Source organism: Plantactinospora sp. KLBMP9567, assembly GCF_033446045.1.
Taxonomy (GTDB): domain Bacteria; phylum Actinomycetota; class Actinomycetes; order Mycobacteriales; family Micromonosporaceae; genus Plantactinospora.
The window spans coordinates 57,672-286,676 of sequence record NZ_JAWQRR010000009.1 but is presented as its reverse complement, the minus strand read 5'-3'; the positions used below and the strand labels follow the sequence as shown (position 1 = coordinate 286,676).

The 229,005-nt window shown below is 72.2% G+C and carries 196 protein-coding genes, 1 tRNA gene and 9 pseudogenes (1 of these 206 cut by a window edge); 100 read left to right on the top strand and 106 right to left on the bottom strand.

The genetic code is table 11. The features are described from left to right. Positions 1 to 11: 11 nt before the first annotated feature. The 3 genes from R6Y94_RS07145 to ettA are packed head-to-tail and all read right to left on the bottom strand — an operon-like array spanning position 12 to position 2,985. Complete coding sequence (locus R6Y94_RS07145; RefSeq protein ID WP_318394968.1) at positions 12 to 800, bottom strand: hypothetical protein; 789 nt, start codon at positions 798 to 800, stop codon at positions 12 to 14. A gap of 12 nt (positions 801 to 812) precedes the next feature. Further along, complete coding sequence (locus tag R6Y94_RS07140) at positions 813 to 1,316, bottom strand: thioesterase family protein (RefSeq protein WP_318394967.1); 504 nt, start codon at positions 1,314 to 1,316, stop codon at positions 813 to 815. Next, entirely contained in the window at positions 1,309 to 2,985 is a 1,677-nt protein-coding gene (ettA, locus tag R6Y94_RS07135; protein ID WP_318394966.1) for an energy-dependent translational throttle protein EttA, read from the bottom strand. The genes R6Y94_RS07140 and ettA overlap by 8 nt, the downstream gene beginning before the upstream one ends. Positions 2,986 to 3,333: 348 nt before the next feature. On the opposite strand from ettA, the gene R6Y94_RS07130 reads away from it, so the two are divergent. Together R6Y94_RS07130 and otsB are read left to right on the top strand one after the other, a co-directional pair. Beyond that, positions 3,334 to 4,734 (top strand): trehalose-6-phosphate synthase, encoded by a 1,401-nt coding sequence (locus tag R6Y94_RS07130; RefSeq protein ID WP_318394965.1) that lies wholly within the window; start codon positions 3,334 to 3,336, stop codon positions 4,732 to 4,734. 11 nt (positions 4,735 to 4,745) lie between these two features. After that, entirely contained in the window at positions 4,746 to 7,340 is a 2,595-nt protein-coding gene (gene otsB / locus R6Y94_RS07125) for a trehalose-phosphatase (RefSeq protein ID WP_318395074.1), read from the top strand. Positions 7,341 to 7,513: 173 nt separating this feature from the next. On the opposite strand, the pseudogene cobA reads toward otsB, so the two are convergent. The 3 genes and pseudogenes from cobA to cobC form a co-directional block, all read right to left on the bottom strand. Beyond that, positions 7,514 to 9,043 (bottom strand): annotated as a pseudogene (cobA, locus tag R6Y94_RS45045) (uroporphyrinogen-III C-methyltransferase); the annotation flags it as partial. After that, a complete protein-coding gene (gene cobT / locus R6Y94_RS07110; RefSeq protein WP_318395073.1) occupies positions 9,040 to 10,122 on the bottom strand; it encodes a nicotinate-nucleotide--dimethylbenzimidazole phosphoribosyltransferase in 1,083 nt (360 codons plus the stop codon). The pseudogene cobA and the gene cobT, both read right to left, overlap by 4 nt. Continuing rightward, a complete protein-coding gene (cobC, locus tag R6Y94_RS07105) occupies positions 10,122 to 11,219 on the bottom strand; it encodes an Rv2231c family pyridoxal phosphate-dependent protein CobC (RefSeq protein ID WP_412102697.1) in 1,098 nt (365 codons plus the stop codon). Before cobC ends, cobT begins: the two co-directional genes overlap by 1 nt. Before the next feature lie 318 nt (positions 11,220 to 11,537). Between cobC and R6Y94_RS07100 the strand changes: the two genes are divergently transcribed. Then, the gene (locus R6Y94_RS07100) at positions 11,538 to 13,703 is read left to right on the top strand and encodes a transglycosylase domain-containing protein (RefSeq protein ID WP_318394963.1); all 2,166 of its coding nucleotides are present in this window, start codon (positions 11,538 to 11,540) and stop codon (positions 13,701 to 13,703) included. 43 nt (positions 13,704 to 13,746) lie between these two features. Here R6Y94_RS07100 and R6Y94_RS07095 read toward each other — a convergent pair whose 3' ends face one another. After that, a complete protein-coding gene (locus tag R6Y94_RS07095; protein WP_318394962.1) occupies positions 13,747 to 14,328 on the bottom strand; it encodes a GNAT family protein in 582 nt (193 codons plus the stop codon). A 313-nt stretch (positions 14,329 to 14,641) separates the two neighbouring features. Continuing rightward, positions 14,642 to 17,263: a cobyrinate a,c-diamide synthase gene (locus R6Y94_RS07090; protein ID WP_318394961.1), complete on the bottom strand. Its 2,622-nt coding sequence runs from the start codon at positions 17,261 to 17,263 to the stop codon at positions 14,642 to 14,644. Positions 17,264 to 17,466: 203 nt separating this feature from the next. Between R6Y94_RS07090 and R6Y94_RS07085 the strand changes: the two genes are divergently transcribed. Both R6Y94_RS07085 and R6Y94_RS07080 read left to right on the top strand, forming a co-directional pair. After that, on the top strand, positions 17,467 to 18,303 hold the full coding sequence (locus R6Y94_RS07085; protein WP_318394960.1) for an SURF1 family protein: 837 nt from the start codon (positions 17,467 to 17,469) through the stop codon (positions 18,301 to 18,303). A gap of 192 nt (positions 18,304 to 18,495) precedes the next feature. After that, complete coding sequence (locus R6Y94_RS07080) at positions 18,496 to 19,107, top strand: hypothetical protein (RefSeq protein ID WP_318394959.1); 612 nt, start codon at positions 18,496 to 18,498, stop codon at positions 19,105 to 19,107. A 22-nt stretch (positions 19,108 to 19,129) separates the two neighbouring features. Here R6Y94_RS07080 and uppS read toward each other — a convergent pair whose 3' ends face one another. The 3 genes from uppS to R6Y94_RS07065 all read right to left on the bottom strand — a co-directional run bounded on the left by uppS (position 19,130) and on the right by R6Y94_RS07065 (position 22,168). Then, positions 19,130 to 19,906, bottom strand: a complete 777-nt coding sequence (gene uppS / locus R6Y94_RS07075) for a polyprenyl diphosphate synthase (RefSeq protein WP_318394958.1) — start codon at positions 19,904 to 19,906, stop codon at positions 19,130 to 19,132. A gap of 50 nt (positions 19,907 to 19,956) precedes the next feature. Then, complete coding sequence (locus tag R6Y94_RS07070; RefSeq protein ID WP_318394957.1) at positions 19,957 to 21,882, bottom strand: ATP-dependent DNA ligase; 1,926 nt, start codon at positions 21,880 to 21,882, stop codon at positions 19,957 to 19,959. A 79-nt stretch (positions 21,883 to 21,961) separates the two neighbouring features. Further along, positions 21,962 to 22,168, bottom strand: a complete 207-nt coding sequence (locus tag R6Y94_RS07065) for a hypothetical protein (protein WP_318394956.1) — start codon at positions 22,166 to 22,168, stop codon at positions 21,962 to 21,964. Positions 22,169 to 22,350: 182 nt separating this feature from the next. On the opposite strand from R6Y94_RS07065, the gene R6Y94_RS07060 reads away from it, so the two are divergent. Beyond that, on the top strand, positions 22,351 to 24,048 hold the full coding sequence (locus tag R6Y94_RS07060) for a peptidase (RefSeq protein WP_318394955.1): 1,698 nt from the start codon (positions 22,351 to 22,353) through the stop codon (positions 24,046 to 24,048). Between the two features lie 137 nt (positions 24,049 to 24,185). Here R6Y94_RS07060 and R6Y94_RS07055 read toward each other — a convergent pair whose 3' ends face one another. From R6Y94_RS07055 to R6Y94_RS07045, 3 genes are all read right to left on the bottom strand, one after another. After that, entirely contained in the window at positions 24,186 to 25,550 is a 1,365-nt protein-coding gene (locus tag R6Y94_RS07055) for a dipeptidase (protein WP_318394954.1), read from the bottom strand. 53 nt (positions 25,551 to 25,603) lie between these two features. Next, positions 25,604 to 26,767 carry a M48 family metallopeptidase gene (locus R6Y94_RS07050; protein ID WP_318394953.1) on the bottom strand — a complete coding sequence of 388 codons (1,164 nt, stop codon included), beginning with the start codon at positions 26,765 to 26,767 and terminating at the stop codon, positions 25,604 to 25,606. Positions 26,768 to 26,902: 135 nt separating this feature from the next. Beyond that, entirely contained in the window at positions 26,903 to 27,505 is a 603-nt protein-coding gene (locus tag R6Y94_RS07045) for a hypothetical protein (RefSeq protein ID WP_318394952.1), read from the bottom strand. A gap of 48 nt (positions 27,506 to 27,553) precedes the next feature. On the opposite strand from R6Y94_RS07045, the gene R6Y94_RS07040 reads away from it, so the two are divergent. Further along, positions 27,554 to 27,964 (top strand): rhodanese-like domain-containing protein, encoded by a 411-nt coding sequence (locus R6Y94_RS07040; RefSeq protein ID WP_318394951.1) that lies wholly within the window; start codon positions 27,554 to 27,556, stop codon positions 27,962 to 27,964. An 83-nt stretch (positions 27,965 to 28,047) separates the two neighbouring features. On the opposite strand, the gene R6Y94_RS07035 is transcribed toward R6Y94_RS07040, so the two are convergent. Next, on the bottom strand, positions 28,048 to 29,622 hold the full coding sequence (locus tag R6Y94_RS07035; RefSeq protein WP_318394950.1) for a cobyric acid synthase: 1,575 nt from the start codon (positions 29,620 to 29,622) through the stop codon (positions 28,048 to 28,050). 32 nt (positions 29,623 to 29,654) lie between these two features. Continuing rightward, positions 29,655 to 30,716 carry a cobalamin biosynthesis protein gene (locus tag R6Y94_RS07030; protein ID WP_318395072.1) on the bottom strand — a complete coding sequence of 354 codons (1,062 nt, stop codon included), beginning with the start codon at positions 30,714 to 30,716 and terminating at the stop codon, positions 29,655 to 29,657. Between the two features lie 391 nt (positions 30,717 to 31,107). On the opposite strand from R6Y94_RS07030, the gene R6Y94_RS07025 reads away from it, so the two are divergent. After that, complete coding sequence (locus R6Y94_RS07025) at positions 31,108 to 32,586, top strand: acyltransferase (RefSeq protein ID WP_318394949.1); 1,479 nt, start codon at positions 31,108 to 31,110, stop codon at positions 32,584 to 32,586. 359 nt (positions 32,587 to 32,945) lie between these two features. Here R6Y94_RS07025 and ssb read toward each other — a convergent pair whose 3' ends face one another. Next, positions 32,946 to 33,791: a single-stranded DNA-binding protein gene (gene ssb / locus R6Y94_RS07020; RefSeq protein WP_318394948.1), complete on the bottom strand. Its 846-nt coding sequence runs from the start codon at positions 33,789 to 33,791 to the stop codon at positions 32,946 to 32,948. 171 nt (positions 33,792 to 33,962) lie between these two features. Here ssb and R6Y94_RS07015 point away from each other — a divergent pair. From R6Y94_RS07015 to R6Y94_RS06980, 8 genes and pseudogenes are all read left to right on the top strand, one after another. Next, positions 33,963 to 34,988, top strand: a pseudogene (locus R6Y94_RS07015) (alpha/beta hydrolase); the annotation flags it as partial. Positions 34,989 to 35,569: 581 nt separating this feature from the next. Beyond that, positions 35,570 to 35,743, top strand: coding sequence for a hypothetical protein (locus tag R6Y94_RS07010; RefSeq protein WP_318394947.1), 174 nt, complete (start codon positions 35,570 to 35,572; stop codon positions 35,741 to 35,743). A 304-nt stretch (positions 35,744 to 36,047) separates the two neighbouring features. Next, a tRNA-Arg gene (locus R6Y94_RS07005) sits at positions 36,048 to 36,120 on the top strand. Between the two features lie 295 nt (positions 36,121 to 36,415). Further along, positions 36,416 to 37,147, top strand: a complete 732-nt coding sequence (locus R6Y94_RS07000) for a hypothetical protein (protein WP_318394946.1) — start codon at positions 36,416 to 36,418, stop codon at positions 37,145 to 37,147. Between the two features lie 335 nt (positions 37,148 to 37,482). After that, positions 37,483 to 37,845: a hypothetical protein gene (locus R6Y94_RS06995; RefSeq protein WP_318394945.1), complete on the top strand. Its 363-nt coding sequence runs from the start codon at positions 37,483 to 37,485 to the stop codon at positions 37,843 to 37,845. Between the two features lie 61 nt (positions 37,846 to 37,906). After that, complete coding sequence (locus R6Y94_RS06990) at positions 37,907 to 38,530, top strand: ATP-dependent Clp protease proteolytic subunit (protein ID WP_318394944.1); 624 nt, start codon at positions 37,907 to 37,909, stop codon at positions 38,528 to 38,530. A gap of 96 nt (positions 38,531 to 38,626) precedes the next feature. Next, the gene (locus R6Y94_RS06985) at positions 38,627 to 39,112 is read left to right on the top strand and encodes a GNAT family N-acetyltransferase (RefSeq protein WP_318394943.1); all 486 of its coding nucleotides are present in this window, start codon (positions 38,627 to 38,629) and stop codon (positions 39,110 to 39,112) included. 169 nt (positions 39,113 to 39,281) lie between these two features. Next, entirely contained in the window at positions 39,282 to 40,250 is a 969-nt protein-coding gene (locus R6Y94_RS06980) for an ATP-dependent DNA ligase (protein WP_318394942.1), read from the top strand. Between the two features lie 48 nt (positions 40,251 to 40,298). Here R6Y94_RS06980 and R6Y94_RS06975 read toward each other — a convergent pair whose 3' ends face one another. Next, complete coding sequence (locus R6Y94_RS06975; RefSeq protein ID WP_318394941.1) at positions 40,299 to 41,048, bottom strand: class I SAM-dependent methyltransferase; 750 nt, start codon at positions 41,046 to 41,048, stop codon at positions 40,299 to 40,301. A 135-nt stretch (positions 41,049 to 41,183) separates the two neighbouring features. Further along, on the bottom strand, positions 41,184 to 42,410 hold the full coding sequence (locus R6Y94_RS06970; RefSeq protein ID WP_318394940.1) for a DUF418 domain-containing protein: 1,227 nt from the start codon (positions 42,408 to 42,410) through the stop codon (positions 41,184 to 41,186). A gap of 96 nt (positions 42,411 to 42,506) precedes the next feature. Between R6Y94_RS06970 and R6Y94_RS06965 the strand changes: the two genes are divergently transcribed. Further along, positions 42,507 to 43,238 (top strand): TetR/AcrR family transcriptional regulator, encoded by a 732-nt coding sequence (locus tag R6Y94_RS06965; RefSeq protein ID WP_318394939.1) that lies wholly within the window; start codon positions 42,507 to 42,509, stop codon positions 43,236 to 43,238. A 142-nt stretch (positions 43,239 to 43,380) separates the two neighbouring features. Here the strand turns inward: R6Y94_RS06965 and R6Y94_RS06960 are convergent, their stop codons facing one another. From R6Y94_RS06960 to R6Y94_RS06940, 5 genes are all read right to left on the bottom strand, one after another. Beyond that, the gene (locus tag R6Y94_RS06960) at positions 43,381 to 44,706 is read right to left on the bottom strand and encodes a PHB depolymerase family esterase (protein ID WP_318394938.1); all 1,326 of its coding nucleotides are present in this window, start codon (positions 44,704 to 44,706) and stop codon (positions 43,381 to 43,383) included. Positions 44,707 to 44,885: 179 nt separating this feature from the next. Then, positions 44,886 to 45,926, bottom strand: a complete 1,041-nt coding sequence (locus tag R6Y94_RS06955) for a LacI family DNA-binding transcriptional regulator (protein ID WP_318394937.1) — start codon at positions 45,924 to 45,926, stop codon at positions 44,886 to 44,888. 180 nt (positions 45,927 to 46,106) lie between these two features. Further along, positions 46,107 to 47,102: an asparaginase gene (locus tag R6Y94_RS06950; RefSeq protein WP_318394936.1), complete on the bottom strand. Its 996-nt coding sequence runs from the start codon at positions 47,100 to 47,102 to the stop codon at positions 46,107 to 46,109. 123 nt (positions 47,103 to 47,225) lie between these two features. Beyond that, the gene (locus R6Y94_RS06945; RefSeq protein WP_318394935.1) at positions 47,226 to 47,999 is read right to left on the bottom strand and encodes a Clp protease N-terminal domain-containing protein; all 774 of its coding nucleotides are present in this window, start codon (positions 47,997 to 47,999) and stop codon (positions 47,226 to 47,228) included. Between the two features lie 56 nt (positions 48,000 to 48,055). Beyond that, entirely contained in the window at positions 48,056 to 48,493 is a 438-nt protein-coding gene (locus tag R6Y94_RS06940) for a hypothetical protein (protein ID WP_318394934.1), read from the bottom strand. A 248-nt stretch (positions 48,494 to 48,741) separates the two neighbouring features. Here R6Y94_RS06940 and R6Y94_RS06935 point away from each other — a divergent pair. Continuing rightward, a pseudogene (locus R6Y94_RS06935) lies at positions 48,742 to 48,855 on the top strand (DNA-binding response regulator); the annotation flags it as partial. A 34-nt stretch (positions 48,856 to 48,889) separates the two neighbouring features. Here the strand turns inward: R6Y94_RS06935 and R6Y94_RS06930 are convergent. Next, the gene (locus R6Y94_RS06930) at positions 48,890 to 49,528 is read right to left on the bottom strand and encodes a hemerythrin domain-containing protein (RefSeq protein WP_318394933.1); all 639 of its coding nucleotides are present in this window, start codon (positions 49,526 to 49,528) and stop codon (positions 48,890 to 48,892) included. Positions 49,529 to 49,773: 245 nt separating this feature from the next. Between R6Y94_RS06930 and R6Y94_RS06925 the strand changes: the two genes are divergently transcribed. Further along, positions 49,774 to 50,235: a pyridoxamine 5-phosphate oxidase gene (locus R6Y94_RS06925; RefSeq protein WP_318394932.1), complete on the top strand. Its 462-nt coding sequence runs from the start codon at positions 49,774 to 49,776 to the stop codon at positions 50,233 to 50,235. Between the two features lie 69 nt (positions 50,236 to 50,304). Here R6Y94_RS06925 and R6Y94_RS06920 read toward each other — a convergent pair whose 3' ends face one another. Continuing rightward, on the bottom strand, positions 50,305 to 51,477 hold the full coding sequence (locus tag R6Y94_RS06920; RefSeq protein WP_318394931.1) for a serine hydrolase domain-containing protein: 1,173 nt from the start codon (positions 51,475 to 51,477) through the stop codon (positions 50,305 to 50,307). A 112-nt stretch (positions 51,478 to 51,589) separates the two neighbouring features. Between R6Y94_RS06920 and R6Y94_RS06915 the strand changes: the two genes are divergently transcribed. Further along, on the top strand, positions 51,590 to 52,066 hold the full coding sequence (locus R6Y94_RS06915) for a hypothetical protein (protein ID WP_318394930.1): 477 nt from the start codon (positions 51,590 to 51,592) through the stop codon (positions 52,064 to 52,066). Between the two features lie 214 nt (positions 52,067 to 52,280). Here the strand turns inward: R6Y94_RS06915 and R6Y94_RS06910 are convergent, their stop codons facing one another. The 3 genes from R6Y94_RS06910 to R6Y94_RS06900 form a co-directional block, all read right to left on the bottom strand. Continuing rightward, complete coding sequence (locus R6Y94_RS06910) at positions 52,281 to 52,586, bottom strand: hypothetical protein (protein ID WP_318394929.1); 306 nt, start codon at positions 52,584 to 52,586, stop codon at positions 52,281 to 52,283. A 401-nt stretch (positions 52,587 to 52,987) separates the two neighbouring features. Further along, positions 52,988 to 53,800: a hypothetical protein gene (locus R6Y94_RS06905; protein WP_318394928.1), complete on the bottom strand. Its 813-nt coding sequence runs from the start codon at positions 53,798 to 53,800 to the stop codon at positions 52,988 to 52,990. A gap of 77 nt (positions 53,801 to 53,877) precedes the next feature. Then, entirely contained in the window at positions 53,878 to 54,342 is a 465-nt protein-coding gene (locus R6Y94_RS06900; protein WP_318394927.1) for a hypothetical protein, read from the bottom strand. 241 nt (positions 54,343 to 54,583) lie between these two features. Here R6Y94_RS06900 and R6Y94_RS06895 point away from each other — a divergent pair, with 241 nt between their 5' ends. After that, a complete protein-coding gene (locus tag R6Y94_RS06895; protein ID WP_318394926.1) occupies positions 54,584 to 55,234 on the top strand; it encodes an alpha/beta hydrolase in 651 nt (216 codons plus the stop codon). Between the two features lie 96 nt (positions 55,235 to 55,330). Here R6Y94_RS06895 and R6Y94_RS06890 read toward each other — a convergent pair whose 3' ends face one another. The 3 genes and pseudogenes from R6Y94_RS06890 to R6Y94_RS06880 all read right to left on the bottom strand — a co-directional run. After that, positions 55,331 to 56,449: a nucleotide disphospho-sugar-binding domain-containing protein gene (locus R6Y94_RS06890; protein WP_318394925.1), complete on the bottom strand. Its 1,119-nt coding sequence runs from the start codon at positions 56,447 to 56,449 to the stop codon at positions 55,331 to 55,333. Positions 56,450 to 56,548: 99 nt separating this feature from the next. Beyond that, positions 56,549 to 56,701, bottom strand: coding sequence for a hypothetical protein (locus tag R6Y94_RS06885; RefSeq protein ID WP_318394924.1), 153 nt, complete (start codon positions 56,699 to 56,701; stop codon positions 56,549 to 56,551). 96 nt (positions 56,702 to 56,797) lie between these two features. Continuing rightward, positions 56,798 to 57,367, bottom strand: a pseudogene (locus R6Y94_RS06880) (ATP-binding cassette domain-containing protein); the annotation flags it as partial. A gap of 159 nt (positions 57,368 to 57,526) precedes the next feature. Here R6Y94_RS06880 and R6Y94_RS06875 point away from each other — a divergent pair. The 4 genes from R6Y94_RS06875 (at position 57,527) to R6Y94_RS06860 (ending at position 60,783) form a co-directional block, all read left to right on the top strand. After that, positions 57,527 to 57,865, top strand: coding sequence for a PadR family transcriptional regulator (locus R6Y94_RS06875; protein WP_318394922.1), 339 nt, complete (start codon positions 57,527 to 57,529; stop codon positions 57,863 to 57,865). Further along, positions 57,862 to 58,719: an ATP-binding cassette domain-containing protein gene (locus R6Y94_RS06870; RefSeq protein ID WP_318394921.1), complete on the top strand. Its 858-nt coding sequence runs from the start codon at positions 57,862 to 57,864 to the stop codon at positions 58,717 to 58,719. Before R6Y94_RS06875 ends, R6Y94_RS06870 begins: the two co-directional genes overlap by 4 nt. A 2-nt stretch (positions 58,720 to 58,721) precedes the next feature. Next, positions 58,722 to 59,405 (top strand): ABC transporter permease, encoded by a 684-nt coding sequence (locus R6Y94_RS06865; protein ID WP_318394920.1) that lies wholly within the window; start codon positions 58,722 to 58,724, stop codon positions 59,403 to 59,405. Between the two features lie 190 nt (positions 59,406 to 59,595). Then, on the top strand, positions 59,596 to 60,783 hold the full coding sequence (locus R6Y94_RS06860) for an MFS transporter (RefSeq protein WP_318394919.1): 1,188 nt from the start codon (positions 59,596 to 59,598) through the stop codon (positions 60,781 to 60,783). 133 nt (positions 60,784 to 60,916) lie between these two features. Here R6Y94_RS06860 and R6Y94_RS06855 read toward each other — a convergent pair whose 3' ends face one another. From R6Y94_RS06855 to R6Y94_RS06810, 10 genes and pseudogenes are all read right to left on the bottom strand, one after another. Next, positions 60,917 to 61,891: a hypothetical protein gene (locus tag R6Y94_RS06855; RefSeq protein WP_318394918.1), complete on the bottom strand. Its 975-nt coding sequence runs from the start codon at positions 61,889 to 61,891 to the stop codon at positions 60,917 to 60,919. A gap of 81 nt (positions 61,892 to 61,972) precedes the next feature. Further along, on the bottom strand, positions 61,973 to 64,012 hold the full coding sequence (locus R6Y94_RS06850; protein ID WP_318394917.1) for a glycogen debranching N-terminal domain-containing protein: 2,040 nt from the start codon (positions 64,010 to 64,012) through the stop codon (positions 61,973 to 61,975). Continuing rightward, the gene (locus R6Y94_RS06845; RefSeq protein ID WP_318394916.1) at positions 64,009 to 64,416 is read right to left on the bottom strand and encodes an SCP2 sterol-binding domain-containing protein; all 408 of its coding nucleotides are present in this window, start codon (positions 64,414 to 64,416) and stop codon (positions 64,009 to 64,011) included. The genes R6Y94_RS06850 and R6Y94_RS06845 overlap by 4 nt, the downstream gene beginning before the upstream one ends. Before the next feature lie 58 nt (positions 64,417 to 64,474). After that, complete coding sequence (locus R6Y94_RS06840; protein WP_318394915.1) at positions 64,475 to 66,538, bottom strand: glycogen debranching N-terminal domain-containing protein; 2,064 nt, start codon at positions 66,536 to 66,538, stop codon at positions 64,475 to 64,477. After that, positions 66,535 to 66,909, bottom strand: a complete 375-nt coding sequence (locus tag R6Y94_RS06835) for an SCP2 sterol-binding domain-containing protein (protein WP_318394914.1) — start codon at positions 66,907 to 66,909, stop codon at positions 66,535 to 66,537. Before R6Y94_RS06835 ends, R6Y94_RS06840 begins: the two co-directional genes overlap by 4 nt. A 167-nt stretch (positions 66,910 to 67,076) precedes the next feature. Then, positions 67,077 to 67,493: a CBS domain-containing protein gene (locus R6Y94_RS06830; protein ID WP_318394913.1), complete on the bottom strand. Its 417-nt coding sequence runs from the start codon at positions 67,491 to 67,493 to the stop codon at positions 67,077 to 67,079. 421 nt (positions 67,494 to 67,914) lie between these two features. Further along, positions 67,915 to 68,220 (bottom strand): annotated as a pseudogene (locus tag R6Y94_RS06825) (TIGR03618 family F420-dependent PPOX class oxidoreductase); the annotation flags it as partial. 16 nt (positions 68,221 to 68,236) lie between these two features. After that, a complete protein-coding gene (locus R6Y94_RS06820) occupies positions 68,237 to 69,262 on the bottom strand; it encodes an aspartate-semialdehyde dehydrogenase (RefSeq protein ID WP_318394912.1) in 1,026 nt (341 codons plus the stop codon). Between the two features lie 191 nt (positions 69,263 to 69,453). After that, complete coding sequence (locus R6Y94_RS06815) at positions 69,454 to 70,815, bottom strand: pitrilysin family protein (RefSeq protein WP_318394911.1); 1,362 nt, start codon at positions 70,813 to 70,815, stop codon at positions 69,454 to 69,456. Further along, the gene (locus R6Y94_RS06810; protein ID WP_318394910.1) at positions 70,812 to 72,110 is read right to left on the bottom strand and encodes a pitrilysin family protein; all 1,299 of its coding nucleotides are present in this window, start codon (positions 72,108 to 72,110) and stop codon (positions 70,812 to 70,814) included. Before R6Y94_RS06810 ends, R6Y94_RS06815 begins: the two co-directional genes overlap by 4 nt. A gap of 217 nt (positions 72,111 to 72,327) precedes the next feature. On the opposite strand from R6Y94_RS06810, the gene R6Y94_RS06805 reads away from it, so the two are divergent. Then, positions 72,328 to 76,044 (top strand): M12 family metallo-peptidase, encoded by a 3,717-nt coding sequence (locus R6Y94_RS06805; RefSeq protein ID WP_318394909.1) that lies wholly within the window; start codon positions 72,328 to 72,330, stop codon positions 76,042 to 76,044. 585 nt (positions 76,045 to 76,629) lie between these two features. On the opposite strand, the gene R6Y94_RS06800 is transcribed toward R6Y94_RS06805, so the two are convergent. Then, complete coding sequence (locus tag R6Y94_RS06800; RefSeq protein ID WP_318394908.1) at positions 76,630 to 76,878, bottom strand: flavin reductase; 249 nt, start codon at positions 76,876 to 76,878, stop codon at positions 76,630 to 76,632. A gap of 638 nt (positions 76,879 to 77,516) precedes the next feature. Between R6Y94_RS06800 and R6Y94_RS06795 the strand changes: the two genes are divergently transcribed. From R6Y94_RS06795 to R6Y94_RS06770, 6 genes are all read left to right on the top strand, one after another. After that, positions 77,517 to 78,386, top strand: a complete 870-nt coding sequence (locus R6Y94_RS06795; protein WP_318394907.1) for a helix-turn-helix transcriptional regulator — start codon at positions 77,517 to 77,519, stop codon at positions 78,384 to 78,386. Beyond that, a complete protein-coding gene (locus tag R6Y94_RS06790; RefSeq protein ID WP_318394906.1) occupies positions 78,379 to 78,579 on the top strand; it encodes a DUF397 domain-containing protein in 201 nt (66 codons plus the stop codon). The genes R6Y94_RS06795 and R6Y94_RS06790 overlap by 8 nt, the downstream gene beginning before the upstream one ends. Before the next feature lie 356 nt (positions 78,580 to 78,935). After that, complete coding sequence (locus R6Y94_RS06785; RefSeq protein ID WP_318394905.1) at positions 78,936 to 80,030, top strand: 3-deoxy-7-phosphoheptulonate synthase; 1,095 nt, start codon at positions 78,936 to 78,938, stop codon at positions 80,028 to 80,030. Positions 80,031 to 80,233: 203 nt separating this feature from the next. Continuing rightward, a complete protein-coding gene (locus R6Y94_RS06780) occupies positions 80,234 to 82,666 on the top strand; it encodes a penicillin-binding protein (protein WP_318394904.1) in 2,433 nt (810 codons plus the stop codon). A 409-nt stretch (positions 82,667 to 83,075) separates the two neighbouring features. Then, the gene (locus R6Y94_RS06775) at positions 83,076 to 83,306 is read left to right on the top strand and encodes a hypothetical protein (protein WP_412102705.1); all 231 of its coding nucleotides are present in this window, start codon (positions 83,076 to 83,078) and stop codon (positions 83,304 to 83,306) included. A gap of 51 nt (positions 83,307 to 83,357) precedes the next feature. Then, positions 83,358 to 83,552 carry a hypothetical protein gene (locus R6Y94_RS06770; protein ID WP_318394902.1) on the top strand — a complete coding sequence of 65 codons (195 nt, stop codon included), beginning with the start codon at positions 83,358 to 83,360 and terminating at the stop codon, positions 83,550 to 83,552. A gap of 18 nt (positions 83,553 to 83,570) precedes the next feature. Here the strand turns inward: R6Y94_RS06770 and R6Y94_RS06765 are convergent, their stop codons facing one another. The 3 genes from R6Y94_RS06765 to R6Y94_RS06755 all read right to left on the bottom strand — a co-directional run bounded on the left by R6Y94_RS06765 (position 83,571) and on the right by R6Y94_RS06755 (position 84,855). After that, the gene (locus tag R6Y94_RS06765) at positions 83,571 to 84,089 is read right to left on the bottom strand and encodes a DUF1360 domain-containing protein (RefSeq protein WP_318394901.1); all 519 of its coding nucleotides are present in this window, start codon (positions 84,087 to 84,089) and stop codon (positions 83,571 to 83,573) included. A 68-nt stretch (positions 84,090 to 84,157) separates the two neighbouring features. After that, the gene (locus tag R6Y94_RS06760; RefSeq protein WP_318395071.1) at positions 84,158 to 84,496 is read right to left on the bottom strand and encodes a hypothetical protein; all 339 of its coding nucleotides are present in this window, start codon (positions 84,494 to 84,496) and stop codon (positions 84,158 to 84,160) included. Continuing rightward, the gene (locus R6Y94_RS06755) at positions 84,493 to 84,855 is read right to left on the bottom strand and encodes a DUF6158 family protein (RefSeq protein ID WP_318394900.1); all 363 of its coding nucleotides are present in this window, start codon (positions 84,853 to 84,855) and stop codon (positions 84,493 to 84,495) included. The genes R6Y94_RS06760 and R6Y94_RS06755 overlap by 4 nt, the downstream gene beginning before the upstream one ends. A gap of 135 nt (positions 84,856 to 84,990) precedes the next feature. On the opposite strand from R6Y94_RS06755, the gene R6Y94_RS06750 reads away from it, so the two are divergent. Both R6Y94_RS06750 and R6Y94_RS06745 read left to right on the top strand, forming a co-directional pair. Next, positions 84,991 to 85,413 carry a hypothetical protein gene (locus tag R6Y94_RS06750; RefSeq protein ID WP_318394899.1) on the top strand — a complete coding sequence of 141 codons (423 nt, stop codon included), beginning with the start codon at positions 84,991 to 84,993 and terminating at the stop codon, positions 85,411 to 85,413. A 3-nt stretch (positions 85,414 to 85,416) separates the two neighbouring features. Next, the gene (locus R6Y94_RS06745) at positions 85,417 to 85,728 is read left to right on the top strand and encodes a DUF3817 domain-containing protein (RefSeq protein WP_318394898.1); all 312 of its coding nucleotides are present in this window, start codon (positions 85,417 to 85,419) and stop codon (positions 85,726 to 85,728) included. Positions 85,729 to 85,879: 151 nt separating this feature from the next. On the opposite strand, the gene R6Y94_RS06740 is transcribed toward R6Y94_RS06745, so the two are convergent. After that, positions 85,880 to 86,065 (bottom strand): DUF397 domain-containing protein, encoded by a 186-nt coding sequence (locus R6Y94_RS06740; protein WP_318394897.1) that lies wholly within the window; start codon positions 86,063 to 86,065, stop codon positions 85,880 to 85,882. A gap of 310 nt (positions 86,066 to 86,375) precedes the next feature. On the opposite strand from R6Y94_RS06740, the gene R6Y94_RS06735 reads away from it, so the two are divergent. Further along, positions 86,376 to 87,242, top strand: a complete 867-nt coding sequence (locus tag R6Y94_RS06735; protein WP_318394896.1) for a helix-turn-helix transcriptional regulator — start codon at positions 86,376 to 86,378, stop codon at positions 87,240 to 87,242. A 102-nt stretch (positions 87,243 to 87,344) separates the two neighbouring features. On the opposite strand, the gene R6Y94_RS06730 is transcribed toward R6Y94_RS06735, so the two are convergent. Beyond that, positions 87,345 to 87,884, bottom strand: coding sequence for a DUF6232 family protein (locus R6Y94_RS06730; protein WP_318394895.1), 540 nt, complete (start codon positions 87,882 to 87,884; stop codon positions 87,345 to 87,347). Positions 87,885 to 88,556: 672 nt separating this feature from the next. Between R6Y94_RS06730 and R6Y94_RS06725 the strand changes: the two genes are divergently transcribed. After that, positions 88,557 to 89,519: an NlpC/P60 family protein gene (locus R6Y94_RS06725; protein ID WP_318394894.1), complete on the top strand. Its 963-nt coding sequence runs from the start codon at positions 88,557 to 88,559 to the stop codon at positions 89,517 to 89,519. Here the strand turns inward: R6Y94_RS06725 and R6Y94_RS06720 are convergent. Together R6Y94_RS06720 and alr are read right to left on the bottom strand one after the other, a co-directional pair. Further along, complete coding sequence (locus R6Y94_RS06720) at positions 89,516 to 90,586, bottom strand: D-alanine--D-alanine ligase family protein (protein WP_318394893.1); 1,071 nt, start codon at positions 90,584 to 90,586, stop codon at positions 89,516 to 89,518. The genes R6Y94_RS06725 and R6Y94_RS06720 overlap by 4 nt on opposite strands. Next, positions 90,579 to 91,757, bottom strand: coding sequence for an alanine racemase (gene alr / locus R6Y94_RS06715; protein ID WP_318394892.1), 1,179 nt, complete (start codon positions 91,755 to 91,757; stop codon positions 90,579 to 90,581). Before alr ends, R6Y94_RS06720 begins: the two co-directional genes overlap by 8 nt. A 138-nt stretch (positions 91,758 to 91,895) precedes the next feature. Between alr and R6Y94_RS06710 the strand changes: the two genes are divergently transcribed. After that, positions 91,896 to 92,606 (top strand): hypothetical protein, encoded by a 711-nt coding sequence (locus tag R6Y94_RS06710; RefSeq protein ID WP_318394891.1) that lies wholly within the window; start codon positions 91,896 to 91,898, stop codon positions 92,604 to 92,606. On the opposite strand, the gene R6Y94_RS06705 is transcribed toward R6Y94_RS06710, so the two are convergent. Beyond that, entirely contained in the window at positions 92,559 to 93,200 is a 642-nt protein-coding gene (locus R6Y94_RS06705; protein WP_318394890.1) for an AAA family ATPase, read from the bottom strand. The genes R6Y94_RS06710 and R6Y94_RS06705 overlap by 48 nt on opposite strands. A gap of 37 nt (positions 93,201 to 93,237) precedes the next feature. Between R6Y94_RS06705 and R6Y94_RS06700 the strand changes: the two genes are divergently transcribed. Continuing rightward, on the top strand, positions 93,238 to 93,591 hold the full coding sequence (locus R6Y94_RS06700) for a DUF5808 domain-containing protein (RefSeq protein WP_318394889.1): 354 nt from the start codon (positions 93,238 to 93,240) through the stop codon (positions 93,589 to 93,591). A 42-nt stretch (positions 93,592 to 93,633) separates the two neighbouring features. Here the strand turns inward: R6Y94_RS06700 and R6Y94_RS06695 are convergent, their stop codons facing one another. The 5 genes from R6Y94_RS06695 to R6Y94_RS06675 form a co-directional block, all read right to left on the bottom strand. After that, positions 93,634 to 93,840: a DUF397 domain-containing protein gene (locus R6Y94_RS06695; RefSeq protein ID WP_318394888.1), complete on the bottom strand. Its 207-nt coding sequence runs from the start codon at positions 93,838 to 93,840 to the stop codon at positions 93,634 to 93,636. Positions 93,841 to 93,856: 16 nt separating this feature from the next. Continuing rightward, entirely contained in the window at positions 93,857 to 94,711 is an 855-nt protein-coding gene (locus tag R6Y94_RS06690) for a helix-turn-helix transcriptional regulator (protein WP_318394887.1), read from the bottom strand. A gap of 259 nt (positions 94,712 to 94,970) precedes the next feature. Then, a complete protein-coding gene (locus tag R6Y94_RS06685; protein WP_412102704.1) occupies positions 94,971 to 95,969 on the bottom strand; it encodes an RNA polymerase sigma factor RpoD/SigA in 999 nt (332 codons plus the stop codon). Positions 95,970 to 96,461: 492 nt separating this feature from the next. Next, positions 96,462 to 97,538: an N-acetylmuramic acid 6-phosphate etherase gene (locus R6Y94_RS06680; protein WP_318394885.1), complete on the bottom strand. Its 1,077-nt coding sequence runs from the start codon at positions 97,536 to 97,538 to the stop codon at positions 96,462 to 96,464. A gap of 153 nt (positions 97,539 to 97,691) precedes the next feature. Further along, positions 97,692 to 98,600: a MurR/RpiR family transcriptional regulator gene (locus R6Y94_RS06675; RefSeq protein ID WP_318394884.1), complete on the bottom strand. Its 909-nt coding sequence runs from the start codon at positions 98,598 to 98,600 to the stop codon at positions 97,692 to 97,694. A 443-nt stretch (positions 98,601 to 99,043) separates the two neighbouring features. Here R6Y94_RS06675 and R6Y94_RS06670 point away from each other — a divergent pair, with 443 nt between their 5' ends. Then, positions 99,044 to 99,754 carry an SDR family NAD(P)-dependent oxidoreductase gene (locus R6Y94_RS06670; RefSeq protein ID WP_318394883.1) on the top strand — a complete coding sequence of 237 codons (711 nt, stop codon included), beginning with the start codon at positions 99,044 to 99,046 and terminating at the stop codon, positions 99,752 to 99,754. Positions 99,755 to 100,082: 328 nt separating this feature from the next. On the opposite strand, the pseudogene R6Y94_RS06665 reads toward R6Y94_RS06670, so the two are convergent. Then, positions 100,083 to 100,709: pseudogene (locus R6Y94_RS06665) on the bottom strand (dTMP kinase); the annotation flags it as partial. A gap of 277 nt (positions 100,710 to 100,986) precedes the next feature. Here R6Y94_RS06665 and R6Y94_RS06660 point away from each other — a divergent pair. From R6Y94_RS06660 to R6Y94_RS06645, 4 genes and pseudogenes are all read left to right on the top strand, one after another. Then, positions 100,987 to 101,568 (top strand): annotated as a pseudogene (locus tag R6Y94_RS06660) (nucleotidyltransferase); the annotation flags it as partial. 83 nt (positions 101,569 to 101,651) lie between these two features. Then, positions 101,652 to 101,927, top strand: coding sequence for a hypothetical protein (locus R6Y94_RS06655; protein WP_318394882.1), 276 nt, complete (start codon positions 101,652 to 101,654; stop codon positions 101,925 to 101,927). Between the two features lie 13 nt (positions 101,928 to 101,940). Next, complete coding sequence (locus R6Y94_RS06650) at positions 101,941 to 102,714, top strand: metallophosphoesterase family protein (RefSeq protein ID WP_318394881.1); 774 nt, start codon at positions 101,941 to 101,943, stop codon at positions 102,712 to 102,714. A 3-nt stretch (positions 102,715 to 102,717) separates the two neighbouring features. Continuing rightward, complete coding sequence (locus R6Y94_RS06645; protein WP_318394880.1) at positions 102,718 to 102,861, top strand: GPGG-motif small membrane protein; 144 nt, start codon at positions 102,718 to 102,720, stop codon at positions 102,859 to 102,861. Between the two features lie 202 nt (positions 102,862 to 103,063). Here R6Y94_RS06645 and R6Y94_RS06640 read toward each other — a convergent pair whose 3' ends face one another. Beyond that, positions 103,064 to 103,843 (bottom strand): peptidoglycan DD-metalloendopeptidase family protein, encoded by a 780-nt coding sequence (locus R6Y94_RS06640; RefSeq protein WP_318394879.1) that lies wholly within the window; start codon positions 103,841 to 103,843, stop codon positions 103,064 to 103,066. Positions 103,844 to 103,970: 127 nt separating this feature from the next. Here R6Y94_RS06640 and R6Y94_RS06635 point away from each other — a divergent pair, with 127 nt between their 5' ends. The 6 genes from R6Y94_RS06635 (at position 103,971) to R6Y94_RS06610 (ending at position 111,395) form a co-directional block, all read left to right on the top strand. Continuing rightward, positions 103,971 to 104,726, top strand: coding sequence for an HD domain-containing protein (locus tag R6Y94_RS06635; RefSeq protein ID WP_318394878.1), 756 nt, complete (start codon positions 103,971 to 103,973; stop codon positions 104,724 to 104,726). A 169-nt stretch (positions 104,727 to 104,895) separates the two neighbouring features. Further along, positions 104,896 to 106,239 carry an ABC transporter substrate-binding protein gene (locus R6Y94_RS06630; RefSeq protein ID WP_318394877.1) on the top strand — a complete coding sequence of 448 codons (1,344 nt, stop codon included), beginning with the start codon at positions 104,896 to 104,898 and terminating at the stop codon, positions 106,237 to 106,239. Positions 106,240 to 106,315: 76 nt separating this feature from the next. After that, positions 106,316 to 107,383: a sugar ABC transporter permease gene (locus tag R6Y94_RS06625; RefSeq protein WP_318394876.1), complete on the top strand. Its 1,068-nt coding sequence runs from the start codon at positions 106,316 to 106,318 to the stop codon at positions 107,381 to 107,383. A gap of 1 nt (position 107,384) precedes the next feature. Next, positions 107,385 to 108,353, top strand: a complete 969-nt coding sequence (locus tag R6Y94_RS06620; protein WP_318394875.1) for a carbohydrate ABC transporter permease — start codon at positions 107,385 to 107,387, stop codon at positions 108,351 to 108,353. 104 nt (positions 108,354 to 108,457) lie between these two features. After that, positions 108,458 to 109,483 carry a LacI family DNA-binding transcriptional regulator gene (locus tag R6Y94_RS06615; RefSeq protein ID WP_318394874.1) on the top strand — a complete coding sequence of 342 codons (1,026 nt, stop codon included), beginning with the start codon at positions 108,458 to 108,460 and terminating at the stop codon, positions 109,481 to 109,483. Between the two features lie 187 nt (positions 109,484 to 109,670). Beyond that, on the top strand, positions 109,671 to 111,395 hold the full coding sequence (locus R6Y94_RS06610; RefSeq protein ID WP_318394873.1) for a glycoside hydrolase family 13 protein: 1,725 nt from the start codon (positions 109,671 to 109,673) through the stop codon (positions 111,393 to 111,395). A 234-nt stretch (positions 111,396 to 111,629) separates the two neighbouring features. Here the strand turns inward: R6Y94_RS06610 and R6Y94_RS06605 are convergent, their stop codons facing one another. Then, positions 111,630 to 113,102 carry an MFS transporter gene (locus R6Y94_RS06605; protein ID WP_318394872.1) on the bottom strand — a complete coding sequence of 491 codons (1,473 nt, stop codon included), beginning with the start codon at positions 113,100 to 113,102 and terminating at the stop codon, positions 111,630 to 111,632. A 110-nt stretch (positions 113,103 to 113,212) separates the two neighbouring features. On the opposite strand from R6Y94_RS06605, the gene R6Y94_RS06600 reads away from it, so the two are divergent. Genes R6Y94_RS06600 through R6Y94_RS06590 form a run of 3 tightly spaced genes read left to right on the top strand, consistent with a single transcriptional unit; the run spans position 113,213 to position 114,458 of the window. Next, positions 113,213 to 113,545 (top strand): PadR family transcriptional regulator, encoded by a 333-nt coding sequence (locus R6Y94_RS06600; protein ID WP_318394871.1) that lies wholly within the window; start codon positions 113,213 to 113,215, stop codon positions 113,543 to 113,545. Beyond that, positions 113,542 to 114,153, top strand: a complete 612-nt coding sequence (locus tag R6Y94_RS06595; RefSeq protein WP_318394870.1) for a hypothetical protein — start codon at positions 113,542 to 113,544, stop codon at positions 114,151 to 114,153. Before R6Y94_RS06600 ends, R6Y94_RS06595 begins: the two co-directional genes overlap by 4 nt. A gap of 2 nt (positions 114,154 to 114,155) precedes the next feature. Beyond that, a complete protein-coding gene (locus R6Y94_RS06590; RefSeq protein WP_318394869.1) occupies positions 114,156 to 114,458 on the top strand; it encodes a hypothetical protein in 303 nt (100 codons plus the stop codon). 249 nt (positions 114,459 to 114,707) lie between these two features. On the opposite strand, the gene R6Y94_RS06585 is transcribed toward R6Y94_RS06590, so the two are convergent. Then, positions 114,708 to 114,983 carry a DUF6458 family protein gene (locus tag R6Y94_RS06585; RefSeq protein WP_318394868.1) on the bottom strand — a complete coding sequence of 92 codons (276 nt, stop codon included), beginning with the start codon at positions 114,981 to 114,983 and terminating at the stop codon, positions 114,708 to 114,710. A gap of 89 nt (positions 114,984 to 115,072) precedes the next feature. Further along, complete coding sequence (locus R6Y94_RS06580) at positions 115,073 to 115,363, bottom strand: hypothetical protein (protein ID WP_318394867.1); 291 nt, start codon at positions 115,361 to 115,363, stop codon at positions 115,073 to 115,075. Positions 115,364 to 116,049: 686 nt separating this feature from the next. Here R6Y94_RS06580 and R6Y94_RS06575 point away from each other — a divergent pair. Both R6Y94_RS06575 and R6Y94_RS06570 read left to right on the top strand, forming a co-directional pair. After that, entirely contained in the window at positions 116,050 to 116,838 is a 789-nt protein-coding gene (locus R6Y94_RS06575) for a helix-turn-helix transcriptional regulator (protein ID WP_318394866.1), read from the top strand. Next, on the top strand, positions 116,825 to 117,016 hold the full coding sequence (locus tag R6Y94_RS06570; protein ID WP_318394865.1) for a DUF397 domain-containing protein: 192 nt from the start codon (positions 116,825 to 116,827) through the stop codon (positions 117,014 to 117,016). The genes R6Y94_RS06575 and R6Y94_RS06570 overlap by 14 nt, the downstream gene beginning before the upstream one ends. Before the next feature lie 195 nt (positions 117,017 to 117,211). Here the strand turns inward: R6Y94_RS06570 and R6Y94_RS06565 are convergent, their stop codons facing one another. The 6 genes from R6Y94_RS06565 to xylA all read right to left on the bottom strand — a co-directional run bounded on the left by R6Y94_RS06565 (position 117,212) and on the right by xylA (position 126,190). Continuing rightward, positions 117,212 to 118,834, bottom strand: coding sequence for an amidase family protein (locus R6Y94_RS06565; RefSeq protein WP_318394864.1), 1,623 nt, complete (start codon positions 118,832 to 118,834; stop codon positions 117,212 to 117,214). Between the two features lie 152 nt (positions 118,835 to 118,986). Then, complete coding sequence (locus R6Y94_RS06560; protein WP_318394863.1) at positions 118,987 to 120,492, bottom strand: hypothetical protein; 1,506 nt, start codon at positions 120,490 to 120,492, stop codon at positions 118,987 to 118,989. A 57-nt stretch (positions 120,493 to 120,549) separates the two neighbouring features. Then, the gene (locus R6Y94_RS06555) at positions 120,550 to 121,608 is read right to left on the bottom strand and encodes a hypothetical protein (RefSeq protein WP_318394862.1); all 1,059 of its coding nucleotides are present in this window, start codon (positions 121,606 to 121,608) and stop codon (positions 120,550 to 120,552) included. Between the two features lie 164 nt (positions 121,609 to 121,772). Next, positions 121,773 to 123,230: a hypothetical protein gene (locus R6Y94_RS06550; RefSeq protein WP_318394861.1), complete on the bottom strand. Its 1,458-nt coding sequence runs from the start codon at positions 123,228 to 123,230 to the stop codon at positions 121,773 to 121,775. Between the two features lie 150 nt (positions 123,231 to 123,380). Beyond that, positions 123,381 to 124,796, bottom strand: coding sequence for a xylulokinase (gene xylB / locus R6Y94_RS06545; RefSeq protein ID WP_318394860.1), 1,416 nt, complete (start codon positions 124,794 to 124,796; stop codon positions 123,381 to 123,383). A 206-nt stretch (positions 124,797 to 125,002) separates the two neighbouring features. Further along, complete coding sequence (xylA, locus tag R6Y94_RS06540) at positions 125,003 to 126,190, bottom strand: xylose isomerase (RefSeq protein WP_318394859.1); 1,188 nt, start codon at positions 126,188 to 126,190, stop codon at positions 125,003 to 125,005. 132 nt (positions 126,191 to 126,322) lie between these two features. Here xylA and R6Y94_RS06535 point away from each other — a divergent pair, with 132 nt between their 5' ends. After that, positions 126,323 to 127,624, top strand: coding sequence for an ROK family protein (locus R6Y94_RS06535; protein ID WP_318394858.1), 1,302 nt, complete (start codon positions 126,323 to 126,325; stop codon positions 127,622 to 127,624). Positions 127,625 to 127,997: 373 nt separating this feature from the next. Here R6Y94_RS06535 and R6Y94_RS06530 read toward each other — a convergent pair whose 3' ends face one another. After that, entirely contained in the window at positions 127,998 to 128,474 is a 477-nt protein-coding gene (locus tag R6Y94_RS06530) for a MarR family winged helix-turn-helix transcriptional regulator (protein ID WP_318394857.1), read from the bottom strand. Positions 128,475 to 128,590: 116 nt separating this feature from the next. Here R6Y94_RS06530 and R6Y94_RS06525 point away from each other — a divergent pair, with 116 nt between their 5' ends. The 3 genes from R6Y94_RS06525 (at position 128,591) to R6Y94_RS06515 (ending at position 131,057) form a co-directional block, all read left to right on the top strand. Next, positions 128,591 to 129,772 (top strand): PP2C family protein-serine/threonine phosphatase, encoded by a 1,182-nt coding sequence (locus R6Y94_RS06525; RefSeq protein WP_318394856.1) that lies wholly within the window; start codon positions 128,591 to 128,593, stop codon positions 129,770 to 129,772. Between the two features lie 27 nt (positions 129,773 to 129,799). Continuing rightward, positions 129,800 to 130,183: a GNAT family N-acetyltransferase gene (locus tag R6Y94_RS06520; RefSeq protein WP_318394855.1), complete on the top strand. Its 384-nt coding sequence runs from the start codon at positions 129,800 to 129,802 to the stop codon at positions 130,181 to 130,183. A gap of 64 nt (positions 130,184 to 130,247) precedes the next feature. Beyond that, the gene (locus R6Y94_RS06515) at positions 130,248 to 131,057 is read left to right on the top strand and encodes an SDR family oxidoreductase (RefSeq protein ID WP_318395070.1); all 810 of its coding nucleotides are present in this window, start codon (positions 130,248 to 130,250) and stop codon (positions 131,055 to 131,057) included. 113 nt (positions 131,058 to 131,170) lie between these two features. Here the strand turns inward: R6Y94_RS06515 and R6Y94_RS06510 are convergent, their stop codons facing one another. The 3 genes from R6Y94_RS06510 to R6Y94_RS06500 form a co-directional block, all read right to left on the bottom strand. After that, positions 131,171 to 132,655 (bottom strand): sugar transferase, encoded by a 1,485-nt coding sequence (locus R6Y94_RS06510; RefSeq protein WP_412102696.1) that lies wholly within the window; start codon positions 132,653 to 132,655, stop codon positions 131,171 to 131,173. Between the two features lie 344 nt (positions 132,656 to 132,999). Then, positions 133,000 to 134,709 carry a substrate-binding domain-containing protein gene (locus R6Y94_RS06505; RefSeq protein WP_318394854.1) on the bottom strand — a complete coding sequence of 570 codons (1,710 nt, stop codon included), beginning with the start codon at positions 134,707 to 134,709 and terminating at the stop codon, positions 133,000 to 133,002. Between the two features lie 240 nt (positions 134,710 to 134,949). Continuing rightward, a complete protein-coding gene (locus R6Y94_RS06500) occupies positions 134,950 to 136,002 on the bottom strand; it encodes a lactonase family protein (RefSeq protein ID WP_318394853.1) in 1,053 nt (350 codons plus the stop codon). A gap of 146 nt (positions 136,003 to 136,148) precedes the next feature. Here R6Y94_RS06500 and R6Y94_RS06495 point away from each other — a divergent pair, with 146 nt between their 5' ends. The 4 genes from R6Y94_RS06495 (at position 136,149) to R6Y94_RS06480 (ending at position 139,861) form a co-directional block, all read left to right on the top strand. Continuing rightward, entirely contained in the window at positions 136,149 to 136,868 is a 720-nt protein-coding gene (locus R6Y94_RS06495) for a GntR family transcriptional regulator (protein WP_318394852.1), read from the top strand. Beyond that, entirely contained in the window at positions 136,859 to 137,602 is a 744-nt protein-coding gene (locus R6Y94_RS06490; RefSeq protein WP_318394851.1) for a (Fe-S)-binding protein, read from the top strand. The genes R6Y94_RS06495 and R6Y94_RS06490 overlap by 10 nt, the downstream gene beginning before the upstream one ends. Positions 137,603 to 137,735: 133 nt before the next feature. After that, complete coding sequence (locus R6Y94_RS06485; RefSeq protein WP_318394850.1) at positions 137,736 to 139,208, top strand: lactate utilization protein B; 1,473 nt, start codon at positions 137,736 to 137,738, stop codon at positions 139,206 to 139,208. Then, positions 139,202 to 139,861, top strand: coding sequence for a LutC/YkgG family protein (locus R6Y94_RS06480; protein WP_318394849.1), 660 nt, complete (start codon positions 139,202 to 139,204; stop codon positions 139,859 to 139,861). The genes R6Y94_RS06485 and R6Y94_RS06480 overlap by 7 nt, the downstream gene beginning before the upstream one ends. Before the next feature lie 100 nt (positions 139,862 to 139,961). On the opposite strand, the gene R6Y94_RS06475 is transcribed toward R6Y94_RS06480, so the two are convergent. The 5 genes from R6Y94_RS06475 to R6Y94_RS06455 all read right to left on the bottom strand — a co-directional run bounded on the left by R6Y94_RS06475 (position 139,962) and on the right by R6Y94_RS06455 (position 146,073). Then, a complete protein-coding gene (locus tag R6Y94_RS06475) occupies positions 139,962 to 140,564 on the bottom strand; it encodes an ATP/GTP-binding protein (protein ID WP_318394848.1) in 603 nt (200 codons plus the stop codon). Then, the gene (locus R6Y94_RS06470; protein WP_318394847.1) at positions 140,545 to 140,937 is read right to left on the bottom strand and encodes a DUF742 domain-containing protein; all 393 of its coding nucleotides are present in this window, start codon (positions 140,935 to 140,937) and stop codon (positions 140,545 to 140,547) included. Before R6Y94_RS06470 ends, R6Y94_RS06475 begins: the two co-directional genes overlap by 20 nt. Beyond that, positions 140,927 to 141,349, bottom strand: coding sequence for a roadblock/LC7 domain-containing protein (locus tag R6Y94_RS06465; protein ID WP_318394846.1), 423 nt, complete (start codon positions 141,347 to 141,349; stop codon positions 140,927 to 140,929). The genes R6Y94_RS06470 and R6Y94_RS06465 overlap by 11 nt, the downstream gene beginning before the upstream one ends. Next, on the bottom strand, positions 141,350 to 144,268 hold the full coding sequence (locus R6Y94_RS06460) for a nitrate- and nitrite sensing domain-containing protein (protein WP_318394845.1): 2,919 nt from the start codon (positions 144,266 to 144,268) through the stop codon (positions 141,350 to 141,352). A gap of 494 nt (positions 144,269 to 144,762) precedes the next feature. Next, positions 144,763 to 146,073, bottom strand: a complete 1,311-nt coding sequence (locus R6Y94_RS06455) for an MFS transporter (RefSeq protein ID WP_318394844.1) — start codon at positions 146,071 to 146,073, stop codon at positions 144,763 to 144,765. A 435-nt stretch (positions 146,074 to 146,508) separates the two neighbouring features. On the opposite strand from R6Y94_RS06455, the gene R6Y94_RS06450 reads away from it, so the two are divergent. From R6Y94_RS06450 to R6Y94_RS06430, 5 genes are all read left to right on the top strand, one after another. Next, positions 146,509 to 147,099 (top strand): hypothetical protein, encoded by a 591-nt coding sequence (locus R6Y94_RS06450; RefSeq protein WP_318394843.1) that lies wholly within the window; start codon positions 146,509 to 146,511, stop codon positions 147,097 to 147,099. Positions 147,100 to 147,113: 14 nt separating this feature from the next. Then, positions 147,114 to 148,541, top strand: a complete 1,428-nt coding sequence (locus R6Y94_RS06445) for a hypothetical protein (RefSeq protein WP_318394842.1) — start codon at positions 147,114 to 147,116, stop codon at positions 148,539 to 148,541. Positions 148,542 to 148,770: 229 nt separating this feature from the next. Further along, entirely contained in the window at positions 148,771 to 149,115 is a 345-nt protein-coding gene (locus R6Y94_RS06440) for a hypothetical protein (RefSeq protein WP_318394841.1), read from the top strand. 62 nt (positions 149,116 to 149,177) lie between these two features. Beyond that, complete coding sequence (locus tag R6Y94_RS06435; RefSeq protein ID WP_318394840.1) at positions 149,178 to 149,456, top strand: hypothetical protein; 279 nt, start codon at positions 149,178 to 149,180, stop codon at positions 149,454 to 149,456. A gap of 134 nt (positions 149,457 to 149,590) precedes the next feature. After that, positions 149,591 to 149,959, top strand: a complete 369-nt coding sequence (locus R6Y94_RS06430; RefSeq protein ID WP_318394839.1) for a hypothetical protein — start codon at positions 149,591 to 149,593, stop codon at positions 149,957 to 149,959. Positions 149,960 to 150,101: 142 nt separating this feature from the next. Here R6Y94_RS06430 and R6Y94_RS06425 read toward each other — a convergent pair whose 3' ends face one another. Beyond that, entirely contained in the window at positions 150,102 to 151,841 is a 1,740-nt protein-coding gene (locus R6Y94_RS06425; protein WP_318394838.1) for a glycoside hydrolase family 6 protein, read from the bottom strand. An 872-nt stretch (positions 151,842 to 152,713) separates the two neighbouring features. On the opposite strand from R6Y94_RS06425, the gene R6Y94_RS06420 reads away from it, so the two are divergent. The 4 genes from R6Y94_RS06420 (at position 152,714) to R6Y94_RS06405 (ending at position 156,412) form a co-directional block, all read left to right on the top strand. Further along, positions 152,714 to 153,883 carry a hypothetical protein gene (locus R6Y94_RS06420; RefSeq protein ID WP_318394837.1) on the top strand — a complete coding sequence of 390 codons (1,170 nt, stop codon included), beginning with the start codon at positions 152,714 to 152,716 and terminating at the stop codon, positions 153,881 to 153,883. After that, the gene (locus R6Y94_RS06415; protein WP_318394836.1) at positions 153,867 to 154,598 is read left to right on the top strand and encodes a class F sortase; all 732 of its coding nucleotides are present in this window, start codon (positions 153,867 to 153,869) and stop codon (positions 154,596 to 154,598) included. Before R6Y94_RS06420 ends, R6Y94_RS06415 begins: the two co-directional genes overlap by 17 nt. A 247-nt stretch (positions 154,599 to 154,845) precedes the next feature. Next, positions 154,846 to 155,634 (top strand): hypothetical protein, encoded by a 789-nt coding sequence (locus tag R6Y94_RS06410; RefSeq protein ID WP_318394835.1) that lies wholly within the window; start codon positions 154,846 to 154,848, stop codon positions 155,632 to 155,634. A 1-nt stretch (position 155,635) separates the two neighbouring features. Next, a complete protein-coding gene (locus R6Y94_RS06405; RefSeq protein WP_318395068.1) occupies positions 155,636 to 156,412 on the top strand; it encodes a class F sortase in 777 nt (258 codons plus the stop codon). A 92-nt stretch (positions 156,413 to 156,504) separates the two neighbouring features. On the opposite strand, the gene R6Y94_RS06400 is transcribed toward R6Y94_RS06405, so the two are convergent. Continuing rightward, positions 156,505 to 161,556, bottom strand: a complete 5,052-nt coding sequence (locus R6Y94_RS06400) for an NAD-glutamate dehydrogenase (protein ID WP_318394834.1) — start codon at positions 161,554 to 161,556, stop codon at positions 156,505 to 156,507. Positions 161,557 to 161,937: 381 nt separating this feature from the next. Here R6Y94_RS06400 and R6Y94_RS06395 point away from each other — a divergent pair, with 381 nt between their 5' ends. After that, complete coding sequence (locus R6Y94_RS06395; RefSeq protein ID WP_318394833.1) at positions 161,938 to 163,902, top strand: penicillin-binding transpeptidase domain-containing protein; 1,965 nt, start codon at positions 161,938 to 161,940, stop codon at positions 163,900 to 163,902. A 90-nt stretch (positions 163,903 to 163,992) separates the two neighbouring features. Here R6Y94_RS06395 and R6Y94_RS06390 read toward each other — a convergent pair whose 3' ends face one another. The 6 genes and pseudogenes from R6Y94_RS06390 to R6Y94_RS06365 form a co-directional block, all read right to left on the bottom strand. Beyond that, on the bottom strand, positions 163,993 to 164,226 hold the full coding sequence (locus R6Y94_RS06390) for a TM2 domain-containing protein (RefSeq protein WP_318394832.1): 234 nt from the start codon (positions 164,224 to 164,226) through the stop codon (positions 163,993 to 163,995). Positions 164,227 to 164,349: 123 nt separating this feature from the next. After that, positions 164,350 to 164,907 (bottom strand): TetR/AcrR family transcriptional regulator, encoded by a 558-nt coding sequence (locus R6Y94_RS06385; RefSeq protein ID WP_318394831.1) that lies wholly within the window; start codon positions 164,905 to 164,907, stop codon positions 164,350 to 164,352. A 1,140-nt stretch (positions 164,908 to 166,047) separates the two neighbouring features. Further along, positions 166,048 to 166,980, bottom strand: a pseudogene (locus tag R6Y94_RS06380) (arginase family protein); the annotation flags it as partial. Between the two features lie 62 nt (positions 166,981 to 167,042). After that, the gene (locus tag R6Y94_RS06375; protein ID WP_318394830.1) at positions 167,043 to 167,981 is read right to left on the bottom strand and encodes a tetratricopeptide repeat protein; all 939 of its coding nucleotides are present in this window, start codon (positions 167,979 to 167,981) and stop codon (positions 167,043 to 167,045) included. 74 nt (positions 167,982 to 168,055) lie between these two features. Beyond that, positions 168,056 to 169,744 (bottom strand): methylmalonyl-CoA mutase, encoded by a 1,689-nt coding sequence (locus R6Y94_RS06370; RefSeq protein ID WP_318394829.1) that lies wholly within the window; start codon positions 169,742 to 169,744, stop codon positions 168,056 to 168,058. A gap of 275 nt (positions 169,745 to 170,019) precedes the next feature. Then, on the bottom strand, positions 170,020 to 170,442 hold the full coding sequence (locus tag R6Y94_RS06365) for an Asp23/Gls24 family envelope stress response protein (RefSeq protein WP_318394828.1): 423 nt from the start codon (positions 170,440 to 170,442) through the stop codon (positions 170,020 to 170,022). Between the two features lie 266 nt (positions 170,443 to 170,708). On the opposite strand from R6Y94_RS06365, the gene R6Y94_RS06360 reads away from it, so the two are divergent. Then, positions 170,709 to 171,161, top strand: coding sequence for a DUF2000 domain-containing protein (locus tag R6Y94_RS06360; RefSeq protein ID WP_318394827.1), 453 nt, complete (start codon positions 170,709 to 170,711; stop codon positions 171,159 to 171,161). A 12-nt stretch (positions 171,162 to 171,173) separates the two neighbouring features. On the opposite strand, the gene meaB is transcribed toward R6Y94_RS06360, so the two are convergent. Next, the gene (gene meaB / locus R6Y94_RS06355; protein ID WP_318395067.1) at positions 171,174 to 172,118 is read right to left on the bottom strand and encodes a methylmalonyl Co-A mutase-associated GTPase MeaB; all 945 of its coding nucleotides are present in this window, start codon (positions 172,116 to 172,118) and stop codon (positions 171,174 to 171,176) included. 185 nt (positions 172,119 to 172,303) lie between these two features. Then, a complete protein-coding gene (locus tag R6Y94_RS06350; RefSeq protein WP_318394826.1) occupies positions 172,304 to 173,503 on the bottom strand; it encodes an acetyl-CoA C-acetyltransferase in 1,200 nt (399 codons plus the stop codon). Positions 173,504 to 173,567: 64 nt separating this feature from the next. Between R6Y94_RS06350 and mce the strand changes: the two genes are divergently transcribed. Further along, positions 173,568 to 174,038, top strand: a complete 471-nt coding sequence (mce, locus tag R6Y94_RS06345) for a methylmalonyl-CoA epimerase (protein ID WP_318394825.1) — start codon at positions 173,568 to 173,570, stop codon at positions 174,036 to 174,038. 21 nt (positions 174,039 to 174,059) lie between these two features. Here the strand turns inward: mce and R6Y94_RS06340 are convergent, their stop codons facing one another. Then, positions 174,060 to 174,989, bottom strand: coding sequence for a hypothetical protein (locus R6Y94_RS06340; RefSeq protein WP_318394824.1), 930 nt, complete (start codon positions 174,987 to 174,989; stop codon positions 174,060 to 174,062). A 154-nt stretch (positions 174,990 to 175,143) separates the two neighbouring features. Here R6Y94_RS06340 and R6Y94_RS06335 point away from each other — a divergent pair, with 154 nt between their 5' ends. From R6Y94_RS06335 to R6Y94_RS06315, 5 genes are all read left to right on the top strand, one after another. After that, a complete protein-coding gene (locus R6Y94_RS06335; protein WP_318394823.1) occupies positions 175,144 to 176,187 on the top strand; it encodes a TIGR03621 family F420-dependent LLM class oxidoreductase in 1,044 nt (347 codons plus the stop codon). Between the two features lie 239 nt (positions 176,188 to 176,426). After that, positions 176,427 to 177,695 (top strand): cell division protein DivIVA, encoded by a 1,269-nt coding sequence (locus R6Y94_RS06330; protein WP_318394822.1) that lies wholly within the window; start codon positions 176,427 to 176,429, stop codon positions 177,693 to 177,695. A 192-nt stretch (positions 177,696 to 177,887) separates the two neighbouring features. Beyond that, a complete protein-coding gene (locus R6Y94_RS06325) occupies positions 177,888 to 180,116 on the top strand; it encodes a hypothetical protein (protein ID WP_318394821.1) in 2,229 nt (742 codons plus the stop codon). 145 nt (positions 180,117 to 180,261) lie between these two features. After that, positions 180,262 to 181,479, top strand: coding sequence for an AI-2E family transporter (locus R6Y94_RS06320; RefSeq protein ID WP_318394820.1), 1,218 nt, complete (start codon positions 180,262 to 180,264; stop codon positions 181,477 to 181,479). Between the two features lie 252 nt (positions 181,480 to 181,731). After that, a complete protein-coding gene (locus tag R6Y94_RS06315; protein WP_318394819.1) occupies positions 181,732 to 183,084 on the top strand; it encodes a hypothetical protein in 1,353 nt (450 codons plus the stop codon). Here the strand turns inward: R6Y94_RS06315 and R6Y94_RS06310 are convergent. The 5 genes from R6Y94_RS06310 to R6Y94_RS06290 are packed head-to-tail and all read right to left on the bottom strand — an operon-like array spanning position 183,069 to position 188,527. Beyond that, positions 183,069 to 184,400 (bottom strand): Coenzyme F420 hydrogenase/dehydrogenase, beta subunit C-terminal domain, encoded by a 1,332-nt coding sequence (locus R6Y94_RS06310; RefSeq protein WP_318394818.1) that lies wholly within the window; start codon positions 184,398 to 184,400, stop codon positions 183,069 to 183,071. The two genes, R6Y94_RS06315 and R6Y94_RS06310, sit on opposite strands and share 16 nt — an antisense overlap. Before the next feature lie 26 nt (positions 184,401 to 184,426). Next, the gene (locus R6Y94_RS06305; protein WP_318394817.1) at positions 184,427 to 185,797 is read right to left on the bottom strand and encodes a polysaccharide pyruvyl transferase family protein; all 1,371 of its coding nucleotides are present in this window, start codon (positions 185,795 to 185,797) and stop codon (positions 184,427 to 184,429) included. After that, complete coding sequence (locus R6Y94_RS06300) at positions 185,794 to 186,429, bottom strand: PIG-L deacetylase family protein (protein WP_318394816.1); 636 nt, start codon at positions 186,427 to 186,429, stop codon at positions 185,794 to 185,796. Before R6Y94_RS06300 ends, R6Y94_RS06305 begins: the two co-directional genes overlap by 4 nt. Beyond that, entirely contained in the window at positions 186,426 to 187,298 is an 873-nt protein-coding gene (locus R6Y94_RS06295) for a glucose-1-phosphate cytidylyltransferase (protein WP_318394815.1), read from the bottom strand. Before R6Y94_RS06295 ends, R6Y94_RS06300 begins: the two co-directional genes overlap by 4 nt. Continuing rightward, entirely contained in the window at positions 187,298 to 188,527 is a 1,230-nt protein-coding gene (locus R6Y94_RS06290; protein ID WP_318394814.1) for a class I SAM-dependent methyltransferase, read from the bottom strand. The genes R6Y94_RS06295 and R6Y94_RS06290 overlap by 1 nt, the downstream gene beginning before the upstream one ends. 179 nt (positions 188,528 to 188,706) lie before the next feature. Here R6Y94_RS06290 and R6Y94_RS06285 point away from each other — a divergent pair, with 179 nt between their 5' ends. From R6Y94_RS06285 to R6Y94_RS06270, 4 genes are all read left to right on the top strand, one after another. After that, the gene (locus R6Y94_RS06285; protein ID WP_318394813.1) at positions 188,707 to 189,738 is read left to right on the top strand and encodes an SDR family oxidoreductase; all 1,032 of its coding nucleotides are present in this window, start codon (positions 188,707 to 188,709) and stop codon (positions 189,736 to 189,738) included. Next, on the top strand, positions 189,735 to 191,027 hold the full coding sequence (locus R6Y94_RS06280) for a class I SAM-dependent methyltransferase (RefSeq protein ID WP_318394812.1): 1,293 nt from the start codon (positions 189,735 to 189,737) through the stop codon (positions 191,025 to 191,027). The genes R6Y94_RS06285 and R6Y94_RS06280 overlap by 4 nt, the downstream gene beginning before the upstream one ends. Before the next feature lie 30 nt (positions 191,028 to 191,057). Next, complete coding sequence (locus R6Y94_RS06275; RefSeq protein WP_318394811.1) at positions 191,058 to 191,951, top strand: glycosyltransferase family 2 protein; 894 nt, start codon at positions 191,058 to 191,060, stop codon at positions 191,949 to 191,951. A gap of 97 nt (positions 191,952 to 192,048) precedes the next feature. After that, positions 192,049 to 193,518, top strand: coding sequence for a lipopolysaccharide biosynthesis protein (locus tag R6Y94_RS06270; protein WP_318394810.1), 1,470 nt, complete (start codon positions 192,049 to 192,051; stop codon positions 193,516 to 193,518). 98 nt (positions 193,519 to 193,616) lie between these two features. On the opposite strand, the gene R6Y94_RS06265 is transcribed toward R6Y94_RS06270, so the two are convergent. The 3 genes and pseudogenes from R6Y94_RS06265 to R6Y94_RS45035 form a co-directional block, all read right to left on the bottom strand. Continuing rightward, on the bottom strand, positions 193,617 to 195,725 hold the full coding sequence (locus R6Y94_RS06265) for a GDSL-type esterase/lipase family protein (RefSeq protein WP_318394809.1): 2,109 nt from the start codon (positions 195,723 to 195,725) through the stop codon (positions 193,617 to 193,619). Between the two features lie 112 nt (positions 195,726 to 195,837). Further along, a complete protein-coding gene (locus R6Y94_RS45040) occupies positions 195,838 to 197,421 on the bottom strand; it encodes a PKD domain-containing protein (RefSeq protein ID WP_412102703.1) in 1,584 nt (527 codons plus the stop codon). Positions 197,422 to 197,550: 129 nt separating this feature from the next. After that, positions 197,551 to 198,723 (bottom strand): annotated as a pseudogene (locus R6Y94_RS45035) (PQQ-dependent sugar dehydrogenase); the annotation flags it as partial. 827 nt (positions 198,724 to 199,550) lie between these two features. Here R6Y94_RS45035 and R6Y94_RS06255 point away from each other — a divergent pair. From R6Y94_RS06255 to R6Y94_RS06230, 6 genes are read left to right on the top strand one after another with little or no spacing between them, the layout of a single operon-like run. Next, positions 199,551 to 200,804 carry a glycosyltransferase family 4 protein gene (locus R6Y94_RS06255; protein ID WP_318394807.1) on the top strand — a complete coding sequence of 418 codons (1,254 nt, stop codon included), beginning with the start codon at positions 199,551 to 199,553 and terminating at the stop codon, positions 200,802 to 200,804. 42 nt (positions 200,805 to 200,846) lie between these two features. Then, positions 200,847 to 201,911, top strand: coding sequence for a hypothetical protein (locus R6Y94_RS06250; protein ID WP_318394806.1), 1,065 nt, complete (start codon positions 200,847 to 200,849; stop codon positions 201,909 to 201,911). Between the two features lie 53 nt (positions 201,912 to 201,964). Then, positions 201,965 to 203,371, top strand: a complete 1,407-nt coding sequence (locus R6Y94_RS06245) for an O-antigen ligase family protein (RefSeq protein ID WP_318394805.1) — start codon at positions 201,965 to 201,967, stop codon at positions 203,369 to 203,371. Between the two features lie 58 nt (positions 203,372 to 203,429). Then, a complete protein-coding gene (locus tag R6Y94_RS06240; protein WP_318394804.1) occupies positions 203,430 to 204,281 on the top strand; it encodes a glycosyltransferase family 2 protein in 852 nt (283 codons plus the stop codon). Further along, positions 204,275 to 205,141, top strand: a complete 867-nt coding sequence (locus tag R6Y94_RS06235; protein WP_318394803.1) for a glycosyltransferase family 2 protein — start codon at positions 204,275 to 204,277, stop codon at positions 205,139 to 205,141. The genes R6Y94_RS06240 and R6Y94_RS06235 overlap by 7 nt, the downstream gene beginning before the upstream one ends. Next, positions 205,138 to 206,124, top strand: a complete 987-nt coding sequence (locus tag R6Y94_RS06230) for a glycosyltransferase family 2 protein (protein WP_318394802.1) — start codon at positions 205,138 to 205,140, stop codon at positions 206,122 to 206,124. Before R6Y94_RS06235 ends, R6Y94_RS06230 begins: the two co-directional genes overlap by 4 nt. Before the next feature lie 9 nt (positions 206,125 to 206,133). Here the strand turns inward: R6Y94_RS06230 and R6Y94_RS06225 are convergent, their stop codons facing one another. Next, positions 206,134 to 206,934, bottom strand: a complete 801-nt coding sequence (locus tag R6Y94_RS06225; RefSeq protein WP_318394801.1) for an alpha/beta hydrolase — start codon at positions 206,932 to 206,934, stop codon at positions 206,134 to 206,136. A 116-nt stretch (positions 206,935 to 207,050) separates the two neighbouring features. Beyond that, positions 207,051 to 207,332, bottom strand: coding sequence for a hypothetical protein (locus tag R6Y94_RS06220; RefSeq protein ID WP_412102702.1), 282 nt, complete (start codon positions 207,330 to 207,332; stop codon positions 207,051 to 207,053). Positions 207,333 to 207,840: 508 nt separating this feature from the next. On the opposite strand from R6Y94_RS06220, the gene R6Y94_RS06215 reads away from it, so the two are divergent. The 6 genes from R6Y94_RS06215 (at position 207,841) to R6Y94_RS06190 (ending at position 214,925) form a co-directional block, all read left to right on the top strand. Next, on the top strand, positions 207,841 to 208,935 hold the full coding sequence (locus R6Y94_RS06215; RefSeq protein ID WP_318394799.1) for an Ig-like domain-containing protein: 1,095 nt from the start codon (positions 207,841 to 207,843) through the stop codon (positions 208,933 to 208,935). A gap of 140 nt (positions 208,936 to 209,075) precedes the next feature. After that, on the top strand, positions 209,076 to 210,197 hold the full coding sequence (locus tag R6Y94_RS06210; protein WP_318394798.1) for an Ig-like domain-containing protein: 1,122 nt from the start codon (positions 209,076 to 209,078) through the stop codon (positions 210,195 to 210,197). A 33-nt stretch (positions 210,198 to 210,230) separates the two neighbouring features. After that, positions 210,231 to 211,358: an FG-GAP-like repeat-containing protein gene (locus R6Y94_RS06205; protein ID WP_318394797.1), complete on the top strand. Its 1,128-nt coding sequence runs from the start codon at positions 210,231 to 210,233 to the stop codon at positions 211,356 to 211,358. A 40-nt stretch (positions 211,359 to 211,398) separates the two neighbouring features. Further along, positions 211,399 to 212,508 carry an Ig-like domain-containing protein gene (locus tag R6Y94_RS06200; protein ID WP_318394796.1) on the top strand — a complete coding sequence of 370 codons (1,110 nt, stop codon included), beginning with the start codon at positions 211,399 to 211,401 and terminating at the stop codon, positions 212,506 to 212,508. A 53-nt stretch (positions 212,509 to 212,561) separates the two neighbouring features. After that, complete coding sequence (locus R6Y94_RS06195) at positions 212,562 to 213,662, top strand: FG-GAP-like repeat-containing protein (protein ID WP_318394795.1); 1,101 nt, start codon at positions 212,562 to 212,564, stop codon at positions 213,660 to 213,662. Between the two features lie 171 nt (positions 213,663 to 213,833). After that, a complete protein-coding gene (locus R6Y94_RS06190; protein WP_318394794.1) occupies positions 213,834 to 214,925 on the top strand; it encodes an FG-GAP-like repeat-containing protein in 1,092 nt (363 codons plus the stop codon). Positions 214,926 to 214,955: 30 nt separating this feature from the next. On the opposite strand, the gene R6Y94_RS06185 is transcribed toward R6Y94_RS06190, so the two are convergent. The 3 genes from R6Y94_RS06185 to R6Y94_RS06175 all read right to left on the bottom strand — a co-directional run bounded on the left by R6Y94_RS06185 (position 214,956) and on the right by R6Y94_RS06175 (position 218,691). After that, on the bottom strand, positions 214,956 to 216,641 hold the full coding sequence (locus R6Y94_RS06185) for a 3-hydroxybutyryl-CoA dehydrogenase (protein WP_318394793.1): 1,686 nt from the start codon (positions 216,639 to 216,641) through the stop codon (positions 214,956 to 214,958). A gap of 160 nt (positions 216,642 to 216,801) precedes the next feature. Further along, the gene (locus R6Y94_RS06180) at positions 216,802 to 217,851 is read right to left on the bottom strand and encodes an alpha/beta fold hydrolase (RefSeq protein ID WP_318394792.1); all 1,050 of its coding nucleotides are present in this window, start codon (positions 217,849 to 217,851) and stop codon (positions 216,802 to 216,804) included. Between the two features lie 300 nt (positions 217,852 to 218,151). Continuing rightward, entirely contained in the window at positions 218,152 to 218,691 is a 540-nt protein-coding gene (locus R6Y94_RS06175; RefSeq protein WP_318394791.1) for an FHA domain-containing protein, read from the bottom strand. 212 nt (positions 218,692 to 218,903) lie between these two features. Here R6Y94_RS06175 and R6Y94_RS06170 point away from each other — a divergent pair, with 212 nt between their 5' ends. Beyond that, positions 218,904 to 220,400, top strand: a complete 1,497-nt coding sequence (locus R6Y94_RS06170) for an aldehyde dehydrogenase family protein (protein WP_318394790.1) — start codon at positions 218,904 to 218,906, stop codon at positions 220,398 to 220,400. A gap of 79 nt (positions 220,401 to 220,479) precedes the next feature. Continuing rightward, a complete protein-coding gene (locus R6Y94_RS06165; protein WP_318394789.1) occupies positions 220,480 to 221,139 on the top strand; it encodes a class I SAM-dependent methyltransferase in 660 nt (219 codons plus the stop codon). Positions 221,140 to 221,146: 7 nt separating this feature from the next. Here the strand turns inward: R6Y94_RS06165 and R6Y94_RS06160 are convergent, their stop codons facing one another. The 5 genes from R6Y94_RS06160 to nucS form a co-directional block, all read right to left on the bottom strand. Next, positions 221,147 to 221,989, bottom strand: a complete 843-nt coding sequence (locus R6Y94_RS06160; RefSeq protein WP_318394788.1) for a MauE/DoxX family redox-associated membrane protein — start codon at positions 221,987 to 221,989, stop codon at positions 221,147 to 221,149. Between the two features lie 67 nt (positions 221,990 to 222,056). After that, on the bottom strand, positions 222,057 to 222,659 hold the full coding sequence (locus R6Y94_RS06155; RefSeq protein ID WP_318394787.1) for a cell wall protein: 603 nt from the start codon (positions 222,657 to 222,659) through the stop codon (positions 222,057 to 222,059). 13 nt (positions 222,660 to 222,672) lie between these two features. Continuing rightward, positions 222,673 to 223,074, bottom strand: coding sequence for a hypothetical protein (locus tag R6Y94_RS06150; RefSeq protein WP_412102695.1), 402 nt, complete (start codon positions 223,072 to 223,074; stop codon positions 222,673 to 222,675). Positions 223,075 to 223,189: 115 nt separating this feature from the next. Continuing rightward, a complete protein-coding gene (locus R6Y94_RS06145; RefSeq protein ID WP_318394785.1) occupies positions 223,190 to 224,740 on the bottom strand; it encodes a hypothetical protein in 1,551 nt (516 codons plus the stop codon). Between the two features lie 198 nt (positions 224,741 to 224,938). Further along, a complete protein-coding gene (nucS, locus tag R6Y94_RS06140) occupies positions 224,939 to 225,598 on the bottom strand; it encodes an endonuclease NucS (RefSeq protein WP_318394784.1) in 660 nt (219 codons plus the stop codon). A gap of 73 nt (positions 225,599 to 225,671) precedes the next feature. Here nucS and R6Y94_RS06135 point away from each other — a divergent pair, with 73 nt between their 5' ends. From R6Y94_RS06135 to R6Y94_RS06125, 3 genes are read left to right on the top strand one after another with little or no spacing between them, the layout of a single operon-like run. Then, positions 225,672 to 226,307 (top strand): DUF4126 domain-containing protein, encoded by a 636-nt coding sequence (locus R6Y94_RS06135; protein ID WP_318394783.1) that lies wholly within the window; start codon positions 225,672 to 225,674, stop codon positions 226,305 to 226,307. Positions 226,308 to 226,310: 3 nt separating this feature from the next. Continuing rightward, on the top strand, positions 226,311 to 227,159 hold the full coding sequence (locus R6Y94_RS06130; RefSeq protein ID WP_318394782.1) for an ABC transporter ATP-binding protein: 849 nt from the start codon (positions 226,311 to 226,313) through the stop codon (positions 227,157 to 227,159). Beyond that, positions 227,156 to 228,013 carry an ABC transporter permease gene (locus tag R6Y94_RS06125; RefSeq protein WP_318394781.1) on the top strand — a complete coding sequence of 286 codons (858 nt, stop codon included), beginning with the start codon at positions 227,156 to 227,158 and terminating at the stop codon, positions 228,011 to 228,013. Before R6Y94_RS06130 ends, R6Y94_RS06125 begins: the two co-directional genes overlap by 4 nt. A 337-nt stretch (positions 228,014 to 228,350) precedes the next feature. On the opposite strand, the gene R6Y94_RS06120 is transcribed toward R6Y94_RS06125, so the two are convergent. After that, positions 228,351 to 229,005, bottom strand: partial view of a 3-hydroxyacyl-CoA dehydrogenase family protein gene (locus tag R6Y94_RS06120; RefSeq protein ID WP_318394780.1) — the 3' portion only. Its footprint extends 194 nt past the window's final position; only the last 655 of its 849 coding nucleotides appear in the window; its start codon lies beyond the right edge, outside the window — the gene reads right to left on this strand; it ends in the stop codon at positions 228,351 to 228,353.

Sequence of the window (229,005 nt, the reverse complement as noted above, 5' to 3'; positions counted from 1 at the left end):
ACCATGCCTCATCAACCGTTCGGGTGATCACGCGCCGGTTTTATCGCAAGCTGGCTGACTTTCTGTGACCACGCCACTCCGAATGGTGCGGCCAATCCGACCCAACGACCCATGATCCGCACCTGTACGGCGTCCTGCCCGGACGGGCCGGAGGAGCCGAGAAAGCCCATCCGGACGATGGCCTGGACCAGTCGTTGAGAGACCTCGATCCGGCCGCCGGTACGTCCCGGATCGGTGCCGGCGGCGCCGGGGTCGGGTACCGGATCGGTGCTCGACGGGGGTCCGGTCACCACCACCGCGACGTGGTCGAGCAGGGCGTCCCGGACCGCGCGCTGGCCCACCGCCCGGCCGGCGACGCCCTCGGTGGCCGCGCCCCGCAGGGTGTCCGCCGCCGCCGCCGCGATCCGGCGCAGCTCGGCACCGGCGATCGTCTCCACCACCGTGCCGGGCCCGCCCGGCACCGGCCACCGCCAGTCGGCGTCCCGGCGCCGCGGGAGCGCCGCACCACCTCGGCCGAGTTCGGCCAGCAGCTCGGCGGCGGAGACCGTGGCGTCGCCGGGGCCGGCCCCGGCGACCACCCGGCCCACCAGCACGTCCCAGGGCAGCCGCGCCCAGAGCACCGTCCGGTCCGGGGCGCCGGCCGCCGCGCCGGGGGCCCCGGAGCGGAGCCGGACCACCGCGCCCGGGTCGAGCCGGGTCAGCCGGGCGAGGAAGGCACCGGCGTCCGGCAGGCCGGAGAGCCCGTGCCCGTTCCCGGTCGCCACTCCGGCACCACCCGTAACCTCCTCCGCAGCGGGCACCTGAATCGCTCCCTACGCCGGCTTGTCCCGGGCCGCCGGCTCGACCAGATAGCGCCGGAGGAACTCCTGCTCCTCGTCGGTCAGCCGGCGGGGCCGCTGCTGCTCCAGGTCGAACGGCACCAGCACCGACCGGGCCCGGCTGGCCAGCACCGTACGGTCGAACAGCTCGTAGCCGATGGTGAACCGGGACTGCCGCAGATCCTCGACCCACATCTCGATGTGCACCATCGGAGCGCTCTCGGCGGTGGCCGGATCGAGCGTGTACTCGACCGGGCGCAGGTAGTCGATCTCGTGCCGGTAGATCACCACGCCGTCGGCGAACGAGCCGACTCCCCAGGCCCGACCGCCGGCGAACATCAGCGCCACCCGGGCCTCCTCGTAGAGGGTGAGGAAGCGGGCGTTGTTGACGTGCCCGTACGCGTCCAGGTCAGACCAGCGCAGCGTGCAGTCGTAGCCGAACCGCCGGCTGTCGAGCTGCTCCGCCTGCGCCGGCCCGGCCTGCACCGGACTAGTCACGGGTGAGCTTGCGGTAGGTGACCCGGTGCGGCCGGGCCGCCTCGGCGCCGAGCCGGTCGATCTTGTTCTTCTCGTACGCCTCGAAGTTGCCCTCGAACCAGAACCACTTCGACGGGTCCTCGTCGTCGCCCTCCCAGGCCAGGATGTGCGTCGCCACCCGGTCCAGGAACATCCGGTCGTGCGAGATGACCACGGCGCAGCCGGGGAACTCCAGCAGCGCGTTCTCCAGCGAGGAGAGGGTCTCCACGTCCAGGTCGTTGGTGGGCTCGTCGAGCAGGATGACGTTGCCGCCGATCTTGAGGGTCAGCGCCAGGTTGAGCCGGTTGCGCTCGCCGCCGGAGAGCACCTTGGTCGGCTTCTGCTGGTCGGGGCCCTTGAACCCGAAGGCCGCCACGTACGCCCGGGACGGCATCTCGACCTTGCCCACCATCAGGTGGTCCAGCCCGTCCGAGACGACCTCCCAAACGGTCTTGTCGCCGGCCAGCCCCTCCCGGTTCTGGTCGACGTACGACAGCTTGACCGTCTCACCGACCTTGACCGAGCCGGCGGTCGGCTGCTCCAGCCCGACGATCGTCTTGAACAGCGTGGTCTTGCCGACGCCGTTCGGGCCGATGATGCCGACGATGCCGTTGCGGGGCAGCGAGAAGCCCAGGTCGTCGATCAGCACCCGCTCGCCGAACGCCTTGCGCAGCCCGTGCGCCTCGATCACGGTGCTGCCCAGCCGGGGGCCCGGCGGGATCTGGATCTCCTCGAAGTCCAGCTTCCGGGTCTTCTCGGCCTCGGTGGCCATCTCCTCGTAGCGGTCCAGCCGGGCCTTGGACTTGGTCTGCCGGGCCTTGGCGTTGGACCGGACCCACTCCAGTTCCTCGCTGAGCCGCTTCTTCATCTTGGCGTCGCGGCGGCCCTCGACGGCCAGCCGGGCGGCCTTCTTCTCCAGGTAGGTGGAGTAGTTGCCCTCGTAGCCGACGGCCCGGCCGCGGTCGAGTTCGAGGATCCAGCCGGCCACGTTGTCGAGGAAGTACCGGTCGTGGGTGATCGCCATGACGGTGCCGGCGTACTTGGCGAGGTGCTGCTCCAGCCACTGCACGCTCTCCGCGTCCAGGTGGTTGGTCGGCTCGTCCAGCAGCAGCAGGTCGGGCGCCTCCAGCAGCAGCTTGCAGAGCGCGACCCGGCGCCGCTCGCCGCCGGAGAGCTGGGTGACGTCGGCGTCCGGCGGCGGGCAGCGCAGCGCGTCCATCGCCAGTTCGAGCTTGGAGTCGACGTCCCAGGCGTCCTCGTGGTCCAGCTCCTCCTGGAGCTGACCCATCTCGGTCATCAGCTCGTCGGAGTAGTCGGTGGCCATCTGCTCGGCGATCTTGTTGAACCGCTCCAGCTTGGCCTTGGTCTCCGCCACCGCCTCCTCGATGTTGCCGAGCACGGTCTTGGCGTCGTTCAGCGGCGGCTCCTGGGCGAGCAGCCCCACGGTGTAGCCGGGCATCAGCCGGGCCTCGCCGTTGCTCGGCCGGTCCAGGCCCGCCATGATCTTGAGCAGGCTGGACTTGCCGGCGCCGTTCGGACCGACCACACCGATCTTGGCGCCCGGCAGGAAGCTCAGCGTCACGTTGTCCAGCACGACCTTGTCGCCGTGCGCCTTGCGCGCCTTCTCCAGGACGTAGATGTACTGGGCCACGGTGCGGCCTACCTCCCACGGATGTGATGTCCCCGGATGCCGTGTTTACGATCGACCACGACGTCGGGCTTGCTCTGGACCGCGCTGTCGGTGTCACGCCCTGTCGGTGTCACGCCGGCCACGCGGTGCGGCGGAAAACGCCATCGTCAATCCTGACAGGTCCGGCCCGGCCCGCCCACATCACCCTCCGCCCGGAGCTTCTGCCGGGCCGCTCGGGTGGTCATGATCACCTTTGGGTTTCCGTCGCATCCCGCAGGGCAGTACTTGTGGCACTGGGGGTTAGGCACCGCAGCTACGCTCAGTACGCTCAGCGGTGGACCACCCGTCATCACCGGAGGTGCACTGATTGTGACCGTACGTAGCTCGTTCGTGGTCGTTGCGAATCGCCTGCCGGTCGACGAGGTGACCACCCCCGAGGGACGCCAGTGGCGGCGTAGCCCCGGGGGACTGGTCACCGCCCTGCATCCGGTGCTCGCCCAACACCAGGGCACCTGGGTCGGCTGGGCCGGCGGGGTCGGCGCCGCGCCGGAGCCGTTCGACCTGGAGGGGATCCGGCTGCACCCGGTGCCACTGAGCGCCGAGGAACTCGAACGCTACTACGAGGGCCAGTCCAACGCCACGATCTGGCCGCTCTACCACGACGCGGTGGAGACCCCGGCCTACAAGCGCCGCTGGCGGGAGGCGTACCGGCTGGTGAACGCCCGGTTCGCCGAGGCCGCGGCCGAGGTGGCCGCCGACGGTGCGACGGTCTGGGTGCAGGACTACCAGCTCCAGTTGGTGCCGGCGATGCTCCGCGAACTCCGGCCCGACCTGCGGATCGGCTTCTTCCTGCACATCCCGTTTCCGCCGATCGAACTCTTCATGCAGATGCCGCTGCGCGCCGAGGTACTGCGCGGGCTGCTCGGCGCCGACCTGGTCGGCTTCCAGCAGCGGCTGGCGGCGCAGAACTTCGTCCGGCTGGCTCGGCACCTGCTCGGCCTCCGTTACGAGGGTCAGATGATCCAGGTGGACGGCCGGCAGGTCAAGGCGGGTGCGTTCCCCATCTCGATCGACGTGGCCGAGATGGAGCGGATGGCCGTCGACCCGGCGGTGCAGGCCCGGGCCAAGCAGATCCGCACCGAGCTGGGCGACCCGAAGACGGTGATCCTCGGGGTGGACCGGCTCGACTACACCAAGGGGATCGAGCTTCGACTCAAGGCGTTCCGCGAGTTGCTGTCTGACGGAAAGTTGACAGTTCCCGATGCAGTTATGGTGCAGGTTGCTACGCCAAGTCGGGAACGGGTGGAGCACTACCAGGCACTCCGGGTGAAGGTAGAACGCGAAGTTGGTCGAATTAATGGCGAATTCGGCCGGGTCGGTGTACCGGCCGTCCATTACCTCCATCAGTCGTACAGTCGCAGTGAACTGGCCGCGCTCTACTGTGCGGCCGACGTGATGATGGTGACCCCGCTGCGAGACGGAATGAATCTGGTGGCCAAGGAGTACGTAGCAACGCGCGCCGACTCGGGCGGCGCCCTCGTGCTCAGTGAGTTTGCCGGCGCCGCCACCGAGCTGCGCCAGGCATTCCTCTGTAACCCGCACGACCCGGACGGAGTCAAGGACGCGCTGCTGCGCGCGGTCCACGTCGACAAGGTCGAGGCCCGGCGCCGCATGCGCATCATGCAGCGCCACCTGCGTACCCACGATGTCGGACACTGGGCCCGGTCCTTCCTCAACGAGCTGGGTGTACCCGAGACGGAGGACGAGTGAAGTCCGGCTCCCTGCTCGACGGGGGTCCCCGCACCCTCGACTCGATCGACCCCGAACTGCGGGCCGCGATCGGTCGGATCGCCCGGGTACCACAGCTCCTGGTCGCCTGCGACTACGACGGCACGCTCGCGCCGATCGTCGAGGACCCGACCAGGGCGGTGCCGCTGCCCGAGTCGGTCGCCGCGGTACGCGCGCTGGCCGCCCTGCCGCAGACCACCGTCGCCGTGGTCTCCGGACGGGCCCTGCGCGACCTGGCCACCCTCTCCCGGCTGCCCAGCGAGGTGCACCTGGTGGGCAGCCACGGCTCCGAGTTCGATATCGGTTTCGTGGAGCGGCTCTCGCCCGAGCTGATCGAGGTACGCACCCGGCTCCGCAACGAGCTCCGCCAGATCATCGCCGGTCGGGGCCGGGTACGCCTGGAGACCAAACCGGCCAGCATCGCCGTGCACACCCGGGGCGCCGACCCCGAGGTGGCCGCCGAGGTGATCGCGGCGGTGGACGCCGGCCCCGCCGTCTGGCCGGACGTCACCGTGACCCGGGGCAAGGAGGTGATCGAGCTGTCGGTGATCCCGACCAACAAGGGCACCGCGCTCGAACAGCTCCGTACCCAGCTCTCGGCGAGCGCGGCGCTCTTCCTCGGCGACGACGTCACCGACGAGAACGCCTTCGCCAAGCTGCACGGGCCGGACGTCGGCATCAAGATCGGTCCGGGCGAGACCCGGGCCGCGTTCCGGATCGACGAGCCGGTCGACGCCGCCCGGGTGCTCGGACTGCTGCTGGAGGTACGCCGGAACTGGCTCTTCGGCGAGCGGGCGGTACCGATCGAGCGGCACTCGATGCTGGCCAACGGGCGTACCGTCGCACTCGTCACCCCGGAGGCGAGCCTGAGCTGGCTCTGCCACCCCAAGCCCGACTCGCCGGCGATCTTCGCCGACCTGGTCGGCGGCAACCCGGCCGGCTACTTCAGCATCGCCCCGGAACGCGGCGGCCTGCCGCTCGGCCAGCGCTACCGGCCCGGCACGATGACCGTGGAGACCCGCTGGTCCGGGCTGACCGTCACCGACTGGCTGGACCGGCCGTCCAGTGACAGCGTGCCGAGCGGCCAAGCGGTGATCAGCGGTGACTCGACCCTGGTCCGGGTGCTCAGCGGCGCCGGCCGGGTCCGGCTGGACTTCGCGCCCCGGCCCGAGTTCGGCCAGGTCGCCGTGCAGCTCCAGCCGCTCGGCGACGGGCTGCTGGTGCTCGGCTCCAACGAGCCGATCGCGCTCTACTCGCCCGGCGTCGAGTGGCAGATCGTCAACGACGGCGGCTACGAGACCGCCCGGGCGGTGGTCGACCTGGCCGCCGCCGGTGGCCAGGTCACCTGCGAGCTGCGGTTCGGCTCGCACAGCCTGGACCACCACCGGGTACCGGTGCACGAGCGGCAGGCGATGGCCGAGCAGCCGTGGCGGGACTGGGTCGCCGGGCTGCGGCTGCCCACCTCGGCCCGGGACCTGGTCGGACGGAGCGCGCTGACCCTGCGCGGGCTGGTGCACGAGGCCAGCGGCTCGATCCTGGCCGCCGCCACCACCTCGCTGCCGGAGGAGCTGGGCGGGGTACGCAACTGGGACTACCGGTACTGCTGGCTCCGGGACGCCGCCATGACCGCCCGGGCGCTGGTCGACCTCGGCTCGCTGACCGAAGCCGAGGGCTTCCTGCGCTGGGTCGACGGCTGTGTCGAGCGCACCGGCGGGCACCCGGAACGGCTGCACCCGCTCTACACCGTCGACGGCTACGAACTCGGGGCCGAGGCGGTCATCGACACCCTGCCCGGGTACGCCGGCTCCCGGCCGGTCCGGGTCGGCAACCTCGCCAACCACCAACTCCAGCTCGACGTCTTCGGGCCGATCGCCGACCTGCTGGCGGCCGTCGCCGACCTGCGCGGCGAGGTACGCGACACCGAGTGGCGGGTGCTGGAGAACATGGTCGAGGCGGTCGCCCGGCGCTGGCACGAGCCCGACCACGGCCTCTGGGAGGCCCGGCTGCCACCCCGGCACCACGTCTACTCCAAGGTGATGTGCTGGATGACCGTGGACCGGGCGCTGCACGTGGTCCGCCGGCACGGCGACGGCGACCGGCCGGAGTGGGTCGAGCTGCGCGACCGGATCGGGCACAACGTGCTGGAGTTCGGCTGGCACACCGGGGCCGGCGCCTACACGGTGGCGTACGGGGACGAGGAGATGGACGCCTCCTCGCTCTGGATCGGCCTGTCGGGGCTGCTGCCCGACGACGACCCCCGGTTCCTGGCCACCGTGCTCAAGGTCGAGGCCGACCTGCGCAGCGGTCCGGTGGTCTACCGCTACCGCTGGGACGACGGGCTGCCGGGCCGGGAGGGCGGCTTCCACATCTGCACGGCCTGGCTGATCGAGGCGTACCTGCGTACCGGCCGGCGGTCCGACGCCGAGGAGCTGTTCACCCAGATGGTGGACACGGCCGGCCCGACCGGCCTGCTTCCGGAGCAGTACGACCCGATCTCCGAGCGCGGCCTCGGCAACCACCCGCAGGCCTACAGCCACCTCGGCCTGATCCGTTGCGCCCTGCTCCTGGACAACATGGTCAAGTCCTGACCGGTGCGGGCGCGACGAGCGTGCTGAGGTAGGCGCTGTTCCCGCGATGTAGTGGCCTCACCCGGCCGGTGGGGCCACTACAAACATCCGGAATCGCTCCCCTACGGCGCCACGGGTGGCGTCGACCCCGCGGCCGGCCGGATCCGGCCCGACAGACCGGGTAGTACGCCGGTGCCGGCCAACGTGGTCGCCACGTCGCCGACGACCACCACCGCCGGGGGGCGGAAACCGGCCGCGTGCACCTCCGCCGCGACCGCGTCCAGGGTCGACCGGAGCACCCGCTGACCGTCGGTCGTACCCTCCTGCACCACCGCCGCCGGAGTCTCCGGGTGCCGGCCGTGCGCCCGCAGTGCGGCGGCGATCGCCGGCAGGTTGTTCAGCCCCATCAGCACGACCAGGGTGCCGCGGAGCTGGGCCAGCACCGACCAGTCGACCAGGGAGTCGGGATGCTCCGGCGGGAGGTGTCCGGAGACCACCGTGAACTCGTGCGCCACGCCCCGGTGGGTCACCGGGATGCCGGCCGCTGCCGGAGCCGCGACCGAACTGGTCACCCCGGGGACCACGGTCACCGGTATCCCGGCGGCGGCGCAGGCCAGCGCCTCCTCGCCGCCTCGACCGAAGACGTACGGGTCGCCGCCCTTGAGGCGGACCACCCGGGCGCCGGCCAGGGCCCGGTCGACCAGTACCCGGTTGATCTCCTCCTGCGCGGCGGCCGGGCCGTGCGGGATCTTCGTGGCATCCACCAGCTCGACCTCGGGCCGCAGCTCGTCGAGGAGCAGCCCGGGGACCAGCCGGTCGGCGACCACCACGTCGGCCTCGGCGAGCAGGCGCCGGCCGCGGACCGTGATCAGTTCGGGATCGCCGGGACCCGCGCCGACCAGCGCGACCCGCCCGACGGGCCGTTCCGGCCGACCGGCGGGGACGGCCGCGTCCGCAGCCCGGCCGTCGGCGGCGGTCCGCTCCGTCGACACGCCGTGGTCGCCATTGTGGCCGTCATCCCCGGCGTCGCCGTTGTGCCCGGCGCCGCCGTTGTCCCCGGCGCATCCGGCGTCGCCGCTGCGCCCGGTGTACCCGCTGTCGCTGCTGCCCGCCGTGTCCCCGGTGTCGCTGGCGACGGTGGCGTCGTCCGGGCCGCCGCCGACGCCGTCCCGCACACTGCCGTTCAGCCCGCTCCCCCCCGCCGGGGCGGCGCGGTCGGGCGCGGACCCGTCCGGTGGGGGCAGTAGCGGCGGCTCCGCCGCGACACCGGAGAGCGATCCGCTGATCAATTGCTCCCGGATCGCGTCCCGGACCGCCACCGCCCGGCGCGGGTCACCCCCGCCGAGCACGGCGACGGTGAGCGGGCCGTACCGGGTGACCGCCGGGGTCCAGGCGGTCGCGGCGTCGCGGTCGTCGGCGCGTACGCAGAAGATCTGCCGGTCGAGCGCGGCGGCGCTGACCGCCTCGGCGGCGGCCGGATCGTCCACGGCCACCTGCACCAGCCAGGCCCCGTCGAGGTCGCCCGGCGCGAACTCCCGGGCGACCCACTCCAGCCTGCCCGCGTCGACGTGTGCCCGCAGCGCCGGGGTCAGCTCGGGGGCGACCACCACCACCCGGGCCTCCGCGTCCAGCAGCGCCGGCACCCGCCGGGTCGCCACCGCCCCGCCACCGACCACCAGCACACGCCGGCCGGCGAGCCGCAGCGCAAGCGGATACATGATCATTTCTCCGACACTCCCGCCGCGTCGAACGTGGCCACCTCGTGCAGTACCCGCACCGCACCGGCGACCACCGGATAGGCAAGCAGGGCGCCGGTGCCCTCGCCGAGCCGTAGGCCCAGATCGATTATCGGTAGCAGGCCGAGCCGGTCCAACCCGGCGGTCGCGCCCGGCTCGGCCGAGCGGTGCCCGGCGACCATCGCGCCCACCGCGTCCGGGGCGAAGGCGGCCGCCGCGAGCGCGGCGGCGACCGCACTCACCCCGTCCAGCAGCACCGGGACACGCCGCCCGGCGCCGCCAAGGACGAAGCCGGCCAGCGCCGCGTGCTCCAGCCCGCCGACCGTGGCCAGCACCCCGAGCGGATCGGCCGGATCGGGTACGTGCCGGGCCAGCGCCGCCCGCACCACGGCCACCTTCCGGGAGTACGTGGCGTCGTCGATCCCGGTGCCGCGTCCGGTCGCCTCGGCCGGGTCGATTCCGGTGAAGGCGGCGATCAGCGCCGCGGCCGCCGTGGTGTTGCCGATCCCCATGTCCCCGGTGACCAGGATCCCGGCGCCGGAGTCGAGCAGTTCGTGTGCCACCCGGATGCCGGTCTCGACCGCGCTGCGTGCCTCGTCCCGGGTCAGGGCGGGTTGCACGCTCATGTCCCGGCTGCCGGCCCGGACCTTCGCGCTGACCAGCCGGGGAGCCGACCGCCCCGGACGCTGCGCCGGCACCTTCGGCTGAGCCAGCGGGGTGGCCACCCCGACGTCGACCACGGTGACCGTGGCGCCGGTCTGCCCGGCGAACGCGTTCACCACCGCACCGCCGGTGAGAAAGTTGGCCACCATCTGCGCGGTGACCTCCTGCGGCCACGGCGTCACCCCCTGGGCGTGCACCCCGTGGTCGGCCGCGAAGATCGCCACCGCGGCGGGCTCGGGCAGCGGCGGCGGACAGGCGCCGGCCAACCCGGCCAGCCGGATCGAGAGTTCCTCCAGGGCGCCCAGCGAACCGGCCGGCTTGGTCAGCCTGGCGTGCAGGTCGTGAGCCGCGGCCATGGCCGCCTCGTCGAGGGGACCGATCTCGGCGAGGGTGGCGTCCAACATCATTCCTCCAGGATTCCGGCCAGCGCGGCCACGAACAGGTCGGTGGTGGCAGTGTCCCGTACCGCGAGGCGCAGCCAGTCGGGGCCCAGCCCCGGGAAGGTGTCTCCCCGGCGTACCGCGAAACCCCGGTCGCGCAGGGCCAGCCGTACCCGCGCCGCCCCGGGCAGGTGCACCAGGACGAACGCGCTGGCCGGGGTGCCCGCGACGCGTACCCCGGGCAGCTCGCCGAGCCGCCGGACCAGGTACGCCCGCTCGACGGCGAGCCGAGCGGCGATCCGGCGCTCCGCCTCCACCGCGCCGGGCGTGGCGCAGGCCGCCGCCGCGGCGAGCGCGGGAGTCGAGACCGCCCAGAGCGGTTGTACCGCCGCCAACCGCTGGACCAGCTCGGCCGGAGCGAGCAGGTAGCCGATGCGGAGTCCGGCCAGTCCCCAGGTCTTGGTGAGGCTCCGCACGACGACCAGCCCCGGCAGGTCGCGCCGGGTCGCCAGGGACTCGGGTTCGGCTGGTCCCCCGGCCCCTCCTCCGGAGCCGATCCCGACACGTCCCGCCCCGGCGGGCCCGGTGTCGGTGCCGATGGTGGAATCGGCGAACGCCTCGTCGACGACCAGTACCCGGCCGGGGCGGGCCAGGCCGGCCAGGACGTCGGCCGGGTGGAGTACCGAGGTGGGGTTGGTCGGGTTGCCCACGAAGACCAGGTCGGCGTCGGCCGGTACCCGGTCGGGGTCCAGCCGGAAGCCGGTCTCCGCCGGCAGCAGCACCCGCTCGACTCGGTGTCCTGCCGCCCGCAGCGCCGCCTCCGGCTCGGTGAACTGGGGATGCACGACCACCGGCCGGCGCGCTCCGCGCAGTGCCTGGGCGAGCAGCACGAACCCCTCGGCGGCTCCGGCGGTCAGCAGCACCTCGTCGACCGGCCGGCGGTGTCGGGCGGCGACGGCGGCCCGGGCCGGGGCCGGGTCGGGATAGGCGCTCAACGTCTCCAGCGAGGAGACGATCGGTTCCCGCAACCAGGCCGGCATCGGGTGCCGCTGGACGTTGACCGCGAGATCCACCAGACCGGGGGCGAGTTCGACGTCGCCGTGGTGGCCGAGATCGGGCACGTGCTGGTCGGTCTGGTCGGGTGCGTGGCGGCCGAACTGATCAGGCCATTGCTGGTCGAGCTGATCAGGCCATTGCTGGTCGAGCTGATCAGGCCGGTGGCGGCCGAACTGGTCGGGCCCTTGCGGGCCGGGATCGGGCCCGACGGATGGCGGTGCGGGTGCGGGCCGAGGCATGGACATGATCCTGCCGGGCGGCCGGCGGCGCCGGCCAGCGGGCGCCCCGGAACGGATCGGGAATGGTCGAACTTGGCGGTACGAGGGCTCGCACATTCGCGAATCTTTATCACGTTTTACCGGGATTTATCTTAGCTTGGAAACGTGACCAACCCCACCACCCGCCCTGCCCCTGGTCGACTCGTACCCCTGCTCCGTGCCGGACTGATCGCCGGCGTGGTCGTCGCGGCGGCGTTGTTCCCGTTCGTCGCGGTCGGTGGACTGGCCGCCAAGGCCGGCGCCGACCTGGTGGAGAAGACCCCGGCCGATCTGCTCGCCTCGATGCCCGCGCAGACCAGCTACGTCTACGCCGCCGACGGGACGACCCTGATTACCACCTTCTACGAGGAACACCGGCGGTACGTGCCGCTCTCCCAGATGTCGCCGTACGTCCAGCAGGCGATCGTCGCCTCGGAGGACTCCCGGTTCTACGAGCACAACGGCGTCGACCCCAAGGGCGTGCTCCGGGCGTTCGTCGCCAACCAGCAGGCCGGCGGGGTCTCCCAGGGCGCCTCGACGCTGACCATGCAGTACGTCCGGATGGCCCTGCGGGACAGTGCCAAGACCCCCATGGAGGCGCGGCAGGCCACCGAGCAGACGCCGCTGCGCAAGCTCCGCGAGATGCGACTCGCCCTCGATCTGGAGAAGGAGACGACGAAGTCGCAGATCCTGGAGCGTTACCTCAACTCGGCATACTTCGGCCACCGGGCGTACGGCATCTACTCGGCGTCGGAGATCTTCTTCTCCAAGCTGCCGAAGGACCTCACCCCGGTCGAGGCGGCCACCCTCGCCGGGCTGGTGAAGGCACCGACCACGTACGACCCGGCCAGCTCGGACCGGAAGGCCGCCACCGACCGACGCAACTACGTACTCGACCGGATGCAGGCGATGGGCTACCTGTCCCCGCAGGCCACGGCGGCGGCAAAGGCCGAGCCGATCCAGCTCCGGCTCAGCAACCCGCCGAACGACTGCATGTCGGTGCCGGAGGAGCACAACGGCTGGGGCTTCTTCTGCGACTATCTGAAGGCCTGGTGGGCCGCACAGCCGGCGTTCGGCAGCAACTCCCTGGAGCGCCTCGACAAGCTGCGCCGGGGCGGCTACACCATCGTCACCAGCCTGGACCCGAAGATGCAGGAGGTCGCCGACGGGCAGGTGCAGGCCGGGGAGTCCAACGGCAGCCCGTACGGGCACGGCCTGGTCGCGGTCGAACCCGGCACCGGGTACGTCAAGTCGATGGCGGTGAACCGGACCTACTCGCTGGACCAGGACGAGAACGGTCCGCACTCCGACCCGAGCAAACGCAACCGGATGAAGGGCAACTACCCGAACACCGTGGTCCCGCTGCTCGGTGGCGGCGACCTCCCCGGCTACCAGGCCGGATCGACGTTCAAGATGTTCACCATGCTCGCCGCGCTGGACGCCGGGCTACCGCTCGGCACGGCGTTCAACTCACCGCACCGGTTCGTCTCGATCTACCCGGACGGCAGCGGTGGCCCGACGGACTGCGGCGGGTACTGGTGCCCGTCGAACGCCAGCGGTGCGATGAGCGGCAACCAGACCATGTGGTCCGGCTTCGGCAAGTCGGTCAACACGTACTTCGTCTGGCTGGAGCAGAAGGTCGGCGCCGAGAACGTGGTCCGGCTGGCCGAACGGTTGGGCCTGCAGTGGCGTACCGACATCGACAAGCGGCAGGCGTCGCCGAGCCAGGCGAACAAGTGGGGCTCGTTCACCCTCGGGGTCTCCGACGTGACCCCGCTGGAGATGGCGAACGCGTACGCCACGGTCGCCGCCGAGGGACGGTTCTGCGAGGCGTTGCCGGTCACCTCGATCGTCGGGCCGGACGGCGCGCCGGCGACGTACCGGACCGGGTCCGGGATGGATCTGGAGATCGCGCTCCCCCGGTGCAGCCAGGAGGTCAGCGCCGACGCGGCCCGGGCCGCCACCGACGCCGCCCGGTGCCCGACCGGAGACACCCCGGCCCGAGGCTCCTGCGGCGGCTGGTCCACGGCCGACCGGGTCCGGGGCATCGTCGGTCGGCCGGTGGCCGGCAAGACCGGTACGACCGACAGCGACCGAGCCGCCTGGTTCGTCGGCTACACCCCCGAGTTGGCGGTCGCGAGCTTCCTCTCCGACCCGGACAGCCCGATGAACCCGGTCGGCTCGGGCCCGGCGAACAAGCCGATCGACGCGGTCGCCGGATTTCTCAAGGGCGCGCTGAAGGACCAGCCGGTACGCCAGTTCAATCCGCCCTCGGACGAGATGACCGGTTGACCGGACGAGATGACCGGTTGACCGGCGAGGCCGCGTAGCGCCGTCAGTGGCCGGGTGAGTGCAGGTCGGCGGCGACCAGGGACCAGACCTCCAGGTCGACCCGGCCGCTGTGCACGTACCCGGCGTTGCGCAGCAGCCCCTCGTAGGTGAACCCGGCCTTCTCCGCCACCCGTCGAGACGCGGTGTTGCCAGGTGCCACCCGCAACTCCAGGCGCTGGAAACCGTGTTCCAGGATCAACGCGACGGCAATCGCGTCGACCGCCTCCGCCGCCATGCCGAACCCGCGCGCCTCCGGCGCGATCGCGTACGACACCTCGGTGACCCGGCCTCCCCAGTCGGTGCGCTTGGTCCACAGGCAGCCCACCAGCCGCTCGTCCTCACGCCGGATCACGCCGTAATGGTCGCCGTTACCGCTGTCCCGCCGTTCCTGGGCCATCTCGGTGCACCAGGCATCGGCGTCGATCTGTCCCAGTTCGCGCTGGAACGGCAGCCAGCGCTGGGTCTGCTTGTCGGCGAAGATCACCGAAACCGCCTTCGCGTCCGACCCCCGGAGCGGTCGTACGTGCACCCGTGGCGTCGACACGGTCAGGGTCGGAAAGCGGCGCACCGCCACCTCTCCGCTCATTCCGCCGACTCTCCCCGCTCGCCGTCGGACCGCCTCCCGACCGTGCTCCACCGGCCCGGCTCACTGCCGAACCGGCCGTGCCGAACCGCCCATCGGGTCACACCCGCCACCTCATCTCGGCTCATGATCTCGGCTCATACCCGCCGGCCCGACATCATCCGCGACGCCCGCGCACGTCGCTCGCCCCGGACGCTCCCCAAGGACGCCGCACGGACGCCCGCCCCGCACGGACGCCCGCCCCGCACGGACGCCCGCCCCGCACGGACGCCCGCCCGGTCTGCGGGCACGCCGCCGGCCCGGGTCGTCGACCGGATCACGCCATCGGTCCACCGGCCGGACTGCTCGGCACGGCACCGGCCACCGGCTCGGACCCAGTCGCCTCGCCCGGTCCGGCGACCTCCGCCGCCGCCTCGGTATCCGTCCGGCTCGCCGCAGGCGCCACACCCGAGCCGTCACCGGCTCTGACCGGCACCGGTTGTTCGTCGACGGGTACCGGCCTCGGACGTGGTGCGGCCACCGGTCCGGGAGCCTCGCCTCCGCCGGTCGGCCTCGGCCGGGCCTGCGGTGCCGGTCCTGTCCCGGGCATGCCGGTGGCTGACCTCGGCGCACCGGACGGCGGGGTGCTGGTCGCTCCCTGGGGTGGAGCGCCGGCCAGGCCGGCAGCCCGTTGGCCGGCAGACGGTCCGGCCGGCGATGCCGGCGCGGCCGAGGATGGCCCCGCAGGTCCCGGTCGAACCGGTGCGCCGGCCGCCGGGCCGGGGCCGGCGCCCCTCGGCGCCGGGGCGCCCGGCGAAACCGCGCCCGGCGGGATCGGAGCGGGATGGGCCGCGCCACCAGCCGGCGCGGCGCCACCAGCCGAAGCCGGACCGCTGGACGGAGCACGACCACCAGCCGGAGCAGCCCCGCCAGACCGCGCGACGCCACCGGCCGAAGCACGACCACCAGCCGGAGCACGACCACCAGCCGAAGCAGGACCACCGCCGGGACCAGGACCACCCGCCGGAGCAGCCCCACCAGACCGCGCGACGCCACCGGCCGAAGCAGGGCCGCCAGCCGAAGCAGGACCACCGCCGGGACCAGAGCCGCCAGCCGGAGCAGCCCCGCCAGACCGCGCGACGCCACCGGCCGAAGCAGGGCCGCCAGCCGAAGCAGGACCACCGCCGGGACCAGGGCCGCCAGCCGGAGCAGGACCACCGGATGGCGCGACAGCGCCGGACGCCGATTGCCGGGAGGTGACCGCATCCGGACCGACCGGAACGGCAGGTCGGCCAGCGGCGGACGGCGAGATCGGAGCGGACGGCAGAACCGGAGCGGACGGACCGGTCGGTGCCGGAGATGACACCGGAGCCGCCGGTCCGACCAGGCCCGACGGGGAGACGGGGGCCGACGGGGAGACGGGGGCGGACGCCCCGACCAGGCCCGGTGACACCGGCGCGGTGGGATTGATCAGGCCCGCCGGCGAGACCGGAGCGGACGACGAGACCGGGACCGCTGACGGCGCCGCGCCGGCCGGCGCAACCGGAACGGCCGGCGGTACGGCAGCCGGACCGGCCGAGGCGGACGTACCGGCCGACGCGGCGGCGGCGACCAGGCGGCTGGCGATCACCGGGCTGCTCGCCCAGTGCAGTGTCAACTGGGAGGCGTGCACCCGGCGCCAGACGAAGCCCTCGGGCGGGCCACCGCCCCAGCTCCACGCCGGGGTCTGCCCGGCCCGTGGGGTCAGTACCCCGCGATGCTGCTTGTAGCCGACCACCCGGGCGCCGAGCCGGGCCACCGGAGTGTCCGCCCGTGCCGTCGCCTCGCGGTAACCGACGACGGTCCGGTCCAGGCTCGCCCCGGTGGCGTCCAGCACCCCGCACATCGGGCGCCCGTCGAACTCCCGGGCCAGCCAGAGCAGCCCTGCCCCCTCGGCGATGACCGGTCGACCCGTACGGGCCAGTTCCGCTACCGCGATGCAGAGGCGGCGGTTCGCCGACAGCTCCTCGGCGTACGTCTCGGGCAGCGCGCCGCCGATCACCAGGGCACCGGTACCCGCCGGCAGCACCTCGTCGCGGAGCGGGTCGAAGGCGACCACCTCGGCACCAGCCGCCGCCAGCAGTTCGGCGGTCTCGGCGTACGAGTACGACAGGGCCGGCCCGCCAGCCACCGCCACCACCGTACGGGTGACCGGCGCCTCGCCGACCGGGCCCAGCTCGGCGAGCGCCTCCGCGGCCGACCAGGCGGTCACCGGCACCCGGGGCGCCGAACGGGCCAGCGCCAGCAGCCGGTCGAGGTCGACGACTCCGGCGATCGCCTCGCCGAGCCGGCGCACCCCCCGGTACGCCTCCACGCCGCGCTGCATCACCGGCACCACACCGTGCTGCCGGGACGGCAGGACGGCGGGCAGGTCGCGTCGGCGCAGCGCCCCGAAGACCGGTACGCCGATGTCGTCCAGCGCGTCGCGGAGCAGTTGCTCGTGCCGGTCCGAGGCGACCCGGTTCAGGATCACGCCGCCGAGCCAGAGCATCTCGTCGTACGCCCGGAAGCCGTGCGCGAGCGCGGCGACCGACTGGCCCATCGAGCCCACGTCGACGACCAGCACCACCGGGGCCCGCAGGGTGGTGGCGATCGCGGCGGTCGAGTCGACCTCGGGCCGGCCGGCCAGGCTGTCGAAGAGCCCCATCGTGCCCTCCACCACCGCGATCTCGGCGTCGGCGGAGCCGTGCGCGAAGAGCGGGGCGATCCGCTGCGAGCCGACCAGCCGGGGGTCGAGGTTGCGGCCGGGCCGTCCGGCGGCGAGTCCGAGATAGGCGGCGTCGGTGTGGTCGGGGCCGACCTTGAACCCGGCGGCGTCCAGCCCTCGGGCGGCGAGCGCAGCGAGCAGGCCGACCGCGATGGCGGTCTTGCCGTGTCCGGACGACGGTGCGCTCACCACTACGCGCGGCGCGTCGATCATGGTCGGCTCCTCGGGGCGCGGTCACCGCCCCCGGTGCGGGCGGTGCGAAGGTTCTGGTACGGACGGTGGTGGTGCGAGGGACGGCCCGGCCCGACCCGTCGATCGAACCGACGCGCGTGAGGATACCCGGCACCGGGCGCCGCACCGGCCCGCCGAGCCGGCCAGCTGGGAAACCGGCGGAACCGCCCGGGTAGCCTCGTGCTGTGTACCGCTTCCTGCTCACGCCCCGCTGGCTGGGCATCCTCGCGCTGACCCTGGCCGCGGCCACGGTGATGGTGCTGCTCGGCAACTGGCAGTTGAGCCGCTACCAGGAGCGGGCCGCGATCAACGAGCGGATCGACGAGACCGCGACCCTGGCGCCGGTGCCGGTGGACCAGGTGCTGCCCCGGCCGGACGGCGCGGCCGGCACGGTCGGGCAGGCGCCGCCGGCCGGGGCGGCCTGGACCCGGGTCACCGTGACCGGGCGGTACGACAGCACGAACGTGATCCTGATCCGCAGCCGTACCGTGCAGAGCAGGGTCGGCTTCGAGGTGCTCACCCCGCTGCGGCTGGCCGACGGCAGCGCCGTCCTGGTGGACCGGGGCTGGATTCCGCCGGCCGCCGGCGGCAGCGCGCTCGCCCGGCCCGAGATCCCGGCCGTACCGTCCGGAGAGGTGACCGTGGTGGGTCGGGTGCACCTGTCGGAGAGCAAGCCGGACGCCGTCGCCCGGCGGGACGGCCGGATCGAGACCCGGCGGATCGCCGTACCGGCGCTGGCCCGGGAGCTGCCGTATCCGGTCTACTCCGCGTACCTGCTGCTGGACGAGCAGACCCCGGCCACCGACCCGGCCTTCTCCGCGATACCGATCCGGCACGAGAACGACTGGCAGAACGGCGGGTACGTCGTCCAGTGGTGGCTCTTCGCGCTGCTGACCCTGGTCGGCTTCGGCTGGGCGGCCCGCCGGGAGGCGCGCGGCGACATGTCGGACGGCGACGGCAGCCGGGACCGGGCCGGTCAGGACCGGCTGGACCAGCCGGCCCCGGCCACCCCGAGCGCCTGAGCGCCCGAGCCCACGAGCGCCTGAGCCCCTGAGCGCCCGAGCCTGCCGGCGATCTCTTCGCTTCCCGCCCGTGCCCGTCCCGGCCGACCACCGTTCGGGCATCGACGTACCGGGTGCACCTCGGGGTGGCGGCGGTCACGGTCCGGGTTAAGGTCTGCGGAGCGGCCGGTGTGGCACTGGGGAGGAGCCGGCATGAGCGTGAACCCGAGCGGAGCGCCGGACGTACCTCCGCCACCACCGGCCGATCCGTGGCCGGCCGACGCCTCGGTCTCGCCCGGCTATCCGCCGCCGCCCGCCCCGGACGACCCGCCGACCCCGACTCCCGGCTATCCCGATCCGGTCAGCGGGCAGGCCTGTCCGGGCGTTCCGCAGCCCTGTCCCGCGCCAGCGCTGCCGTACCCGGGCGGGGGCCAGCCAGACGGGGGAACGTCGTGGTCACCCCCGGTACGGCCGGAGCCGGTGGTCGCGCAGATCGGCGAGATCGCGGTCACCTCGTCGACGGTACGCACCCCGAGTGGCGACCTTCCGCTGGCCGGCTCCCAGTGGCACGTCGTGGACTACTGGCAGAGCGAACAGAAGACGCCCACCTGGGCGATCGTGGTGGCGGTGGTCGGCTTCTGCGTGCTGACCGTGTTCAGCCTGCTGTTCCTGCTGGTCAAGGAGACCGTCCACCGTGGAACGGTACAGGTAACGGTGGCCAACGGCCTGCGGCAGTACGTCGCCCGGATCCCGGTCACCGACCAGTTCCAGGTCCAGCAGATCCACCAGCAGGTCAACTACGCGCGGTCGCTGGCCGCGATCTGACCGCCGGTAGGCTGCACGGCGGTCAGGCGCCGTACCGGCGCTGCCGGCCGGCGTACGACCGCAGGGCGCGCAGGAAGTCGACGTATCGGAAGCCGGGCCAGTACGCGTCGCAGAAGTACAGCTCCGAGTAGGCCGCCTGCCAGAGCAGGAAACCCGACATCCGCTGTTCACCACTGGTCCGGATGATCAGGTCGGGGTCCGGGCGCCCCTGGGTGTAGAGATGTGCCGCGATGTCCTCGGCGCTGAGCCGCTGGGCCAGCTCCGTGGGGGTCGTACCCGCCCGGGCCGCCTCGTCCAGCAGGGAACGGATCGCGTCGACGACCTCCGCCCGGCCGTCGTAGCCGACCGCGATGGTCAGGTGGAACCGCGCCCCGAGGTCGGCGGTCGCATCCCGGGCCAGCTTCAGCGCGTGCCGGGTCGAGTCGGGCAGCGTGTCGAGCCGCCCGGCCAGGTGCAGCCGCCACCGGCCGGGACGTTCGGCGAGCCGGGCGGCGACGATCCGCTCGACCACCTCCATCAGGTACCGGACCTCCTCCGACGGCCGCTTGCGCAGGTTGTCGGTGGAGGCGACGAAGATCGTCACGTGTTCGATGCCGAGGTCGGCGCACCAGCCGAGCACCTCGTCGACGTGCTCCGCGCCGTACCGGTGGCCGACACTCGGGTTCTCGAAGCCCTGTTTCCGGGCCCACCGCCGGTTGCCGTCCATCACCATCGCCACGTGCCGGGGCAGCGACCCGGTGACCAGTTGCGCCCGCAGGCGGCGGGCGTAGAGCCGGTAGAGCGCGTTCCGGAAGATCATTGCCGAACCGTAGCAACCAGTGACCAGTCGGAGTGGGACCCACGACGGCGTCAGTCGGGGCGCCGACCTGCATGGATGGCCCGTACCGTATCGATGGTGTCCGCCTCCGCCGCGGTCTTGTCGTCGCGGTATCGCAGCACCCGGGCGAAGCGCAGCGCGACACCGCCCGGATAGCGCGGACTGCTCTGCACCCCGTCGAACGCGATCTCCACGACCTGCTCGGGCCGCACCCGGACGACCCAGTCGCCGCGCTCCACCGCCAACTCCTGGAACCGCTCGGTCTGCCAGCGCAGCAACTCGTCGGTCAGCCCCTTGAAGGTCTTGCCGAGCATCACGAAGCCGCCGGTCTCGGGGTCGCGGGCCCCCAGGTGCAGGTTCGACAGCCAGCCCTTGCGCCGGCCACTGCCCCACTCGACGGCGAGCACCACGAGGTCGAGGGTGTGCCTCGGCTTCACCTTGACCCAGGCGGCGCCCCGCCGGCCCGCGTCGTACGCCGCCTCCGGCGCCTTGACCACGATGCCCTCGTGCCCCGCGTCGACCGCGGCGGCGAACGCCGCCGAGGCCTGCTCGACGGTGTCGACGGTGATCCGCTCGACGAGCTGCGCCGACGAGACGGTGCGGGCCAGCGCGGCCCAGCGCTCGTGCCCCGGCGCGTCGAGCAGATCGACGCCGTCCAGGTGCAGGATGTCGAAGAAGTACGGCGTCAGCACGACCCCGCCGCTGGTGTTCGCCGCCGCGACCACCGACGGGGCGACGGTCGCCGGACGCTCCGGCCCGGGAATCTCGGCGGGCGCCGTCCCGGAGGTGCCGATCCGGGGCACCTCGGAGATGTCCACCGGCCCCACCGACCGCACCGACCCGGCCGTCGACGGCGCGACCGGTGCCGCGCCGAAACTCCGGGTGCCACCCCCGTCGGCGACGGCGCCGCCCGCACCGGTGGCAGCTCTCAGCCCGCCCGACGCGCTGTCGACCGCTCCCGCCACGCCCGACGCGCCGTCGACCGCTCCCGACGGGCCCGGGGCGCGGTCGACGAGTTCGGTCGCCTCGCGCCGTGTGCGGTCGACCTCGGCGGCCTCGGTGTCGGCCGGCGCGCGGGCGACCTCGTCACGGACGGCCCGGCGGGCTCCCCTGGTGGCCGCCCGACTCGCGGTCTCCTGGAACGGTCGTGGCCGGCCGGAGGCGTCGAGCGCGATCGCCTCGCCGTCCAGCACCAGCTCGCGGGCCGGCAGCGAGCGGACCGCCGCCACCACCTCGGGAACCCGCGAGGTGATCTCGTCGAGGCTGCGGGTGAAGACCGCGATGTCGTCGCCGGAGCGGTGCACCTGGATGCGGATGCCGTCGAGCTTCACGTCGACCACCGACGGCAGACCGACGGTGGTCAGCGCCTCCTCGACCGATGCCGCGCTCTGCGCCAGCATCGGCGCGAGCGGACGGCCAACCTGCAACGCGAACCCGGTCAGCGCGCCCGAGCCGCCGGTTAGCGCGGCCGCCGCGACCGTCTTCAGGTCACCGGCGAGCAACAGGGCCCGGCGGACCGTCGGCAGCGGCACCTCGGCCGCCCGGGCGACCGCCTCGGCCAGCAGGCCGGCCTGGGCGCCCTGCCGCAGCTCCCCGCTGAACAGGCCGAGCAGCAACCGCCGCTCCTCGACGGTGGCGGCGCCGAAGAGGGCGGCCAACAGCTCGCGACGGCGCTGCTGCGAGCCCGGCCCGCGCGCCTCGGCGAGCTCGGCTATCGCCGCGTCGACGCCGGCCACTGTCAGGGTCGGCTGCTCGGCCGCCGGTGGCAGTTCGCGGAGGCTGGCGTAGCCGACCCCGGTCTGCCGCTGGCGCAGCTCTCCGGCCAGGTAACCCGAGCCGGCGACGAGTTCCTCCGGGGCGAGCTTGCGCAGCGCCTCGGCGAGCAGCTCGACCTTGGCCCGCCGCCCGGAGGTGGCGGCGACGGCGGTGGAGGTGGCTGCCAGGTCAACGAAGCGCACGGCTCCATCCTGGCAGCCACCGCCGACATATTTCCGGCCGGCCCGCTCTCGTCCCCCGGCTGAGCGGGGCGGGGGACGGTCAGGCCGGGGCAGGCTCCTCGATGCGCAGGCCACGGGCACGCACGCTGTCGGCCACCCGGGCAAGGGCGGCGTCGAGCGCGCAGAGAACGGTGGAAAGCTCGCCGAGCTGGTCCCGGAGCGCATCCTCGGACCACGCGGAGACGTCGACGTCCCGCAGTGCACTGACCGCGGCGTCGAGCCGCGCGATGGCCTCGTTCGTACTCATGTTCGAAATCTTACCGCCTCGACGATCCCGCCGGGCGCTTTCTCCACTTTCTTCCCGCGGACCTCCGCCGGTGGGACGAGTGGGCTATCTTTCGACTACGGACATCCGTCCTCTGTCCACACTCCCTCCAGCCAGACGCGGTCCGTTCCCGGACCCAGGGCTCCGGCGAGAACCGGAGAGTCATGACGAACGCCATCCTCCGCCCAGGCAGCCGGGTCGGCGCGGCTGCCGCCGCGGTGCTCGCGACGCTCGCCCTCACGGCCGCACCCAGCCCGGCACACGCCGCGGCGCAGCCACAGTTGCAGATCTCCAGCACCGTCACCGCGACGATCGACACCGCCGGCGCCACCATCGGCTTCCACCTCCGCAACACCGGGGACGCACCGGCCACCGGGGTCAGCGCCATTTACGACGCCCACCCCACCACCGGCGACGTCATCTTCTCGGTCCCGTCCGGGGACGAGGACTGCCGCCAGTCCCGCAAGGCAGCGGACTGCCAGCACGGCGACCTGGCGCCGGGGCAGGAGCGGCTCGTCCAGCCGATCATGCTGCGCAGCGCCGAGGGCGCCCGGCCGGGCCCGGCGGGAATCGTCCGGGTCAGCGTCTCGGCCCAGGGTCCCGACGGCACGGTCTCGACGACGTACGAGCTTCCGGTGAGCATCCGGGCCACCGGCTCGGGCCTGGTGGCCGAGGTCGACGACCTCGGTTCCGCGCAGCAGCGGGTCGGCGGCGGCGACCGCAGTCCGCTGCACGCCACCGTGTTCAACTTCGGCAACAGCAAGCTGCCCGGTTTCCTGCTGACGATCACCCTCCCGCTCGGGGCGACCTTTGCCGAGCGCTACACGGACTGCGTCTACGGCGACGACCGTCCCGGCGACCCACCGACGGGTTACGTCTACGGGCCGCAGCAGGTGACCTGCCAGATGCAGCTGATCCTGGAGCCCGGTGCCGGAGTCGGCTTCTCCGATCCGGTCTCCGGCGACGCGGCGTTCAACGTCGTCTTCGGCAAAAACCTGCCGGGGCCCGCCGAGGAGGCCGGCCGGTTCGAGGCCGGCGAGTTGACCGAGCCGCTCCCCGAGGGCCAGCGTCGGGCCGCAGCACCGAACGGCCCGTCGCTGGCCGACAAGCTCACCGAGTTGCGGACCAGGGCGGAGCAGCCGGCCGGGACCGGGCAACAGTCCCTGGTCAGACCCCGCACCCCGGAGCAGGCGGGCGGGAGCGAACAGCGGACCACGCCGGGCCGGCAGGCCACGACGGGCGACGCCGACCCGGCCCGGGTGGCCGCCGCGGCCGAGCCCAACGTCGCCGAGTTCAGCATCTGGACCAAACCCAACAACCACGATCTCGAGGTACGCGCCACCTCGGTCACCGGCTCGGTCGGTGACACCGTGGAACTGCCGTACACCATCACCAACCACGGGCCGTCGGACGGCGGCGCCGCCTGGCGGATCGTCGCGCCGAGCGGCACCGTGCTGCTGCCCAGCCCGTGGTGCACGTTCCGGGACGAGCAGGGTGAGCCGGTCGCCGAACTGACCGAGGTCGACTGCGGCACCGAGAGCCAGTGGCCGGCGACCGCCTCCGGCGCGGGCGTGGTGTCGCCGGTCGCCCGGGTGAAGATCAAGGCTGCGCCGGGCACGAACGGCACGATCACGATCCGCGGCCTCGGCCCGTCGACGGAGACGGGTCCGAAGAGCAACACCGCCCAGCTCCTGATCAACGAGCCGGGCGGTGGTGGCGGCGCGGACGACGACGGGCTCCCGATCACCGGGGTCCGGACCGGCCCCATCGCCGCCGTCGGCGGCAGCGCCCTGCTGCTCGGCGCAGTGCTGCTGCTACTCGGCCGGCGGCGCCGGCCGACGGCATCCCCGCACTCCGAGTAACCGGTACCGGCGCCGCGCAGGCGTGTCGACGCGTCAGGGGGTCGTGACCGGCGAATCCGGTCCGACCCCCTGAACGTCCGAGCTCGGGTCCCCGGCACGCCCGGTCCCGACGGGAACCCGCGGTCGGGCTGGGCAGGTCAGCCGGCGGCGGCCGCCTCGGCGACCTTGGCCAGCAGCAGCGCCTCGGCCAGGCAGACCCGGGCGAACTCGCCCAGGTGCAGGCTCTCGTTCGGCCCGTGCGCCCGCGCGTACGGGTCCTCGACGCCGGTCACCAGGATCGCGGCGTCCGGAAACATCCGCCGGAACGTCTCGATGAACGGAATGGAACCGCCGACACCCATGTCCACCGGCTCGACGCCGTCCCAGGCGGTCCGGAAGGCGGCCCGGGCGGCGTCGTACATCGGGCCCGAGGCGTCGATCACGCACGGCTCGCCATCGTGTTCCAGGGTCACGATGACGCTCGCCCCGTGCGGGGCGTACCGGCGCAGGTGCTCGGTCAGGGCGGCGTACGCCTTCGCCGCCTGGTCGCCCGGGGCCAGCCGGACGCTCAACTTGGCCTTTGCGGACGGGACCAGCGCGTTCGGCGCCTCCGTGGTCGGCGGTGCGTCCAGCCCGATCACCGAGATCGACGGCTTGTTCCAGAACCGGTCGGTCAGCCGGCCGGTGCCGATGAACGAGACCCCGTCCAGCATCCCGGCCTCGGTGCGCAGCCGCTCCTCCGGATAGTCGACGGCGGCTCCCGCCGTGCTGACCAGCCCCTCCACCGCCACGTCGCCAGCCGAGTCGTGCAGGGTGGCGAGGAGCTGGCAGAGCGTGGTCAGCGCGTCCGGTACGGCCCCGCCGAACATGCCGCTGTGCACGGCCTGGGAGAGGGTACGGACCTCCACGAAGCAGTTGACGATGCCGCGCAGCGAGGTCGTCAGCGCGGGTACGCCGATGTCCCAGTTGCCGGAGTCGGCGATCACGATCACGTCGGCGGCAATATCGTCCCGGTGCTCGGCGAGGAGCCGCTCCAGCGAGTCGGAGCCGTACTCCTCCTCACCCTCGACGAAGAGCACCACGCCGACCGGCAGCGCGTCGCCGAAGGCCCGCAACGCGGCGACGTGGGCCAGCACTCCGGCCTTGTCGTCGGCGGCGCCCCGTCCGTAGAGCCGGCCGTCGCGCTCCACCGGCTCGAACGGGTCGCTCTGCCAGAGGCTCAGGTCGCCGACCGGCTGCACGTCGTGGTGCGCGTACAGCATCACGGTCGGGGCACCGGGTGGGGCGGGACGCCGGCCGATCACCGCCGGCTGGCCGCCGGACCGGACCACCCGTACGTCGAGGGAGCAGCCGCGCAGCAGCTCGGCGACCGCCTCGGCGGAACGCTCGACCTGGGAGTGGTCGAAGCCGTCGAAGGCGATGCCGGGGATCCGGACCAGCCGCTCCAGGTCGGCCCGTACGCCGGGCAGCTCCCGCTCGATCGCGGCACGCAGTTCGGACTCGGTGCGGATAGTCGTGGTCATGGAAAAGATCGTAGGCGGCGTCGAGCAGGCGTGATCGTCCGAGTCCCCGGGTGCTACCGGGCTTCCTCGGCCGGAGGTTCCGGTGCGTCGCCGTCGGCGCCCGGGCCGGCGGGACCGGTCGGGCCCGGCTTGCCGCTCCGGCGGGTACGGCCGGCGGCCCGGGCGGCGGCCTCGCCTGCCGCGTTCATCCAGGAGCGGGCCCGGCCCGCGCTGCCGCCGGCCCACTCACCGAGGTCACTGGCGCCGTCGCCGAGCCGGCGCAGCAGACCGACCAGCGGGTCCTGGGAGCGTCCGAAAGCCTCCCGGTACGACTCCGCCGCCGCCTTGATCTCGGCGGACACCGAGGTCAGGTCGTCGTCCTCCCGGCGTGGATAGTCGCCACCGAGCAGTCGGGCGTACTCGCCGGAGTCGACCCACCTGCGCAGGTCCGCCGCCCGGGCCACCGGCACCGGGTGGGTACTCCAGGCGGTCATCCGGATCTTGTGCAGGCTGTCCCGGAGGTCGCCGCCGCCGTCGTACTCGGAGGCCTGTTCCAGGAAGGCGGCCGTGTCGATCTGGCGCAGGTCGCCGCCGCCGGCCAGCTTCATCAGCACCCGCAGCGCCGCCGCCGGGTCCTGGCCGGCGAGCAGCCCGGCCCGGTCACCCGACAGCTCCGCCTTACGCCACCACTCCAGCATCGCCGCGATGATCGCCCGGAGGGCGAGCGCGCCGACCGGCAGCCAGCTCAGGTTGGCCGCCCACCGGGTCAGGATGGTCAGGATGGTCTTGTAGACGGCGTGCCCGCTGCCCACGTGCCCCAGCTCGTGGCCGAGCAGGAAGCGGAGCTCGTCGTCGTCGAGCTGGTTGACACAGGCCGAGGTGATCACGATGAACGGACGGTCGAGACCGATCGCCTCACCGGTCAGCCAGGGCGACTGGGTCACGAAGAGTTCCGGCAGCTCGGCCACGTCCAGCGCGGCGCCCGCCTCGGCGTAGAGCCGGTAGACCCGCGAGTACTGCCGGTGGTCGACCCGGATCGCGGCGGCCAGATAGGAGAGCCGGAAGCCGCGTTCGTTCCACATCCCGAAGAACGCCTTGACCACGTCGTCGAAGCCGCGCAACTCGCGCAGCGCGGTCAGTGCCCCGCGGTCGGCCGGATGTTCCCAGGCCCGGGAGCTGATTCCACCGAGTACCACCCGCCGTCGGGCGGGAGTGCCACTCGTACCGCCTGCCGTCATGGTGTACCCCCGCCCGCCGCTACGTCGGCCTGTCCTGCCGATCGTGCCGCAGCGATCCGGATACGTCCATAAGCGGACCAGGGTCAGTCCGTCACCGGAGCCGCGGATCAGTCACCGGAGCCGCGGATCGGTCCGTCACCGGAGCCGGACGAAAGCGGCGCCCTGCAGCGCCGAGCCGGTGGCACCGTCCACCACCAGGTCGGCCCGCTCGGCCGTACGGTCCGCGGCAAAATGCGCCCGCTCACCGCGACGCCAGAGCGTGAGTTGAGCTGCCAGCGCGGCGCCGTCCCGGGCCAGGGTACGGTCCCGGCACAGCTCGGCCGGTGCGGTGACGAAGACTGCCAGGCTCAGCTCGGCGGCGATGACCGCGCGGGCGCTGGAGACTCCTTCGACGATCACCACCGGGGCGGGCGGCAGCACCGTCCAGCCCGGCCCGAAGCTGCCCCGGGTCCAGTCGTACCGGCGGTATCGCGCCGGTCGGCCGGCGCGCAGCGGGGAGAGTACCCACTCCTCCAGGCGTGGCCAGAAGGTGAACTGGTCCGCCCAGCCGTCGAGCAGGTCGTCGGTGTGCAGCACCGGTGTGGCGGCGTCGAGCGCACCCGCCAGCCGGCTGGCGAAGACGGTCTTACCGGCTCCGCTCGGCCCGTCGACCGCGATTAGTCGAGTCCGCCCCAGCCGGGCCGGCTGGCGCAGGATCCGCGCCGCCAACTCGGCGTACGACTCGACCACGGGTGACATCCGGCCGACCCTACTCCCGGCTGAGCTGGGCCGGGAGACAATGATCCAGTGTCGGATCAAGATCGGGGTGTGGCCGCGCTGCTCGCTCGCGCCCGTGCCGGAGTACCCCGCCTGACGCCGCTGGAGACGCTCGCGGCGACGCGGCGCGGGGCGCTGCTGGTGGACACCCGTACCGACCCGCAACGGGCGGAGCAGGGCGAGTTGCCGGGGGCGCTGGTGATCGACCGCACCGTGCTGGAGTGGCGGCTCGATCCGGCGAGCGGGTCGCGGATCCCGGAAGCGGCCGGCTACGACATCGAGATCGTGGTGGTCTGCCGCCAGGGCTACAGCTCCAGCCTGGCGGCGGCCAGCCTCCGATCCCTCGGTCTGTGGCGGGCGACGGACCTGATCGGCGGCTTCGAGGCCTGGCGCCGAGCCGGGCTGCCCTGCGCCGACGACCCGGCCGACCTGCGGAGGTGACTCCACCGCACGTCGGCGTGACAGGCCTGAGCCACCTGCCGTCGGTGCCACAGGCCGCAGGCACCTGCCGTCGCAGGAGGCGGCTATCTCGCCGGCATGCGCGGTGTGCCCAGGGCGGGTGCCGGCGGTGCGCCCGGCGGGACGAACGGTAGCCCGGCCGGCGGACCCTGCTCGACGAGCCGCCACAGGGCGGTGGTGTCGAGGTGCTCCTCCACCAGGTCGCCGAGGAGGTCCAGGGTGCGTTGCCGGGCCGCCCCGAACGAGGTGTCCGGGGCGACCTGGAAACCGTGCCGGCCGGCAAGTCGGGCCACCTCGGTGAGGAACCGGCGACGAAACCGGTCCGAGGTGAACGCGCCGTGCCAGTGGGTGCCGAAAAGGTGGCCTACCGCCGCGCCCTCCGGCCGGCCGTCCGAGTAGTGGATCAGTGCTGACGGTGCCGGGTCGGCACCGGAGACGTACCCGTGGTGGATCTCGTAGCCCTGGACCGGGACCGAGCCGAACGCCGTGCCCGCCGATCGCGTCACGGTCTTGGCGGCGCCGAAGGTGATCTCGATGGGCAGCAGGCCGAGGCCGGCGACCCGGCCACGCCCGCTCTCCACCTCGTCGTCGATGCTGCGAGCGAGCATCTGGTAGCCGCCGCAGATGCCGAGCAACGGCCGCCCGGCCGCCACGTGTGCGTGCACCACGTCGGCCAGCCCGGTGCGGCGCAGCCAGTCCAGGTCGGCCACGGTCGACTTCGTGCCGGGCAGTACGACAAGATCGGCGGCGGCCACCTCGGCCGGCTCGACGGTCAGCCGGACCCGTACCCCCGGCTCGGTGGCCAGCGCCTCCACGTCGGTGGCGTTGGAGACCCGCGGCAGCCGGATCACCGCCACGTCCAGCCATTCGCGGCCCTTCGGCGGTGCCGGTCGGCCGAGCACCCGCCCGTAGGCGAGCGAGTCCTCGGCGTCCAGCCACAGGTCGACGTGCCAGGGCAGCACCCCGTACGTGGGTCGCCCGGTGAGCTGGGTCAGCATGCCGAGCCCGGGACGGAGCAGATCCAGGTCGCCCCGGAACTTGTTGACCACGAAGCCGGCCACGAGTTCCTGGTCGGCGGCGTCCAGCAGGGCCACGGTGCCGAACATCGACGCGAAGACGCCGCCCCGGTCGATGTCGCCGACCACGATCGTCGGCAGCCGGGCATGCCGGGCCAGGCCCATGTTGGCGTAGTCGGTGTCCCGCAGGTTGATCTCGGTCGGGCTGCCCGCCCCCTCGCAGACCACCACGTCGTACTCGGCGCGCAGCTCGGCGAGCGCCTCGAAGGCGGCCGTGGCGAGCCGGGGGCGCAGGGTACGGAAGTTGCCTGCGGTGACGGTATCGACCGCCCGGCCGAGCAGCACGACCTGGCTCGACCGGTCACTGCCGGGTTTCAGCAGTACCGGATTGAACCGCAGGTCAGGTGGCACCCCGCAGGCGGCGGCCTGCATGGCCTGGGCCCGACCGATCTCGCCGCCCCGGCCGTCCGGCCCGATCACCACCGCGGAGTTGTTGGACATGTTCTGCGCCTTGAACGGCGCCACCCTGACCCCCTGGCGATGCAGCCAGCGGCAGATGCCGGCGGTGAGCACGCTCTTGCCGGCGTCCGAGGTGGTGCCGGCGACCAGCAGGCCGCCACTCATCGGGCTCACCTGGCTCACCGGCTTCGTCGGGCTCACCGGGCTGACCGGGCCCGCTGGTCGGCTACCCGGATCGGCTCCGGGGACGTCCGCTCCATCCCGGAGGGCATTGCGCGTCTTGGCAACCGGCGGGTGAGCCAACCGGCTGTGCCCCGGCGCGGTTGGCTGGTGGCCGCGTACGCCACCGCCAAGCCCAGTGCGGCGAGCCCGACCGCTCCGGATAGCCGGGCGGCCCGATCGATGTGCCGCACCTCCGGCCGGGGGCCGTCGCCGAGGAACGGCCGGACCTCGGAACGTCCGAAATAGACGTTGCGGCCGCCCAACCGGACGCCCAGCGCACCGGCCATCGCCGCCTCGCACTGCCCGGCGTTCGGACTGGGATGGTCCGCCCGGTCGCGCCGCCAGACCCGCCAGGCACGCGTCCGGTCGCCCCTGACCAGCGGGGCGGCGACGATGGTGAGCAACCCGGTCAGCCGGGAGGGCAGCAGGTTGAGCAGGTCGTCGAGGCGGGCGGCGGCGGTGCCGAACCGGGCGTACCGCTCCGATCGGTGCCCGACCATCGCGTCCAGGGTGTTCGCCGCCCGGTAGCCGAGCAGACCGGGCAACCCGGCCACCGCGCCCCAGACCAGCGGCGCGACCACCGCGTCGGAGGTGTTCTCCGCCACCGACTCGACGGTGGCCCGGGCGAGTTCGGGCTCGTCCAACGCGGCCGGATCCCGCCCGCAGAGGTGGCCCAGCCGTTGCCGTGCCGCCGGCACGTCCGCCCGACGAAGTGCCTGGCTCATGACCGTGGCTTCCCGCCGCAGCGTCCGTCCGCCGAGCACCGTCCAGGTGGCGGCGGCGACCAGCGCCGCGCGGGTCAGCGGTCGGTGCCGGGTGGCGACCGCCGCCGCCCCACCGAGAACCACCGGTACGCCGATCGCGAGCGCTGCGAACCCGGCACCCGACGTACGCCGAGGCTGGTACATCCGGCGTTCGAGCGCGCCTGCGAACTGCCCGAACCCGGCCACCGGATGACCCCGCCGAGGGTCACCGAAGAGCGCGTCGAGTGCATAGCCGGCGGCCAGCCCGGCGGCGTTGGCCGCGCCGCCGCCCAGCCACCCCGGCGCCCTGCCCCGACCGCCGGTCCGACGCGTCCGGCCGGGTCGTCCCCTCCCGCGCCAGCCCACCGCGTCGCCGGTTCCGGACAACCTGCCACCGGACAACCTGCCATCTGGCCGCACGGAAACCACCTCCCCTTGTCGCGGAGCCTAGTGGTGGCCGCGACGAGGACGATCAACACGTCACTGACCAGCGCCTCTGCCGGTACGGCGGATCGGGCGGTGCCCGCGCCCACGAGGGGCCACCACAGCACCGGATAGGGTCGCGGGCGGACCCGCGACAGCGGGGGTACGCAGCCGGGAGGCACCGCACGACCGACATCCCGGCTCAATCCGGCCGACGGGAGGCGTAAGTGCTGGCCATCGATGTGCCCATCGAGGAGGTCCGATGACCGGCGTGACGCCCGTCACCGCGGAAGTTGCCAACCGATCGGCCACGGCCGGTCGAGTGCAGGAGGCCGGCACGGTGCAGCAGGCCGGCGGGGCAGCAGATGGCGGCGAGCGAGCAGGCGCCAGCCAGACCACGGACGCCAGCCAGACCACGGACGCCAGCCAGACCACGGACGCCAGCCAGACCACGGACGCCAGCCAGGCAGGACGAGGTCGCGCGAACGGCGCGCTGCACCGACTGCCGTCCCTGACCGGGCTGCGGTGGGTCGCCGCGATGCTGGTCTTCGGCTTTCACATCGGCACCATGCAGATCGTCGCCGAGCCCGGATATCGCCAGATCGTCGACTGGGCCTTCACGCTCGGCCTCTCCGGGGTGCAGTTCTTCTTCATCCTCAGCGGCTTCGTGCTGGTCTGGTCCGCCCGGCCGGGTGACACGAAGCGTGCGTTCTGGCGGCGTCGGGCCGCGAAAATCTATCCGAACCACCTGGTCACCTGGGCCGTGGTCATCGCACTCGCGTTGTACTGGGCCGACCCCCTCAACGTGAAGGCGGCGCTGGCCAACCTGTTCCTGGTGCAGGCCTGGATCCCGGTCGACGGCTACTTCTACAGCATCAACAACGTCAGTTGGTCGCTTGCCTGCGAGATGTTCTTCTATCTCTCGCTGCCGTTCGTCCTCCCACTGATCCGTCGGATGCGGGCATGGCAGCTCTACGCCGTCCTCATCGCCATGCCGCTGCTCATCCTGGCGATGTGGCCGGGCCAGCAACTGCTGCCGGAGACCGCCCGCTGGTGGTTCACCCAGATCTTCCCGGTCGTACGCTCCTTCGAGTTCTGGATGGGCGTCGCCGCCGCCGAGCTCATGCTGCGGGGGAAGTGGCGAGGGCCGGGGCTGCTCGTCTCCACCGGCCTCTTCGTCGCGATCTGGGTGGCGTCGATGGAGTGGATCCGCGCCGAACTCTGGACCACCGTGCTGGCCTTCGGTTACGTACTGGTGATCGCGAGTGCGGCCCGGGCGGACACCACCGGCCGCTGGTCGCCGTGGCGATCCCGACCGCTGGTCTGGCTCGGCGAGGTGTCGTTCGCGTTCTATCTGGTCCATGTGTTCCTGATCAAGGCCATCTTCCGTTTCACCGGGCACACCGGGGGGTTTCCCGGCTGGCAGGGCCCGGTCGTGGCGATCGCCCTGCTGTTGGTGAGCCTCGCCGCCGCCTGGTTGCTCTTCCGGTTGGTCGAGACACCGATGATGCGTCTCCTCAGTCCTCGACGCCGGCCTCGAACCGCACCGCCGCGATCCACCGTCGTACGTCAGCGACAACCCGAGCAACCGCGTGAATCGACTGCGGACACCGGGCCGGAGACGGCCGGAGACGCTGCCCGGCCGGGGCCAGCCGGAAAGGCTGCCGGGGCGGTGCCCGCACCTCGCCGTGGCCAGCAATCCCCGGAGGATTTCGACAGCCGCCCCCGAGCGACGGCTTAGTTCAGAGACGGAAAGGGTGCGGGTTCTCCCTGCACGGCTGGCCCACCCGGTGCAACCCGCCGCCCCGGACCGCACCGCCACTCCCCCGAGCCCCACAGCACCCCGGCGTATTCGCAGCACCCACAGCGCCCACGGCATCCGCAGCGATAGACAGTCGGCTGCTTCACGGTGGAGTGGGGAGATCGGCCGGTGCCGCGACCGACCTCCCCACCCTTGGTCGGCCCGGATGGGCGGTGGGGAGGCGACCACCGCGTCGATCCGGGCGACCCGCTGTCCGGCCACCTACCGGGGCCGGACCGCCGGACCAGGCGGGTTCGGGCCGGACCCCTTCCAGCCACGAGCGCCTGGGCCGGATGTGTTCAGACGGACACCGGCAGCCGGCCACGGCTGCCGCGCCTGGCGCCGCCGGTATCGCCGAGGTCTGCGGTGTGGGCGTCGTTCTCGTCGCGGAACTCCTGGTCGTCCTCGTCCCCACCGTCGGCGCCGAGGTCGATCTCGCCGTCCCCGACATCAACCGCGTCGACGCCGCCCCGCCCTCCGTCACCACTCAGCGGACCGTAGGCACCGCCGGTCGACGAGGTGACCGCCTCGCCCGGGCCGGTCACGTCTCCGTCGGGCAACCCGTCGAGGTCGATCCGGCCGTCGAAGGGGTCGGCCGGCAGGTGAGCCGAACCCAAGCCCTGGCCGGGCGGAACCGGCAGGCCAGGGTACTCCCCGTCGTCGTCCAGCGGGCGCCCGTCGGGCAGCACCGGCGCTTCCTCGGGCGCCACCGACTCGGTGGTCTCGCCGTGCACCCGGGCCTCGGCCTCGGCCTCCTCCATCGAGGAGATCGCCATCGACGGCCGGTTGCGGGCGAACCTTCCCCTTCCCCGGGACAGGTCGTGACCGACGGCCACCGCCTCCAACTCGTACATGGTCCGGTGGTTGCCCGCGTCGTCGGTCCAGTCCCGCGTGTACAGCCGGCCGACCACGACGACCGGGTCGCCGACCATCACCGAGGAGGCGACGCCCTCCGCCAGCTTCCGCCAACAGTTCACCCTGACGCGCAGGCTGTTGCCGTCGACCCACCGCCCGCTCTCCCGGTCGAGGCGACGGGCGGTAGAGGCCACCTTGAAGTTGGCCACCAGGGTGCCGCTCTGGGTGGTACGTCGCCATTCCGGAGTTGTCAGCACATTGCCGACAACAGTTACGTAAGTATCGAACATCGTCCCTCCACAGGGATCCAGTTGTTCCCGTCCGAGCCGACTCGACCGACAGCGTCGCCGCCGTACCCGACATGCCGCCACCGCCGCCGGGCCGGCTGTGGACAACCGCGTGCCCTGTGGAAAAAGCCCTGATCAAGGACGGGTCTGGTATTGCCGAGTAGCGTCGGAAAGGTGGAACCGGACCTGCTCGGACCGCCCTACGAGCGGCAGACGATCGACCTGGGCCGCGACGAGGAGGGACCGGTGCTGGCCACCCTGGTCCGGCGCCGGGCCAGCCGGCCGAGTGATCGGGCCGTGCTCTACGTACACGGCTTTGTCGACTACTTCTTCCAGACCCACCTGGCGGACTTCTTCGTCGAGCAGGGCTGGAACTTTTACGCGATCGACCTGCGCAAACATGGGCGCAGCCTGCTGCCGCACCAGACACCGAACTTCTGCCACGACGTGACGGAGTACTTCCCGGAACTCGACGCGGCGGCCCGGATCATCCGCGAGACGGACGGCAACCGGACATTGCTGGTCAACGGACACTCGACCGGTGGCCTGGTCAGCGCGCTCTGGGCGCACGCGCGCCGATCCGCCGGAATCGTCGACGGACTCTTCCTGAACAGCCCGTTCTTCGACCTCAACATGCCCTGGCTGGTCCGCCGGCCGGCCCTGGCGATGCTCGCGCGGGTCAGCCGTCGGATGCCGTACCGGACCGTCCCCCGCCGGCTCTCCGCCGTGTACGGCCACAGCCTGCACGCTGAGCACCGGGGCGAGTGGACCTACGACCTCACCTGGAAGCCGGTCGACGGTTTCCCGATCCGGGTCGGCTGGCTCGCCGCGATCCGGCGGGCGCAGCGGCAACTGCGGGCCGGGCTGGAGATCCCGGTACCGGTCCTGGTGAGCATCTCGGACCGGAGTTTCCGGGGGCGGGCCTGGCACGAGTCCGCCACGCTGTCGGACGCCGTACTCGACGTCGAGCACATCGCCCGCTGGGCGCCGAAGCTGGGTCGGCACGTGACGCTCATCCGCTTCGACGGCGCTCTGCACGACCTCACCCTGTCCGGGCTGGCCGTACGTCAGCAGGTGTTCACCGAGTTGGCCCGCTGGGCCTCGGCTTACGTCGCCTCGAGCCCCGCACCGGCGGCCGCTCCGGCCAGTCCGTCGTCCCTCCGTCACCCGACCGCTGCCGAGGCAGACGGTACGGGCCCGGCTCCGAGCCCGACGCGCCCCGCCACCGGTCCGGTTCGGGTTCCGAGTCCAACTCCGGCTCCGGCCGAGGACCACCATGCCACCGGGCCCGACCGGCCCCTGATCCCGGCCGGGGGTCGTCCCGCCGGGGGTCGTCCCGCCGGCGGTCCGGCTCGGGCGCGGACTCCGGTTCCGGCCGAGAGTCACCTCGCCACCGCCCGGGAACCGGGCCCGGCTCCTCCGCGCGGCGACCGCTCCGCCACCGGTCCGGCTCAGGTTCCGGTTCCGGTTCCGGGGCCGCGCCCCGCCAGCGCCCCGGCTCCTGGAACCGCTCCGGACCCTCACGCGAAGCCTCCCGGAACCGCTCCGGACCCGCCCGGAGGTCACGGTCCCGCTCCGGATTCCCCCGGCGACCCGGCTCTGGAGCCGGCTCCTCCCACCGATCCGGCTCTGGCTCGGCCGCCGGCGTCGTCCGATATGCCGACCAGCCGCCCTGCCGCCACACCAGCAGCTCGCGACTGAGCAGATTCTGGTCGCCCGCGAAGAAGATCCGGTCCACCGCCCGCCGCACCTTCGCCATGCCAGGCCGGGACGCCGTACCAGTGACGATCACCACGTCCCTGGCCGGTACGCCGACGACCAGCTCGCCCGGCACGGACCGCTCCAGGTCCTCCCAGACCTCGGCGGCGAGCAGCACGGTGGATTCCAGCCCGCCGAACGAGAGCATCGGCGCGGGTGGCTGCCCGTCGATCCGCAACCGCGGCAACAGCCGGTAGAGATTGTCGACGGCCACCTGCCGCAGCTCGGCCTGGCTGACCTCAAGCTCGTCCAGGTCATCCCAGGTGACAAGGCGATTACCGTACGGTGGCCCGAACGAGTAGCCGACGTCGAGGTCCTCGGTGAAGTCTTCGAGCAGGTGGTTCTCGCCGTACCTGGTGTCTTCGGTCGACACCAGCAGCGGCAGAAACATTGTGCTCGTCAACTGCACGCTTTGAAACCTAGTATGTGCAGGCCAGATCGTCACGTCCTCGCCGACCGTTGTCCCGGCAACGGTAGCCTGCTGGGGCACACGACCAGCCCGCGCCCGTAGCTCAGCGGATAGAGCAGCTGCCTTCTAAGCAGTTGGTCGCAGGTTCGAATCCTGCCGGGCGCACCCTCCTGCGGGCCCACGGCCGACCGGAGCCACCGCCGCCGTCCGGGCCGGTGTGACGTACGGTCGCCCGGCACAGCTGCCTCGCCGCGCTCCCTGCCCCCGACACGCTCCCTGCCCCCCGACTCGTCGGGACGGCGGAGCCATCCGTCCGGCGACGACGAAAGCCCGGCAGCCGAATCGCGTTCCACCTTCGGAACGCAAACCCGGAATAGCGGATCGCAATCGACCCTGGCAGCCGACATCGGCCGACCACCTCGCCGGCCGCCTCTACGTCGACGTTAACCACCGAGCCGGATTGCAACTTCTACCGAAATTTCGTCACTGTACGCGAGTCGACCACTACGGGATACTGGAATCCCACCGTTATCCGGAGGCGCTCGTGTTGATCTCAGCCAGGTCGGAGCGGAACGGGTTGAGGTGGGACGACGTCAGTCTCGGCGTACTACTGGCGCAGGAGTACGACCGACTCAAGGAGGAGCAGAACCACCGGATCAGCACCCGCGACAATCTCATGTACGCGACTCTCGTCTCGATCGCGGGTGTGGTTGTCGGGACGTACCAGGCGGGGAGTGTGGACCTCCTCCTGCTGCTGCCCCCGGTCTGCGTGGTGCTCGGCTGGACGTACCTGGTCAACGACGAGAAGGTCTCGGCGATCGGACGGTACATCCGGACCGATCTCGGGCCACGCCTGGGAGCCCTGGTCGGTGCCGGCCAACCGGTCTTCCGGTGGGAGGGCAGCCACCGCTCCGATCGGCGTCGTCGCAGTCGGAAAATGTTCCAGCTGGTCATCGACCTGACGACGTTCTGTCTGCCCGGAATGATCGCCGTCATCATCCGGTGCATGCACGGCAATTTATCGATCTTGTCGACGGCTGCGGTGGCACTGGAGATTCTCATGCTGCTGTTCCTGGCTCACCAAGTCACGGTCTATGCCGACCTGACTCGCGACAAACCACCGAGCGCCGCCGATGCCGATGCCGATGCCGATGCTCCCGGATCAGCCGCCACCGGAAAGCTCCACCAATGAACCTTTTTTCGACCTGAACCGCGCGGCGCCCACGCACCGCGTCCGACTCTGCGGTCCGACGGACCGCAAGGGGAGGTCGAAAAGGATTCAATGAAGTGATCTCAACGAGGAACTCGGCTGCCCGTGTCCCAGCGGTCAGCAGGGCGGCGGTGCAGGGTGGCCCGCGACGCCCCAGATGACGATCCCGGGCGGGTGCGGAGCGCGGGGTCAGGGAGAGTTCTGATCGTTCCGGGTGTCGTTCTTGGTGGAACGGTCGGGGCGTGGGGAATTGCGGGTGTCAGCATCGCGGAACCGAGGAGCGCTAGCTTGTCTGCGTCGTCGCTGCCGGGGTCGGGGTGTCGGCATTCCATGCCGTCGGCTACGGCCACCCCCACACCGATCACACGTTCACCGAGGACGACTGGACCATCCTCGACGGCCCCGGCGTCGACGTCTACGGCAAGAGCAAGACCATCGCCGAACGCGCCGCTTGGCAGGGGCGGACAACGTCGGCGCCGACAACCAGACGTACGACAAGCTGCCGCGATCTTTGCGCTGCCTGCCTGGGCGAACGCGGCTTCGCCCTGCTGATCGGCCGTTGGCGGGTGCTACGGCACGTCACCGCCTGTCCGAAGAAGATCGGTGACCCCGCCCAAGCGGCGCGCTCGTGCCCGGCCGCCCCGACCCGGTACGGGGGAGCGGATTCCGCCGATGGCTGAAGCCGTGCGCTGACAGCGTAAGGCGTCGATTCTTCCTGGTGACCGTCACTAGGTTGCTGGCATGACTGACCTGCACACCCCACAGGCTCGCGGCGGCGAGCAGCCGCACGGCACCCTCGACGACTCGGTCTACAGCCGGCTGTTGAGGGAGCGCATCATCTTCCTCGGCAGTGAGGTCACCGACGAGGTGGCCAACCGGATCTGCGCTCAACTACTGCTGCTCGCGGCCGAGGACGCGGAGCGGGACATCAACCTCTGGATCAACTCGCCGGGTGGCTCGGTCTACGCCGGAATGGCAATCTACGACACCATGCAGTTCATCGACAACGACGTCTCGACCGTGGCGATGGGGATGGCCGGGTCGATGGGGCAGTTCCTGCTCTGCGCGGGTACCCCCGGCAAGCGGTACGCGCTGCCGCACGCGCGGATCATCATGCACCAGCCGTCCGGCGGGATGGGCGGTACGGCGGCCGACATCGCGATCCAGGCCGAGCAGATGCTGCACACCAAGCAGATGCTGCTGGAGATGATCGCCCAGCACACCGGGCAGACGTACGACCAGATCGTCCGGGACGCCGACCGGGACCGCTGGTTCACCGCGACCGAGGCCAGGGACTACGGCTTCATCGACCGGGTGGTCAGTGGCACCGGCCGGGTCTCCGAGTCCGCCGGTACGCCCGGTTGACCCGGACGGGTCGGCGGAACCGCACCCGGCCGGGCCGCACCGACCGGGTTCGTATCCCGGTTGTCCGCCCCCGGACCGCACGGTTAGCGTCACGGCGTGCAGATCCGCGAGTTCACCGCGGCCGACTGGCCCCGGGTGTGGCCGATCGTCCGGGAGGTCGTACGGGCCGAGGAGACGTTCACCTACGACCCTCGGATGACCGCGGAGCAGGCGTACGACATCTGGGTCGAGTCGGCGCCGGGGCTGACCGTGGTGGCCGTCGAGGACGACCGGCTGCTCGGTACGGCGAAGATGGGCCCGAACCGGTCCGGTCCGGGCGGCCACGTCTCGACCGCCAGCTTCATGGTCGCCGCCGACGCCCGGGGCCGGGGCGTGGGTACGGCGCTGTGCCGGTACACCCTGGACTGGGCGAAGCGGCGCGGGTACGCCGGCGTGCAGTTCAACGCCGTCGCCGAGTCCAACGAGCGGGCCGTCACGCTGTACCGGCGGCACGGGTTCGCCGTGGTGGGTACGGTGCCGGGCGCCTTCGCCCATCCGACCCTGGGCCGGGTCGGCCTGCACGTCATGTACCACGAGTTCTGATGCTCGGGACGATCGCCTACCGGCACGACGAGTCCGGGCACAGCGTCCGGCTGTGCTCGGCTGACGGGGTGCCGTCCGCGCCCCACACCACGGCCATCATGTCCGGCTCGCGGGCGGCGCCCGGCCCGGCGGAGTTGACCGTACGGCGGCACCCCTGGAGAGTGGTTCGATGACGGGCAGAGCCGACGAGGTACGGGACGGGGTCTCCCTGACCAACCTCGACCAACCCCTGTTCGACGGGGCGGACGCGACCAAGCGGGACCTGGTGGACTACCTCGACGAGGTCCGCGACCCGCTGATCGGCCAGTTGCGGGACCGGCCGCTCTCGGTGATCCGGGTGCTCCGGGGCCAGCCGCCGTTCATGCAGAAGAACGTGCCGCGTTACACCCCGTCGTGGGTCTCGACGGTCACCCTGTGGGCGGAGGCGTCCCGCCGCGAGGTGTCGTACGCCCTCTGCAACGACCGGCGCACCCTGCTGTGGTTCGGCAACCAGCGGGCCGTCGAATACCACCCCACCCTGGTCACGGCGCAGCGGCGGGACCGCGCCACCCATCTGGTGCTGGACCTCGATCCACCGGCCCCGGACACCTTTCCGCTGGTAGTGGGCGCCGCCCAGCTAGTCCGGCAGGTACTGGCCGAGGCGGGGTTGTCCGGGGTGGTGAAGACCAGCGGGGCGAAGGGGGTGCACATCTTCGTACCGGTCGAGCCGGAAGCGCCGATCGAGGACGTGGCCGCCGCGACCCGGGCACTGGCGGCCCGGGCGGAACGGCTGGATCCCGCACTGGCGACCACCGCCTTCATCCGGGAGGACCGCGGCGGCCGGGTCTTCGTCGACTCGACCCGGTCCGGCGGCGCGACGGTGGTCTCGGCGTACAGTCCTCGGCTCCGGCCGGGCGTGCCGGTGTCGTTTCCGGTTTCGTGGGAGGAACTGGACCGGGTCGCCCCGGCCGACTTCACCCTGCGTACGGTGCCGCGCCTGCTGGACGGGCACGACCCGTGGACGGAGCGGATGCCGGAACCGCAGCGGCTCCCCGCCGACCTGGTCGCCGAGGGGCACACCATCCCGATCGCCCGGGTGCAGGCGATGCACGAGGGCAAGCGCCGGGCCCGCGCCCGCCGCGCCGCCGAGGCGGACTGAGCAGGGTCCGCCCCCCGAGGCCGACCCAGCGCGGCCCGTCCCGATCGATCAGGCCGGCGCGTAGTAGGAGACGACGGCGGGCTGGCCGGTGTAGTTGGGGCCCGCGCGGTCGTCGGCACCGAGATAGCGGTACGGCAACGAGAGCGCCACCGGCCCGGTCCGACTGATCCGCCGCCGTCTCGGGTCAACGGCGAACCCGGCCGACCGCAGCAGGCTGCTCAGCCGGCGACCGGCGGCCCTCCCGTCGGCCAGCCGTACGCTGCTCAGGTCGAGGTCGGCGACGAACCGGCCGTCGTCGACGAGCCAGCCGGCGATCCGGGCCAGCATGCCGAGCTTGTCGCCGACGTAGTGCAGCCCGTGCACGCAGGTGATCAGGTCGTAGCGGCGCGGCGGCGTCCAGGTGCCGATCGGGGCGCAGACCAGGTGGGGTGCGCCGACGCCGACCGGGCTCCGGTCGTCCCGCCCGCGCTCCGGGTCGGGCGCGGCGGCGTCGAAGAAGTCGACCAGGTCGACCCCGGTGATCGCCACCCGGTCGGCCAGGCCGGCCCGGTGCAGCCGCCACGCGGCCTGGCCGAGTGCCCGGCCGCTGCCGCAACACAGGTCGAGCCAGCCCACCGGCGGGATGCGCGGCTCGGCCGGGACGCCGGGGTGGACCCGGGCGACGAGCCAGTCCAGCGGGTGGAATCCGAGTTCCCGGGTGTAGCTGTTGACGCCGTCGAGTTGACGCTCCCGGTTCATCGCCGAGTTCGCCACCACGGCCGACGAGGCAAGTGTCTCGTCGTCGAGTAGTCCGCGCATGGCGCGACACTCTGGCAGAGCGTGCCACCGCGCGACATCCGGGGCGGGACGGTGAACACGGCGATCGACGCGTCGCGGTCCACGCGGCGCGTCGATCGCCGTCCGGGCGGCAGTGCGGCGGGCTCGCGTGCGGTGTCAGGCCGGCTGCCGGCGCCAGGCTGGCCAGGCCGCGTTGGTGGCGGCGCGCAGGTAGAACTCGGCCGGGCCGTAGCGGTGGGTGGCCAGCCAGCGCGCGCTGACCAGGACCTGGAGCAGGAAGATCGCGACGGCGAGGAGTACGGCGGTCAGCGGCGAGACGTGGCCGATGAGTCCGAAGCCCCATCCGGTGAAGAGGATCGCGCAGACCACCGACTGACCGAGGTAGTTGCTCAGCGCCATCTGCCCGGCCGGCGCGAGTACGGCGGCCAGACGCCGCCCCGGCCGGGTACGGAAGAACTCCAGCAGGGTGCCGACGTAGGCGGCGGTGAGCAGCGGCGCGGTCAGTACCGTGACCGCCACGGCGAACATGTTCAGCCGGGTGGTGCCGCCGGTGCTGGCCAGCACCACCCCGCCGGCCAGGCCGACCGGATATCCGACGTACTGGACGATGCGCAGCGCCCGGCGGTACCGGCCGGCGTCGGCGAGCACCTGCCGTTTGCCGGCGGCCAGCCCGACCAGGAACGCGGCCATCGCGAGCGGCCCCTGGAACCCGGCGAGCCCGGCGAGCATCTGCGGCATCGCGCGGAGGTGCTCGACTATCACCGAGCCCGGGTCGCCGCGCAGCGTTTCGGTGGACTCCTGTCCGGCGGCGATCGCGGCCGCCGCGTCCGGGGCGAAGACCGTGCCGGAGAGCGCCGACATCGTCAGGAAGAGTGCGACCACCCCGGTCAGCACCCCGGCGGTGACCAGCGCGGTACGGGGCCGGATGCCGCGCACGACCAGCAGGATCAGCCCGAGCACGGCGTACGTGCTGAGGATGTCTCCGTGGAACAGCAGTACGGCGTGCGCGGCGCCGATCACGAACAGTCCGGCCAGCCGGCGGAGGAACCGGGGCACGAAGGCGGCGCCCTGCCGGGCGGCGGAGTCGAACTGCAACGTGAAGCTGTAGCCGAACAGGAACGCGAAGAGCAGGTAGAACTTCAGCTCGAACAGTAGCGCGACTACCCAGCGCACGGCCTGGTCGAGTCCGGACGAGAAGGCCGGGTCGTCGATGCCGTGCCACGGGAAGGCCGTGGCGAAGAAGGCGATGTTGACGACCAGGATGCCGAACAGCGCGAAGCTGCGCAGCGCGTCGATGTCGCCGAGACGACGGCCGGCAGTGTATGACGGCGGGCCCGGCGCGGCCGGACGGGCGAAGGCGGGAATCTCGGTTCGGCTGCTCATGGCGAGGACTATACGGTCGTCCTATACATACGTCTATGACGTTTGTATAAGACGATTGTATTGAACGGCCGTATAGGGCGCCGCTAGGATCAGAACGTGGGTCATCGGGAACAGCTCCTGGCCGGCGCCAAGCGCTGCCTCTACGAACGCGGGTACGCCCGCACCACTGCACGGGACATCGTCGCCGCCTCCGGCACCAACCTGGCCTCCATCGGCTACCACTTCGGCTCGAAGGAGGCCCTGCTCACCGCCGCGATGATCGAGGCGATGGACGAGTGGGGTGACGAACTCGACCGGGCCATCGCGGTCGATCCGGACGCAAGCCCGCTGGATCGGCTGACCGCGATCTGGACCGGGGTGTCGGAGTCGGTCACCCGGCACCGGCAGCTCTGGGCCGCCTCCGTCGACCTGGCGGCCCAGGTCGACCACCACCCCGAACTGCGGGAACGGCTCGCCGCCGCGATGGCCGCCGGGCGGGCGGGGTTCACCTCGGCCGTTCTCGGCGGCCCCGGCAACAGGGTCGTCTCCGACTCCACCCCTGTCGACACCGACGGTCCCGACAACGACAGGACCGGCGCGGCGCACGGGGCTGAGGACGCGGCGCCGGGAGGTCCGAGGTCCGAGGTCGGGGCACTGGTGATGGCCGTGATCAGCGGGTTGAGCGTGCAGTGGCTACTCGACCCGGAACGAGCGCCCTCCGGAGCGCAACTGGTCGAGGCGCTACGTACCCTCGCGGCGACGGCCGGCCCGGCCGGCAGCCCGGCGTCCGGCGACGGCCCGGCGTCCGGCGACGGCCCGGCGTCCGGCGCCCCGACGACACCGGCCTGACCGGACCGGAGAAAGACGGGCCGGGGGGGGGGGGGGGGGGGGGGGGGGGGGGGGGGGCCCCCCCCCCCCCCCCCCCGCCTCTCCCTCGCGCGGCCCGTCGCGCTTCGATAACGACTGGGGGTCGATCGGGTACGGAACCGGGTCAGCTCAGCGTGCAGGCCGTCCCGTTGAGACTGACCGACGCCGGCCTACCGGTGTTGCCGGTGTGGCTGGCCTGGAAGCCGATCCCGACCGACGCGTTCGGCGCGATGGTGCCGTTGTAGCTGGCGTTGCGGGCGGTCACCGCACCGCTGGCCGGACTGTAGGACGCGTTCCACCCCGAGGTGATGGTCTGCCCGGCCGGCAGGGTGAAGGAGAGCGTCCAGCCGTTGATGGCGGAGGTGCCCTGGTTGGTGATGCTGATCGCGGCGGTCAGCCCGGCGTTCCAGGCGTTCACCGCGTAGCTGACCGCGCAGCCACCGGCCGGCGGCTCGGTCGGCGGTTGGGTCGGCGGTTGGGTCGGCGGCGACGTGGTGGTCGGTACGGCCGTCGGGGTCCCGGTCGGCGTGGCGGTGCTGTCCAGCCCGAAGAACCGGATCGCCTCGGCCGCGTTCACCGGCAGGTTGTGCGGTACCCCCTGCATGCTGATCGCCTCGACCGGCGCCGTCGGGCCGCTGCCGCCGTAGCGGGTACGGGTGTTGCCGGATTGCGGCGTGTCGGTGAAGGTCGGGGTCTGACTCAGTCCGTGCACGTTGGTCCACTGCTTGATCTCTTCACCGAAGTTCGGGTAGCGCAGCGTCTCGTCGTTGGTGCCGTGCCACAACTGCATCCGGGGACGGGCACCGGTGTAGCCGGGGTACGCGGCCCGGACCAGGTCGCCCCACTGCTGGGCGGTGCGGATGACCTGACCGTTGGCGCACTCGCTGTTCCAGGTGGAGCCGCCGGTGGTGGCGAAGCAACTGTGCGGCACACCGGCGAACGCGGCCCCGGCGGTGAAGACGTCCGGATAGTTGCCGAGCAGCACGTTGGTCATCATGGCGCCGGAGGAGACACCGGTGGCGAAGACCTGTCCGGTGCTGTAGCGCTGCTGGACGTACCGGACCATCGACATGATCGAGACGGGGTCGCTGCCGCCGTCGCGACGCAGCGCCTGCGGCGAGTAGACGTCGAAGCACTGCCCGCTGCGGGTCGCCGAGGGGTAGATGACGATGTAGCCGTACCGGTCCGCCAGCGAGGCGAACTGGGTGCCGGAGTAGAACGCGGGGCCGGTACCGGTGCAGTAGTGCACCGCGACCAGGATCGCGGGACGCGTCGCCAGCCGGTCCGGCACGTAGAGGTGCATCCGCAGGTTGCTGGGGTTGGTGCCGAAGTTGGTCACCTCGGTCAGCGCCGCCGCCGAGGCCGGGGTGGCCACCGTCAGGCTCACCAGGCCGGCGGCCAGCACCACCGCACTGCCCGCGACGGCGAGTGCGCGTACGAGTCGTCCCATCCTGATCCTTTCTCGACCCGGCGAGGCACGATCACGGACGGCGATCCGGGCGTCCCGCCAGTTGAAACATCCCAAAGTATCGATGGGAATGTTTCACTGCACAAGACATAGACTGACATGAGTTCGTGACGACGGTGTGGGGCCGACGAAACCGAAGCTCGGAGTGGAGCCGCGCGGGTTCAGCCGAGTGCCGGCGGGGCGGTGCTCTCCCGCACGACGAGTTCGGTGGCCAGCTCGACCCGGTACTGGTCCAGGAACTGGCCCGCCGCGAGGTCGATGATCATGCGGGCGGCGGTCACCCCCATCTGCTCCAGCGGCTGGCGGACCGTCGTCATCGGCGGCCCGGACCAGCGGGTGAACGAGAGGTCGTCGAAGCCGACGACACTCAGCTCGTCCGGGATGCGGACCCCGGCCCGGCGGGCCGCCTCGTAGACCCCGAGTGCCTGGAGGTCGTTGGCGGTGAAGATCGCGGTGGGCGGGTCGGGCAGCGCCAGCAACTCGCGGCCGTCGGCGAGGCCGCCCTCGACGTACAGGGTGCTGATCCGCACCAGGTCGGGATCGACCGGTACGCCCGCCGCGTCCATCGCCGCCCGGTAGCCGTCGAGCCGGGCCCGGCAGCACGGCCACTCCGGCGGCCCGCTCAACATGGCGATCCGCCGGTGCCCGAGATCCAGCAGGTGCCGGGTGGCGGCCAGCCCGCCGTTCCAGTTCGTCGCACCGACCGACGGGGTCTGGTGCAGCGGCTCCCCCGTCGGATCCAGCACGACGAGCGGGATCGACCGGGTGGCGAGCTGTGACTGCTGTGCGACGGTCAGCTCGGAGAAGACCGCGATCACCCCGATCGGCCGCCGGGCCAGCACCTGCTCGGTCCAGGCCCGCCCCGGGGTCAGCCGGCCCTGCATCTCGGTGAGTACGACGGCCAGGTCGTGCTCCCGGGCCACCTTCTCGACACCCCGGATGATCTCCAGTGCCCAGAGACTCTCCAGCGCGTGGAAAACCAGCTCCACGATGGCCACCGAGGTCGACCCACCCGGCCGGCGGTAGCCGTGCTCCCGCAGGATCGCCTCGACCCGCTTCCGGGTCTCCAGCGCCACTCCGGTCTGTCCGTTGATGACCCGGGAGACCGTCGGGGCGGAGACCCCGGCCAACCGGGCGATCTTGGCAACGGTGAGCACCCTGCCACGCCCGCTCCGGGCCGCCTGCGGATTGGTGCCGGTCATCGCCGCAGCCTACGCGAACATCGACCGATGGCACCGTCCCCGCGTCGGGCCGGCTCGGCTTCGTCGTCCGGCCAGAGTGGAGTGACCCGGGCCGCCGCCGGCTCACCCACCGGGCGGTGGGGGACCCGGGCCGCCGCCGGCTCACCCACCGGGCGGTGGGGGACCCGGGCCGCCGCCGGCTCACCCACCGGGCGGTGGGGCCAGCCGGTCGAACCAGTCCCGCGCCGCCGTCACCCCACCGCCGTCGCCGAGGGCCACCATCAGCGCGACCCACGCCTTGCCGGCGGGCAGGCCCCGGGCGCCGATCGCGCCGACCCGGGCGGCCAACCCGGCGGGTGGCGGCAACTCCGCCAGGCCAACCGTCCGGGTACGACTTCGGGAGGCGACCACCACCGGGACGTCCCACCCGGTCAACTCGGCGATCGCGGCGAACAGGCCGGCCGGGACGTTGCCCGGCCCGGTCCCCTCGAGTACGACACCCCGGGCGCCCGCGTCCACGACCGCGGTGAGCAGCCCGGAGTCCATTCCCGGGTACGTCTTCAGCAGCGCCACGTCCGACTCCGGCTCACCGTACGCCTCGGCGGGCCGGGGCGGCGCCGGGCCGATCCGCTCGACCCGCTCCCCGACGACCCGGCCGAGCGGCGCGAACGGCCTCGACGAGAACGCCCGGACCGTGGTGGCGTCGACCATGCTCGCCCAGCGGGCCGCGTGCAGTTCGTCGTCCACGCAGACCACCGCGCCCGCCCCGCGCAGCAGCGGATCGGCCGCGACGGCGATGGACGACGCCAGGTTGCGCGGGCCGTCTGCGGAAAGCTCGTCGAGCTGCCGCTGCGCGCCGGTGAACACGATCGCGCCACGCTGGGCGGCCGGGCCGGCCAGTAGGTCGGCGAGGTAGGCGGTCTGCTCCAGGGTATCGGTGCCGTGGCTGACCACCACGCCGTCGAATCCGTCCGCCAGGATGGCGGACCGGGCCCGGCGGGCCAGCCCGAGCATGGTGCCCGGGCTGGTGTCCCAGCTCGGCTCGGCGAGCACGTCCTCGACCACCACGTCGGCCGCGAGCCGTTCCGGCGGGATCCCGTCGAGCAGTTCCGCCCCGGACGCGACGCGCTCCTGTCCCGGGCTGGTCGAGTAGGCGATGGTGTCCTTGGTCGCGAGCAGCAGCACCCGCCTGGTCATGTCCGATCCCTCCGGTCCGGGCCCGCGCTAGGGCAGGTCGGTCAGCAACGGCAACGCGAGCACCAGCAGGAACGTCAGCATCGCGACGACCGCCGGCAGGATCCTGCGCATCTCGGCGGCCGGTCAGTCGGCGTCGGTCCCGCCGGCCCGCTCCTCCAGCCGTTCGAGCCGGGCGACGATCGGCTGGAGTTCCCGGCGTACCGCGGCGGCCAGCAGCGCGGCGACCTCGGGTGACGGTCCGGCGGCGCCGGCCGGGTCCACCTGCGGCGGGGTCTGGGCCCGCAGGTGGACGTAGCCGGCCAGGGCCGCCACCACGGCCCGGCGGGTCAGCCGCAGCTCGGCACCGAGCGACCGGAGCAGTTGCCCGCCGACGCCGTCGGGCTCGGCGATCAGCCCGAGCAGCAGGTGCTCGCAGCCGACGTAGTTGTGGCCGAACGCGGTCGCCTCGGTCACGGCCAGCTCCAGGGCGTTCGCCGCCGGCCCGCTGAAGTGCAGGGTGTCGTCGGGGTCACCGCCGGGCTCGGCGACGGGCCGGGCGGTGAGCTCCTGGAGCAGCCGGTCCGGCTCGATCTCCTCTGCCCGCAGCACGTGCAGGGCCAGGTTGGTCCCCTCGGCCAGCATCCCGCCGAGCAGGTGTGCGCTGCCGACCGCCGCCGCCCCGTCCCCCCGGGACCGGTCGACCGCGAGCAGCACCGCCGTGCGGGCTCGGGGGGTGAAGTTCGGCAGCCGGGCGGCCAGGTCGGCGTCGTCGAGATCGCCGAGGGCGGTCTCCCGGATCGCGGTAACCCGGCGTACGGCCTGCTCGAGGGCGCGCTGGCAGACCGCCGAGACGGGAATCCCGGCGACCCGCACCGCCTCGGCCAGCTCGTCGGGGAGATAGACGTTGATCTTCGGCATCGCCGGGCTCCTCTTCGTCGGCACCGTGGGCCGACCCCACTATACCCCCTATGGGGTTATGAGGTACCCCCGCCGATACCCCGGAGATCCGCCTCGTCGTCGGCGACCGGCCCGCCGAGCTCGCCGGCCCCGTACGGATCCAGGACCTCCAGCACCCGCCGACCCCAGCGCTCGTGTGCCGCCTGCCGGGTGACCCCCGCCGCCCGCGCGATCAACTCCCAGGTCACTCCCCACCGACGCAGGCCGACGACGCTGGCGAACGGGTCGACACCGGAGGCCAGGACGATCCGGAAATGCAGCAGTTGGGACGCGACCTCGCGCTGCCGCCCGACCGCTCCCTCCTGCTCCGCCGCCCACTCCGGACTGCCGGGCGCCGGACGGCCACCGATCAACAGGTCGGCCTGCCGGCTCGCCTCGTTGACGGCGGCGTTGGCGGCCGCGACGGCGGCGGGGGCGACATCGACGGCGAGCGCGGTCTCCACGAAACTGTCCATGCCGTCAAGCTATCCTTGACAGAATCGCTTCGTCAAGCCAGCCTTGACAGGAACGGATCCGTCGGAGCGTGCCCGTGCTACCGGCGGGCCTGTCGGAGGGCGGCGACCAGGAAGGCGAGGCCGAGCAGCGCGAGCGCGCAGCCGCCCACCAGCAGCCGGCCCGGGCCGGTCGGACGGCCGTCGACCCGTGCCGCGCCCCTGAAGTCGAGCGCGGCGAGACCGTTCAGCGCGAGTACCAGAGTGAGGTAGCCGGCCTGGACAAGCACGTCGGCACCATCCTGGCCACGCTCGACCTGCCGCCGACCGAGGACACCAACCGCCGGGTGCTCGCGGTGCTGGCCTACCGCACCGGCCGGAGCTGACCGCCGGACGCCTGGTCAGCCTTTGCCGGACGGCTCACACCTGGCCCGGATAGAAGCCGTGCCGGGCGAGCGGGCCGATCAACTGCGACTCCTCGTACGCGAAGTGCGACAGCAGGGTGTCGGTGAGCAGGTCGATCGCCTCGGTGATCGGGCCGTAGTCGGTGGGGTTGCGGGCCAGGTGCACCAGCGCCGCGTCGACCCCCTCCAGCACCTCGTGGATCGCCAGGTGCTCCTCGTGCAACCGGTCGAGTACGGCCGCCAGATCCGGCTGGCTGCGGCGCAGGTGCGGGAAGATGCCCTGGCTCTCCATGGTGTGGTGGGTCGCCACCGCGCGGCACTGCGCCTGGCAGACCCCACCCAGGGTCCAGTCGTTGGCCCGGATCGTCATCACGTTGAGCTGGTCGCGGGCGTCGCCGATCTGGGAGGTGCCCTCCTTGACCTGCCGGAGGATGTCGCGTACCTGGCGCAGTTCCGCCCGGTAGTGGTCGTGCACGTCGACCAGGTGCCGGCCGGCGTACCGGCCCTGATGGGTGAAGGTGACCTCGGGCGGCGGCTCGGGTGCGGTCGGCCGGGTCGCCTCGTCCAGCACGCTCTTCGGGCTGCGCCGCTCGGTCGGCGGGGCGGTCGGCAGCACACCGGTCCGCCGGGTCAGCCAGTCGTTCTCGGTGGTCATGATCTGCCTTCGATGATCTTCCGGGGGTTCCGATTATCCGCCACGCCGATCCGGGTGATCATCCCCAGGGCCCCCGCCGTGATCGGCACGACCGGTCCGCGAAACGGTCGGCGGCAGATCGGCCGCGAAACGGTCGGCGACGGATCGGCCGGTCGGCGGTAGGTTGGAGGCCGTGGCCGAGCCGCGCCTCGGTCGGACCTCCGGCCCGCACGGAGAACGGGCCGGTCCGGACCCCGGAGGATCATGTGGCGAGCTGGCGGGAGATCGAACAGGACGCACCGGACTTCGCGGCGCGGGTCCGGGAACGCTTTTCGGCCGGCACCAACAAGACCATTGCCACGCTTCGCCGGGACGGCTCGCCCCGGATCAGCGCCTCGGAACTCGAGTTCGGCGACGGCGAGGTCACGCTCGGCATGATGGGCGGCTCGATGAAGCTGCTCGACGTGCGGCGGGATCCGCGGATCGCCGTACACAGCCCGACCATCGAGCCGCCCGCGGACGCGCCGGAGAGCTGGCCCGGTGACGCCAAGCTGGCCGGCCGGGTCGTCGCGATCCCGCCACCGGCCGACACCCCGCACTCCGGCGCCGGGTTCTTCCGGATCGACATCACCGAACTGGTGCTGACGTACGTCGGCACGCCGGCCGACCATCTCGTGATCGAGTCGTGGCACCCCGGCACCGGCTGGCGGCGGCGGACCCGGGACTGAGCCGCCGGGGCCGCGCCGCGCCGGGGCCGGATCGGATACCGCCGGCCGTGCCCGGGCCGCCGGTCGTGCTCAGTCCGGTTGGCGGGACGCCACTGCCCGGACCGCCTCGACCAGGCTGGCCGTCCGGGGGTCCGGGGTCATCGTGACGCGCAGGCCGTTCATCACGTACCCGAAGGCGATGCCACTGGCCGGGTCGGCGTAGCCGAGCGAGCCACCGTGACCGGGAAAGCCGAAGGCGGTGGGCGACCACCAGGACTGGTCCGGCAGGGGCAGGCCGAAGCCGAGCGCGGGTCGGGTCGGCACCATCAGCACCCGGTCGACGCCGCTGGCCTGCTCGGCGGTGGCGGCGGCCAGAGTGGCCGCGTCGAGGATCCGGATCCCGTCGACCTCGCCGATCAGGCCGGCGTAGAACCGGGCCAGTGACGACGCGGTGCAGATGCCGTTGACGGCCGGTATCTCGGCCGCCCAGGTCGCCGGGTCGGCGAGGTCGAGCGGCGGGTCGGTCACCGACACCGACCGGACCAGCAGCGAGGCCGGATCGGTGTACGTGGCGAGGACCTCGCGCAACTGCTCGGGCACCGCCTCGGGGGCCGCGCCGGTGGCCGGCTGCTCGACCAGCCGGCTGACCCGGTGTGCCTCGCCGGCGGGCAGACCGATCCAGAAGTCCAGGCCGAGCGGCTTGCCGATCTCGTCGGCGAAGTACGTGCCCAGGCTGCGGCCGGAGACCCGGCGCACCACCTCACCGACCAGCCAGCCGTAGGTCAGCGAGTGGTAGCCGTGCGCCGTGCCCGGCTCCCAGACCGGCGCCTGGGCGGCCAGCGCCTCCACGACCGGTTGCCAGGCCAGCGCCTCCGCCAGGGAGACCGGACGGTCGAGCACGGGCAGCCCCGCCTGATGGGCGAGCAGCCAGCGGACCGGGATGCCGGCCTTGCCGGCCGCCGCGAACTCCGGCCAGTATTCGGCGACCGGGGCATCGAGGTCGAGCTGTCCCCGTTGGACCAGCAGGTGCGCGCAGGCCGCCGGCACGCTCTTGGTGGTGGAGTAGACCACCTGGAGGGTCTCCGCCCGCCAGGGTCGGCCGGTGGTCGGATCGGCGGTCCCGCCCCAGAGCCGGACCACTTCCCGGCCGTGCCGGTAGACGCTGACGGCCGCACCGATCTCCGACCGGGTCTCGAAGTTCGCCAGGAAAGCCTCCCGGACCGGCTCGTAACCCGCTGCCACGGTGCCGCTGACCACGGACATCGCACTCTTCCCTTCCAGTGGTCGAACCCGGACGGCGAGCCCGCCCGGGCGATCCTGTCAGGGTATCCTGACATATGCAGTCAGGGAACCCTGACAGCAATATGCTTACGGAATGGCCGAGGAAGTTGTCCCGGGGCACGCGAACCTGATCGGGTTCCGGTTGCCGGACGGCACGGTGAGCACCGCCGCCGCCGAGCCCGCCGGCACGGTCGGTTACCGGGCCCGGTGCTCGTGCGGCTGGGTCGGCACCGGCGACTATCCGGCCGCCGACGAGGGACGCTGGATGGCGACCTCCGAGTGGAGCGGACACATCCGGCCGATCCTGGCCGCCACCCCGCCCGACTGGCTGCTGAACGGCTCCGACACCCTCCGGGACAACGTCGCCGAGCTCGCCACGACCTGGCCGTTGCAGGCGCTGGGCATCCTCGCCGAGGTGGAGCGCTGGCAACGGCCGCTGATCGAGCGGGCCGTGGCGGCGGCCCGGGAGGCCGGGCTCTCCTGGGCCGAGATCGGCAACGCGCTCGGCATCAGCCGGCAGTCGGCGCACGAGCGGTTCCGCAACGTCGCGCCGACCAGGCCGTCCGCCTGACGGCCGACTCCCCCGTGGCCACCTGTGGGGGTCTCGTAGCCCGTGACGGAGTCTCAGGTCCGACGTCGGATCGGTGTCAGGTCCGACAGTGACCAGAGATCAGTTCTCGATTGTCCCGGCGAGCTGAAGACACCCGGCGCTCCGGGGGTTCAGGGCACGATCGCGTACAGCCCGTCGGTCGGGTCGACCACGGCGTTGAGTCGCGCCCCGACCGTCAGGTCCGGGTGGTCCCTGCACGACGAGACGGATTCGAACGGTTCGGACCCGAAGCACTGATCAGCAGGCGCAGCTCGATTCCGCTCTCCTCGCCCGGCGAGGTGGGCCGCACCGCTGTGATCTCGGCGGTCGCGGGGACGCCGATCGCCTCCAGCCGGCGCTGATCCCGGCGGGCCCGGTCATCCAGCCGCGCCTCATGCAGGACCAGCCTGACACACGACACGGTGACCGCGACCCCGGCGACGGCCATGATCCACCGGTTGCCGGTGGGCTCCCCAGCGGCAAGGAACGCGGCGGCGTACACCAGGAACGGGCCGATCAGCAGTAGCGGCGCCGCCAGAACCCGCGGTACCAGCCGCCCGAATCTGTTGGCGGAGAGGTTCGCCGGGCGCCACCCGTGATCGGTGCCTGACCAGATGAGCGCGCTCCGGCCGGCACAGATCCCCGCGGCACCAACGGCATACCGTCACCCTAACCGGGGTGATCAGAGCCCGGCCATGACGACAGCCGGTGGTTTCTACGGGCAACCCTGCACCCGGCGAGTGCGGCGGCCGGTGCGGTGGGACGACGCCGTACCCGACCGCCCCGAAGAACGGCGGGCGACCGTCCGATCCCGACGACGGCGCTCCTATGTGGTCACCCAAGGGCTCCTTCGACGTCGGGCCGGGCCTGATCCCGGGCCGACCCTCCGGCGGCCGCCGGAGGTCAGCTCGCCCGGGCCGCGCGCCACCGCCGGGCCGTACCCCGCTGCCGGGCCTCCTGGCTCGCCGACCCGCGAGCCTTCCCGGCCGGCGACGGCAGCCAGCGCCGGAGCTGAGCCGCACGGCTGGCGGCGGCGAACGCCTCCTCCCGCAGGCTGCGAGCCGCCGCAGCGGCCACCTCGGCGTCCCGCCAGGCGGCCCGTTCCCGCTCCTCCGCCGCCCGGTGCGCGGCGAGCAGACTGTCCCGGGCCGCCCGCCGGAGCACGATCTCCTGTTCGGCCGGGTGCCGGCGCGGGTCCCAGCCGTTCCGGTTGGCCAGCGCGTCGCTCAGTTGCAGTACCGTCAGCTCCTGCCGGGTGCAGGCCACCATCGCGGCACGGTGCAGGAAGCGCTCCCGGTCGGCGTACTCGGCCGGGGTGCGCGGGGTGCGCGGCTCGGGCAGTACGGCGGCGGCGGCGACCCGGCGGGCTGCGGCGTCCGCCGCCTCGTACGCCTGCCAGGCCGCCTCGACCGCCTCCTGCGCCACCAGCCACTCGTCCCGGCGCCGCTGGGCGGTCACGGCAGACCGCTCGGCGGCGACCGCCACCTCCTCGGCGTACCGGTGCAGCTCCGTCGCCCGGGCCACCAGCCGTTGCCGGCGTCCCTCGGCATCCCGGACCGCCACGTCGTAACCGGATTCGTCCCGACGGTCGGTCGTGGCCGCCTGCGGACGCACGACGAGCCAGATGCCGGCGGCCAGCGCGAGTCCGAGCAGTACGAGCCAGAGGGTGGTGGACCGGGTCAGCTCGATCAGGAAGTCGAACAGCAAATTTTCCATTACGGCACCTCACGGGTGGACGATGCGGACGAGGAGTCGACGGGACCGGACCGGAAGCGGTCGAGCGCGACCGGTCCTCAGTCGCGCGGCGGTGCGCGCGGCCCGACCACCCGGGCGTACGCGTTGCCGGCCGGCCACACCCCGGCCGCCGGACCGACCACCGGCCGGTCGGGCTGCCCACCGAGCACGTCGGCCCGGACCAGTACCGTCGGCACCACCGAGCCGGTCGCGACGGACCGCTCGTCGGTCGCCACGGCACCCTTGAGCGTCTCCGAGGGCTGCTCGGCCAGCGCGACGGGCGGCCCGTCGGCGGCACCGGACGCCCCGTCGGCCTCGGCACGTTGCCCGCCGTCGGCCTCGGGACGTTGCCCGATCCACACGGCCGGGGCGGTTGCCGGCGCCTCGGCCCCGGCGGCCCGGACAGCCTCCACAGTCGACTCTGCGGCGGGTCGTGCCCCGCCCGCCGCGAGGGCGGGGTCGGAAAGCCCGGTCCGGGCGCCACCGGCACCCAGCAGCAGGCCCATCAACACCAGGGCGGTCACGAACCGCACCGACCGGCACGCAATCCACCACACGGGGCGGACCAGCGCGACGGATAGCACGAACCCCAAGCTACCTCGGGTCGGCCGGAACCGCTCGTCGAGCCGGAGCGGCCCTGGTCACGCCGGCTTCCCGTTGTCCAGGCCCGTAGCGGCCGACGACTGGAGCCGACGGCGTTACGCCGTCAGCGGAGTCGGCATCTCCGGCTGGCCCGACCGGGGGTCCGGCGGCCATGCTTGGCCGATGACAGAGCGGGGCGTCGTGTTGTGGCTGCCGGGCGGCGGCTGGCGCGGCTGGTCGGACGAGGACGGCGCGGCGCTTGCCGGGCACGGGCTGACGGTGGTGCAGGGCCGCTACCGGTTGAGTTCCGAGGCCACCTGGCCGGCCCAGCTAGCCGACATCCGGGCGGCGGCGCGGGAGCCGCTGGCCCGGGCCCGGGCTGCCGGGCTGCCGTTCCTGGTGGCCGGCGACTCGGCCGGTGGCCACCTCGCACTGCACCTCGGGTTGCGCGGTGTGGCCGAGCCGGACGACGTCGACGGCGTACTCGTCTTCTGGGCGCCGATCGATCCGCTGGACGAGGAGTTCCTCCAGGCACGTCGCGGGGACAACCCGTGGGAGGCGCTGCTGGGACACCGGCCCACGGCCGGCGACCCGGCGACCGTGGACGCGATCCCGCACAGCCACGTCGGCAACCGGGTACCGGTGCTGCTGGCGCACGGTGTCACGGACGCCTCCGTACCGGTCGGCCAGGCGGTCGCGCTGACCTCGGCGCTGCTCCGGGCCGGCCACCCGGTGCACTCGCTGGTCACGCACGGCGGACACGCCCTGCCGCTCGACCGGCCCGACATCCGCGCCGTGATCGCGGCCTTCCTCGACGCCAACCTGCCCGGCTGACCGTCCGACCGGGCAACGGGAGCGGGGCCGCCGGGCCGGGCGTAGTTCGGCCTGGTTGGGCAGGGACGCCCCGGCGAGCGTGCGCCGGGCCGGCGCTCAGCCGAGCAGGGCTTCGAGCCGGGGTACCAGTTCCGCCGGTGCCGGCATCGCGGCCATCTCCCGGCGTACCTCGTCGGCGGCCGAGCCGAGACGCGGGTCGCCGACCAGTCGGGCCAGCTCGGCTCCGGTGATCGCCCGTTCGGGTACGGCCAGTCCGGCACCCCGGGCCGCCACCAGCTCGGCGTTGTGCCGGCGGTCGCCCGGGCCGGGCACCACGAGCTGCGGTACGCCCGCGGCGAACGCGCCGAGCACCGAACCCGCCCCTCCATGGTGCACCACTCCGGCACAGTGCGGCAGCGCCGCGTTGATCGGGATCCACTCGACGGTACGGACGTTCTCCGGCGGCGGCCCGTGCCGCAGCACCCGCCGGTCCGGGCGGACCAGCACGAACTCCGCGTCCACCCCGGCAGCGGCCCGGACCACGGCGGTCATCAGCGCTCCCCCACCCGGGCCGGCCACCGTGCTGCGGCTGACCAGGATCCTCGGCCGCCCGCCCGGCTCCCGGAGCCACTCCGGCAGCTCGCCGACCCCGGTGGCGGGTATGCCGCGCAGCGCCCAGCCGGCCCGCTCGCCGACCACGCTGGGCGGGGCGATGGTCAGGGTGGCGGCGCTCGGACGCAGGCTGCCGATGCCGCTGCGCTGCTGTGCCCGGACCAGCCGGGCCGCGGTCACCCGGACCAGCTCGGCGCCGTCGAAGAGCGAGTTCTCGTGCAGTACCGCCGGCACCGCCCGGCGGGCGGCGGCGAGCGCCCCGGCCACGGCCAGCGGTTCGTGCACGACAAGGTCCGGCTGCCAGCGGTCGGCCAGGGTGACCAGTCCGTCGATCATCTGCTCGTTGGCCGCGCCGAAGAGCAGCCCCACGCCCCGGGTGCCGGCCCGGCCGGCCAGTTCCGCCCGGGCGACCAACGGGTGGCGCAGCATGGTGCGCCGGGCGATCCGGTCGAACCGGAACCCGGGGGCGATGTCCTCGACCGGCAGCCCGGTCCGGCGTACGGCGAGTCCGTCACCGCCGGTGGCGAGCAGCACCTCGTGACCGGCGTCCCGGAACGCCTCGGCGAGCGGCACCATCGGGAACACGTGTCCGAGCAACGGCGCCGACGCGAAGAGCACCCGCATGCGGTCAGCCTAGAGAGCCCTTCCCAGCCTCCCCGACGCGGTCCGCCGTGATTCGGATGGACCGAGACGTCGGCGCCATCCCGTCCCGGGTGGCAATCCTCAGTGAGCGTCGCGCCGCCGCTCCGCACCGGTCAGGGTGACGAAGCCGGCGACGCCGAGCAGCGGCCAGGCCGGGACCGGCACCGGACAGGTCCCGGCGACCGGTGCCAGCGACCCGGCGGCCCAGCCCGCGCCGACGGCGACCGGCAGCACCAGCCGGCCGGTCAGCAGCGCCCGGCCGGAGAGGCCGAGCAGCCGGCCCAGGGCGGGCAGGTCCCGGTCCCGGCGGCCGGGAGCGCGGTCACCGGGTCAGGCATGCCGGGCCGGTACGGTCAGCGGCTCGGCCCCGGCCGCCGCGATCAGCACCGGGTCGTGGCTGGCCAGCACGACGGCTCCGGCCCGGCGGGCGTACTCCCGCAGCAGGCCACCGAGGGCCGTCCGGCCCGCCTCGTCGAGGTGCCGTTCGGGCTCGTCGAGCAGGAGCAGTCGGCTGGGTCGGGCCAGCACCAGGGCGAGGGCCAGCCGTTGGCGCTGGCCGGTGGAGAGCCGTCCGGGCAGCACCGACGCGAAGCGGGTGACGCCGAGCCGGGTGGCGAGTTCGTCGGCGGGAAACCAGCCGGGCGGTACGGGCCGGTTGGCGAGCCGGACCAGTTCGAGGTGCTCGCCGGCGGTCAGGTTCGGATACCAGGCGGCGTTCTCCAGCAGGCTCGCCACGGTACGCCGGAACGCCGGAGAGCGTTCGTCGGCCGGTGTGCCCTCGACGAGTACCCGACCGGCGAGCGGGCGGAGCAGGCCGGCAAGGCAGCGCAGCAGGGTGGACTTGCCGGCACCGTTCGGTCCGGTGACCGCGAGCACGTCTCCGGCGTCGACGGCGAGCCGCACTCCCCGGAGCAGCACCCGGTCGCGGTAGCCGACGTCCAGTTCCTCGGTCCGCAGGATCATCGTTCCCCCCGTTTCCCGCACCCGTGAACCTCGGGCAGCGTACCGTCGGCCACTAGGTTGCTGTGCCAGCTAGCTGACTGTGCTACTTTCTTCGCCGTGGATCAGGAGCGCCGTGGCCAGTGGTTACGCGGGGTGCTCGACCTGTGCGTTCTCGCCCTGCTGCACCGTCGGGAGTCCTACGGATACGAGTTGGCCCAGTCGCTGGACGCGAGCGGCATTGGCCCGATCCAGGGCGGCACCCTCTATCCGGTGCTGCTCCGGCTGCAACGGACCGGCCTGGTGAGCGCGCAGTGGCGGGAGGGCGCCGCCGGCCCGGCCCGCAAGTACTACCGGATCACCCCGGCCGGCGCCGAGACGTTACGCCGGACCGCCGTCGACTGGGACGCCTTCGCCCGTGGGGTGGGGACGGTCCTGCGGGAGGTGCAGACACGGTGAACTCCGACGGATGGCTTCAGGCGCTCGCCGGTGAGCTGCACCGCCACGGCCTCGATCCGGACCTCGCCCGGCACGTCGTCGCCGAAGCCGCCACGCACCTGCGGGACAGCGGCGAGCCGCCGTTGCAGGTCTTCGGACCGCCCGCGACGTACGCGACGGCCGTCGCGGAGAGCGTCGGCGCACCGCGGGCCAACGGTGGCGTCGGGGTGGCCCGGGTGGGCACGTCGGGCCGGTCGCCGCAGCCTCCCGGACCGGTCCGGTTGGAGGTGCGCGGCATCACCAAGCGCTACCGCCGGCGCCCGGTGCTGACCGGCGTGGACCTGACCGTGCGGGCCGGCGAGATCGCCGCCGTGGTGGGGGCGAACGGCGCCGGCAAGAGCACCTTCCTGCGGATCTGCGCCGGCCTGCTCAGCCCCGACACCGGCCAGGTCCGGGTGCACGGCACCCTCGGCTTCTGCCCGCAGTCCGGCGGCACCGCCGACTTCCTCTATCCGGAAGAGCACTTCGTGCTGGTCGGGGCCGGGCGCGGGCTGCGCCGGGCGCAGGCCCGGGCGGCCGGTCGGGCGCACGCCGCCGCGCTGGACTGGGAGCCGGCGGGCCGGACCCAGGCCCGGCACCTCTCCGGCGGCACCCGGCAGAAGCTCAACCTGGTGATGGCCGCGCTCGGCGAACCGGACGTGCTGCTGCTCGACGAGCCCTACCAGGGCTTCGACCGGGGCACCTATCTGGACTTCTGGCAGCAGCTCTGGCGCTGGCGCGCGGACGGCCGGGCCATCGTCGTGGTGACCCACCTGCTCAACCAACTCGACCGGGTCGACACCGTACTCGACCTGACCCCGGCCCGGGAGATTTAGGCATGACCAAGATCTGGACGGTGGCGGAGCTGGCCCTGCGCGAGGTGGTCCGCCGCCGGGGCGTACTGCTGATCCTGCTGGTGTTTCCACTGGCCTTCTACGCCAGCCGCCGGGACGACCATGCCGGCCAGTCGATCCGGTTCGTCTGCCTGGGACTGAGCTGGGCGCTGAGCACCGCCGCACTCTTCGCCGGCAGCGCGGCCCGGGGCATCGAGCCCCGGCTGCGGCTCTCCGGCTATCGGGCGCACCACCTGCATCTGGGCCGGCTGCTGGCACTCTGGACGGTCGGCGCGGTGCTGTCGGTGCCCTACTTCCTGCTGGTCCGCTTCGATCAGGACGACGTCCGGTACGGCGCCATCGCACTGATCATGGCGTTGACGGTGGCCACCGCCGTCCCCTTCGGGCTGGCGCTGAGCGCGATCCTTCCCCGGGAGCTGGAGGGCACCCTGGTGCTGCTGATCGTGGTCGGGCTCCAGATGGTGATGGATCCGGCCGACACCGCCGCCCGGGCGCTGCCGTTCTGGTTCAGCCGCGAGATCGGCACGTACGCCATCGACCACACCGACAGCGGCTACCTGGCCCGCGGCCTGGTGCACGGTGTGGTCCTGACCCTGGCGCTCACCGCCGTGGTGGCGACCGCCTCCGGAATCCGGCTGCGAAAGCGCCGGCACCTGAGGTTCGAATGAGCCCGCTGGCGCCGTAGAGTTGTCCGGGTGATCCCGCTGGAGGCGGCCGCCGCCGCGTACGCGACCTGGATCACTCCTGACCTGCCGCTCTACGGCAACGACCACGAGCGCGCCGACTTCGCTCCCTGACCGGCCGGTTCCGCCCCGTCCACCGGCCCGTCACCTCCACCCCCTCCGGGAGCGATCCATCGTGTCCTCGACCGTCGACACCTCCGCACTCACCGTCCTGAGAACCCCGCAGACCGCCCGGGTACTCGCGGCCAGCCTGCTCGGCCGGATCCCGCTCGGCGCGGCACCGCTGGCCCTGCTGGTCTTCGCCCGGGAGACGATGACGCTGACCCTGGCCGGGCTGCTGGTCGGGGCGTACACCGCCGGGATGGCGTTCGGTCAGCCGATGCTGGCCCGGCTCGCCGACCGCTGGCGGCAGCCGCCGGTGCTGTGGCTGGCGGTCGCCGTCTCCACCGCGGGCTTCACGCTGGTCGCGGCGCCGCTGGCCAGGCCGCTGACGGTCGGCGCCGCCGCGCTGGCCGGGCTCGGTGCGCCGCCGTTCGAGGCGTGCCTGCGGGTGCTGTGGCGGGACCTGCTGCCGGAGGAGCGGATCCACACGGCGTACACCCTGGACACCGCGACCCAGGAGCTGATCTTCGTGGTCGGGCCGGTGCTCACCCTCGGCGCGGTCGCCGGGTTCGGCCCGGCCGGCGGGTTGGCCACCGCCGCGCTCTGCCAGGCCGCCGGCACCGTCTGGTTCGGCACCGCCCCGGCGGTCCGTCGCTGGCGGGGGGTGCCGGCGGTACGGCACTGGGCCGGCCCGCTCCGCTCCGGCCCGCTGCGGGTGGTCCTCGGCGCGCTGGTGCTGATCGGTGCCGGCGTCGGCAGTGTGGCGGTGGCGGCGACCGGTTACGCCGAAGCGTCCGGGGGACGGTCCTGGGCCGGCTGGCTGCTCGCCGCCCAGGCGCTCGGGGCGCTGACCGGCGGTCTGCTCTACGTCCGGTCCGGCACCGCCCGCCGGTACGGCACGCTGCCCCGCGCGGCGGCGGCGCTGGCGCTCGGCTACCTGCCGCTGCTGTTCACCCCCGACCCGCCGGCCATGCTGGCGCTGATGGCGGTCAGCGGGCTGGCGCTGCCGCCGCTGCTCACCATCACCTTCGTCGGGATCGACGGGATCGCGCCGGCCGGTACCGCCGCCGAGGCGTTCGCCTGGGCCGCCACCGCCTTCTCGGTGGGCAGCGCGTTCGGCGCGGCGGCGACCGGTCCGCTGCTGGACGGCACCGGCAGTGCCACCGCCGGATTCGCCATCGCCCCGCTGACGATCGGACTCGCCTGGCTGGTCCTCGCCCTGGCCGCCCGACGACCGGCGGTCACCCCGGCCGGGACCTGAGCCGGGCCGCCCAACGCAGGAACGTGAGCCGGGCCGCCCAACGCAGGAACGTGAGCCGGGCCGCCCAACGCAGGAACGCGGCCCGGCTGCCGGCCCAGACTCGTCCGGCGCGGCACCGCCCGGTGTGGCCCGCTCAGTGCTCGGGGCCCGGGGCGGGCGGGTCGAGGAACAGGGCCAACCGGTCGACGCTGATCGCGCTGATCAGCAGCCGCTCCTTGTGGTTGCCGAGCAACCGGCGGGTCCAGTCGACGAAACCGCCGTCGCCGAGCTCGATCCGCTCACCGTCGAGCACCGCTCCGATCTTGAAGCACCATCCGCTGTAGTAGCGCCGGCCGCCGGAGCGGTCCGGGTCGTCGCGTACCAGGATCTTCGGGTGGTCGGCCAGGGCGGCCCGGGCCGCCTCCGCGATCGGCGCCGCCGCCGGATCGAGCACGGTGAGGGCGATCTCGATCGTCTCCACCCCGGCCGCCTCCAGCGCCGCGCAGAGGATCCGCAACTGCTCACCGCAGCTACGCCGCTCGAACGCCAGGCTGCCGGTGTCCCGACCGGCGGTGACCAGGGCGAGGAGGCTGAAGTGGGCGAACCGGCCGGCCCCGGCGAAACGCTGGGCCCGGATCACCCGTTGCAGGGTCGCCAGCCGCACCGGCGGGGCCGACCGGCCGTCCCGGGCGAGCAGTTCCCGGCGCCGGACGGCCGCCTCCAGCGCCAGCCCGTTGGTGGGGTCGGCCGCCACCTCACTGCCCCGGACCGTGGCGAGCACGTTGTTCTGGTTCACCCCGGCGACCACGGAATGGGTACCCAGCGGTGCGACCGGGGCGAGGGTGAGCAGTTCGTACCGGCCCGGGACGGCGGAGAGCAGCAGGTCCTCGGCCCGGCGCAGCCGGCGGAACCCGGCCTGCGCCGGTGCGACGAAGCGGTCCTCGGTGTAGCGGCGGAGTACGTCGGCCGGGGTCAGGAAGCCCGCCCGGGTCCGGAACGCGGCCAGCAGCAGGGTGACCAGATCCGAGCCGGACAGCCGTACGCCCAGGGTGTTCAGGATTTCGGCGCCGCCGGCCTGGCGCAACACCCGGGCCAGCGCGGCCCCCTCCACCATGTCAGGATCCGCCATCGCATATCGCTATCACGGCGGATCGCCTTCCACCACCCGCATTTCCATTCCGCCGGTCGCGCCACCGTCCACCCTGGCCGGTCACTCGGGTTCCAACCGCACCCGGCCCCGGCCGAACGCGTCGGTCCGGCCCCACCGTCCCGGAATGCCGATCAGCTCGATCCGGCCGAGCCGCTCCGGGATCGCCGGGTCGATCGTCAGGTGGTCGTGGTGCGGCCGCAGGCCGAGCAGGGTACGCAGCAGCACCAGTATCGTGCCCGCCGACGAGCTGTGCGGGCTGCACGCCCGGGGGTACTGCACCGGATACCTGGTGAGCCGGCGGTCGTAACCGGCGAACGCCTCCGGCATCCGGCCGCCGAAATACCGGGACGCCTCGACCATCGTCACCGCCAGCCGGGCCGCCTGGTCGGCGAAACCGTACCGGCGCAGCCCCAGCGCGATCAGCGAGTTGTCCGACGGCCAGACCGCGCCGGTGTGGTAGCCGACCGGGTTGTAGCCGGCCTGGTCGTAGGCGAGTGTCCGGATACCCCACCCGGAGAAGAGCGGCCGGCTGAGCAGTTGCCCGGCCACCTGCTCGGCCCGGGAGTCGTCCACGATGCCGCTCCAGAGCAGGTGACCCATGTTCGAGGCGAGGGCGTCGACCTGGCCGCCCTCGGCGTCGAGCGCGAGCGCGTAGTAGCCCCGGTCGGCGACCCAGAAGTCCCGGTTGAACCGGCTGCGCAGGTCGGCCGCCTCCCGCTCCAGCCGGTCCGCGTACGCCGGGTCGTTCCAGAAGGTACGGGCCAGCCGGGCGCCCCGGACCTTGGCGTCGTACGCGTAGCCCTGTAGTTCACAGGTCGCCCGGGGGCTGCCGGGCAGCCGGCCGTCGGCGTACATGATGGCGCCCCGGGAGTCCTTCCAGCCCTGGTTCTCCAGTCCGCCGGGGCTGCGGCGCTCGTACCAGACGTAGCCGTCGTCCATCAGGTTGCCGTAGGTGTCGATCCAGGCCAGCGCCGACCTGGCCTCGTACTCCAGCAGCCGCACCGTGTCGGCGTCCCCGGTCCACCGCTCGTACTCGTCGAGCAGGACCACGAACAGCGGCGTACAGTCCGCCGAGCCGTAGTAGGTGGTGTACGGGGTGTCCTCGAAGCCGCCCGGCTCGCCGTACCGGATCTCGTGCATGATCTTGCCCGGCTCCTCGTCCCGGAAGTCGTCCACCCGACCGCCCTGGAGCAGGGCGAGCGTCCACAGCGCGCTGCGGGCGATCTGCGGCATGAACGGCAGCGTCTGGAAGCCGGTGACCAGGCTGTGCCGGCCGAACACCGTCATGTACCAGGGCAGCCCGGTCGCCATCAGCTTCATCGGGCTGGCCAGCCCGACGTACTGCAACGCGGCGAGGTCGATCAGGCTCCGCTGGTACGCGTCCTCCAGCGTCTCGGAGTCGCAGGTGAGCTTCGGCGCCCGGTCCAGCCACTCCCGCAGCTCGCGCCGCTTCTCCGGCCGCACCTCCTGGTAACCGCGCAGGTTCTCCCGGACGTCCCGGCCGCCCGCGCCCTGGATGGTGCCGATCGCCCGGATGGTCGTGGACCACTGCCCGTGCGCGTCGAGTTCGATCCGGAAGGTCAGACCCTCGGCGTCGATCTCGGCCGGCTCGCTGCTGGTGACGATCGTCTCGGCGATGTGCCGGTCCCGCTGGTGGTGCAGCCGCAGCCGGCCCTGCTCGACGAACTTCGCCGTCCGCCCCAGCAGGGGCCGGGCCTCCCGGGCGTCGAAGACGTCCGCGAAGTCTGAGTCGATCTCCATGCGCAGCGTCAGCACCACCGACTCGTCCCGGTGGTTGAGCACCGTCAACTGTTCCTCGAACACCCCGCCGAGCGACCGCTGCCGGATCACCGAGGTCTTCGCGTCCACGTAGTGGGTCGGCTCGCCGGGCACCAGGAAGAACCGGCACTCGAAGTACTGGAGGTCGTCGATGGAGAGTTCGTGCAGCCGCTCGCCGTCGATGGTGAGCACCCACTTGGAGAGGAACCGGGTGTCCCAGGCGAAGAGCCCGGACGGTACCTCCGGAGACGAGTCGACGTCGCCCCGGGAGTCGCTGAGCATGAACGTGTTGCCGTCCAGGATGCTGACCAGGTCCTTCACGGTCGGCGCTCCCGGTGGCTGGCGCCGCCGCGACCGGCGAACCGCTCCCGGATCCGCTCCCGGGGGTCCCGGGTGCCCGGCGGCGAGGGAAAGGCGCGGCGGAAGACCAGCAGCAGCGGCAGGTTACCCCGCACGGTCAGGTCGTTCCGGTTGTACGCGGCGAGCACCTGCACCTCACCGGTGGCGAGCTTGTCGAACAACTCCTTCTCGGTGGCGACCACACAGTCCGCCTCCCGCTCCTCGTGCGACACCAGCACGTTGCCCCGGTTGATCGCGACGAACCAGTGACCGACCTGGCCGTCCCGGTCGAGGTCGAACCGGAGCGTTCCCCTGGCCTTGGCCGGCAGCAGGTCCGGCCCGCGCTCCTCGATCCGGCTGAAGAACTCGGCGGTCGGATCCGCCATCGGATGACGCCTCCCTCCCGGACTCGTCCGGCACCCGCGGGTGCCGCGGGCATGCCGGTCACTCCATCAGCCTCGGTGGTGTCCGGCTGTGCTCCGCCCGGCCCCGGCCGAAAGCGTCGATCAGGCCCCATCGGCCCGGGATGTCCAGCAGTTCCATCCGGCCCATCCCCGCCGGCAGGGCCGGGTCGACGACCAGGTGCTCGCCGTGCGGATCCAGGCCCAGCAGGGTCCGGATCAGCAGCATCGGGGTACCGGTCGACCAGGCCTGCGGGCTACACGCCGTCGGGTACTGGACCGGATACTTCGTCAGCGCCCGGTCGTAGCCGGCGAACGCCTCCGGGAGGCGGCCTTCGAAGTACCGCCCCGCCTCGATCATCGCCTCGGCGATCTGGCCCGCCTCGTGCCGGAAGCCGTACCGGCGCAGACCCCAGGCGATCAGCGAGTTGTCGAACGGCCAGACCGTGCCGACGTGGTAGCCGATCGGGTTGTACCGGCCCTCCCCCTCGGCCAGGGTCCGCACCCCCCAGCCGGAGAAGAGCCGGGGGCCGAGCAGGTGCTCGGCCACCTTCCCGGCCCGGTCGTCGTCGACGATCCCGCTCCACAGCAGGTGCCCCATGTTCGACGAGAGCGCGTCCACCTGGCCGCCCTCGGTGTCCAGGGCCAACGCGTAGTATTCGCCGTCGGAAACCCAGAAGTCCCGGTTGAACCGCTGCTTCAGCTCCGCCGCCTCCCGCTCCAACTGGTCGGCGTAGACCGGGTCCCGCCAGACCAGCCGGGCGAGCCGGGCGCCGCGCATCTTGGCGTCGTACGCGTAGCCCTGTAGCTCGCAGGTGGCCCGGGGATAGGCCGGCAGCCGCCCGTCGGAGTACGAGATGGCGTCCCAGGAGTCCTTCCAGCACTGGTTCTCCAGCCCGTTGCGCAGGTTCCGCCGCTCGAACCAGATGTAGCCGTTGCCCATCAGGTCCCCGTACCGGTCGATCCAGTTCAGCGCCGCCCGGACCTCGTGCTCCAGCGTCTCGACCAGCTCGGTGTCCCCGGTCCACCGCTCGTACTCGTCGAGCAGGATCACGAAGAGCGGGGTCGAGTCGGCCGAGCCGTAGTAGGGCGAGTGCGGCTGCTCCTCGAACGCCGTCGACTCGCCGTACCGGATCTCGTGCAGCATCTTCCCGGGCTCGCGCTCCCGGAAGTCGTCCAGGCTGACCCCCTGGGACAGTGCCAGGTAGCGCAGCGTCGGTCCGGTGAGTTCCGGGGTGAACGGCAGGGACTGGAGGCAGGTGATCAGACTGTCCCGGCCGAACATGGTCATGAACCAGGGCAGGCCGGCGGCCGGCAACGGCGGTCCGGCGACCAGTGGCGTGTACCGCAGCGCGGCCAGGTCGACCAGGCTGCGCCGGTACGTCTCGGTCAGCGCCTCGCTGTCGCTGGTGAGCTTCGGCGCCCGGTCCAACCAGGCGCCCAGGTCCTGGCGCAGCTCCTGCGGGGAGCGGCTCTGGTGCCGCTGGATGCTGAGCCGGATGTCCCGGCCGCCCGCCCCCTCCACCAGGGTCTCCACCCGCAACCGGGTCTGCCACTGCTGGTGCGCCCCGATCCGCAGCACGAAGGTCAGCCCGTCGTGGTCGAACTCGGCCGGCGCGGTCGAGGTGATGACCGCCTCGCGCCTGAAGGTCTCCCGCTGGTAGCAGAGTCGCAGCCGGTCCTGCTCCACCAGCACGGTGGTGCCGCCGACCTTCTCCCTGACGTCCTTGATCTCGAACAGGTCGGCGAAGTCGCTCGCCGCGTTGATCCGGACCGTCAGTTCGACCGCCTGGTCCTGGTGGTTGAGTACGGTCAGCTCCTCGACGAAGCTGCCGCCGATCGTCCGGTGCCGGATGATCGACAGCTTGGCGTCCACGTAGTGCGTCGGCTCGCCCGGGACCAGGAAGAACTGCGACTCGAAGTACTGGAGGTCATCGACGGAGAGCACGTTGAGCCGGTTTCCGTCAACGGTCAGTTCCCACTTCGACAGGAACCGGGTGTCGAACGAGAACAGTCCGGTGGGGAAGGTAGGCGACGGGTCGATGTCGCCCCGGTTGTCGCTGACCACGAAGGTGTTCCCGTCGAGGATGCTGACCAGTGGTTTCATCGCCGCTGCCCCCGCTGCCGTACCCATTCCTGAGGTTCGTGCGCGCCCGGCGGCCCGGGCACGAGGTGGTTCAGGTAGCCGTACAGGGCCAGCTTCCCCTCCACGGTCACCCGGTTACGCAGCAACGCCGCGAGCGGGTTCGCCTCGCCAGCGGCGACCCGGTTGAAGAACTCCCGGTCGGTCCGGACCGTGCAGTCCGCCGTACGGTCCGTCTGGGTGGCGCTCACGCTGCCGGCACTGAGCACCAGTAGCCAGGTGTCGACGTCCGCGCCCGACTCGAGTTCGAAGCGGACCGTTCCCCGGATCTTGCCCAGCAGCGGGTCCGGGGGCCGGTGGTTGAGCCCTTCGAAGAACTCCGTGGTCGGATCCATCGCCCTGCCCTCCCTCGCCTGCCCGTCCGACGTCCTCCGGTGGCCCGGTCGGCGGCCGGAGCCGGCGCCGTCACCCGGGCCCGACGACGTCGGGACACGGGTCGACGGCGCGGCGTGGCCCGACGAGCCCGGGGACGCCGTTGTCGCCCGGGCCCGTCGGGCCAGTCTCAGTTGTTCGGTTCATCGGCGCTGATGTCGGCGAGCACGGACTGCGGCTCCCGCTCGACCGCGAGGTCGCCGAGGGAGACCAAGCCGATCAGTCGGCCGTCCTCGACCACCGGCAACCGCCGTACGCCGTACGTCCGCATCAGGTCTGCGGCGGCGACCGCGTCGTCGTACTGCGTCACGGTCACCACGTCCTGGGTGAGGATCTGGCTCAGCGTGGCGCTCGACGGGTTCAACTCTTCGGCCACCCCGCGCACCGTGATGTCGCGGTCTGTGACGATGCCTATCACGTTGTCCCCGTTGGTCACGATCACATCGCCGATGGCGCTGTCCCGCATCTCCTGGGCGGCAGCGGTGAGCGTGTCGCCGCCGTCCATGGTCACCAAGCGGGTCGTCATGAACTCTCCGACGGTCGTCATCCTGCTCCCCTCTCAAGGTCGGCCGACCCGGTCTACCCGGGCAGACCTCGACGTAACACCGCAGAGGGGGACCCGGCAGGTATCCCCGACACCGACCGGCGCGCCGGATCACCGTGACAACGCGTAAAGGCGATTTGTCGGTACCGAGACCGTGCCGGTCAGGGCCGGCCGGCTCCGGTGACGGCCCAGAACGACGGCACCCGCCGGCAGTCCTCCGGCGGGAAGGTGTTGGAGAGCGCCTACGTCGTGGTCGGCACCAGGAAGGCCGAGCTGGGCCGCGCCGAGAAAGACGTTGGAGTTCATCGTGGTGTTGGCGCTCGGCGTCAGCGCCGGAACCACCCCCCGACGTGCCGGGCCCGGGCCTCGGTGTGCGATCGGCGACGGCGCCGACCCCCCGGGCGCCGGTGCCGGCCAGACTCGGCTAGCCGCGCGGCGGTGCGCCGTACACTCGCTCGACCGGGAGCCGCAGCACCAGTCGGCGGTCCGCGACCATCGCCCGGCGGTAGTCGTCCCAGTCCGGGTGCTCGCCCTGGACCGCCCGGTAGACGTCGACGAGTTCCTCGACCGTCGGGTCGGTTGGCTCGGCCGCCACCGGGGTCAGCTCGGCGCTGCCCTCGGCGACCGCGTACGCCCAGCCGTCTGGGGTGCTGACCTGGAAGCTCGCCCGGGGATCGCGCCGCAGGTTGGCGGTCTTGGCCCGGTCGTCGGTGACGGAGACCCGGATCAGCCGGCGGAGCCGGATGTCACCGCGACTCGCCGGCCACCAGTTCGGCGATCTGTACGGCGTTCAGCGCCGCACCCTTGCGCAGGTTGTCGGTGGAGCAGAAGAACGACAGCCCGTGCTCGACGGTCTCGTCGACCCGGAGCCGGCCGACGTACGTCGGGTCCTGCCCGGCCGCCAGCAGCGGGGTGGGTACGTCCGCCAGCGCCACCCCGGGCGCCAAGGCCAGCAACTCGCGGGCCCGCTCTGGGCGCAGCGGCCGGGCGAACCTGGCGTTGACCTGCAACGAGTGCCCGGTGAATACCGGCACCCGGACGCAGGTGCCGGAGACCCTCAGCTCGGGGATTTCCAGGATCTTGCGGCTCTCGTTGCGGAGCTTCTGCTCCTCGTCGGTCTCCGCCGACCCGTCGTCGACGATCGAGCCGGCCAGCGGCAGCACGTTGAAGGCGATCGGCTGGGCGTACTGCCGGGGGGCCGGGAACTCGACGGCCCGGCCGTCGAAGGCGAGCGCGGCAGCACCGTCGGCGACCTTGCGGACCTGCTCGTCCAGCTCGGCGACGCCGGCCAGCCCGGAGCCGGAGACCGCCTGGTAGGTCGCCACCACCAGGCTGAGCAGTCCGGCCTCGGCGTGCAGCGGGCGCAGCACCGGCATCGCCGCCATGGTGGTGCAGTTGGGGTTGGCGATGATGCCCCGGGGGCGTTCGGCGACGGCGTGCGGGTTGACCTCGGCGACCACCAGCGGCACCTCGGGATCCATCCGCCAGGCCGACGAGTTGTCGATCACCACCGCGCCAGCCTCGGCGACCCGGGGGGCGAGCGCCTTGCTCGTACCCTTTCCGGCCGAGAAGAGCGCGATGTCCAGCCCCGCGTAGTCGGCGGTCTCGGCGTCCTCGACGGTGACCTCGCCGTCCCGCCAGGGCAGGCTGCGCCCCGCCGACCGGGCCGAGGCGAACAGCCGCAGCTCGTCCACCGGAAACTGGCGGTCGGCGAGTATCCGCCGCATCACGCCACCGACCTGCCCGGTGGCCCCCACAATGCCGATCCTCATACCGCGAGGCTACCCAGCCGTTCGGGCGGCCTGGCAAGCCGATTACCGCACCGCCCAGCATCCGGGCGGCCGACGGCGGCCGGACAGGCCGGTAGGGCGTCGGCGAGTTGCCGGCGGCGGGCGACGTGAGCCGCCCGGCCCGGACGGCCCGGCCCCAAGCCGCCCCACGCAGGGCGGCCCGACGCAGGGCGTCAGTCGGCGGCGTCGACCACCTCGCCGAGCCCGCTGGCGACCAGCTCGTCCCGGATCAGCGCCGTGTCGCCCTCGATCACCAGGGTCAGCCCCTGCGGGTGCAGGTGCGTCGCCGCCGCCGCCGACACCGCCGGCTCGGCGGTCGACAGCAACTGCTCGCGCAGCGTCGCGTGGTAGTCGTCCGGCAGGTCGTGCACGACCAGCGTGGCGAGCGCGCTGGCAATGGCCCGGGGGGTCTGCAACTCCACCGAGAGCTGCCCGGCCCGCCAGGCCCGGGCGACCGCCAGCTCCGGCTCGGTCACCCCGGCGTCCCGGGTACGGGTGATCTCGCCCACCGCGTCCACCAGGGCCGGCGCGGTCACCGCGGTCTGCACCCCGGAGCTGACCACGAACCGCCCGAACCGCCGTGAGTGGCCGAACTCGGACCGGATCCCGTACGTGTAACCGCGTACCTCCCGGATCAGGTGGTTCAGCCGGGAGGTGAACGCGCCGCCGAGCACCGTGGCGGCCAGCGTCATCGGCACGTAGTCCGGGTGTGCCCGGTGCGGAGCGGGGTGCCCGAGCCGCAGCGTGGACTGGACCGAGCCGGGCCGGTCGACCAGGATGATCCGCCGCTCGTCGCGTACCGGCACCTCCAGCGGCGGACCGGCCGGTTGCACCGCACCGTCCGCGCCGGCGAACGCGGTGGTGCCGAGCACGTCGAGGTCGATCCGGTCGAGGTCCCCGACGACCAGCAGGGTGCCGAACCGGGTCAGCCAGGCGGCGTGGAACGACGTGACGTCGTCGACGGTGACCGCGGCCACCGAGTCGGGGTCGCCGTCCATCGGGCGGCCGGGCCGCTGGTCGGCCCCGAACAGGTCGGCGCGGAGCACGGCGTCGGCCCGTGGCCCCGGGTTCGCCCAGTACATCCGCAGCGCGGTGACCTCGTCGTCACGTACCCGGGTGATGTCCGCCGGGTCGAGCCGCGGCGTCCGGACGGCCTCGGCCAGCAGCTCCACCGCGGCCGGCAGCCGCTCGACCGGGACCTGCACGCTGACCTGGAACGCGTCCCAGTCGGTGCTGATGGTCAGCTCGGTGCCGAGCCCCTCCAGCGCGAGCGCGTACGCCGTGGAGTCGCGCCGGGTGGTCCCCTCCTCCAGCGCCTTCGCGAGTACCCCGGAGAGCCCCTCCCGGCCGAGCGGCTCGCGCCCGGCGCCGCCGTCGAGCAGCAGCACCGCGACGGCGAGGTGGTGCCCCGGCAGGTGGGCGGCGACGACCTTGCCACCGGCCACCGCCTTGCGGACCACTCGGGGAAAGGTGTACGGCCGGGCGGCCCCGGTCGGCGGCCGTTCCGTGATCAGGGTGGGTCCCGGCTCGGTCATGACGCCTCTTCCTGGGTCTCCGGCAGGTAGGTCAGGGTCGCCCGGTCCTCGGGCCGGAGCAGCTCGGCGGCGAGCCCGCTCACCTGCTCCGCGGTGACCGAGAGCCAGCCCGGCAGCCGGTCGGCCGCCCGGGCCGGGTCGCCGAGCTGGGTGGCGTGCCGGCCGAGCAGGTCGGCCCGGCCGTCCACGCTGGCGAGCTGCCGCCACCAGCCGGTGGTGAGCAGCGCCTTGGCCCGGTCGAGTTCGGCCCCGGTCACCCCGTCGGCCAGCCCGTCGAGCACCTCGACGAGCCCCGCCTCCAACTCCTCGGCGGTCACCCCGTCCCGGGCGGTGGCGGTGACGAGCAGCGGAGCCGGCGCGTACGCCAGGTCGACGCCGAACGCGCCCACACTGTCCGGCTGGGCGAGCCGGGCCCCGTCGGCGAGCCGCTGGTAGAGCCGGCTGCCCCGGCCGCTGCCGAGCAGCGTGGCCAGCACGGTCACCGTGTCGTAACCGGGGCCGCCGAACGGATGGGTCCGGTGCGCCAGATAGACCCTCGGCGCGGGCACGTCGGCGGTGACGGTCTCCCGGACCGGGGCTCCGATGGTCGGCACCACCTGGCCGTCCGGGGCCGGTGGGATGTCCGACTGCGGCACCAGCCTGCCGAAGTAGCGCTCGGCCAGCGCGAAGACCTCCGCGGCCGAGGCGTCCCCGGCCACCGTCAGCACCGCGTTGTTCGGCGCGTAGTAGGTGGTGTGGAACGCCTGGAAGGTCGCCAGGTCGGCGGCGTTCAGATCGGCCATCGAGCCGATGGTGGCGTGGTGGTACGGGTGGCCGGGCGGATAGAGCAGCGGCAGCAGGCGCAGCCAGGCGTCCCCGTACGGGACGTTCTCGTAGCGCTGCCGCCGCTCGTTCTTCACCACCTCGCGCTGGTTGTCCAGGGTCTCCTGGGTCAGCGCCGGCACCAGACCGCCCATCCGGTCCGCCTCCAGCCAGAGCGCGAGTTCCAGGTGCTCCGAGGGCAGCGTCTCGAAGTAGTTGGTCCGGTCCGGGTTGGTGGTCGCGTTCAGCGAGCCGCCGGAGCCCTGCACCAACTGCATGTGCTCGGTCTTGGCCACGTTGACCGAACCCTCGAACATCAGGTGTTCGAACAGGTGGGCGAAGCCGGTCTGGCCGTCCGGCTCGTGTCGTGAGCCGACGTCGTACCAGAGGTTGACCGCGACAACGGGGGCGGTGCGATCCTCGCTGACCACCACGCGCAGGCCGTTGTCCAGCCGGGTGGTCTCGATCGGCCAGGGATAACCGGTCTCGGGCATGGCCACGACGCTATCCGATCGACCCGCCCCGGCGGGCACAACCCCGCCGGGAAGGGACCACAGTGGTCGGCTCCGCTTCCGGCCGCCCGGAGGCTGTTCACCGCCGGGTCCGGGCGCCTATCGTGCGATCACCCCCGCAACTGCTCGATGGACTTGGCCGGGTGGCAGGAACGCCCGCGCGACCGACCGGCGCCGGAGTAGTCCCAAGGAGACAGAGTTGACGACCCCCTCGTTACCCGCCGCCGCTCGCGGTCGGGCGGCACCGCGCCGACGCCTGGCCACCCTCGCGGTGGCCGCCCTCGCCGCCGGCGTACTGCCGATGCTGGCCACCCCCACCCCGGCCAGCTCCGCGCCGGGCCAGCCGGCCAACCCGTGGACCCGGCTCGCCGACGGCTCGGCCGCCGCCCGGTCCGCCGGGCCCACCGACATCCAGGTCGGGCGGTTCACCGGGTACGCCCTGGACCGGGCGAGCCTCGCCGCCGCCCTGGACCGGGCTCCCGAGGAGCGCGGCGGCACCGCCCCGGCCCAGTCCCTGGTGGTGTCGCTGCCCGCACCGGACGGCACGTTCCAGCGGTTCGCGCTGGTCGACTCGCCGGTGATGGCGCCCGGCCTGGCCGCCCGGCACCCGGAGATCCGCACGTACGCCGGCAGGGGGCTGGACGATCCGACCGCGACCGTCCGGGCCGACCTCACCCCGCTGGGCTTCCACGCCTCCGTCCGGTCCGAGCGCGGCGTCTGGTACGTCGACCCGTACAGCCGGCAGGACCAGGCCCGGTACGCCAGCTACTACGTGAAGGACGCCACGAACCCCGACGAGCCGTTCGTCGAGCGGGAGGACGTGGCGCACGGCGCCGAGGCGCTCGCCGACGAGCTCGGGGCGGCTCCGGGCGCGGCCGGCGGGGACGTGACACTGCGGACGTACCGGCTCGCCCTGGTGACCGACCCGTCCTACGCCAGCTACTTCGGACAGGCCAACGTCACCGCCGCCAAGGTGACGCTGGTGAACCGGGTGACCCAGATCTACTCCGACGAGACCGCGATCCGGCTGGTGCTGGTCGACGAGACCGAGAAGACCAACCTGAACACCCCGGCCGAGGCGACCGGGGCAAACGGGCCGTGCGGTGCGGCGCCCTGCTACACGGCGGCGCAGATCTCCTCCTGCGGCAGTGGCACGCTGAGCCGCAACAACATCGTGCTCGGCCAGCTCGTCGGGGCGTCCAACTACGACGTCGGGCACATCGGGCTCGGCGTCAACGGCGGCGGCATCGCCGGGCTGGGCGTGGTCGGCGGGGCGAACAAGGCGCGCGGCTGCACCGGCCTGCCGACCCCGGTCGGCGACTTCTTCGCGGTCGACTACGTCGCGCACGAGATCGGCCACCAGTTCGCCGGCAACCACACCTTCAACGGCACCCAGTGGAACTGCTCCGGCGGCAACCGCAGCCCCGCCAACTCGTACGAGCCGGGCAGCGGTTCGTCGATCATGGCGTACGCCGGCATCTGCCAGCAGGACAACCTGCAACCGCACAGCGACCCGTACTGGTCGCAGCGCAGCTACACCGAGATCACCACGTACGTCGGTTCGGCCCGGCCGGCCGTCAACGAGGTGCAGAACGTCTCGCTGCGCGAGTTCGACACCGACGGCGACTCGTTCACGCTCCGCTTCGGCGATGCCGAGTCGGTGCCGATCGTCCGGGACGGCAACTACAGCACGGCCGGGATCAAGGCGGCGATCGAGGCGATCCCGGGCTGGCCGGCCGGCGCGCTCGTCGCGGTCGCGCCGTTCGGCGGTACCGGCCTGCTGGACGACACCGGATTCCAGGTCACCTTCGCCGGTGGCCCGGTGGCCGCCGTCAACGTCGGTGCGCTCGCCGTCACCAATCCCACCGGCACGTCCGGGTTCGTCGGCGAGACGGTCAAGGGCGGCCCGATCGACAACGGCGGCTGGCGGGTCGAGCAGACCGGCAACTCCGCACCGGTGGTCACCGCACCGGCCGCGTACACGATTCCGGTCCGTACCCCGTTCGCGCTGACCGGCAGCGCCACCGACGCGGACGGCGACACGGTGACGTACCTGTGGGAGCAGAACGACCGGGGCGGCGTCAGCGGCGGCAGCACCGCCGGGACCGCGCTGGTCAGCAACACCAAGACCAACGGTCCGCTGTTCCGGCAGTTCGGCACGGCGGCGGTCGTCAGCCCGACCGACACCCTGGAATACCACTCCCCCGGGCTGAACGCGGTCACCACCGATCCGACCCGGGTCTTCCCGGACCTGGCGCAGATCGCCGCGAACAACACCAACGCGAAGACCGGCACCTGCCCGGCCGCGCCGCCACCACCGACCAGCGGCGGGGCGAGCAACGTGCCGCCGGAGATCGTCGACTGCTACTCGGAGTTCCTGCCCACCGCCGACTGGGTCGGCTTCACCGGTGACCGGACCCTGCATTTCCGGCTCACCGCCCGGGACGGGCACCCGGGCGCGGGCGGGATCGGCAGTGCCGACACCGCGCTGACCCTGGCGCCGGCCGCCGGACCGTTCCTGGTCACCTCGCAGGCCACCGCCGACACCCTGGTCGGCGGCACGGACCTGCCGGTGAGCTGGGACGTCGCCGGCACCGACGCCGCGCCGATCGGGGTCAGCGAGGTGAAGATCTCGCTCTCCGTCGACGGCGGCAGGACCTTCGGGTACGTCCTCGCGGAGCGCACCGCCAACGACGGCGCCGAGACGGTGACGCTGCCGAACGTCGGCACCAAGGCGGCCCGGATCAGGATCGAGGCGGTCGGCAACGTCTTCTTCGACCTCAACGACGCCGACTTCGCGCTCCGGGCCACTCCGAAGGTGACCCTGAGCGGGCCGGGTGAGGTGGTGACGGTCCAGTACAGCGACCCGATCCTGCCGGAGGTGCGGGTCACCGTCACCGACCCGGACGGCGGCCCGGGGCAGCTCACCGCGACCGCGACCGGGCTCCCCGCCGGTCTGCTGCTCGGCGCCAAGACGCCGGAGGAACCGGACGGCAGCGGCGAGCCCGCCGTCTGGGGCGTCGTCGGCAACAACCGGGCGGCCCCGGGCGACTACCCGGTGACGGTGACCGTCACCGACCAGCACGGGCTGACCGGGACGGTCTCGTTCACGGTCCGGGTACTGCCGGAGTCGGCCGAGCTGGCGTACACCGGGGACACCCTGGTGTCCGGCTCGGGCCGGAACGCGGAGGTGCTGCTCCAGGCCACCCTGCGGGAGATCTCGCCGGACACCGGGGCCGAGCCGTGGCCGGGTGACGTCTCGACCGCCACGGTGACCTTCACCGCCGGTGGCCGGACGCTCTGCACCGACGTACCGGCACCGCTCGGCACCGGCGACTCCGCCTCGGTGGCAAGTTGCACGGCGAGCCTGCCGACCGGTGGTCACGAGGTGACCGTCACGCTCGGCGGCAACTACGCGGGCAGCACGAAGGCGCGGGTCGAGGTGGCCCGGTCCGGTACCCGGGTGGTGCTCGGCGGCGGCTCGGTGACCCCCACCAGGTCGGCCGGGGCGTACCCGGTGGATCCGAAGTCCCGGGTGGAGCTCAGCGTCCTGGTCGCGCAGACCCGGCTCGGCGGCACCGGTACGACCGCCGTCTCCTTCCGTTCCGAGGGTCGGAGGTACGAGATCCGGGGCGTCGGGCTCGACTCGTTCGGTGTACGGTCCAGCGGCGGCACCGACCGCCTCGACCTGCGCACCCGGGCCGGCCTGTACGACGTCACCGACTCCCGCCGCCCGGTCACGGTGGCCACCGGACTCACCCTCCGGATCACCGGCACCGACCGCGATCTGCTCGGCGGTAGGGACAGCGTCGGGGTCACCCTGACCGAGGGCGACCGGCTGCTCCTCTCCTCCGACTGGACCGGCCTGGCCACCCAGGAGATCAACCTGACCAGCGGGACGCTCCTGCTCCTCTGAGGTGCGCGAAAGGGCCCCTCCGGTCGGAGCTTGGGTTCTCGGGATCGCCGCAACGACCCCTTGAAACCGCCCAGCGTTCCGACCCGAGGGGCCCTTCGTTATGTCGCCAAAGGGCACGTGTCAGCGTCCGATCCCTGGCGACGGGACGACCCGGCGACCGGCGGCGGCATGTCTGCTGCGGAGACTGTCGAGCTGCCCCGGCTGTGCTCCCGGTTGGACGGACGGTGCCCGGACCGGTCCGGGCACCGTTCGGGCGTAGTGACCTCCGCACAGGACGAGATCGCCCACCGGAACGACCTCACGCTCCGGTGGGCGCGCAAACGGGGCAGCTCTACAGTCCGAACCAGAGGTACCGCCGGAAGGGCCGACAGCGGGCAGGGCGGTCCCGGGGCGTTCGGCTCACGCCGCACGGCGCGCGCGGCTGCCGCCGGAAGGCAGCGGCTCCGGCGAGTTTGCCCTCCGGATGTTGGAGGTGGTGGCGCCGACCTGGACAGCAGAGGCGCTACCGGAGTGCTGTAGCGCCTCTGCTGTCCAGGTCGGGCTCGGGCGTCGGCCATGGCAGGGCCGGAACGGACGCCAGGTCGGTCAGCGGCGGCGCGGCACGCAGTGGAGGAACCGGCTCGCGAGCAGCGCGGGGTGTACGTCGGGCAATTCCTGCAAGGCGCGGGCAAGGTGGCTACCGAGGTACACCATCAGACTCAACCGGTTGCCCCGGACGCCGGTCAGCAGCGCCAGCCGCGCGTCCTGGCACGGCCAGTCGAGGCCGCAGGCCCGGCACCGGTACGAGGAATGCACCGGCACGTGCCGCCGCCAACGCTCCTCGCAGCCGATCATGACACCGCCGGTCGGACTTCCTCGGCTCGGCGTCCCCACCCGGCCTCTCCGGGCGTCAGCGCACCAACCCGGCCGATCTGGTGTCGCCCGGACGGCGAGTTCCAGTGTGAATCGCGGACGTTCCGGGCCCGAGGCCGAGCGGACGTCGACCGGCTGCCCGCCGCGACGGCCATGGGTGCCGCCGCCCGAACGGCCCCCCGGTACGTGGCCGGGGTGAGCGGCGGCGCCTTCGGCGCGTACGGCATCGGGACCGATTCGATCGAGTCCGGGCACCGCCAGCGGAAGCCGCACCGGCAGTAGCGCCAGAGGCGACGCCAGTCCCGCCGATGCCGCAACCGAGGGCCGACCAGGACGTCGGTCAACAACCAGTGGAGTCTCCTCATCGCATACCTCCTCGGGGAGTCGGAGGGAGCCGATCTCAGTGGGGAGAGCTGAGACCGGCTCCCGGTGCGAGTTCCACCCGGGCGCTTTGCGGTCACCGAGCGGTCCTGCTGCTGCCACTCTCGGTGCCCCCACAAGGGACATGCAACGGTCTAAGCTGACGCATCGCTCGCTAGTCGTTCCTTCTTCACAATCCACCGGAAACAGTCCCAGAATCGATCGACTGATTGCTTCAAGTTGAGACAGGGGGTCCGGCGATGACGGACGTGGGATCGTCCATACCGCGCAGGCAACTGGGCCGGTTCCTGAGGCAGGCTCGGGAACAGGCCGGGCTGTCCCTGGAGGCCGCCGGCGCCGACCTCGAATGGTCGCGCTCCACGATGTACCGGATCGAGGGCGGCCAGGCCGCCGTCAAGGCACGTGACGTCGAGGCGATGTGCCGGCTCTACGGCATCTCCGGCGAGATGCCCGAGGCGCTGAAGAAGCTCGCCGCCCAGACCAAGGCGAAGGGTTGGTGGCACGCCTACGGCGACACCCTGCCGGCCTGGTTCGAGCTGTACGTCGGCCTGGAAGCCGCAGCCTCCCGCCTCCGGCACTGGGAACCCGCCGCACTACCCGGCCTGCTACAGACGAGGGAGTACGCCGAGTTCCTGCTGCGGTCGCATCCGGACCTTCCGCCCCGCGAAGTCGGGCGCCTGGTCGAGGTCCGGATGGAGCGCCAGAAAATCCTGACGCGGAAGAAGCCCGAGCCGCCGCGTCTGGAGGTCATCGTGGACGAGGGGGTGCTACGCCGGGAGGCCCCGGGGATGGCACGCCAACTCGCCCACCTTCACAACCAGGCGGCGGCCGAAGTGGCGAGCATCCGGGTCGTCCCGCGATCCGCCGCGCCGAGCTTCGCCCTGACCGGCGGGCAGTTCATCATCCTGGAGTTTCCCCCGCTCGGCATCAGGACGCCCGAACCCACCACGGTCTACAGCGAGTCCCTGACCGGCGCCCTTTACCTCGACAAGCCGGCAGAAGTTGCGGCGTACGCTAAGGCATGGAGGGCAATCGAAGAAGCGGCACTCGATCCGGCCCGGTCGGCCGACCTGATAGCAATGATCGGCAAGGAGATACGCGATGAGTGACCAGACCGGCGCCGACTGGCGCAAGTCCAGCCGGAGCAACGGGTCGGGCGGCGCGTGTGTGGAAGTCGCCGACAACCTCTCCGGCGTCGTCCTCGTCCGCGACACGAAGGACCGCGAGGGCGGCACGCTGGCGTTCGCTCCCGGCCGGTGGCAGGCGTTCGTCCGCTTCGCCAAGCAGTCCGCGACTGCCTGACCCCGCCACCCCACCCGTCCACCCGACCCCGTCCGACCCAACCCGAGGACGAGGACTGACCGGTTTAGGGTGGCGCGTCCGCTTCGCCGTACCAAGGCGTGATTCCGCGCGTACCAGGAGTTGGACACCCGGTCCGGCGCGGACCGCCGTCGGGTATGGTTCTCTCCGTGGCGCGTTCGTATCGATGGTTTAGTCAGCCGGCTCCGGAGCCGGTGACTCAGCCATGACCTGACGTCACCATCCAGCAAGAGCCGGCTGAAGCAGGGACATCGTCCCTGCTTTTTTCGTGGAAACAGCCGGCTCGACTCCCGGGCGCCGGCCCCGGGGTGGCGGTCGGCAGAGAGGGAGCCTCGACGATGACCACCACTGGGATGGGTCGGGTCAGCGACCAGCGCATCGACCGGATCGTGCCGCTGACCACCCCGGCGATGCTGCACCACGAACTGCCCCTGGACGAGCCGTTGACCAGCGCCGTACTGGACGGCCGACGATCGGTCGCCCGGGTGCTCGACCGGGAGGACGATCGGCTGCTGGTCGTCGTCGGCCCCTGCTCGGTACACGATCCGGCGGCGGCCCTGGACTACGCGCAACGGCTGCGGGTGGCAGCGGCCGAGCACGCCGACGACCTGCTGGTGGTGATGCGGGTCTACTTCGAGAAACCCCGCTCCACCGTCGGCTGGAAGGGCCTGATCAACGACCCGGGGCTGGACGGCTCGGGCGACGTGAACGCCGGGCTGCGGGCCGCCCGCGCGCTGCTGCTGGACGTACTCCGGCTGGGGCTGCCGGTCGGCTGCGAGTTCCTGGACCCGATCACCCCGCAGTACATCGCCGACACGGTGGCCTGGGGTGCCATCGGGGCCCGTACGGTGGAGAGCCAGGTGCACCGGCAGCTCTCGTCCGGCCTCTCCATGCCGATCGGGATGAAGAACCGCCCGGACGGCAGCGTGGGTACGGCGGTCGACGCGATCCGGGCCGCCGGGGTGCCGCACGTCTTCCCCGGCATCGACGTCTCCGGGGCTCCGGCGATCATGCACACCCGGGGCAACGCGGACTGCCACCTGGTGCTGCGCGGCGGCCGGGGCGAGCCCAACTACGACGCCGAGTCGGTGGCGGCGTCGCTCTCGCTGCTCCGGGCGGCCGGGCTGCCCGAGCGGCTGGTGATCGACGCGAGCCACGACAACAGCGGCAAGGACCACCGCCGGCAGCCGGTGGTCGCCGCCGACGTGGCCCGGCAGATGGCCGACGGCCAGCGCGGCATCGTCGGGGTGATGCTGGAGTCGTTCCTGGTACCCGGCCGGCAGGACCTGGACCCGACCCGGCCGCTGGAGTACGGGCAGTCGATCACCGACGCCTGCCTCGGCTGGCCGGAGACCGAGGAGGTGCTGGCGGATCTGGCGGCAGCGGTCCGGGCCCGGCGGGTGGCGGCACCGGCCGGTACCACGTTGGGCTGACCTGTCCGGATCGGCGGCGGCCGGTCGGGGCCGCCGCCGGGATTCCGGGTGTGACGTAGCAGTCAGTTGGGAGATCCACCGCGACGCAACCGTGCGGTTCGGTGCGGCGTCTGGATCAATAGGGCGAAAAGCGCGCGTACGGTTGTGCTCGCGCCGGCCGCCCGCCCGCGACCTGCCCGCCAGACCCAGAGGTTCACGCGATCATGCCGAAACTCCGCCGACGTGGCCTGCCCAAGGCCGCCACGCTGCTCATCTGTGCCCTGCTCGCCGGGGTGGTGGTCGCCGGGGCGGCGTTCCCGGCGGTGGCCATGTCCGGGCTCGCGGCGAAGGCCGGCGCCGACTCGTTCCAGGACCTGCCCACCGAGCTGACCGTGCCGCAGGTGCCGGAGGCGACCCAGGTCTTCGCCGCCGACAACAAGACGCTGATGGCGACGTTCTACGACGAGAACCGCCAGGACGTCCCGCTGGCCGAGATCTCGCCGGCGATGCGGGACGCGATGATCGCCGCCGAGGACCACGCGTTCTACCGGCACAACGGGGTCGACGTGAAGGGCTTCATGCGGGCCCTGATCTCGAACTTCACCGGCAACTCCCGGCAGGGCGCCTCGACGCTGACCATGCAGCTCGTCCGGATGTCGATCACATACGGTGCCACCGACCCGAACGACGTGGTGGCGGCCAGCGAGGACACCAACGTCCGGAAGCTGCGCGAGATGCGCCAGGCGGCGGCGCTGGAGAACAAACTCACCAAGGACCAGATCCTGGAGCGCTACCTGAACATGGCGCCGTTCGGCCACGGGACGTACGGGGTGGCGGCGGCCAGCCGGTTCTACTTCGGCAAGGAGCCGAAGAACCTGACCGTGCCGGAGGCGGCGATGATCGCCGGTCTGGTCAAGTCGCCGAGCTACTACGACGCGCTGGACAGCGCGGGGCCCGGCTACGGCCGCACGGTGGACCGCCGCGACTGGGTGATCGGGCAGATGAAGGAGACCGGTGCGATCACCGAGCAGGAGAAGGCGGCGGCGATGGCCACCCCGCTCAAGGTCAAGGGGCAGCGGCCGGCCAACGGCTGCACCAGCTCGGTACACAACGACTGGGGCTTCTTCTGCGACTTCTTCTACCGGTGGTGGATGGATCAGGAGGCGTTCGGCAACACCTCGTACGACCGGGAGCGGCGACTCAAGGGCGGCGGTTACCGGATCGTCACCACCCTCGACCCGGCCGTGCAGAAGGCCGCCTACTCCAACGTGCAGCAGTACCTGCCCACGGGGCGGAAGGACGCCCTGATGGTGGCGGCCGTCGAGCCGGGCACCGGCCGGGTGCGCGCGTTGGCCACCAACCGGACGTTCGGGCTGGACGACCCGGCGAAGCCGAAGAACCCGGTCTCCAGCAACCCGAAGCAGGCGGACGCCGGGATGCGGGCCACCTATCCGCGTACCACCAACCCGCTGCTGACCGGTGGCGGTGACGTGGCCGGGTACCAGGCCGGATCGACGTTCAAGATGTTCACCATGGTGGCCGCGCTGGAGCAGGGCTACTCGCTCAGCCACAGCTACAACGCGCCGCAGCGCTACCCGTCGAAGTACTCGGCGGAGCGCGGCAGCGACTCGGCCTGCTCCGGCACCGAGCGGTGGTGCCCGGGTAACGACAACGAGAGCATGGCCGGCATGCACGACATGTGGAGCGCGTTCGGCCGCTCCGTCAACACCTACTTCGTACCGCTGGAGGAGCGGGTCGGGGCGGCCAAGGTCGTCGACGCGGCGCAGCGGATGGGGATCCGGTTCCGGCAGCCGGGCGAGGCGGCGATGGCCAACGACCCGGCCCAGGCCGACGGCTGGGGATCGTTCACCCTCGGCGTCTCGGCGACCACCCCACTGGACCTGGCGAACTCGTACGCCACGCTGGCCGCCGACGGCAAGCGCTGCGAGCCGATCCCGGTGCAGGAGGTCAAGGACCGCGCCGGCAAGGCGCTCGACATCGCCTCACCGCGCTGTGACAAGGCGGTGGACCCCGAGGTCGCCCGAGCCGCCATCGACGCGGCGCGGTGCCCGGTCGGCGACCAGTCCGCGTACGGCAGGTGCCGTGGCGCGACCGAGGCGGACGCGCACCGGGTGGTGGACCACCCGGTGGCGGGCAAGACCGGTACCACGGACAGCGAGCGGACCGCCTCCCTGGTGGCCATGACCACGACGCTCTCGGTCGCCGGCATCATGGCCAACCCGGACTGGCCGGAGACCACCACCGACATGGACCACGACATCGTGAACCCGGCCGTCTACGAGACGCTGGCCGACGCGATGAAGGGGAAGCCGAAGAAGGACTTCCCCAAGCCGGACGAGAAACTGGTGTACGGAGACCAGAAGTCGGTGCCGTCGGTCACCTGCCGCTCGGTCGACGACGCCACCGCCGCGCTGCGCGACGCCGGGTTCACGGTGGAGGTCGACCCGAACCGGGTGGCCTCGAACTGCCCGGACGGTACGGTCGCCGGCACCGATCCGGACGGCCGGACCGTTTCCGGCGGCGTGGTGATGCTCCGGGTCAGCAACGGCCAGTCCTCGACGAGCGGTCCCGGCGGCGGTCAGACCCCGACCGGGGGTGGCACCTCCGGAGGCGTCCCGGGCGGCCGACGCGGCTGACGTCCCCGGCGGGCGACTCGGCCGAACTGCGGGCTCGGCCCAGCTCCGGTCCGGGTCGCCCACCCCCGGCGAGGCGTCCTGAGGGTCGGACCCGGAAATGGATACGCCGCCCATGGCGAGGCCATGGGCGGCGCGGGTGTCGGTGTGCAGGTCGCCTCTCGGCGAGTGGCACGACGCGGCTCCAGCCGGACGGTATTCCGCGAAGGCAATTAGGTGAGGCCCGGGGACACTGGACACACCGACACTCGTAGTCAACCTCGGACCCGGGCCCGGTGTTCCGTCCTTTGCCGTGACGGACGTCACCCGTTCGTCCCGAGTACGAGTCACCGCCGCACGGCGGCGGGATGGTACGGCGAACCGGACGGCCGGCCGTCATCCGGGCGGGTTTGGCCGATTCGGCACCGGGTAGCTGATCTCCGTGACCGACCAACCGCCCCGGGACGACTCGGCCAGTCCGGAACTCGACGCGCTCCTCGACGACCTGTACGCCGGTCAGGAGCGGCTCACCCAGTCGGAGATCCAGCGACGGGCGGTCGCCGCCGAGGTGTCCGCCGAACTGCTGACCAGGATCACCGCGCTCCCACAGGGCGAGTACGCGGTCGACGAGGTCGCCGACCTGCTCGGCGGTACGGCCGGCTGACCACCCGGACGGCGAGCTGGCTGACTCCCGGTCGGCGAGGAGGGAGAACCCATGACCGAGGACGACCGGCCGCAGCGGGCCGGCCTGGCCCCGCTGGGCCAGGCACCCGGCGACACCGAGCCGCGGGACGACCCCGACTTCACCGCCGAACACGACAAGACGGCGGTGGACGAGGAGATCATCACCGGCAGCGACACCGAACGGGAACCGGAGTCGCCCCGGGGCTGGTCCGGCATGCAGCGCTGAGCCTGGGCGGAGGCGGAGCTACGGCCGGGAGGCGGCGCGCTGCGCGACGGCGTAGCCCATCTGGAGGAAGTCCGAGGCGGCGACGGCGGTGAGTGCCACCGCCACCAGCCGGGTCAGCCGGGGTGCGAGCACCAGGCCGCCGGTCAGCCCGGTGGCGACCCAGACGGCCAGACAGAACGGGCAACTGAGCAGTTCGCCGACGGCATGCTTGGTCGAGCTGCCCTCGTCGCGTACCTGCTCCATCACCTCGCCGCTGCCGATCGGCCGGTCGTACCGGGTGAACGGCGCGCGCAGCGGGCTGGTCACGGCGTCCTTGGAGAGCAGCCGACTGAGCTTGTGGGTGGCCACCGACAGCAGTACCACGTCGGAGGTGCTCGGCCGGTCCGGAGCCCGCCGCCCGGTCGTCTTCGCCGCGGCGGCCAGCGCCAGTGCCGCCCCGGCGTAGGTGCCCATCGCCGCCAGGTAGCCGCCGAGCGGCCGGTGCTCGTCGGGCGCGTACGCCTGCCGAAGTCGCGCCACCTTGTTCCGTACGTTCATCCCGCCTCGTTCCGCGTTCCGCCTGCCGTCCGCTGCCGCCTGCCGTTCATCCCGGGGCACCGGCACGCTCACCCCGGGGTGAGGTTGTCGTCGACCTCCCGGGCGAGGCTGGTCAGTGACTCGTCCGCGATCTCGTGCAGCCGCCGCTCCGGCGGATCGGCCTCCAGTTCGAGTCGTACGGTGGCTCCACCGGCGTCGACCGGTGACACCTGCAACTGAGCCGACCAGTCGGGGGGGCCGGCGCTGCGCCACCGGGCCCGCAGGTCGGCAGCGGTCAGTTCCGCTCCCGGCACGCCGTCCTGGCGCAGCGGGGCGGGCAGCCAGGCCGAGACCCGGTCCGGGTCGGTGGCGGTGCTGAACACCACCTCCGGTGGGGCGGAGATGCCCCGCTCGGCACGGGCCGTCACCACGCGCCGTCCCGCAGGCGGCTCGGGTCGACCTCCCGGCCCGGATGCCGGGTCAGGTACTCGGTCTCCAGTTCGGCGGTCCGCCGCAGGTGGTTGCCGAGCGCGGTGTCGGCGGCGTGCCGGAGCGTGTCCAGCCTGGTCCGGTGCAGGCTGTGCATCTCCCGGAACAGGTCCTCGTCGCTCAGCTCGACCGGGTCGATGCCGAGGACCTCCTCCTCGGCGGCCACAAAGTCACTGGCCGTGCCGCCGCGCCGGACCGGGTCACCGTCCCACTGGCCGACCCGTTGTTCGGGACTGGCGTCGATCGGCGACCCGACGTCGGCCGGGGAGAACTCGTCGTGGCGTACTGATTCGGACATCGTCGCCCCCGATAACTCGTTTGGGTGGACGACTAGACGGTTGCCCAAACCGGGTAGCGCCAAACCCCGACCGGCCGGCCGACACTACGACGCCGCGTCGGAGACGGGACCCGCCCGCCCGGTACGCTCGTGGGCATGAAACGGCTGTGCACACCGGCGTGGATCGTGCGTCACGTGCTCACCGTCGCGCTGGTCGTCGGCTTCCTGGCCCTCGGCTGGTGGCAGATCAGCCGGGCCCTGGCGGGCAACACCCTGAGCTGGGCGTACGCCTTCGAGTGGCCGATCTTCGCCGGGTTCGTCGTCTTCCTGTGGGTGCGTGAGGCGCGCTACACGCTGCGCGGTGGCCGGCCACCGGCCGCCGAGCCGGCCGCTCCGCCGGCCCGGCCGACCACTCCGGGGGTACGCCGACCGGTGCGCACAGCCCGGCCACGGCTGGCCGCCGAGGGCCCGGAGGACCCGGCTCTGACCGAATACAACCATTACCTCGGATGGCTGAACGCCAATCCGGGCGCTCGCCCCGCCGACTATCCCGGCCTGGGCCGGCAGCAGGAAGGATGAACCGTGGGCGCAGCCCTGACCCGCTACCGTGTGGTCGCTTACGTCGTCGGCGTCGTGTTGATCGCGCTCGTCGTGGTGGGCATGCCGCTCAAGTACCTCTGGAACGACCCCGTGGTCGTCGAGACGGTCGGACCGGCGCACGGCTTCCTCTACATGGTGTACCTGCTGGCCACCTTCGACCTGGGGCGCCGGGCGCGCTGGCCGCTGAGCCGGATGGTGCTGGTCATGCTCGCCGGGACGATCCCGTTCGTCTCGTTCTTCGCCGAGCGGGCGGTCACCCGCCAGGTGCGCCAGCCGGAGCCGGTGGCCGGCTGAACGCCGCGCCGGGGCGGTCGCCGACCGCGAGCCGCCCCGTTCCAGCAATGAGCTGATTCATTTGAATGTCTCGCGATATGCGAGGTCAAGCACCATGCTCAGCGGTGCCCGATAGCCGGGACGTGAATGAATCACGTCACGGGGTCGGATTTCACGCGTTGCGGAGCCCGTCCACGAATGCCTGCCAGGCACCCGCACCGAACAGCAGCGACTGCTCCGGATCGACCGAGTCGCGGACGGCAGCACCGCCCCCGACCTGAGCCACCTCGACACAATGCTGCGATTCGCATCGGGTGCTCTTCCGCCAGTCGAGCTCGGCGGAACCAGTCTGTGACATGCGCCCTCCCCGGCACCTAATAGCGTAGCGGCAGGTGCCGCGACAGGGAGAGAGGCTACCCTCGCCACCGCATTCCGCACAGCCCGCAATATTCCGATTATGATGTACCCGTCGACAATGGACACAACCGGTGATGGCGTCGTCGCGGCAAGCAGGGACGCTGGTGGAACGCAGCGGGCCCGTGTAGCCTGCACAAAAGTCTGGCGATCCGGCAGGTAGCCGGTAGCCAGGTGGCAGGTTGCCGGGATCAGAATGAGCCGAATTGACCCTCGCTCGGCCGCCGGGACGCCGTTTGAAGGGAGCGTTCCCGATGACAACGGCGTACGGCCCGACCGTGGGTCGCCGCAAGCTCCGCTCGGCGATCCGACGGGCCCGGGAGGCCGCCGGGTTCACCCAGGAGCAGGTGGCCGTCGCGATGGACTGGTCGCTCTCCAAGCTGATCCGGATAGAGGCAGGGTACGTCTCGATTTCGACCAACGACGTCAAGGCGTTGCTCAACCACTATCAGGTGCGCGATCCGGAACAGGTCGCCGAACTGGTGCAACTGGCCCGGGTGTCCCGGCAACGCGCCTGGTGGTCGCAATATCGTGACGCACTGCGGCCCGCCTATTATTCGTACATCGGGCTGGAGGCGGAGTCCTCGGAACTCTATTTCTACCAGTCCGTCGGCATGCCCGGACTACTCCAGACAGAGGCGTACGCGCAGGCGGTTCTGAAGACGGTAATTCCCAAACTGGACGATCCCGAGGAGGCACAGGCCTCCGTCACGTTGCGGTTGCGTCGCCAGCAGGAAATGCTCGGCCGCGCCGATCCGCCGAATATTGTCGTGGTATTCGACGAAGCGGCACTGCACCGGCAGACCGGCGGTCCGGCTGTCATCCGGGAACAACTCCTGCACCTGGTCGGCCTCGCCGACTCCGGTCGGATCACCGTCCAGGTGCTGCCGTTCACCTCCACCGTCTACACCCCGCTCGGGCAGTTCGTGATCGTACGTTTCGCCGCCGGGGAGGACGCCGACGTCGTCTATCTGGAGAGCACCGGCCTGGAGGACGTACTCGACGACCCCGAGGCGGTGACCGCGCACCTGCGGACCTTCACCGGGCTCCGCGAGGCGGCCCTGACCCCGGCCGACTCGCTGCGCCGGATCTCGGAGATCGCCGCCGGCCTGACCGACTGAGGGGCGGTCCTCCGCCGCGCAAGCCGGTCCGGCCGGCCGGCCAGGACGGGGCGGCACCGCCGGACCGGCGACGGTCCGGCGGGCACGCCTTGGACGCACTCCCTAGGGCATCGGCTCGTACGGGGTGTCCGAGGCCGGCGGGAACGCCAGCCCGCCCAGCCGGGCGGCTTCGCGGGCCCGGATCAGCGCCCGGGTCACCTGACCGAACTGCCGCTCGTGGTCGGAGCTGAACAGCAGCACCGTCTCCCCTTTGTACCGTCCCCACAGCTCGTACGCCGGCGGCCGCCACCGGTGGCCCATCAGGGCGAGACCGACCGGCACGAAGGCCGCGAGCCCGAGCCCGGCGTACGTGGTTGCGGGGAGCCGGTAGAGGTCACCGGTGTAGCCCAGCGCGACTCCGATGCCGACCAGTACCGCGGCGGTGACCATCACCGCGCGCAGCGTCAGTCGGTCGTGCGGCCCGCGGGCGGTTTGCAGGTGGGTGAGTTCGGGGATCGAGAACTTGCGGCCGGCGACGATGAAGGCCTCGTTGGTGATCCGCACGCCGGGTGCCCGGTAGAGGTCGACCGGACGGGGGCGGGCCAGTCCAGATACCTCGAATGACGCGTCTGGCAGGTGGACGGGAGGGCGAGTAGGCTCCATTCTTGCCTCCAACGGCTCCTGAGGCGGGCTGGTGTGGATGGTTCGTAGAGATCGGCATCTGGTGGCAGCCGGATGCCGATCGTCTTGCCGGCGGTCTGGGGCGCACGCAAAGGCCCGGAACTATGGCTGGTTCATTGCACGCGACCTCGCCCCCCTGCTGGCGACTACGCCGGGTACTGCTGCGCCGGGCCCCCGGAGAGCCTGTCGGCTCCCTGCATTCATTGTGCGAAGGGCACACCAGCAACTGGAAGGGACGCAGACAGCCACCTGGCTGATTTCCAGGCGGCACCCGGGCCACTCGTCGTCCTCTGCCCGATTGTGTGATGGTTTGCCCATACTCAGCCAGAACCGCTATCCGCCAAGACCGACCTATCGGACGAAGGATCAGGGAGTGGCGGGGCAACACGTCCACCGCCAGCCAATATCACTCCCGGAGCACACGTCGACACGATTCGTGATCACGACATTCGGGTTATCGCTCGCCACCGTCGCATCTCACCCGCCGGCCACTGTCGGTAATCCCGGGCCCGGGCTACGTTGAACCGGCTGGCCCGGTCGTCAGTCATCCTCCGGGTGGCGCCGGTCCGGTGCCGCCGCAGGCAGCACTCGCGGTGGCGTAAGACCGCCGCCCGCTCCATCCCGGCGGCGCAAGGAAGAAGGGTTCTGCACACGTTGTCTTCGGTGCGGATCCTGCTGCGTACCCTCGTCACGGCCGGCCTCTCGGCGGCGCTTCTCGCCCCGATGTCGGCGGCCCGGGCCGAACCCTCGGCGAGCGAGCTCACGCAGCGGATCAACAAGGCCTCCGCCGAACTGGAGAAGGTCGTCGAGTCGTACAACAAGCTCAACGAGGAGATCAAGGAGAGCAAGGCCGCCGCGGCCACGCTCAGCGCCCGGATAGGACCGCTGCAACAGCAGGCGGAGCAGAGCCGGGCCGAGGTGGCCGAGCTCGCCACCCGGGCGTACAAGCTCGGCGGCCTGAGCACGGCGAGCGCGCTGCTGAACCGGGGCGACGCCAGCGCCCTGGTGGGCCGGCTCGGTGCGCTGGAGCAGTTGGCCCGGGACCGGGACCGGCAGATCGCCGGGTTCGACGCGACCCAGCGCCAGTACGCCGAGGAGAAGGCCCGGCTCGACGCCACGCTGGCCCGGCAGACCGCGCAGGCGAAACAACTGGCCGCCGGCAAGAAGCGGATCGAGGGCGAGCTGGCCAAGCTCTACGAGATGCGCCGCGAGGCGTACGGGTCGGCGACCTCGTCCGGCAGCAGGTACACCGGCAGCGTCCCGGCGGTCTCCGGCAAGGCGGGTGTCGCCGTCCGGTACGCCTACGACGCGATCGGCACGCCGTACGTCTGGGCGGCCGAGGGCCCGAACGGCTACGACTGCTCCGGGCTGACCCTGGCCGCCTGGCGGGCCGCCGGCAAGTCACTGCCGCACAACGCCGCGATGCAGTGGGACAAGGTGGCACACATCAGTCGTGGGGAGCTGAAACCCGGCGACCTCGTCTTCTACAGTGGACTCGGCCATGTGGCGCTCTTCGTCGGCAGCGGCAAGGTGATCCACGCACCGCAGGCGGGCGAGACCGTCAAGCTCGCCAGCGTCGACATGATGAGCCCGTACGGCTACGGACGCGTCCGCTAGTCAGACCCGGGTCGTGGGGGGGGCGGCCCCGGGGGGGGCGCGGGCGGCCCCCCCGGGGGGCCCCCCCGGCCGGGGGGGGGCCGCCCCGCGAACGCGTTCTGGACCAGCACGTCCAGCAGCTCCGGATAGTCCAGCCCGGCGACCTGCCAGATCCGGGGATACTGCGAGACCGGGGTGAAGCCGGGGAACGTGTTGACCTCGTTCAGTACCGGTGCCACCCCGTCGCGGAGGAAGAAGTCGATCCGGGCCAGCCCGGCGCAGCCGAGCGCCCGGAACGCGCGTAGCGCCAGGTCGGAGAGAGCGGCCGTGACCGCGGCGTCCAGCCGGGCCGGAATCTCGAAGACCGTGCCCGGGTCGTCGTACTTGGCGTCGTAGTCGAAGAACGACCGGTCGCCCGGGACCCGGATCTCCAGCGGTGGACCGACCTCGAGCCGGCCGTCGGGACGTTCGAGTACCGCCAAATCGATTTCGCGCCCGGGGACCGCCGCCTCGACCAGCACCTTCGGGTCGCTGGACCGGGCCCACTCCAGAGCGGCCGGCAGCTCGGCCCAGTCGGTCACCCGGGTCACGCCGAGGCTGGAGCCGGCCCGGGCGGGCTTGACGAAGACCGGCAGACCGAGCCGGCGCAGCTCCGCCTCCGGCGGCACGCCGTCCGGGTCGGTCGGCCGGGACACCACCGCGTCGGCGACCGGGATCCCCTCGGCGGCGAGCAGCTTCTTGGTGAACTCCTTGTCCATTCCGACGGCGCTGGCCAGAACGCCGTTGCCGACGTACGGCACGCCGGTCAGCTCCAGCACCGACTGGAGGGTGCCGTCCTCGCCGTACGGGCCGTGCAGGGCCGGGAAGATCACGTCGACCGTACGCAGCCGGTCGACCGCCTCGAAGACGCTGACCGGCGCTGCGGTGCCGAAGACCCACTGCCCGGTCCGGGTGATCAGCACCGGTTCCGGCCGGTAGCGCGCCGGATCCAGGTTCTCCAGTACGCTCGCCGCCGACTGGCGGGAGACCCGGTGTTCCCCGCTGCGCCCGCCGTAGAGCACCGCGATCCTGATCGTCGACTCAGACATTGACCCGCTCCCGTCCGCTGTGCCGCTCGGCCCGCACCGGCAGGTAGCGCCGGCCGACCCGGGACCCGATGCCGGTGAAGATCTCGTGCGGGTTGGTACCGGCCCAACCGGCCCACTCGACGACCGTCGGCTCGCCCCGGTCACCGGGCCCGAAGACCAGCACCTCGTCGCCGGTACGTACCGGCAGGTCGCCGACGTCGACGACGATCTGGTCCATGGTCACCCGACCGGCGACCCGGCACCGGCGGCCCCCTATCCAGACCTGGGCCGCTCCGGCGGCGGCCCGGGGGATCCCGTCCGCGTAGCCGACCGGCACCAGCACCAGGGTCGTCGGGGCGGCCGTGACGTAGTCGTGCCCGTAGGAGATGCCGGTGCCCGCCGCGACCCGCCTGGTGAGGATGACCCGGGACCGCAGGGTCATCGCCGGCCGCAGTCCGGCGGGCAGCCCCGGCAGCGGCTCCACGCCGTAGACCGCGATGCCGGCCCGGACCAGGTCGAAGTGCGTCTCCGGCCGGCCGACCAGGGCGGCCGAGTTCGCCAGGTGCACCAGCTCGGGTGCGAGCCCGGCGGTCCGGGCCAGTGCCAGGGCCCGACCGAACCGCCGTAGCTGCGCGGTGTCCCGGGGGTCGGCCGGCAACTCCCCGCCGGCCAGATGGGACCAGAGCCCGCGAACCCGGATCCGCCCGACGTTCTGGAAGCCGCGCGCCAGGCGTACCAGCTCGGGCCATTCCTCGTCGCTCGCCCCGTTGCGGGAGAGCCCGGTGTCGACCTTGAGGTGCACCTCGGCCCGTACGCCGGCCCGGGCCGCCCCGGCGGCGATCCCGCGCAGGTGTGCCACCGAGGGCACCGACAGGTCGATCCGGGCCGCGACGACCGGGGCGAAGTCCTCGTCCTCGGCGTGCAGCCAGCACAGCACCGGCGCGTCGACGCGGCCGGCCCGCAGGGCCAGCGCCTCGGCCCGGGAGGTCACGCCCAGCCACCGCGCGCCGGCCGCCAGCACCGTCCGGGCCACCGGCAGGGCGCCGTGCCCGAACCCGTCCGCCTTGACCACCGCGAGCAGCTCCGCACCGGTCCGTCCGGACAGGGTACGGGCGTTGTGCGCGATCGCGTCGAGGTCGACCACCGCCTCCGCGAGTGGGGTCAGGCCACCCGCTCCGCCGAGTTTGATCACGTTGGGTGAGCCTAGGAGGAGTCTGTGCGGTTCTTGTGAAGCCGAAGTGCGGGAACGGTTCGGCCTGCCGGGAGCGCTGCGCGAGCCGAGGCCGTGCCCGAACCGGCGACGCACCCGGTCAGGCGCTAACCTGCCGGGATGACCCCGTCGGAGGCCAGCACACTCGCCGCTGCGGTGCTCGACCGCCTCGCCCCGCACCTGCCCGAGGTCGCCTCGGCCGGTGAGCCGGGCCCGACAGGACCGGAGCGCCGGCTCTACGACCTGGTGGCGGAGCGGCTGCGTACCCTCGACGAGTCGGAGGCGCTGGCCGACCTGGTCCGGGAGCCCCGGAACAACTCACTGGTCAAGCGCCTGCTGAGCACCGCCGCCGCCGAGGATCCCGGGTACGCCGCCGAGCTGGGCGCCGCCGTCGAGGCCCTGCCGGCCGAGGCCGGTGCGCCGGTCCCGGCGAATCGGACGGCCGCCGGCACGGCGACGCGGCCGGAGACCGGGGAGCCGGTCGGGGCGGCGGCTGACGCCGTACCCGGATCGGCCGGTGGTCGACGGCCGCGCCGCTACGGTCCGTGGATCGCGCTGGGCGCGGTCGTGCTGTTGCTGGTGGTCGGCGGCCTGGTCGTCCGTGCGGTGCTCGACGGGCTCACCGACGCCGGTGGGCTGACCGCCGACTCGACCTGCCGGGAATACCAGCAGGCGCCGCCCGAGGAGCGGGTCGCCGCGATCCGCCAGATCGGGCTGGCCAAGGGCATTTCCGGAGTGGACAGTCCGCTGGTGATGACGGCGGTGGACCAGCTCTGCGACGCCTCACCGTCGGCACGGATCGGCGACCTGGTCGCCCGCTTCGACGGCTGAACCCTCGACGCCCGAGCGCCCTTGACCGCCATTGGCACGACTCAGGTGACGTCCCGCCGCAGGGGTACGGCGACGGCGAGCACCGCGGCCACCGCCGCGTAGCCGGCGAGCAGCAGCCCGCTGCCGAGCGGTGACATCGGCACGGTCACCGGCGCCGGCGGTGTCCGGCGCGGTCGAGGTGAGCCGGAGGAAGAGTTGTTCGAGGCTTCCCGACGCGCCGACGAGGTCGGCGAGCCGGCCGGCCACCACCTGCCGTCCGCCACGGATCACCACGACGTCGTCCACCATCTGCCGGACCTCGCTCAGTACGTGGCTGGAGATCAGCACGGTCCGGCCCTGCCCGGCCAGCTCGCGGAGGAAGTCCCGCAGCCAGGCGATGCCCTCCGGGTCGAGCCCGTTGCCGGGCTCGTCGAGCAGCAGCACCGGCGGATCGCCGAGCAGCGCGGCGGCGAGGTTCAGCCGCTGCCGCATTCCGGTCGAGAAGCTCCGGGTCCGGCGGTGGGCCGCGTCTGAGCCCTCCGCTCCGAAGCGCTCGGCCAGCCAGCACCGGCTCTTCCTCCGGCGCATCTCCCGGGCCCTGCTGGTGCTCGCCACCTGCGGAAACCTCACCATCCTCTGCGCCGTCCCGCCGATGTGGCAGGGACGGGCACCCGGTCCGCTGGCCACCGTCGCGATGCTGCTCTCCGCCCTGCTCGGCACCGTCTACGTGATCGTCGTCGGGGTACGCGCCGGTCAGGGCGGCAGCCGGATCGCCACCGTCCCGGCCCCGCCGGCCGAACGCCCCGACGCCGCGCACCCCGACGACGACCGGCACTGGCGGTTGGCCGGCCTCTGCTACGTCAACCGCGACGACCCGGCGATCCTGGTGCAGAAGCGGATCGGCGTCGGCTGGACCCTCAACTTCGGCAACCCCCGGTGCGTGCTGCTGCTGGCCGCCGTCCTGGCGGCGCTGCTGGCCGGCGTCCTGGTGCCCGGGCTGGTCTGAGGAACGGGCCGCCGGGGCGATCCGCAGCCGGGGATCACCGGGTCAGCCGGGGACCCGGCCGTCGGAGCCGAGGACGGTGAGAAAGGCCACCCAGGCGGTCGGCACGAACCGGAGTACCGGGCCGGCCGTGTCCTTGGAGTCACGTACGGCGACGCCCGCGGCGAGCCGGGCCACCTCGACACAGTTGCCGCCCTCACCGCCAGATCGGCTGCTCTTTTGCCAGGTCAGCATGCTTTCGTCCGGCCGCATCCCGTCCGGCCCTCCCTCACGTCCAGAAGGCCGCCGTCTCCCTGAGCAGCCGCGCCGATTCTTTCCGCGACAACGCTGCCGCAACCAGGTGGTCGAAGGCAAGCGCGAAGGAGGCGATCTGGGCCGGCTCGTCGATGTAGAGCGCGCCGGTCCGATGTTCGGTGTAGACGAGGCCCGGATCGGTGGGCTCGGGAAAGCCGAGGATCGCGAACGCCCGGCCGAAGGCGGTGTACGCCGGACTGCTGAACCGGACCACCCGCAGCTCGACGTGGGACCGTTCGGCCAGCACCGCCAGGTGGCCGAGTTGGTCGCGCATGATCGCCTCGTCGCCGACCCGGCAGCGCAGTACCGCCTCGCCGAGCACCACCCGCAGCCGCATCGGGTCGTGCTCCTGCAACCGCCGTTGCCGGGCCAGCCGGAGCTCCACCTGCCGGGTCAACTCCTCGGCCGGCGCGAGCGGCTGGGTGGACCGGATCAGCGCGGCGGCGTACGCCTCGGTCTGCAACAGCCCGGGCACCAGATGGGTCTCCACGGTACGGATCTCGGTCGCCTCGGACTCCAGTCCGACGTACACCTCGAACCAGTCCGGGATCGCGCCGCCGTAGGTGACCCACCAGCCGCGCTGGGTCGACTGCTTGGCCAGGGTCGCCAGCACCTCGCGGGTACGCTCGTCGGCCACCCGGTAGATGTCGAGCAGGGCGAGGACGTCGCGGGTCCGGGTGGAGTGCTTGCCCGCCTCGATCCGGGAGATCTTGGCATCGGAGCACTTCATCCGCTGTGCGACCTGGAGAAGCGTGAGCTGCTCCCGTTCGCGCAGGCGACGCAGCTCGATGCCGAGCCGGCGACGCCGGGCGGTCGGACTGATCGGCACGGAGTCCTCCCCGGATTCCTCCGTCGGTGGTGGGCACGCCACCGTCCGCCGGCGACGCACCTCCCGACGCGAGCGGAACTCACTGTCGTGGTGCCGGTCACCCTAATGGTTGATGTTGGTACGGCGCTCCGCAGGCACCCGGCGTCCGGTCCCGGGTACGACGACGAGCGGCCGGCGTCCGGAGTCGGACGCCGGCCGCTCACCGGTTCGTCGAAGTTGTCGACCCGCCGGCCCGCCGCCGGGAGTCAGCCCTGCTCGCTCAGGCAGCCTGTAGCCCCTCGGCCCGGGCCAGCTCGCGCAGCCGGCCCAGTGCCTGGATCTCGAGCTGCCGGATCCGTTCCCGGGAGAGCGAGAAGCGGGAGGCGACCTCGGTCAGCGAGTGCTCGCGGCCGTCCTCCAGGCCGTACCGGGCCCGCATGATCCCGGCCGACCGGTCGTCGAGGTGGTTCAACAGGCCCTCGATGCGCTGCCGCTCCAGGCCGGTGAGCACGATCTCCTCCGGCGACGGGGCGTCGCTGTCCGCCACCAGGTCACCGAGGTTGGTGTCCCCGTCGTCACCGACCGGCGTGTCCAGCGAGACGGTGTCCTGCGACCAGCGGACCAGCTCGTGCACCCGCTCCACCGGCACGCCCAGCGCCGCCGCGATCTGCTCCGGCTCCGGGTCGCTGCCCAGTTCACGGGTGAGCTGGCGGGCCACGTTGCGCATCCGGTTGACGTCCTCGACCAGGTGCACGGGCAGCCGTACGGTGCGCTCCTGCTGGGCGATCGCCCGGCTGATCGCCTGCCGGATCCACCAGGTCGCGTACGTCGAGAACTTGTAGCCCCGCTCGTAGTCGAACTTCTCGACCGCCCGGACCAGACCGGTGTTGCCCTCCTGGATCAGGTCCAGCATCGGCATCCCGGAACGGACGTACCGGCGGGCGATGGAGACGACCAGCCGGAGGTTGGCCCGGATGAAGAGGTCCTTCGCCCGCTCCCCCTCGACCACCAGCCGCTCCAGCTCCGCGCGGCTGACGCCGGCCGGGAGCTTCTCGGAGTCGATCAGGTGCTCAGCGTAGAGGCCAGCCTCGATGGCCTTGGAGAGGTCGACCTCGGCGGCGGCGTCGAGCAGCGGTGTGCGGGAGATCTCGTGCAGGTACACGCCGACCAGGTCGCGCTCCTCGGCGACCTCGTCGGTCCGCATCACGATCTTCTTCTCCACGTTCCCCACGGTCCCCTCGTCGTTCCTCCCGGTGGCCCGGGTTCCTGCTCCTGCCATCCCCACGTTCATCAGCCCTCCCCGTAACTTCTGCTGTGCCCCGCGGTGCTGACACCTACACAACAGTTGAGACGCGTTAGGGATTCCATCTGGTGAGTCGAAAGTGTCACGAATGCCTGAGTAGTTGCTGAAAGCACGATCGACGTTTGCTGTCAGTCGTCCCGATCGGAGCATGTCGGAGCCGGCGACACCGCAGCTACGGGGCCTGCGACGGCTCTACACCGGCTATCGCATCATCGCCACACAACGACACACAGCGATCCACGTCACCAGGTTGCTGCGATACTCGTCACGCTTCGATATACGCACGGCGCGGCCAGTCGGTTCATCCCGCCGCCCCAGGGTTACCCTTCCGCCTGCCCAACAATCCGGAGCCCGGAGATAGTCCCGGGCCGGTACGTCGGTCCCCGACACTCCCGGCGACGCCCTCCGCCAGGCCCGGGCCTGGCCGGCCGGAACCGGACTCCGGGGGAGTCGGCAGACGCCCGGGAGTCAGCCGGCGAGCAGGGCGATCGCGCCGCGTACCTGGTTCGCCGAGCGGTCCAGCGCAGCCCGGGCGTCGGCCGGGGCGGCACCGGACAGCAGCGACACCAGGGCTGCCTTCAGGTCACCGTCGGCCTCGGTCAGCGCGTGCTGCGCGACCTCCTCCGCACAGCCGGTGGCCTCCACGAGGATCGAGATCATCCGTCCCCGCAGTTTCGCGTTGGTGGCCACCATGTCGATCATCAGGTTTGAGTAGACCCGCCCCAGCCGCACCATCACGGCCGTGGAAAACCCGTTCAACACCAGTTTCTGCGCGGTCGCGGCCTTCATCCGCGTCGAACCGGTAACCACCTCCGGGCCGGTCTCGACCCCGATGAACACGGTCACCGACCGGGCCGCCGCAGCGCCCGGATCGGCACAGATGAGGGCGGTGTCCGCGCCCAGGTCGCTCGCCGCGCGCAGCGCCCCGAGCACGTACGGGGTACGCCCGCTGGCGGCCAGGCCGACCACCAGGTCACCGGGGCGTACGCAGGACCGCGCCTCCTCGGCACCGCCGGCCTCGTCGTCCTCGGCATCCTCGACGGCCCGCCACATCGCGTCCGGCCCACCCGCCAGGTGGGCGCAGAACCAGCGGTCCGGAGCGTTGAAGGTGGGCGCCAGCTCGGCGGCGTCGAGCACACCGAGCCGCCCCGAGGTGCCCGCGCCGAAGTAGTGCACCCGGCGCCCGGACCGCAGCGCCGTGACGGCCAACTCGACCGCCACCGCGATCTCGTCCAGCACCTTCGCCACGGCGGCCGGTACCCGCCGGTCGTCCTCGTTGATCACCTTCAGGACGTCCCGGACGGACATCACGTCCAGGTCGAGACTGCGCGGGTTGCGCAGCTCGGTCGGGGAACTGACCCGGACCACCGCCCGCGGCTCCCGCCCCTCGGCCACGCCCGCCGTCGGGCCGGGGTCTCCGGGCCGCCCGCCGCCGTCCTCCGGCCGGTGGCCGGGCCCGGTCGGCGGGTAAGAGGACCCCGCGTCGGAATCCGGACGCGGGGTGGCGGCAGATAGCGCACCGGGCTCGACCCGTCCGGCCGTCATGTCCGCCCCCCAGCGCCTCGACCACCGCAGAGCCCGGGACTCGCACCGCCGCCGCCTCGCCGCGGCCAGCGCCCGTGACTCATACCGTCGCCTCGCCGCGCACGGCGCCGCAGTGCGACACCGTCGCGCCGGACCGGCAGGTCCGCCCGCTTCTCATGCCCGCCTCCCCTTGACCCGGTGCGCGAGCACCGCTTCGGCGGTGACCTCAAGTGCCTTCTTGGCTCTGGCCCGGTTGCGCGCCGCGACCCCGACGAAGAGGCAGTCGACCACCGTCAACTGGGCGAGCCGGCTGGCCATCGCGCCGGACCGGTACGTCGTCTCCCGGGCCGCCGTGGTGAGCACGTAGTCCGCGACGTCGGTGATCGGCGACCGTGGGAAGTTGGTCAGCGCGACCGTGGTCGCCCCCCGGGCCCGCGCCTGCTCCAGCACCTCGATCGCGTCCAGCGTGGTGCCGGTGTGCGAGATGCCCATCGCCACGTCGCCCTTGCCGAGCAGAGCCGCCGAGGTGAGCGCGGTGTGCACGTCCGGGAAGTAGAACGCGGTCCGGCCGATCCGGTGCAGTTTCTGCTGGAAGTCGGAGGCGACGAAACCGCTCGCCGCGGCGCCGTAGATGTCGACCCGGCCGGCGCCGCTGATCGCCTCTACCACCTGCTCGCAGACCGCCGCGTCGAGCTGCTCCGCGGTCTCCTCGACCGCCCGGGCGTCACTGAAGGCGATGGTCGCGATGATCTGTGCCAGGTCGGCGCCGGGCGGGATGTCGCCGCCGACGACCCGGGCGTCCGGCGGCTCCACCCGGCGGGCCGCCTCGGCGGCGAGCCGGATCCGCAGTTGCGGGTAGCCGTCCATGCCGACCGACCGGCAGAACCGGATGACGGTGGCCTCGGAGGTCTCGGCGGCGGTCGCGAGGTCTGTGATGGTCCGGCGAGCGGCGTCGGCGGGATCCGCTACGACGAGTCTGGCGACCCGTTGCTCGGCGGGCGACAGCGACGGGAGCAGGCCGCTGATATGGACAATCAGCCCACTTGTCTCGTGACTCGCAGAAACCTTCGCAGTCTTCACCACGGATGAAACTTACTTTCACGGAGGCGGGAGCGTCAACCATGACGCGCTACACCTGCGAAAGTACGCCCAACCGGTGGGAAATTACGGCCGGTCCGGCCAGCCGAGCGTGCCATTCCCACCACACCTTCGTCTCGGCAGGGTCACCGAGCCCGCAACACTGGACGGCATCCGGGTGAATAGTCATCCATCGATAGGCTACCGGAGTGGCCCCGGCTGCGGGCCGGCAAACCGGGCGGAAAACCGGTGCCCGACGACCACGGGACCGCTTCCCACCGTACGACGGGGCGGCGCGTCCGGCCGAACGGAAGGCTCGGGCCTGGGTGCTGCCGGGTGGTGGGCCCGAACCGCGCCGTCCAGATCGGACCCTCCGTCCCGCGGCTGCCGGGCGTGGCTCGGGGCGATGTGCCGGCAACGCGCCTGGTGCTGCCGATAGCCTGGCAGGCATGGCGGATCGCACTGTGTTCATCAGCGGCGGAGCGGGCGGGCTCGGCGGGGCGGTCACCGCCGCGTTCGTCTCGTCCGGGTGGCGGGTGGTCGTACCCGTACGGCCGGCCGGCCGGGCGGCGGAACCGGCGGCCCTCCCCGGCGAGGCGGGTGACGGGGTGCTGCGGGTAGCGGCGGACCTCACCGATCCGGAACAGGTCGCGGCAGCGGTCAAGGTGGCCGGCGGTGCCGCCGGGGCGCCGTTGCGGGCGGTGGTGAACCTGGCCGGCGGGTACGCGGCCGGCGGCCTGGTGCACGAGACCCCGGTCGCCGACTTCGAACAGATGATCTTCCGCAACCTGCGCCCGACCTACCTGGTCACCCGCAGCGCGCTGCCGTACCTCCTGGAGGCCGGCGGCGGATCGGTGGTCTGCGTCTCCTCCCGGGCGGCGCTCGCCCCGTTCCCCGGTGCCGCCGGCTACGTCACCGCGAAGGCGGCGGTACTCGCCTTCGCCTCGGCGGTGGCCGCGGAATACCGGCAGTCGGGCGTGCGGTGCAACACGGTGCTGCCGAGCATCATCGACACGCCGGCCAACCGGGCGGCGCAGCCCAGCGCGGACCACTCCCGTTGGGTGGCCCCGGCGGAGATCGCCGGGGTGATCCGTTTCCTGGCCAGTGACGAGTCGGCGCCGACGAGCGGTGCGACGGTACCGGTGTACGGCCGGGCCTGACCGACCCGGCCCCGGCCGGCTCGACCCCGTCCGGTCCGGACGACCGGGTGGCCGGATCCGGCGTACCCAGCGGATCCTGGGCCCGCGAACCGGTCGGGTCGAGCGCGCCCGCCGGATCCGGTGAGCCGGTCGGGCCGGGTGAGCGGGTGCCGGCCGAGCCGGTCGGATCGGTCTCGGCGGGGTCCGCGGCACCGACGGTCGGTGCCGCCTCCGGGACCGGCCCGGGGCCGGTGGACCCGGAGTCCGCGACGCCCGGCACGGGGCCGGATCCGCCGGACGGTACCGGCGGCGGGCTGCCGAACCCGGGCGGTCGGCGGTCGGCCGGCAGCCAGTCCCGCACACCGGCCTGGATCGCCCGGGTCACCTCGTCCGGGGAACGGTTGGCGTCCACCACCACGAACCCGGCGAACTCCGGCAGCGAGCGGTACGCCGCCGCTCCGGCGGCCAGGTAGGTGATGTTCTCGTGGTCGGTGCCCCGAGCCTCGATCCGCCGGTACGCCTCACCCGGGTCCACCGCGAGCAGGATGGTGATGTCGGGCGGGGGGAAGATCCGGTACAGCAGCCGGGCGAGGGTCTCCCAGCGACGCCCGCCGCCGTGCGCCCGGATGCTGGCGTACTGGCAGACCGAGTAGCGGTCCATCACGGCGACCCGGGAACGGAGCCGGGAGCGGAGCAGTGCCCGCGCGATGGCCAGCCAGCGCAGCGCCGACTCGGCCAGCAGCATCCCGTCCCGGCCCAGCAGACGCTGGGCGTCCCGCCGGCCCAGTTTGCGGGCCAACCGGCCGAACCACCGCCGCCCGCCGGCGTTCTGCCAGTACGTCGCCGGTATGCCGGCCTCGGTCAACGCGTCCGCCAGCCGGTGTGCCTGGGTGGTCTTGCCCGAGCCGTCGATTCCGACCAGGGCCACGGCCCGCAGCCGTCCCCCGTTCCGCCGCTCCTGGAGAGTTCGGGCCACGCTCAGCAACGGTACCCGGCCCGCGCAGCCCCCCGGCCCGACAAAGCCGCCGCCGTCCGGGCTGCGCGGGATGAGCCGTTCCGGCCGGCCCGTCCCGCCGGCCCGGCCACGCTCTCCGTGCCGGTACGTCCGGTTCCCGCCGGGTGCGGTGCCGCTGCCGGCCCCGGGCCACCACCACCCCGATCCCGGCCCAGGTGTGAAGGAACGAAGTGCCGGGTACCGGTAAATCTCCACCCCATTGACCAGATGCCCAATGGCCTTTGACCCGGGAGACCCGATGGATCACAACGGCGACGAGACCCTCCTTGCCACGCTCAAGCGGGTCGCCGCCGTCCTGAAGCAGTCCGAGATCCCCTTCGCGCTGGGTGGCAGCTTCGCGGTGTACGCGCACGGCGGCCACTCCAGCGACCACGACGTCGACTTCCTCATCCGCGAGCAGGACACCGAGCGCGCCCTGGAGGCGCTCGTCGAGGCCGGCTTCACCGCCGAGCGCCCCCCGGAGGACTGGCTGGTCAAGGTCTGGGACAACGACCGGATGGTCGACCTGATACACCGGCCGATCGAGACCCCGGTCACCGACGAGACCTTCCGGGACACCGTGGTACGCCCGGTCGACGCCATCCACATGCCGGTACTGTCGGCCACCCATCTGATGGTGCACAAGCTGCTCAGCTTCTCGCAGCACTACTGCGACTTCGCCCGTGGGCTGCCGCTGGCCCGCTCGCTCCGGGAACAGATCGACTGGGACCGGGTACGCAAGGAGACGGCGCACTCCCCGTACGCCGAGGCCTTCCTGGTGCTGCTGGACCGGCTGGACGTGGTGCCCTACTCCCCGGCCGGCGAGGAAAAGCGCTACCCGGCCGGCGAGCAGAAGCGCTACTCCTCCCCGGCCGGGGAGGAGAAGGGAATGACCGGCATTGACGAGCGGAGCGAGGTGGCGACATGAACCAGCGCGGCACGGCGGGCACCGAGCCGCCCGACGACTATCTGGAGGCGGCTATCCAGCGCCTGCTCACCGAATGCACCGAGATCGCCGAACAGGGCATCACGGTGACCCGCCGGGACCATTCGGTGGTGCTCTGCGGCGAGGTGGAGAGCGCGCAGCGCCGCGAGGAGATCCTCCGCCTGGTGCTGGAGCACTTCCCCGAGGTGCCGGTGACGGTCGACATCGGACTGATCCGTACCCAGGCGCCGACCGAGGTGGAGGAGCTGCGGTGAGGGAGGCGACGACATGGTGATCCGGATCGCGGCGGTCGGCGACGTGCACCTGGACCAGGACGTGGTCGGGCGGTTCCGGCCGGCCCTGGAACAGTTGCCGGACCGCGCCGACGTCCTGCTGCTGGCCGGTGACCTGACCAGGCACGGCACCGAGTCCGAGGCCCGTTGCGTGGCGACCGAGTTCGGCAACCTCGGCGTACCGGTGGTCGCGGTGCTCGGCAACCACGACCACCACTGCGACGAGGTACCGGCGGTGATCCGGGTGCTGGAGGACGCCGGCATCCTGGTGCTGGAGGGCACCAACGTGGTGCTGGAGTGTTCCGGGACGCGGCTCGGCATCGCCGGCGCGAAGGGCTTCGGCGGCGGCTTCGCCGGCCGGTGCGCCAGCGAGTTCGGCGAACCGGAGATGAAGGCCTTCGTCCGGACCACCAGCGACATCGCCGAGCAGCTCGGCGAGGCGTTGCGCGAGATGGACTGCGACCTACGGGTGGCGCTGACCCACTACTCCCCGGTGCCCGACACCCTGGCCGGGGAGCCGCCGGAGATCTATCCGTTCCTCGGCTCGTACCTGCTCGGTCAGGCCATCGACTCGGCGCCGACCGAGCTGGCGCTGCACGGCCACGCGCACGCCGGCAGCGAGCGGGGAACCACCCCGGGCGGGGTACGGGTCCGCAACGTCGCGCACCCGGTGATCAAGCAGGCGTACAGCGTGTTCCACCTGCACCCGCCCTTTGCCGGAGCCACCGCGGGCAAGGTTTCCGCGATCAGTGCCGGGGGTAGTCCCTGAGCCATGGAATTCTTGCTCTGGATCCTCGCGGTTGTACTGGTGGTCGCCGGTGTGCTGGCACTGTTCCGGCGGCAGATCCTCTGGGGCGTCGTGCTGATCATCGTCGGACTGCTCGTCGGCCCCGGCGGTGTAAGCCTCTTCAACTGACGCGAGGCCGACGTTGCCGCAGCGCCGGCCCTGCATCGCTGAAGAATCCCTGTCCGTACCGAAGAACCCCCGACAGGCAAGCCAGGGCGCCGCGCCCGGGTCTCCGTCTCTCCCCCTGGATGACCCGGGCCCGGCGTCCCGGCGATCTGTCTTCGTCGGCCTACCGGCGATTCGTCTTCGCCGGCCTACCGGCGGCCGGCGCTCAACAGCGTGGTACGCCGGGGATGAAGCCGTCGTAACCGGTGAGGACGTACGCGTCGGAGATGAACCGGCCGGTCCCGATCCGGTCCCAGATGTTGCTCGTGCCGTAGGTGCCGGTCACCGTCGTGCCGGTGGTCTGGCAGTAGATGGTGACCCCCGCCCCGTCGGCGACCGTGCCGACCGAGGAGTAGCCGGTGCCGGGGCCGGACCGGACGGTCAGCGGGCTGCCCGCGGTGTTCACCGTGCCGGATCCGGCGCCGCCGCCGGAGCAGGCGTTGTCGCTGGTGTAGGTGCGGGTGCCCCAGTAGAGCGCCAGCGTGCCGTTGAACCGCACCTGGATGTCGGAGCCGCCCTGCCGCTGCTCGTAGTGCAGGTGCGGGCCGGTGGAGCCACCGGTGGTGCCGACGTACCCGATGACGGTGCCGTAGCCGACGGTCCGCCCGACGGCCGTGTTGAAGCTGTTCAGGTGGGCGTAGTAGGTCGTGTACCCGCTGCCGTGGTTGATCCGGACGTACTTCCCGTAGCTGCTGCCGCCGAGGTCGGCGACGACGTCGACGGTGCCGGGGGCGCTGGCCACCACCGGGTCGCCCTGGTCGTCGGTGCGGTTGAAGTCGACGGCGTACGCCGGGCTGTGGTTGGTGCGGGTCTGCCCGGACCAGGACTGGCCGCAGGGGAACGGGACCTTGAAGGTGGGTGCGGCGGCGGCCGGCGAGGCCGGCACCAGCACCGCGGCGGCCAGCAGCAGGCCGGCACCGACGGAAGCGGACAGGCGGAAGCGCACGATGACCTCCCATGGCGAAAGTTTTCCATGTATGAATTGATCGTGGCAGGAAACTTCAGCCAGTGGAAGAGCGGAACCGGGCCCGGGAGGACCCGCCGGCGGGGCCGATCCGGTATACCTGGACGACATGGCCTCGCCGACGTACCTGAAGAGCATGCCGCTGCACGCCGTGACCGAGGTCTACGGCGAAGCCGGCCTGCGGGACCGGTTCCGGCTGGAGGCCGAGCGCTTCACCCCGGCGGAGCAGACCCGGCTGGCGGCGGCGCTGGACCTCGCCGGCACGCTGCACCGCAACGACCGCCGGGTACGCGAGCCCTACCTCAACCACCTGCTCCGGGTGGCCATCCGGATCATCTGCTACTACTCGGTGACCGACGTCGACGTGATCGTGGCGGCGCTGCTGCACGACGCGGTGGAGGACCACCCGGCGGAACTCGCCGGCCTGCCCGCCGGGACGACCGGGCCGGCGGCCACCGAGGCGGCGCTGGCCGAGGCGGCCCGGCGGTTCAACCCCCGGGTCGCCCGGCTGATCGCGGCGGTCACCAACCCGGAGTACGACCCCGACCGTGACCGGAACGAGCAGTATCGCGCGCACCTGGCGGTGAGCCTGGACCGGGAACCCTGGGCCCGGGTGATCAAGGTGTCCGACTTCACCGACAACGGTGTGGGGGTCATCCACACCACCGGCGACAAGGTGCACCGCTCGGCCCGGAAATACCGGCCCCTGGTGCCGCTCTTCCGTGACCTGGTCACCCGGCCGGACACTCCGCTTTCCGCGGAGGCGCGGGCACACATCCTCGGCCAGCTCGACCTGGCCGAGCAGCGCTTCGCCGCGATCCTCGACGAGCCCGAAGCCGTACCGGCGGCCCCGGCGTCCGAGTAGCCGGCGGCGTCCGGTCGGCCCGGCAGTAGCGGCCGGGTTTCCGAATCGTTACGGCCTCGTGGCTCAGCGGGTCTGGACGACCTTGGCTGCAAGCGCTTACATGTGGTGACGCCCACAGGCCGGCTCGGAAGCCACAGGCAACCGGACGCCGGCACGAAAGGAGGACGGCATGGCGGTCCAGTCCAGACCACGCCAGGCCTTCGCGATCGCCAGTGTGTTGGCCCTGGCACTCGGCGCCACCGCCTGTTCCGGCGACAGTGAGAGCGGGCTCGACCCCGACTCGGCGGAGTGCACACCGTACTCGGCCTACCAGGGTCACGACGGCGAGAGCGTTTCCATCTACGCGTCGATCCGGGACGCCGAGGCCGACCTGCTGCGGCAGTCGTGGAAGCAGTTCGAGGACTGCACCGGCATCGAGATCGACTACGACGGCAGCGGTGAGTTCGAGGCCCAGCTCCAGGTCCAGGTCGACGGCGGCAACCCGCCCGACCTGGCCTTCATCCCGCAGCCCGGGCTGCTCGCCCGGTTCGCCCAGGCCAACAAGCTCAAGCCGATGACGGCGGAGCAGAAGACCCTGGCCGAGACGAACTACCCGGCCGACTGGCTGAAGTACGCCACCGTCGGCGGGCAGCTCTACGGCACGCCGCTCGGCGCCAACGTGAAGTCCTTCGTCTGGTACTCGCCGAAGGCATTCGCCGATAAGGGCTACCAGGTGCCCACCACCTGGCAGCAGTTGATGGAACTCAGCGACAAGATCGCGGCGACGAACCAGAAGCCCTGGTGCGTCGGGCTGGAGTCGGGCGACGCCACCGGATGGCCGGCGACCGACTGGATCGAGGACCTGATGCTGCGTACGCAGACGCCGGAGGTCTACGACCAGTGGACCACCCACGGCATCCCGTTCAACGACCCCCGGGTGCTCCAGGCCGTCGACCAGGCTGGTCAGGTCCTGAAGAACCCGAAGTACGTCAACGGCGGCTACGGTGACGTGAAGAGCCTGACCACCACCCCGTTCCAGGAGGGCGGCCTGCCGATCCTCCAGGGCCAGTGCTCGATGCACCGGCAGGCGAACTTCTACGCCAACTACCTGCCGGAGGGCACCAAGATCGCCCCGGACGGCGACATCTACGCCTTCTACTTCCCGGCGGTCGACCCGGCCAAGGGCAAGCCGGTGCTCGGCGGCGGCGAGTTCACCGTCGCCTTCACCGACGGCCCGGCGGTGCAGGCCGTCCGGCAATACCTGATGACCGGCGAGTACGCCAACTCGCGGGCCGGACTGGGCAACTGGATCACGCCGAACAACAAGCTCGACGTCAGCAAGGTCGAGCAGGCGGTCGACAAGCTCTCGATGGAGGTCCTGCTCGACAAGAGCGCGGTCTTCCGGTTCGACGGCTCGGACCTGATGCCCGCCGCGGTCGGCTCCGGCACCCTCTGGAAGGGCATGATCGACTGGGTCAACGGCAAGGACACCAAGAGCACCCTCGACTTCGTCGAAGGCTCCTGGCCGAAGTGACACCCCGACGGTCCGGCCCGCGCCACTGCGGGCCGGACCGTTCGGCTTCCCGAACGTCTTGGCGTTGGAGGCGCTGATGGATTTCGCCGACGAGGCACCAAAGCTGCTCATGCTGCTCTACGGCCTGATCGCCTTCGCGGTCGTGGTCGGCGGACTGCTCGTGCTGCTCGACGTCGTACCCAACTGGTTCGCCCGGCGCCGCGAGGCGGCCCTGGTCGCGGCCTCGGCACAGGGCCCGGCGGTCGCCGCCGGCCCCCGGCCGCGCCGCCGGTCGGTGGCGAACCGCCCGGAGGGCGCGCTCGCGCTCTTCTTCCTGCTGCCCACCCTGGCACTGCTCGCGATCGGCCTGGTCGTACCGGCCGTCCGGACCACCATCCTGTCCTTCATGGACGGTGGCAGCGACAACTGGGTCGGGCTGGCCAACTACCGGTGGATGTTCGCCCAGGACGAGATCCTCGGCATCCTCACCAACACCCTGATCTGGGTGGTCCTGGTGCCGCTGGTGGCCACCGCCATCGGGCTGGTCTACGCCGTCCTGGTCGACCGGGCCCGGTTCGAGGCGGCGGCCAAGGCACTGATCTTCATGCCGATGGCGATCTCGTTCGTCGGCGCCAGCATCATCTGGAAGTTCGTCTACGCCTACCGCTCCGGGGAGTACGACCAGATCGGCCTGCTCAACCAGGTCTGGGTGATGCTCGGCGGCGAGCCGCAGCAGTGGCTCAACAACCCCCCGCTGAACACCCTGCTGCTGATCGTGATCATGATCTGGATCCAGGCCGGCTTCGCCATGGTGGTGCTCTCGGCCGCGATCAAGGCGATCCCGGCCGACGTCGTCGAGGCGGCCCGGCTGGACGGGGTGAACCCCTGGCAGATGTTCTGGCAGATAACCATGCCGAGCATCCGGCCGGCCCTGATCGTCGTGGTGGTCACGGTCTCGATCGCCACGCTCAAGGTCTTCGACATCGTCCGGACCACCACCAACGGCAACTTCGACACCGGCGTGATCGCCAACGAGATGTACAACCAGGCGTTCCGGTTCGGCCAGACCGGCCAGGGCTCGGCGCTGGCCGTCTTCCTCTTCATCCTGGTGATCCCGATCGTGATCTACCAGGTCCGCAACCTGCGTAAGCAGCGGGAGGTTTGAGATGACCACCACCACGCCTCCCGCGCTGGCCGGCACGCAGTCCGTGGCCGCCCCGCCGGTCACCCGGGCCGGCCGGGTACGCCGCCGGCTCAACAGCCCGGTCGCCACCGGCGCGTCGATCCTGATCGCGGTGCTCTGGACGGTGCCCACCTTCGGCCTGTTCGTCTCGTCGTTCCGGCCGGAGGACGAGATCAAGACCACCGGCTGGTGGACCGCGTTCACCAACCCGCAGTTCACGCTGGAGAACTACCAGGAGGTGCTCTTCGGCCGCTCGGCCTCCTCCGGGCAGCTCGCCGGCTACTTCGTCAACTCGCTGGTGATCACGGTCCCGTCGGTGCTCTTCCCGCTGGCCTTCGCCGCGCTGGCCGCGTACGCGCTGGCCTGGATCAACTTCAAGGGGCGGGACTGGGTCTACATCGCCGTCTTCGCCTTGCAGATCGTGCCGTTGCAGATGGCACTCGTACCGCTGCTCAGCTTCTTCTCCGAGGGGGTCAGCCTGGGCGGCGTCGAGCTGATGCCGGCGTGGAACCTCGACGACGAGGAGAAGTTCGTCCAGGTCTGGTTCGCGCACACCTGCTTCGCGTTGCCGGTCGCCGTCTTCCTGCTGCACAACTTCATCTCGCAGCTACCGAAGGAGCTGATGGAGGCGGCCCGGGTGGACGGCGCCAGCCATCCGAAGATCTTCCGTTCCGTCGTACTGCCGCTGATCGTGCCGGCGCTGGCCGCGTTCGGCATCTTCCAGTTCCTCTGGGTCTGGAACGACCTGCTGGTGGCGCTGATCTTCGCCGGTGGCGGGAGCGAGACGGCACCGCTGACCGTACGTCTGGCCGAGTTGGCCGGTACCCGGGCCAACGAGTGGCAGCGGCTCACCTCGGGCGCGTTCATCTCCATCGTCGTACCGCTGATCGTGTTCCTGTCCCTCCAGCGCTACTTCGTGCGTGGCCTGCTCGCCGGCGGCGTCAAGGGTTGACCGGCCGTCGCGGGTTGACGGCTGTCGGGCGGGCGGACCGCCCGGCGGCCGGGATCCGGGCCCGGCAGCCGTGACCGGCGGTGCGGCCGGATCAGGATGGCACTGTGACCACCATCGACGACGTGGCCCGGTTGGCGGGGGTCTCCACCGCCACCGTCTCCCGGGCGCTGCGTGGGTTGCCGACGGTCTCCGAGACGACCCGGATCCGGGTACTGCTTGCCGCCGAGCAGCTCGACTACACCGTGTCGCCCAGCGCCTCCCGGCTGGCCGGCGGCAAGACCGGCACCGTCGCCGTGATCGTCCCCCGGATCACCCCCTGGTTCGTCGGTGCCGTGGTGGAGGCCGCCGAGGAGGTCCTGCACGCCGCCGGGTACGACCTGCTGCTCTACAACATCGGCGGCCGGGAGCACGCCCGGACGCGCCTGCTGCACAAGTCCAACCTGCCCAAGCGGGTCGACGCGGTGATGCTGGTGGCGACGCCGATGCGCGCCGACGACCTGGCCACGATCGCCAGCCTGGCCCTGCCGGGCGTCACGGTCAGCTCCGGCACGGTGGTGCCGGGCTGGCCGAGCATCCGGATCGACGACCAGGCGGCCGGCCGGACCGCCACCGAGCACCTGCTGCACCTCGGGCACCGGCGGATCGCCTGCGTCTGGGGCGACCCGGACGAGGAGTTCGGGCATCCCGCCCATCTGGAGCGGCATCGCGGCTACCGGGAGGCGCTCGGAGCCGCCGGCATCAGCCCTGATCCCCGGCTCGACATCGAGGTCCGGGCGGACGCCGAGGGGGGCCGGGCGGCCATCGAACGGCTGATCGCGCAGGGCGAGCTGCCCACGGCGATCTTCGCGAACGGTGACGAGCTGGCGATGGGTGTGCTGATCGCGCTGCGGATGGCCGGAGTACGGGTGCCGCAGCAGGTCAGTGTGATCGGCATCGACGACCACGACCTGGCCGGCGCGTTCGGCCTGACCACCGTGGCCCAGCCCGCGGCCGAACAGGGCCGGCTCGCCGCCGGTACGCTGCTGGGCCCGCTGGCCGGCCGGGCACGGACCGGGGAGGAGCCGGACCCGGTGATCCTGCCCGCCCGACTCGTCGTACGCGGTTCGACCGGTCCGGCTCGGGAGAACTGAACCTCGATCCCGCAGGAAGACTCGGCAGGACTGGACCTCGATCCCCGGGAGGGGAACAGGGTCGCGATCCTCGGCAGGACGGGGCCTCGATCGTCCGGAAGACTGGACCTCGACCGACCGGATCCGTACGCCGGGCCCGCCCGCGCGTCGTGACCGATGGGAGAGCACCCTGAACAGCACCGAGACGATGTCCTCCGCCACCGCCGAGCCGGCCCCGGGCGACGGGCCGACCCAGGCCGGGCCGTGGTGGCGGGACGCGGTCATCTACCAGATCTATCCGCGCTCCTTCGCCGACTCCGACGGCGACGGTGTCGGCGACCTGCCCGGGATAACGGCCCGGCTGGACCACCTCGTCGAGTTGGACGTGGACGCGGTGTGGCTGTCGCCGTTCTATCCGTCTCCGCAGGCCGACGCCGGCTACGACGTGGCCGACTACCGTGGGGTGGACCCGCTCTTCGGCACCCTGGCGGACCTCGATCGGCTGATCGCCGAGACCCACGCCCGTGGCCTGCGGTTCATCGTCGACCTGGTGCCCAACCACACCTCCTCGGCGCATCCGTGGTTCACCGCCGCGCTGGCCGCCGAGCCGGGCAGCCCTCAGCGGCAGCGTTACATCTTTCGGGACGGTCGCGGCCCCGGCGGTACCGAACCGCCGAACGACTGGCAGAGCGTCTTCGGCGGCCCGGCCTGGACCCGGGTGACCGAACCGGACGGCAGCCCCGGGCAGTGGTATCTGCATCTCTTCGACCGCGGCCAGCCCGACCTCAACTGGGACCTCCCCGAGGTGCGCGCCGAGTTCCTCGACATCCTGCGGTACTGGCTGGACCGGGGCGTGGACGGGTTCCGGGTGGACGTGGCACACGGGCTGGTCAAGCAGCTCGACCTGGCCGCCGCGCATCCGCCGGTGGAGCCGGTCACCGGCGAGGGCACCGAGGGGCCGCGCCCGCCGATGTGGGACCAGGACGGGGTGCACGCGATCTACCGGGAGTGGCGCCGGGTGCTGGACGGGTGTCCGGGCGAGCGGATCCTGGTCGCCGAGGCGTGGGTGCAGTCGGCGGAGCGGCTGGCCGCGTACGTCCGGCCGGACGAGATGCACCAGGCGTTCAACTTCGAATACCTGGAGGCGGCCTGGACCGCCCCGATCCAGTACGCGGTGATCACCCGTTCGCTGGCCGCCAACGAGGCGGTCGGCGCCCCCACCACCTGGGTGCTCTCCAACCACGACGTGCTGCGGCACGCCAGCCGGCTCGGGCTGCCGGTCGGCACGCCCCGGCCCCGGGGGATCGGCGTCGACGACCCGCAGCCGGACGCCGTCGTCGGGTTGCGCCGGGCCCGGGCGGCCACCCTGCTGATGCTCTCGCTGCCCGGCTCGGCCTACCTTTATCAGGGCGAGGAGCTGGGGCTGCCGGAGCACACCACGCTGCCGGACGAGGCCCGGCAGGACCCGACCTGGGAGCGGAGCGGGCACGCCGAGCGGGGCCGGGACGGCTGCCGGGTGCCCATCCCGTGGGAGGCGGACGCCCCGGCGTACGGCTTCGGACCGGGGGACGCGAGCTGGTTGCCGCAGCCTCCGCTCTGGGCCGAGTACGCCCTGGACCGGCAGCGCGGGGTGGTCGGCTCGACGTACGAGCTGTACCGGACCAGCCTGCGGCTGCGCCGGGAACTGCGGCTCGGCTCCGGCACGGTGTACTGGCTGACCAGCCCGGACGACGTGCTCTACTTCCGCAACGGCGAGCTGCGGGTGCTGACCAACTTCGGCGCCGACCCGGTCGAGCTGCCGGCCGGTGCCGAGTTGGTGCACGCCAGCGGTCCGCTCGACGCCGACGGCCGGGTGCCGACCGACGTCACGGTCTGGATCCGGGTCGCCGAGGAGCCGGTACGCGATAGCGGGCCGGCGGCGACCGGGCGGTGAAAGCGGTCTGACAGCCGGTGCAGGTCTACTGGAGCGGTCGACACACCCGTGGGACCTGGGGGGAATCACATGATCACCCGACTGCGCCGGCTCGCCCTGACCACCGCCCTGGCCGGCGGGACGCGTGCTCCATCCACCGGGGACTGAACGACTGGCCGTACAAGACCGACTGCACGCTCCAGTGGGACAGCCCGGCATCCGCTCGGCTTCTACTACGGCGAGTGCAACCGGTAGTCAGCGGATCGGGCCGGCCGGGCGGGGATGCCCGGCCGGCCCGGCGCCGTCCGGGGCCACCTCTTCGGCCCGTACGGTGAGCAGCTCGTGCACCCGGCGGATGTCCTCGGGGGCGCTGCGCGAGGCGAGCCAGTACATGATCCCGGTGGGCAGGAAGAAGAGTTGGAAGGCGGCGAGCCCGACGGCGAAGTTCAGCGGTGGCGGGAACGCCGCGCGCAGCGCCGAGGCGGCCACCCCGATCAGCCCGTTGCCGGCCGCCCGACCCACCCCGTTGACCAGGTTGCCGAGGCTGTAGACCGTACCCCGGTGTTCCGGCGGGTTGACGTCGGCGATCAGCGCGAACCAGTTCGGCGAGTTGGCCGAGGTGAGGCCGAGCGCGAACAGGGCGGTGAGCAGGCTGAGCCCGACCGTCGGCTCGGTGAGTACGCTGCCGAGCACGGCCGCGGCCACCGCACCGGCACCGGCGCCGTCCGGCACGTCGATCCGGATCGGCACGAAGAAGAGCACCGCGTAGAACGGCACCGCGGCCAGCACTCCGATCGCCGCGACCATCGCCCGGCCCCGAGGGGTACGCCGTTGCACGGCGTCGCCGACCAGCCCACCGACGATGGAGAGCACCCCGCCGAGCTGGAAGAGTACGGCGAAGATGCTGCCCACCACGGTCGCGGTGGCCGACGAGTACCCCTGGGCCTCGGCCCGCTCCCGGAACAGCGCCGGCAGCCAGACCAGCGAGCCGAAGGCCACCTGCGCGGTGAGTCCCTGCAACACCAGCCACCGGTTCGTCCGGCGGCGCAGGATTCCGGGCAGGTCGGCCCGGCTGATCCGGTAGTCGTAGTCCGCGCCGACCGCCAGCGCACCGGTCAGCTCCGGCTCGCTCTGGCCGCGTCGGATGTCGTAGGTGAGCAGGTAGGCCACGGTCGCCACCAGGCCGGCGACGCTGAGCAGCAGGAACGGGCGCCGCCAGTCCTGCGCGCCGAGCACGCCGCCGACCAGGGTGCCGGCCAGGGTGCCAATGCCCTGGGAGAGTCCCCAGAAGCTCAGTACCACGCCCCGGCGGCGCGGACTGACCAGGTCGGTGACCACGGAGAAGCCGACCGAACCCACCGCGCCGAGCCCGATCGCGGCCAGCAGTTGCGCGCCGAAGAACGCCAGGTAGGTCGGGGCGACGGCGCTGCCGGCCGTCCCGGCGGCCCAGAGCAGCGTGCCGACCATGAGCAGCGGCTTGCGGTTGGCCCGGTCCCCGACGTACGCCCAGCCGACCGCGGCCACCGCGCTGACCAGGAAACTCGTCGCGGTGACCGCGCCGATCGCGCCGACAGGGACGTCGAGCGCCGGGGCGATGGAGCCGTAGAGCGGTGGCACCAGCCCGATCGCGACGTTGTCCAGCGAGGCGAGCACCACGAAGACCGCCACGCTGTAGAACCGGTGGACCGGGCCCCCACCTCGGGAGGCTCGCTGGCCACCGATCGTCATCTCCGGCACTCAACCAGGATCAGGTAACGGCGAGGTGACGGTGGCGCCGGGTGGGCGTACCCGGGCAAGCACTAGGTTGAACTCTAGCTAGGGCTTGGTAGAGTACGAGCATGCCCACCCCCCGGATGACGCTGCCCACCCGGGCGGTGCTGCGTACCCTGCTGGAGCACCCGTCGCGCGAGTTCTACGGCCTGGAACTCTGCGCCGCCGCCGGGCTGGCCAGCGGCACCATCCATCCCATCCTGGCCCGGCTGGAGAGTCTCGGCTGGCTGCGATCCCGCTGGGAGGATCTGGACCCGCGCGAGGCCGGTCGCCCGCGCCGCCGGTATTACTCCCTCACCTCGGACGGGGCCGTCCAGGCTCACCGGGCACTGGCCCGGGCGGACGCGCGGGTGGCCAAGCCCGGCGCCCTCCGGCCCGGACTCGCCGGAGGGCAGTCGTGACCGGGCAGGAGCAGCCGACGGAGGCGTACGAGATTACGGTCAGCAACGCCCTGCGGCACGCCGACACCGCCGACGAGGTGGTGCTGCGGGTCCTGGCCGGCCTGCGCGCGGCCGACGGGCCCCGGACCGGCCCGCAGCCGCACCGCGCGACGTCGGACTGGCCGCTGCCGCGCCGGGTGCCGGGCCTCGACCCCGGCCCCTATGCGCCATGGGCGGACCAGCCCCTCGTCCCGGCCGTCCGGGAAGCCTCGGCCATCGCCCGGAACACCAGCAACTACCTGCGGGGATGGCGCCTCGGCAACGTGGCCGTCCGGGCCGCGCGGCCGGCGGCAGCCGCTGCCGTGGCCGCGCGGATTCCGCCTTCCCCGGCGTTACCCGGCGGGGTCCGCCGCCGGATCGCCGCCCGGACCGGCGCCGCCGCGATGCGGCTGATCGGCCTCGTCGTGCAGGTCCTGCCCGCCCCGGAACGCCCCCGCTACCAGGAGGAGTTCCGGGCCGAACTGAGCAGGCTGAGCGGCCTGCACCAGCTCGGTTACGCCACCCGCCTGCTGCTGTCGATGTTCGCGCTCCGGCGCGCGCTGCGGCAGCCGCGGGTCGAGACGGAGTAGCCGTGCCGCTACGCCGGGCGGGCGCGGTCGCGGCGGGCGGCGGGCTCGTCACCGGCCTGTCGCTGGTGGACTGGCCGGTGCTGCTCGCGCTCTTCGCGGTCAGCGCGATGGCGGTGGGTGCCATCTGTTGGGTGGTGAACGACCGGGACCGCCCGAAACGGCTCGCGCTGCTGATCCGTAGCTGGCGCGGTCAGCCGCCCCCGGCGCGATCGGGCGCCCGGCCGGTGGCCGGTCGGCCGTCGCCCGCGAGATCGCGCACCGGCGCTCCCGTCGTAACGGCCGCCAGGGCCGCCGACGGTCAGTGACCCGGGCCCGGACGGACGAGGCTACGCCCGGCGCTGTGACACGTACCGGGCCGGCGGCGCTATCCGAGTAGCCGGCTGGGGTGTGGTGTGCGCCCGGTGCCCCCAGCCACCGAAACCGCACCCCAGCCGGCCCGCTGCCGTTCGCACTCGTGTCACGCCTCTCCGTCGACCTCGCGGCCGACCAGGGTGGGCAGGTCACCTCGGACCCGGGCGCGACCACCGGCTTCCGCGACGGCGCCGGGCCGTCGGTCACCGGGGCGGCAGCACGTCGCGCCGCTCCTCGACCCGGCGGTACTCGGTCGGCTCCGTGGTGGTGGCGTGGCGGTACTCGGTCGGATCGGTGGTGGTCACCACCGAACGGCGCCGGTTGTTCCAGATCACCGTGGTCATGATCAGACCCAGTACGCCGGCCGCCATCAGGATCCAGCCGACCACGTCCAGGTCCAGGCCGCCGACGCTGACGTTCAGTGCGAAGGTGAGGATCGCACCGAGCGCGATCAGGAAGATGCTGGTGCCGATACCCATGACACGCTCCTCGTGGGGGGATGCTTGGCTGTCATGGTGCTGCTACCCAGTCGCCGGGCCGACGAATCGTCGTACCGGCCGAACCGGCGCTAACGACGCCGGGGCACCCAGTAGATGATCTGCCCGACGATCAGCGCCGGGTGCCGGTCGGGCAGCGCCTCCAGGGCGCGGGCGAGGTGCGCGGCGAGATACATCATCAGTCCCACCCGGTTGCCGTCGAAGCCGACCAGCAGTGACAGGCGGGCCGGCGCACAGGGCCAGTCGTGTTCGCACTCGCGGCAGGCGTACGTCTCCGTAGGGACGTGCTGCCCGAGGGTATGGCGCTCACGCGCCCGCCGTCGAGCAGTGTGCCGTTCCCATCGCACCCACGGCCCGATCACGGTCTACACCCGCTCGGCGTGCCGGGCTCGGTGCTGCTGGGCAGGAGTCAGGCCGCCCGCCCGGCCGTTGGCCAGATGCGCCCGGGTCGGCCCGTTCCACCCGGCATACCGGCCCGCGTTGCGGGAGTCGGGGTAATCGATCCACGGGCGCTGTGGCTCTCTCGGCTGCGGGGGTGGCGGGGGCGGAGCTGGCGGCGCGTCCTCGTGCCCGGCCCGTGCTTCCCGGGCGATCCTGGCGTCAACCGTGGCAGTCCGGACCGCCCGGCGAAACTCGACGCCCGTCAATGGGTGCGGCCTCGGCGAGTACGACACCGGCACCCGCCGGGCCGAGTCGGGGCAGATCCATCGGTGTCCACACCAGCAATACCGCCAGAAACGCCACCAGACCCGACGATGGCGAAGTCTGCTTCCACGTACCTGTCTCATTCTTTGCCCTCCGTTCCGTTCGACAACAGAAAGGGGGCGGTGCCCGTGTCCGCTACGAGCAACCGCCCCCCGTTGACGGAAAACGACCCACCATCGGGGCGGATCCTGCGGACCACGCCCCCGGCATGATGAAGCGGGCCGCGGTAATGGCTCCTCCGTCTGCCCTCCACCCTGGACCGTGAGTGCGCGGTAACGGAAGATGAACAGGACGACCGCCCAATGATGGCGACAACATCCACCGACCACCCGGGGTGATAACCATGAATGACCAATCGGCATCGCTGCCGGCCCGCATCCGGGAGCTGCGCACGCAGCGGAAGCTGTCTCAAGACAGGCTTGCCGCCGCAATCGGCGTGTCGAAGTCCTCGGTGCAGTACTTCGAGTCAGGAAAGCTGATTCCGCAGGAAGGCACGGCGCAGCGCCTTGACGATGTGTTCGGCACCGGCCGCGAAATCCAGGAACTGGCAAAGACCGCACACGAAGACCTGCGCCCGTGGCTGCGCCCATGGGTCGAGCACGAGCGGCGCGCACTGTTGTTGCGGTCCTGGGGGCCGCTGTTGATCCCGTGTCCGCTACAGCGTGAGCCGTACATGCGAGAAATGTTCGCGGGAGTTCCGGCGAACGCGGGGAGGGTGGAGGATCTCGTCGCGGACCGGGCAGCCCGGCAGGCGGCCGTTCTGGATCAAAACCCGCCGGTGACGATTTCCTGCATCGTCACGGAATTCGCACTCCGGCGAGGTCCGCGCGAGGTCATGAAAGATCAGCTCGGATACCTGGCCGACATCGGCGACAGACCATCCGTCACGGTGCGCGTGCTCCCGGATGCCGTCGGCGGGCTGCACGCCGGCCTGGGCGGTCCGTTCTCGCTGGCGACCCTGAGAGACGGCAGGCGGATCTCCTACCTTGATGACCAGTTACAGGGCAAGGTAGCGACCTCAGCGCGCGATGTGGGCGAGCTGGAGCTATCCTGGGAGTCGATCAACGGCTTGGCAATGGCGGCCGACCAGAGCAGAGACCTACTTCTGGAGCTACTCAATGACCACAAGTGACGCCCCGGCCTGGCGGAAGTCCACGCGTTCCGGCGGCAGTTCAAACTGCGTCGAGGTGGCCGACAACCTTCCGGGCCGGGTGCTGGTCCGGGACACCAAGGACCGGGACGGCGGAACGCTGACCTTCGGCCCGGCCACCTGGCAGGCGTTCGTCAGCCTGGCCAAGACGCACGCCTGACCCCGGCCCGCACCTCCGGCGCGGCGGTACCGACGAACCGGCCACCGGACCGCCCGCAGCCGGCCACCGAACGACGAATTGCCCCCGGCCCGGGGATTCCCGGGTCCGGGGGTTTCGTCATCCCAGGTCAGACCGCGTTCCACACCAGCCCGAACGCCCTGACGTCACGGTCTTGTCCTTCAGCCCGACTGGACGTCAGGGCGCGCAGCTCCGGTCGCGGTCGCCGAAGTCGGCGCAGCGAAACAGCGACGGGTTCACCTGCGACGGCGGGCGCCACTTCCGGGACGCCTGCTCGTAGTCGTACGCCAGGGCCAGCAGTTGGGCCTCGGTGTAGGCGGTACCCAGGAAGGACATCCCGACCGGGCGGCCGTTCGCCGGGTCGTACCCGATCGGGACCGCGACCGACGGGTACTGGGCCCGGGCGCCGATCCCGGCCGACCCGCTGCCGACGAAGACGATCGCGTCAAGGTTCTCGGCGGCCAGCACCGAGTCGATCCGCTCCCGCGCCCCGGCGATCCCGGTGTCCCGGTTCGTCTCGTACGCCGCCTTCGCCACCGGATCGGCCAGGTCGACCTCGTTCGAGGCGACGAGCTGGGTCTGGCCGAACTTGATCGTGCCCTCGTCGACGTGCGCCAGGTTCCACTTCACCACGTCGTCGAGGGTGTCCATCGGCGCACTGCGGGGCAGCCGGGCCAGGTAGGCGTTCAGGTCCCGCTTGAACTCGTAGCTCAGGATGCTCGGCGGCAGGCCGCCGGTGGTGACCGTCACCGGCACGACCGTGGCGCCCTGGGCGCGCAGCACGTCCAGCGCCTCGCTGAACAGCACCCCCTGGTTGCCGGTCGGGCTGCTGGCGACCCCGATCCGCTTGCCCTGCAACGCGGTCGTCGAGAGCGTCCGGGTGTAGTCGGTGCCGACCACTCCCGAACTGGTCTCCGTGGCCGGGTCCTCCGGGTCGATCCCGGTCAGCGCGCTGAGCAGCGCGGCGGCGTCGTAGACGGTCCGGGTCATCGGGCCGGCGGTGTCCTGGCTGGCGGCGATCGGCACCACCCCGGTCCGGCTGACCAGACCCACCGTCGGCTTCACCCCGACCAGCGAGTTCGCCGCCGACGGGCTGAGGATCGAGCCGGAGGTCTCGGTACCGATGGTGACGGTGGCCAGCGCCGCCGCCGCGGCCGAGCCGGAACCCGAACTGGACCCGCTCGGGGTCTGGCTGACGTCGTACGGGTTGAGCACCTGGCCGCCGAGTCCGCTGTAGCCGGACGGCATCCCATTGGTGGTGAAGTTGGCGAACTCGGTCAGGTTGGTCTTGCCCAGGATGATCGCCCCGGCCGCCTTCAGCCGGGTGACCAGGAAGGCGTCCTTCGCCGGGTACGACTTCTCCAGCGCCATCGCCCCGGCGGTGGTGGGCAGCCCGGACAGGTCGATGTTGTCCTTGATCAGCACCGGGATGCCGTGCATCGGCCCCTTCGCCCCGCCCTTGCGGCGCTCCTGGTCGGCCTGCTTCGCCTGCGCGACCGCGTCCCGGGTGACCACCCGGACGGCGTTCAGGCCCGGGCCGTTGGTGTTCAGCGTCCGGATCCGCTCCAGGTATGCCTGGACGAGTTCCTCGGAGGTGATCCGCCGGGCGGCCAGCGCCTCGCGGAGCTGCGGGATGCCGGCCCGTTGCAGGTCGAGCGGGAACGGCCGGTGCCGCCCGGTCGCCTCGGACGGTACGCCGAGCGAGGTGGCGACCAGTGCGGCGATGCTGAGCAGGACGGTGGCGAGTACGACGAGCCGGAACGCGGATCGCGGCCGGATCGGCACAGCGGATTGATGCACCTGCACGCCCTTCCATGAGGCCACGCCCGGGCGGCCCACGGACACCCGGGCGTGAGGGGGATCTCGGAAGCACACGGTTCTGATGTTTACGCTACGATACGGATCGATTTCCGTCCGGTAAAACGATCTTCGCCCTCACCGGCCGCACCGGCTCAGCGGTTGAGCGTACGGGTCAGGCCGGCGACGACCGCCGTGCTGAGCACCCAGCCGGCCAGGACCAGCAGCGCGGCGACGTACTCGGTGCCGCCGGCCGGTTTCCAGGCGTTGTCGTGCCCCAGGTTGACGATCGGCAGCAGCAGGTCGAGCGCCTGGAGCGCGGCGTTCCGCTCCGGCGCCTCGGCCGGGTTACGGGCCACCGACGGGTCCAGGGCGAAGCTGAGCGTCCCCAGTGCCCAGAAGGCGACCAGCCAGATGCCGGCCAGCCAGGTGCGGTAGCCGTACCCGACCAGGCCGTCGACCAGATAGCCGAAGAGTCGGCCCGGCGCCCGCAGGGTGGCCCGGCGTTGCCGCTGCCGCTCCAGCAGCACCCGGCGGGCCTCCGCCTCCTGCCCGCCCCGCCGGTACTGCTCGGCGAGTTGCTCGTACGGCTGCGGGGTGTAGCCCTCGGGACTGCGCCGCAGCCAGTCCAGTCGCTGCCGGACGCCGACCGGCACCGGCGGCGACGGCAGGTGCGGCGGGGACGGTGCGCGGGCGATCAGCAGCCGGTAGGTGCAGCCGATCAGGTCGAGTTCGGCCGGCCAGGTCCGCGGATCGTCGAAGATCGAGTCGGCCTGTAGACCGGAGAGCCGGACCCGTCCGGTCGGCCGCTCGGCAAAGGTCAGCCAGACGCTGCCGGCCCGGGCGCCACCGAGATGCAGGGCGAACATCCCCGCCCCGCGGAGCGCTCCGTTGTGGAAGTTGAGCTGGTTGCCGATCTGGGCGTGGATCAGCAGTACGTCGCCCTCGGCGGTGAAGCCGTACCGGGCGGTGAGGCTGCCGGCCACGGTCAGCCGGTCCGCGCTCAACGCCGCCCCGGCCGGGTGCCGCAGGGTGGCGCCGTCGAGATCGAGGTTGCCGCCGACCTTCGCACCACCGAGCCAGACCTGACCCTCGGCGACGAACCCCTGCCGGGCGTGCAGGTTGCCGGTCACGCTCAGCCGGCCGGCCGCGAGCGCCGTGCCGGGGTCGATCGGCGGGAAGACCGGTTCCCCACCCGGCTCGCCCCGATCGGCCAACCGCGAGCCGTTCAGGGTGACGGTGCCGCCGACCCGGGCGTCCCGCAGGTCGATCGGACCGGTGACGACACAGCCCAGCAGCGCCAGGTCGCCGCGCAGGTCGAGCAGCCGGGCACGCAGGCCCGGCAGGGTGCAGTCGGTGAGGACCAGGTTGACCGCCCGGGCCTCGGTCAGCTCGGGTACGTCGGTGAAGGTGCACCCGCCGATCGAGACCGGCGCGCTGATCTCGGCGTGCCGCAGGTCGAGCCGGCCGACGATCCGGGCCGACCACAGCCGCAGCCCGGCCCGGGAGCCGGCCCGGTCACCGCCGCCGGTGAGCAGCTCCGCCAGCAACTCCGCCCGGACCGGGTACGTCGTGCCGCGCAGGTCGACCTCGACTCCCCGGTGGAAGGCCGACCACACCCGCCGTTCCGCCGGGTTCCACCGCCACGATGCCCTCCGCACGACAGCGAGAATTCCAGATCGCCGCCCCGCGCGGGTACCCGGCGACCGGGGACCCGGTCAGTCCCGGTCGTGCACGGTCGCCCAGTCGGTCGGGATGAAGTGGTCGGGCGCGTGCAGCACGCTGAGCAGGCGCTGCCGGATGCTCTCGTGCATCACCGGTCCCCACGGGAACCTGGTGGGGTACTGCACCATGTTGCGGAACGTGTTCGCCGGCCCGTTGTTCCGCTCGAGGTACTGGATGGCGGCCTGGGTACAGACGTAGTCGGCGTACGCAAGCGCCTGGTGCGCGGCGGTGTAGAGCGCCTCGGTGCCGGGCTGGTGCCGCAGGTACGGCTCGAACCACGGCAGGTCGACGCCGGCCATCGGGGTGGGCTGGAACTGGAGGTCGGCCGCGAGCGCGACCGGCAGCGGGTCGTGTTCGATGCCGTTGGCCTGGGCGAGCATCTGGGCACCGGCCAGCACCCCGGCCGGCTCGGCCAGGTCGAGCAGCTTCTGCCGGCCGATCACCACGTGCTGGTTCCGCTGCATGTACCGGTCCAGCCCCAGTGGATCGTCCGGAAAGTCGAACGCGATCTCGGCCAGCGCCTCCACCCGGTCATGCCGGCCCCGGTTGTTGTAGTAGGTGATCATCCAGCTCATCGCCTTCGGGGCGTACTGCGGATCGCTGGTGGACCGCGCCTTGGCCATGGCGTCCCGGGCCCGGTCGGGCTCGCCCGCCCGTTCGTGGTTGAGGGCGATGTGGAACCACGCCACCGCGCTGTACCCCAGCCGGTACGGCCCGGCGAGCTGGTTCCAGAACCGGTTTGCCAACCCGTAGTCCTCGACCCGGGTGGCATGCCCGGCGAGCAGCAGTTTCGCCGCCGGGCTGTAGATCGGGTGGTCCCCCTCGGCGGCGATCCGCAGCGCGTCCACGCCGTCGGCCAACTGCCGGTGCGTGTACGGCACCGCCTTCGCCAACGCGAGCAGGAACGCCGCCTCGGTCCGGTACGGCGCGCCGGGTGCCGCCTCCGTGAGTCCCTTGAGCTGGGCCGCGGCCGACTCCGGCTCACCGGTCAGCAACAACTCGAATGCGTCCCGGCACACCGCCGCGCGCCGGACACGTTCGGTCTCCTCCATGAGCGGCCTCCTCGGACAGTTTCACCAGCCCGTAAGGAAGCTACACACCTCGCCGCGATCCGACTACCCACCGTGTCTGCGGATAGCGCTCCCGCACCGACCGACCCGCACCGCACGATCACCTGCCGACCGGACGGCAGCGGGTGCCCCGGGAACCACCCGGGCTACCAGCGCCAGTCGCGCGGCGGCCACACCCAGCGGTCGCTCCGGACCGCCGCAGCCGCCTGCCGGGCGAGCCGGCCGAGCACCGGCGCGACCAGCCAGAGCAGCACCACGGCGTAACCGGCGAGCGCGACCCGCTGCACCCCGGTCATGGCCGGGCGCTCCACCAGCGGATACCACAGCGGACTGAAATCCGGCGTGAAGTGGCAGAGCGACTCCAGGTAGTAGTTGTTGTCGTAACAGGTCCACGGCCAGAGCTGGGCGTACAGCAGGCTGTTGGCGGCACCCCAGACCGAGAGCACTGCTACGGCGAGGGTGGCGAGGTTGGCCCAGGGCCCCGCCTCCCCCGCTCCCAGCCGTACGGCGAGCGCCAGGCCGGCCGGCAGGATGGCGAGCAGGAAGAACCTCGGCCCCCAGTACAGGCCGCCGTACCAGGCCCACCAGGCGGCGTAGACCAGCACCAGGCCGGCCACGAAGACCAGCCACAACAGCCAGACCCCGGCCACCCCCCGGCCGGCCCGCTCCGCCAACCACCGCCGGGCCGGCAGGAACAGCCCCGGCGTGAACCAGAGCAGCCCCTTGCCGAACGAGAAGAGGATCGCCACCACCCCGAGCAGCAGCGGATAGGAGAATCCCGGCTCGCCCGAGTACGGCATCACGGTCTGCCCGCCGCCGTTGTTCGCGTACGCCCGGTGCAGCGGGTCACCGAGGCGCAGCCACGCCTCACCGGCGATCAGCACCCCGGCCGCCAGCAGCACCACCAGGTAGCGCAACCGCCGCTCCCGGAAGCAGAGCACCCCGACCACGAGACCGAGCGCCACCACCGACGCGGGCGTGTTGGCGACCCCGAGCACCACCGCGGCCCAGCCGGCGAGCCGGGTCGGCCGGCCCGTCCCGGGCAGTGTCGCGGCGAGCAGCCCCACCCCGACCGTCGTCGCCGTGAACATCTCGCCGTAGAAGTCCTGGACATGCGCGGCGGCCATGCTCCCGGCGACCAGCACCAGCAGGAACCGCCGGAGCAGCCGGCGGTCCATCCGGTCGCGCAGCAGCAGATGGAACGCCACCAGCCCGAACCCGAAGAGCAGCAGATTGTGTTGCGCCAGCACGGGCTGCGGGTCGTCGTACCACCGGCCGACCATCCACAGCGGAGCCGCGAACAGCGGGCCGATCAACGAGTACGCCGTCTCCGGCATCTGCCGCTGCTCCAGCAACTGGAGCAACGCCTGGTACCGGACCAGCCCGTCCCCCATCATCGGCGGCCGGGGATAGATCGCCAACAGCAGCACCCCGGCCCCGATCAGCACCCAGTCGAGCACCGCCGCGACCCGAGCACCGGACCGCCCCGGCGGCGCATCCGACTCCACCCGCCCCGGCCGCACCCGAGGTTCGTCGGCCGGCTCCTCGGACTCCGCCCGCTCCCCCGACTCCCCCCGCAGCTCGCCGGCCGCCGGCGCGTCCATCGACAGTCCTCTCACGCTGGCACACAGATCCGGGCCGGAACTCCGGCCACCGGCAGTGTGCCAAAGATCGACCCACCATTCCATAGGCAATCTTGGATGACCTAAGGAACGGTGGGTCGACGAAAACGAAGAGCAGTCGCGAGGAGGTCCCTAGTCCGCCGGCCGATCCAGGACCGAATTCCGGGCGCGGGCGTACTGCTCACGGATGCGCGGGACGGCGTCGCCCACGTACTGCTGGGACTCGCCAGCCGACCAGGCGGGCGGTTCCGCCCCACCCTGGACGATCCAGGCCGCCTGCCGGGCCGCCCCGTCGGCGACGTACTCCCCCGGCTCCGGCACCAGTACCGGGCACCCGAAGACCTCCGGCGCGATCCGGCGTACCGCCTCGGAGCGGGCCCCGCCACCCACCAGGATGATCCGGTTCGCCGTCGCTCCCTCGGCGAGCAGCGCGTCCAGCCCGTCCGCCAGTGCGCAGAGCATGCCCTCCACGGCGGCCCGGGCCAGATGCCCCGGCGTCGACGTCCGCAGGGTCAGCCCGTGCACCGCACCCGTCGCCAGCGGCCGGTTCGGCGTCCGCTCGCCCTCCAGGTACGGCACCATCACCAGCCCGTCGGCACCGGCCGGCGTGCTCAACGCCAGTTTGGCCAACTCGTCCAGGCCGACCCCGAGCATCGCCGCCGCCGCGTCCAGCACCCGGGCCGCGTTCAGGGTGCAGACCAGCGGCAGGAACCGCCCGGTCGCGTCCGCGAACCCGGCCACCGCACCCGACGAGTCCGCCGCCGGAGTGTCCGCGACGCTGAACACCGTCCCCGAGGTACCGATCGAGACGACCACGTCCCCGGCGACCGCGCCGACCCCCAGTGCGGCGGCCGCGTTGTCCCCGGTCCCCGGCCCCAGGAGTGCGCCGCTCGGCAACCGCCCGGCCACCTCCGCCGGCCCCAACACGGTTGGCACCGCCACCGCCCGCCCGAGCGCCCGCTCCAGCAGGTCCAGCCGGTATTCACCGACCGCCGGCGACCAGTATCCGGTCCCGCTCGCGTCCCCCCGGTCGGTACGCAGTGCTCCCAGCCCGGCCGCGCCACCCAGCCGCCAGGTCAACCAGTCGTGCGGCAGGCAGACCGCGGCCACCCGCGCCGCGTTCTCCGGCTCGTGCCGGGCCAGCCAGCGCAGCTTGGTGACGGTGAAACTCGCCACCGGCACGCTGCCGACCGCCTCCGCCCAGGCCCGCCGCCCGGTCTCACCGCCGCCCAGCTCCTCGACCAGCTCGTCCGCCGCCCCCGCCGACCGGGTGTCGTTCCAGAGCAGCGCGGGCCGGACGACCTCACCCACCTCGTCGAGGCAGACCATCCCGTGCTGCTGCCCGGCGACAGCCACCGCCGCCACGTCGTCCAGCCCGCCGGCCTCGGCGAGCGCCGACTGCAACGCCTCCCACCAGGCCCGGGGATCGACCTCGGTCCCGTCCGGATGCGCCGCCCGGCCGCTGCGGACCAGAGCGCCGGTCTCGCTGTCCCGGATCACCACCTTGCACGACTGGGTCGACGAGTCGACCCCGGCAACGAGCGCCATCTCACGCCCTCCTTCTGGGCTCACGTCTCTGGGCTCACGTAACGGTGTCGCGGTCCCGGTCTCACCGGCTGTCGCAGGTCAACACCGGAAGGTTGGTCGTACCCGATCGGGAACGCAAGCCTGGTCACGCACCCCAACCCCCACCCACGACGGACAGCGAGCCAAGACCCAACCCCCACCCACGGCGGACAGCGGGCAGACAAGAGTCAGCGAGCCCCGAGCAGATGCTCCACCGCAAGCTGGTTCAACCGCACGAACCCGAACCCCCGGGCCGCCACCGCGTCCACGTCGAAGTCCTCGAACGCACTCCGGTCCGCCAACAGATCCGAGTACGTCTCACCCGGGCTCAACGTCGGCGTCGACAGCTCCGCCACCTTGCTGGTGGCCAGCGCCTCCTGCACCTCCGGGTCGGCCCGGAACGCCGCCGCCCGCTCCTTGAGCAGGAGGTAGGTCCGCATGTTCGCCGCCGCCGACGCCCACACCCCGGTGTAGTCCTCGGTGCGCGACGGCTTGTAGTCGAAGTGCCGGGGCCCGGTGTAGGCCGGCCCGCCCTGCGGCCCGCCGTTCTCCAGCAGGTCCACCAGCGCGAACGCGTTCAGCAGGTCACCGTGACCGAAGACCAGATCCTGGTCGTACTTGATCCCCCGCTGCCCGTTGAGGTCGATGTGGAAGAGTTTGCCTGCCCAGAGTGCCTGAGCGATCCCGTGCATGTAGTTGAGCCCGGCCATCTGCTCGTGCCCGACCTCGGGGTTCAGGCCGACCAGCTCCGGGTGCTCCAGCTCGTTGATGAAGGCGAGCGCGTGCCCGACAGTCGGCAGCAGGATGTCGCCGCGCGGCTCGTTCGGCTTCGGCTCGATCGCGAACTTCAGCCCGTAGCCCCGGTCGATGACGTACTGGGCGAGCAGGTTGACCGCCTCGCGGTAGCGGTCCAGCGCCGCCCGGATGTCCTTGGCGGCGTCGTACTCCGAGCCTTCCCGGCCGCCCCACATCACGAAGGTGTGCGCGCCCAGCTCGGCGGCGAGGTCGATGTTGCGCAGCACCTTGCGCAGCGCGAACCGGCGTACGTCCCGGTCGTTGCTGGTGAAGCCGCCGTCCTTGAAGACCGGGTGGGCGAAGAGGTTGGTGGTGACCATCGGCACCACCAGACCGGTCTCCTCCAGCGCCTTGCGGAACCGGGAGATGTGCTGCTCCCGGGTGGCGTCGTCGGAGCCGAACGGGATCAGGTCGTCGTCGTGGAAGGTGATCCCGTACGCGCCCAGCTCGGCGAGCCGGTTGACCGCCTCGACCGGGTCCAGGGCCTCCCGGGTGGCCTCTCCGAACGGATCCCGGGCGGTCCAGCCGACCGTCCAGAGGCCGAAGGAGAACTTGTCGGCAGGGGTTGGTTGGGCTGCCATGGCTGACCTCCAGGGGAACCGACTCGACGTTGAGGTGAGGGCTGGGCCGACATCCCGGGTTGACGCCCCGGCAACCCGGCCGATTTGTTTATCGGTTGAATTATTTGATCGCGGTATGGCATTGTCAATACCGTGGCGCAACCTGCGGCGGTGCCGGTCGGCGTGGCGGTAACCGCCGTCCGCCAGGCGAGCCTGCGCGAGCACAACCTGGCCCTGGTGCTGCGGCAGATCGCCACCGCCGAGCGCCCGCCGTCCCGGGCCGACCTGGCCACCGCCACCGGCCTGACCCGGGCCACCGTCTCCGCACTGGTCGACGACCTGATCACCGGACGACTGCTCACCGAGGTCGCCCCGATGCCCCGGTCCGGCGCCGGCCGGCCCGCCGTCGGCCTCACGCTCGCCGGTCACGGCCCGGCCGGCCTCGGCCTGGAGATCAACGTCGACTACCTGGCCGCCGTCCTGGTCGACCTCGCCGGGACGGTACGGCACCGCGCGGTACGCCGGGTCGACCTCCGACCGGTGCCCCCCGCCGAGGCCCTGGCACTGGTCGGCGAGCTGATCACCGAGGCCGGAGCCGAGGCGGACCGGCAGGACCTGGCCCTGGCCGGTACGGCGCTCGCGGTACCCGGCCTGGTCACCGCCACCGGGCTGGTCCGGCTCGCGCCGAATCTCGGCTGGCGGGACGTGGACGTGCCGGCGCTGCTCGGCGGGCACCCGGTGCTCGGCGGGCGCGGGTTGGGGGTGGACAACGAGGCCAACCTCGCCGCGCTCGGCGAGTTGCACGCCGGCCCGCCCGACTGCGGCAACTTCATCTACATCTCCGGCGAGGTCGGCATCGGCGCCGGGATCGTGCTGCACGGCACCCTGTTCCGGGGTGCCCGGGGCTGGAGCGGCGAACTCGGCCACGTGCCCGTACACCCGGAGGGCCGGCCCTGCCGGTGCGGCGGCCGCGGCTGCCTGGAGCAGTACGCCGGCCAGGAAGCCATCCTGACCGCCGCCCGCCTGGCCGACCCACCCGCCGTCGGCACCGGCCCGGCCACCGTCGGTACCGACCCGAGTCGGGATCCACCGGCGATCCGGACTCCGGGCGCGGCGGTCGCCCGACTGGTCGAGGCGGCCACCCGGGAGGACCCGACCGCCAACCGGGCACTGGTCGAGGCGGCGACCGCACTCGGGGTCGCCGTCGCCGGGGTGATCAACCTGCTGGACGTGGACACGGTGGTGCTCGGCGGCGTCTACGCACCGCTGGCCCGCTGGCTGGCCCCGACGGTGGAGGCCGAGATCCGCCAGCGGGTGCTGACCGCCGCCTGGTCACCGGTGACCGTCCGGGCCGCCCTGCTCGGCGGGGACGCGGCCGCGCTCGGCGCCGCCGGCTCGGTCGTCCGTACCGTGCTGGAGCAGCCCGCCCGGTGGCTCGGCCGAGCCGGCCGATAGCCGCGCGCGGGGGCCGACCGGGGCACTCGTCAGCGGTTCCGGCCCGGCGAGCCGGCTCCCGGCGGGCACCATGGGATCGGCCACGGCAACCAGGGCGACCGCGGCGACGCGGCCGAGGACCGCTCGCTATTGTTGCCCCCAGACAACTATTCCGATCATCAACCATTGGACTCTCGTCAACCCGAACAGCGCGGCGCGTGCGCCCGACTGCCGGCTTCGGCCAGCACGGCCCGCAACAGAGGTTGACCAGGTCCACTCCGTGCCGACAGGAGTGCCAGCGCCGATGCGCACACCTCGACGACCCGGCGGACGGGCGGCCGGCTCTGCCGCCGCCCGGCGCCCGGACCGGGCCGACGGGCGGCCGGCGGCCGGCTCAGGCCGACCGTTCGGTCGGCTCGACGTTGGCCCGGAACGCCCGGTCGAATTCGATGAGCCCACGCAGCAGCGCCTGCCGGCCCGCGGGACTCATCCCGGCGAGCGTCTCGGCCAGCCGTTCCCGGCGGTCGGCGCGGATCTCCACGAGCAGCTTCTGACCGACCGTGGTGAGATGCAGCGAGATCTCCCGGCGATCCGCCCGGCCCGGTTCGCGTTCGAGCAGCCCGGCCGCGACGAGCCGGTCGCAGAGCCGGCTCGCCGAGGAGAGCAGCATGCCGAGGATCCCGGCCAGTCCCCGCAGGTTGATCCCGTCGAACTGCTCGACCACCATCAGGGCCCGCAACTGAGAGCTGGACAGTCGCCCGCTCGTCCGTTCCCGGGCGGCGTCCCAGACCGACAGCAGCGCCGCCGCGGCGGTGTCCACCGCGGTGGCGAGGGTCGGATCCGGTCCGCCAGGACCGCCGCATTCAGCCATGGTGATCCTGACACTACCGCCGCCACCCGGCTGACCGCACCGGTGCGCGCCCGCACAGCCCGTCCGGACCGCCGGGAACGGTACGCCGGTACGGCCTCCCGAGCGGCGGGCCGGAGATGACAGGCCGGCTGGTCGACATCCGCCGTATCCTGGCCGAGGCCCCGGCGGATCTCGTCGTCGAGCGGCTCGGCACGGAGCTGACCAGGGTGTACGGGACGACGGAGACCGAGCTGCTCCAGGTCGACTACCGGCTGGCCGCCCTGGTGCCGCTGCACGGCGGCGATCCGGTGGTCGGGGCCGGCGCCCCGGCCTGGCGGTGCTTCGACCACCAGACCGAGGCGCTCCAGGACGGGGTGGTGTATCTCCCGGTCACGGTGCGGGGCGAGCGGATCGGCGTACTCCGGCTCACCCCGGCGCCGGAGGACCCGGACCGGCGCGACGAGTTGGCACAGGCCGCCACGGCGCTGGCGCACGAACTGGTCGCGGTACGGGCCGGCACCGACAAGTACGCGGTCGGCGCCCGGACCCGCCGGCTGACCCTGGCCGCCGAGATGCAGTGGGAGCTGCTCCCCGGCCGGAGCCGGATCCGTCCCTCGTTCAGCCTGGCCGGCCAGCTCGAACCGGCGTACGCGGTGCGCGGCGACAGCTTCGACTGGGCCGACGACGGCCAGCGGCTCTGGCTCTCCACGATGAACGGGATGGGCGAGGGGGTGACCGCCGCCATGCTCACCTGCCTCGGCACCAACGCGCTGCGCAACGCCCGGCGCGCCGGTCTCGACCTCGCCGACCAGGCGGCCCTGGCCGACCAGGCGATCTACGCCTACCACCAGGGCATCCAGCACCTCTCGGCGCTGCTGCTGGAGCTGGACCTGCGCACCGGGGTGGTGACGGCGGTGGACGCCGGCTCGCCCCGGCTGCTCGTGCTGCGCGAGGGCGAGGTGCTGGAGCAGCCGCTGGACGACCAGTTCCCGCTCGGCATGTTCGACGGCACCATCTACCAGTCGCAGAGTTTCCGGTTGGCGCCCGGCGACCGGCTCTTCGTGGTCAGCGACGGCGTCCTCGACGCCTCCTCCCGCACCGCCCGGTACGGCGACACCGCGCTCTACCGGTCTGTCCGGCGGACCAGGTCGATGGCACCGCTCGAGGCGGTACGGTCGCTCCTCGGCGACCTGCGGGCGTTCGTCGGCAGCGATCTGGTGGACGACGCGGTGGTGGTCTGCCTGGACTGGTACGACGGCCGGACGGGGCCACCCCGCTCCGGTGGCCGCCAGCCCGACACCGACGACCGGGGGCAGTAGGCGGGGGTCAGAGCGCCTGCCCTGCTGTTGTTCCGGTGTGACCTGGCAACTGCATCCCAACGAGGCCGCCGGATTCGAGAGGACGGGCGGCGCACCTTCGCGTTGTGCGAACTGATGGTGCATCCCGATTGGCAGCGTCACGGTATCGCCCATGCGTTACACGACGAGCTTTTGCCCCACCGCTCCGAGAAGCGCGCGACGCTTTTGGTACGCAAGGAAGACACCGCTACCCAGAAAGCGTACGCCAAATGGGGTGGAACAAGACAGGAAAGCTCAAGCCATATCCAGACTCACCCAATTATGACGCTCTGGTTCTCCAGATCTGATAATCGGCAGGGACGGGCACAGGCCCGGATCGACGGCCGCGCGCTTGCGGTGGCGATGTCCGCGCCTCCGCCGTACGGGCCGTGATGCCGAGCCCGGTAGGAATGGGCAAGGATTCGCGAGCTTTCTTCTACCGCCCGCACAGGTGGAGATGTTGCTATTGCATCGATCGAATCCACGAAACGGAACGGGTGGTTCAACCATGCGCGTCGCCATCATCACCGGGGGCAGCTCGGGCATCGGACAGAGCGCCGCCATCCAGCTCGCGCAGCACGGGACGGGCGTGATCCTGACCTTCCAGGGCAACGAAGCCGGAGCTTTGGACACGGTCGCGACGATCGAGAAGGGCGGCGGTACGGCCGTCGCACTGCCACTCGATGTCGGCCGCTCCGAGACGTTTCCGGCCTTCCACGACTCGGTGGTCGCCGCACTACGCGACACCTGGCAGCGGGACAGCTTCGACTTCCTCGTCAACAACGCCGGAGCCGGCCACATGGCCCTGTTCGAGGAGACCACCGAGGAGGACTTCGACAGGCTGGTACGGGTACTCCTCAAGGGACCGTACTTCCTGACGCAGACGCTGCTGCCGCTCATGGTCGACGGCGGTGCAATCGTCAACACCACGAGTAGCTCATCCCGGTCCCTGGGCCTGGAGCCCGGATACTCGGTGTACGGGAGCTTGAAGGGCGGCCTTGTGGTGCTGACCCGCTACATGGCCAAGGAGTTCAGCGGGCGGGGCATCCGCGTCAACTCCGTCTCGCCCGGCGTCACCCGCACCCGCATCGGCGACAACGCATTCGAACGTTTCCCCGACCTGATCCCCGGCATCGCCGCCCGTACCGCCCTCGGCCGGATCGGCGAGCCGGACGACGTCGGTATGGCCATCGCGATGCTGCTCGGCGAGGAAAGCCGCTGGATCACCGCGCAGGACATCGAGGTCTCCGGGGGATTGGACCTCTGACGACCGGGCCGCGTCGAGGGGAACGCCTTCCGCCGCGGCCGCCGGTCGGCGGTGTACAGGTCCGGGCATGCGGGCGACCTGTGCCGGTCGCACGGCGCACGAGCTACTTTCCGTCAGTACGCGCCCCGGGTCCGGACCACCGCCCCGAAGGTCTTCCACAGGATGGTCAGGTCGGCGGCGAGCGACCAGTTCTCCACGTAGTAGAGGTCGAGCCGGATGCCGTCCTCCCAGCTCAGGTCGGATCGGCCGCTGATCTGCCAGAGACCCGTCATGCCTGGCTTCACCAGCAGCCGGCGGGCGACGTCGCCGTCGTAGCGGGCCACCTCGGACGGCAGCGGCGGGCGCGGTCCGACCAGGCTCATGTGCCCGAACAGCACGTTGGCGAGCTGCGGTAGCTCGTCGAGGGACCACTTGCGCAGGATCCGGCCGACCCGGGTGACCCGGGGATCCACCCGCATCTTGAACATCAGGCCGTCGGTCTCGTTCTTGGTGGCCAGCTCCGCCAGGAGCGCGTCCGCGTTCACCACCATGGTCCGGAACTTGTACACCCCGAACTCCCGGCCGCCCTGGCCGACCCGGATCTGCCGGAAGATCACCGGGCCCCGGCTGTCCAGCTTGATGGCGAGCGCGATGACGGCGAGCAGCGGCAGGGCGACCGCGAGCACCGTGGCCGCCAGTGCCCGGTCCACGAAAGCCTTGACGACCTTCCGGGCGCCCCGGAACTCGGGCGCCTCGACATGGATCAGCGGCAGGCCGGCGACCGGCTGGGTGTGGATCCGCGGCCCGGCGACGTCGGTCAGTGCCGGGGCGAGCACCAGGTCGATCCCGGTGCCCTCCAACTGCCAGCCGAGCCGGCGCAGCCGGGTGGCGGTCAGCTCGTTGGAGGCGGTCACCGCGACCGTGTCGGCGTTGATCGCCGCCGCGGCGTCGACGATCGCCCGGAACGAGCCGAGCACCGGCACGTCACCGAGGCGCTGCGGCACCGGCGCGAGCAGCGCGTCCGGGATGCAGGCGCCGACCACCTGGTAGCCGGCGTACGGCTCGCGGCGCAGCGTGTGCACCAGCTCCAGTACGTGCGCGGTGTCGCCGACCGCCAGCACCCGCCGGGACCAGCCGGCCCCTCGGGACCGGGACCAGTGCAGTCGTTTCCGGGCGGCGAACCGGGCGACCACCAGCCCGACCGTGCCGACCGCGAACGAGATGCCGAGGAACCCCCGGGAGACCCCGACGTCGGCGAGATAGCCGGCGATCGCGACTCCACCGGCGAGCCGCAGGCTGGCGGAGGTGACGCGGCGGTACTCGTCGGCGCCGTAGCCGAGCACCCGGTGGTCGTAGCAGCGCAGCGCCTTGAGCGAGACCAGCCAGGCGACCACCAGGGCGGGGCCGACGATCACGTACGGGATGTCGGAGCCGCGCGGCTCGTCGCCACCGAACCGGGCGAAGTAGCCGCCGATCACCGCCAGCACCAGGATGGCGGTGTCGAGCACGAGCAGTTCGCGGATGTAGCCACGCTGCCGCGTCCGGTACGACGATGCCGGTGCCCCCGAGGTCGGCTCCGGAGGCATGGTGGCAGGGCTCAGCAATGTCGCCGACGTCACCGGCCCTCCCTCGCTCCAGGGGGCACCCGATCAGCCGCTCGCTGCCCTGACGGAGCGGCCCGGAGGCACCCCGACATCTTCACCTACCGGGGGCATCACCGAGGGATTCCGACGGATTACTGTCACTTGTTTGCCTCGCCGGTGCTCCGGCTGCTCACGTACCCGAGGCCGGCGCCGGGACGGGACGCGGTCGACCAGGTCTCGGCGGCGACCTCCGGGGCGTGCCGCAGAACTCCGACGCCGGCCGGACAGCGCGACGCCCGCCGTACCGGCACGGGTGGCCGGTACGGCGGGCGCGGTCGAGCGGGGTCGCGGCCGGCGGGCGGGCCCGACCGGGGCGGGTGTCAGCGCGGAGCGGTCGGCCGGCGGGCGATCGCCTGGAGGAAGATGTCGCCGATCTTCGCCGGGTCCTCGGTGACGAAGGCGGCCCCGCCGGTCACCTTGGGGATCGAGTCCAGTTCGGCCTTGCTGACCTCGGCACTGATACCGATGATGATCACCTGGACCGGACGGTCAGGGTCGTTGATCCGCTTCAGCTCGGCGAGCAGTTGCGCCTGGCTGATCCCGTTGTCGTCCTCGTTCTTGCCGTCGGTGAGCATCACCACCGAGTTGACCCGGCCGGGCTGCCAGTCTTCCTGCACGGCCTTGTAACCGGCGAGGATCGAGTCGAAGAGGCCGGTGTCGCCGCCCCGCTTGGGTGTGATGCCGGCAAGCTGGCTCTCCAGCCGCTCGCGCTGGGCGGACATCGGGCCGATCGGCACCAGCGAACGGTAGTCGCGGGAGCCGTTCAGCTCGGTGGAGAAGACCCAGAGGCCGAGTGCCCAGGAGTCGTCGAAGAGCGCGAGGCCGCGCTTGGCCGCCTCCAGGGTCACCTGCATCCGGGTGGCGTTGTTGGCGGTCGGCACCTTCTCGAACATCGAGCCGGAGATGTCGATGATCGCCAGCATCCGGCCGGACTGGGTGGCGACGGCCCAACTCGAGAGCACCCGCTCGATCGTCGCACCGTCACCGCCACCGGCGGTGCCGCCGGGGTTGGGTGCCGGGGTGGTCGGCGTCGGCTGGGTGCCCGCCGGGCTCGGCGCGCCCCGGGGCGGCGCGAAGCCGTCCGCCCAGGTGCCGTCCGGGGCCCGGAGCCCCTGCCCGGCCAACTGGCGTCGGAACGCACCGGAGTCGAGCGCGGCGAAGAGCCTCTCCGCCGCCGCGCCCTTGGCGGGATCGATGCCGGGCATCACCGCGTACGGGTAGTCGAGCGAGAGCGGCGCGGGCTCCAGGTAGAGGGCGGCGAGCGGCACCGGTGGCTTCGTCGCGTTGAACTCGATGACGTCCTCTTCGGAGAGTGCCGCGGCACCCAGCCCACGGGCGATGGACGTCTGGTCGGTCGCCCGGGGGAAGCGGGCGATCAGCTCCTCGCGGACCGCCGAGGCACCGGTGGCCAGCGCCCGCAGGGCGGCCGTGGTCGCCTGCTGGGCCCGGACCCCGCCGCCGGACTGGGCCGCGATGGCCAGCGAGAGCAGCCCGGACAGCCCGGCCGCGTCCCGGCTCGGCTCGACGAGGCCGGTCTTGAGCTGGGTACCGGTGGTGATCCTGCCGAGCAGGTCCTTCCAGCCGAGCTTCTTCTGCGGCCAGCCGACCGTGGTGGCGAGCGGCTCCGGCATGGCCACCACCACGGGGCTGCGCGCCACCGAGGTGTTGTTCTGCGGCGCGAACGCGGGAGCCTGCTGGCGCAGCCGCAGCAGCCAGGTGGAGGAGTCGGGCAGCCAGACGTTGGGCAGTACGGCGCTGCCGCTGGCCTGTCCGACCCCGGACAGCGACACACCGTGCTGCCCGGCGACGGCCGCAGCCACGTCCACGGACTCGCTGGCGGTGACCTCGACGGCGACGCAGAGGCCGTCGACCTCGGTCTCCTCGGCACTCAGGTCGGCCGCGGCCTTCTCGACGGCCGGGGCGATCTCGGGCGCCGCGGCGACGGTGAGCTTCAGCTCGCCCGAGCAGTCGGAGCCTGCCCACTGCTGATAGCCATACCACCCTCCAACCGCGACAAGAACGAGCACCATCGCGCTGGCGATGGCGCCCGCCCCTCGGATATTTCTACGCATGCGATGGCGGCCAGGCACCTGACCATCTTGAGGGCTTCTGCGAAGTCGTGCCAGGGGCGAACGGCCGAATGTTACCGAGGCAGCAAAGACTTTCTGAAAAGCGTTCACTTCAGGTAGTCGAGCGGACTCAGAACGTAGAGAATACCGGCCAACGGGGCCTCATCGGCCCACCACGCGCCAAAAAGATCTTATAGATACTTATCCCAGAATTAAGGATTGGTCGCCGAGTACACACGTCGGACTCGGCACCGCGACCCGGCCGGGCGACGCCGCCGGGAGCCCGGAGTCGGGGTCGACCGGAAAGACCGCCACCGCATCGGCCCGCTCCTCCGCGACGTAGAGGTGCCGGCCGAGCAAGGCGAGGTGCCGGGGCCAGTCCCCGATGCCGGAGACCTCCGCCAGATAGCGGGGTGACTCGTCGTCCAGCGTGAACACCGCGACCGTGCCGACGCCCCGGTTGGCCAGGTAGAGGAACCGGCCGTCCGGGCCGACCGCGATCTCCGAGGGCTGGACGTGGCCCGACCGCCGGCTGGCCTCGACCCGGGCCCGCTCGACCGGCCGGCCGTGGTCGTCGAAGACGTACGCGGTGACGGAGGCGTCCAGCTCGCCGGCGAGGAAGCAGCGCCGGCCGTCCGGGTGCCGGGCCAGGTGCCGGGGGCCGGTGCCGGGCCGGGTCGCGATCCGGCCGGTGGCGTGCAGCCGCCCCTGCGGGTCGCGGTCGTACCGGTAGAGCGAGTCGGTGCCGAGGTCGACCGCGAGCAGCCCGGCGCCGGCCGGGTCGGGCGAGACCATGTGCACGTGCGGCCCGGCCTGGCGGACCGGTACGGGCCCGCGCCCGTCGTGCCTGACCAGGTCGGTCCGGTCACCCGGCGCCCCGGTCGGGTCCAACGGGTGTACGGCGACACTGCCGCTGCCGTAGTTCGCCACGAAGAGGAACTCCCCGCCCGGGTCGACGGCGAGGTGACACGGCTCGGCGCCACCGGTGGACCGGACCGCGAGCGGGGTCAGCGCACCGCCGGAGTGGATCGCCCAGGCGCTGACCGTGCCCTCCGGCAGCTCGTTGACCGCGTACAGCACGGGTAGCCGGGGATGCCGGGCCAGGAAGGACGGCGACGGCGTGCTCGCCACCACGCCGAGTACGTCGAGCCCGCCGGTGGCGGCGTCCCGGCGGGCGGCCACGATGCCCGTACCGCGGCCGCCGCTCTGCCCGGTGTAGCAGCCGATGTAGACGATCCCCGCGCCGTCGGACATGCCCGCTCCAGTTCCCGGCCGACCGCCCCCGGTCACGCCGCTTTGGCACGATCAAACCAGAACCCGCCTCCACCGGGGCGGCGACCACGTCCGCCCGGGCTCGACGATCTTCCGGCCGCCGACGGTTTCCTATAGGATCTTCGATCATGAACGGTCTGCTCCGGCCGGCCCGCCGGACCACCCTCGCCGACGACGTGTACGAGTCGGTGCGGACCCTCGTGATGGACCACGCCGTGGCCCCCGGCGAGCGGATCAACATCGACGCGCTGGCCCGCCGGCTGGAGGTGTCGCCTACCCCGGTCCGCGAGGCCCTGGCCCGACTGGAGTCCGACGGGCTGGTCCGGAAACGGCCGCTGGCCGGTTACACCGCCGCACCGCTGCTCACCCGGGCCGAGTTCGACGAGCTGGTGGAGATGCGGCTGATCCTGGAGACCGCTTCGGCGCGGCGGGTGGCCGAACGGTTCGCCCGGCGAGCCGCCGACGGCGGGAACGGGTCCGACGGGCCGGCCGGCGAGCTGGCCGAGTTGCGCCGCGAGGCCGAGCTGCCCGACCAGGTACCCGGCACCGAGGGCTTCGCCGCGATCGCCGCCTTCACCGCACAGGACGCGCGCTTCCACCACCTGCTCGCCGAACGCTCCGGCAACCGGATGCTGCACTCGGCGGTGGTCCGGCTCCGCGCCCACCTGCACCTGTTCCGGCTGCACTTCCCCACCGCGCATTACGGGACCAGCGCCCGGGAACACCTGCGGATCGTCGACGCCATCGGCACCGGCGACCCGGACGCCGCCGGCACCGCCATCCGCGACCACCTGCTCGCCGCCGCCGACCGGCACCTGCCGTTCTTCGAAGGAACCCGATGCGGATAGCCCTCTTCGTGACCTGCGTCAACGACCTGGTCTACCCGGCCACCGGCCGGGCCGTGGTACGCGTACTGGAGCGGCTCGGCCACACCGTCGAGTTCCCGGTGGAGCAGTCCTGCTGCGGGCAGATGCACGCCAACAGCGGCTACCGGGCCGAGGCACTGCCCCTGGTGCGGGGCTTCGTCGACACCTTCGGCCGGTACGACGCCGTGGTGGCCCCGTCCGGTTCGTGCGTGGCGATGGTGCGGGAGTCGTACCCCCGGCTCGCCGGTCCGGACCCGGGCCTGGCGGCGGCGGTCGCCGACCTCACACCCCGGGTCTACGAACTCTCCGAACTGCTGGTCGACGTGCTCGGGGTGACCGATGTCGGTGCCGCCTTCCCGCACCGGGTGACCTACCACCCGACCTGCCACGGCCTGCGGATGCTGCGGCTGCACGACCGCCCGCTGCGGCTGCTGCGCGCGGTACGCGGCCTCGACCTGGTGGCGCTGGCCGGCGCCGAGGAGTGCTGCGGCTTCGGCGGCACCTTCGCGGTGAAGAACGCCGACGTCTCCGCCGCGATGCTGGCCGACAAGTGCGCGGCGGTCTGCGACACCGGGGCGGCGTACGTGGCGGCGGCGGACAACTCCTGCCTGGCGCACATCGGCGGCGGCCTGTCCCGGCGCGACGGCACCGGGCCGGGCGGGCCGCGCGCCATCCACTACGCGGAGATCCTGGCGAGCACCGGGGAGCGACCGTGACCGGGCGGACCGGGCCGGCGCCCGGGCGCGGTCGGCGGGGTAGCGCGCCGCAGCCGGACGGTCGAGGCCGACGGTCCGCCGGTGGAGGCTCGCCGTCGACACCCGGCGGCGCCGGACCGAACGAGGAGCGGGGATGACCGCGGGTACCGGGAACATCGTCGCGCCGCTGCCGTTTCCGACGGCGGCCCGGCGCGAACTGGCCGACGGGCAGCTCCGGGCCAACCTGCGCCGGGCCACCCACACCATCCGGGACAAGCGGCTCCGGGTGGTCGGCGAGGTGCCGGACTGGGAGGCGCTGCGCCACTCCGGCGCGGCGATCAAGGACGACGTGCTGGCCCGCCTGCCGGAGCTGCTGGAACAGTTCGAGGCGGCCGCCACCGCCGCCGGGGCCACCGTGCACTGGGCCCGGGACTCGGCCGAGGCGTGCGCGGTGGTCACCGAACTGGTCCGGCGGACCGGCAGCACCGAGGTGGTCAAGGTCAAGTCGATGGCCACCCAGGAGATCGGCCTCAACGAGGCGCTCGCCGAGGCCGGCATCGCGGCGGTCGAGACCGACCTGGCCGAGCTGATCGTGCAGCTCGCCGACGACACCCCGTCGCACATCCTGGTACCGGCGATCCACTACAACCGGCGGCAGATCCGGGACATCTTCGCCAGCCGGATGCCCGGGGTCGACCTCGACGCGCTCACCGACGACCCGCCCGCGCTCGCCGAGGCGGCCCGCCGGCACCTGCGGGCGAAGTTCCTCAGCGCCAAAGTGGCGATCTCCGGCGCCAACTTCGCGGTCGCCGAGACCGGCACCCTGGTGGTGGTGGAGTCCGAGGGCAACGGCCGGATGTGTCTGACCCTGCCCGAGACGCTGATCTCCGTGGTGGGTGTGGAGAAGCTGCTGCCGACCTTCCGCGATCTGGAGGTCTTCCTGCAACTGCTGCCCCGCTCCTCGACCGGGGAGCGGATGAACCCGTACACCTCGCTCTGGACCGGGGTCACCCCGGGGGACGGGCCGGGCGACCTGCACATCGTGCTGGTCGACAACGGGCGTACCGAGACGCTGGCCGATCCGGTGGGCCGGCAGGCGCTGCGCTGCATCCGCTGCTCCGCCTGCCTGAACGTCTGCCCGGTCTACGAGCGGGTCGGCGGGCACGCGTACGGGTCGGTCTATCCGGGCCCGATCGGCGCGATCCTCTCCCCGCAACTGACCGGGCCGGACTCCGGCGCGAACCGCACCCTGCCGTACGCCTCGACGCTCTGCGGCGCCTGCTTCGACGCCTGCCCGGTCCGGATCGACATCCCCGAGGTACTGGTGCACCTGCGGCAGCGGGGCGTGGACGCGCGCCGGGGCCGGCCGTCGGCGGAACGCACCGCGATGCGGGCACTGTCCTGGGTGATGCGGGACCGCCGCCGGTACGCTGCCGCGCTCCGGGCCGCCCGGCGCGGTGCCGCCCCGCTGCGCCTGGTCGCCGGCGCACGCGGGCAGGTACGCCGGCTGCCGTGGCCGTTGTCGGCCTGGACCGCCAGCCGGGACGCCCCGCTGCCGGCCAGCCAGACGTTCCGGGACTGGTGGGCCGGGCGGGACCGCACGAACGAGGAGGAGGACCGGTGGTGACCGTACCCGGCTCGGCCCGGGAGGAGATCCTGGCCCGGATCCGGGCGGTCCGGCCCAGCGGAGTGGTGCCGGTCCCCCGGGACTACCGCACCGCACCGCTGGCCGGCACCGCGACGGGGACACCGGCGGACGGAGAACTGATCGAGTTGCTGGTCGACCGGCTGGTCGACTACCGGGCCACGGTCCGCCGCTGCGGGCCGCAGGAGCTGCCCGGAGCGCTCGCCGAGCTGCTGGGCGAGGTGCCGACCGTGGTCGTACCGCCGCAGGCGCCGGCCGAGTGGCTGTCGGCGTACCTCGGCCGGACCCGCCGGGACGGCGACCCGGACCCGCTGACGGTGGCCGACCTCGACGCGCCGGGCGTGGCCGTGGTCACCGGCTGCGCGGTGGCGATCGCGCAGACCGGCACGCTGCTGCTGGACGGCGGACCGGACCGGGGGCGCCGGCTGCTCAGCCTGGTACCCGACCACCACCTCTGCGTGGTCCACGCCGCGCAGGTGGTCGGCGGGGTGCCGGAGGCGCTCGCCCGGCTCACCGACCCGACCCGGCCGATCACCATGGTCTCCGGGCCGTCGGCCACCAGCGACATCGAACTCGACCGGGTGGAGGGCGTGCACGGACCGCGCCGGCTGGACGTGCTGGTGGTTACCGGCTGAACCCCGGCCGGCGGTCCGGGCCGGCACGGCGCGCGGCTCCGCGGCCCCGGACCGGCCGCCGGTCGACCGGCACCGGCCGGCGACCGGCGGGGCCGGGTGGTCAGTTCGCCGAGACCCGCTCGGCGCGGCGGGCGGCGACGTGCTCCACCAGGGTGACCAGCACGACCTTGCCGGACTGCCGGCTGCGCGCGTCGCAGAGCACGACCGGCACGTCCGGATCCAGGTCGAGCGCGCTGCGCACCGCCTCGACGCCGAACCGTTTGGCCCCGTCGAAGCAGTTGACCCCGACCACGAACGGGATGCCCCGGCGTTCGAAGTAGTCGACCGACGGGAAGCAGTCGGCGAGCCGGCGGGTGTCGGCGAGCACCACCGCGCCGAGCGCGCCGAACGCCAACTCGTCCCAAAGGAACCAGAACCGGTCCTGCCCCGGAGTGCCGAAGAGATAGACCTGGAGATCCTCGTTGATGGTGATCCGACCGAAGTCCATCGCGACGGTGGTGGTCTGCTTGCCCTCCACGCCGTAGAGGTCGTCGGTGCCGGCCCCGGCGTCGGTGAGCACCTCCTCGGTCTGCAACGGACGGATCTCGCTCACCGCGCCCACCAGGGTCGTCTTGCCGACCCCGAAGCCACCGGCGATCAGGATCTTCAGGGCGAGCGGGATCCGCCGCTTCGCCGTCCCCTGATCAGAGAGCCCGGAGTCCATTGACCACCGCCTTGAGGATGTCGTCGTCGAGGAACTGGCGCGAGGTGGGTGGGTCGTACATCGAGATCCGGCCGCTGGTGAGCAGGTCGCCGAGGAGCACCCGGACCACACCCACCGGCAGGTTGAGGTCGGCGGCGAGGTCGGCGACGGTGATCGGCTGCTGCGCCCGCGCGATGATCGCCCGCTGTTCGGGTTGCGGCTGCGGGCCGTCGTCGCCGTCCTCGCCCGGCGGCCCGGCCACCACGAACGCCATCAGGTCGAACCGGCCCGCCGACGGCTGGACCCGACCACCGGTCATCGTGTACGGCCGGACCACCGGCCCGGCGTCGTCGTCCAGCCAGTCGTGGTGCGGTCCGGGCGCGTCACTCCGCATCTGCCGGCGCCCGGGATGTTCGGTTCGGCGCGGACAGGTTCTGCCCCACCCGGGTCACCAGCATCGCCATCTCGTACGCGATGACGCCGATGTCCGACGCGGCACTGGCCAGTACGGCGAGACAGGCGCCCTGACCGGCGGCGGTGACGAAGAGGAAGGCGGACTCCATCTCGATCACGGTCTGCCGGACCGGTCCCGCCTGGAAGTGCCGGCTGGCCCCCTTCGCCAGAGACTGGAAGCCGGCCGCCATCGCCGCCATGTGTTCGGCGGCCTCCTGACCCAGGTCCTGCGACGCGGCCATCAGCAGGCCGTCCGCGGAGAGCAGTACGGCCTGCTGCGCGGACGGTACGCGCTCCACGAGGTCGTCGAGCAGCCAACTGAGGTCCGCACCCGGCTTCGTCGTGTGCACCACTCACCCGTCCCCTTCAGAATTCGTGACACCCGGATCGGTGACCCGGGAGGTGGCCTCGGAGGTGTCGCCAGGCCCCGTCAGGTCCTCGGCGTCCCGTCGTCCCCGCGCCGTGCCGGACTGCAACGCGGCCATCACCGCCCGGACCTGCTCCGCGGTACGCGGCTGCGGCTCGTCCGGCTCCCCGTCGGCGGTCGCGCCGGCGGCAACGGTGGAGCCCGCGGACCCGTCCGGGCCGGCCCCGGGTCCGTTGCGCAGTTGCGGCGCGAGGCTCTTCTGCCGGATCCGCCGGGGCAGGCCGTCCGCGCCGAGCGGGCCGGCGGCCGGGCGTACCGGGCCGGCGGTGGGAGGTACCGCGCCGCCGGTGGCAGGTACCACCGGGAGGACGACGGTGTCGTCGTCCATCGCCGGACGCGGCACCGGCCCGCCCGGCGTCGTGCTGGCCGGGGCGGCGGTCGGCGGCGTCGTGGCCGCTCCGGTCTGGCTGGCGGTCGCCGGAGTCGTACTGGTCGCGGCGGCGTTCGCGGCGGTCGGATCGACGCCGCGCCGCCGCAGCGCACCGGCCTTCGGCGCCCGTACTCCGGACCGCCTGGCGGCCTCCGGCCCGTCGCCGGCGGCGGCGCCCGGGTCGGCGCCCGGGTCGGCGCTGGGGTCGGCGCTGGGGTCGGCCCGGTCGGAGGTAGGCGCCTCCGGCGCGGTCCGGGCAGCCGTGGACTCCGCTGCGCCGTCGGCCGCCGGGGTCGGCTGCGGTGTCTCCGGGCGGCTCGCGGCGACCAGCGCCGCCAGGGCCGCGCCCGCCTTGCGCCGCGGCCCGAGCCCGGTGGTCGAGCCGGGTTCCGCGAGCGGCTCGTCGCCGTCGGCGGCATCCCGGGCGGTCCGGCCGGACCGCGCCGGCACTTCGATCGTCTCCGAGCCGTCCGCGCCACCGGCGATCCGGCCACCGGGGCCGGTGCGCCGGGTCGTACCGTCCGGCTCCGCGCCGGACCCGTCGCCCCGGTCACCGGTGGAGGTGGAGGTGGAGGTGGAGGTGGAGGTGGAGGTGGCGGGTACCACGAGGTCACCGGGAATGAGCGCGACCGCCGTGACTCCGCCGAACGGGGAGGGACGCAACTGGACCCGTACGCCGTGCCGGGCGCCGAGCAGGGCGACCACGAACAGCCCGAGCCGGGCGCTGTTCGCCGGGTCGAAGTCCGGCGGATCGGCCAGCCGGCGGTTGGCCTGCTCGATCGCCTCGGTGGCCATGCCCAGGCCCCGGTCCTCGATCTCGATCGCGTACCCGTTCGAGACCACCTGCCCGGTGACCTGTACCCGGGTGTGCGGCGGCGAGAACGACGTCGCGTTCTCGATCAGCTCGGCGAGCAGGTGGATGACGTCGCCGACCGCCCGGCCGGCAGTGGCCGCCGGTGCCACGTTGACCAGGTCGACCCGGGCGTAGTCCTCGACCTCGGAGATCGCGCCCCGGATCACGTCCACCATGGAGACCGGGTTGCGCCAGCCCCGACCCGGCGCCGCTCCGGCGAGCACGACCAGGTCCTCGGCGTGCCGCCGCATCCGGGTGGCCATGTGGTCGAGCCGGAAGAGGTCCTCCAACTCGTCCGGCTGGGCCGCCCGCCGCTCCATCCGGTCCAGCAGCGCGAGCTGGCGGTGCAGCAGGGTCTGGCTGCGCCGGGCGATGTTGAGGAAGACGTCCCGCAGGCCGCTGCGCAGCGCGGCCTCGTCGATCGCCGACGCGATGGCGGTGCGCTGCACCTCGCTGAACGCCTGGCCGAGCTGGCCGATCTCGTCCTGCCCGTAGTCGAGCGGTGGCGCCTCGGTCTCGACGTCCACCTCCTCGCCCTTGCGCAACCGCCCGACGACGTCGGGCAGCCGTTCGTCGGCCATGTTCAGCGCGGCGGCGCGCAGGCTGGTCAGCCGCCGGACCAGGGACCGGCCGATCCGCCACGCGATGATCGCCGAGAGGAGTACGGCGACGAAGCCGAGCAGGCCGGCAAGCCCCAACCGGAGCAGGATGCCGGCGGCCACCGGCCGACTGCGCTCGGTGAGCGCCTCGGCACCGCTCAGCTCGAAGTCGCGCAGTTGCCGCTGGACGGAGTCGTAGCTGCTCTGCCACGCCCGGGCGTCGACCGGCAGCGTGCTGCCGCCACCCCGGCTGATCAGGTCGTCCTCCAACCGGCGCAGCCGGACGTACCCGTCCCCTTCGGTGAGCTGCTGGTACGCCACCCGGTCGGCGTCCGGCAGCTCCGCCGTCGCGGTCGAGTAGAGGAACCGCTGGGTGCCGACGATCTGGACGAACTGGGCGTGCTCGCCCGGCGCGAAGCGTCCCGCTGTGAACGCCCCAGCGAGCAGCGCGTCGGCCTGGGCCATCACCTCGCGGGCCCGGCCCAGTTCGGTCAGGCTCCGCGCCTCCCGGGAGAGCGCGTCGTCCGGCAGCGTGTTCAGCGCGGAGAACGTCCGGAACGCGGCATCGATCACGCCGCTGTAGAGGCCGAGCGCTCCGCTGGCGTCGACGGTGCGCCGGTCGATGAAGACCCGTCCGGACCGCAGCGCGTCGATCGCGGTGAGCAACTGGTCGATCCGGGCGTCGAGCAGCGCGCCGGTGGTGTCCCGCAGGTCGGCGCCGGAGGTCCGGCGCCGGAACTCGGCTATCGCCCGGTCGGTCCGGGTCCGCTGGTCGGCGAGGGCCGTGGTGGCGGTCGGGTCGACCAGTTGCCGCACCGAGAGCCGGCGCTCCTGCTGCAACTCCACCACCAACGCCTCGCCTGGCCGCCCGACCTCGTCCAGCAGGGTCTGCGCGGCGAGCAGATTCGACGCGGGCTCGACGGTGATCGTGGTCGCGAAGATCCAGAGCGCCGACAACGCGAGGATCGGCACGGCGACCAGCGCGACGATCTTCGAGCGGATCGGCCAGTTCTGGGTTTCCATCAGACCTCGCCGGAAGGGGATGTGTCAGGGTCGACACCCGCACCGGCGGCCCGCGGCTCCGGCCAGAGTCCGAGGGTCACGGGCGCGCGTGCCTTCGGCAGGATACGTAATCCACGCCGTGTGCACTACCGGACGAGGGGTTTCTAGTTGATCCAATCTGGCAAATAGATTGATGGCTGTCTTCCTCAATTGATCTCGACACCCGTCGATGGGGTCGGCCGGGGACGCTGTCGATCCCATCCAGACATGCCGATCAGACCCGCTGGGTGACCGCCGAAAACGCGCCCGTACGGCCGCCGTCGCGGCGGCGGCCGGGCCGGGGCCGGAGCCGGGTCAGCCGCCCCGACAACCGGGATGGCCATTGCGGTGACCGGGGATGGGCCGATCGGACCGACCCACCCCCACCAGCAATTCCTGCCGGATATATCACTCCTGGACGGCGATCGCGGGTGTCACCGGCGTCGGCGCGGCCCACCCGGCCACCGGCCGACCGGCTACCGCCGGTGCCGCCCCGCTTCGGCCCGGCGCAGCCCTACCGCCAGCGCCAGGTACGGCAGGGCGAGCAGTCCGAAGACCACATCGTGCCCGGCGACCGTCGAGGCGAGGGCGTACCCGCCGTACACCCCGATGGTGACCAGTTCGGTGCCGAGCCCGGCCAGCGAGGTCACCGTGGCCCTCGCCGGCCCACCGATGCTCTCCTGGAGGCGTACGTCGGCCACCAGGCTGGCCATCTGCAGGGCGCAGAACGCCGCCGCCACCAGTACGAAGCCCGCCGGTCGGCCGGTCAGCGCACCCACGGCCAGGGCGATCGAGGCCGCCCCGACCGTGCCGGCGAACCGTCGCGCGGTCAGCCGCTGCCCGAGCGGGGTGAGCAGGCCGCCCAGCATCACCCCGGCCCAGACCAGCAACACCAGCAGCGGCACGCCGGCTGCCGGAGCGGCCTCGCCGGCCAACAGCGGCACGTACTCCTCCAGCCCGCCCCAGATGCCGACCATCGCCGGCAGGAGCAGCAGGGCCCGGCGTACCGGCGGGCTGTTCCGGGCCTCGGCCAGCGCCAGCCGCAGGATCGCGAGCTGGCCGGGCGCTCCGGCCTCGGCGACCGGTGCCGAGGTGAGCCGGACGAGGTCGCCCGATGCCCCGGCGCTGCCGCCGAGCCCTCCACCGGGCCCGGGGTCCACGGTCTCCGGCCCGGCGGGCCCGACAGCGGTCGGTGCCGGTGCCCGGTGTTCCGGCAGTGCCAGCCCCACGGCCGCACAGAGCAGGCTGGCCAGCACGCTGGCGACCCCGACCGCGGGGTAGCCGCCGACCGCGAAGACCGGAGTGGCGACCGCGATGGCCAGCAGCGCGCCGAGCAGGCTCACGGTGCTGGCCCGGCCGATCACCCGCCCGTACCGGTCGGCCAGGCCGAGCCGGTCGAGTTCGTCGTAGAGCAGGGCCTCGGAGGCGCCGGACTGGAGCGCACCCCGTGCGCCCCAGAGCACGAAGCCGAGCGCGAAGACCCAGTAGGAGGGTGCCGCGACCCAGAGCCCGAAGCCGACGGCGCCGAGCAGCGGGGCGGCGCCGAGCAGCAGCCGCCGGGACACGGCGTCGGCCCAGACCCCGGACGGGATCTCGAGGACGATCCCGGTCAGCGACCAGATGACGAAGAGCGAGGAGATCTGCGCGACGGAGAGCCCGGTGTCGGTGAAGAGCAGCGCGTACACCGGGTAGAGCAGGACGAAGTCGTCCAGGAACGCGTAGAGGTAGAAAGTGGTGGTCAACCGCCGCGCGCGAGCTGTCGGCGCGGGTGACGAGATGACGGGCATGAGGCCTTCCCACGGGGACGATCCGGACTCGGAAATCGGGTCACGGACGTCCCGGGCGGGCCCCGGCAGCGCGGGCCGGGCCGGCCTACGGCGGGAAATTAATGTCGGTGCGTCATGCGGGCAGTCTAGGCGGTCGGCGGCTCGGTGGCAGCCGGGAAATGCGCCCCCGGGCGGGGCGACAGCCGACCGCCGGCCCGGAGCGCTCGGCGGCGAGCCGGACACCCGAGCCGGACACCCGAGCCGGACACCGGAGTGCTCGGCGGCGAGCGGGACAGGCGTCCCCGCCCGGCCGTTCCGGACCGTTTTTCCCGCCCAGGCCCCCTACGGGTGGTTCCTACCGCTGCGCGCCGGTTCCCGCCGGCCGGCACGAAAGTGTGCCCGATCTGGATTGGTGATCAGGGCACAGCGGGAATAGCAGGAGACGAAGGAGGAGCCATGTCGCCCATAGAAGTCGTCCTCATCGTCCTAGTGGTCCTCGCCGTCGCCGCAGCCGTACCGGCCATCTGGGTGGCCAGCCGCCGCCGCGCCCTGCGCAGCCGGTTCGGCCCGGAGTACGACCGGGCGGTCGCCGAGCAGCAGAGCCGGTCCGCCGCCGAGCACGAACTGCGGGAGCGCGAACGCCGGCACGCGGAGTTGACGCTCACGCCGCTCTCCGCCGAGTCCCGCCGGCGCTACGCGGCCGACTGGGAGGAAATCCAGGCCCGGTTCGTCGACTCCCCGGCCGAGGCGGTGGGCGCGGCGGACGAACTGGTCACCCGGCTGATCGCCGAGCGCGGCTATCCGATCGGCGAGTACGACGACCAGCTCGCCCACCTCTCCGTCGAGCACGCCCGCACCCTGACCCACTACCGGGACGCGCACGAGATCCAGCTCCGCAACGAGCGCGGCGAGGCCAGCACCGAGCAGCTCCGCCAGGCCGTCGTGCACTACCGGGAACTCTTCGCCGACCTGCTCGGCGAGGACCCCGTACGCCAGCCCTCGGACGGGGCCCGTCCGGACACCCCGCAGGACGTACCGAGCCGGTGAGGAGGCACTTTGCCATGCGTCAACAGCAGACCGACAACGGCGACGCCGACATGACCCGCTCCGCGCCGGTAACGGCGACCGGCCCGGGTCGGGCCGGGGCCGGCGAGACCGAGGACCGGCGGAGCCGGTATCCGGAGGGCACCGGCGACCAGGGCCCCGACGCGCTCGACGAGCGGGGCTCGTACGACAACGACCTCGCCACCAGCGGCTCGGGACCGGCCTTCTCGTCCGACCCGGCCGCCGCCGCACGCGCCCGGGACGACCGGCTCGGCGAGAGCCGCTCGGCGGACGACCGGGCCGAGGATGCGGCGCTGGACGACGACGCGCTCCCCGAGCGCTCAGCGACGGACCGCACCGGCGGCCCCGACAGCGACACCGGAAGCACCGGTGACCGGGGTGACCTGGCCGACGCCAGCCAGGCGGACGCCGCTGGCGGCCCCGACGAACCGGCCGCCGCGCGCACCGGGACGGTCTATGCCACCACCGGAGCGGACACCGCCGGCAAGGACGCGGCCGGAGCGGACGCCGCCGTCGATCCGGACGCCACCGGCAAGGACGCCACCGTCGATCCGGACGGCACCGCCCGGATCGACGGGCCGGAGCGGGTTGGCGACGCCGACGAGGACCGCGACGGCGCCCGGGACGGTTCCGGCGCACCGGAGTTCCACGAGCCGGCGCCACTGCCCACCAGCTTCGGTGCCCCCACCGTCGGCGGCGCGGTCGCGGCCGCCGCGCTGGCCGGCAGTCACCGCGACCCCCGCAACGAGGACACGGTCCGCTCCGGGGACGGACCGGCCGACGACCGCATCGACGGAGTCGGCGACGAGCGGGCCGAGGGGGTCACCCGGCAGGAGGTACCGGATCGGAGCCTCGGTGCGGCCGACGCCGCCACCGCCACCCGGACCGGCGGGCCGGCGGACGGCGGCGTCGAGCCGGATCCGCCGGTCGACCCGCTGGGCCGGCCCGTGCCGGAGGGCTCGGCGGTCGGGGTGGCACACCCGGTGAACCCGGACGTGTTCAGCGCGGGCAATCCCGACGCGCTGACCGGCGGTACCCGCGCCTCGGCGGAGGCCGGTGGGCGGGACGAGACGGCCACGACGGGCGAGACCGCCACGACCGATTCCGGCAGGACGGCGGACGGCGGACTGCCGCCCGGTGCCGCGCCGGCCGAGCCGATCGTCGCGATCCTCGACCAGGAGGCGGTGCAGGGCTTCCGGGACCGCTGGCGGGAGGTGCAGCTCCGGTTCGTCGACGACCCGCCGGCTGCGACCGAGGAGGCCCACCGGCTGGTACGGGAGTCCGTGGAGGCGGTCACCGCCGCCCTGTCCCGACAGCGTGACGAACTCGCCGGCTGGCAGGACGACGGCGGGACCGACACCGAGCGGTTGCGGATGGTGGTACGCCGGCACCGGGACTTCCTGGACCGGCTGCTCGGCCGGTAGCCCGGCCCCCTGACGGCTCCCCGATGCCCGCCGACGGTGGGCGCCGGGGAGCCGTCGGCGATCCGGGGTCAGCACCGGGCGCAGGCGTGAAAACTCTTCGCCTCGGGTAGTAGGCCCCTCGCCCCGACCGGAGGTGTCCGGCGGGCGACGGAGCGAGCGTACGGACAAAGGTGACGTTTTCAACCCGCCGCTCTTCGCGACCTTCATCATCGGCAGGTTCTGGAAGCGGATGACCGCCTGGGCCGGGTTCTGGTCGTTGCTGACCGGCACTCTCGGCGCCCTCGCCACCTACCTGCTCTACGAGGCCGGGGTACTGCCGTTCGACTCCGACCTGGAGGAGAGCTTCTGGGGTGCCGGCGTCGCGTTCGTGCTGGTCGCGATCGTCGCGGCGATCCTCACCCCGCTGACCTCCCGCAAGCCCGACGACGAGCTTCGCGGCCTGGTGTACGGGCTCGCCGGCGCGGACGGCCGGCAGGCCCTGCTGGCCGGCGACGCCCGCTGGTACCGCTCGCCGCTGCTGCTCGGCGGCATCGCGCTGGCCCTCTCCGCACTGCTCTACCTGCCGGTGCTCTGAGGGGCCGCACCGCAGGCGTCCGACCGGGACGGTCGACGCCGACAGCGAGAAGGGACGAGGCGATGGAAGACCAGAACCGGCCGCCGGCCGGAGCACCGCCGGACTCCGCCGAGCAGGAGCGCCACTCGGCCGCCGCCCGGCTGTTCGACATCCGCCGGGTGATCGGCGGGCTGTTCGTCGCGTACGGCGTGATCGTCGGACTGGTCGGCGTCGTCGACGACGCGGCGGCGGTGGAGAAGGCCCAGGGCATCCGGATCAATCTCTGGGCCGGGCTGGCCATGCTGGCACTCGGGCTGGGCTTCCTACTCTGGCAGTGGCTGCGCCCGATCGACCGGGAGTGACGTCGTGCCGCCGGGCCCGGACCGGACCGGATGGGTGGTGACGGGTGGGGAAAGGCATGGCACGGGTCCTCCGGGGTAGTCGAACCGGAGGACCGGTCAGCCGCACGTCGCATCCGGACAGGAGGGCAGCAAACATGACGGAGCGCGATCCGACCCGCAACCGGCCGCTGGAGGAGAGCCCGGAGGTGGCCGCCGCGATCGAGGACGACACCGCCGTACCGCAGCTCGCCTCCGACGGCGGGCCCAGGGCCGAGAACCCGGACTTCGTGGACCCGGAGGACGTCCCCGGCGACTTTCCACGCACCGACGACCTGCTCGGCGATCCGCACGGGCAGGGCGCGGGCAGCGCGGGCGACACGCGTACCGGGGCCGAACAGCCGTGGGACCCGGAGGACCTGGCGATGGCGCAGGGCCGCGACCCGACCCCGGAGAACGTGCGGCGGGCCAGCGAGGAACTGGACCGGGAGGGTACGGCGACCGCGGTGGAGAAGACGGTGCCCTGACCCGGCGCGGCCGGCCGGAGCAGCACCGGCGGTCCCCGCCCGGCGTGTGAGCGCGCCGGACGGGGACCGCCCTGTGGTGTCGCTGTGCTGCTTTGGTGTCGCTGTGCTGCTTTGTTGCTGCCCCAGTTGTGCTACCAGCCGGTCAGAGCGCCGGGTAGGCGTTCTCCATGAGCTCGGTGAGCTGCGCCGGGAACCAGGCACCCGAGATCGGGGCGCCCGAGAGCGCGCCGCTCATGTTGTTCTGGTTACGCGGGTTACCGGTGTACGTCGGGTCGCACATCCGGTCGAAGCCCTTGCCCTCGTCGTTCTGGATCTCGGTGCTGGAGCCGTCCGACTCGCCCGGAGGCTTGATCCAGACGTACGCGTCGATCCCGCTGGCGGGCGCGGCCCGCGGCCGCTCGCCGAGGCCGGCGCCGCTCTGGTTGCACCAGTTGCCGAGGTGGATCCGCTGGTCGATCCGGGAGCCGTCGACCTGCTCGTCGACGGTACCCGAGGTGACCGGGCCGGTGGGCCGGTCCGAGCCGCCCCAACCGTTACGCGAGGTGTCGATCAGCATGCCGATGCCGCTGGAGAAGCCCTGCGAGACCAGCTCGGTGCGGAGGGCCTGGGCGAACCGCTGCTCGTCCACGTACCGGTTGTAGTCGATCCACTTCGAGAGCCGGTTCTGCTCGGTCACGTTGAGGTAGGGCTCCAGCGTGGCCGAGTAGTTGGCGGTGTTGGCGATGAAGCCGTGCACGTTGGCCTGGGTGCTGCCCTCGGCACGGGCGGCCTCGGCGAAGATCTGCGCGGAGGCCCGGAAGTTGTCGTCCCACCCGATCCAGCCGTGGTGGCCGGCGTCGATGTAGTTGTAGACGTTCGGGACCGCACCGAGCTTGGCCAGGGCGTAGCCGACACCCTTGACGTAGTTGCCGTTCGCCTTCATGGTGTCGCACTGCGCCGTCGCGGTCTCCCGCGGCGCCACGTTGGTGACCAGGTTCGGCAGCGAGTCGATCTCGATGATCGTGATGATCCGGAGGCTGCTGTACTTCGAGTCACCCATGATCGCCGCGATCGGGTCGATGTACTCCGTCTTGTACTTGGGCAGCTCGTCGGCCTTGAGCTCGCCGTTCGAGGCCAGCGCCGCACAGTCCCGGCCGGGCAGGTTGTAGATGACGACCTGGATGTAGCCGGCACCCTGCGCCAGCGCCTCGTCCAGGTGGTCCCGCAGGCCCATCGGGCCGTTCGAGCTGCTGTCCGGGGTGCCCTCGATCGCGGCGATCCGGTCCAGCCAGACGCCCGTCGGGGTGTTGGAGATCCGGTTGCCGCCGGAGACGCTCTCCGCCTTGGCCTTCCACTCCGGGTTCACGTAGCCGCTGGCACCCGCGTACGGGTTGTCCACCCGCGCCGCGGGGTTGCTGGTCGGGTTGCCGGTCGGCGGGTTGGTCGGGTTGCCCGTCGGCGGGTCGGTCGGCGTGGTGCCGTTGCAGGCCGTCCCGTTGACGCTGAAGGACGTCGGCGCCGGGTTGCTGCCGCTCCAGGAACCGTTGAACCCGATGCCGGTGGAGGCGCCGGTGGCCAGGTTGCCGTTCCACGACACGTTCGTCGCAGTCACCTGGGTGCCCGACTGGGTCCAGTTGGCCGACCAGCCCTGGGTCACCCGCTGGTTCGCGTCCGCGAAGCTGAAGCGGAGGGTCCAGCCGTTGATCGCATCACCGACGTTCCGGATGGTGATGTTGGCGCTGAAACCACCCTGCCACTGGTTGGTGCTGTAGGTGACGCTGCACCCGGGGGCCGCCTGGGCCACCGAAGCCGGGATGGTGACCAGACCGGCGGCGACCAAAGCGCTCGCACCGGCCACCGCGACGGCTTTCTGCCGGACGGACAATCTACTCCGTAAATTCATGCCACTGATCTCCTTGGGCCAGCCGGTCACGTCAGGCGGACCGGCGCGGCGGTAACACGGACTTCGCGTCAGGTGGGTACGTCCGTGGACGCCATGGGGGACTGCGGTATGCCCGACCCGGACGGGCGCAACTGGTGGTGGTGCCGGCCGCGGTCAGCGGCCGTGGTGACGCCGTCCGGTGAACCGGCTGCCCTCGGCGTCTGCTGCGCGGTGTGGCTCCCCCAGCACAGTGGATGAATTCTTGCATGGGAGCGCTTCCACCACAACACCCCGACACTGATGGATGACGATTCCCTACTCGCACCGGCCGTCGCCCGTCGCCTGCCGCGACCTGCGGTGGCACGGCCAGCCAGGCACAGTGGACCGACTCCGGATCGGATCCTACCCCGCTTCCCCGCCCCCGGTCCCGGCCTGGAAGCCGGTCTATTCGGTGCGGTGACCGGCGCCGGGGTCTGCCGTGCCCGCTGTGCGGTGAACGGGTCGACCTGCCGCCCCGGCGACCGACGAAAACCCGTGCACAGCGGAACGGGCGACCGGTCGGGAGGAATCGCGGGTCCGACGGCGGGCGGGCACGAACCGGATGGAGGGCCCCCGATCCCCCGGAGCGGCCCGATCACGGCACAACCGCCGCTCGGCACCCGTTACCCCCGAGCTGGGACCCGGTAGCGGAATCGGCGCTGTCCCGTCGAGCGGACGCAGCCAGGCTGCGCGCCGTCCGGTACCCACCAGAGTTCCCCAGGCAGCGCCTCCGGGTGCCTTCCCCCCGTTCGGGTAAAAGCCGAGAAAATCCGATGAAAGCTCACAAATTCGTTAATCTCGGTCATGGCTCGTCTCCCGGCGAGCTGAGGCAAGAGGGAAGGATGACGAAAGTCATGTCCAAGAAGTTCCTCGGCAAGATGATCGCTGGAGCCGCCCTCGGCGGCGCTTCGCTACTCGTTTTCTCCCCCTCGGCCGCCCTCGCGGACGGCGGCTACCACCCGGAGGGGTACCAGCAGGACAGCTCTGGTCGGGTCTTCGCGAAACCGCATGCGGCGAAGCCCGGGGACAAGGTCGAATTCGTCGAGGTCTGCCCCGAGGCGCAGAAGCATGCCTGGTTGTGGTCGAAGATCACCGGAAAGGTGGACCTGAAGCCCGAAGACCACAAGGACGACTACAAGCCCGCCGAAAAGGCCGAGGAGAACAAGAAGGCTGAAGATAACAAGAAGGCCGAAGATAACAAGAAGGCCGAAGAGAACAAGGGCGGCTGGGAGGACGACAAGAAGGCCGAGGACGGCGGATACACCGACAAGTCCGAGGACTCAGGCGGCTACCAGGGCGGGGAGGATTACAAGAAGGAGCGCGAGTACCAGGAGTTCCAGAGGTACAAGGAGTACCAGGAGTACCTCGAGTACCGCCGCTACAAGGAGCACAAGCAGGGGGCGGCTCCGGCGGAGAACGGGTCTCCCCGTGCCGAATCCGCTCCGTCGACCGCCGAGAGGGCACCGGCGGCACCCGGCCCGTCGGCCGACTCGGTACCGGTACCGTCCCCCTCGGTGGGCGGCCCGCCTCAGCAGCCCGCCGAGGGTTACCAGCCGCCGAACGGGCAACCGGCACCGGCGGCGCCGGGCGGTACCGGCGGGATGGCACGGGACGACGGTGGACACGATTCGGAAGAGAGCAAAAAGGCCTACGACTCCGGGCACGGCTGGGAGAAGGCCGAGCCGAGCAAGCACGACTCGGAAGAGAGCAAAAAGGCCGAGGACGGCAAGGACGGCTGGACGCACGAGAAGGACGGCTGGACCGACAGGAAGGCCGGCCACGAGTACTGGAACAGCGTCACCATCCCTTGGGACGCCAAGCCGGGATCGTACGAGCTCAAGGGCTCCTGCGGCGAGGGTGAGCTGATCATCCTGCCGAAGGGCTGGGTCGACGGCGGTGACGGTGGAGCGACCTCGGGCAGCGGCGACAACCTCGCGGTCGCGGGTGTCGGGATGCTCGGGCTGGCCGGACTCGGCGGACTGGTGCTGATGCGGCAGCGCCGTACCGATGAGTCGGCGGCCTGACGCGACGGCGAGCGGTGCCGGCGGCCGCCACGGGAAGCCGTGGCGCGTCGCCGGCACCGTCCTCGTCGCCCTCCTGGCCCTGGTCGGCGCCGGCCTGATCGGAGCCGCCCTCAACGCGCCGGAACCGACCTCGGCGCCGCAGCCGAGCGCCGGTGCCGCACCGAACGACCTGGACCGGGCGGCGACCGGCTCGGACCTGGGTACCTCACCGTCACCCACGCCAGCACGGGAAGGCGGCACCAGCGCCGCGCCGGTACTGGCCAGGTCGGAACCGATCAAGATCACGATTCCGAAGATCGGCGTGAACGCGACCATCATGCCGGTGGGGCTCACCCCGGACGGGATGGTGCAGGTGCCGCCGCTGGCAAAGGCGGAGTTGGCCGGCTGGTACGAACCGGGTCCGACGCCGGGTGAGGCCGGCAACTCCGTGATCGTCGGCCACGTCGACTCGAAGGAGATCGGACCGGCGGTCTTCTTCCAGCTCGGCGCCCTGCTGCCGGGGGACGCCATCGAGGTGATCCGGAAGGACGGCAGCCTGGTCACCTTCGTGGTGGACGGCGTGAAGTCGTACCCGAAGACGGCCTTTCCCACCGAACTCGTCTACGGCCCGACCGACGAGCCGGGGTTGCGCCTGGTGACCTGTGGCGGGGACTTCGACGAGCGGGTCGGCTCCTACCCGGACAACGTGATCGCGTTCGCCCGGCTCGCCGGGTAGCCGGGACGGCGCTCGCCCGGCAGGTCCGGGCCTCGGGGGACAGCGGTGCGCCGCTGTCCCCCGTCACGTTGGACAGGTATCCGCCCGGCGATGCGGACATCTTTGACGTGAAGCACTCTCTACCACTCATAAGCGAGCTTTCGGAAGGAACACCCATAATCGCGACATCACTTCACAAACTAGCTAGCGTCGGTTCTGGCTCGGCTGGCCGCCGAGCAAACCAACGGGGAAGGAGTGACTACGAGTCATGAGTAGGAAGTTGCTGGGAAAGGTGATGGCCGGCGCCGGCATCGGTGCCGCGTCCCTGCTGGTCTGCGCGCCCGGAACCGCTCTGGCGGACGACGCCCCACACGAGCGGGAGAACAAGGGCCACATCTACACGGTGCCGAAGGGGGTGAAGCCGGGACACAAGTTCAAAATCATCTTGAAGTGCGAGCACCCGGTGGAGAGGGCCTGGGTTTCGTCGAAGATCACCGGCAAGCTCTGGCTCAAGCCCGTCACGGAGGATGGCGACCGGGTACCGGAGAGGCAGCGCCCACCGGCGGACGACGGTCAGCCGGACGACGACGGCCAGCCACCGCTCCCACCGAACGGCGAGCAGCCACCGCTCCCACCGAACGGCGGGCAGCCACCGCTCCCGCCGAACGGCGGGCAGCCACCGCTCCCGCCCAACGGTGGGCAGCCACCGCTCCCGCCGGCCAGCCAGCCCGGGGACGACACGCCGCCGACCGACGGGGGCGAGCCGCAGCCGCCGAGCGACGGTCAGGGCGGCCAGGCCACGAACGACGGCGAGGCCAAGTACTGGGCCTGGGCGAAGGTGCCGCACAAGACCAAGCCCGGGCACTACCGGGCCTGGGGGGCGTGCAACGGAACGGGCAAGATCGTGGTGCTGCCCCGCGGTTCCGTGCCCGGCGGTGACGGCGGTGCCAGCACCGACTCGGGCCGGGCGGCTGCCGGAGCCGGCCTGCTGGGGGCGGCCGCGATCGGTGGCTTCCTGATGATCCGCCGGCGTCGTACCGATGGCTCACTCGCCTGACGTGCCGACCAGGCGCGCCGGCGGCCGGCACGGGAAACCGTGGCGTGCCGCCGGCGTCACCCTGGTCGTCCTGCTCGCACTCAGCGGGACCGCCCTGCTCACCGCCGGCCTGAACCCGGCGCCGGCGCAGCCGCCGCAGCCCGCCGAGACCGAGGCCGGCGAGGCGACGCCGCAGCCCGAGTGGACCGCGGAACCGCTGCCGTCGTCGTCACCGGTTCCGGGCGCACCGTCCGGCCAGCCGGGCACCCCGACCGGCCAGCCGGGCACCCCGACCGGCCAGCCGGGCACGCCGACCGCCGAGCCGCCCCAGCCGGCGGAACTGCCGCGCTCGGAGCCGGTCAGGATCACCATTCCGAAGATCAAGGTGAACGCGAAGATCATGTCGGTCGGAGTGAACGACGACGGGACCGTGCAGGTGCCGCCGTTCAAGCAGGCCAAGCTCGCCGGCTGGTACAACGCGGGGGCCAGCCCCGGCGAGTTCGGTAACGCGGTCTTGGTCGGGCATGTCGACTCGGCGGCGACGGGCCCGGCGGTCTTCTTCCGGCTCGGCGCGCTCAAACGGGGCGACCGGGTCGAGGTCACCCGGAAGGACGGCAAGGTCGTCCGGTTCGCGGTGGACGCGGTGAAGTCGTACCCGAAGACGTCGTTTCCGTCCGAACTGGTCTACGGCGCGGCGGACACCGCCCAGCTCCAGCTTGTGACCTGCGGCGGCACCTTCGACCGCAAGAAACGCAGCTACCGCAACAACGTGATCGTCTCCGCCACCCGGATTCCCTGACCGAGCCTCCTGCCGTCCCGGCGACCGGCCGGGGCGGCAGCGTACTCGGACCGACGGCCCCGGCCCCGTACGCCGCCGACGCGGCTACCTGCTCAGCCGGCCGCCGAGGTCCGGACCAGGGTACGGATCTGCCGCAGCAGTACGGAGAGCGCGGCCAGGTCGGCCCGGGACTCGTCGAACTCCCCCATCGCCTTGCGGGTACGGCCGATCGAGATCGAGTTCGACCGCTCCCACTCCTGTACCCGCTCGTCCGGCGGCAGGTCGGCGGAGGTCCCGCCCAGCACCTCGGCGGTGAGCGCGGCCAGCGCGGCGTAGAGGTCGTAGCGCAGCGCCATCCGGGCCAGCGTCTGCCAGCGGTCCTCCCGGGGCAGCAGCGAAATCTTCGACAACAGCGAGTCGACCCGGAACCGGTCGGAGAGTACGAAGTAGACCGCCGCCACCTCGCCGACGTCCCGCCCGGTCACCTTCGCCGTCTCCACCACGTCGAGCAGGCCGAAGCTGTACATCAGCCGGGTGGAGCGCTCGGCCAGGTCCTGGGACAGGCCGCGCCGCACGCACATCTCGACGTGCGCCTCCAGCGCCTCGCGCTCGCTGCCGTAGAACAGGTTGCCGAGTTCGGGCAGGAGCCGGGAGACCCCGTCGCGCAGCCGGGCCGTCTCGGCCGGCACGTCGATCGGCGAGCGGCGGTTGGTGACCAGCCACCGGACGGCCCGGTCGAGCAGCCGCCGGGTGTCCAGGTAGACCGTCGTCTGCACCTCGGTCGGCACCCTGTTGTCCAGCGCCTCGATGTCGGCCCAGATCTCCCGCAGCCCGAACACCTCGCGGACCACCACGTACGCCCGGATCACGTCGGCGGGGGTGGCGCCGGTCTCCTCCACCACCCGGTAGATGAACGAGATGCCGCCCCGGTTCACCGCCTCGTTGACCAGTACGGTGGTGACGATGTCCCGGTGCAACCGATGCTCCGGCATCCGGTCGGCGTACCGCTCGCGCAACGGGGTCGGGAAGTAGTTGGAGAGCACCTCGAAGGTCCACTCCTCGTCCGGCAGCCGGTCGGCCAGGATCTCCCGCTCCAGCACGATCTTGACGTACGCCAGCAGCACCGCGAACTCCGGCGCGGTCAGCCCGGTGTCGGTGCGGGTCGCCAGCTCCTCGTCCGGCGGCAGCGCCTCCAGCTCCCGGTTGAGGTGACCGGCCCGCTCGAAGTCGGAGATCATCCGGCGGTGCACCGGCAGCAGCGAGGCCGCCTGGGCCAGCGCGTTGCCGATCGCCCGGGCCTGGTCGTAGTTGTCCCGGAGCACGAGCTGGGCGATCTCCTCGGTCATCTCGGCCAGCAGCGCGTCCCGGTCCGGCACGCTCAGCTCGCCATCGGCCACCGCCGCACCGAGCAGAATCTTGATGTTGACCTCGTGGTCCGAGGTGTCCACCCCGGCCGCGTTGTCGATGAAGTCGGTGAAGATCCGGCCGCCGGCCAGGGCGTACTCGATCCGGCCGACCTGGGTGAAGCCCAGGTTGCCGCCCTCGCCGACCACCCGGCAGCGCAGGTCCCGGCCGTCCACCCGGATCGCGTCGTTGGACTTGTCCCCGACCTCGGCGTTCGACTCCGACGACGCCTTGACGTAGGTGCCGATCCCGCCGTTCCAGAACAGGTCGACCGGGGCGGAGAGGATCGCCTTCATCAGCTCCTGCGGCGACATCGACTCGACGCCGTCGCCGAGGTCGAGCACCGCACGGACCTGCGGGCTGATCGGGATCGACTTCGCGGTACGCGGATAGATCCCACCGCCTTCGGAGAGCAGTTCCGCGTTGTAGTCCGCCCAGGAGGAACGCGGCTGGTCGAAGAGCCGGCGGCGCTCCGCGTACGAGGTGGCCGGGTCGGGGTCCGGGTCCAGCACGATGTGCCGGTGGTCGAATGCGGCCACCAGCCTGATGTGCTCGGAGAGCAGCATCCCGTTGCCGAAGACGTCCCCGGACATGTCGCCGACGCCGACCACCGTGAAGTCCTGGGTCTGGGTGTCGATCCCCATGTCCCGGAAGTGCCGCTTCACCGACTCCCAGGCACCCCGGGCGGTGATCCCCATCTTCTTGTGGTCGTAGCCGGCGGAGCCGCCGGAGGCGAACGCGTCGGCCAGCCAGAAGCCGTTGCGTACCGAGATCTCGTTGGCGATGTCGGAGAAACTCGCCGTTCCCTTGTCGGCCGCCACCACCAGGTAGGGGTCGTCGGCATCGTGCCGGACCACGTCGGACGGCGGCACGACCTGCCCGCCGACCAGGTTGTCGGTCACGTCCAGCATGGCCGAGATGAAGCCCTGGTAGCAGGCGACCGCCTCGTCCCGGTCGCCCGGCTTCTGCTTGAGCACGAAGCCGCCCTTCGCACCCACCGGCACGATCACGGCGTTCTTCACCATCTGCGCCTTGACCAGGCCGAGCACCTCGGTCCGGAAGTCCTCCCGCCGGTCCGACCAGCGGATACCGCCCCGGGCCACCGGCCCGAACCGCAGGTGTACGCCCTCGAAGCGCGGCGAGTAGACGAAGATCTCGTACTTCGGCCGGGGCGCCGGCAGGTCGGGCACCATCTGCGGGTCGAGCTTGAACGCGACGTACGACTTGGGTCGCCCGTCGGTGCGCCGCTGGTAGAAGCTGGTCCGCAGGGTCGCCTGGATCAGCGTCAGGTACGACCGGAGGATCCGGTCCTGGTCCAGGCTGCTCACGTCGTCGAGCTGCTGGTTGATCGAGGTGACCAGTTCCTTGCCGCGCAGGTTGCGCTCCTCCGCGCCCAGCCCGATCGTCGGCGAGAACCGCACCTCGAAGAGTTCCACCAGCGAGGCGGCGACCTGCGGGTACGCGATGAAGGTGGACTCCATGTAGTCCTGCGAGAAGACCGTGCCGGCCTGTCGCAGGTACTTCGCGTACGCCCGCAGCACCACCACCTGCCGCCAGGTGAGCCCGCCGCGCAGCACCAACTCGTTGAAGCCGTCGACCTCGGCCTCACCGCGCCAGGTGGCGGAGAAGGCATTCTCCACGTGCGGGCGTACCTCGGCCAGGTCCCGGGCGCCGTCCGGCAGTTCGAGGCCGAAGTCGTAGAGGTAGATCCGGCCGTCGATCCGGTCCACCTCGTACGGGTGCTCGTCGACCACCCGTACGCCGAGGGAGTGCAGCACCGGGAGCACCGCGGAGAGCACCATCGGCTCGCCGTACCGGTAGACCTTGAACCGGACGTCCTCGACCGCGGTGGCCGGGGCGGGGCCGCCCGGCCGGACCGGCTGCTGCTTGCGGAACATGTGCATCTCGAGCTGGCCCGGCTCCTCCAGCAGTTCCAGCTTGGCGAGGTCCTTCATCGCCTCGTACGGGGTGTGCCCGTCCTTGTAGCCCTCCGGGAACGCGTCGGCGTACCGGGTGAAGAGCCGTTTGGCCTGCTCGTCGCCGAGCTTGCGCTCCAGCACCAGCCGGTAGTCGTCGTCCCAGAGCCGGGTCGCGTCGGCGAGTTCCTCGGCGAGCAGGTCGGCGTCCACCTCGCCGGGCGGGCTGGCCGGATCGGTCCGGACGATGAAGTGCACCCGGGCCAGCATCGACTCGGTGACCCGGGTGGTGTAGTCGACGCCGATCCCGTTCAGCTCGCGGAGCAGGATCTCCTGCATGCGCAGCCGGTTCTGGGTGGTGAACCGGTCCCGGGGCAGGTAGATCAGGCAGGAGATGAACCGGCCGTACCCGTCGCGGCGCAGGAAGACCCGGAGCTGCCGGCGGCCCGCCATCCGGAGCACCCCGACGACGGCGTGGTAGAGGTCGTCGGTCTTGATCTGGAAGAGTTCGTCCCGGGGATAGGTCTCCAGGATCTGCAACAGGTCCTTGCCGGAGTGGCTGCGCGGGCTGAGCCCGGACCGGTCCAGCACCTCGGCGACCTTGCGCCGGACCACCGGCAGCTCGCGGACGCTGGTCCGGTACGCCGCCGTGGCGAGCAGGCCGAGGAAACGGCGCTCCCCCACCACCTCACCGCGCTCGTCGAACACCTTGAAACCGATGTAGTCCAGATAGGCCGACCGGTGCACCGTGGCCCGGGAGTTGGCCTTGGTGATGATGAGCAGGCGCTTCTCGGTCACCTTCTGGTGCGCCTCGGGGGTCATCGAGGAGAGGGCCCGGGGCGTGGTGGAGTCCTGGCGCAGGATGCCCAGCCCGGTGCCGAGGATCGCCTCCAGCGCCGGACCGTTCTCGGCGTCGACCAACCGGTACTCGCGGTAGCCGAGGAAGGTGAAGTGCTCGTGCGCCAGCCAGCGGAGCAGCTCCACCGAGTCGGTGATGTCCTTTTCGGGTACGGGTGGGCGGTTCTCCGAGGTGCGTGCGGCGGCCAGTTCGTCGGCAAGGGAGAGGGCGCGCTGCCGCATCTTGGGCCAGTCCTCCACCGCCTCGCGTACGTCGGTGAGCACCCGCTGCAACTCGGCGCGCAATCGGTCCCGGTCCGCTGCGCCGCGTACCGGATCGATCTCGATTCTCATCCAACTCTCGACGATGTCACCGTCGATCGCGTCGTCCGGTTCGACGTCGGCGGCGACCTCGGTCAACCTCCCGAGTGGCTCACGTCGGACCACCACCAGCGGGTGCACCAGCATGTGCACGTCGAGGTGGTGCCCGGTCAGCAGCGCCGTAATGGAGTCCACCAAAAACGGCATATCATCCGTAACTATCTCAATTACGGTGTGCTGCTGCTCCTCGTCCGGCTCGTGGATCCGCAGCTTGAGTTCGCCCGGCACCCGCTGCTGGGCGAGTTCCCGGTGTGCCTTCGCGGCGGCGAGCATCTCCGCCGGGGTGAAGCCGATCAGCTCCTCGTCCGGGGCGAACCGCCAGAACCGGTCGACGAGCGTGGCCGCATCGTGGTCGTCGCCGGCCAGCGCCACCGCCTGGGCGACCAGCCGCTCGGCGTTCGGTACCGGTTCGTCCAGATCCGCGTCCTCGACGTCGTCGACGAGGGCCTCCGGGGGCAGTCCGAGATCGTAGAGAGTGTCGATGCTGGCCCCCGGCACGCCGGTCGCGCCGGAGGCGAGTCCAGAGCCCGCCCCGTCGTCGTCGATCGCCGCGTCGTAGCTGTCGTCTCGGCTGGCATTCGCCGGCCGGAGAACGGGTTCCGGTGTGATCGCCGGACGCCGGTCCATCGTGCCACTCCCCTCGACCCACCACGCCGTGGGTCACTCTCCGCCCCAGACTAGGCCCTACCGATAAGCCTCTCTGCCGGTGGACCGGCGGCCGGATGTCGGATCTGGGATCTGTCCTTTCATCCGTTGCGGACGCCCGACACGCCCGCGTCGGAGTACCCACGCACGCTCGGCCATCACCCGATCCGCCCCGCCGGACCCGCGATCCGGACCGGAGCGGACGGCCATACCTGCTCTGACCAGCACCGGAGCGCCCGAAGTGGGCGTGGCGCAAACCTCGCGGGCAGCACCGGGGCAGCCGCGATTCGGCACCGCGTACTACCGTCGGTCTGCTGCCGGAGCAACCTCCGGCGGTGCGCCGACCTGGAAGGTAATCGCGGCATGCGCTTCCCGAACCCGTCCCAACGCCCGCTGTCCCGACAAACCACCCGTCGGGGGACGGCCGCCGTGCTGACCGGCGTGCTGCTCGCCGCCGGGGCCCTGGCCGGATGCTCGGACTCGGACGGCCCGGACCGCGCGGTCGACACGTTCCTGACCGGTTGGCTCGGTGGCGATCTCAACAAGGTCGGATTCCGCAACCCGGCGGGTGATCGGGTACCGGCCGACGAGGTGGCCGAGGAGATCAAGCAGCTCTCCGGCGAACTGGCCAAGACGCCGCCGAAGCTCCGCCGGGAGGGCGAGGCGAAGATCACAGAAGACAGCGCGACCGCGACGGTACGGGTCGACTGGACATTGCCTGGTGACACGCACTGGACGTACCCGTCGGAGATCCACCTCAAGCGTGGTGAGGACGACGAGTGGCAGGTGATCTGGGAACCGAGGGTCGTCGAGCCGCGCCTGACCCGCGGCGACGAGCTGGCCGTGCGCCGGCTTCCCGCCCGGCGCGCGGCAGTGACCGACGGGGCCGGCAAGCCCGTCGTGTCGCCCCGGCCGGTGGTACTCGTCGGTGTACAGCCCAGCGAGGTGACCGACGTACCCGGCCTGGTGCGGCAGCTCGACGCGGCGTTCAAGGCGATCCGGCCGCCGATCACCCCGCCGGTCGACCTGACCGACCTGCCGACCCGGATGCGGGAGGCGAAACCGGACGCCTTCGTCGACGTGGTGACCCTGCGCCGGGAGGCGTACCTCCAGATCAAACCACGCATCTACGACCTGCCGGGCACGAAGTTCCGCGACGAACAGCGCGAACTCGCGCCGACCCGGGACTTCGCCCGGGCGCTGCTCGGCTCGGTCGACCCGGTGCTGGCCGACGACATGGCTGCCAACCCCGGGCTCTTCGAGTCCGGTGACCTGGTCGGCCACGGCGGCCTACAGGGTCGGTACGACAAGCAGTTGCGTGGCGGGGTCGGACTGAGCGTGATCATCGCCAGCAAGCGTCCGGACGGCACGGTCACGCCGACCGGTACCGAGGTGTTCCGGCGCGAGCCGCAGGCCGGCGTACCCCTGAAGACCACTCTCGACGTGCCGACGCAGAACGCCGCCGACGACGCCGTGCGCGGGTCCCGGCAGCGGGCCGCCCTGGTCGCGGTACGGATCGGCGACGGCGCGGTACTCGCCGCGGCGAACGGCGGCAGCGCCGAGAACCTGGCCTTCACCGCCCAGGTCCCGCCGGGCTCGACCTTCAAGATGGTCAGCGCGCTCGGCCTGCTCGACATCGGGGCGGTCAGCCTGGACGGGCCGGTCGCCTGCCCGAAGACGTTCACCGTGGACGGCCGTTCGTTCAAGAACTCCGACAACTTCGCCCTCGGCACGGTGCCGTTCCGGACCGACTTCGCCCGCTCCTGCAACACCGCGTTCGCCGCGCTGGCCCCGAAGCTGGGGCCGGACGGGCTGGCGAACGCCGGCCGGAGCCTGGGGCTGGAGGCCGACTGGAAGCTCGGGATCGACGCGTTCAGCGGCAAGGTGTCGGCGGGCGGGTCGGCGGCCGAGCGGGCGGCGGCCGCCTTCGGCCAGGGCACCACCGTGGTCAGCCCGCTGGCGATGGCCGCGGCGACCGCCGGGGTCGCCCGTGGCCAGTGGCAACAGCCGAAGCTGGTGCTGGAGCCGGCACCGGGTGAGCCCGCGCCGCCCGGCCCGCAGCTGAAGGCCGGCTCGGTCGAGCCGCTTCGCACGATGATGCGCGAGGTGGTCACCAGGGGGACCGGCAGCGCGCTGGCCGACGTACCGGGCGACCCGGTGTACGGCAAGACCGGCACCGCCGAGTACGACGACAACCCGGCGCACACCCACGCCTGGTTCGTGGGCTGGCAGGGGGATGTCGCGTTCGCGGTCTTCGTCGAGAAGGGCGGGTCGAGTACGGCGACCGCCGTGCCGATCGCCGAGAAGTTCCTCCGCGGCCTCGGCTGAGCACAAGAGCGCGGCCTGCGCAAACGCGCCGGCCGGGGCGGTCGACGGGGATCTGTCCCCGGACCGCCCCGGCCGTCGGTGCGGGTCGCCTCAGCGGGCGAGCGCCAGGCCCTGCTTGTCGTTGAACTTGCCGACCAGGATCATGATCAGGTCGATCAGCGTCCAGATGCCGAACCCGCCGAACGTCAGGATCATCAGGATGCCGGTGCCGATCTTGCCGACGTAGAACCGGTGCACGCCGATGGTGCCGAGGAAGAGGCAGAGCAGCACCGCGACGAGCCAGGACTTCTGCCCGACGGCCGGACCGGCGGCGGTTGTGGACATGGTCTATTCCTCTCAGGACTTTCTCAGGAAAGGTGAACGTTCGGGCACATTACCGGAACCAGATCGGCTCCGCTGCCCCGGTTGCCCGGGCGCGATCAGCCAAAAGTCAGCGACGCGGCGGAGTCAGCGACGCGGCAGACTGGCGACGTACATCGCGATCAGTTGCTCGTACGTCTCGTCCAGATCTTCCGACAGCCCGAAGCCGCCGCTGGCCTCCAGCGAGGCGAATCCGTGCGCGATGGCCCGGCCGCACCGGGTGGCGTGAATCGCCGCCGAGTCGGTGAGCCCGTACTCGCGCAGCGTGGCGAGGAAGACCTGCAACATCCGGGTACCGGCCTCGACCATGGCCGGATCGTGCAGTGGATCGGCCGGCATCGCGGCGTACCGGGCCGGGTACTCCCGGACGTAGTCGCGGTAGGTGCGCAGCAGCACCGCCACCGCCTCGTCGCCGCTGCGGCCCAGCACGGCCGCCACGGACCGGTCGGTCATCTCGGTGATCACCCGGATCCCGACCAGGGTGCGCAGCTCGGCGAGGCCGGCGACGTGCTTGTAGAGCGAGGGCGGAGCGACTCCGGTGCGTGCGGCGACAGCCGCCAGGGTCAGGGCATCGACGCCCTGCTCGTCGATCACCTGGATCGCCGCGCTGACCACGGCCGTGGTGGAGAGTCCGACCCTAGGCACCGCGCGACCTGTGCCAAGCTTTCCCCGGACGGGACGGCTTGCTATCTTCCACAGCATAGAAGCTAGTTAGCATAGCCAGTTCCTGTCAACCGGAGCGCCCGAGTGCCGGCCCGCTGCCGGCGACTCCCGACCGGCCTCGGATCACGAGACTGTCGAGCTGCCCCGCTTATGCGCCCACGCACACCACCCGGCAGCCCTGGACGGTCTCGGCGACCCGGCACACCTCTCGGGCCCCGGCAGACCAGCACCGGATCCCGCGCGAGGCCTCGGCAACCCGGCACAATCTCGGGCCCCGGCACACCTCTCGGGCCCCGGCAGACCAGCACCGGATCCCGCGCAGGGTCTCGGCCGGCCGCCGCGGCCGGCAGTGCCGGCTGGCAGCACTGTGACCAGCAGCGTTCCGGTGCCCCGTCTGTGCACCCAGCTCGACAGTCGGACGGCCGGATAAGCCCGGCCCGGCGCTCAGCGCCCATCGACGGGCCGGCGAGGTGACCGGCCATGTGGCCAGCCAATGGTGAGCCGTCGATCTCAGGCGATCTCCGCCGCCGACCCCGGCCCTGGGTCACGGGTCGGCGCCTCACCCGGCGCTGCGGACCCATCGTCGGCCGGACCAGGGCTCGGCGAAGCCTCGGCGGCCGACTCCTCGACCGGAGGTGACGGGCTGCGGCGAAGCCGGCCCGGACCGGCCGAAGCGGGTGGGCCGACCGGCTCCGACCAGCGAGCGGACAGATCGGGTACCTCAGACCGGCGTCGGTTGGCGCCGTTCGACCCGGCACTCTGCATGGGGTCCGCAGCCGATCGAACCGCCGCACGATCCTCCGGCTCGAGGTCGGTGCCGAACTCGTCCCGTCCCGCCCGCGCGTCCGGCGGACCATCCGACTCACCGAGGGGCGTACCGGCCGACCCGGCAACCGGCGACTCGGCAGGCTCGGCCGCCTCCGGTACCGGTACCGCACCGAGCGCCGTCGCGGCCGGGGAGGGCCGGGAGAAGGCGGGAAATTCCACCGCCGGTACTCCCCGGCGGGCGGTGGCCGGCGCCGTCGGCAGGGTGGGGGAAGGCGCCGTCGGCATGACGGGGGAAACGGTACGAGGCCCCGGGACGGTCGGGCCCAGGCCGGGGGTGGTCGGTCGGCCCGGGGTCAGCCGGGGCGGCACCGCCTCGGGCGCGGCGACCGGGGCCAGGCCGGCGACCAGCGTGTCGACGATCTCGGCCGCGTAGGTCCCCTCCGGGTCGTAGTCAGGGTCGAAGACGGTGATCTCCACTCCCAGGCAGTGCGGGGTGTCCACCAGCCCGGCCAGCAGCAGTTCCAGCTCGGCGAAGGCGATCCCGCCCGGGTCCGGCGCGTCCACCGCGGGCATCACCGCCGGATCGAGCACGTCGACGTCGACGTGGACCCAGTAGCCGGCGCAGTCGGTCAACTGGTCGTGCGCCCACTGGGCGGTCCGGGACGCCCCCTCGACCCGCAGCGCCGGCACCGGCCGGGTGACGATGCCGGCCGCCTGGAGGTCGAGCCGGTACTCGTCGTGGGCGCGGATGCCGAGCACCACCACGTCGATGTCCCGGAAGTACGGCCGGCGCCCCTCGATCGCCGCCAGATCGGCCTGGCCCCGCCCGGTGACCAGGGCCAGGTCCTCACCTGCCGCCGCACCCACGTAGGAGGCGTTGCCCGGGTGCCGGAAGTCGGAGTGGCCGTCCACGAAGACCAGGCCGATCCGGCCGCCGACCGCCTCGCCCAGCCGGTGCATGGCGAGCGCCGAGCCGAGCAGGATCGAGCAGTCCCCCCCGAGCACCAGCGGGAACTCGCCCTGGTCGATGATGCCGCCGATCCGCTCGGCCAGCTCCATCGAGTAGTGCGCGATCGAGCCGGCGTGGCACACCCCGTCCCCGGGACGCCAGTCGCCTGGGTCGTACCGGGGCGGGGTGAGACAGCCGGCGTCCCGGGCCGCGAGCCGGGCGATCAGGTCGTGGTCACGCAGCGCGCCCGGTGCCTTGGCGCAGCCCGGCACCGACGTGGGGGTCGGCGGACGCAGGCCCAGGTTGGACGGGGCGTCCAGGACGGCGATCCGGCGCATACTGTGCTCCCGTCCGGTATCGCGGCTGCCAGGCCGGCACGCGCGCTCGTACTGCCTATTGTCTAGAAGAGCGCACGTGAGAGCGCCCTCCGGGCGCTGGCCACCGCAGGATCGTCCGGACCGGCGATGGTGAACAGGGACACCAGGTGCTGCCGGGCCGCCTCCCGGTCATCGCCGGCCGTCCGACGGACCAGGTCGACCAGCCGGGCGTACGCCTGCTCGGCCTGACCGCTGAGCACCTCGATGTCGGCGGCGAGCAACTGTGCCGGTACGTCGTCGGGGCCCGCCTCGGCCGCGGCCAGCGCCGCCGCCGGGTCCGCACCGCTCACCCGGCGGGCCAGCGCGACGTGCGCCAGACCTGCCTCGGCCGCCGTGTCCGACGGCGCGTCCGAGAGGATCTTCTTGTACGCCCGCTCGGCCGCGTCCAGGTCGCCGCTGATCAGTGCCTCGTCGGCCTCGCTGAGCCGGGGGTCCTCCGGTGCCTCGACCGAGACCCCGCCGGCCTTGAGTACGGCGCCGATCCACTGCCGCAACTGCGCCTCGGGCACCACTCCGGCGAAGGCGTCGACCGGCTGGCCGCCCACCACCGCGTAGACCATCGGGATGCTCTGCACCCGGAACATCTGCGCGAGCCGCTGGTTGGCGTCGACGTCGACCTTGGCCAGCACCCAGGCACCGGCGCCCTCGACGGCCAGCCGTTCCAGCACCGGGGAGAGCTGCTTGCAGGGCTCGCACCACTCGGCCCAAAAGTCGATCACCACTGGGGTGGTGAGGGAGCGTTCCAGCACCTCGGACTGGAACGTGGCTTCGGTGACGTCGATCACCGCGACTCCACCTCCGCTCCCGGGAGGTGTGCTCGGCGGCGTCCCGCCGGGGACGCCGGGACCGGCCTGCGGGGTGGCTGCTGCCGCCGGCTTCGCGGGTGTCTGTGCGGCGCGCAGCGCGCCGAGGTCGACCGCGCCGCGGGTGAAGATCGACGAGGTGATCCGTGGGTCGCTCATGGTTCCCTAGTCTCGCACGCGGCGTCGCGAACCCCGCCCAACCGCCGCTGCCCGACAGATGCCAACCCGGCGAATCAGAACCGGGCCGGTTCGCGGTAGACACCCCACTCGGCGCGGAGCGCGTCGCAGATCTCCCCGAGGGTGGCCTCGGCGCGTACCGCGGCCAGCATCGGCGGGATGAGGTTCCCGTCGGTCCGGGCGACCTCGACCATCCGGGTCAGCGCCTCGGTGACCGCGCGCGCGTCCCGGCCGGCCTTGCGGTCGGCGAGCATCCGCCGCTGCTCCAGCTCCACCTCGTGCGAGACCCGCAGGATCTCCAGCTCCTTGGCGACCGTACCGGTGTGGCAGTTGACGCCGACGATCTTCTTGTCGCCCTTCTCCAGCGCCTGCTGGTAGACGAAGGCCGACTCGGCGATCTGGCCGGTGAACCAGCCGTCCTCGATGCCGCGCAGGATGCCGGAGGTCATCGGGCCGATCGGGTGCGGGCCGTCGCCGCCGAGTTGCCGGATCCGGGCGAAGATCTCCTCCGCCTCCGCCTCGATCTTGTCGGTCAGCGCCTCCACGTACCAGGAGCCGCCGAGCGGGTCGGCCACGTTCACGACCCCGGTCTCCTCCATCAGCACCTGCTGGGTACGCAACGCGATCTCCGCCGACGAGTCGGTGGGCAGCGCGAGGGTCTCGTCCAGCGCGTTGGTGTGCAGCGAGTTGGTGCCGCCGAGCACCGCGGCCAGCGCCTCGACGGCGGTACGCACCACGTTGTTGACCGGCTGCTGGGCGGTCAGCGACACCCCGGCGGTCTGGGTGTGGAAGCGCAGCCAGAGTGCCCGCTCGTCGGTGGCGCCGTACACCTCGCGCAGCCAGCGGGCCCAGATCCGGCGGGCGGCCCGGAACTTGGCGATCTCCTCGAAGAAGTCGACGTGCGAGTCGAAGAAGAAGCTCAGCCCGGGCGCGAAGAGGTTGACGTCCAGCCCCCGGCTCAGCCCCAGCTCGACGTATCCGAACCCGTCCGCCAGGGTGTACGCCAACTCCTGCGCGGCGGTCGACCCGGCCTCCCGGATGTGGTAGCCGGAGACCGACAGCGGCTTGTAGCGCGGGATCTCCCGGGCGCAGTACTCCATCAGGTCGGCGATCAGCCGCAGGTGCGGCTCGGGGTCGAAGAGCCACTCCTTCTGCGCGATGTACTCCTTGAAGATGTCCGTCTGGAGGGTGCCGTCCAGCGTGGAGATGTCCGCGCCCTGCCGCTCGGCGGCGACCAGGTACATGCAGAAGACCGGCACCGCCGGCCCGGAGATGGTCATCGAGGTGGTGACGGCGGCCAGGTCGATGCCGTCGAAGAGCACCTCCATGTCGGCGGCCGAGTCGATGGCGACGCCGCAGTGCCCGACCTCGCCGAGCGCCTGCGGGTCGTCGGAGTCCCGGCCCATCAGGGTCGGCATGTCGAAGGCGACGGAGAGCCCGCCGCCACCCGCGCCGAGGATCATCCGGTAGCGCTCGTTGGTCTGCCGGGCGTTGCCGAAGCCGGCGAACTGCCGGATCGTCCAGGTCCGCCCCCGGTAGCCGGTCGGATACAACCCCCGGGTGTACGGGTATTCGCCCGGCCAGCCGATCCGGGCGAACCGTGGGTCGGCGCTCCCCTCGGGTGGGCCGTAGACCGGGTCGACGGGCATCCCGGAGAGGGTGGTGAAGTCCGCCTCCCGCTTGCGTGCCGCGTCGTACCGGGCCTGCCAGCGGGCTCGACCGGCGGCGATCTCCTCGGCGTTCATCGCAGGGGGCCTCCTCGCGCTCCTCGACTGAGCCCGAGTGTAGAGGGGACCCTGAACGATCGCTAAGGTAGCCCGCGATCAAGGCTGCGGTAACCCGCGATCGAGGGATCTTCCGGCACCGAGGCGGGCGCGATTCCGGGCGGAAGATCCCTGATCACGGCGATTGCGGCCGGTCAGCCGGTCATGCCGAGCGAGACCGCGGTCCCGGCCGGACCCGCGCGACCGGGAGTCGGGCACCGGCCCGGCCGCACGGTCGGGCGCTACCCACCGCGTGGTCAGGCCCCGGCGGCCGCCGGGTTGTCCAGCTCGATGTCGTCCACCTTGACGTTCACCTCGGCGACCGTCAGGCCGTACTTCTCCACCGCCTCGATGACCTTCGCCCGGACCGCCTCGGTCACCTCCTGTACGACGTGACCGGCCTCGATCACCAGCACGATCTTGATGGTCGCGCTGGTCCCCTTCACCTCGGCCGAGACGCCCCGCCCGGCGTCACCCACCTCGTCCAGGCCGACCTTGTCCAGCACGCTGTTGAAGAACCGGGCGACGTCGCCACCGAGATCGGCGACGCCGGGCACCGAGCGGGCCGCCGTACCGGCGATCTTCTCGATGACCTCTTCGGACACTTCGGTGCCGCCCCTCGGCGCCGCCGCCGGTGCGGTCTCCGGGGCCTGGCCGGAATCGTTCTGAACCTCGGTCATTCTCGTCTCTCTCCCCTGGTCTCGACGGCCTGCACGGCGCCGTCGGCGTTGACGGAGCCTATCCGCCGTGGGCGAACCAGCGGCGGAACTGACACATTCTCGGCTCTGTCGAGTCTGGCCCGCGAGCCGCCGACGGGTGGCGTGGCGCACGGCGACCGGGTACCCGACCGGCGGCGACCGGGCCGGGCGGGTGCGAGGAACGTACAAGACCGGCCGGCGGAACCGGGACAGGATCGGTCCGACCGACCGACCAAGGAGGATCCTCGATGACCGCAGCCGCCCCGACGGCCGGACCGGAGCCGGCCCGGGTCCGCTTCGATACCAAGATCGCCATAGTGCTCCGGGACGACCTCGCGACCTGGCAACGGCTCAACGTCACGGCGTTCCTGACCAGCGGTGTCGCCGGGGCGGAGCCGGAGTTGCTCGGCGCCGACTACCTGGACGCCGACGGCACCCGCTACCTACCGATGTTCCGCCAGCCGGTGCTGGTCTTCACCGGCGACCGGGACGTCCTGGTCGGCGCGCACCGGCGGGCCGTCGACCGGGGGATGCGGGTCGCCGTCTTCACCGAGCAGCTCTTCGGCACCGGCAACGACCGGGACAACCGGGCCGCCGTCCGGGCGGTCGGGCGGGACCATCTCGACCTGGTGGGGCTGGCCGTGCACGGGCCGAAGAACGCCGTCGACAAGGTGCTGAAGGGTGCCGCCCTGCACCCCTGACCGCCAGTGCCGTCAGCCGGTGGCCCGGCCGAGCTGGTCCAGCAGCTCACCGGCTGCCGCGTACGGGTCGAGCGAGCCGTCGGCCACCCGGGCGGCGAGCGCCGCGAGCGACGTACCCGCGCGGAGCGAGCCGATCCGGTCCCGGAGGGTGCCCAGCGCGATCGCCTCGACCTCGGCGGCGGCCCGCACCTCCCGCCGGCGGCGCAGCTCGCCGTGCTCGACCAGCCAGCCGTGGTGCTTCTCCACCGCCGTGACCAGGTCGTCGATCCCCTCGCCCCGGGACGCCACCGCACGCACCACGCGCGGTCGCCACTGCCCGGGGCCGCGCTCGCCCAGCGCGATCATGCCGTTGATGTCCCGCACGGTGGCGTCGGCGCCGTCCCGGTCGGCCTTGTTCACCACGAACACGTCGGCGATCTCCAGGATGCCGGCCTTGACCGCCTGGATCGCGTCGCCCATCCCCGGCGCCAGCAGCACCAGGGTGGTGTCGGCCAGCGAAGCCACCTCCACCTCGGCCTGGCCGACGCCGACGGTCTCCACCAGTACGACGTCGCAGCCGGCCCCCTCCAGCACCCGGACCGCCTGCGGGGTGGCCGCCGCCAGCCCGCCCAGGTGCCCCCGGCTGGACATGGACCGGATGTAGACGCCGGGGTCGGTGGCATGGTCCTGCATCCGGACCCGGTCGCCGAGGATCGCCCCGCCGGTGAACGGGCTGGACGGATCGACCGCGAGCACCCCGACCCGGTGGTCCCGGGCCCGCAGCGCCCGGACCAGTTCGTTGGTGGTGGTCGACTTCCCCACCCCGGGCGACCCGGTCAGCCCGATCACCTGGGCCCGCCCGGTGTACGGCGCGAGTGCCGCCGCGACCTGCGGCAGCAGTTCGTCACCGGACTCGACCAGGGTGATCAGCCGGGCCACCGCCCGGGGATCCCCCTGTCGGGCCCGGTCCACCAGCATCGGCACGTCCCGGCTGCGCCGCACCGACCCGGCCGGGCCGGCCGGCTGCTGCCCCGCCCGGCGCGGCTCCGCCGACCACTGTCCCGACTGCTGCGGCTCCGCCGACCGCCGTCCCGCCGGATCCGGCGCCGGCTGCTGCGGCCCGGCCGGTTGCGGCGCGGGCCGGTCCCCGGCCGACGCTGCGGTCACTCCCGCCCGCCGGCCTGTCCCGGCACGTGCACGATCAGCGCGTCGCCCTGGCCACCGCCGCCGCAGAGCGCCGCCGCGCCCGTACCGCCGCCCCGGCGGCGCAACTCCATCGCCAGGGTGAGCACCAGGCGGGCCCCGGACATCCCGATCGGGTGGCCCAGCGCGATCGCGCCGCCGTTGACGTTGACGATCTCGTCGGAGACACCGAGGTCCCGGGTCGACTTGATGCCCACCTGCGCGAACGCCTCGTTGATCTCGATCAGGTCGAGGTCGCCGACGCCGAGCCCGGCCTTACGCAGCGCGTGCGCGATCGCGTTCGCCGGCTGCGAGTGCAGCGAGTTGTCCGGACCGGCGACGTTGCCGTGCGCGCCGATCTCGGCCAGCCAGGTCAGCCCCAGCGCCTTCGCCTTCGCCTTGCTCATCACCAGCACGGCACAGGCACCGTCGGAGATCGGCGAGGAAGTGCCGGCCGTGATCGTCCCGTCCGGGGTGAACGCCGGGCGCAGCCGGGCCAGCGACTCGGCCGTGGTGTCCGGGCGTACGCCCTCGTCCTCGCTGATCACCAACGGGTCGCCCCTGCGCTGCGGCACCGTCACCGGGACGATCTCCTCGGCGAACGCGCCGTTCTTCTGCGCGGCGGCGGCCCGCTGGTGGCTGGCCGCGGCGAAGGCGTCCTGCTCGGCCCGGCTGATCGCGTGCCGGGCGTTGTGCCGCTCGGTGGACTCGCCCATCGCGCAGCAGTCCCACGGGTCGGTGAGGCCGTCCAGCGCCATGTGGTCCCGCACGGTCACGTCGCCGTACTTGTAGCCGGCCCGCTGACCGAGCAGCAGATGCGGAGCGTTGGTCATCGACTCCATGCCGCCGGCCACCACGATGTCGAACTCGCCGGCCCGGATGAGCTGGTCGGCCAGGGCGATCGCGTCCAGGCCGGAGAGGCAGACCTTGTTGATCGTGAGCGCCGGTACGGACATCGGGATGCCCGCCTCCACCGCCGCCTGCCGGGCCGGGATCTGCCCGGCGCCGGCCTGGAGCACCTGCCCCATGATCACGTACTGCACCTGGTCGGCGGGGACCCCGGAGCGCTCCAGGGCGGCCCGGATGGCGATGCCGCCGAGCTTGGTCGCCGGGAAGCCCTTGAGGTTGCCGAGCAGCCGACCCATCGGGGTACGGGCGCCGTTGACGATCACGGATGCCATGGGAACTGTCGCCTCCGGGGGACCTGAGGGAGCGCCTTAACGTCGGTTAGGTCAGACTAGCCTGGTGGACGACGACAACCCGGATGCCCCCGCTGCCGACTATCTCACAGGCATCGGCCTGCTCGGCATCGATCACGTCGGGGTGGCCGTGCCGGACCTGGACGTGGCGATCGAGTTCTACCAGCGGGTCTTCGGGATGCGCTGCGTGCACACCGAGACCAACCCCGAGCAGGGGGTCCGGGAGGCGATGCTCCGGGTCGGCCCGACGCCGGCCGGCGGTTGCGTGCAACTGCTCGCCCCGCTGACCCCGGACTCCACCATCGCGAAGTTCCTGGACCGCAGCGGGCCGGGGGTGCAACAGGTCGCGTACCGGGTGGCGGACGTCGACGCCGCCTGCGCGGCCCTGCGCGACCGGGGCGTACGGGTGCTCTACGAGACACCGAAACGCGGTACCGCCGGCTCCCGGGTCAACTTCGTGCATCCCCGGGACGCCGGCGGCGTACTGGTGGAACTGGTCGAACCCGCCGCCACCTGACCCGGGTCGGCCGGCGCCGGCTCAGGCCGGCACGGTGTCGTACGACTCGACCAGCTCGGCCGGCAGCGGCGCCAGGTCGGTGGCCCGGCGGAAGTCGCCCAGCGTGGTGCCGGTGCACTCCGAGTCGACGTTGCGGGCACCGGCCCGGGCCCGCACGTCGTGCAGGTTGACCGCGCGGAAGTCGATGGAGAACCGGGTCCGGCCGGAGGTGTTCGGCACGGTGGTGTGTAGCTGGGCGCCGGAGAAGACCAGCACCCCGCCGGGCGGCGTGATCACCCGCAGGTCGGGCTCCCGCTCCAGCTCCTGTTCCAGCCCGGGCTGCCGGCGGGTCTCGGCGTTCACCTGTGCGGCGGCGGCGGTCCGGCCGTTCGCCACCCACTGCGCGTAGTTGTAGTCCCTGGAACTGTTCCGCACCCCGGTGTCGAAGTATCTCGGGTGGAAGGCCATCACGTTGGCCTCGGTCACGTCGTACACCGGGATCCAGAAGTTGAGCTGGGACATCGGTGCGGAGAACCAGGTGTCCCGGTGCGACTCGAACTGGAGCGTCAGCCCCGCGTTGAGGTACTCACTGGTCATCGAGCGCAGCCGGGGCACGTCGAAGTAGGTCTGCACCGGGTCGGCGCCGAGGTCGGCGAGGAGCCCCCGGACGAGTTCGGCGCTGCGCGGGTGGTTGATGAAGCTGGGCTTCAGCTCGGCCAGCACCGAGACGTAGTCCGGGCCGGCCAGGTGGTGCTGGGCCTCCGGCGGGAAGTGCGGCGCGAACGCGGTCTCGGTCATCTGCCGTGCGAAGGCGACCAGCGCCATCGAGTGCGGCGTCGGCGAGTAGACGAACAGGTCCCCGGCGAAGAGCCGTGCCCGACGCTCGTCGTCGGACATCGGCGAGTCGAAGTGCAGCACCGTCACTGCGGCCTCCTGCGGTAGCTCCCGGTAGGTCTGTGCCCAGCGGATCACGCCGGGTCTGCGCAGCGGTCACGGTAGGCCGCGAGCCGGCGGCCCGGAATGCGCCGTCCGGTCGGGCCGGGGCCCGTGTCGACAATCCGACTTCGCCCCGGTAGCCGGCCGGGAACGCCGGGTGCGGCGCCGCCGCGACCAATAGAGTCGGGCGATGCCGCCCGCGCAGCCCCTCGCGCCCGCCGCCGTCCCGGCGGCGCCGGCCCCGCGTACCGGGTCGTCCGCCGTCCCGGCCGGGGCCGCTCCCGTCCGGGTACGCCCGTTCCGGTTCACCGCCGCGATGCCCGGGCTGGACCGGCCGGCGGCGCGGTGGCGCGACGAGATCCGCCGGATCGAGGACCTCGGTTTCGACTCCGTCTCGGTCTCCGACCACTTCACCGGCGGCTGGGCGATGGACCCGCTGGTGGCGATGACGGTGGCCGCCGAGGCCACCACCCGGCTCCGGGTGCTGGGCATGGTCTTCTGCAACGACTTCCGGCATCCGGTACTCCTGCACAAGGCGCTGGCAAACCTCGACGTCTTCTCCGGCGGCCGGGTGGAGATCGGCCTCGGCGCCGGCTGGCTGCGCGACGACCACGACGCGGCCGGGCTGCCGTTCGACCCCCCGGCGGTACGCGTCGGGCGGCTCGCCGAGTCGATCGAGATCCTGCTCCGGCTCTTCGGTGACAGGCCGGTCGACTTCACCGGCCGGCACTACCGGATCAGCGGACTGCTCGGGCTGCCGGAGCCGGTGCAGCGCCCCCATCCCCCGCTACTGGTCGGCGGCGGCAGCCGGCGGGTCCTCGAACTCGCCGGCCGGTGCGCCGACATCGTCGGGATCAACCCGCGGCTCGCCCCGGACGTCGACCCGCTGGCCGCGGTCGCCGAGATGAGTCCGGAGCGCTTCGCCCGGAAGGTGGCCTGGGCCCGGGACGCCGCGACGGCCGCCGGGCGGAACCCGGCCGACCTGGAGTTCCAGTCCCGGATGTTCGACGTGCGGGTGGTGCACCGGGGCGTCGCGCACCGCGCCTCGTCCAGTCACGCCCGAGGAGTCGACCCGGCCGCGCTGGCCAACTCGCCGGCGGTGCTGCACGGCAGCGTGGACGAGTGCGTCGACAAGCTCCTCGCGCTCCGCGACCGGTACGGGGTCAGCTATCTGCACCTCGGTGGCAACCTGGACGCCGCCGCCCCGATCGTGGCCCGGCTGGCGGGACGATGACCGCACCGGATCCGGGCCGCAGCACATCGGCGAGTTCGCCGAGGTCGGCACCACCCGGGTGCACCTGCGCCTGGGTTGTCTGGAACCGACCCCGACACCACCGTCCGGAGGTGCTTCGAGCACAGTAGATCCGGCAAAGAGCACCGCCGTCCGGCGGGTTGAGTTGACCTTGTGAACTGGGCGCGATAGTACGGCTCGGGCCTTGCGAAGCACCCCGGTAAGTCTGCAAGTATGTCCCAATGCCCCAGCAGCAGTCCTCCCCTCTCGCGTTCTTCGACAACGCGAACTCGCAGCCAGACTTCACGGTTGCCCTGCGCGGCTACGACCGTGAGCAGGTCAACAGCCACCTGGGCCGGTTGAACGCCGCTCTGAACCAGTCCGAGCAGTCCCGTGCCGAGGCCGAGCAGCGGATGAACGACGCACAGCGTCGGCTCCGCCAGGCCGAGCAGCGGCTCGCGTCGGTCGAGCAGAAGCTCACCGACACCAACAAGCAGCTCGAGGAGAACAACCGCCCCACCCTCTCCGGCCTGGGCACCCGGGTCGAGCAGATCCTGCGCCTCGCCGAGGAGCAGGCGAACGACCACCGCGGCGAGGCCAAGCGCGAGTCGGAGGGCATCCTCTCGGCCGCCCGGCTGGAGGCGCGGGAGATCACCGACAAGGCCCGCGCCGAGGCCGCCGCGATGAAGGCCTCCGCCGAGCGGGAGGCGGGCAGCGTACGCACCGCTGCCGAGCGGGAGGCCGCCGAGGTCCGGGTGCAGGCCCGCCGGGAGGCGGACACCCTGCGCGCCGACGCCGAGCGGGAGACCAAGCAGCTTCGTACGGTGACCGCGCACGAGGTCGCCGAGCTGAAGTCCACCGTCGAGCGGGAGGTCGCCACCCTCCGGGCCACCGCCGAGCGGGAGATCACCCAGCAGCGCGCCAAGGCGGCCCGGGAGGCCGAGGAGAAGCGCGCCGAGGCGACCAAGCTGCTCACCGACGCCCGGGACAAGCGCGACAAGGACCTCCAGGCGCTGGAGCTCCAGCTCGCCGAGCGCCGGGAGAAGGCCGAGCGCGAGGAGTCGGAGCGGCACGCCGCCCAGGTCGCCCAGACCCAGAAGCTGGTCGCCGAGGCCGAGCAGCGGGCCCGGGCCGCGCAGGACCGCGCCAAGGAGATCGAGCAGCGCGCCGAGGCCCGCCGGGTGGAGTCGGAGCGGAACGCCAACGAGACCATCGACAAGGCAAAGGCGCTCGCCGACAAGACCCTCAACGAGGCCCGCGCCGAGGCGCACCGCCTGCTCACCGAGGCGCGTACCGAGGCCGACCTGACCACGCAGGCCGCCCGCCGCGAGGTCGAGGACCTCACCCGGCAGAAGGACGCCGTCACCTCGCAGCTCGGTCAGATGCTCTCCGGCCTGGCCGGCATCGTGCCGGGTGTGGGTGGGGCAGCCGCCAAGCCCGAGGCGCCGAAGGCGGCCACCGCCGAGAAGGCCGAGGCGGAGGAGCGGGTTCCCGCCGACGCGGCGAGCTGACCCGAGGACGCTCGCGGGTCGGACTGCGGGGCAGCAGCACGGCCGGGGCCGTACCGGAAGTTCCGGTACGGCCCCGAGTGCTGCCCGGCGTACGGCCCGATAGGTCGGGCAATGTCACCACCGGTGAGCTTCGTCCCATCAGCCCCGCCGGGTATCGCCGCAGAACCAGCCACCGCGTGTGAGGATGGGAGTATGTCGCACGGCGAGGAACTGTTTGCCCTGAACGGGGACGTGGCTACGGAGCCGAGCTTCGAGCCGGCCTTTCGGGGCTACGACAAGGGGCAGGTGGACCGATACGTCGCTCGCGCCGAGAACGAGATCGCCACCCTGGCGGCGCAGCGTGAGCACGCGTACACCCAGATCCACAATCTGGCCGGGCAGGTCGAGGTGCTGCAACGCGACCTCGCGGCGGTACGCCGGCAGGTCGGCGTGGTCGACCGGGCGTCGTTCCGGCATCTCGGTCCGGTGGTCGAACAGATCCTGACGCTCGCCGAGGAACAGGCCGAGATCATCCACCGCGACACGCTCCAGGAGATCGAGGCCCGCCGGGCCGAGGCGGAGCAGGTGCTCGAGGACGCCCGGGCGCAGGCCGCCGACGCGCTGCGCGACTTCGAACTCGCGCTCGCCGCCCGCCGCGCCGAGGAGGAGAAGGTCAACACGGCCCGCCGGGCCGAGGCGGACGCCGCCGTCACCGCCGCCGCCGAGGAGGCCACCCGACTCCGCGAGGCCGCGCAGGCCGCGTTGGAGAAGGCCAAGCAGGAGGGTTCCGAGCTGCGCAACCGGGCCGCCGAGGAGGCGAACCGGCTGCGCGAGGCCAGCCAGGCGGCGCACGCGAAGGCCGTGCAGGAGGCGAAGCAGCTCCGGGACACCGCCGAGCAGGAGGCGAACCGGCTCACCGAGCTGACCAACCAGCAGGCCCGGGAGTTGACCGAGCGGACCGAGCGGGAGAGCCAGCAGGTCGTCGAGCGGGCGCGCCAGGAGTCCGCGCGGCTGCGGCACGCGGCCCAGCACGAGGCCAACCGGCTCCGCGACGCCGCGCAGCAGGAGGCGACCCGGCTGCGCGAGGCCGGGCAGGCGGCGCACGTCAAGGCCCAGCAGGAGGCGCAGCGGCTCACCGATGCGGCGAGCCAGGAGGCCGACCGCATGATCGAGATCGCCAAGCAGGAGGCCACCCGGCTGCGCGAGGCCGGCCAGGGATTGCACGCCAAGGCCAAGCACGAGGCCACCCAGCTCCGCGAGGCCGGGCAGGCGGCGCACGCCAAGGCCCAGCAGGAGGCGACCCGGATCAACGAGGAGACGGCGGAGTACGTCCGCAAGTCCCGGGCCGAGGTCGAGGACTACGCCCAGAAGGTGCGGGCGGAGACGCAGCAGGAGCTGGGCGCCTGGCGGGCCGGTGTCGAGCAGGAGGTGAACCGGCGCCGTACCGCCGCAGAGGCGGAGATCGCCGCCCTGCGGAGCGCGGCCGAGCAGGAACTCGCCGCCGGCCGGGCCGCGCTGGAGGAGGAACTCGCCGCCTACCGGGCCGGGGCCGACCGCGAGTTCAACCAGCGCAAGTCCGAGCTGGAGCAGCAGTTCCAGGAGCGGCAGGCCGAGCTGGAGCAGCAGTTCGAGCAACGCCGGGCGGAGCTGGAGGAGTCGTACGAGACCCGCCGGGCGGAGATCGAGGGCGGCGCCGACCGGGTCCGCCTGGAGGCCGACGAGTACGCCGAGCGGGTGCGCCGGGAGGCCGACGAGCATGCCGTGGTTATCCGGCGGGAGGCCGAGGAGCGCCTCGCCGAGTTGCAGCGGCAGGCCGACGAGCAGGCCTCGACGTCCCGCCGCCAGTTCGAGGAGTACATGGCGACCGCGCAGCAGCACCTGGCGACCACGCAGCAGCACCTGGCGAGTACCCAGCAGGAGGCGGCCGCCGGCCGGCAGCAGTTGGCCGAGGTGATGCAGGAGATCGCCGAGGCGCAGCAGGCGCTCGCCGACATCCGCCAGGAGACGGTCGCCTCCCGCCAGGAGTCCGACCGGATCCAGCGGCAGTTGGCCGCCGCGCGGGACCAGCTCGCCGGTGAGCAGGACCGGTTGACCGGTACGGAGCAGTCGGCCCAGCAGGCCGAGCAGCAGTTGGCGCAGGCCGAGGCGGACATGCAGCAGATCGTCGAGGCCGCCGCCGAGCAGGTTGCCGCCGACCAGCACGCCGGATCGACAGGCGGTGGGAAGTCCGGGGCGCCCCGGGTGACCGAGCCGGTGACCGGCGGAGCCGACGGCGGCAGCATCGACGGCGAGCCGACCGTGGCCGCGGTGCCGGGCACCGGCGGCCGGGAACCGATGCCGACCCGGATCACCAGCACCGGCGACTCCGGGAAGCGCAGCGGCAAGCCGACGGTCGAGGACCAGGGCAGCAAGTCGAACAAGGTCACCGTCGACTCGGAGTAGCCGCCAGATCTCCCCATTCATGATCACGTAGCGTCTGGCCTGTCACAGCCGGCCGGGCGCTACCTGATCATGGTCTACCTTCGCTCGTATGGGCATTGAGGGCGGCCGGTAACCTCAGCGCAGGCGTAGCGTCGGGGAGGTCCGGATGGAGAGCACGCGGTCGACGGTGGACGGCGACGCCCCACCGGCCGGCGGAGAGGGCGGGCACGCCGGTGGCGCACCCGAGCCGGCCGCCGATCCGCGCAGCACCGCCGAGCCGACCTCCGGGCAGAGCGGTGCGAGCCCCGCTCCGCCCAGCTCGGGTGACGGCGGGACGGGTCGGTTCGGTCGGCCCGGTCAACCCCTCCGGCTCAGCCCGTTCCTGGTCGGGCTCACCGGTGGGCTGGGCGTGCTGCTGGCGTACGCGATCTTCCTCGCGGTCCGCAACGCGGGCTCGGTGCTGGTGCTGGTCTTCATCGCGCTCTTCCTGGCGATCGGGCTGCACCCGGCGGTGGTCCGGCTGCGGTCCTGGGGGCTGCCCCGTGGCCTCGCCGTCGCGGCGGTGACCCTGACCCTGCTCGCGGTCATCACCGGCACGGTGTACGCGCTGGTTCCGCCGATCGTCAGCCAGACCGGTGAGCTGATCGGGCAGGTGCCCGACTACGTGACCCAACTGCGCCGCAACGACACCGTCAACGACCTGATCGTCCAGTACGACCTGGCGGGCAGGATCGAGTCGGCGGCCACGACGGAGAACATCACCCGGGCCCTGGGCGGGGTCTTCGGGGCCGCCGGGTTCATCTTCGGCGCGGTGTTCAACATCGTCACCGTGATCGTGCTGACCATCTACTTCATGGCCACCTTCGACCGGCTCCGCGACCTCGGCTACGGCCTGGTCCCGGCGACCCGGCGAGACCGCGTCCGGCTGATCGGCGACGAGATCCTCGCCAAGGTCGGCGCCTACATGGTGGGGGCCCTCGCCATCGCCCTGCTGGCTGGGGTGAGCACCTTCGTCTTCGCCATCGTCGTCGGCCTGGCGTACCCGTTCGCGCTCGCCGTGGTGGTGGCGATCTGCGACCTCATCCCACAGATCGGCGCGACCATCGGAGCGGTGGTGGTCAGCCTGGTCGGCTTCGCCACCGACGTGCCGACCGGGATCGCCTGCGTGGTCTTCTTCCTGATCTACCAGCAGGTGGAGAACTACCTCGTCTATCCCCGGGTGATGCGCCGGTCCGTGCAGGTCAACGACGTGGCGGCGATCGTCGCGGCGCTGCTCGGGGTGGCCCTGTTCGGGGTGATCGGCGCGCTGGTGGCGATCCCGGCGGTGGCCGCGATCCAGTTGGTGCTCCGCGAGGTGGTCCTGCCCCGGCAGCAACACCGCTGAGCCGCAACTTCTGTCCGCAATCCGTCTGAATCGAGAATAGTAACCCCTTCAACACGGCTTGTAGTATTCATTCATGGCCAGTAGATCGAGACGATCGGAATCGCACCCCTCCTGAGCTGGGAAGGTGTCTCGATCGCGCGATCGTGTCGGCTCGGGGGGAGTCGGCGCGGACCGGCCGAATCGGCGGTGGGCGCCTCGTCGCGCACGAGCGGTGGCCCCTGCCCGTGTGCGACGCGCCCGTGGGGGGTAGCCGTGACCGACACCAACGCCGGACCTCCGATCGAGCCAGCGAGTCTGGTCCGCCAGCCACACCGCGACCGGCGCCGCGCGACCGTCATCGGGACCTTCGGCGTCACGGCCGCCCTCCTCGCCGCCAGCGGCTATCTCGTGCTCAACGTGGCGGGACAGCCGGTCCGGGCCGCGCCGATGGTGCTCGACCAGCCCGGCGCCGTCCTCTGGGGGCAGACGGTCGATCGCCCGATCGAGGTGGCGGCCGACAACGTGACCATCCGGCGGGTGAAGGTACGCACCGGCGGCGGCGCCGCCATCGTGATCCGGTCCGGAGTGGTCGGCACGCTGATCGAGGACACCGAGATCCGATGCACCTCGGCCGGGACCGACGGCGTGGTGCCGGGTGGATATTCGGCGTTACGGGTCCGGGTCAACGGTTGCCGCCAGGCGTTCCGGCAGACCGACGGCAACCCGGCCACCGTCGTCGAGTCCTCCCAGGACGGAAAGCCGTACCGGATCGAGGGGCCGAGCGGCCCGACCGGGGGGCCGATTCCGCCACCCGGCACCGACCCCGACTCCCGGGCGATGGCGCAGCGGCCGCCGTACGCGCCGGCCAGCGCGCCGCCCACCCCGATCACGTACTGGCCCGGGCCGGGCAACACCGGCGTGCCGGCCGGTACGGCGCTGCGCAACTCCGGATCGCTCAGCCTGCGTACCGCCGGGCAGGTGGTGACCGGGCTGAACATCGTCGGCTGCGTCACCGTCGCCGCCGCCAACGTGCAGATCCTGCGGTCCAGGATCACCTGCAACAGCCCCACGTACTCGATCCGCACCCTGGCCGGGGCGACCAACCTGCTGATCCAGGACGTCGAGATCAACGGCATGGCGAAGAACTCGGCCTCGATCTGCTGCACCAACTACACCCTGCGCCGGGGCAACGTCTACAACATGATCGACGGCCCGCGGCTGGCCGACAACACGAGGATCTTCGACTCGTACCTGCACAGCCTGGCCCGGGTCGCCGGCTCGCACAACGACGTGCTGCAGAGCACCGGCGGCAACAACATCATCGTCCGGCACAACACCCTGCTGTCGTACAACCCGGTGACCCGGGACCCGTTCAACTCCTGCCTCACCATCGGCTCGGAGACCGCCCCGACGCTGACCAACCTGACCTTCGAGGACAACTACTGCAACGGCGGGAACTACTCGATCGGGATCAGTCCCCGGCTGGTCGGCTCCAACATCCTGTTCCGGAACAACAAGTACGGCCGCGACTACCGGTACGGGGTGGTCTCCGGCTGGAACCGGCCCGGCGTCACCTGGGACCGGGCCACCAACGTCTACTTCGACAACGGTCAGCCGGTGGTCTGAGCCGGGTCGGCCGCCGGGCCCGCGTGCGCCACGGCCGCCGGGCCGGATGCCGAGCCGGCCCGGTCGGGCTGGACCGGGGGCAGGTAGGGCTGGAGCGCGGCCGGCTCACGCAGCCGCTTGCGGCCGATCCGGCGCAGGGTGCCGAGAGTGGAGCGGAGCTTCTCGACCGTGGACAGGTGCCGCCACCAGATCCCGGCCATCGGCAGGTTGCGCAGCCGGGGCGTCATCAGGCCGGCGGCCCGCAGTGTGCTGAGCCGCCCCCACACCGCCCCCCGGGCCCGGAGCAGGTTCGGCTGCGAGGCGGGCAGGATGTCGGCGCCCACCGGGGTCAGCACCAGCGCCCCGGCCGCGATGGCCGCCTCGACCAGCCGTACGCCGCGCTCGGTGCGGGCCAGCACCAGGGACTGGCCCGGGTCGTCGCCGGTCGGCCTGTACCACGGATCGCCGACCGCCACGTCGGCGAACTCGCCGGTGTGGTCGGCGCAGAGGTAGCAGCGCCACTGCCGGTGCTTCTGCAGGATCTCGCCCCAGGACTCGGCGTAGCTCAGTTCCCGGCGCACCTGGGGCGGGTCGTCGGCAAGCCGGGCCCGGGCCGATCCGGGCCAGCCGTCGCCCCGGTAGTGCACCGACTCCAGCCGGGTCGGGTCGGCCACCCCGAGCCGGTTCAGCATCTCCAGGGTGCCCCTGGTGGTGGGGGTGCCGGCGCAGAAGATCGCGATGGTCAGCCCGAGCTTCCGGTCCAGCTCCGGCCGGACCTGCCGGGCCATCCGGGCCGCCGCCACGTCGCAGGGCTTGCCGACGAAGACGCACGGCGCCTCGGCCGACTCGACCAGGTCCAGCCGGTCACAGGGGCTCGCCGGGGCGTACCGGGAGCCGGCGTTCGCCAGCAGCTCGGCGGTAGTGCGGGACAGCCGGGTCTCGTTCAGGTACGGCACGTCGGCCCGGGCGCCGATGTGCAGCACCCCGGCCATCTGCTCGCCGGTCAGGCAGTATCCGGCCAGTGCGGTCGCCACGCCGCCGCTGGAGCCGGCGTACCGGATCCGTGGGTCGGCGGCGTACCCCTCCCAGATGGCCCGGACCGGTCCCCAGGCCGCGCGCAGTTCAGGGATCTCGCCCGGCGCCGGCCGGCTGCTGCCGTGCGCCAGCCGCACCCCCGGGCAGCAGTCCAGCGCCGCCGCCGCGCCGCCGCCCGCCGCCCCGACCGGGGTGATCGGCAACGGCCGCCGGCCGTGGTCGAGGACATCGACCATCCGCACCTCGTCCGGCGCCAGGTACGCGCAGACCCCGCACCCGGTGCAGAGCTTTCCGGACGCCACGTCATGCACGGTGCGGGGCCGCGCCATCAGCGCACCCCGGCCGGCGCTCGACGGTCCCGCTCGGCCCGGGCCAGCGCCACGAACTCGTCCATCTGGGCGGCGGCCCGGCCCACGGCGGCCGGGGTCCGGACGGCCAGTTCAGCTGCGGTCTCGGCCCGGCCGGTCCAGGAGGTCCAGAGCGCGTCGAGCAGCGCGTCGTCGGCGAGCCGGCGGGCGTCGGCGACGTGCCGGCGCTGCCCCACGCTGGCGAAGACGCCCCGCGCCTTGTCGCTGTACGCCACCACCGCTGCCGGTACCCCGGAGGAGAGCGCCGCGATCGTGGAGTGCATCCGCATCCCGCAGAACCAGCTCGTGTGCCCGATCACCCACTTGCTCTGGTGCGGGTCCAGCCCGGACGGGGCCAGCGCCACCCGGTCGCCGTACCGGGGTGCGAGGGCGGCGTAGAGCCGCTCGCTGGCCACCCGGTCGTCGTCGGCCCCGTTCGGGGTGAGCACGTGCGGGACGATGATCACCCGGGTCTCCGACTGCTCCAGCAGGCGTTCGCAGAGCCGGTTGGCGACCCGGGAGGTGTCCCCGGCGAGTCCGAACTGGACCCGGCCCTCCGGCCGGGACATCAGTCCGCTGACGTTGATCCCGGCCACCGGCCCCGGATCCGCCTCGAACCACCCGGCCAACCGCTGGTACGCCGGTTCGTCCGGCGCCCTCGACTCGAGCGCGAAGGCCACGTCCACGCCCTCCCGGTGCCGCAACGGGTCGAGGTCGGGCCCGAGCAGGTCGGCCAGGGCCGCATAGCTCTCCGGATCCCGGGCCCAGGCCATCCGAGCGCCCCGGACCAGCGCCGCCGCCTCGGAGCGCAGCCGCGTCGACCGGAACGGCCCGTACGTCTGCGGCAGCAGCACCAGCGGGCGGCGCCGGAGCAGCGCCAGCCGCTTCGGCCAGGCCACGGTGCGGAACCGGTGCTCGCCGTAGATGTCACTGAAGCTGTCCCCGCCGCTGACGTCGAGTACCACGTCGGCGGCGTCGATCCGGGCCAGCCCGGCGTTGCCGAGCCCGCCCAGCGCCGCGCTGATCCGCATGTTGAGATAGGACTCCGGCCGGTGGTAGCGGCGCGAGTGCCGGGCACCGGCCAACGAGATCGGCACCGGCCGGCCGGCCACGAAGGTGTGCCCGGCGCGCTGCCCCCAGCCGTCGTCGAAGACGGTCACGTCCGCGCCCGGCTCCCGGGCCAGCAGTCCGCCCAGGGTGGCCGCCCGCAGCGCGCCGACCCCCAGGTTCAGGTGTGCGCCCGGCACCCCGAACAGGCAGGCCGACAACGCTCTGCTCCGGGCACTCGACCCGGTCGTCCCGCTCGCCTCGGGCGCTTCGCTCGTCTCGCTCGCCTCGGTCGCTTCGGTCACTGCTCGATCACCGCTTTCTCGCACCGGAACGCCTCGGCGTACCGGGACCGGCACTCCATCCCCCGCAGCCGGGACAGCCCGAGGAAGACCTCGTCGTCCCACCAGTCCCGGGCCTTCTGGGACGGATAGTTCGCGTGCAGCAACTCGACCTTGCGGCGTACCCGCTCCTCGGTCAGGGGCAGATAGACGTTGCGCCGGCCCAGGTCCCCGTCCCACTTGGGGATCTCGTAGTACAACACCGTGGCGTCCCGAAACGACGTGGGCACCAGCGCGGCGAGTGTGTGGTGGTCCTGGTGCGCGTCGTCGGGGCTCGGCGCCAGCACCAGGTCGGCGTCCAGGGTCGCGGCGGCGGCGTTCACGATCTCCTTCGCCTCGCCCCACCGGGCCGGCACCCGGCCGTCCGGCAGGTCGTGCAGGGCGAAGCTGAGCGCGGCGCCGGGCAGGAAGGCCGCGGCCGCGGCCCGGGCCTCGGCCTGCCGGGCGGGGGTACCGGTGAGCAGTACGTAGTGCACCCGGAGTCCGGGTACGTCGCCGAGGGCGAGCAGCAGGCCACCGGCGCCGATCTCGATGTCGTCGGGATGTGCCCCGAGCAGCACCACCGAGCGGGCCGCGGACAGGCGCAGCGGCATCATCGGCCGGTCAGCCCCAGCTCGCGGGCTCCCCCGGCGCTGCCCGCCGCGGCGAGCACCGGCTCCAGAGTCGCCGGCCGGCGGCCCCGGTTGCGGTTGGCGTCCCAGAGCATCCACGGGCAGCGGGCCGAGTGGTAGAGCTGCTCCAGCTCGGCCCGGTCCTTGAAGGTGTCGGCGGCCCGCCAGAACCCGGTGTAGCGCTGGGCGATCAGCCGCTGCTCCGGCAGCAGCCGGTCGAACGCCTGCGGCACCAGGTCCTCCCCCTCGCGCAGCACGTCGAAGATCTCCGGGCGCAGGATGAAGTAGCCGCCGTTCTCCCACTGCATCAGCTCCCGGATCGGGCGTACCCGGGTGACCTGGTCGCCGGGGGCGATGTCGATGACGTGGTGGGTCGACTGCACCGGTACGGCCAGCAGGCTGGCCACCGCGTCGGTGTGGCGGAACCGGTCGATCATCTCCGGCAGCGGCGCGTCGGTCAGGGTGTCGGCGTAGTTGGCCAGGAACATCGGCTCGTCCTCGACGTACCTGCGGACCCGCATCAGCCGCTCGCCGATGCTCGCCCCGAGGCCGGTGTCGATGAAGGTGATGTTCCAGTCGGTGATGTCGGCGGAGTGCAGCCGCACGTCCCGGCCGTCCATCGAGAGGCTGAAGTCGTTGGAGAGCGTCTCGTCGTACCGGAGGAAGTAGTCCTTGACCGCGACGGCGCCGTAGCCGAGGCAGAGGATGAAGTCGGTGTGCCCGAAGTGGGCGTAGTAGCGCATCACGTGCCAGAGCAGCGGGCGGTCCCCGATCATCGCCATCGGCTTCGGCGCGGAGGCCGCGTCCTCGCGCATCCGCATCCCCAGGCCGCCGCAGAAGAGGACGACCTTCATCACACCACCTCCAGGGCGGGGATCGGGAAGACGAGCCGCCCGCCCCAGTGCCGTACGTAGGTGAGCTGCGCGGAGATCTCGGTGCGCAGGTTCCAGGGCAGCACGAGCACGTAGTCGGGGCGGTCCTCGGCGATCCGCTCCGGTGGGTGGATCGGGATGTGCGTGCCGGGCAGGAATTTTCCCTGCTTGTGCGGGCTGCGGTCCACCGTGTATTCCAGCAGGTCGGAGCGGATGCCGCAGTGGTTGAGCAGCGTGTTGCCCTTGCCCGGTGCCCCGTAGCCGACCACCCGCAGGCCCTGGGCCCGGGCGGTGAGCAGGAAGTCGAGCAGTTCCCGCTTGATGTCGAAGACCGCGTCGGCGAAACCGAGGTGCCCGGCGACGGTGTGCAGCCCGGCCTCGGTCTCGGCGTCCAGCACCGACTTGACGTTGCCGGACGGCTCCCCCGCCGCCGCGGCCGGCCGGGCGTGCACCCGCAACGAACCGCCGTGCGACGACAACTCGTCCACGTCGGTCACGATCAGGCCGGCGGTGGCCAGCGCGCGCATCGCGGTACGCAGCGTCAGGTATTGATAGTGCTCGTGGTAGATGGTGTCGTACTGCCGGCGCTCGATCAGCCGTAGCAGGTGCGGCACCTCGCAGGTGACCAGCCCGGTCGGCTTGACCAGCGCGGCCAGCCCGGCGGTGAACCCGATCAGGTCCGGGACGTGCGCGTAGACGTTGTTGGCGGCCACCAGGTCGGCCCGGCCGTAGCGCTCCGCCAGCTCGGCACCGGTCTCCGCACCCAGGAACCGCACCTCGGTCCGGATGCCCCGGCGCCGGGCCACCTCGGCGACGTTGCCGGCCGGCTCCACCCCGAGCACCGGTACGCCGCTGGCGACGAAGTGCTGGAGCAGGTATCCGTCGTTGCTCGCCACCTCGGTCACCAGGCTGTCCGGCCCGAGACCGAGCGCCTCGGTCATCGTGTCCGCGTACCGTCTGGCGTGCGCCACCCAGGAGTCGGAATACGACGAGAAATAGGCATAGTCGGAAAAGATTTCCTCTCCGGACACGTACGCCGGAAGTTGCACTAGCAGACAGTTCGAGCAGATTCGGACGTGCAGTGGATAGAAGGTCTCGGCCGAATCGAGTCGGTCGGCGCTCAGATAGCTCTCGCAGAGCGGCGACATGCCCAGGTCGACAAACGTTTCGGTCAATACCGCCGCACACAGCCGGCATTTGGCATCGGTCATGCCCCACCCACCCCGATATGATCGGAATACCGGCGCGGCGCCCGCCCGCCTGCGCGCCACGCTAACCAGCGCTCCGGCGCGGCGGGAGTGGTTGAGTAAAAAGTCCGACAATAGCCCGGCCGGCCAGGGGGGCACCCATAAACTCGCCTTCTCACCCGGTCGACGACGGGAGCTTTGCCGTGCGTGTTCTCGTGACCGGCCACCATGGTTACCTCGGCGGCGTACTCACCCCGATGCTGGGGGCCGCCGGGCACGACGTGACCGGCCTGGACACCGATTACTACTCCGACTGCCTGCTCGGCCCGGCACCGGCCGCCGTGCCATCCCTCGCGATGGACCTGCGGGACGTCCGGCCGGAACATCTCGCCGGGTTCGACGCGGTCTGCCACCTCGCCGCACTCTGCAACGACCCGATCGGCAACCTCAACCCGGAGCTGACCTACGAGATCAACCACCGGGCGACGGTGCGGCTGGCCGAGGCCGCCAAGGCGGCCGGGGTGACCCGGTTCCTCTTCTCCTCCTCGTGCAGCCTCTACGGCGCGGGCACCGACGACCGCCCGCTCGACGAGACCGCCGGCTTCGCGCCGGTCACCCCGTACGGCGAGTCGAAGATCCGGGCCGAGCAGGACCTGTCCGCGCTCGCCGACGACGACTTCTCCCCGGTGTTCCTGCGCAACGCCACCGCGTACGGCTTCTCGCCCCGGCTCCGCGGCGACCTGGTGGTCAACGACCTCACCGCGCACGCCCTGCTCACCGGCGAGGTGCGGCTGCTCTCCGACGGCTCGGCCTGGCGGCCCCTGGTGCACGCCGAGGACATCTGCGCGGCCTTCCTGGCCCTGCTGGAGGCGGACCGGGCCACGGTGCACGGCCGGGCGTACAACATCGGGGTCACCGGCGAGAACTACCTGATCCGGGACGTCGCCGAACTCGTCGCCGAGGTGGTGCCGGGCTCCCGGGTCACCTTCGCCGGCGGCGCGTCGGCGGACACCCGCAACTACCGGGTGAGCTGTGACCTGGTCGCGGCCGAGGTGCCCGGCTTCCGTCCCCGCTGGACGGTACGCAAGGGGATCGAGGAGCTGGTCGAGGCCTACCAGCGGTACGGGCTGACCATCGAGGCGTTCCGGGGCGAGCGGCACCAGCGGCTGCGCCGGATCCGGGCGCTCACCGAAGCCGGCCGGCTCGACGCCGAGCTGCGCTGGAGCGCGCGGTGACCGCTGCCGGCGGCTCCGGGGGACGGCGACCGGTGCACCGGTGCACGGCCTGCGGGCGGCACGACCTGGTGCCCTTCGCCGACCTGGGCGAGATCCCGGTCTACTGCGGCGTGCACTGGGCCAGCCGGGCCGAGGCGCTGGCCAGCCCGCTCGGGCGGATGTGGCTGGCGTACTGCCCGGAGTGCGGGTACGTACGCAACCTCGCCTTCGACCCGGCCGTTCTGGTCTACGACACCACCATGGACACCAACCTGCACCACTCGCCCGCGTTCGGGGTCTTCTCGGCGGAACTGGTCAAGCACCTCGCCGGGCGGTTCCCGCTGCGCGGCGGCACGGTGCTGGACGTCGGCTGCGGCCAGGGCGAGTTCCTCCGCGAGCTGTGCCACGTCGCCGGTTGCCGGGGCATCGGCTACGACGCGATGTACGCCGGGACGCCCGGCCCGGACCCGTCCGGCGCCACGTTCCACCGCGGGCACGCGCCGCTGGACGCCGACACCCCCGAGTTCGACCTGGTCACCTCCCGGCACTGGTTCGAGCACCTGGACGACCCGTACGCCTTCCTGGTCCGGCTCCGCGAGCTGGCCGGCGACCGGCCGGTGTACGGCTATCTGGAGGTGCCGGACGCCGGCTACGACCTGGCCACCGCCGGCTGGGAGGTGATCTACCCGCACGTCTCCTACTTCGACGGGTACTCGCTGTGCCGCATCGTCGAGCGGGCCGGCTGGCGGGTGGTCGCCACCGGGCGGCTCTTCTCGGGCATGTTCCGGTACGTCGAGATCTCGGTCAACGCGGCACCGCCGATCACCGGCACCGAACTGGCCGGCACCGAACTGCCCGGCACCGAACTGCCCGGGCCCGAACTGGCCGGCACCGAACTTCCCGGGGCCGAGCTGCCCGGGGCCGGGTCGCCGGGCCGGGCCGACCGGAACCGCCAGCTCGCCGCGATCGCCGGGTTCGCCGACCGGCACGCAGCCGAGCGGAAGCGCTGGCGCGGCACCATCGACCGGTTGCTGGCCGCCGGCGACCGGCCGGTGCTCTGGGGGGCCGGTTCGCGCGGGGTGCAGTTCCTGCACCTGGCCGACCCGGACCGCCGGCTCGCCGCAGTGGTGGACGTCAACCCGCGCAAGTGGGGCCGCTACCTGCCGGTGACCGGGCACGAGGTACGGGATCCGGCCACCCTCGCCGGCTCCGGCACCCGATCGGTGATCATCACCAACCCGGCCTACCGGGACGAGATCGACGCCGCGCTGCGCCAGCTCGGCGTGCAGGCCGAGCTGCTGGTCGCCTGAGCGGAGGAGATGATGGAGCCAGCGCCGCGGGTGAGTCTGGGCGTGCCCCTCTACAACGCCGAGCGCTACCTCGAAGGCTGCCTCGACGCCCTGCTCGCCCAGGACTACCCCGACTTCGAGATCATCATCAGCGACAACGCCTCCACCGACCGGACCTGGGAGATCTGCCAGCGGTACGCGGCGAAGGACCCGCGGGTCCGGCTCTACCGCAACCCGCGCAACTTCGGCGGGCACGTCAACTACGCCCGGGTGGTGCAGTTGGCCCGGGGCGAGCTGTTCAAGTGGGTGGCGTACGACGACGTCTGCCTGCCGGCGTACCTGCGCACCTGCGTGGCGGCACTGGACGCGGCCGGGCCGCACGCCGTACTCGCCTATCCGCGTACGGTGCTCATCGACGAGGCGGGCGACGTGATCGGCCCGTACGCCGACCGGCTGGACCTGCGCGACCGGCGGCCGTGGCGCCGGGTGGCCGGGGTGGCGAAGAACATCAACCTCTGCCACGCGCACTTCGGGGTGTTCCGGATGTCGGCGCTGCGCCGGACCGGGATGATCCGCCCGTTCCTCTCCTCCGACTACACGCTGATCGCCGAGGTGGCCCGGCTCGGCGAGATCCACGAGGTGGCCGAGCCGCTCTTCCTGCGCCGGATGCACGGCGCCTCCACCCGGCAGGCCAGGGACGCCACCCCGGCCTCGGCACTGGCCTGGTTCGCCCAGAGCGGCAAGCGGGTCCGGGCGCCCCGGCTGCGGATGCTCGCCGAGACGCTGCGGACCCTCTCCACCGGCTCCGAGCCGCTCGGCACCCGGCTCAGTTCGGCGGCGGCGTTCCTGGCCACCTGGTGGGCCCGCCGGGTCCGGGTCCGGCTCGGCCGGCTGCGCCGCCGGTTGGTCCGTCGGCGTACCAGCGCGGCGAAGGGCAGCGCCTAGGGTGGCCGCGCTCCAGCCCGCCCGGACGGCCCCGGAACAGCCAGCCGGCACCCCGGCAGATGACCCGGAGTCCGCCCCGTCGGGCAGCGCCGGTCGGGTGCGTTCGGCGATCGGCTGGTCGTACCTGCTCACCGCCGGCCGGATCGGTTCGTCGATCCTGGTCACCTTCCTGCTCGCCCGGCTGCTCGGGCCGAGCGAGTTCGGCCTGGTGGCGATGGCCACCGTCTTCATCACGGTCGCGCAGACGCTGATCCAGCAGGGGCTGGTCTCCGCGATCGTGCAGCGGGACCGGCTCACCCCCGAGCACCTGGACGGCGCCTTCGTGGTGCTGGTGCTGGCCGGCGTGGTGATCGGCGGGCTGACCGCCGCCGCCAGTCCACTCTGGGCGATGGCCAACCGGGCCCCGGAGCTGACCGCGATCTGCGTCGCGCTCTCCCCACTGGTGCTGTTGCAGGGGCTCTCCATCGTTCCCGAGGCGGTGCTCCGAAGGGAGCTGCGGTTCCGCGCGGTCGCCATCCGTACCCTGCTCGCCTCGCTGCTCAGCGGCGCCGTCGGCGTGGTGCTGGCGTTGGCCGGCGCGGGCATCTGGGCCCTGGTGGCGCAGCAGTTGGTGAACGCGGCGGTCGGCCTGGTGGTGCTCTGGTGGGTCTGCCCGTGGCGGCCCAGCCGCCGGCCCCGGCTGGCCGGCATCAGGGACCTGCTGGTCTTCTCCGCCCACTCGGCCAACGCCGGGCTGGGCCTGATGCTCAGCTCCAAGGCGGACGTCCTCTTCACCGGCCTCTTCTTCGGGCCGGTGGCGACCGGGATCTACCGGCTGGCGGCCCGGCTGCCGGACATGCTGGTGGACGTGACGGTCCGCTCGCTCCAGCAGGTGGCACTGCCGTCGCTGTCCCGGTTGCAGCGGGACCGGGCCGCACTGGCCGCACACCTGGGCCAGCTCCAGCACCTCGGCGCGGTGGCCGGACTGCCGGTGCTCGGCGTACTGGCGGCGGCGGCGCATCCGCTGGTCACGCTGCTGGGTCCGCAGTGGGCCGGCACCGAGGTGCCGCTCCGGCTGCTCTGCCTCTTCGGCGCCGTCAACGTGTACGGTGTGCTGCTCGGTCCGGCGCTCCAGGCGATCGGCCAGCCGGGCAAGCTCGCCGCGATCCTCTGGACCCGGGGGGTACTCGGGGTGGCGACGCTGGCCGGCGTCGGCACCCTCTTCACCGGGTACGGCGACGTGGCCGAGGCGACCGCGGTGGCGCTGGCCGGGGTCGGGATGCAGGTCGTGGTGACCGCCCTCGCGGTCTGGGTCACCGTGCGCCGGGCCGTGAGGGCGTCGATCGCGGCCTTCCTCGCTCCGACGGTGCCGGCGATTCTGGCCGCGGTGGTCGCCGCACTGGTGCCGCTGGTGGTGGCCCGGACCGGCCTGGACGCCGGACCGGTGGTCGAGCTGCTGGTGCTGGGCGGGACGGCCGGGCTGGCCGCCGGGGTGCTGCTCTGGGTCACCGACGCCCGGCTGCGCCGGCTGGTGCTGGCCCGGCTCCCCCGCCGCCGTACCGCCGGGAGCGGCGCCACCGGCAGCTGAGTACCAGATCCTCAGCACCGTTGGATGGTCTCGGCCCGCTCCCGCCGCTCGAAGGTCGCGGTGGTCCCCTACCCCGTGTCGTCGGCTACACACGTGCCTCAGAGCACGCGACGCACCGCGCCGTTGGTGTTCACCAGCACACGCCGGTCGTTGAGCGCCAGCGCGTACGCCAGATTCCCGGGCTCGAACGGGTGGAACGACGATTCCCGGTAGCTGAAGACGAGGTCGTTGATCCACGGATCGCTGCCGCACGCGGCGTGCTGGTTGCCCGCGAACCGGGCCGTCACCTCGCCGGTGAACGCCACCACGCCGGCGTCGAAGGCGGCTTGCTGGATCACATTGTTCAACCGCACGCCGAGTCGCACGATCATCCGCCGTTCGTCGTCATCGAGCGGCGCGTTGATGGCGAGCGGGCAGGGTAGACCTGGCGCAACAAGCTGCGGATAGCCGGCCACGAAGATGTCGGCGCCCGGCGCCCGCAGCCGGAGGTCCCGGTAGAGCAGGCGCAGCGGGTTGTAGAGAGCGTCGACCGTTGCGTTGAGCGCCGGCTCCCGGTGGGTGCACTGCACCGGAAGCAGGATGCAGTTGGTCAGCTCCGGCGCGAACCCGGCGTCGTTGCCGCCGATCGTCATGGTGATCAGGGTGGGGCCGGGGGCGTGCCACGGAATGAGGCCCTTCTGGTACAGGTCCACGTCAACGGTCGTGGCACCGGAGCAGGCGAGCAGTTCGGGCTGCGGGTCCCACGGTGACCTGGCCAGGTAGGCCCAGGTGTTGGGCGAGACTCCGCATTGCGGGTCGGCCTTCGAGTCCTGGTTGCCGATCCCGGCCGAGTAGGAGTCGCCCAGCGCGAAGAACCTGGTGTACTGCGGCACGCCGGTGGTGCGTATCTCGATGGGCACGGAGGCCGGCCCCTCCAACAACCCGTTGACCGGCACGACGCGCCAGCGGTACCAGTTTCCGGGGTACAACAGCCCGGGGTTGAACGACGTCGCGGAAACCGCCCAGGGCAGCCGGGTCCAGCTGGCAGGGTTGCGCGCGAGGTCGATCACCTCGATGAAGTAACCGGTGGCCTCCGCGGTAGATGACCACCACAACTGAGAATCGTTGTCGGTGGGGCCGGGCGAGCCGTTCAGCGTTACGTGCCCCGGCGCGACACCGCCGAACACAGCGCGCGAATGGTTGCCCGGCTGGCCGGTCATCAGCCCCTTGGTCGGCACGAGACGGTAGTCGACCTGCGCACCGGCCAGGCCCTCCGTGGTCCATGTGGTGTCCGCGACGGGGTACGGCAGCCGGGTGAAGGTCGACTCGTTCGACGGCTTGACGATCCGCTGCTCGATCAGGTAGCCGGTGGCACCCGGCGTCGCCGACCAGTTGAGCCGGGCCGCCCGGTTCAGTGACGTGGTGCTCACCGCCGGGCCGGCCGACGGCCACGCCACATTCGTCGGTCCGATGAAGCTGCGGCCGATGCCGACGCGGTTCAGCGCGTTGGCGAACGCCGCCGCGATCCGGGCCTCACCGGTTGAGTTCGGGTGCGTGCCGTCCCAGGTGTGTACCGCCGGATCCCAGCCGGCCGGGTCGGTGGTGGTCACCACCCTGGAGGCGGAGGTCGACATCGACGCCGCAAGGGCGTCGTACCGGGCGTTGAGGTCAGCCGTGTCGGCCTGGTTGAGGTACACCTTCTCGAAGATGTCGTAGCGGGACAGGGTGTGCCCGATGACGATGGTGACCGAGGGGTTGGCCGCGCGCGCGTTGCTGACGAAGGTGCGCATGTCGTCGGCGACCCTCGCCGGGCTGTGCGCGAACCAGATCAGGTCGTTGATGCCCAGCAGGACCAGGACGACCTGCGCTCCGGTGCTCGACACAGCGGCCTGGATGGTGTCCTTCTCCGACGTCACCGGCCGTCCCCACTGCGCGTGATGGTGCCGGTCGAACGGATACGCGTAGGTCTGGTCGCCGTGCTGGTTGGTGATGTTGTTGTAGAGGTCCGTGCGGTCACCGACGAGGTCGAACGAGACCCCGGCGTTCAGCAGGTGCTGGTACAGGTGGTAGCGCCAGGTGATGTCGCCCGACGATCCCTGCGTGATCGAGTCGCCGACGACCATGATGGGTAGCGGAGCGGCGGCGAGCACCACTCCACCGGTGGGCAACACCATCGCGAGCACCAATGCCGTGATGAGCCCGATGCGACGCCAGACCCCGCCGTTCATCCCCGACCCCTCCAACCATCGACGAGTGAGAGCATCCAAACACATCGGTGTGGAGGCAACGTGGAAGATCAACAGCGGCCGGGAACGTAGGTACCTGAGCGCGGTCAGTTGATCAATCGAGTGAGCCCTGGTCGGCTGACGGCGCGGCGACGGTCGCGGCCGGCGGGGTGAAGACGATCGCCTTGCCGTTGGCCAGCACCAACTGGTTGACCGAGTACTGCACCGCGTCGGTACCGGTCGGATTCTCGATGCCGATCGTCGCCGCGTTGCCCAGCTCGCGTCCGGCGTTCAGCGCGGTGTAGTTGAAGACGATCTGGCCCCACTCGGAGAGCACCGCCTGGAAGGTGATCCGTGCGGCGGGTGCGCCGGAGAGTCCCACGTCCTTCCACTCGACCACGAACTGCCGGTCCGGTGCGGCGCCCAGCACGGCGGTCCGGACCCGCGACTCCGGGTGCATCACCAGATCGTCCCAGAAGGGATAGAGCGCCGCGTTCGGTGTGCCGGCGTACGGCAGCGCCCGGTTCGCCGGCCAGGATCCGCGGGGGTCCACGAAGGACAGTACGCCGTTCACGTCCACCCACGCCCTGGAGTGGGTCTGCCCGTAGTACGGGAACGGGAACGGGAGCACCACCGATGCGGTGTCGTTGTCGCCGGTCAGCGGCAGCTCGGCCGGGCCGGCCGGCAGGTACGCCCGGCCGGAGTGTGTGGTGCACGCGTAGCCGAAGCCGTCCGCGCAGCTACCCGGGGCACCGTCGTAGTTGGCGGTGTAGGTCGCGGTGGTGGCGGCCGGCGCGGTGATCACATGGGTCGCGGCACCCCCGTCCGACCAGTTCTGGAAGGTGTACGTACCCGGACCGAGCCGCTGCGGCCCGGGCCCGCTGAGGGTGTTGGTCGAACCGACGATCACCTGCACGGCATTCGGGGTGGTGAGACTCCGGCCGTTGAGGTTGACCCGCAGCCCGGAGGGCTTGGTCGCGAGCTTGAGCTGCACGGTCTTCGGGTCCAGCCGGAGCGTGGTGCTGCCGGTCAGCCCGCCGCTGTCCCCGGCCGTCAGCGTCAGCTCCAGATAGGACGGGTACTCGTGGTCCGGGGCCAGGAACGTCCCGGAGGCCACCCCGGCCACCTCGCGCACCGGATGGCTGTGGCAGTTCTCCGGTGTGCTGCAGTGCATGTTGACCAGGGTCCAGCGCAGCGCCGAGGCCGGCAGCGCACCCTGCTGCGGGTCGGTGGCCCCACCGCTGAACGTGACCGTCTGGCCGGTCGCCCAGCGCATCGCGGCGGTCGGCTGTTCGATCACCGGCACCGGCGCACTCGTGCCGACCCTGATCTGCACCGTCGCGGTATCGCTCAGCCCGGCGAAGTCGACCACCCGCAACCGCGCGGTGTAGGTGCCGACCGACGGGTACCGGTGGGTCACGTTCAGCCCGGTCGCGTCCACGGTGCCGTCGCCGGTGAAGTCCCACTGGTATTCGAGGATGTCGCCCGGGTCCGCATCGGTCGAGCCGACGGCGTCGAACGAGACGTCCAGCGGCGCCTCTCCGCTGGTCGGGGTCGCCTCGGCGACGGCGTTCGGCGGCTGGTTGCCGGAACTGTAGTGGAACCGGCGTACGGTGCCGCCGAGCAGGTCGACGTAGTACAGGTCGTTCTCCGGCCCGATCCGCAGGTCCGCGACGCCGGGGGCGATCGCGAACGGCACGATCCGGGCCGGGTCGGGTAGCCCGTTGGCGCCGGTCCGCATCGCCCAGATGCAGCCCCGGGAGTAGTCGGCGAAGAACAGCGCCCCGGCGTACGCCGCCGGATAGCTGCCGCCGGCACCCGGATAGAACGCCACCCCGGCCGGAGCCGACCCGCCGGTCGGGCAGCCGTCGCCGGCCGCCACCTGCTGGCTGTGCTGGTAGGTGTAGTACGGCGAGGTGACCGTGCCGGCGGGCTGCGGGTAGAGGGTCTCGCAGAGCGACAGGTTGGCCGCGTTGTAGCCGCCCTGCGGCGCGTTCCCCTCGTAACACGGCCAGCCGTAGTTGCGGACCGGCCCGACCGCCGGGTCGACCACCCGGTTGATCTCCTCCCAGGTACGCCAGCCGACGTCACCGATCCAGACCTCACTGCTGCCCGGCCGGAACGTCCACCGGTACGGGTTGCGCAGCCCGTACGCGAGGATCCGCCGGTTGTTCGGGTCGGTGCTGGCCGCCAGCGGGTTGTCCGGCAGCGCGGCCCCGTCCGACGGCGAGATCCGAATCAGCGTGCCGGAGAGCCCGGTCGGGTCGGCCTGGGTACGGATGTCCTGGGACCGCAGCCCGCCGCCCTCGGCGCTCGGCGGCGTCATCGCGCCCCCGGCCGGCGCGGGCGGGTCCGCGCACGGGTTCGACGGGTTGCCCGCCTGCCCGTAGTCGGTGAAGGTCGCCGACGCCCCGTCGCCACCGGCGACGTAGAGCGCCCCGTCCGGGCCGAACGCGAGGTCACCGATCGAGTGGCTCTCGATCTGGTGGCACCAGTCGTGCAGCAGCACCTGCTCGCTGCCGGCCATCACGTCACCGCCGGCCCGCAGCCGGGAGACCCGGGCGCTGGCCTTGCAGATCCCGACCGTCGGGCAGTCGTCGTGGTAGGTCGGCGCGGAGCCGCCGACCACGCCGTCGTAGGTGTAACTGAGGTAGACGTACGGGTCGGTCGGGAAGTTCGGCGGCAGGGCCAGGCCGATCAGGCCGAGGTCCTCGTAGTCGTACACCTTCGGGCGCAGGTCGGCGAAGACCGTCGCGGTGTTGTCCGCCAGGCTGTCGAAGACCTTGACGATGCCGCTCTTCTCCGCGACGAAGACTCGGCCGTCCGGCGCGAAGACCAGCTTGGTGGGGCGGGTCAGCCCGCTGAAGACCACCTGCTGGGTGAAGCCGGGCGGGGTCGCCGCCGCGGGTTCGGGTTCCAGCGGGGGCAGCCCGACCACGACCGGTACGCCCAGCACGAGTGCCAGGTTCAGTGCCCAGGTTCGCCGTACCGCTCGGGACATGGCGGCCTCCCTCCACGGCGCCGCCGTACCGTCGGCGACTGCCGCGCTCCAGGATCACCGTCCGTAGCGGAGCGGGCTGTCGCGAGGTTGACCAGGGCGGTTAACCGACCGGGCGCTCCTTAACGACCGATCATCTTCCCTGGTCAACCGTTTGCACGGCCGACACCCGGGCCTGTCGGTCAAGAACCGGCGGGCGGCGACACCCACCTCAAGTGAGCACCAAGAGTTACGGACCGTCCGGGCGGAACCGCGATCGGGGTGCCGTCGCGGGCGCGCTGACGACGTGCGTCGCCGGGAAGTCCGGCGGCAGCGCGAGGCCGAGCCGGCCGCGGTCCCAGAGGTTGTGCACGTTCGTGGAGAGGTCGGCGCGCTGCTCTCCCTGCGGCGAGCGGCAGTTCCGAACCCGGCTGTGAACGGCGGCTCACCTTTGTCGGCACAGCGTAGTTTTCGGCGCACCACCTGCCACCCGGCTGCGCCAAATCGCGAATCCGGACGAAGATCACGCAAACCGCGCTCTCCCGACGGTTCTCCCCGATGCCGCCGAATTGGTGTTGATCAGGTCAGTGACGTGCCGTTGCGCCCCGGTACGCGGATGAGCGAGTGAAGGAACAATCGTACGATCGGTCGCGACCTTGTAAGTAACTCGACACAACCACCAATCCACGGTCCTTGCCCGGACCGGGTTGGTAGAGCAATGTCTTGGTAGGCACCGGGCCGGTAAGGGATAGCCCGGCGCGAGAGCGTGCTCATTCGGGTCGCGGCGTAATTGCGTACGCCGCGACCTTCCATCGAAAACGTCGTCCGAGCTGCGCGGATGGGAGTTAGAGATGGCTGATCAACGCCTCCACGTGGTCATCGTGGTGGTAAATCTGCCAGCCGAGCGGGACCGCCGGGTGATCCGGGAATGCCAGGCCCTGGAGGCGGCCGGCTACCGGGCGTCGGTGATCTGCCCACGGGGGCCACGACGGCTCACGGTGCTGCCCGGCACCGCCACCACCGGGATCTATTCGTTCCCCCAGCCGCTGGCGGGCAAGGGAGTGCTCTCCTTCGCCGCCGAGTTCGCCTGGGCACTGATCGCCGTCACCACCCGGCTGCTCGGGCTGATGCTGCGGACCCGGGTGGACGCCGTCCAGGCGTGCAACCCGCCGGACGTCTTCTGGGTGGTCGGGCTGCTGATGCGGGCCCTGGGCCGGCCCTTCGTCTTCGACCACCACGACCTGAGCCCGGAACTCTACGAGTGCAAGGCGGGGGAACCCAGGCCGAGTGTGCTGTGGATGCTCCGGCTCTTCGAACGGCTCTCCTGGCGTACCGCCACCGCCGTGGTCGCCACCAACGAGTCGTTCCGGGAGTTGGCGCTGCGCCGGGGCGGCTGCCCACCCGAGAAGGTGGTGGTGGTGCGCAACGGCCCGGCCCTGGCGGAGGTACGGCACGGCGACGGCCGGGACGCGGACGGCCCCCGGCAGAAGGTCGTCTACGTCGGCGTGATCAACCCGCAGGACAACGTCGAGGCCACCGTACTGGCCGCCGAGCGGCTGGCCGGGCTGCGCGGCACCGACGACTGGGAGCTGGTGGTCGCCGGGGACGGCGAGAGCATGCCGGAGCTGCGCCGGCTGGCCACCGAGCGGGGCGTGGACGACGTCGTACGGTTCACCGGCTGGCTGGAGGCCGAGGAGGTCGACGCGCTGCTCCGCTCCGCCTCGATCGCCATCCAGCCGGACCTGCCGAGCCGGATGGCTGAGATGTACACGATGGCCAAGACGGTGGAGTACGTCGCCCGGGGCGTACCGGTGGTCGCGGTCGACCTGCTGGAGACCCGGCGTACCGCCGAGGCGGCGGCGAGCTATGTGGAGACCGGCAGCCCGGACGAGTTCGCCAAGGCCATCGATCAACTCCTCGGTGACGAACAGGCCCGGGCGGCGATGAGTGCGACCGGGAGACAGCGGTTCGTCGACGAACTCGCCTGGGACCACCAGGTGAAGTCGTACATCCGACTGTGGGATCGATTGCTCCGCCCGTCGCTCAGCGACTACAACGAAGTTCCACACGGTAACGGGGCCGATGCCGCGCGTCTGCCGACCTGACCATCCGCACAGCACTTCCGCGCCTTTCGAAAGGGCCGCCCGATGGACCTCCTCGACCTGCTGAAGCTCATGTTTCGGCGGTGGTACGTCTCGGCTCCGATCGTCGTCGTGACGCTCGGCGCGGCTCTCGGATTCGGGCTGGCGATCCAGCCCGAATACAAGACCGAGGTCGCGATCCTGCTCGTCCCGCCGACCACCTCGGCGGCGGCCCCGGAGCCGAACGCGACACCCCGGCCGGGCAACCCGTGGCTGCGGATCGGCGAGAACGCGATGGCCCAGGCCGTGCAGATCTCCACCTCCGCGCACGACGCCCGGAGCAGGATCGCGGCGGCCGGCGGCGACCCCGACTACGAGGTCGGGCTGGTGACCCGCAGCTCGATCCTGACCGTGGCGGTGACGGCGACGAGCCAGGAGAGCGCCCGGAAGACCGTCGAGGCGGTGACCCGACTGATCCACGACGAGGTCGCCGGGCAGCAGGCGCCGTACAGGCCCAACCCGGGGGAACAGATCACCACCGAGGTGCTGGATCCCGGGCTGAACATCGTGCAGTCCCGCTCCAACGTGCTGCGGGCACAGGTCGTGATCACGGCGATCGGCATCCTGCTGGCCGCGGTCGGCGCCGTGATCTACGACGCGGTGGCCCGCCGTCGGGCGAGCGCCCGGCTCGGCCAGCGCCGGGACGCGCGTACCCCGATGGCCTGGAACGTCGGCCCGGCGGTGAATGCCGGCCAGGCGGTGGTCGGCACGCCACGATCAGCAGCGGTCTCGCCGGCCCCGGTGGCCCGGGCCGCGCCGGTCTCCCCTGGTCCGGGCCGCGAGGCGACCCAACGTCTCTCCCGGCGCGGCGCCTACGCCCCCGACGACGGGGTCGCCGCGCAGCCCGTCGACGACCGCTACTCCGATTCCCCGCCCGACGACCGGTACGCCGGAGCACCCGCCGACGAGCGCTACCCGGGTTCGCCGGTCAACGAGCGGGCCGGCGGGCACCTGCCGCACGACCGGGGGGCCGGGCAGGGCGGCAACGGACGGGCTGCCGCGTCCACCGGCGAGGAGACGATCCTGCTCACCACCACCGCCCGGAACGTCGTGGACGATCCCGGCCGATGATCCCCGGGAAGCCCACGAGCGCCGGCTGACGGCGCACGGACGAGACGAGCGACGTGCCGACCTACCTATCCGCGCGGCGGTCCGACACGGTGTACGACGGCATCACCCCCGCCGTACGCCACTTCCCGGATGCCACCGCCGCGGTCATCGCGTCGATCATGCTTGCCTACCTGCTCCCCTTCCGGCTGGTCTTCCCGCCACTGAGCGACCTGGGCAAGCCGGGCCTGATGGTCGGGTTCGGCCTGCTGGTCTGGTGGGCGTTGAGCCGGCTGCACCCCACCCTGGTCACCCGGGGCCAGCAGCCGATGCGCTGGGCGATGGCGATCTACCTGGTCACCCTCTTCCTGTCGTACGTCGCCGGGCAGGGCCGCGGGATGCCGGTACTGGAGGCGAACGGCGCCGAGCGGACCCTGCTGATGGCGCTCGCCGGGGCCGGCATCCTGCTCGCCGCCGCCGACGGCGTGCTGACCCGGGAACGCATCGACAAGGTGCTGCGCTGGTTCTGCTGGGGCGCCAGCTTCATGGCCTTCGTCGCGCTGGTCCAGTTCGTGACCCGGATCGACCTGACCACGTACATGAAGCTGCCGCCGCTGCTGACCTTCCACAAGGAGGTGGTCGGGTTCCGGGACCGGGGCGGCGACGGGCTGGTCCGGGTCGCCGGCACCGCCGGGCACTACATCGAGTTCAGCGTGCTGATGGTGATCGGCCTGGTGGTGGCGATCCACTTCGCCCGGTTCTCGTCGACCCGGCGGGACCGGCAGATCTACGGCGCGCTGGCGATGTTCCAGGCCGCGGTCATCCCGATCTCGCTGTCCCGCACCGGGGTACTCGCGCTGGGCGCCGCGATCCTGCTCTTCGTCCTGGTCTGGCCGCTGCGGACCACCTTCAACGTGCTGGTGGTGGGTTGTTTCCTGACGGCGCTGATCCAGGTAGCCCGGCCCGGCCTGCTGGCCGCGATCAAGTCGTTGCTGCTGGCCGGGGAGAACGATCCCAGCGTGCAGGCCCGGGTCGAGGACTACGACTACGTGACCCCGTTCATCCGGGAGCGTCCCTGGCTGGGGCGCGGGGTCGGCACCTTCCTGCCGGAGCTCTACCAGCTGCTGGACAACCAGTGGCTGACCACCCTGGTCCAGGGCGGCATCATCGGGGTGGCCGGGCTCGCCGTCCTCTTCCTCTCCGGAGTGGTGGTCGCCGGCCGGGTACGCCGATTCGCCCGTACGGACCGGGACCGGGACCTGGCAGCCGTGCTGGCGGTGGCGATCGGGGTGGCCGGCGTCTCCGGGTTCACCTTCGACTCGATGTACTTCACGACGTTCTTCATCACGGTGCACGTGCTGCTCGGCCTGACCGGGGCGCTGTGGCGGCTGACCAGGGCGGAACGCACCAACCGGATCGAGTCGGGCCGGCCGGTCCGGCAACCCGACGAAGCCGAGCCGGTGCCGGCGGCGGCGCAGGCATGACGGAGCGGGGCGCGGACAGCGGCCACCTCCGTCGACCCGAGCGGAGGTGGGCGGTCCGATGACCGGCGACGGTGGCATCGACATCCTCATGATCACGTACGACCGGCCGGAGTACGTCCGGCTGTCGCTGCCGCACCTGCTCGACACCTGCCCGGCGGACGCCCGGGTGTGGCTCTGGCACAACGGCACCGACCAGCCGACGCTGGAGGCGGTCGAGGAACTCCGGCACCACCCGCGGGTGCACCGGTTCCGGCAGAGCCCGGTCAACGCCGGGCTGACCGAGCCCACCAACTGGCTGTGGAGCGAGGCGACCGGCTCGTACCTGAGCAAGGTGGACGACGACTGCCTGCCCGACCCGGACTGGCTGACCATCCTGCGCAGGGCGCACCAGGACGTGCCGGGGTTCGGGGTGATCGGCACCTGGCGGTTTCCCGCCGAGGACGTCGACCAGGCGCTGGTGGCGGCGAAGCTGGCGGACTACCCGAACGGGCACCAACTGTTCCGCAACCACTGGGTGCAGGGCAGCGGCTATCTGATGAAACGCGAGACGCTGGCCCAGGTCGGCCCGCTGGCCGGCGACGAGACGTTCACCGCCTGGTGCCTGCGGGCCGCCCGGCTCGGCTGGCTGAACGGCTGGTACCACCCGTTCCTGCCCGAGGACCACATGGACGACCCGCGCAGCCCGCACACCATCTATCGCACCGACGCCGACTTCATGGCCCGCCGACCGCTGTCGGCCCGGCGTACCGGGGTGACGACGGTGGCGGAGTGGACGCAGCAGATGCGGCACTCCGCCCGGGTGGTCCAGGCCGCCCCGCTCGACCTGCGGGAATACCAGGGCTGGCGGCTGCGGCGCCGCAACGCCACCCGGCGGATCCGGCTCGCACTGACCGGGCGGGCGCCATGGTGACGAGCGTGGTCGTGGCCGCACACGACGAGGCAGCGGTGCTCGGCCGGACCCTGCGGACCCTGCTCGCCGACGCGGAGCCGGGCGAGTTCGAGGTGGTCGTGGTGGCGAACGGCTGCACCGACACCACCGCAGCGGTGGCCCGGTCGGTGCCCGGGGTCGTCGTGCGGGAGCTTCCCGAGCCGGGCAAGCCGGCCGCGCTGAACGCGGGCGACGAGGCGGTGCGCGGCTTTCCCCGGATCTACCTCGACGCCGACATCACACTGGACACCGCCGGGGCCCGCGCCCTGGCCGCCGCGGTCGCCGCGCCGGGGATACTCGCCGCCGCGCCGCGCCGCCGGCTGGACACCACCGGGCGGCCTCTGCTGGTACGCGCCTACTACGCGATCAACAGGCGGCACCCGGCGTACCGGAACGCCCTCTTCGGCCGGGGCGCGATCGCGCTGTCGGCGACCGGCCGGGCCCGGTTCGGCCGGTTTCCCGACGTGGTCGCCGACGACCTCTTCCTGGACGGGCAGTTCACCGAGGCGGAGAAGCGGGAGGTGGCCGGGGTGGCGACGGTGGTGGCCACGCCCCGGCGCACCGCCGACCTGCTGCGCCGGCTCGGCCGGGTCCGGGCCGGCAACGCCAGCCTGCGCGCCGCCGACGACCAGGTACGCCGGGCCCGCCGGACCTCCTGGCTGGTCGACGTGGTGCTGCCCCGGCCGTGGCTGCTGCCGGCCGGGGTCTGCTACGTCGGGCTGACCCTGCTGGCCGCCGGGGCGGCGCGGCGACCGGCGGTCCGTGACCGGTGGGGACGCGACGAATCCAGCCGGGCTCCGGGACCGGCCGAGGCCGACGGCGTGACCGGAGCGGCGCCGTGACGCCGGTGGTGAGCGTGGTCGTGGTCTCCTACCAGACCCGCGAGCTGATCCTGACCGCGCTGGCCACGCTGGGCACCGCCTGCCCGGCCGAGTCGTACGAGGTGATCGTGGTCGACAACGCCTCGACCGACGGGTCGGCGGCGGCGGTCGAGGCGGCCTTCCCGGAGGCCCGGGTGATCCGGCTGGCCCGCAACGTCGGCTTCGGCCGGGCGGTCAACGTCGGCGCGTCCCGGGCCCGGGGCGACTGGCTGCTGCTGCTGAACCCGGACACCGAACCGGTCGGCAACGTCATCGGCGAACTGCTGGCCTTCACCCGGGACCGGCCCGGGCACGGCATCTACGCCGGGCGTACCCTCGCGGCGGACGGCAGCGACGACGGGCACTCGGTCTTCGGCCCACCCTCGCTCTGGACGCTCACCTGCTTCGCCACCGGACTGTCCAAGGCCTTCCCCCGGTCCCGGCTCTTCAACCGGGAGGCGCTGCCCTGGCTGGACCGGTCCGCGCCGGTCCGGGTGCCGGCCGCCTCCGGCTGCCTGCTGCTGGTCCGGCGGTCCCTCTTCGCCCAGCTCGACGGCTTCACCCCGGATTACTTCATGTACAGCGAGGATCTCGACCTCTGCCTCCGGGCGACCGCCCTCGGGGCCCGCCCGGTGCTGGTGCCGGCGGCCCGGGTACTGCACGTCGGCGGGGCCGCCTCGACCAGCGCGGGCAAGCGGGTGATGCTGCTGCGCGGTCAGGTCACCTTCCAGCGGCTGCGCTGGGCACCGGGCCGGGCGGCGCTGGGCCGGACACTGCTGCGGATCGGCATCGCCGCCCGGGCGACCGCGGCCCGGCTGACCGGTCGGGCCGGCTACTGGCGGGAGGTCTGGCGGCAGCGCCGCACCTGGCTGGCCGGTTGGCCACCGGCGGCCGGACTGCCCCCGGTCGAGGTCACCGAGCCGGTGCCACCCGGCCCGCGTGGCAGCACCGACACCGACGGCTGAGCCCTCGGTTCAGTCGCGCTCCTCGCCCGGCGCCGGCAGGTCGGCGAAGGCCGCCACCGTTCGGTCGGCGTACGCGCTGGCGTCGCCGGTCTCCATCGGCCCGTCCCACTCCGACGGCAGCGGTACCGGCACCGCCGGGTTGACCCGCCGGACCACCTCGTCGAGTACGGTCTCGGCGTCGCCGACCCAGAGGTGCTTGGCCCCCGGCACGCCGACCACCTCGGCCTGCGGCACCGCCGCGAAGCGCCGCCGGGCCTCGTCCGGCCGCAGGTAGTCGTCGAACTCGGGGACCAGCGCGGTCAGCGGCTTGCCGGATTCGGCCCAGGTGGCCAGGTCGGCCTCGGTGCTGCTGCGCAGTGGCGGGGAGAGCAGGATCGCCCCGGCGATTCCCGGGTCGCAGCCGTGCCGCAGGGTCAGGTCGGTGCCGAACGACCAGCCCAGCAACCAGATGTTCGGCAGCTCGGCGAACTCGGCGTACTCGATCGCGGCCGCGACGTCGTACCGCTCGGCGTCGCCGCCGTCGAAGGTCCCCTCGCTGGTGCCGCGCACGCTGCTGGTGCCCCGGGTGTTGAAGCGGAGCACCGCGAGGTCGGCCAGCGCGGGCAGCCGCCAGGCGGCCTTGCGGAAGACATGGCTGTCCATCATCCCGCCGTGGGTGGGCAGCGGGTGCAGGCAGACCAGGGTGGCGACCGGGTCCCGGTCGGCGGGGAGCGCCAGCTCGCCGACCAGCCGCAGGCCGTCGGCGGTGTGCAGCTCGATCTCCTCCCGGCGGGCGGGCAGGATGCTGGCGGCGCGGATCGCTGTACTCACAGGGATCAGTCTTACCCGGTCCGGCCGGGCAGGGCAGCGAACCCGGGTCGGCGTGACGAAGATCCCTCGGATCGGCCCGGTAAGCCGTTCCGGACGGACGGGTTGTGCACGGCGGATCAGCCGTGGCGGGGGGCGCTGCGCGAGCGTTCCACCCCCGGGCCGCGCCGGTCCCGGGCCCGCCAGCAGCCGGCGTGCCAGTGCCGGCGGTCGGTCAGGTCGCCCTGACCGTCGACCGGCCAGGCGACCAGGTGGGCCACCCCGGGGCGGATCTCCTGGACGCAGCCGGGGCAGCGGTACGTCTTGGTCGCGGCGCTGCCCGGGATGTTGCGTACCTGCCACTCGCCGTCCCGCCAGGTCTGCACCGAGCCGACCCCACGCTCCAGCCGGGTACGGTCCAGCGGCGGCGCGTCGTCGGGACGCGGACGGTTGCGACGGGGACTCACGTTCCCCAGCCTACGGCGCGGGCGGGAGCGCGCCCCGGGACCGCCACACCCGCCCGGTCGGCCGTGGCCGGCGGGGCACGACAGCGCGACAAACTACTCAGGATGACGACTTAGTGACCTATCGACAACGCGATCGGGCCCGATGACGAGGGGTGTGGATCCGGGCCAGCAGATGGCGGCCCCGGTGACCCTGCGTTGCCCTGCCGCCCGGTACGAGGCCACGGAAGCCGGCGGACAGCGATGGCCGATCCACGGATCACGGACAGCGGACACCTGCTCCGCGCTGCCGCCGGAAGGCCGAGGACCGTCGCGGCAGACCATCGGAACGGCCGTGAGCTGCGAATACTTCCATGCCGGTCGGGCTGTCGGATCACGGTCAGCACCGCCACCGAGCCCACGAACGGGGTTAACGTCCGCAAATAGGACCGGTCGGATAGCTGATCGATCCGGTGCAGGAGGAGTTATGTGGACCGAACGCATTGTCGCCGCCGCCGGGATAGCCCTGCTGGCCACCACGGTCACGGCATCACCCGCCCGGGCCGCCGGCCCGGGCGAATCGATCCCCGGCGACTTCAACGTCGACGGGCTCCAGGACATCGTGGTACTCGGCTCGGTCGAGCCGAACCTCTGCTCGGTCATCGTGCGCTACGGCAGCAGTCCGGGCGTCTACCTGCCGCCGGTGGCCACCGTCTACGCCCGGCCCGGGGACAGTCGCGGCACCTCCTGCCCGGACATCGGGGTGGGCTTCGACGCCGACGGAGACGCCGGTGACGAACTCTGGCTCGGCTGGAGCACCGGCGCGCCGCCCTCGCTCACCTACAACCGGTTGGTGATCGACGACAACCTCCGGACCATCCTCACCTTCAGCTCGCCGATCACTCCGAGCTATCTCGGTACCGCCGACTTCATCGGCAACGGTCGGCAGACGGCGTACTCGGTGGGGGCCGGCGGCTTCGCCACCTACGTGATCGTGAACGGTGTCGGTCAGCTCGGCCCGGAGCGATGGTGTTCGGCGGGCAGCCCGGCCGTCCAGCTCCGAGACCTGGACGGGGACCGGGCGACGGACGCGGTGCTCGCGTACACCGACGGGTGCGCCGACGGGGCCAACGGGGTGGTCGTGGTGCTCGACGACGGCACGGCCCGGCACCTGGAACTCGATCCGGCCGGCTCGACCACCTGGCGGACGCGGGTCCTGGACGCCAACGGCGACCGGTTCCCGGACGTACGCACCGAGAACCTGTCCACCCGAGAGATCAGCTACTTCATCGGGCGCGGCGACGGCAGCTTCGTCGAGGGGCCGGACGCCAACACCGACACCGTCTTCCTGACCAACGTCAAGCCGCTGGCGATCGACGTACTCGACAACGACTACGTGGCCGCCGACACCGACGTGGTGGTCACGGTGCCACCCCGGTACGGCACCGTGCAGGTGCTGTCGGACCGGCGCATCCTCTACCGGCCGGATCCGGACCACGGGCGGACCGACCGGTTCAGCTACCAACTGCGGCGGGAGGAGAAGCGGAGCAGCGCGGCGGTGAACATCCGGTTCCCGAGCTGATCACGACATACCCCCTGAGCTGCGGTTCCGTCATGCCAGTCCGGTGTCGGATCGTGGTCAGCACCGGCCGATGCCGGCAAACTCGGTCTAGCGTCCCAAATACGGGTTGGTCCGCCATAGCACTACATAGGGGGAGCACTATGTGGAGCAAGTGTTTTGCCCTGACCACCGTCATGCTCACCGGCGCGGCACTGACCCTGCCGGGCCCGGAGTCCCGGGCCGGGACGCGCGACGAGGCCCTGCTCGGCGACTTCAACGGCGACGGTCTCCAGGACTCGGCCACCCTCGGCCGGATCGCCCCGAACCTCTGTTCGACCATCGTCGAGTACGGCAGCGCGTCCGGCGTCTACCTACCCCCGGTCGCCTACACCTACCTCACCCCCAACGGCGGCGGCACGCCCAACTGCCCGGACATCGGCGTCGCGCTGAACGTCGACGACGACCCGGTCGACGAGCTCTACATCGGCTGGACGGGTGGCCCGCCGGCCACCGTCGACTTCAGCCGTATGGTGCTCCAGCCGCCGGCCTTCGTCCCCAGCACCTTCTACACCTCGCCGATCACCCGTCCGACGTTCATCGGCGCCGGCCGGTTCGGCCAGGGCGGCCGGGAGAGCCCCTACGGGGTGGGGCCGGGCGGAGTGATCAACCCGGTCGTCGACGCCTCCACGATCGTCCCCGGCCCGATCAGCTACTGCTCGGTGACCGCCCCGACCGTCCAGCTCACCGACTGGAACCGGGACGGCGTGCACGGCGTGCTGGTCAGCTACACCGACGGCTGCGAGCCCGGCACGACCGGCAGCAGCGGTGTGGTGCGGATCCACCACAGCGGCGCCGTCCAGCAACTGCAACTCGATCCGGTCGGGCGGACGACCTGGACGGCCCGGGTGGTGGACGCCGACGGCGACCGCTGGCTGGACGTCCGCACCGCCGAGAACGGCACCGACGGGGTCGACTACTTCGTCAACCAGGGCACCGGGGCCCCCGGCACCCTGGTCCGGTCGCCGGACGCGAACACCGACCGAGTCGACCTCACCGAGATCCGACCCCTCGCCGTCGACGTCCTCGGCAACGACCACGCCAGCCGGTACGCCGACATCGCCGTCACCACCCCACCCCGGTACGGAACCACCCAGATCCAATCCGACCGCCGCATCGTCTACCGCCCCCGGGCCGACCACGGCCGCACCGACCGCTTCAGCTACCAACTCAGCGAAGAGGGCAAGCGGAGCACCGCCACCGTGACCATCCGGTTCCCGAGCTGATCCGGTCGAACGTCGAGGCATCAGGGAGGGACCATGTGGCGCAGACGCACCGCGATGGTGGTGGTGATGGTGGTCGTGGCCGCCGTGGGCGGCGTCGTGGGCGCCGCGCCGAGTCCGGCCTGGGCCGCCGGCCGGGGCGAGCAGGTCCTCGGCGACGTCAACGGCGACGGCTTCACCGACCTGGTCACCCTCGGTCTGGTCCAGCCCGACTACTGCTCGGTCATCGTCGAGCACGGCACCGCGTCCGGCGACTACCGTCCGCCCGTGGCGTACGTCTACCTCCGGCCGGGCGGCTCCGGGATGGCCACCCGCTGCCCCGAACTCGGCGTCGCCGTGGACCTCGACGCGGACCGGACCGAGGAACTGGTGGTGGCCTGGTATCCGGGTCCGCCGCCGACCGTGCCGTACAACCTGATGGTGCTGAACACCGCGTTCCAGCCCTCGTTCGGCCTGGTCCAGGCGATCTTCGCGCCCTACTATCTGGGCACCGCCGACTTCAACGGCGACGGGCGGGAGGACGTCTACTCGGTCACCGACCAGGGCCAGGGAATCGAGACGTACCTCAACCTCGGCAACGGCACGCTGACGCACGGCCCTGAACAATGGTGCGCCCGGCCGCTGGAGTACGACCTACGCGACTTCGACCTGGACGGCCGGACCGACCTGGTGAACAGCTACGTCGAGCGCTGTCTCTCGGCGACCTTCGCCAGCGGGGTGGCGGTGGTGCTCGACGACGGCACGCCGCAGGAGTTGCAGCACGATCCGGTCGGAATCGACACCTGGACGACCCGGGTGGTCAACGTGAACGGGGACCGGTTCCCGGACATTCGCACCATCTCCCGGCTGACCGGGGTGGTCGACCACTTCATCGGCACCGGTGGCGGCCGCTTCGTCCGGTCGCCGAAGGCGAACAGCGACGTCGTACGGCTGACCGGCAACAAGGCGGTGACGATCACCGTACGGGACAACGACTTCGCCACCGCCCAGGCCGAGGTCAGCATCACCGTCCAGCCGAGATATGGGACCGCCCGGGTCATCAGCCGTGGACGGGTCATCTACACACCCCGGCCGAACCATGGCGCGACCGACCGGTTCACGTACCAACTCACCGAGGGCACCCGCCGCAGCAGCGCGGTCGTGTACATCCGGTGGAGCGGATAGCCCGATCCGGGTGGGTTGGCGAGCCTTTAGGAGGCGTGCCATGAGGGGTAGCAGGATCGCCGCGATAACGGTGGCGATCATGGCGACGGCCGGTGGCGTTGGTGTGCGGGTGCCGCATGTCTGGGCGGGCGGCCCGGGTGAGCCCGTCGTCGCCGACGTGAACGGCGACGGCCGACCGGACCGGGTGGTACTCGATCTCACCGTCGGAGCCGCGACCACCTGCCGGGTCGTGGTCAGCCTGGGACAGGCCGGCGGCGGGTTCGCGGCGCCGCAGGCGTACGACTACCTGACCCTGCCGGCGGAGGAACCCAACTGCGCGGACATGGGCGTGGGGCTCAACCTGGACGCGGACGTCGCCGCCGAACTCGCGGTGACCTGGTTCGCCGGGCCGCCGACGACCGTCCCCAACACCCTGCTGGTGCTGGACAACTTCCGGGTGACCCGCGGCTTCAACACCATCTTCCAGCCCAGCTTCATCGGCACCGCGGACTTCGACGGCGACCAGCGGCAGGACATCTACGAGTGGACCGACCAGGGCGAGGGGTTCGTCAGCTACCTCGCCACCGGAACCGGCACCCTGGTGCCCGGCCCGGTCCGGCACTGTTCCGGCCCGCTGCACCACCAGCTTGCCGACTTCGACCGGAACGCGGCGATGGACGTGGTGATCGCGTACATCGAGGGCTGCGGCGCGTATTTCAGCGGCGTGGTGGTGGTCCGCGACGACGGCAGCCTGTTCCACCTGCACTCCGACGTGCTGGGCTTCGCGAGCTGGACGGTGCAGACCGGCGACGCCAACCACGACGGCCTGGTCGACGTGACCACCTACAACCAGTTGACCGGGGAGATCGGCACCTTCATCAGCCTCGGCGACGGCTCCTTCGTCCGATCGCCGGTGGCGATCCGCGACTATCCCACGGTCAGCGGCAGCAAGGCGACCGGCATCCAGGTGCTGGCCAACGACTTCGCCACCGACCGGACCAGGGTGACCATCTGGACCCCGCCGCGGCACGGCACGGTCAAAGTCACCACGAATCGCACGATCATCTACACCCCGGACCCGACGCACGGCACGAGCGACACGTTCGTCTACCGCCTCACCCAGGACGGCCGGACCAGCAACGCCGCGGTCAGTCTGAGGATCACCGACTGACCGGGCCGCGCAAGCCCGGCCGTACGGCCGCTCGAACCACACGGAGGAGCGCCATGTGGAGAAGACCGATCGTGGTGGGAACCGCCACGGCGACGATTCTCGCGATAGCCACGGCGGTGCCGCCCGCCGGGGCCGCCGGCCCGAACGATCCGCTGTACGGCGACCTGAACGGCGACGGCCTGCTCGACCGCGCCCGGCTCGGCACCGCGGCCCGCACCTGCGCGGTACTGGTCGAGTCGGGCCGGCCGGAGGGCGGTTACCTGCCGGTGCGCAGCCACCCGTACCGGGTCCCCGGCGCCGGCGCCCCGACCGCCTGTCCTGACCTGGGGGTGGCGGTCGACCTGGACGCCGCCCCCGGGCCGGCGGAGTTGGTGGTGGGGTGGTACGAGGGCAACCCCGGTCGGTCCGGCCACGACCTGCTGGTGTTGCGGGACTACCGGGTGGTGGCCGCCCTGCCGGCACTGCGGCAGCTCAACGTCATCGGGCTGGCCGACTTCGACGGCGACCGGCGGTGGGACGTCTATCTCTGGACCGACCAGGGCGAGGGCTTCGCCAGCTTCCTGAACACCGGCACCGCGACCCTCACGCCCGGCCCGGTGCGATACTGCGCCGGCCCGCTGACCCCTCGCCTCGCCGACTTCGACTCCGACGGCGCTGCCGACGTCGCCATCGCGTACATCGACGGCTGCGCGGACGACTCGCACGGGGTGGTGGTGGTGTACGGCGACGGCCGGGTGGTCGACCTGCAGCGCGGCGTCGGCGACCGGTCGAGCTGGACGATGCACGTCCTGGACGTCGATCACAGCGGCGTGCCCGACGTACTGACGTACCACCGGCCCAGCGGGGAGCGGCGTACCTTCCTGGCCGCCGGCGACGGCACCTTCGTCCGGTCGCCGCTGGCGACCCGGGACGTCGTCACGGTCGTTGCCGGCGGCTCGGTCCGGATTTCGGTACTGCACAACGACTGGGCCAGCCGGCGGGCCAGGCTGAGCGTGCTCGTCGCGCCCGCGAACGGGACCGCCGAGATCGGTGCCGGCCGGGTGATCGTGTACCGCCCGGGCCCGGATCCCGATCCGGTCGACCGGTTCGTCTACCGGATCAGCCAGGACGGCCGCACCAGCGACGCGGCGGTGTCGATCAGAATCACTCCGTGAGCCTCGGGGGCGGTCGCTCGGACCGCCGGACCGGCTTTCCTACCCCCACGGCAGGCCCGCCACACACCTTGTCAGATTACGGTCAGCGCACACGACATAACGATACGTGCACCCTAATCTCCTGCTGAGAACATCCAGGCGCAGCGGGGGAATTAGGTCCAAGGAGGCACCATGTGGGGCCGACGCATCAGCACCTTCGCCGTTGCGATGGTGACCGCCACCGGATTGGTCGCACCGGCCGCCCAGGCCGGCTGGCAGGACGAGCCGATCATCGCGGACGTGAACGGGGACGGCCGCGCCGACCGGAACGCCCTCGGCACCCTGCCCGGCACCTCCGACTGCGCCGTCCAGGTCCAGCTCGGCCGGACCGGCGGCGGGTACGGCCCGGTCCGGTCCTACCGCTACCTGACGTCGGTGCTCTACTGCCCGGACATGGGCGTCGGCCTCGATCTGGACGGCGACGCCGCGAACGAGCTGGCGGTGACCTGGTTCTCCGGACCGCCGCCGTCCATCGACGACACCCTGCTGGTGCTGGACGGCTTCGCGATCTCGGCCGGCTTCGACACCATCACCCAGCCCAGCTACATCGGCACGGCCGACTTCAACGGCGACGGCCGGCAGGACGTCTACGAGTGGACCGACCAGGGCGACGGTTTCACCACCTACCTCAACACCGGCACCGGCACCCTGACGCCCGGCCCGGTGCGGTACTGCTCCGGCCGGCCGCAGTACCAGCTCGCCGACTTCGACGCCGACGGCGCGATGGACGTGACCCTCGCGTACGCGGAGGGGTGCGGCACGTACTTCACGGGGGTGGTCGTGGTGCTGGACAACGGAACGGTGGTGGACCTCCAGGGAGACACCTACGGCGACGACTTCTGGACGGTGGCGGTGGCGGACGTGAACGGCGACGGCATCCTCGACGTGGGCACCACCAGCGAGGTGACCGGGGTGCGGAGCGTCTTCATCGGCACCGGTACCGGCACCTTCGTGCGGGCACCGACGGCCGTCCGGGACAACCCGCGGGTCAGCGCGGTCCGGGCGACCGGGATCCCGGTGCTGGCCAACGACTTCGCCACCAGCGGCACCCGGGTCAGCATCGTCACCAGTCCGGCACACGGCACGGTGCAGGTCACCACCGGCCGTACCGTCATCTACCGGCCGTACCCGCACCACAAGGCCAGCACCGACCGGTTCGTCTACCGGCTCACCGACTCAGGCCGGACCAGCAACGCGGCGGTCAGCCTGCGGATCGCCCGCTGACGCCCCGGCCGGTGGCACGCCCGCCAGCGGTCAGCCGGCGGCTCCGTCGCGGAACCGCCGGCCGGAGGTGACCAACTGTTCAAGCAGCGGCGCCGGGGCGAGCCCCGGTTCCCGGGACTCCCGGTAGAGCGACCGCTGTAGCCGCAGCACTACCTCCGGGCCGAGCCTGTCCAGCACCTCGAACGGGCCCGCCGGATAGCCGCAGCCGAGGGTCATCGCGTGGTCGATGTCGTCCACCGAGGCGTACGACGCCTCCAGCATCCGCACCGCATCGTTCAGGTACGGAAAGAGCAGCGCCCGCACCACGAACCCGGTCCGGTCGCCGCAGACCACGGCGGTCCGGCCCAACCCGGCGCAGACCGACCGGGCGGTGGCGACCGCCTCCACCGACGACCGGACGGTACGCACGATCTCCACCACCGCCCCGGCCCGGGTCGGGACGGGCAGGTGCAGCCCGACCACCTCGGCCGGCCACCGGGCGGCCATCGCGACGTCGATCACCGGCAGCGTGCCGGTGGTGGTGGCGAGCAGCGTCTCCGGCTTGCAGACCTCGGCCAGCTCGGCGAAGAGGGCCCGCTTGACCGCCAGGTCGTCGGTTACCGCCTCCACCACCAGGTCGGCGTCGGCCAGCCCGGCCAGCCCGGCCAGTCCGCCGGTCCGCCCGGCGTCCCGGGACACCACCACCACGTCGTAGCCGGCCTGGCCGAAGAGTTCGCCGAGGCCGGTGACGGCGTCATCCGTACCGACCACGCCGACCCTGCGCACCGGTCGGGCGCCGTCCAGTGGCGCCGCCGCCGGGGTCTGCTCATCGGGTACGACGCCGGCCGAACCGGGCCGCTCGTACCGGTAGAAGCCCTGGCCGGACTTGCGGCCGAGCAGTCCCGCCGTGACCATCTGGCGCAGCAGTGGCACCGGGGCGTGCCGCCGGTCCCGGCCACCCCGCCGGTACATGGTCTCCAGGATTTCGTACGCCGTGTCCAGGCCGATCATGTCGAGCAGCGCCAGCGGCCCCATCGGCAGTCCGCCACCCAGCCGCATCGCGGCGTCGATGTCATCGCGGCCGGCGTACCGCGACTCGACCATCGCGACGGCCTGGTTGAGGTAGCCGAAGAGCAGGGCGTTGGCGACGAAGCCGGCCCGGTCGCCGATGGTCACTCCGACCTTGCCGAGCCTGGCGCAGAGTGCCTGCACCGCGCCGACGACCTCGGCCGAGGTGGTGACGGTCCGGACCACCTCTACCAGCTTCATCACCGGCGCGGGGTTGAAGAAGTGCATCCCGACCACCCGGTCCGGGCGGCCGGTGGCGACGGCGATCTCGGTGACGCTCAGCGAGGAGGTGTTGCTGGCCAGGATCGCGGTCGGCCGACAGATCCGGTCCAGGTCGGCGAAGAGCTGCCGCTTGAGGTCGAGCCGCTCGGGTACCGCCTCGACCACCAGGTCGACCTCGGCCAGCGCGGGTAGCCCGACGGCGAAGGTGATCCGGCCGAGCAGCCCGTCCCGGTCGGCGGCGCTCAGCCGGCCCCGCTGCACCGCCCGGTCGGTCGAGCGGGCGAGAGTGGCCCGGCCGTGTTCGAGCGCCTCGGCGGTGATCTCGACGGCGACCACCCGGAGACCGCCACGGGCGAAGACCTCCGCGATTCCGGCGCCCATCGTGCCCAGTCCGACGACGCCGACGGTAGAGATGGTGCCGTCGGCACCGGTCCTCTCGCCTGCCACTCCTGGCCTCCCGCTCCGTCCCGGGCGGCCGACTGAACGGCCGCTAGGTCACCTGCGGCGAGTCTGCCACGGGCCACCCGGGCGCCTCGGTCCGGTGCCGGTACCCACCCGGACGCCGGTCCGGCCCGGAGACTGGTCCGGCCCGGAGACCGGTCCCCGGCTAGAGCAGGTCCAGCAGGGCGGCGGCGAACTCGACGGGGCGCTCGATGTTGGGCGAATGGCCGCAGTTCGCAAAGACGATCTCGCGGTAGCTGCCGCCCGCCGCCGCGTACCGGTCCAGCACCGCGCGGGTCTGCCCGATCATCGGCTGCGGCGGGCACGCCTGCGCACCCGGCCAGCCCGGCAGCACGCCGAGCGCGCCGAGCTGGGCCAGGTCGAAGAGGGAGGTGTCCGAGACGATCACGTCGGAGTCGCCGCGTACCCAGGTGATCGGCGGCTTGCCCGCCACCGCGACCAGTTCGTCGGCGATCCGGAAGTGCTTCGGCGCCAGGCTGTTCAGCACGCCCCGGTCCCCCGGCGCCATCCCCGGCCAGTTGTCGCTCTGCGCCATGGTGCCCGGGTAGTTGTCGTCGCCGGTCGCGGTGGAGAGCACCGAGTCGAGCAGCAGTTCCTCGTCCGCGCCGAGGCTGGCCGGGTCGGCGACGTACGCGCTGCGCAGGACCGTACGCGGGCTGGTCCGCTCGTCGGCGCTCCGGTCACCGGCGGCCAGCCGGGCGACGAAGTCCTGGTTTCCGGTGCCGCCCCCGGTACCGGCGAAGTCCGGCGTGGTGGGGGTGCCGACCAGGTCCCGGGTGCCGCCGAAGCCGTACGGCGAGACCGGTGCCGCCAGCAGCAGCCCAGCCACCTGCCGGGGATGGTCGACCAGCAGCCGCATCGCCACTCCCGCGCCCAGTGAGTGCCCGACCAGCACCGGCCGGGCGCCCGCCGCGCCGAACAGGGCCGGCTCGTCGAGCAGCGCGGCGACGTCGTCGGCGAAGACGCCCAAGCCCCGGGTGGCGTCCACCGGGGCGACCTCGGTGCCGCCGTAGCCGCGCAGGTCGGGGGCGACCAGCCGGAGGTCGGTCGGCAGGTGCCGGATCAGCGGCTGCCAGAAGTCGGCGGAGGAGCAGTTGCCGTGGATCAGCAGCACCGGGCGGCCGTCCTCCGGGCCCGCCACCAGCACCCGCTGCCGGATGCCGTTCGCCGAAATCTCGTGTCGCCGGATCTCCATCGCAGCGATGATGCCAGCCGGTTCCGGCCGGAAACATGTGGCTGCCCGCCATATCCCCCGGGCCGGACACCGTATGGGCACCCACTCCACGCCGGCCCGGACCAGGACCCGGGCTGGACCGGACCCGAGTGACTCGGACCCGGGCTGGACCGGACCTGGCTGGGCCCGACCAGACCGGCCCCGGTCCGCAGACTGTCGAGCTGCCCCGCCTGTGCGCCCACGCAAGGATTCCCGGCGCCCCGTTCGTGCACCCAGCTCGACAGTCCGTACGGCGAGGTGTCCCGGCCCGGCCGGCAACGGTCACTGGAAGGCCAGATATGCCCAGGTCATCCCGCCGACGAGGGCAACACAGCCGCCGATCACGAACAGCATCCGCCAGGACCGCGGCACGGGCGTACCCATCAGCTCGGTCGGGGCGGTGAGCGCACCGGACGCCGGAGTCGGGCCGGAGGCCGGTGCGGGGACCGGGGCCGGCGCGGGTGGCGCCAGCAAGCGGCGGTAGGTACCCAACTGGTCGGTGGCGGCGGCCCCGGGATCGAAGAACCGCAGCTCCAGGTTGCCGAGCCGGATCCGGTCCCCGTCCCGCAACTCGGTGTGCCCGGAGAGTCGCTCGTCGTTGAGCCAGGTCCCGTTCGTCGACCCGGTGTCGGTCAGCAGTACCCGCCCGGCGGCGAGTTCGACGGTGGCGTGCCAGCGGCTGACCTTGGGATCGTCCAGCAACACGTCGGCGCCGTCCTCCCGACCGATCCGGCGTACCCCTGGACGCAGCCGAAAACTGGCACCTCTCAGCGGCCCACTGGTGACGGTCAGTATCGGCAACAGATCAAGTTGGTCGGACATGGATTTCTCCATCCGGCTTCGCCCCCCACCGACGCGGCAACGTCGGCCCCCGGGCTAGCTTTCCATCCGGCCCCGCCCGGTTCCACGTCCTGCCGGTCCGAGTCGCGCTGGCCGGGGAGTGGATCCGGGCTCGCCGGTTCGGCCGATGGGACATCGGAACCCGGCGATCCGTATACCTACCCGTGAGTAATCTTCAGGTCTAGACTTCCGCCATGACGACCGTGAACGCTCCCGGCGTACCCCGAATCACAGGCGGCGAGCTGGTCTCCACCAATCCGGCCACCGGGGAGCTGGCGGGGCGGTTCCCGGTCGCCGATGCCGAGGCCGTCAATCGGGCCGTGGCACGGGCCCGGGAGGCCGGACAGTGGTGGGTCGGGCTCGGCAACGCCGGCCGGCGGAGCCGGTTGCTGCGCTGGCGGGCGCTGCTGGCCAACCGGATCACCGAACTCGCCGAGCTGTCGCACCTGGAGACCGGCAAGCCGGTCGCCGACGCCGTGGTCGAGGCGTTCAGCGCCATCGACCATCTCGACTGGGCGGCCCGGAACGCCAAGCGGGTGCTCGGCCCGCGCCGGATGCGCTCCCGGCTGGTGGTGGCCGAGTTCTCCGCCCGGCTCGAATACCGGCCGTACGGCGTGGTCGGGATGATCGCGCCGTGGAACTATCCGGTACTGACCCCGCTGGGCGCCTTCGGCTACGCGCTCGCCGCCGGCAACGCGGTGCTGCTCAAGCCCAGCGAGTACACCCCGGCGGTCGGGCAGTGGCTGGTCGACACCTTCGCCGAGATCGTCCCGGAGCAGCCGGTGTTACAGGCCGTGCACGGCCTCGGTGACGTCGGTGCGGCGCTGTGCCGGTCCGGCGTCGACAAGATCGCCTTCACCGGCTCCACCCGTACCGCCAAGTTGGTGATGGCGGCCTGCGCCGAGACCCTCACCCCGCTCGTCGTCGAGGCCGGCGGCAAGGACGCGATGATCGTCGACGACGACGCCGATCTGGACGCCGCCGCCGAAGCCTGCGTCTGGGGCGCACTCACCAACGCCGGCCAGACCTGCATCGGCATCGAACGCGCCTACGTCACCGCCTCGGTCTACGACGCCTTCGTCGAACGGGTGGTGGCGAGGGCCGGCCGGCTCACCGTCGGCCCCGACGGCACCGACCTCGGCCCGATCACCATGCCGGACCAGATCGCCACGATCCGCCGGCACATCGAGGACGCGATCGACCGGGGCGGGCGGGCGGTGCTCGGTGGACCGGAGGCGGTCCAGCCGCCGTACGTGCACCCGACGATCCTGGTCGACGTGCCCGAGGAGGCCGACGCGGTCCGCGAGGAGACCTTCGGACCGACCCTCACCATCAGCAGGGTGACCGACGCCGAGGAGGCGCTGCACCGCGCCAACGCGGTCCGGTACGGCCTCGGCGGCGCGGTCTTCGGCCGGCGCCGCGCGGCCGAGATCGCCGGCCGGATGCGCTCCGGGATGACCGCGATCAACTCCACCCTGACCTTCGTCGGGATGCCGACACTCCCGTTCGGCGGGATCGACGACTCCGGCTTCGGCCGGATCCACGGCGCCGACGGCCTGCGCGAGTTCGCCCGCAGCAAGGCGGTGACCAGACGACGCGGACCCTCGCTCCTGCCGGCGATGACCTTCGAGCGCACTCCGGCGCAGGTGGAACGCATCGTCAAGGCAGCCAAAATTCTGTACGGGCGGTGACCCTGGACTGACCGATCGTAGGGACAAAAGGACGACTAGGACATCCCTGGCCGCCTCCCGCATCGGTACCGTTCGCCCAATGGGGCTGCACGCGTTGCGATTCCGCCTGGTCGACAGCGAGAACTCCTGGGGCGCACGGCGGCGCGCGCGCCGGGCCGGATGGCTCGCGGAGACGTTCCCGGACCTGGCCCAGATGTCTGTCATCGACCTGGGCGGCCGGGTGGGCACCTGGGCACAGGCCGGAGTACGCCCGAAGCACGTACACGTGGTGAACCTGGAGGAGGCCCCGGCCGACGTACCGGACTGGGCGGAGGTGGACCGGGGCGACGCCTGCGCGCTGCCCCGGCACATCGCCAACCGCCGCTACGACCTGGTCTTCTCCAACTCCGTGCTGGAGCACGTCGGCGGGCACGAGCGCCGGCTGCGGTTCGCCGAGACGGTGCACGCGCTCGCCGACGCACACTGGGTGCAGACCCCCTACCGGTACTTTCCGATCGAGCCGCACTGGATCGCCCCGGGCATGCAGTTCACCCCGGTCCGGCTGCGGATCGCGCTGGCCCGCCGCTGGCCGCTGGCGCACACCCGGCCGGACTGCCGGGAGACGGCGATCCAGCAGGTGCTCTGGACCGAACTGGTGGACCGGTCCCAGATGCGGCACTACTTCCCGCACTCGCAGATCCGGGCCGAACGGCTGGCCGGGCTGATCAAGTCGCTGATCGCGGTCCGTACCGGCGGCTGAGGCGGGGTCAGCTCGCGTACGCAGGGTCGGCCAGGCTGACCAGGGTGGCCCCGGTCGAGTCGTCCACCAGGGCAACCCGGACCCGGTCCGGCGCCACTTCCCCGGCCGGTACGGCGAAGACCGCCGTCGCCGGCCGGCCCTGGTAGCGGGCCGAGTAGCAGATCATCCGCCAGGACTCCTCCAGCCAGTGTTCCCGCACGTCCGAGGTGAGCACTGCGGCGACCTGCCGGTACGCGGCACTGAGCTGGAGTTGCTGCACGCTGGCCAGCAGCGGCACCCCGGAGCCGCCCCGCAGCGGATGGGTGAGCCGGGCGCGGAGTCGGCGCAGCGGCAGCAGCCAGTGCGCGTCGAACTCCGGCGACAGCGCGACGATCAGCGCCGCCTCGACCAGCAGCAGCCCGGCCGAGGCGGCCGGGGCTCCGGTCAGCGCCGGCAGCCAGTACGTGCCACCGGCCGCGACGCCGAAGAGCCCGGCCAGCACCAGCAGGCCGGCCCGGGCGATGCCGCGCCCGGTGACCGGGGTGGCCTTGGCGCTCAGGCAGCCGCACGAGGCGCCGGGTGCGGCGCGGCGGGCGTACCCGAGATAACCGACGAAACCGGCGGCCAGCGCGGCGGCCGCCACCGGTTCGGCGACCGGGGCCGGTGGCAGCACCAGCAGGACGCCGAGCAGCAGTTCGGCCCCGCCGAGCACCCGGTACGCCGGCACCGCCCGCCCGGCGCCGAGCAGCGTGCCGAGCGCCGAGGTACGTGCCTGCTCGGCCGCCCGCCGGTCGACGAGCTTGATCCGGGCCGACCAGATCAGCACGACGCCGACCAGCAGGGACTGGAGCGCCGCCAGGGACTGGAGCATGATGCCCTCCTCTCGTTCCAGGCGTCGGGAAGGGCCCCTCCGCGGGCGGACGGGGCCCTTCCCGACGTCAGTTGGCGGCGTAGACCGTGGCGATGCTGATCTCGTTGGTGTCGGGGTGCCAGGCGCCGATCACCTGGACGTGCCCGCCGACCTTGAGCAGCGAGACGTCGGAGATGGCCGGCGTGCCGTTGTAGACGGCGGCGGTGGTGCCGGGTACGACGTGCCCGATCAGCCGCCTGCCGTGGTGGTCGAGGTGCAGCACGTTACGGCCGACCGAGACGATGTGCGCGGTCAGGTTGACGATGTTGGCCCAGAGCGAGTCGGCGGCGAGGGTGCCGTCGGGCAGCCGTACGCCCCGGACGTACATCCCGTCGCCCTTTTCGAGCCGGTCGAAGGTGGTCGGCTGGAACTTCCAGATGCTGGTGCCGTTGGTGACCTGGATCCGGTGCAGCGCACCGTCCGAGCCGGCCAGCAGCACCACAGTGCCGGTGATCGAGGTGACCCGGCCCTCGGCGAAGTTCGGGTCCGGCTCGCCGGGCGAGACCTTCACCGGTTCGGCGGCCAGGGCGGCCTCCGGGGCGAGTGGGCCGAGTGCGGTGGCTCCGGCGATGCCGGCGCCGCCGAGTACGGCCGTGCTGAGCAGTCGTCGACGGTCCATCGTGGTCGCCATCGTGGAGTCCTCCCTACACCGAGTCGACAGAGCAGGGCCGGAGCCCGGTGGACAGGCTGGCAATCGCGCTGTACGCCGCCGGCGTCAGGTCGATGATCCGGTTGGTGCCACAGGACGAGCCGCAGCAGGCGCGCTCACCGCAGAACAGGTCGGTCTGCGGTCCGCAGTCGGCGATCGACGTGCCGACCCGGGCTCCGTTGCAGAGGTTGGTGGTGTAGTGCACGAACCCGCAGGTCCGGCGCGCGAGGCTGGTGCCGCAGACATCGGGCCGGGTGATCGCGAGGCAGGCGGCCGAGGCGTTCGGCCAGGCGTGCTGGAAGTTGCCGGAGGTGCAGGTGCCGCAGGCACCCCGCCCGGTCGACGCGCACGGGCCCCAGGCGCTGCCGCAACAGAACCAGGACACCTCTCCGGTCACAGCTACCATGATCGGTCCTCCCTTCGGGGGTTAAGGGAAACGACGTTGATCAATATTGACGATAATTATTACGGCGGAAATCCACACAGTCAATCGATGTAACTGAAAGTTTTCTTCAGCTTCGGTCGGTGGCGCCGTGCCGCTGGCCCGGGGGGCGCCCGTACCGCTGGCCCAGCCAGCCCGCCAGGGTGGTACCACCCAGCGCACCGGCCAGCCCGACCAGCGCGGCCAGCCGGTACGGCAGGATGCCGTACGCCCAGCCGGCGAAGGGCGCGAACCAGGCGACGCCGGCCGAGAGCCCGGCCAGCACCATCAGCCCGAAGCGCAGTGCCCGGAGGGCCATCGCCGCCATCACGAGCAGGGCGATGGCGGCAGGCAGCGCGAGCACCGGGCCGAGCAGGACGTCCACCCGGGCGTACTCACCAAGGGGCCCCGCGCTGTCCGAGGCCGCAAGGCCGAACACGGTGATCAGGCAGCCCACGCCGAGCAGCACCAGCGGCGAGGCGACCGGAAGTCCGCCCCGCCGGCCCGCCAGCACACCGCCCGCCCCCAACGCCAGCAGGATGACCAGCAGGCCGAGCACGAGCTCCACGGCGAACGCCGAGAGGTCCAGCCGGATCGGTTCGGCCGGTCCGGCCGAGTCGCCGTACAACGGGAAGGCGATGCGGGCCCAGCCGCTGTCCGGAGAGCGGACCGCCGCGCCGTCCCGGCCGTTGGCCACCACCACCAGGTGTCCGGCCGCCGCCGGCTGCACGACCAGGGCCAGCGAGGCGAGATTCACCTCCGGATCGCCGAGGTCGTCGTAGACCCGGCTCAGGTAGCGCCGCCGCTCGTCCGCGACCTCCCAGGCGGTACGCCAGGTGGCGCCGCCGTCCACGGACTCCTCGACCCGCAGGCGCCCCGGCACGACCCGGTAGCAGCGGGCCGGCTCGTCCGGGACGCAGCCCTGGCCGGTCCCGGCGGGCTGCCTCGACCGTTCCGCCTCGAAGCTCGCCTGCTCGTCCGGGCCGAGCGACCGCCAGGCTTGCCCGTCCCGCTCGCCGATCCACCACCTCACCGGCTCCCGCCACTCGCTGCCGCCGCCGTTGACGTTCGCCTGGCCCAGGATGACCGAACCCCGCCACGTGGTGACCACGGAAACGTCCGGATAGGTCGGGGCGGAGGTGGCGGCGACCGCCAACACGGCGGCCGGCACCATCACCAGTACGCCGAACCGGCGTGCCCGCCCGCGCGTCAGCGGACGGCACCGGACCCGGGTCCACACCCAGCCGGCGAGGCCGAGCGCGGGCAGCGCGACGAGATCGGTACGGTCGGCCAGGATCACCGACGGTCCGGTGAGCTGGCCCCACCCGGCGGAGGCGGCGACGGCCCCGGCGGAGGTCGCCTTCACCACGACGAATCCCAGCCCGACAGCGCCGATGCCGCCGAGCGCCACCAGCCGCCCGGACATCTCCGGCGCGAGCCCGGCGAAGAGGCTGGCCAGGAGCGGGGGCGCGACGACCAGCCCGGCGAGGTCGCTGAGCTTCCCGGTGACCGGTCCCGGGTACGCGGCCTTGAGGAGGTGGTCGTTGACCACCAGCGCGACGGTCGCCAGGACGGTCATCGGGTGGGCGAGCCAGGCCAGCATCACCGGCAGGCTGCCGCGGGTACGGATGTCGGCGTCCATATCGGACAACCATGCCGGCCAGTAGTCACGCTACCGGCACCATCGGGTCGCGGTCGTGCGCCGATAGCGACACCGTCAGGTCGCGAGCCGGTGACGGATTCGCCACGGTCGCCACGGTCGCCGCAGGCTCCGGCCGGCGCGGCCGCGCGCAGCCGGTACGGCCGGTCGCGTCCGGCTCAACGGCCGCGCGCGTCCGGCTCAGAAGAGCGTAAGCTCGTCCTTCTCGATGCCGCGCAGCCGGTCGTAGTTCACCGCCACGCACCGGATGCCCCGGTCGGTGGCGAGCACCCGGGCCTGCGGCTTGATCTCCTGCGCGGCGAACACCCCGCTGACCGGTGCGAGCAGCGGGTCGCGGTTGAGCAGCTCCAGATAGCGGGTGAGTTGTTCCACCCCGTCGATCTCGCCGCGCCGTTTCACCTCGACCGCCACGGTGGCTCCGGCACCGTCCCGGCAGAGCAGGTCGACCGGACCGATCGCGGTCATGTACTCCCGCCGGATCAGCGTGAACCCGTCACCCAGCTCGGTGGGGGCGGCGGCCAGCAGTTCCTGGAGGTGCGCCTCCACACCGTCCTTGCGCAGCCCCGGGTCGACGCCCAGCTCGTACGAGGTGTCCTGGAAGATCTCCTCAAGGGTGATCCGCAACTCCTCGCCGGCCTTGTTGACGACCCGCCACACCCCGGGGGCCTCCTCCAGCCGGCACGGCGGGCTCATCCAGTTCAGCGGCTTGTACGCCCGGTCGTCGGCGTGGATCGAGACCGACCCGTCCGCCTTCACCATCAGCAACCGGGTCGCCAGCGGCAGGTGCGCCGAGAGTCGTCCGACGTAGTCCACAGAGCACCGCGCTATCACCAACCGCACCCGACGAGGGTAGCGGAGGGGTCCGGTACCACTGGGCGCGCCGTCCTGGCGCGTCGGTGCCATCCTGGTACCCGTGCTGGAAGCCCTCACCGGAACCGGCCTCGCGGCATCGGCCGGTCTCAACGCGTACATTCCGCTGCTCACCATGGGACTGCTCGCCCGGTACACCGACGTGGTGAACCTGCCCGGCGGCTGGCAGTGGATCTCCAACGGCTGGGTACTGGCGATCCTGGTGGTGCTGCTCGCCATCGAGGTGGTCGCCGACAAGGTGCCGGTGGTCGACCATGTCAACGACGTGGTGCAGACCCTGGTCCGGCCGACCGCCGGCGGGCTCGCCTTCGGGGCGGGTTCCGGAGCGGAGACGGTCACGGTCAGCGACCCGGGCCAGTTCTTCGGCTCCAGCCAGTGGGTGCCGGTGGTGATCGGCGTGCTGATCGCGCTCGGCGTGCACGGGGTCAAGGCGGCGGCCCGGCCGGTGATCAACGCCGGTACGGCCGGCTTCGGCGCCCCGGTGGCGAGCACCGCCGAGGACGCGACCAGCGTGGTCTTCTCGCTGACGGCGATCCTGCTGCCGGTGCTGGTCCTGCTCTTCCTGCTGGTCGTGCCGCTCTTCGTGATCTGGGTGGTACGCCGGCGCCGGCGCCGCCGGGCGGCGCGGCGGGCCACCCGACCCGGTGACCGGTACGACGAGTCCGTCACGCATAGTTGACCCGTGGCAGAGCAGCTCGCGATCTCCGTACGGGGGTTGCGCAAGACGTACGGCGGGACGGTCGCCGTGGACGGCGTCGACCTGGCCGTGTCCCGGGGTGAGGTCTTCGCCCTGCTCGGCCCGAACGGTGCCGGCAAGACCACCACGGTCGAGATCCTGGAGGGATACCGCCGCCGGGACGCGGGCGAGGTCAGCGTGCTCGGCGTCGATCCGGACCGGGCGGACGGGCAGTGGCGGTCCCGGGTCGGCATCGTGCTCCAGGGCACCGGCGAGTTCGACGACCTGACGGTGGCCGAGGTGGTGCACCACTTCGCCGGCTTCTACCCCGACCCGGACGATCCGGACAAGGTGATCGAACGGGTCGGGCTGGCCGGCAAGGCGACGGCACGGACCCACACCCTCTCCGGCGGGCAGAAGCGCCGGCTGGACGTGGCGCTCGGCATCGTCGGCCGACCCGAGCTGCTCTTCCTGGACGAGCCGACCACCGGCTTCGACCCGGAGGCCCGCCGCGAGTTCTGGGAACTGATCCGGGATCTGGCCGCCGCCGGCACCACCATCGTGCTGACCACGCACTACCTGGACGAGGCCGAGGCGCTCGCCGACCGGGTCGCGGTGATCACCGGCGGACGGCTGGTCGAGGTGGCCGCTCCGGCCCGACTCGGCAACCGGGCCGACGCGCTGGCCACGGTCTCCTGGCGTACCCCCGAGGGCGCCGTGGAACGCGCCGAGAGCGCGACGCCGACGGCGCTGGTCGCGGAGCTGGCCGCGCGGTTCGGCGGCGAGGTGCCGGGGCTGACCGTGACCCGGCCCACCCTGGAGGATGTCTACCTACGGATGATCGGGCACCGATGAGCACGTCGACCACCGCACCGGAGACCGCCGGCAGGCCACCGGAGTCCGCGCCGGCCCGGCGGGTCGGGCCGGTCGCGCTCGGCCTGCGGCAGGGCCGGCTGGAGGTACGCCAGTTCCTGCGCAGCCGCGAGTCCGTGGTCTTCACCATGCTCTTCCCGGTGGTGATGATCCTGATCTTCGCGTCGATCTTCAAGGGCGAGATCGGCGGCGGAGTCCGGTTCACGCAGTACTTCGTGACCGGCATGATCGCCACCGGCCTGATGACGGTCGGCTTCCAGAGCCTGGCCATCCAGATCCCGATCGAGCGGGACCGTGGCGTACTGAAGCGGCTGCGCGGCACCCCGATGCCGAAGTGGGTCTACTTCGTCGGCAAGATCGTCATGGTCGCCGTGATCGGCCTCGCCGAGACCGTGCTGTTGCTGGCCGTCGCCGCGCTGCTCTTCGACCTCACCCTGCCGCAGACCGCCGGTAAGTGGTTCGACCTGCTCTGGATCTCCGCCCTCGGCATCACCGCCTGCACTCTCTGCGGCATCGCCTTCTCCTCGCTGCCCCGCACCGGGCGCGGCGCGTCCGCCACGGTGACCCCGGTGGCTCTGGTGCTCCAGTTCATCTCCGGGGTCTTCTTCGTCTTCACCGACCTGCCGAGCTGGATGCAGCAGGTCGCGGCGATCTTCCCGCTGAAGTGGATGTGCCAGGGCCTGCGCTCGGTGTTCCTGCCCGAGTCGTTCGGCGCCCAGGAGCCGGCCGGCTCCTTCGAACTGGGCCGGGTCGCCCTGGTACTCGGCCTCTGGTGCGTCGTCGGCCTGGTGCTCTGCCTGACCACCTTCCGCTGGACCAGCCGCCGCGACGGCTGACCCCGGGCTGCCACCGGCTGGTCTGCTGCCCGCCCGCAGCCGTAGCCGCGGCCCGGAGACGCCCGCCACCAGGCCGCATCCACCAGGCCGCACCTCCCGACCGAGGCATCCCTGCTCCGCACACTGTCGAGTTGGGCGCACAGGCGGGGCACGACAATCGGGACATCGCTCGCCTCGAACGGGACATCGCTCGACCCGAAGCGGTGGGCGGGCGCACAGGCGGGGCAGTTCGACAGCGGCGAAACCACACACTGCCCGCTCCGCCGGCCAGGCCAACGGCAGCGCGTGGTCCAGGCGCGTGGTCCAGGCAGGCGCCCCGATCATCACAACCCGGCGCTCAGTACGAGTAGAAGCCCTTTCCGGTCTTCCGCCCCAGGTCACCGGCGGTGACCATCCGTTGCAGCAGCTCCGGTGGGAAGAACTTCTCGTCGGCGGTGTCGGCGTAGATATTCTTCGTCGCGTGCAGCAGCACGTCGGCGCCGGTCAGGTCGGTGGTGGCCAGCGGCCCCATGGCGTGCCCGAAGCCGAGCTTGCAGGCGATGTCCAGGTCCTCCGGCGAGATCACCCCGGACTCAACCAGCTTCACCGCCTCCATCACCAGGGCGGTGATCAGCCGGGTGGTGACGAAGCCGGCGATGTCCCGGTTGACCACCACGCAGGTCTTGCCGATCTCCTCGGCGAACGCCCGGGCGGTGGCCAGCGTCTCGTCGCTGGTCTTGTAGCCCCGGACCAGCTCGCAGAGCTTCATCATCGGGACCGGTGAGAAGAAGTGCGTGCCGACGACCGACTCCGGCCGGCCGGTGGCCGCCGCGATCTGGGTGACCGGGATGGCCGAGGTGTTGGTGGCCAGTACCGCACCGGGGGCACAGATCTTGTCCAGCGCCCGGAACACCTCCTGCTTGATCTCCAGCCGCTCGAAGACCGCCTCGACCACGATGTCGGCGTCGGCCGCCGCCTCCAGCTCGGTGGTCGGGGTGATCCGGTGCAGCGTC

Bases quoted from the DNA above. Each gene is read 5' to 3' on its own strand.
- R6Y94_RS06790 (WP_318394906.1), top strand. From the start codon at position 78,379: ATGAGTGACCAGACCGGCGCCGACTGGCGCAAGTCCAGCCGGAGCAAC.
- R6Y94_RS07025 (WP_318394949.1), top strand. From the start codon at position 31,108: ATGACCGGCGTGACGCCCGTCACCGCGGAAGTTGCCAACCGATCGGCC.
- R6Y94_RS06360 (WP_318394827.1), top strand. From the start codon at position 170,709: ATGACCGCAGCCGCCCCGACGGCCGGACCGGAGCCGGCCCGGGTCCGC.
- R6Y94_RS06530 (WP_318394857.1), bottom strand. From the start codon at position 128,474: ATGGCTGAATGCGGCGGTCCTGGCGGACCGGATCCGACCCTCGCCACC.
- R6Y94_RS06755 (WP_318394900.1), bottom strand. From the start codon at position 84,855: ATGTCCGAATCAGTACGCCACGACGAGTTCTCCCCGGCCGACGTCGGG.
- R6Y94_RS06415 (WP_318394836.1), top strand. From the start codon at position 153,867: ATGAGTCGGCGGCCTGACGCGACGGCGAGCGGTGCCGGCGGCCGCCAC.
- R6Y94_RS06155 (WP_318394787.1), bottom strand. From the start codon at position 222,659: ATGGCGACCACGATGGACCGTCGACGACTGCTCAGCACGGCCGTACTC.
- R6Y94_RS06175 (WP_318394791.1), bottom strand. From the start codon at position 218,691: ATGTCCGACCAACTTGATCTGTTGCCGATACTGACCGTCACCAGTGGG.
- R6Y94_RS06400 (WP_318394834.1), bottom strand. From the start codon at position 161,556: ATGGACCGGCGTCCGGCGATCACACCGGAACCCGTTCTCCGGCCGGCG.
- R6Y94_RS06440 (WP_318394841.1), top strand. From the start codon at position 148,771: ATGACCGCCTGGGCCGGGTTCTGGTCGTTGCTGACCGGCACTCTCGGC.
- R6Y94_RS07095 (WP_318394962.1), bottom strand. From the start codon at position 14,328: ATGAGCGGAGAGGTGGCGGTGCGCCGCTTTCCGACCCTGACCGTGTCG.
- R6Y94_RS06525 (WP_318394856.1), top strand. From the start codon at position 128,591: ATGACAGGCCGGCTGGTCGACATCCGCCGTATCCTGGCCGAGGCCCCG.
- R6Y94_RS06165 (WP_318394789.1), top strand. From the start codon at position 220,480: ATGGGGCTGCACGCGTTGCGATTCCGCCTGGTCGACAGCGAGAACTCC.
- R6Y94_RS06600 (WP_318394871.1), top strand. From the start codon at position 113,213: ATGCCCACCCCCCGGATGACGCTGCCCACCCGGGCGGTGCTGCGTACC.
- R6Y94_RS06970 (WP_318394940.1), bottom strand. From the start codon at position 42,410: ATGAGCAGCCGAACCGAGATTCCCGCCTTCGCCCGTCCGGCCGCGCCG.
- R6Y94_RS06710 (WP_318394891.1), top strand. From the start codon at position 91,896: ATGACCCCGTCGGAGGCCAGCACACTCGCCGCTGCGGTGCTCGACCGC.
- R6Y94_RS06555 (WP_318394862.1), bottom strand. From the start codon at position 121,608: ATGGAGGAGACCGAACGTGTCCGGCGCGCGGCGGTGTGCCGGGACGCA.
- R6Y94_RS06180 (WP_318394792.1), bottom strand. From the start codon at position 217,851: ATGGAGATCCGGCGACACGAGATTTCGGCGAACGGCATCCGGCAGCGG.
- R6Y94_RS06800 (WP_318394908.1), bottom strand. From the start codon at position 76,878: ATGATCGGCTGCGAGGAGCGTTGGCGGCGGCACGTGCCGGTGCATTCC.
- R6Y94_RS06765 (WP_318394901.1), bottom strand. From the start codon at position 84,089: ATGAACGTACGGAACAAGGTGGCGCGACTTCGGCAGGCGTACGCGCCC.
- R6Y94_RS06470 (WP_318394847.1), bottom strand. From the start codon at position 140,937: ATGCGGAGTGACGCGCCCGGACCGCACCACGACTGGCTGGACGACGAC.
- R6Y94_RS06980 (WP_318394942.1), top strand. From the start codon at position 39,282: ATGACGGGCAGAGCCGACGAGGTACGGGACGGGGTCTCCCTGACCAAC.
- R6Y94_RS06585 (WP_318394868.1), bottom strand. From the start codon at position 114,983: ATGGGTATCGGCACCAGCATCTTCCTGATCGCGCTCGGTGCGATCCTC.
- R6Y94_RS06610 (WP_318394873.1), top strand. From the start codon at position 109,671: ATGTCCTCCGCCACCGCCGAGCCGGCCCCGGGCGACGGGCCGACCCAG.
- R6Y94_RS06695 (WP_318394888.1), bottom strand. From the start codon at position 93,840: ATGCGGCCGGACGAAAGCATGCTGACCTGGCAAAAGAGCAGCCGATCT.
- ssb (WP_318394948.1), bottom strand. From the start codon at position 33,791: ATGTTCGATACTTACGTAACTGTTGTCGGCAATGTGCTGACAACTCCG.
- R6Y94_RS06865 (WP_318394920.1), top strand. From the start codon at position 58,722: ATGACCAAGATCTGGACGGTGGCGGAGCTGGCCCTGCGCGAGGTGGTC.
- R6Y94_RS06950 (WP_318394936.1), bottom strand. From the start codon at position 47,102: ATGACCAGGCGGGTGCTGCTGCTCGCGACCAAGGACACCATCGCCTAC.
- R6Y94_RS06265 (WP_318394809.1), bottom strand. From the start codon at position 195,725: ATGAACGGCGGGGTCTGGCGTCGCATCGGGCTCATCACGGCATTGGTG.
- R6Y94_RS06780 (WP_318394904.1), top strand. From the start codon at position 80,234: ATGCCGAAACTCCGCCGACGTGGCCTGCCCAAGGCCGCCACGCTGCTC.
- R6Y94_RS06190 (WP_318394794.1), top strand. From the start codon at position 213,834: ATGTGGGGCCGACGCATCAGCACCTTCGCCGTTGCGATGGTGACCGCC.
- R6Y94_RS06655 (WP_318394882.1), top strand. From the start codon at position 101,652: ATGAACCAGCGCGGCACGGCGGGCACCGAGCCGCCCGACGACTATCTG.
- R6Y94_RS06410 (WP_318394835.1), top strand. From the start codon at position 154,846: ATGAGTAGGAAGTTGCTGGGAAAGGTGATGGCCGGCGCCGGCATCGGT.
- R6Y94_RS06670 (WP_318394883.1), top strand. From the start codon at position 99,044: ATGGCGGATCGCACTGTGTTCATCAGCGGCGGAGCGGGCGGGCTCGGC.
- R6Y94_RS06720 (WP_318394893.1), bottom strand. From the start codon at position 90,586: ATGTCTGAGTCGACGATCAGGATCGCGGTGCTCTACGGCGGGCGCAGC.
- R6Y94_RS06955 (WP_318394937.1), bottom strand. From the start codon at position 45,926: ATGACCGGCACCAATCCGCAGGCGGCCCGGAGCGGGCGTGGCAGGGTG.
- R6Y94_RS06350 (WP_318394826.1), bottom strand. From the start codon at position 173,503: ATGGCATCCGTGATCGTCAACGGCGCCCGTACCCCGATGGGTCGGCTG.
- R6Y94_RS06390 (WP_318394832.1), bottom strand. From the start codon at position 164,226: ATGTCCACAACCGCCGCCGGTCCGGCCGTCGGGCAGAAGTCCTGGCTC.
- R6Y94_RS06635 (WP_318394878.1), top strand. From the start codon at position 103,971: ATGGCCTCGCCGACGTACCTGAAGAGCATGCCGCTGCACGCCGTGACC.
- R6Y94_RS06830 (WP_318394913.1), bottom strand. From the start codon at position 67,493: ATGACGACCGTCGGAGAGTTCATGACGACCCGCTTGGTGACCATGGAC.
- R6Y94_RS06990 (WP_318394944.1), top strand. From the start codon at position 37,907: ATGACTGACCTGCACACCCCACAGGCTCGCGGCGGCGAGCAGCCGCAC.
- R6Y94_RS06815 (WP_318394911.1), bottom strand. From the start codon at position 70,815: ATGACCGAGCCGGGACCCACCCTGATCACGGAACGGCCGCCGACCGGG.
- R6Y94_RS06145 (WP_318394785.1), bottom strand. From the start codon at position 224,740: ATGGACGCCGACATCCGTACCCGCGGCAGCCTGCCGGTGATGCTGGCC.
- R6Y94_RS06770 (WP_318394902.1), top strand. From the start codon at position 83,358: ATGACCGAGGACGACCGGCCGCAGCGGGCCGGCCTGGCCCCGCTGGGC.
- cobT (WP_318395073.1), bottom strand. From the start codon at position 10,122: ATGTTGGACGCCACCCTCGCCGAGATCGGTCCCCTCGACGAGGCGGCC.
- R6Y94_RS06395 (WP_318394833.1), top strand. From the start codon at position 161,938: ATGCGCTTCCCGAACCCGTCCCAACGCCCGCTGTCCCGACAAACCACC.
- R6Y94_RS06450 (WP_318394843.1), top strand. From the start codon at position 146,509: ATGTCGCCCATAGAAGTCGTCCTCATCGTCCTAGTGGTCCTCGCCGTC.
- R6Y94_RS06575 (WP_318394866.1), top strand. From the start codon at position 116,050: ATGAATGACCAATCGGCATCGCTGCCGGCCCGCATCCGGGAGCTGCGC.
- R6Y94_RS06240 (WP_318394804.1), top strand. From the start codon at position 203,430: ATGACCGGCGACGGTGGCATCGACATCCTCATGATCACGTACGACCGG.
- R6Y94_RS06370 (WP_318394829.1), bottom strand. From the start codon at position 169,744: ATGAACGCCGAGGAGATCGCCGCCGGTCGAGCCCGCTGGCAGGCCCGG.
- R6Y94_RS06895 (WP_318394926.1), top strand. From the start codon at position 54,584: ATGACAGAGCGGGGCGTCGTGTTGTGGCTGCCGGGCGGCGGCTGGCGC.
- R6Y94_RS07060 (WP_318394955.1), top strand. From the start codon at position 22,351: ATGACGAACGCCATCCTCCGCCCAGGCAGCCGGGTCGGCGCGGCTGCC.
- R6Y94_RS06335 (WP_318394823.1), top strand. From the start codon at position 175,144: ATGCCGCCCGCGCAGCCCCTCGCGCCCGCCGCCGTCCCGGCGGCGCCG.
- R6Y94_RS06295 (WP_318394815.1), bottom strand. From the start codon at position 187,298: ATGAAGGTCGTCCTCTTCTGCGGCGGCCTGGGGATGCGGATGCGCGAG.
- R6Y94_RS06320 (WP_318394820.1), top strand. From the start codon at position 180,262: ATGGAGAGCACGCGGTCGACGGTGGACGGCGACGCCCCACCGGCCGGC.
- R6Y94_RS07065 (WP_318394956.1), bottom strand. From the start codon at position 22,168: ATGAGTACGAACGAGGCCATCGCGCGGCTCGACGCCGCGGTCAGTGCA.
- R6Y94_RS06325 (WP_318394821.1), top strand. From the start codon at position 177,888: ATGTCGCACGGCGAGGAACTGTTTGCCCTGAACGGGGACGTGGCTACG.
- R6Y94_RS06490 (WP_318394851.1), top strand. From the start codon at position 136,859: ATGCGGATAGCCCTCTTCGTGACCTGCGTCAACGACCTGGTCTACCCG.
- R6Y94_RS06855 (WP_318394918.1), bottom strand. From the start codon at position 61,891: ATGGCGGATCCTGACATGGTGGAGGGGGCCGCGCTGGCCCGGGTGTTG.
- R6Y94_RS06920 (WP_318394931.1), bottom strand. From the start codon at position 51,477: ATGTCCGTGGTCAGCGGCACCGTGGCAGCGGGTTACGAGCCGGTCCGG.
- R6Y94_RS06160 (WP_318394788.1), bottom strand. From the start codon at position 221,989: ATGCTCCAGTCCCTGGCGGCGCTCCAGTCCCTGCTGGTCGGCGTCGTG.
- R6Y94_RS06255 (WP_318394807.1), top strand. From the start codon at position 199,551: ATGGCTGATCAACGCCTCCACGTGGTCATCGTGGTGGTAAATCTGCCA.
- R6Y94_RS06605 (WP_318394872.1), bottom strand. From the start codon at position 113,102: ATGACGATCGGTGGCCAGCGAGCCTCCCGAGGTGGGGGCCCGGTCCAC.
- R6Y94_RS06460 (WP_318394845.1), bottom strand. From the start codon at position 144,268: ATGGAAACCCAGAACTGGCCGATCCGCTCGAAGATCGTCGCGCTGGTC.
- R6Y94_RS06250 (WP_318394806.1), top strand. From the start codon at position 200,847: ATGGACCTCCTCGACCTGCTGAAGCTCATGTTTCGGCGGTGGTACGTC.
- R6Y94_RS06500 (WP_318394853.1), bottom strand. From the start codon at position 136,002: ATGTCCGACGGCGCGGGGATCGTCTACATCGGCTGCTACACCGGGCAG.
- R6Y94_RS06505 (WP_318394854.1), bottom strand. From the start codon at position 134,709: ATGGTGCTCGTTCTTGTCGCGGTTGGAGGGTGGTATGGCTATCAGCAG.
- meaB (WP_318395067.1), bottom strand. From the start codon at position 172,118: ATGCTGGTGGACCGGGCCCGACAGGGGGATCCCCGGGCGGTGGCCCGG.
- R6Y94_RS06750 (WP_318394899.1), top strand. From the start codon at position 84,991: ATGAAACGGCTGTGCACACCGGCGTGGATCGTGCGTCACGTGCTCACC.
- R6Y94_RS06845 (WP_318394916.1), bottom strand. From the start codon at position 64,416: ATGGCGGATCCGACCGCCGAGTTCTTCAGCCGGATCGAGGAGCGCGGG.
- R6Y94_RS06905 (WP_318394928.1), bottom strand. From the start codon at position 53,800: ATGGAAAATTTGCTGTTCGACTTCCTGATCGAGCTGACCCGGTCCACC.
- R6Y94_RS06620 (WP_318394875.1), top strand. From the start codon at position 107,385: ATGACCACCACCACGCCTCCCGCGCTGGCCGGCACGCAGTCCGTGGCC.
- R6Y94_RS06650 (WP_318394881.1), top strand. From the start codon at position 101,941: ATGGTGATCCGGATCGCGGCGGTCGGCGACGTGCACCTGGACCAGGAC.
- R6Y94_RS06200 (WP_318394796.1), top strand. From the start codon at position 211,399: ATGAGGGGTAGCAGGATCGCCGCGATAACGGTGGCGATCATGGCGACG.
- xylA (WP_318394859.1), bottom strand. From the start codon at position 126,190: ATGGCAGCCCAACCAACCCCTGCCGACAAGTTCTCCTTCGGCCTCTGG.
- R6Y94_RS06290 (WP_318394814.1), bottom strand. From the start codon at position 188,527: ATGACCGATGCCAAATGCCGGCTGTGTGCGGCGGTATTGACCGAAACG.
- R6Y94_RS07045 (WP_318394952.1), bottom strand. From the start codon at position 27,505: ATGTCACCCGTGGTCGAGTCGTACGCCGAGTTGGCGGCGCGGATCCTG.
- R6Y94_RS06945 (WP_318394935.1), bottom strand. From the start codon at position 47,999: ATGCCGAAGATCAACGTCTATCTCCCCGACGAGCTGGCCGAGGCGGTG.
- R6Y94_RS06515 (WP_318395070.1), top strand. From the start codon at position 130,248: ATGTTGCTATTGCATCGATCGAATCCACGAAACGGAACGGGTGGTTCA.
- R6Y94_RS06740 (WP_318394897.1), bottom strand. From the start codon at position 86,065: ATGTCACAGACTGGTTCCGCCGAGCTCGACTGGCGGAAGAGCACCCGA.
- xylB (WP_318394860.1), bottom strand. From the start codon at position 124,796: ATGGCGCTCGTTGCCGGGGTCGACTCGTCGACCCAGTCGTGCAAGGTG.
- uppS (WP_318394958.1), bottom strand. From the start codon at position 19,906: ATGATCTTCCGGAACGCGCTCTACCGGCTCTACGCCCGCCGCCTGCGG.
- R6Y94_RS06700 (WP_318394889.1), top strand. From the start codon at position 93,238: ATGTGGCAGGGACGGGCACCCGGTCCGCTGGCCACCGTCGCGATGCTG.
- R6Y94_RS06300 (WP_318394816.1), bottom strand. From the start codon at position 186,429: ATGATGCCGCTGCGCCTGTCCGCGGCCCGCTCGGTGGTGCTGCTCGGG.
- R6Y94_RS06840 (WP_318394915.1), bottom strand. From the start codon at position 66,538: ATGAAACCACTGGTCAGCATCCTCGACGGGAACACCTTCGTGGTCAGC.
- R6Y94_RS07080 (WP_318394959.1), top strand. From the start codon at position 18,496: ATGAGCGTGAACCCGAGCGGAGCGCCGGACGTACCTCCGCCACCACCG.
- R6Y94_RS06810 (WP_318394910.1), bottom strand. From the start codon at position 72,110: ATGCCCGAGACCGGTTATCCCTGGCCGATCGAGACCACCCGGCTGGAC.
- R6Y94_RS07035 (WP_318394950.1), bottom strand. From the start codon at position 29,622: ATGAGTGGCGGCCTGCTGGTCGCCGGCACCACCTCGGACGCCGGCAAG.
- R6Y94_RS06570 (WP_318394865.1), top strand. From the start codon at position 116,825: ATGACCACAAGTGACGCCCCGGCCTGGCGGAAGTCCACGCGTTCCGGC.
- R6Y94_RS06630 (WP_318394877.1), top strand. From the start codon at position 104,896: ATGGCGGTCCAGTCCAGACCACGCCAGGCCTTCGCGATCGCCAGTGTG.
- R6Y94_RS06375 (WP_318394830.1), bottom strand. From the start codon at position 167,981: ATGAGCGACCCACGGATCACCTCGTCGATCTTCACCCGCGGCGCGGTC.
- R6Y94_RS06170 (WP_318394790.1), top strand. From the start codon at position 218,904: ATGACGACCGTGAACGCTCCCGGCGTACCCCGAATCACAGGCGGCGAG.
- R6Y94_RS07050 (WP_318394953.1), bottom strand. From the start codon at position 26,767: ATGACGGCAGGCGGTACGAGTGGCACTCCCGCCCGACGGCGGGTGGTA.
- R6Y94_RS06735 (WP_318394896.1), top strand. From the start codon at position 86,376: ATGACAACGGCGTACGGCCCGACCGTGGGTCGCCGCAAGCTCCGCTCG.
- R6Y94_RS06435 (WP_318394840.1), top strand. From the start codon at position 149,178: ATGGAAGACCAGAACCGGCCGCCGGCCGGAGCACCGCCGGACTCCGCC.
- R6Y94_RS06420 (WP_318394837.1), top strand. From the start codon at position 152,714: ATGTCCAAGAAGTTCCTCGGCAAGATGATCGCTGGAGCCGCCCTCGGC.
- R6Y94_RS06495 (WP_318394852.1), top strand. From the start codon at position 136,149: ATGAACGGTCTGCTCCGGCCGGCCCGCCGGACCACCCTCGCCGACGAC.
- R6Y94_RS06960 (WP_318394938.1), bottom strand. From the start codon at position 44,706: ATGGGACGACTCGTACGCGCACTCGCCGTCGCGGGCAGTGCGGTGGTG.
- R6Y94_RS06625 (WP_318394876.1), top strand. From the start codon at position 106,316: ATGGATTTCGCCGACGAGGCACCAAAGCTGCTCATGCTGCTCTACGGC.
- R6Y94_RS06125 (WP_318394781.1), top strand. From the start codon at position 227,156: ATGAGCACGTCGACCACCGCACCGGAGACCGCCGGCAGGCCACCGGAG.
- R6Y94_RS06795 (WP_318394907.1), top strand. From the start codon at position 77,517: ATGACGGACGTGGGATCGTCCATACCGCGCAGGCAACTGGGCCGGTTC.
- R6Y94_RS06425 (WP_318394838.1), bottom strand. From the start codon at position 151,841: ATGAATTTACGGAGTAGATTGTCCGTCCGGCAGAAAGCCGTCGCGGTG.
- R6Y94_RS06235 (WP_318394803.1), top strand. From the start codon at position 204,275: ATGGTGACGAGCGTGGTCGTGGCCGCACACGACGAGGCAGCGGTGCTC.
- R6Y94_RS06940 (WP_318394934.1), bottom strand. From the start codon at position 48,493: ATGGACAGTTTCGTGGAGACCGCGCTCGCCGTCGATGTCGCCCCCGCC.
- R6Y94_RS06785 (WP_318394905.1), top strand. From the start codon at position 78,936: ATGACCACCACTGGGATGGGTCGGGTCAGCGACCAGCGCATCGACCGG.
- R6Y94_RS06730 (WP_318394895.1), bottom strand. From the start codon at position 87,884: ATGGAGCCTACTCGCCCTCCCGTCCACCTGCCAGACGCGTCATTCGAG.
- R6Y94_RS06550 (WP_318394861.1), bottom strand. From the start codon at position 123,230: ATGGACGCGCCGGCGGCCGGCGAGCTGCGGGGGGAGTCGGGGGAGCGG.
- R6Y94_RS06445 (WP_318394842.1), top strand. From the start codon at position 147,114: ATGCGTCAACAGCAGACCGACAACGGCGACGCCGACATGACCCGCTCC.
- R6Y94_RS06485 (WP_318394850.1), top strand. From the start codon at position 137,736: ATGACCGCGGGTACCGGGAACATCGTCGCGCCGCTGCCGTTTCCGACG.
- R6Y94_RS06930 (WP_318394933.1), bottom strand. From the start codon at position 49,528: ATGACCACCGAGAACGACTGGCTGACCCGGCGGACCGGTGTGCTGCCG.
- R6Y94_RS06365 (WP_318394828.1), bottom strand. From the start codon at position 170,442: ATGACCGAGGTTCAGAACGATTCCGGCCAGGCCCCGGAGACCGCACCG.
- R6Y94_RS06475 (WP_318394848.1), bottom strand. From the start codon at position 140,564: ATGGACTCCGGGCTCTCTGATCAGGGGACGGCGAAGCGGCGGATCCCG.
- R6Y94_RS06975 (WP_318394941.1), bottom strand. From the start codon at position 41,048: ATGCGCGGACTACTCGACGACGAGACACTTGCCTCGTCGGCCGTGGTG.
- R6Y94_RS07055 (WP_318394954.1), bottom strand. From the start codon at position 25,550: ATGACCACGACTATCCGCACCGAGTCCGAACTGCGTGCCGCGATCGAG.
- R6Y94_RS06645 (WP_318394880.1), top strand. From the start codon at position 102,718: ATGGAATTCTTGCTCTGGATCCTCGCGGTTGTACTGGTGGTCGCCGGT.
- R6Y94_RS06890 (WP_318394925.1), bottom strand. From the start codon at position 56,449: ATGCGGGTGCTCTTCGCGTCGGCGCCGTTGCTCGGACACGTGTTCCCG.
- R6Y94_RS06430 (WP_318394839.1), top strand. From the start codon at position 149,591: ATGACGGAGCGCGATCCGACCCGCAACCGGCCGCTGGAGGAGAGCCCG.
- R6Y94_RS06685 (WP_412102704.1), bottom strand. From the start codon at position 95,969: ATGGCAGGAGCAGGAACCCGGGCCACCGGGAGGAACGACGAGGGGACC.
- R6Y94_RS06455 (WP_318394844.1), bottom strand. From the start codon at position 146,073: ATGCCCGTCATCTCGTCACCCGCGCCGACAGCTCGCGCGCGGCGGTTG.
- R6Y94_RS06210 (WP_318394798.1), top strand. From the start codon at position 209,076: ATGTGGAGCAAGTGTTTTGCCCTGACCACCGTCATGCTCACCGGCGCG.
- R6Y94_RS06915 (WP_318394930.1), top strand. From the start codon at position 51,590: ATGGCCGAGGAAGTTGTCCCGGGGCACGCGAACCTGATCGGGTTCCGG.
- R6Y94_RS07090 (WP_318394961.1), bottom strand. From the start codon at position 17,263: ATGATCGACGCGCCGCGCGTAGTGGTGAGCGCACCGTCGTCCGGACAC.
- R6Y94_RS06835 (WP_318394914.1), bottom strand. From the start codon at position 66,909: ATGGATCCGACCACGGAGTTCTTCGAAGGGCTCAACCACCGGCCCCCG.
- R6Y94_RS06330 (WP_318394822.1), top strand. From the start codon at position 176,427: ATGCCCCAGCAGCAGTCCTCCCCTCTCGCGTTCTTCGACAACGCGAAC.
- R6Y94_RS06205 (WP_318394797.1), top strand. From the start codon at position 210,231: ATGTGGCGCAGACGCACCGCGATGGTGGTGGTGATGGTGGTCGTGGCC.
- R6Y94_RS06680 (WP_318394885.1), bottom strand. From the start codon at position 97,538: ATGACGGCCGGACGGGTCGAGCCCGGTGCGCTATCTGCCGCCACCCCG.
- R6Y94_RS06820 (WP_318394912.1), bottom strand. From the start codon at position 69,262: ATGAGGATCGGCATTGTGGGGGCCACCGGGCAGGTCGGTGGCGTGATG.
- R6Y94_RS06195 (WP_318394795.1), top strand. From the start codon at position 212,562: ATGTGGAGAAGACCGATCGTGGTGGGAACCGCCACGGCGACGATTCTC.
- R6Y94_RS06215 (WP_318394799.1), top strand. From the start codon at position 207,841: ATGTGGACCGAACGCATTGTCGCCGCCGCCGGGATAGCCCTGCTGGCC.